Annotated in this window: 195 protein-coding genes and 2 pseudogenes (1 of these 197 only partly in view); 107 read left to right on the top strand and 90 right to left on the bottom strand. The window is 65.6% G+C overall.

Going from position 1 to position 228,289, the window contains the following annotated elements; translation table 11 throughout:
* From CYD53_RS11365 to CYD53_RS11350, 4 genes are all read left to right on the top strand, one after another.
* A protein-coding gene (locus CYD53_RS11365; protein WP_103718197.1) for an efflux RND transporter permease subunit crosses the window boundary here: on the top strand, positions 1 to 2,345 show its 3' portion. It extends 793 nt beyond the left edge of the window; 2,345 of the gene's 3,138 nt are visible here — the last part of the coding sequence; the start codon falls outside the window, past its left edge; it ends in the stop codon at positions 2,343 to 2,345.
* Positions 2,342 to 2,779 carry a MarR family winged helix-turn-helix transcriptional regulator gene (locus CYD53_RS11360; protein WP_103718196.1) on the top strand — a complete coding sequence of 146 codons (438 nt, stop codon included), beginning with the start codon at positions 2,342 to 2,344 and terminating at the stop codon, positions 2,777 to 2,779. The genes CYD53_RS11365 and CYD53_RS11360 overlap by 4 nt, the downstream gene beginning before the upstream one ends.
* A gap of 846 nt (positions 2,780 to 3,625) precedes the next feature.
* Positions 3,626 to 5,749, top strand: coding sequence for a TonB-dependent receptor (locus CYD53_RS11355; protein ID WP_425428285.1), 2,124 nt, complete (start codon positions 3,626 to 3,628; stop codon positions 5,747 to 5,749).
* Between the two features lie 230 nt (positions 5,750 to 5,979).
* Complete coding sequence (locus CYD53_RS11350; protein WP_210202328.1) at positions 5,980 to 7,125, top strand: ABC transporter substrate-binding protein; 1,146 nt, start codon at positions 5,980 to 5,982, stop codon at positions 7,123 to 7,125.
* Positions 7,126 to 7,163: 38 nt separating this feature from the next.
* Here the strand turns inward: CYD53_RS11350 and CYD53_RS11345 are convergent, their stop codons facing one another.
* Complete coding sequence (locus CYD53_RS11345; RefSeq protein ID WP_103718193.1) at positions 7,164 to 7,946, bottom strand: class I SAM-dependent methyltransferase; 783 nt, start codon at positions 7,944 to 7,946, stop codon at positions 7,164 to 7,166.
* Between the two features lie 204 nt (positions 7,947 to 8,150).
* Between CYD53_RS11345 and CYD53_RS11340 the strand changes: the two genes are divergently transcribed.
* The 3 genes from CYD53_RS11340 to CYD53_RS11330 are packed head-to-tail and all read left to right on the top strand — an operon-like array spanning position 8,151 to position 11,130.
* Positions 8,151 to 9,299 carry an ABC transporter substrate-binding protein gene (locus CYD53_RS11340; RefSeq protein WP_103718192.1) on the top strand — a complete coding sequence of 383 codons (1,149 nt, stop codon included), beginning with the start codon at positions 8,151 to 8,153 and terminating at the stop codon, positions 9,297 to 9,299.
* Positions 9,296 to 10,360, top strand: coding sequence for a FecCD family ABC transporter permease (locus CYD53_RS11335; RefSeq protein WP_210202327.1), 1,065 nt, complete (start codon positions 9,296 to 9,298; stop codon positions 10,358 to 10,360). The genes CYD53_RS11340 and CYD53_RS11335 overlap by 4 nt, the downstream gene beginning before the upstream one ends.
* On the top strand, positions 10,354 to 11,130 hold the full coding sequence (locus CYD53_RS11330) for an ABC transporter ATP-binding protein (RefSeq protein ID WP_103718190.1): 777 nt from the start codon (positions 10,354 to 10,356) through the stop codon (positions 11,128 to 11,130). The genes CYD53_RS11335 and CYD53_RS11330 overlap by 7 nt, the downstream gene beginning before the upstream one ends.
* 194 nt (positions 11,131 to 11,324) lie before the next feature.
* Here the strand turns inward: CYD53_RS11330 and CYD53_RS11325 are convergent, their stop codons facing one another.
* The 3 genes from CYD53_RS11325 to CYD53_RS11315 form a co-directional block, all read right to left on the bottom strand.
* Complete coding sequence (locus tag CYD53_RS11325; protein ID WP_103718312.1) at positions 11,325 to 11,798, bottom strand: VOC family protein; 474 nt, start codon at positions 11,796 to 11,798, stop codon at positions 11,325 to 11,327.
* A gap of 119 nt (positions 11,799 to 11,917) precedes the next feature.
* Positions 11,918 to 13,126 carry an MFS transporter gene (locus tag CYD53_RS11320; RefSeq protein ID WP_103718311.1) on the bottom strand — a complete coding sequence of 403 codons (1,209 nt, stop codon included), beginning with the start codon at positions 13,124 to 13,126 and terminating at the stop codon, positions 11,918 to 11,920.
* Positions 13,127 to 13,192: 66 nt separating this feature from the next.
* A complete protein-coding gene (locus CYD53_RS11315) occupies positions 13,193 to 13,636 on the bottom strand; it encodes a VOC family protein (RefSeq protein WP_103718189.1) in 444 nt (147 codons plus the stop codon).
* A gap of 164 nt (positions 13,637 to 13,800) precedes the next feature.
* Here CYD53_RS11315 and CYD53_RS11310 point away from each other — a divergent pair, with 164 nt between their 5' ends.
* Complete coding sequence (locus tag CYD53_RS11310) at positions 13,801 to 14,244, top strand: MarR family winged helix-turn-helix transcriptional regulator (protein ID WP_103718188.1); 444 nt, start codon at positions 13,801 to 13,803, stop codon at positions 14,242 to 14,244.
* Between the two features lie 320 nt (positions 14,245 to 14,564).
* On the top strand, positions 14,565 to 14,744 hold the full coding sequence (locus CYD53_RS11305) for a hypothetical protein (protein WP_103718187.1): 180 nt from the start codon (positions 14,565 to 14,567) through the stop codon (positions 14,742 to 14,744).
* 302 nt (positions 14,745 to 15,046) lie between these two features.
* On the opposite strand, the gene CYD53_RS11300 is transcribed toward CYD53_RS11305, so the two are convergent.
* Positions 15,047 to 15,994: a LysR family transcriptional regulator gene (locus CYD53_RS11300; protein ID WP_103718186.1), complete on the bottom strand. Its 948-nt coding sequence runs from the start codon at positions 15,992 to 15,994 to the stop codon at positions 15,047 to 15,049.
* Positions 15,995 to 16,103: 109 nt separating this feature from the next.
* Here CYD53_RS11300 and CYD53_RS11295 point away from each other — a divergent pair, with 109 nt between their 5' ends.
* The 8 genes from CYD53_RS11295 to CYD53_RS11255 all read left to right on the top strand — a co-directional run bounded on the left by CYD53_RS11295 (position 16,104) and on the right by CYD53_RS11255 (position 30,099).
* The gene (locus CYD53_RS11295) at positions 16,104 to 17,255 is read left to right on the top strand and encodes a mandelate racemase/muconate lactonizing enzyme family protein (RefSeq protein ID WP_181011818.1); all 1,152 of its coding nucleotides are present in this window, start codon (positions 16,104 to 16,106) and stop codon (positions 17,253 to 17,255) included.
* Positions 17,256 to 17,302: 47 nt separating this feature from the next.
* The gene (locus CYD53_RS11290) at positions 17,303 to 18,289 is read left to right on the top strand and encodes a TRAP transporter substrate-binding protein (protein ID WP_103718184.1); all 987 of its coding nucleotides are present in this window, start codon (positions 17,303 to 17,305) and stop codon (positions 18,287 to 18,289) included.
* Positions 18,286 to 18,798, top strand: coding sequence for a TRAP transporter small permease (locus tag CYD53_RS11285; RefSeq protein WP_210202326.1), 513 nt, complete (start codon positions 18,286 to 18,288; stop codon positions 18,796 to 18,798). Before CYD53_RS11290 ends, CYD53_RS11285 begins: the two co-directional genes overlap by 4 nt.
* Positions 18,799 to 18,808: 10 nt before the next feature.
* A complete protein-coding gene (locus CYD53_RS11280; protein WP_103718183.1) occupies positions 18,809 to 20,086 on the top strand; it encodes a TRAP transporter large permease in 1,278 nt (425 codons plus the stop codon).
* A 540-nt stretch (positions 20,087 to 20,626) separates the two neighbouring features.
* The gene (locus CYD53_RS11275) at positions 20,627 to 25,165 is read left to right on the top strand and encodes an NACHT domain-containing protein (RefSeq protein WP_146055897.1); all 4,539 of its coding nucleotides are present in this window, start codon (positions 20,627 to 20,629) and stop codon (positions 25,163 to 25,165) included.
* A gap of 721 nt (positions 25,166 to 25,886) precedes the next feature.
* Positions 25,887 to 26,312, top strand: coding sequence for a DUF1236 domain-containing protein (locus CYD53_RS11270; protein ID WP_103718181.1), 426 nt, complete (start codon positions 25,887 to 25,889; stop codon positions 26,310 to 26,312).
* A 431-nt stretch (positions 26,313 to 26,743) separates the two neighbouring features.
* On the top strand, positions 26,744 to 28,705 hold the full coding sequence (locus CYD53_RS11260) for a hybrid sensor histidine kinase/response regulator (RefSeq protein ID WP_103718179.1): 1,962 nt from the start codon (positions 26,744 to 26,746) through the stop codon (positions 28,703 to 28,705).
* Between the two features lie 479 nt (positions 28,706 to 29,184).
* The gene (locus CYD53_RS11255) at positions 29,185 to 30,099 is read left to right on the top strand and encodes a hypothetical protein (protein ID WP_146055896.1); all 915 of its coding nucleotides are present in this window, start codon (positions 29,185 to 29,187) and stop codon (positions 30,097 to 30,099) included.
* Positions 30,100 to 30,316: 217 nt separating this feature from the next.
* Here CYD53_RS11255 and CYD53_RS11250 read toward each other — a convergent pair whose 3' ends face one another.
* The 4 genes from CYD53_RS11250 to CYD53_RS29915 all read right to left on the bottom strand — a co-directional run bounded on the left by CYD53_RS11250 (position 30,317) and on the right by CYD53_RS29915 (position 35,501).
* A complete protein-coding gene (locus CYD53_RS11250; protein ID WP_245928191.1) occupies positions 30,317 to 32,197 on the bottom strand; it encodes a DUF3732 domain-containing protein in 1,881 nt (626 codons plus the stop codon).
* Between the two features lie 77 nt (positions 32,198 to 32,274).
* Positions 32,275 to 32,754, bottom strand: a complete 480-nt coding sequence (locus tag CYD53_RS11245; protein WP_103718176.1) for a three component ABC system middle component — start codon at positions 32,752 to 32,754, stop codon at positions 32,275 to 32,277.
* Positions 32,751 to 33,971: an ABC-three component system protein gene (locus CYD53_RS11240; protein WP_103718175.1), complete on the bottom strand. Its 1,221-nt coding sequence runs from the start codon at positions 33,969 to 33,971 to the stop codon at positions 32,751 to 32,753. Before CYD53_RS11240 ends, CYD53_RS11245 begins: the two co-directional genes overlap by 4 nt.
* Positions 33,972 to 34,586: 615 nt before the next feature.
* Entirely contained in the window at positions 34,587 to 35,501 is a 915-nt protein-coding gene (locus CYD53_RS29915; protein WP_146055895.1) for a pPIWI-associating nuclease domain-containing protein, read from the bottom strand.
* Positions 35,502 to 35,923: 422 nt separating this feature from the next.
* On the opposite strand from CYD53_RS29915, the pseudogene CYD53_RS11230 reads away from it, so the two are divergent.
* Positions 35,924 to 36,058 (top strand): annotated as a pseudogene (locus CYD53_RS11230) (IS3 family transposase); the annotation flags it as partial.
* A gap of 153 nt (positions 36,059 to 36,211) precedes the next feature.
* Here CYD53_RS11230 and CYD53_RS11225 read toward each other — a convergent pair.
* From CYD53_RS11225 to CYD53_RS11215, 3 genes are read right to left on the bottom strand one after another with little or no spacing between them, the layout of a single operon-like run.
* Entirely contained in the window at positions 36,212 to 37,702 is a 1,491-nt protein-coding gene (locus CYD53_RS11225) for a glycoside hydrolase family 15 protein (RefSeq protein WP_181011817.1), read from the bottom strand.
* A complete protein-coding gene (locus tag CYD53_RS11220) occupies positions 37,692 to 38,978 on the bottom strand; it encodes a glucoamylase family protein (protein WP_103718308.1) in 1,287 nt (428 codons plus the stop codon). Before CYD53_RS11220 ends, CYD53_RS11225 begins: the two co-directional genes overlap by 11 nt.
* Positions 38,968 to 40,797, bottom strand: coding sequence for an ABC transporter ATP-binding protein/permease (locus tag CYD53_RS11215; protein WP_103718173.1), 1,830 nt, complete (start codon positions 40,795 to 40,797; stop codon positions 38,968 to 38,970). Before CYD53_RS11215 ends, CYD53_RS11220 begins: the two co-directional genes overlap by 11 nt.
* Positions 40,798 to 40,925: 128 nt before the next feature.
* On the opposite strand from CYD53_RS11215, the gene CYD53_RS11210 reads away from it, so the two are divergent.
* Positions 40,926 to 43,097 carry a glycoside hydrolase family 3 N-terminal domain-containing protein gene (locus tag CYD53_RS11210; protein WP_103718172.1) on the top strand — a complete coding sequence of 724 codons (2,172 nt, stop codon included), beginning with the start codon at positions 40,926 to 40,928 and terminating at the stop codon, positions 43,095 to 43,097.
* Here the strand turns inward: CYD53_RS11210 and CYD53_RS11205 are convergent.
* The 6 genes from CYD53_RS11205 to CYD53_RS11180 all read right to left on the bottom strand — a co-directional run bounded on the left by CYD53_RS11205 (position 43,094) and on the right by CYD53_RS11180 (position 50,825).
* The gene (locus tag CYD53_RS11205; protein ID WP_103718171.1) at positions 43,094 to 44,095 is read right to left on the bottom strand and encodes a glucokinase; all 1,002 of its coding nucleotides are present in this window, start codon (positions 44,093 to 44,095) and stop codon (positions 43,094 to 43,096) included. The genes CYD53_RS11210 and CYD53_RS11205 overlap by 4 nt on opposite strands.
* A 130-nt stretch (positions 44,096 to 44,225) precedes the next feature.
* On the bottom strand, positions 44,226 to 44,921 hold the full coding sequence (locus CYD53_RS11200) for a CBS domain-containing protein (RefSeq protein ID WP_245928190.1): 696 nt from the start codon (positions 44,919 to 44,921) through the stop codon (positions 44,226 to 44,228).
* Positions 44,918 to 47,320, bottom strand: coding sequence for a phosphoenolpyruvate synthase (gene ppsA / locus CYD53_RS11195; RefSeq protein ID WP_103718170.1), 2,403 nt, complete (start codon positions 47,318 to 47,320; stop codon positions 44,918 to 44,920). Before ppsA ends, CYD53_RS11200 begins: the two co-directional genes overlap by 4 nt.
* Positions 47,321 to 47,394: 74 nt before the next feature.
* On the bottom strand, positions 47,395 to 47,679 hold the full coding sequence (locus CYD53_RS11190) for a PfkB family carbohydrate kinase (RefSeq protein WP_245928189.1): 285 nt from the start codon (positions 47,677 to 47,679) through the stop codon (positions 47,395 to 47,397).
* Between the two features lie 105 nt (positions 47,680 to 47,784).
* Positions 47,785 to 49,119, bottom strand: coding sequence for an HlyD family type I secretion periplasmic adaptor subunit (locus CYD53_RS11185; RefSeq protein ID WP_103718169.1), 1,335 nt, complete (start codon positions 49,117 to 49,119; stop codon positions 47,785 to 47,787).
* Entirely contained in the window at positions 49,116 to 50,825 is a 1,710-nt protein-coding gene (locus tag CYD53_RS11180) for a type I secretion system permease/ATPase (protein WP_181011816.1), read from the bottom strand. The genes CYD53_RS11185 and CYD53_RS11180 overlap by 4 nt, the downstream gene beginning before the upstream one ends.
* A 612-nt stretch (positions 50,826 to 51,437) precedes the next feature.
* On the opposite strand from CYD53_RS11180, the gene CYD53_RS11175 reads away from it, so the two are divergent.
* On the top strand, positions 51,438 to 53,072 hold the full coding sequence (locus tag CYD53_RS11175; RefSeq protein ID WP_103718167.1) for a carbohydrate-binding domain-containing protein: 1,635 nt from the start codon (positions 51,438 to 51,440) through the stop codon (positions 53,070 to 53,072).
* A gap of 400 nt (positions 53,073 to 53,472) precedes the next feature.
* On the opposite strand, the gene CYD53_RS11170 is transcribed toward CYD53_RS11175, so the two are convergent.
* Entirely contained in the window at positions 53,473 to 54,396 is a 924-nt protein-coding gene (locus CYD53_RS11170; protein WP_103718306.1) for a LysR family transcriptional regulator, read from the bottom strand.
* Positions 54,397 to 54,879: 483 nt separating this feature from the next.
* Between CYD53_RS11170 and CYD53_RS11165 the strand changes: the two genes are divergently transcribed.
* The 11 genes from CYD53_RS11165 (at position 54,880) to CYD53_RS11115 (ending at position 67,779) form a co-directional block, all read left to right on the top strand.
* Positions 54,880 to 55,941 (top strand): transporter substrate-binding domain-containing protein, encoded by a 1,062-nt coding sequence (locus tag CYD53_RS11165; RefSeq protein ID WP_103718166.1) that lies wholly within the window; start codon positions 54,880 to 54,882, stop codon positions 55,939 to 55,941.
* Between the two features lie 55 nt (positions 55,942 to 55,996).
* Positions 55,997 to 57,193, top strand: coding sequence for an ABC transporter permease subunit (locus tag CYD53_RS11160; protein ID WP_103718165.1), 1,197 nt, complete (start codon positions 55,997 to 55,999; stop codon positions 57,191 to 57,193).
* Positions 57,190 to 58,323: an amino acid ABC transporter permease gene (locus tag CYD53_RS11155; RefSeq protein ID WP_103718164.1), complete on the top strand. Its 1,134-nt coding sequence runs from the start codon at positions 57,190 to 57,192 to the stop codon at positions 58,321 to 58,323. Before CYD53_RS11160 ends, CYD53_RS11155 begins: the two co-directional genes overlap by 4 nt.
* Complete coding sequence (locus tag CYD53_RS11150) at positions 58,320 to 59,114, top strand: amino acid ABC transporter ATP-binding protein (RefSeq protein ID WP_103718163.1); 795 nt, start codon at positions 58,320 to 58,322, stop codon at positions 59,112 to 59,114. Before CYD53_RS11155 ends, CYD53_RS11150 begins: the two co-directional genes overlap by 4 nt.
* 197 nt (positions 59,115 to 59,311) lie before the next feature.
* Complete coding sequence (locus CYD53_RS11145; RefSeq protein WP_181011815.1) at positions 59,312 to 60,649, top strand: serine hydroxymethyltransferase; 1,338 nt, start codon at positions 59,312 to 59,314, stop codon at positions 60,647 to 60,649.
* A 150-nt stretch (positions 60,650 to 60,799) separates the two neighbouring features.
* On the top strand, positions 60,800 to 61,969 hold the full coding sequence (locus CYD53_RS11140; protein ID WP_103718161.1) for an aminotransferase class V-fold PLP-dependent enzyme: 1,170 nt from the start codon (positions 60,800 to 60,802) through the stop codon (positions 61,967 to 61,969).
* 22 nt (positions 61,970 to 61,991) lie between these two features.
* Entirely contained in the window at positions 61,992 to 62,990 is a 999-nt protein-coding gene (locus CYD53_RS11135) for an asparaginase (protein WP_103718305.1), read from the top strand.
* A 369-nt stretch (positions 62,991 to 63,359) separates the two neighbouring features.
* Positions 63,360 to 64,991: a DUF4153 domain-containing protein gene (locus CYD53_RS11130; protein ID WP_103718160.1), complete on the top strand. Its 1,632-nt coding sequence runs from the start codon at positions 63,360 to 63,362 to the stop codon at positions 64,989 to 64,991.
* A 13-nt stretch (positions 64,992 to 65,004) separates the two neighbouring features.
* Positions 65,005 to 65,709 carry a response regulator transcription factor gene (locus tag CYD53_RS11125; RefSeq protein WP_103718159.1) on the top strand — a complete coding sequence of 235 codons (705 nt, stop codon included), beginning with the start codon at positions 65,005 to 65,007 and terminating at the stop codon, positions 65,707 to 65,709.
* A 71-nt stretch (positions 65,710 to 65,780) separates the two neighbouring features.
* Positions 65,781 to 67,328: a sensor histidine kinase gene (locus CYD53_RS11120; RefSeq protein ID WP_103718304.1), complete on the top strand. Its 1,548-nt coding sequence runs from the start codon at positions 65,781 to 65,783 to the stop codon at positions 67,326 to 67,328.
* Positions 67,321 to 67,779, top strand: a complete 459-nt coding sequence (locus CYD53_RS11115; RefSeq protein ID WP_103718158.1) for a ribosomal maturation YjgA family protein — start codon at positions 67,321 to 67,323, stop codon at positions 67,777 to 67,779. Before CYD53_RS11120 ends, CYD53_RS11115 begins: the two co-directional genes overlap by 8 nt.
* A 79-nt stretch (positions 67,780 to 67,858) precedes the next feature.
* Here the strand turns inward: CYD53_RS11115 and CYD53_RS11110 are convergent, their stop codons facing one another.
* Positions 67,859 to 68,227 (bottom strand): winged helix-turn-helix transcriptional regulator, encoded by a 369-nt coding sequence (locus CYD53_RS11110; protein WP_103718157.1) that lies wholly within the window; start codon positions 68,225 to 68,227, stop codon positions 67,859 to 67,861.
* Positions 68,228 to 68,353: 126 nt separating this feature from the next.
* On the opposite strand from CYD53_RS11110, the gene CYD53_RS11105 reads away from it, so the two are divergent.
* The gene (locus CYD53_RS11105) at positions 68,354 to 68,938 is read left to right on the top strand and encodes a glutathione binding-like protein (RefSeq protein ID WP_103718156.1); all 585 of its coding nucleotides are present in this window, start codon (positions 68,354 to 68,356) and stop codon (positions 68,936 to 68,938) included.
* A 526-nt stretch (positions 68,939 to 69,464) separates the two neighbouring features.
* On the opposite strand, the gene CYD53_RS11100 is transcribed toward CYD53_RS11105, so the two are convergent.
* From CYD53_RS11100 to CYD53_RS11090, 3 genes are all read right to left on the bottom strand, one after another.
* Complete coding sequence (locus CYD53_RS11100; protein ID WP_103718155.1) at positions 69,465 to 70,850, bottom strand: RNB domain-containing ribonuclease; 1,386 nt, start codon at positions 70,848 to 70,850, stop codon at positions 69,465 to 69,467.
* A gap of 374 nt (positions 70,851 to 71,224) precedes the next feature.
* Positions 71,225 to 72,949, bottom strand: a complete 1,725-nt coding sequence (locus CYD53_RS11095; RefSeq protein WP_342751695.1) for an ABC transporter ATP-binding protein — start codon at positions 72,947 to 72,949, stop codon at positions 71,225 to 71,227.
* A gap of 296 nt (positions 72,950 to 73,245) precedes the next feature.
* Positions 73,246 to 74,265, bottom strand: coding sequence for a glycosyltransferase family 2 protein (locus tag CYD53_RS11090; RefSeq protein ID WP_103718153.1), 1,020 nt, complete (start codon positions 74,263 to 74,265; stop codon positions 73,246 to 73,248).
* A 137-nt stretch (positions 74,266 to 74,402) separates the two neighbouring features.
* Here CYD53_RS11090 and CYD53_RS11085 point away from each other — a divergent pair, with 137 nt between their 5' ends.
* Positions 74,403 to 75,575, top strand: coding sequence for a glycosyltransferase (locus CYD53_RS11085; RefSeq protein WP_103718152.1), 1,173 nt, complete (start codon positions 74,403 to 74,405; stop codon positions 75,573 to 75,575).
* Positions 75,576 to 75,593: 18 nt separating this feature from the next.
* On the opposite strand, the gene CYD53_RS11080 is transcribed toward CYD53_RS11085, so the two are convergent.
* From CYD53_RS11080 to CYD53_RS11070, 3 genes are all read right to left on the bottom strand, one after another.
* Positions 75,594 to 77,063 (bottom strand): mannose-1-phosphate guanylyltransferase/mannose-6-phosphate isomerase, encoded by a 1,470-nt coding sequence (locus tag CYD53_RS11080; protein ID WP_342751694.1) that lies wholly within the window; start codon positions 77,061 to 77,063, stop codon positions 75,594 to 75,596.
* On the bottom strand, positions 77,060 to 77,824 hold the full coding sequence (locus CYD53_RS11075; RefSeq protein ID WP_103718151.1) for a hypothetical protein: 765 nt from the start codon (positions 77,822 to 77,824) through the stop codon (positions 77,060 to 77,062). Before CYD53_RS11075 ends, CYD53_RS11080 begins: the two co-directional genes overlap by 4 nt.
* A gap of 111 nt (positions 77,825 to 77,935) precedes the next feature.
* The gene (locus CYD53_RS11070) at positions 77,936 to 78,166 is read right to left on the bottom strand and encodes a hypothetical protein (RefSeq protein WP_146055891.1); all 231 of its coding nucleotides are present in this window, start codon (positions 78,164 to 78,166) and stop codon (positions 77,936 to 77,938) included.
* 185 nt (positions 78,167 to 78,351) lie between these two features.
* Between CYD53_RS11070 and CYD53_RS11065 the strand changes: the two genes are divergently transcribed.
* The 8 genes from CYD53_RS11065 (at position 78,352) to CYD53_RS11030 (ending at position 88,476) form a co-directional block, all read left to right on the top strand.
* Complete coding sequence (locus CYD53_RS11065; protein WP_181011814.1) at positions 78,352 to 79,692, top strand: polysaccharide biosynthesis/export family protein; 1,341 nt, start codon at positions 78,352 to 78,354, stop codon at positions 79,690 to 79,692.
* A gap of 73 nt (positions 79,693 to 79,765) precedes the next feature.
* Entirely contained in the window at positions 79,766 to 80,389 is a 624-nt protein-coding gene (locus CYD53_RS11060; protein ID WP_103718148.1) for a LuxR C-terminal-related transcriptional regulator, read from the top strand.
* A gap of 288 nt (positions 80,390 to 80,677) precedes the next feature.
* On the top strand, positions 80,678 to 81,370 hold the full coding sequence (locus CYD53_RS11055; RefSeq protein ID WP_103718147.1) for a sugar transferase: 693 nt from the start codon (positions 80,678 to 80,680) through the stop codon (positions 81,368 to 81,370).
* 74 nt (positions 81,371 to 81,444) lie between these two features.
* Positions 81,445 to 82,602, top strand: coding sequence for a glycosyltransferase (locus CYD53_RS11050; protein ID WP_103718146.1), 1,158 nt, complete (start codon positions 81,445 to 81,447; stop codon positions 82,600 to 82,602).
* A 37-nt stretch (positions 82,603 to 82,639) separates the two neighbouring features.
* Positions 82,640 to 83,332: a class I SAM-dependent methyltransferase gene (locus CYD53_RS11045; protein WP_103718145.1), complete on the top strand. Its 693-nt coding sequence runs from the start codon at positions 82,640 to 82,642 to the stop codon at positions 83,330 to 83,332.
* A gap of 67 nt (positions 83,333 to 83,399) precedes the next feature.
* Positions 83,400 to 84,803, top strand: coding sequence for a hypothetical protein (locus CYD53_RS11040; RefSeq protein ID WP_103718144.1), 1,404 nt, complete (start codon positions 83,400 to 83,402; stop codon positions 84,801 to 84,803).
* Positions 84,800 to 86,806: a glycosyltransferase gene (locus tag CYD53_RS11035; RefSeq protein ID WP_103718143.1), complete on the top strand. Its 2,007-nt coding sequence runs from the start codon at positions 84,800 to 84,802 to the stop codon at positions 86,804 to 86,806. The genes CYD53_RS11040 and CYD53_RS11035 overlap by 4 nt, the downstream gene beginning before the upstream one ends.
* A 92-nt stretch (positions 86,807 to 86,898) precedes the next feature.
* Entirely contained in the window at positions 86,899 to 88,476 is a 1,578-nt protein-coding gene (locus CYD53_RS11030; RefSeq protein WP_181011813.1) for a Wzz/FepE/Etk N-terminal domain-containing protein, read from the top strand.
* Positions 88,477 to 88,562: 86 nt separating this feature from the next.
* Here CYD53_RS11030 and CYD53_RS11025 read toward each other — a convergent pair whose 3' ends face one another.
* The 3 genes from CYD53_RS11025 to CYD53_RS11015 form a co-directional block, all read right to left on the bottom strand.
* Positions 88,563 to 89,705 carry an acyltransferase family protein gene (locus CYD53_RS11025; protein WP_181011812.1) on the bottom strand — a complete coding sequence of 381 codons (1,143 nt, stop codon included), beginning with the start codon at positions 89,703 to 89,705 and terminating at the stop codon, positions 88,563 to 88,565.
* Positions 89,689 to 91,182, bottom strand: a complete 1,494-nt coding sequence (locus CYD53_RS11020; protein ID WP_103718140.1) for an oligosaccharide flippase family protein — start codon at positions 91,180 to 91,182, stop codon at positions 89,689 to 89,691. The genes CYD53_RS11025 and CYD53_RS11020 overlap by 17 nt, the downstream gene beginning before the upstream one ends.
* 94 nt (positions 91,183 to 91,276) lie before the next feature.
* Positions 91,277 to 93,253 carry an HAD family hydrolase gene (locus tag CYD53_RS11015; RefSeq protein WP_103718302.1) on the bottom strand — a complete coding sequence of 659 codons (1,977 nt, stop codon included), beginning with the start codon at positions 93,251 to 93,253 and terminating at the stop codon, positions 91,277 to 91,279.
* Between the two features lie 265 nt (positions 93,254 to 93,518).
* On the opposite strand from CYD53_RS11015, the gene CYD53_RS11010 reads away from it, so the two are divergent.
* The 3 genes from CYD53_RS11010 to CYD53_RS11000 all read left to right on the top strand — a co-directional run bounded on the left by CYD53_RS11010 (position 93,519) and on the right by CYD53_RS11000 (position 97,022).
* Positions 93,519 to 94,868, top strand: coding sequence for an FAD-dependent oxidoreductase (locus tag CYD53_RS11010; protein WP_103718139.1), 1,350 nt, complete (start codon positions 93,519 to 93,521; stop codon positions 94,866 to 94,868).
* 76 nt (positions 94,869 to 94,944) lie between these two features.
* A complete protein-coding gene (locus tag CYD53_RS11005; protein ID WP_103718138.1) occupies positions 94,945 to 96,039 on the top strand; it encodes a glycosyltransferase family 4 protein in 1,095 nt (364 codons plus the stop codon).
* A gap of 50 nt (positions 96,040 to 96,089) precedes the next feature.
* Complete coding sequence (locus CYD53_RS11000; protein ID WP_103718137.1) at positions 96,090 to 97,022, top strand: glycoside hydrolase family 16 protein; 933 nt, start codon at positions 96,090 to 96,092, stop codon at positions 97,020 to 97,022.
* Positions 97,023 to 97,368: 346 nt separating this feature from the next.
* Here CYD53_RS11000 and CYD53_RS10995 read toward each other — a convergent pair whose 3' ends face one another.
* Complete coding sequence (locus CYD53_RS10995; RefSeq protein WP_103718136.1) at positions 97,369 to 98,163, bottom strand: AraC family transcriptional regulator; 795 nt, start codon at positions 98,161 to 98,163, stop codon at positions 97,369 to 97,371.
* Positions 98,164 to 98,279: 116 nt separating this feature from the next.
* Between CYD53_RS10995 and CYD53_RS10990 the strand changes: the two genes are divergently transcribed.
* Positions 98,280 to 98,972 (top strand): alpha/beta fold hydrolase, encoded by a 693-nt coding sequence (locus CYD53_RS10990; RefSeq protein WP_103718135.1) that lies wholly within the window; start codon positions 98,280 to 98,282, stop codon positions 98,970 to 98,972.
* A gap of 153 nt (positions 98,973 to 99,125) precedes the next feature.
* Here the strand turns inward: CYD53_RS10990 and CYD53_RS10985 are convergent, their stop codons facing one another.
* From CYD53_RS10985 to CYD53_RS10960, 6 genes are all read right to left on the bottom strand, one after another.
* The gene (locus CYD53_RS10985; protein WP_103718134.1) at positions 99,126 to 99,731 is read right to left on the bottom strand and encodes a CinA family protein; all 606 of its coding nucleotides are present in this window, start codon (positions 99,729 to 99,731) and stop codon (positions 99,126 to 99,128) included.
* Positions 99,732 to 99,794: 63 nt separating this feature from the next.
* Positions 99,795 to 100,352, bottom strand: coding sequence for a hypothetical protein (locus CYD53_RS10980; protein WP_103718133.1), 558 nt, complete (start codon positions 100,350 to 100,352; stop codon positions 99,795 to 99,797).
* A 281-nt stretch (positions 100,353 to 100,633) separates the two neighbouring features.
* Positions 100,634 to 100,822, bottom strand: coding sequence for a DUF3008 family protein (locus tag CYD53_RS10975; protein WP_103718301.1), 189 nt, complete (start codon positions 100,820 to 100,822; stop codon positions 100,634 to 100,636).
* Between the two features lie 11 nt (positions 100,823 to 100,833).
* Positions 100,834 to 101,211, bottom strand: a complete 378-nt coding sequence (locus tag CYD53_RS10970; RefSeq protein WP_103718132.1) for a VOC family protein — start codon at positions 101,209 to 101,211, stop codon at positions 100,834 to 100,836.
* A complete protein-coding gene (locus tag CYD53_RS10965; RefSeq protein WP_103718131.1) occupies positions 101,208 to 101,522 on the bottom strand; it encodes a GNAT family N-acetyltransferase in 315 nt (104 codons plus the stop codon). The genes CYD53_RS10970 and CYD53_RS10965 overlap by 4 nt, the downstream gene beginning before the upstream one ends.
* A 119-nt stretch (positions 101,523 to 101,641) precedes the next feature.
* Positions 101,642 to 101,848: a hypothetical protein gene (locus CYD53_RS10960; RefSeq protein ID WP_146055890.1), complete on the bottom strand. Its 207-nt coding sequence runs from the start codon at positions 101,846 to 101,848 to the stop codon at positions 101,642 to 101,644.
* Here CYD53_RS10960 and CYD53_RS29910 point away from each other — a divergent pair.
* Positions 101,837 to 102,265, top strand: a complete 429-nt coding sequence (locus CYD53_RS29910; protein WP_146055889.1) for a hypothetical protein — start codon at positions 101,837 to 101,839, stop codon at positions 102,263 to 102,265. The genes CYD53_RS10960 and CYD53_RS29910 overlap by 12 nt on opposite strands.
* 109 nt (positions 102,266 to 102,374) lie before the next feature.
* Positions 102,375 to 102,656, top strand: a complete 282-nt coding sequence (locus tag CYD53_RS10950; protein ID WP_103718128.1) for a hypothetical protein — start codon at positions 102,375 to 102,377, stop codon at positions 102,654 to 102,656.
* 102 nt (positions 102,657 to 102,758) lie between these two features.
* Here CYD53_RS10950 and CYD53_RS10945 read toward each other — a convergent pair whose 3' ends face one another.
* The 4 genes from CYD53_RS10945 to CYD53_RS10930 all read right to left on the bottom strand — a co-directional run bounded on the left by CYD53_RS10945 (position 102,759) and on the right by CYD53_RS10930 (position 110,554).
* Positions 102,759 to 105,536 carry an autotransporter outer membrane beta-barrel domain-containing protein gene (locus CYD53_RS10945; RefSeq protein ID WP_181011811.1) on the bottom strand — a complete coding sequence of 926 codons (2,778 nt, stop codon included), beginning with the start codon at positions 105,534 to 105,536 and terminating at the stop codon, positions 102,759 to 102,761.
* A gap of 495 nt (positions 105,537 to 106,031) precedes the next feature.
* A complete protein-coding gene (locus tag CYD53_RS10940) occupies positions 106,032 to 108,509 on the bottom strand; it encodes an EAL domain-containing protein (protein WP_342751692.1) in 2,478 nt (825 codons plus the stop codon).
* Positions 108,510 to 108,691: 182 nt separating this feature from the next.
* A complete protein-coding gene (locus tag CYD53_RS10935; protein ID WP_342751691.1) occupies positions 108,692 to 109,492 on the bottom strand; it encodes a DUF1028 domain-containing protein in 801 nt (266 codons plus the stop codon).
* Between the two features lie 135 nt (positions 109,493 to 109,627).
* Positions 109,628 to 110,554 carry a GntR family transcriptional regulator gene (locus CYD53_RS10930; protein ID WP_103718124.1) on the bottom strand — a complete coding sequence of 309 codons (927 nt, stop codon included), beginning with the start codon at positions 110,552 to 110,554 and terminating at the stop codon, positions 109,628 to 109,630.
* 285 nt (positions 110,555 to 110,839) lie between these two features.
* On the opposite strand from CYD53_RS10930, the gene CYD53_RS10925 reads away from it, so the two are divergent.
* The 7 genes from CYD53_RS10925 (at position 110,840) to CYD53_RS10895 (ending at position 118,128) form a co-directional block, all read left to right on the top strand.
* Positions 110,840 to 111,649, top strand: coding sequence for an ABC transporter substrate-binding protein (locus tag CYD53_RS10925; protein ID WP_103718123.1), 810 nt, complete (start codon positions 110,840 to 110,842; stop codon positions 111,647 to 111,649).
* A gap of 335 nt (positions 111,650 to 111,984) precedes the next feature.
* Complete coding sequence (locus CYD53_RS10920) at positions 111,985 to 112,704, top strand: amino acid ABC transporter permease (RefSeq protein WP_103718122.1); 720 nt, start codon at positions 111,985 to 111,987, stop codon at positions 112,702 to 112,704.
* Positions 112,705 to 112,738: 34 nt separating this feature from the next.
* Positions 112,739 to 113,482: an amino acid ABC transporter ATP-binding protein gene (locus CYD53_RS10915; protein WP_181011810.1), complete on the top strand. Its 744-nt coding sequence runs from the start codon at positions 112,739 to 112,741 to the stop codon at positions 113,480 to 113,482.
* A 29-nt stretch (positions 113,483 to 113,511) separates the two neighbouring features.
* Positions 113,512 to 114,669, top strand: a complete 1,158-nt coding sequence (locus CYD53_RS10910; protein ID WP_103718120.1) for a M20 family metallopeptidase — start codon at positions 113,512 to 113,514, stop codon at positions 114,667 to 114,669.
* Positions 114,670 to 114,680: 11 nt separating this feature from the next.
* Positions 114,681 to 115,778: a mandelate racemase/muconate lactonizing enzyme family protein gene (locus CYD53_RS10905; protein WP_103718119.1), complete on the top strand. Its 1,098-nt coding sequence runs from the start codon at positions 114,681 to 114,683 to the stop codon at positions 115,776 to 115,778.
* Between the two features lie 3 nt (positions 115,779 to 115,781).
* Positions 115,782 to 116,951 (top strand): M24 family metallopeptidase, encoded by a 1,170-nt coding sequence (locus tag CYD53_RS10900; protein ID WP_103718118.1) that lies wholly within the window; start codon positions 115,782 to 115,784, stop codon positions 116,949 to 116,951.
* A 37-nt stretch (positions 116,952 to 116,988) separates the two neighbouring features.
* The gene (locus CYD53_RS10895) at positions 116,989 to 118,128 is read left to right on the top strand and encodes a glutamine amidotransferase-related protein (RefSeq protein WP_103718300.1); all 1,140 of its coding nucleotides are present in this window, start codon (positions 116,989 to 116,991) and stop codon (positions 118,126 to 118,128) included.
* A gap of 47 nt (positions 118,129 to 118,175) precedes the next feature.
* Here CYD53_RS10895 and CYD53_RS10890 read toward each other — a convergent pair whose 3' ends face one another.
* Entirely contained in the window at positions 118,176 to 118,643 is a 468-nt protein-coding gene (locus tag CYD53_RS10890; protein WP_103718117.1) for an Lrp/AsnC family transcriptional regulator, read from the bottom strand.
* Between the two features lie 139 nt (positions 118,644 to 118,782).
* Between CYD53_RS10890 and CYD53_RS10885 the strand changes: the two genes are divergently transcribed.
* Positions 118,783 to 122,250, top strand: a complete 3,468-nt coding sequence (locus CYD53_RS10885; RefSeq protein WP_103718299.1) for an indolepyruvate ferredoxin oxidoreductase family protein — start codon at positions 118,783 to 118,785, stop codon at positions 122,248 to 122,250.
* A gap of 60 nt (positions 122,251 to 122,310) precedes the next feature.
* Here the strand turns inward: CYD53_RS10885 and CYD53_RS10880 are convergent, their stop codons facing one another.
* Positions 122,311 to 123,297, bottom strand: a complete 987-nt coding sequence (locus CYD53_RS10880) for a LysR family transcriptional regulator (RefSeq protein WP_181011809.1) — start codon at positions 123,295 to 123,297, stop codon at positions 122,311 to 122,313.
* Between the two features lie 77 nt (positions 123,298 to 123,374).
* Between CYD53_RS10880 and CYD53_RS10875 the strand changes: the two genes are divergently transcribed.
* Complete coding sequence (locus CYD53_RS10875) at positions 123,375 to 124,763, top strand: MFS transporter (RefSeq protein ID WP_103718298.1); 1,389 nt, start codon at positions 123,375 to 123,377, stop codon at positions 124,761 to 124,763.
* Positions 124,764 to 124,819: 56 nt separating this feature from the next.
* Here the strand turns inward: CYD53_RS10875 and CYD53_RS10870 are convergent, their stop codons facing one another.
* The 5 genes from CYD53_RS10870 to CYD53_RS30915 all read right to left on the bottom strand — a co-directional run bounded on the left by CYD53_RS10870 (position 124,820) and on the right by CYD53_RS30915 (position 131,628).
* Positions 124,820 to 128,011, bottom strand: coding sequence for an efflux RND transporter permease subunit (locus CYD53_RS10870; protein WP_103718115.1), 3,192 nt, complete (start codon positions 128,009 to 128,011; stop codon positions 124,820 to 124,822).
* Positions 128,008 to 129,438 (bottom strand): efflux RND transporter periplasmic adaptor subunit, encoded by a 1,431-nt coding sequence (locus CYD53_RS10865; RefSeq protein WP_103718114.1) that lies wholly within the window; start codon positions 129,436 to 129,438, stop codon positions 128,008 to 128,010. Before CYD53_RS10865 ends, CYD53_RS10870 begins: the two co-directional genes overlap by 4 nt.
* Positions 129,435 to 129,833, bottom strand: a complete 399-nt coding sequence (locus CYD53_RS10860) for a FixH family protein (protein ID WP_103718113.1) — start codon at positions 129,831 to 129,833, stop codon at positions 129,435 to 129,437. Before CYD53_RS10860 ends, CYD53_RS10865 begins: the two co-directional genes overlap by 4 nt.
* Before the next feature lie 128 nt (positions 129,834 to 129,961).
* Entirely contained in the window at positions 129,962 to 130,315 is a 354-nt protein-coding gene (locus tag CYD53_RS10855) for a hypothetical protein (protein WP_146055887.1), read from the bottom strand.
* Positions 130,316 to 130,596: 281 nt separating this feature from the next.
* Entirely contained in the window at positions 130,597 to 131,628 is a 1,032-nt protein-coding gene (locus CYD53_RS30915) for a cupin domain-containing protein (RefSeq protein WP_342751690.1), read from the bottom strand.
* 328 nt (positions 131,629 to 131,956) lie between these two features.
* On the opposite strand from CYD53_RS30915, the gene CYD53_RS10845 reads away from it, so the two are divergent.
* Positions 131,957 to 134,344, top strand: coding sequence for a xanthine dehydrogenase family protein molybdopterin-binding subunit (locus tag CYD53_RS10845; protein WP_103718110.1), 2,388 nt, complete (start codon positions 131,957 to 131,959; stop codon positions 134,342 to 134,344).
* Between the two features lie 230 nt (positions 134,345 to 134,574).
* On the opposite strand, the gene CYD53_RS10840 is transcribed toward CYD53_RS10845, so the two are convergent.
* From CYD53_RS10840 to CYD53_RS10825, 4 genes are all read right to left on the bottom strand, one after another.
* Positions 134,575 to 135,597 carry a DNA topoisomerase IB gene (locus tag CYD53_RS10840; protein ID WP_103718109.1) on the bottom strand — a complete coding sequence of 341 codons (1,023 nt, stop codon included), beginning with the start codon at positions 135,595 to 135,597 and terminating at the stop codon, positions 134,575 to 134,577.
* Between the two features lie 117 nt (positions 135,598 to 135,714).
* On the bottom strand, positions 135,715 to 138,285 hold the full coding sequence (ligD, locus tag CYD53_RS10835; protein WP_103718108.1) for a DNA ligase D: 2,571 nt from the start codon (positions 138,283 to 138,285) through the stop codon (positions 135,715 to 135,717).
* 18 nt (positions 138,286 to 138,303) lie between these two features.
* Positions 138,304 to 139,218 (bottom strand): non-homologous end joining protein Ku, encoded by a 915-nt coding sequence (gene ku / locus CYD53_RS10830; RefSeq protein WP_103718107.1) that lies wholly within the window; start codon positions 139,216 to 139,218, stop codon positions 138,304 to 138,306.
* Positions 139,218 to 139,523, bottom strand: a complete 306-nt coding sequence (locus tag CYD53_RS10825; protein WP_103718106.1) for a hypothetical protein — start codon at positions 139,521 to 139,523, stop codon at positions 139,218 to 139,220. Before CYD53_RS10825 ends, ku begins: the two co-directional genes overlap by 1 nt.
* A gap of 485 nt (positions 139,524 to 140,008) precedes the next feature.
* On the opposite strand from CYD53_RS10825, the gene CYD53_RS10820 reads away from it, so the two are divergent.
* From CYD53_RS10820 to CYD53_RS10810, 3 genes are all read left to right on the top strand, one after another.
* Positions 140,009 to 140,893 (top strand): hypothetical protein, encoded by an 885-nt coding sequence (locus CYD53_RS10820; protein WP_103718105.1) that lies wholly within the window; start codon positions 140,009 to 140,011, stop codon positions 140,891 to 140,893.
* Between the two features lie 99 nt (positions 140,894 to 140,992).
* A complete protein-coding gene (locus CYD53_RS10815) occupies positions 140,993 to 141,976 on the top strand; it encodes a L,D-transpeptidase (RefSeq protein ID WP_103718104.1) in 984 nt (327 codons plus the stop codon).
* Positions 141,977 to 142,121: 145 nt separating this feature from the next.
* The gene (locus CYD53_RS10810; protein WP_181011808.1) at positions 142,122 to 142,784 is read left to right on the top strand and encodes an extensin-like domain-containing protein; all 663 of its coding nucleotides are present in this window, start codon (positions 142,122 to 142,124) and stop codon (positions 142,782 to 142,784) included.
* Positions 142,785 to 142,981: 197 nt separating this feature from the next.
* Here CYD53_RS10810 and CYD53_RS10805 read toward each other — a convergent pair whose 3' ends face one another.
* The 4 genes from CYD53_RS10805 to CYD53_RS10790 form a co-directional block, all read right to left on the bottom strand.
* The gene (locus tag CYD53_RS10805; RefSeq protein WP_181011807.1) at positions 142,982 to 144,088 is read right to left on the bottom strand and encodes an extracellular catalytic domain type 1 short-chain-length polyhydroxyalkanoate depolymerase; all 1,107 of its coding nucleotides are present in this window, start codon (positions 144,086 to 144,088) and stop codon (positions 142,982 to 142,984) included.
* Between the two features lie 17 nt (positions 144,089 to 144,105).
* Positions 144,106 to 144,498: a CopG family transcriptional regulator gene (locus CYD53_RS10800; RefSeq protein WP_245928187.1), complete on the bottom strand. Its 393-nt coding sequence runs from the start codon at positions 144,496 to 144,498 to the stop codon at positions 144,106 to 144,108.
* A 78-nt stretch (positions 144,499 to 144,576) separates the two neighbouring features.
* Entirely contained in the window at positions 144,577 to 144,798 is a 222-nt protein-coding gene (locus CYD53_RS10795) for a type 1 glutamine amidotransferase family protein (protein ID WP_103718100.1), read from the bottom strand.
* A 32-nt stretch (positions 144,799 to 144,830) separates the two neighbouring features.
* Positions 144,831 to 145,334, bottom strand: coding sequence for a YciE/YciF ferroxidase family protein (locus tag CYD53_RS10790; RefSeq protein ID WP_103718099.1), 504 nt, complete (start codon positions 145,332 to 145,334; stop codon positions 144,831 to 144,833).
* Between the two features lie 155 nt (positions 145,335 to 145,489).
* On the opposite strand from CYD53_RS10790, the gene CYD53_RS10785 reads away from it, so the two are divergent.
* From CYD53_RS10785 to CYD53_RS10770, 4 genes are all read left to right on the top strand, one after another.
* Complete coding sequence (locus tag CYD53_RS10785; protein WP_103718098.1) at positions 145,490 to 145,789, top strand: hypothetical protein; 300 nt, start codon at positions 145,490 to 145,492, stop codon at positions 145,787 to 145,789.
* A 35-nt stretch (positions 145,790 to 145,824) separates the two neighbouring features.
* Positions 145,825 to 146,391, top strand: a complete 567-nt coding sequence (locus CYD53_RS10780) for a hypothetical protein (RefSeq protein ID WP_103718097.1) — start codon at positions 145,825 to 145,827, stop codon at positions 146,389 to 146,391.
* 293 nt (positions 146,392 to 146,684) lie between these two features.
* Positions 146,685 to 147,599, top strand: coding sequence for an AraC family transcriptional regulator (locus CYD53_RS10775; RefSeq protein ID WP_103718096.1), 915 nt, complete (start codon positions 146,685 to 146,687; stop codon positions 147,597 to 147,599).
* Between the two features lie 373 nt (positions 147,600 to 147,972).
* Entirely contained in the window at positions 147,973 to 148,722 is a 750-nt protein-coding gene (locus CYD53_RS10770) for an SDR family oxidoreductase (RefSeq protein WP_103718297.1), read from the top strand.
* Between the two features lie 220 nt (positions 148,723 to 148,942).
* On the opposite strand, the gene CYD53_RS10765 is transcribed toward CYD53_RS10770, so the two are convergent.
* From CYD53_RS10765 to CYD53_RS10730, 7 genes are all read right to left on the bottom strand, one after another.
* The gene (locus CYD53_RS10765; protein ID WP_181011806.1) at positions 148,943 to 150,205 is read right to left on the bottom strand and encodes a patatin-like phospholipase family protein; all 1,263 of its coding nucleotides are present in this window, start codon (positions 150,203 to 150,205) and stop codon (positions 148,943 to 148,945) included.
* A gap of 280 nt (positions 150,206 to 150,485) precedes the next feature.
* Positions 150,486 to 151,856 (bottom strand): sensor histidine kinase, encoded by a 1,371-nt coding sequence (locus tag CYD53_RS10760; protein ID WP_103718094.1) that lies wholly within the window; start codon positions 151,854 to 151,856, stop codon positions 150,486 to 150,488.
* The gene (locus CYD53_RS10755) at positions 151,853 to 152,527 is read right to left on the bottom strand and encodes a response regulator transcription factor (RefSeq protein WP_103718093.1); all 675 of its coding nucleotides are present in this window, start codon (positions 152,525 to 152,527) and stop codon (positions 151,853 to 151,855) included. Before CYD53_RS10755 ends, CYD53_RS10760 begins: the two co-directional genes overlap by 4 nt.
* A 190-nt stretch (positions 152,528 to 152,717) precedes the next feature.
* Positions 152,718 to 153,899: a Fic family protein gene (locus CYD53_RS10750; protein WP_103718092.1), complete on the bottom strand. Its 1,182-nt coding sequence runs from the start codon at positions 153,897 to 153,899 to the stop codon at positions 152,718 to 152,720.
* Positions 153,900 to 154,065: 166 nt separating this feature from the next.
* Positions 154,066 to 154,671, bottom strand: coding sequence for a class I SAM-dependent methyltransferase (locus tag CYD53_RS10745; protein ID WP_103718091.1), 606 nt, complete (start codon positions 154,669 to 154,671; stop codon positions 154,066 to 154,068).
* Between the two features lie 304 nt (positions 154,672 to 154,975).
* Positions 154,976 to 155,680, bottom strand: a complete 705-nt coding sequence (locus tag CYD53_RS10735) for a hypothetical protein (RefSeq protein WP_103718090.1) — start codon at positions 155,678 to 155,680, stop codon at positions 154,976 to 154,978.
* An 81-nt stretch (positions 155,681 to 155,761) separates the two neighbouring features.
* Positions 155,762 to 156,367 carry a Crp/Fnr family transcriptional regulator gene (locus CYD53_RS10730; protein ID WP_181011805.1) on the bottom strand — a complete coding sequence of 202 codons (606 nt, stop codon included), beginning with the start codon at positions 156,365 to 156,367 and terminating at the stop codon, positions 155,762 to 155,764.
* A gap of 129 nt (positions 156,368 to 156,496) precedes the next feature.
* Here CYD53_RS10730 and CYD53_RS10725 point away from each other — a divergent pair, with 129 nt between their 5' ends.
* From CYD53_RS10725 to CYD53_RS10710, 4 genes are all read left to right on the top strand, one after another.
* Positions 156,497 to 157,285 (top strand): YoaK family protein, encoded by a 789-nt coding sequence (locus tag CYD53_RS10725; RefSeq protein ID WP_103718088.1) that lies wholly within the window; start codon positions 156,497 to 156,499, stop codon positions 157,283 to 157,285.
* Positions 157,286 to 157,377: 92 nt separating this feature from the next.
* Complete coding sequence (locus CYD53_RS10720; protein WP_103718087.1) at positions 157,378 to 158,031, top strand: glutathione S-transferase family protein; 654 nt, start codon at positions 157,378 to 157,380, stop codon at positions 158,029 to 158,031.
* 145 nt (positions 158,032 to 158,176) lie between these two features.
* Positions 158,177 to 158,431, top strand: coding sequence for a type II toxin-antitoxin system Phd/YefM family antitoxin (locus CYD53_RS10715; protein WP_103718086.1), 255 nt, complete (start codon positions 158,177 to 158,179; stop codon positions 158,429 to 158,431).
* A complete protein-coding gene (locus CYD53_RS10710; RefSeq protein WP_103718085.1) occupies positions 158,431 to 158,835 on the top strand; it encodes a type II toxin-antitoxin system VapC family toxin in 405 nt (134 codons plus the stop codon). Before CYD53_RS10715 ends, CYD53_RS10710 begins: the two co-directional genes overlap by 1 nt.
* A gap of 75 nt (positions 158,836 to 158,910) precedes the next feature.
* Here CYD53_RS10710 and CYD53_RS10705 read toward each other — a convergent pair whose 3' ends face one another.
* The 5 genes from CYD53_RS10705 to CYD53_RS10685 form a co-directional block, all read right to left on the bottom strand.
* Positions 158,911 to 159,972, bottom strand: a complete 1,062-nt coding sequence (locus tag CYD53_RS10705; protein WP_103718084.1) for an ABC transporter ATP-binding protein — start codon at positions 159,970 to 159,972, stop codon at positions 158,911 to 158,913.
* Between the two features lie 2 nt (positions 159,973 to 159,974).
* Complete coding sequence (locus CYD53_RS10700; RefSeq protein ID WP_103718083.1) at positions 159,975 to 160,775, bottom strand: ABC transporter permease; 801 nt, start codon at positions 160,773 to 160,775, stop codon at positions 159,975 to 159,977.
* Complete coding sequence (locus CYD53_RS10695) at positions 160,772 to 161,593, bottom strand: ABC transporter permease (RefSeq protein ID WP_103718082.1); 822 nt, start codon at positions 161,591 to 161,593, stop codon at positions 160,772 to 160,774. The genes CYD53_RS10700 and CYD53_RS10695 overlap by 4 nt, the downstream gene beginning before the upstream one ends.
* A gap of 44 nt (positions 161,594 to 161,637) precedes the next feature.
* Positions 161,638 to 162,681: an extracellular solute-binding protein gene (locus CYD53_RS10690; protein ID WP_103718081.1), complete on the bottom strand. Its 1,044-nt coding sequence runs from the start codon at positions 162,679 to 162,681 to the stop codon at positions 161,638 to 161,640.
* Between the two features lie 67 nt (positions 162,682 to 162,748).
* Complete coding sequence (locus CYD53_RS10685) at positions 162,749 to 163,720, bottom strand: succinylglutamate desuccinylase/aspartoacylase family protein (protein WP_103718080.1); 972 nt, start codon at positions 163,718 to 163,720, stop codon at positions 162,749 to 162,751.
* Between the two features lie 153 nt (positions 163,721 to 163,873).
* On the opposite strand from CYD53_RS10685, the gene CYD53_RS29905 reads away from it, so the two are divergent.
* Positions 163,874 to 164,626: an IclR family transcriptional regulator gene (locus tag CYD53_RS29905; RefSeq protein ID WP_181011804.1), complete on the top strand. Its 753-nt coding sequence runs from the start codon at positions 163,874 to 163,876 to the stop codon at positions 164,624 to 164,626.
* 93 nt (positions 164,627 to 164,719) lie between these two features.
* Here the strand turns inward: CYD53_RS29905 and CYD53_RS10670 are convergent, their stop codons facing one another.
* The gene (locus CYD53_RS10670; protein ID WP_103718078.1) at positions 164,720 to 165,637 is read right to left on the bottom strand and encodes a LysR family transcriptional regulator; all 918 of its coding nucleotides are present in this window, start codon (positions 165,635 to 165,637) and stop codon (positions 164,720 to 164,722) included.
* A gap of 131 nt (positions 165,638 to 165,768) precedes the next feature.
* Between CYD53_RS10670 and CYD53_RS10665 the strand changes: the two genes are divergently transcribed.
* Complete coding sequence (locus CYD53_RS10665) at positions 165,769 to 166,317, top strand: hypothetical protein (RefSeq protein WP_103718077.1); 549 nt, start codon at positions 165,769 to 165,771, stop codon at positions 166,315 to 166,317.
* Complete coding sequence (locus tag CYD53_RS10660; RefSeq protein WP_103718076.1) at positions 166,314 to 167,309, top strand: NAD(P)H-quinone oxidoreductase; 996 nt, start codon at positions 166,314 to 166,316, stop codon at positions 167,307 to 167,309. The genes CYD53_RS10665 and CYD53_RS10660 overlap by 4 nt, the downstream gene beginning before the upstream one ends.
* 601 nt (positions 167,310 to 167,910) lie before the next feature.
* On the opposite strand, the gene CYD53_RS10655 is transcribed toward CYD53_RS10660, so the two are convergent.
* A complete protein-coding gene (locus CYD53_RS10655) occupies positions 167,911 to 168,645 on the bottom strand; it encodes an SDR family NAD(P)-dependent oxidoreductase (RefSeq protein WP_181011803.1) in 735 nt (244 codons plus the stop codon).
* A gap of 144 nt (positions 168,646 to 168,789) precedes the next feature.
* On the opposite strand from CYD53_RS10655, the gene CYD53_RS10650 reads away from it, so the two are divergent.
* Complete coding sequence (locus CYD53_RS10650) at positions 168,790 to 169,227, top strand: winged helix-turn-helix transcriptional regulator (protein ID WP_103718074.1); 438 nt, start codon at positions 168,790 to 168,792, stop codon at positions 169,225 to 169,227.
* A gap of 68 nt (positions 169,228 to 169,295) precedes the next feature.
* Here the strand turns inward: CYD53_RS10650 and CYD53_RS10645 are convergent, their stop codons facing one another.
* From CYD53_RS10645 to dsbD, 8 genes and pseudogenes are all read right to left on the bottom strand, one after another.
* Positions 169,296 to 170,078: a sulfite exporter TauE/SafE family protein gene (locus CYD53_RS10645; protein ID WP_103718073.1), complete on the bottom strand. Its 783-nt coding sequence runs from the start codon at positions 170,076 to 170,078 to the stop codon at positions 169,296 to 169,298.
* Positions 170,075 to 170,548: a YeeE/YedE family protein gene (locus CYD53_RS10640; protein ID WP_245928186.1), complete on the bottom strand. Its 474-nt coding sequence runs from the start codon at positions 170,546 to 170,548 to the stop codon at positions 170,075 to 170,077. Before CYD53_RS10640 ends, CYD53_RS10645 begins: the two co-directional genes overlap by 4 nt.
* A complete protein-coding gene (locus tag CYD53_RS10635) occupies positions 170,545 to 170,955 on the bottom strand; it encodes a YeeE/YedE family protein (protein WP_103718072.1) in 411 nt (136 codons plus the stop codon). Before CYD53_RS10635 ends, CYD53_RS10640 begins: the two co-directional genes overlap by 4 nt.
* Positions 170,952 to 171,302 (bottom strand): sulfite-sensing transcriptional repressor BigR, encoded by a 351-nt coding sequence (bigR, locus tag CYD53_RS10630; RefSeq protein WP_103718295.1) that lies wholly within the window; start codon positions 171,300 to 171,302, stop codon positions 170,952 to 170,954. The genes CYD53_RS10635 and bigR overlap by 4 nt, the downstream gene beginning before the upstream one ends.
* The gene (gene blh / locus CYD53_RS10625; protein ID WP_103718071.1) at positions 171,302 to 172,612 is read right to left on the bottom strand and encodes a bifunctional sulfur transferase/dioxygenase Blh; all 1,311 of its coding nucleotides are present in this window, start codon (positions 172,610 to 172,612) and stop codon (positions 171,302 to 171,304) included. The genes bigR and blh overlap by 1 nt, the downstream gene beginning before the upstream one ends.
* A gap of 97 nt (positions 172,613 to 172,709) precedes the next feature.
* Positions 172,710 to 173,369, bottom strand: a pseudogene (locus CYD53_RS10620) (L,D-transpeptidase); the annotation flags it as partial.
* Between the two features lie 54 nt (positions 173,370 to 173,423).
* Positions 173,424 to 174,017: a DsbA family protein gene (locus CYD53_RS10615; RefSeq protein ID WP_425428284.1), complete on the bottom strand. Its 594-nt coding sequence runs from the start codon at positions 174,015 to 174,017 to the stop codon at positions 173,424 to 173,426.
* A 98-nt stretch (positions 174,018 to 174,115) separates the two neighbouring features.
* Entirely contained in the window at positions 174,116 to 175,879 is a 1,764-nt protein-coding gene (gene dsbD / locus CYD53_RS10610; protein WP_103718068.1) for a protein-disulfide reductase DsbD, read from the bottom strand.
* A 96-nt stretch (positions 175,880 to 175,975) separates the two neighbouring features.
* Here dsbD and CYD53_RS10605 point away from each other — a divergent pair, with 96 nt between their 5' ends.
* Both CYD53_RS10605 and CYD53_RS10600 read left to right on the top strand, forming a co-directional pair.
* A complete protein-coding gene (locus CYD53_RS10605; RefSeq protein ID WP_103718067.1) occupies positions 175,976 to 176,638 on the top strand; it encodes a response regulator in 663 nt (220 codons plus the stop codon).
* Positions 176,635 to 177,975 carry an ATP-binding protein gene (locus CYD53_RS10600; RefSeq protein ID WP_103718066.1) on the top strand — a complete coding sequence of 447 codons (1,341 nt, stop codon included), beginning with the start codon at positions 176,635 to 176,637 and terminating at the stop codon, positions 177,973 to 177,975. The genes CYD53_RS10605 and CYD53_RS10600 overlap by 4 nt, the downstream gene beginning before the upstream one ends.
* 487 nt (positions 177,976 to 178,462) lie before the next feature.
* On the opposite strand, the gene CYD53_RS10595 is transcribed toward CYD53_RS10600, so the two are convergent.
* Positions 178,463 to 179,350 (bottom strand): GntR family transcriptional regulator, encoded by an 888-nt coding sequence (locus CYD53_RS10595; RefSeq protein WP_103718065.1) that lies wholly within the window; start codon positions 179,348 to 179,350, stop codon positions 178,463 to 178,465.
* A gap of 133 nt (positions 179,351 to 179,483) precedes the next feature.
* Here CYD53_RS10595 and CYD53_RS10590 point away from each other — a divergent pair, with 133 nt between their 5' ends.
* Genes CYD53_RS10590 through CYD53_RS10565 form a run of 6 tightly spaced genes read left to right on the top strand, consistent with a single transcriptional unit; the run spans position 179,484 to position 186,280 of the window.
* Complete coding sequence (locus tag CYD53_RS10590; RefSeq protein ID WP_103718064.1) at positions 179,484 to 180,410, top strand: hydroxymethylglutaryl-CoA lyase; 927 nt, start codon at positions 179,484 to 179,486, stop codon at positions 180,408 to 180,410.
* Positions 180,407 to 181,558 carry a CaiB/BaiF CoA transferase family protein gene (locus CYD53_RS10585; protein WP_103718063.1) on the top strand — a complete coding sequence of 384 codons (1,152 nt, stop codon included), beginning with the start codon at positions 180,407 to 180,409 and terminating at the stop codon, positions 181,556 to 181,558. Before CYD53_RS10590 ends, CYD53_RS10585 begins: the two co-directional genes overlap by 4 nt.
* Positions 181,559 to 181,579: 21 nt before the next feature.
* Complete coding sequence (locus tag CYD53_RS10580; protein WP_103718062.1) at positions 181,580 to 182,626, top strand: ABC transporter substrate-binding protein; 1,047 nt, start codon at positions 181,580 to 181,582, stop codon at positions 182,624 to 182,626.
* Between the two features lie 25 nt (positions 182,627 to 182,651).
* Complete coding sequence (locus CYD53_RS10575) at positions 182,652 to 183,470, top strand: ABC transporter ATP-binding protein (protein WP_245928185.1); 819 nt, start codon at positions 182,652 to 182,654, stop codon at positions 183,468 to 183,470.
* A gap of 2 nt (positions 183,471 to 183,472) precedes the next feature.
* Complete coding sequence (locus CYD53_RS10570) at positions 183,473 to 184,324, top strand: ABC transporter permease (protein WP_103718060.1); 852 nt, start codon at positions 183,473 to 183,475, stop codon at positions 184,322 to 184,324.
* Positions 184,325 to 184,330: 6 nt separating this feature from the next.
* Positions 184,331 to 186,280 (top strand): aconitase family protein, encoded by a 1,950-nt coding sequence (locus CYD53_RS10565; RefSeq protein ID WP_103718059.1) that lies wholly within the window; start codon positions 184,331 to 184,333, stop codon positions 186,278 to 186,280.
* A gap of 141 nt (positions 186,281 to 186,421) precedes the next feature.
* Here CYD53_RS10565 and CYD53_RS10560 read toward each other — a convergent pair whose 3' ends face one another.
* From CYD53_RS10560 to CYD53_RS10550, 3 genes are all read right to left on the bottom strand, one after another.
* Positions 186,422 to 187,984, bottom strand: coding sequence for an ABC transporter substrate-binding protein (locus tag CYD53_RS10560; protein WP_103718058.1), 1,563 nt, complete (start codon positions 187,982 to 187,984; stop codon positions 186,422 to 186,424).
* A 140-nt stretch (positions 187,985 to 188,124) separates the two neighbouring features.
* On the bottom strand, positions 188,125 to 188,964 hold the full coding sequence (locus CYD53_RS10555) for an alpha/beta hydrolase family protein (protein WP_103718057.1): 840 nt from the start codon (positions 188,962 to 188,964) through the stop codon (positions 188,125 to 188,127).
* Entirely contained in the window at positions 188,964 to 190,427 is a 1,464-nt protein-coding gene (locus CYD53_RS10550; RefSeq protein WP_103718056.1) for an amidase, read from the bottom strand. The genes CYD53_RS10555 and CYD53_RS10550 overlap by 1 nt, the downstream gene beginning before the upstream one ends.
* Before the next feature lie 76 nt (positions 190,428 to 190,503).
* On the opposite strand from CYD53_RS10550, the gene CYD53_RS10545 reads away from it, so the two are divergent.
* Positions 190,504 to 191,415 (top strand): GntR family transcriptional regulator, encoded by a 912-nt coding sequence (locus tag CYD53_RS10545; RefSeq protein WP_103718055.1) that lies wholly within the window; start codon positions 190,504 to 190,506, stop codon positions 191,413 to 191,415.
* 276 nt (positions 191,416 to 191,691) lie between these two features.
* On the opposite strand, the gene CYD53_RS10540 is transcribed toward CYD53_RS10545, so the two are convergent.
* Complete coding sequence (locus CYD53_RS10540; protein ID WP_103718054.1) at positions 191,692 to 192,108, bottom strand: DUF1236 domain-containing protein; 417 nt, start codon at positions 192,106 to 192,108, stop codon at positions 191,692 to 191,694.
* Between the two features lie 280 nt (positions 192,109 to 192,388).
* Here CYD53_RS10540 and CYD53_RS10535 point away from each other — a divergent pair, with 280 nt between their 5' ends.
* The 5 genes from CYD53_RS10535 to CYD53_RS10510 all read left to right on the top strand — a co-directional run bounded on the left by CYD53_RS10535 (position 192,389) and on the right by CYD53_RS10510 (position 199,276).
* Positions 192,389 to 194,365 (top strand): AI-2E family transporter, encoded by a 1,977-nt coding sequence (locus CYD53_RS10535; RefSeq protein WP_103718294.1) that lies wholly within the window; start codon positions 192,389 to 192,391, stop codon positions 194,363 to 194,365.
* 295 nt (positions 194,366 to 194,660) lie between these two features.
* Positions 194,661 to 195,644 (top strand): sensor histidine kinase, encoded by a 984-nt coding sequence (locus CYD53_RS10530; protein ID WP_245928184.1) that lies wholly within the window; start codon positions 194,661 to 194,663, stop codon positions 195,642 to 195,644.
* Between the two features lie 768 nt (positions 195,645 to 196,412).
* Entirely contained in the window at positions 196,413 to 197,513 is a 1,101-nt protein-coding gene (locus CYD53_RS10520; RefSeq protein ID WP_181011802.1) for an MlaD family protein, read from the top strand.
* A gap of 244 nt (positions 197,514 to 197,757) precedes the next feature.
* On the top strand, positions 197,758 to 198,153 hold the full coding sequence (locus CYD53_RS10515) for a 2Fe-2S iron-sulfur cluster-binding protein (RefSeq protein WP_103718050.1): 396 nt from the start codon (positions 197,758 to 197,760) through the stop codon (positions 198,151 to 198,153).
* A 241-nt stretch (positions 198,154 to 198,394) separates the two neighbouring features.
* Positions 198,395 to 199,276, top strand: a complete 882-nt coding sequence (locus tag CYD53_RS10510; RefSeq protein WP_103718049.1) for an AraC family transcriptional regulator — start codon at positions 198,395 to 198,397, stop codon at positions 199,274 to 199,276.
* A gap of 103 nt (positions 199,277 to 199,379) precedes the next feature.
* On the opposite strand, the gene CYD53_RS10505 is transcribed toward CYD53_RS10510, so the two are convergent.
* The 7 genes from CYD53_RS10505 to CYD53_RS10475 form a co-directional block, all read right to left on the bottom strand.
* Positions 199,380 to 200,822, bottom strand: coding sequence for an alginate export family protein (locus CYD53_RS10505; RefSeq protein WP_103718048.1), 1,443 nt, complete (start codon positions 200,820 to 200,822; stop codon positions 199,380 to 199,382).
* Positions 200,819 to 202,462, bottom strand: coding sequence for an MFS transporter (locus CYD53_RS10500; RefSeq protein WP_103718047.1), 1,644 nt, complete (start codon positions 202,460 to 202,462; stop codon positions 200,819 to 200,821). Before CYD53_RS10500 ends, CYD53_RS10505 begins: the two co-directional genes overlap by 4 nt.
* On the bottom strand, positions 202,462 to 202,908 hold the full coding sequence (locus CYD53_RS10495) for a DoxX family protein (protein WP_181011801.1): 447 nt from the start codon (positions 202,906 to 202,908) through the stop codon (positions 202,462 to 202,464). The genes CYD53_RS10500 and CYD53_RS10495 overlap by 1 nt, the downstream gene beginning before the upstream one ends.
* Positions 202,909 to 202,942: 34 nt before the next feature.
* Entirely contained in the window at positions 202,943 to 204,910 is a 1,968-nt protein-coding gene (locus CYD53_RS10490) for an amidohydrolase (RefSeq protein WP_103718045.1), read from the bottom strand.
* The gene (locus CYD53_RS10485; protein ID WP_103718044.1) at positions 204,907 to 205,191 is read right to left on the bottom strand and encodes a XapX domain-containing protein; all 285 of its coding nucleotides are present in this window, start codon (positions 205,189 to 205,191) and stop codon (positions 204,907 to 204,909) included. Before CYD53_RS10485 ends, CYD53_RS10490 begins: the two co-directional genes overlap by 4 nt.
* 84 nt (positions 205,192 to 205,275) lie before the next feature.
* Complete coding sequence (locus tag CYD53_RS10480; protein WP_103718043.1) at positions 205,276 to 206,112, bottom strand: alpha/beta fold hydrolase; 837 nt, start codon at positions 206,110 to 206,112, stop codon at positions 205,276 to 205,278.
* Positions 206,113 to 206,115: 3 nt separating this feature from the next.
* Positions 206,116 to 206,769, bottom strand: coding sequence for a hydrolase (locus CYD53_RS10475; protein ID WP_245928183.1), 654 nt, complete (start codon positions 206,767 to 206,769; stop codon positions 206,116 to 206,118).
* Between the two features lie 88 nt (positions 206,770 to 206,857).
* Here CYD53_RS10475 and CYD53_RS10470 point away from each other — a divergent pair, with 88 nt between their 5' ends.
* The 4 genes from CYD53_RS10470 (at position 206,858) to CYD53_RS10455 (ending at position 210,645) form a co-directional block, all read left to right on the top strand.
* Entirely contained in the window at positions 206,858 to 207,205 is a 348-nt protein-coding gene (locus CYD53_RS10470) for a winged helix-turn-helix transcriptional regulator (protein WP_103718041.1), read from the top strand.
* 246 nt (positions 207,206 to 207,451) lie between these two features.
* Positions 207,452 to 207,670 carry a hypothetical protein gene (locus CYD53_RS30235; protein WP_181011800.1) on the top strand — a complete coding sequence of 73 codons (219 nt, stop codon included), beginning with the start codon at positions 207,452 to 207,454 and terminating at the stop codon, positions 207,668 to 207,670.
* A 73-nt stretch (positions 207,671 to 207,743) separates the two neighbouring features.
* A complete protein-coding gene (locus tag CYD53_RS10460) occupies positions 207,744 to 210,035 on the top strand; it encodes a copper-transporting P-type ATPase (RefSeq protein WP_245928182.1) in 2,292 nt (763 codons plus the stop codon).
* Positions 210,036 to 210,147: 112 nt separating this feature from the next.
* Complete coding sequence (locus CYD53_RS10455; RefSeq protein ID WP_103718038.1) at positions 210,148 to 210,645, top strand: DUF305 domain-containing protein; 498 nt, start codon at positions 210,148 to 210,150, stop codon at positions 210,643 to 210,645.
* 355 nt (positions 210,646 to 211,000) lie between these two features.
* Here the strand turns inward: CYD53_RS10455 and CYD53_RS29900 are convergent, their stop codons facing one another.
* Complete coding sequence (locus tag CYD53_RS29900) at positions 211,001 to 211,309, bottom strand: DUF6968 family protein (RefSeq protein WP_146055883.1); 309 nt, start codon at positions 211,307 to 211,309, stop codon at positions 211,001 to 211,003.
* 268 nt (positions 211,310 to 211,577) lie between these two features.
* On the opposite strand from CYD53_RS29900, the gene plsY reads away from it, so the two are divergent.
* The 17 genes from plsY (at position 211,578) to CYD53_RS30225 (ending at position 228,104) form a co-directional block, all read left to right on the top strand.
* Positions 211,578 to 212,219 (top strand): glycerol-3-phosphate 1-O-acyltransferase PlsY, encoded by a 642-nt coding sequence (gene plsY, locus CYD53_RS10450; RefSeq protein WP_103718293.1) that lies wholly within the window; start codon positions 211,578 to 211,580, stop codon positions 212,217 to 212,219.
* Between the two features lie 177 nt (positions 212,220 to 212,396).
* Positions 212,397 to 213,182 (top strand): class I SAM-dependent methyltransferase, encoded by a 786-nt coding sequence (locus CYD53_RS10445; RefSeq protein WP_146055882.1) that lies wholly within the window; start codon positions 212,397 to 212,399, stop codon positions 213,180 to 213,182.
* A gap of 103 nt (positions 213,183 to 213,285) precedes the next feature.
* Positions 213,286 to 213,756, top strand: a complete 471-nt coding sequence (locus CYD53_RS10440; RefSeq protein ID WP_245928181.1) for an immunity 50 family protein — start codon at positions 213,286 to 213,288, stop codon at positions 213,754 to 213,756.
* Positions 213,757 to 214,199: 443 nt separating this feature from the next.
* Positions 214,200 to 214,649, top strand: coding sequence for a ribose 5-phosphate isomerase B (gene rpiB / locus CYD53_RS10435; RefSeq protein WP_103718036.1), 450 nt, complete (start codon positions 214,200 to 214,202; stop codon positions 214,647 to 214,649).
* A 390-nt stretch (positions 214,650 to 215,039) separates the two neighbouring features.
* Positions 215,040 to 215,384, top strand: a complete 345-nt coding sequence (locus CYD53_RS10430; RefSeq protein WP_103718035.1) for a hypothetical protein — start codon at positions 215,040 to 215,042, stop codon at positions 215,382 to 215,384.
* Complete coding sequence (locus CYD53_RS10425; protein WP_245928180.1) at positions 215,326 to 216,891, top strand: hypothetical protein; 1,566 nt, start codon at positions 215,326 to 215,328, stop codon at positions 216,889 to 216,891. The genes CYD53_RS10430 and CYD53_RS10425 overlap by 59 nt, the downstream gene beginning before the upstream one ends.
* 8 nt (positions 216,892 to 216,899) lie before the next feature.
* Positions 216,900 to 219,110 (top strand): portal protein, encoded by a 2,211-nt coding sequence (locus CYD53_RS10420; RefSeq protein ID WP_103718033.1) that lies wholly within the window; start codon positions 216,900 to 216,902, stop codon positions 219,108 to 219,110.
* 298 nt (positions 219,111 to 219,408) lie between these two features.
* Positions 219,409 to 220,266 carry a hypothetical protein gene (locus tag CYD53_RS10415; protein WP_103718032.1) on the top strand — a complete coding sequence of 286 codons (858 nt, stop codon included), beginning with the start codon at positions 219,409 to 219,411 and terminating at the stop codon, positions 220,264 to 220,266.
* Positions 220,267 to 220,284: 18 nt separating this feature from the next.
* The gene (locus CYD53_RS10410) at positions 220,285 to 221,520 is read left to right on the top strand and encodes a P22 phage major capsid protein family protein (protein ID WP_103718031.1); all 1,236 of its coding nucleotides are present in this window, start codon (positions 220,285 to 220,287) and stop codon (positions 221,518 to 221,520) included.
* A 376-nt stretch (positions 221,521 to 221,896) separates the two neighbouring features.
* Positions 221,897 to 222,271, top strand: a complete 375-nt coding sequence (locus CYD53_RS10405) for a hypothetical protein (RefSeq protein WP_103718030.1) — start codon at positions 221,897 to 221,899, stop codon at positions 222,269 to 222,271.
* Complete coding sequence (locus tag CYD53_RS10400) at positions 222,271 to 223,644, top strand: hypothetical protein (protein ID WP_103718029.1); 1,374 nt, start codon at positions 222,271 to 222,273, stop codon at positions 223,642 to 223,644. The genes CYD53_RS10405 and CYD53_RS10400 overlap by 1 nt, the downstream gene beginning before the upstream one ends.
* On the top strand, positions 223,644 to 224,633 hold the full coding sequence (locus tag CYD53_RS10395; RefSeq protein WP_103718028.1) for a hypothetical protein: 990 nt from the start codon (positions 223,644 to 223,646) through the stop codon (positions 224,631 to 224,633). The genes CYD53_RS10400 and CYD53_RS10395 overlap by 1 nt, the downstream gene beginning before the upstream one ends.
* A gap of 150 nt (positions 224,634 to 224,783) precedes the next feature.
* Positions 224,784 to 225,590 (top strand): hypothetical protein, encoded by an 807-nt coding sequence (locus CYD53_RS10390; RefSeq protein WP_103718027.1) that lies wholly within the window; start codon positions 224,784 to 224,786, stop codon positions 225,588 to 225,590.
* A 1-nt stretch (position 225,591) separates the two neighbouring features.
* Positions 225,592 to 226,584, top strand: coding sequence for a hypothetical protein (locus CYD53_RS10385; protein ID WP_103718026.1), 993 nt, complete (start codon positions 225,592 to 225,594; stop codon positions 226,582 to 226,584).
* Positions 226,585 to 226,723: 139 nt separating this feature from the next.
* Complete coding sequence (locus CYD53_RS30230; protein WP_181011799.1) at positions 226,724 to 226,888, top strand: hypothetical protein; 165 nt, start codon at positions 226,724 to 226,726, stop codon at positions 226,886 to 226,888.
* A gap of 278 nt (positions 226,889 to 227,166) precedes the next feature.
* Complete coding sequence (locus CYD53_RS10380; protein WP_103718025.1) at positions 227,167 to 227,730, top strand: hypothetical protein; 564 nt, start codon at positions 227,167 to 227,169, stop codon at positions 227,728 to 227,730.
* A 209-nt stretch (positions 227,731 to 227,939) separates the two neighbouring features.
* A complete protein-coding gene (locus CYD53_RS30225; RefSeq protein WP_181011799.1) occupies positions 227,940 to 228,104 on the top strand; it encodes a hypothetical protein in 165 nt (54 codons plus the stop codon).
* Positions 228,105 to 228,289: the final 185 nt, after the last annotated feature.

Genomic DNA, 228,289 nt, shown 5'->3' with positions numbered 1-228,289 from the left:
GCGGCTACCAGGATCCCCCGACCTATCTGATCCGGCGTCAGGGCGAGGCCACGATCCTGGTTGCCGCGGTCATGCAGGCGGGCTGGGACGGGCTGGCCCTCGGCAAGGCGCTGGAAGACAAGACTGCGGCAATCGCGCAGACGCTGCCGCTCGGCATGACGCTCGACAAGGTGACCGACCAGGCCGTCAACATCACCTCGGCGGTCGACGAGTTCATGATGAAGTTCGCCATGGCTCTGGGCGTCGTGCTGCTGGTGAGCCTGCTCAGCCTCGGCTGGCGCGTCGGCATCGTCGTGGCCGCAGCCGTGCCGCTGACGCTTGCCGTTGTCTTCCTGATCATGCTGGAGACCGGCCGGTTCTTCGACCGCATCACGCTGGGCGCCCTCATCCTGGCGCTCGGCCTCCTGGTCGATGACGCCATCATCGCCATCGAGGTCATGGTGGTGAAGATGGAAGAGGGCATGGACCGCATCAAGGCGGCTGCCTATGCCTGGAGTCATACGGCGGCCCCCATGCTGTCGGGCACGCTGGTGACGATCGCCGGCTTCCTGCCGGTCGGTTTCGCGCGCTCCACGGCCGGCGAATATGCCGGCAACATCTTCTGGGTCGTGGGCTTCGCCCTGATCGTCTCCTGGATCGTGGCGGTGGTCTTCACGCCCTATCTCGGCGTGAAGATGCTGCCCGACATCAAGCCGATCCCCGGCGGCGTGCACGCGATCTACGACACGCCGAATTATCGGCGGCTGAGGGGGCTCATCACCTTCGCCGTGCGCCACAAATTCGTGACATGCGGGATCGTCGTCGTGGCGTTCGCGCTGTCGGGCATCGGCATGGCCGGCGTCAAACAGCAGTTCTTCCCGACATCGGACCGCCCAGAAGTGCTGGTCGAGGTGCGCTTGCCCGAAGGGACAAGCATCGAGACGACGACGGCGGCGGTCCGGGAGCTGGAAAGCTGGCTCGGCAACCAACCCGAGGCGACCATCGTCACGAGCTATGTCGGCCAGGGCGCGCCGCGCTTCTTCTTTGCGATGGCGCCCGAACTGCCTGATCCCGCCTTCGCCAAGATCGTCGCCCTAACACCGGATGCCGGGGCGCGGGAGGCCTTGAAGCACAGGCTGCGCGAGGCCGTGTCCCATGGCCTCGTTCCCGAAGCCTTCGTGCGCGTCACCCAGCTCGTCTTCGGTCCCTATACGCCGTTCCCGGTCGAGTTTCGGGTGATGGGCCCCGATCCGGCACAGTTATATGCGATTTCCGCACAGGCGCTGGAGGTCATGCGGGGCGTTGCGGACGTCCGTCAGGCCAACCGCGACTGGGGCAATCGCACGCCCGTGCTGCGCTTCGTGCCCGACCAGGACCGGCTTAACCTCATCGGCCTTTCGCCCGCGGCGGTTGGCCAGCAGCTTCAGTTCCTGCTGACCGGCGTCACCGTCACGCAGGTTCGCGAGGATATCCGCAACGTGCCGGTGGTGGCGCGCAGCGCCGGCAGCGAGCGGCTCGACCCGGCGCGTCTTGCAGACTTCTCGCTGATGAGCCGCGACGGTCGCCAGATCCCGCTCGACCAGATCGGGCACTCCGAAATGCGCCTGGAGGAGCCGATCCTGAAACGGCGCGACCGCACGCCCGTCATCACGATTCGCGCGGATATCAATGAGGCCACCCAGCCTCCGGAGGTCTCCAAGCAGATCATGACGGCCCTGCTGCCGCTGATCGCATCTCTCCCGGCGGGCTATCGCATCGAAATGGGAGGATCGATCGAGGAGGCCGCCAAAGCCAACATCGCATTGGCCAAGGTCTTCCCGGTGATGATCGCTGTCACCTTGATCGTCATCATGTTTCAGGTGCGCTCGTTCTCGATGATGGCGATGGTGCTGCTCACGGCGCCGCTGGGCGTGATCGGCGTCGTCCCGACTTTGCTCCTCTTCAATCAGCCCTTCGGGTTCAATGCCATCCTGGGCCTGATCGGCCTGGCCGGCATCCTGATGCGCAACACCTTGATCCTGACCGAGCAGATCGAGGAAAACCGCGCTGCCGGCCTCGACGACTATCACGCCGTCATCGAGGCGACGGTGCAGCGGACACGGCCCGTGATCCTGACGGCGCTCGCGGCCGTGCTCGCCTTCATCCCCCTGACGCATTCCGTGTTCTGGGGATCGATGGCCTACACGCTGATCGGCGGCACCGCCGTCGGCACCGTGCTGATCCTGCTGTTCCTTCCCGCGCTGTATACGGCCTGGTTCCGCATCAAGCCGACGGCCGGTCACGAAAGTCGGGGGCCCTCGGTCAGCCCGGAACCGCAGGCGGCATTGGCGGCGGGGGCCGAAGGCGCTGCGGAACTCGCCGGATGAAGGTCTGGTCTGCCACGACGTCGATTGGACTTGAATGGAACTCGGGCGTGTTGGTGCAGGCACAGCGTGCGGCTCGCGTCCTGACGCGGCGCTTCGATAGCGCCTTGCAGCCCGTCGGGATCAACAGCGGGCAGTTCGCGCTGTTGATGTCGATCGATCAGGCAAGATCACCGAGCCTGGGCGCCATCGCGGCTCTGTTGGCGATGGACAGAACGACAGTGACGGCCAACATCAAGCCGCTCGAGCGCCGCAAGCTGGTCAAGACGGCCATCGACGAGAGGGACGGGCGGGTTCGCATTTTATCGTTGACGCCAGAAGGCCGCTCGCTGCTTGCCGAAGCCTTGCCGATATGGCTTCGACTGCACTCCGCGATTGAAGCCCGCCTGGCAGAGCCCATGCGGTTGAAGGACGATTTGAGCCTGTTGTCTGAATGATCGCGCATCCGCCGCGTCGGCATTTCGCCCGTCGCCGCTCTACGGCCGTACCGACAATCCGGGACTACGTCGGATCCACAGGACGCCTGTCGCGATGCGCTGCCATTGTGAGTTCCGAGTGGCTCGCATCGCCACAATCGCAACGGGTTAGCGCGAATTCCTGAATCGGTTTCGAAGAGTTTCAGGACACTTCGAAGAGATCCACGACGTTTCGAAAAACGCCAGGACGCTTCGCCTGTTTCAGCCATGGACCGCCAGCATGCCGCCGCATCAGCCGGAGCGCAAATCCCCGCTACCCAGGGACGCCCGGCTGCCGCTCTTGCGCCTGTCTCGACGCCGCGAACCTCTGCACCGGGGGCAGCCAGGTTCAAGCCTCGACGCGTGAACCTGCCACGAGATCGCGGCCGCGCGGGAGCCGGAACATCGCTCCGCAGTCTGAGCGTTCGGTCTGCCTCTCATTTTTAGAACCCTGCTTCTAGAAATTGACATCGACAGCATGTCGAAGCTCGGGGCAAGCGAGGATCCCAGTGCGTTACAATGCCGCTTCGGTCTTCGTTTGTTCCGATGAAGGGCGAGTATTTTCTGCGAGTAGAAAATATATTATAATAATTAAAAAGTAATAGTTGCCAATTAGGCACATTACGGCCGAATTGAATTCCAGGTATACGAGCGATATTGACGATAATTACTTTCGGAAACGATAAGCGGCGACGAGGTTGTCCATTTGTGGACGCGCCCGGCGCGCCCTGTTTCCGAGAGATTGTCATGAAGCTCAACCATGTTCCGCCCACAGAGGCCGCCGCCTGCCGGCATGTCCGGGGCCGCCGGACGCGCGGGCTGGCGTCGATGCTTCTGGCGAGCGTAGGCCTCGGTGTCGCCCCGGCCGCAGCCTGGGCCCAGGAGCGAGGCGCAGGGGCGCTGCAGCTTGACGAGATCGTCGTGGACGGCCCGGCGAAACCGGGCGCGGTTCCGCCGGCTTTCGCCGGAGGGCAGGTGGCGCAGGGCGGGCGGCTTGGCCTGCTCGGCAATGCCGAGACCCTCAAATCACCCTTCAACATGACGAGCTATACGGCCGAGCTGATCGCAAATCTGCAGGCCTCCACGGTCGCCGACGCGCTGATCCTCGACCCCTCGGTGCGCAGTTCTCATCCGACCGGCGGCATCGTCGAATCCTTCAACATCCGCGGCTTCCCGGTGGGAGAGGGCAATAGCGGCGAGATCGCCTTCGACGGGGTTTTCGGCGTGGCGCCGAACTATCGTGTCTTCACCGACTACGCCGAACGCATCGAGGTCCTCAAAGGGCCCACTGCTGCGCTGAGCGGCATTGCGCCCAATGGCGGCATCGGCGGCGTCATCAACATCGTGCCGAAGCGCGCCGAGGCCGATCTGACGCGTGTGGGAACGGAGCTTTCCTCAAAAGCGCATGGCGGCGCCACCTTCGATGTCGCCCGGCGCTACGGGGCGGCGCGCGAATTCGGCGTGCGCGTCAACGGCAGCCTGCGCGGCGGCGACACGGCGATCGACAACCAGCGCAACACCACGGGGATCGGCTCCCTGGCGCTGGACTATCAGGGCGAGCGCTTCAGGAGCTGGGTCTATGTGCTGGCGCAGCGCGACAGCTGGGATGCGCCGTCGCGCCCCTACAGGATGAGCGCGGGCATTCCGGTGCCGAAGGCGCCCAATGGCGCCCGCAACATGATCCAGCCCTGGGAGTTCTCGCAGGTCGACGATAGTTCGGCGCTGATCAAGAACGAGTACGATCTCACCGACAATGTAACCCTGTTCGCCAATGCCGGCGGCTCGCGGACGCGGGTCAACCGCTTCTTCGCCAATTCGCCTTTGCCCACGATTCTCAATCTGAACGGCGACACCACCCAGGCGCCGCAATATTTCGACATGACGATCGCCCGGCAGACCTATGACGCCGGCATCCGCGCCCGTTTCGATACGGGCTTCGTCAAGCATGCGCTGACCTTCCAGGCCTCCTACTACCGCGAGGAGACCGACCGGGCCCTGACCACCGGGCGCGCCTTCGCCTCGAACATCTATGCTCCGGCCCTGACGGCACCGCAATTCGCGACGCGCGCCCCCCGCATCAGGCTCTCGGACAGCGACCTGACGAGCGTGGCTCTGGCCGATACGCTGTCCGTGCTGGACGAGCGTGTCGCCCTGACGCTCGGTGTCCGCAGGCAGTCGGTCCAATCCACCAATTATTCGACGACGACCGGCGCGGCGACCTCATCCTATGACGAGAGCGCGACGACCCCTCTGGTCGGCCTCGTCCTGCGGCCTCACCAGAACCTGTCGCTCTATGCCAACTACATCGAGGGGCTGAGCCGAGGCGACATCGCCCCCAACACCGCCAGCAATGCCGGAGAGACCTTCGCCCCCTACCGGACGAAGCAGTACGAGGCCGGGGCGAAGCTGCAATATGGCAGCTTCGGCGCGACGCTTGCCGGCTTCCAGATCACCAAGCCGAGCGGGGAGCTCAACGGCAATCTCTTCGTCGTTGGTGGCGAGCAGCGCGTTCGCGGGCTCGAATTCAATGTCTATGGCGAGGTCGCTGCCGGGCTGCGGCTCCTGGGCGGGCTCGCTTTGCTCGACGGCAAGCTGACCAAGACGGCCGTCGTCGCCAATCGCGGCAACGATCCGATCGGTGTGCCCTCGACCCAATTCAATCTCGGCGCCGAATGGGACGTGCCCTGGCTCAAGGGCCTGACGCTGACGGGCACGCTGGTCTATACCGGCAAGCAGTATATCGACGCCGCCAACACCCAATCCCTGCCGGACTGGGCGCGGCTCGATATCGGCGCGCGCTACGCCACCGAGATCGCCGGCCGCAAGACGACCTTCCGGGCCTCCGTCCAGAACGTCACGGCGGAAAAATACTGGTCGAGCGTCGCCTCCTTCGGGACCTTCTATCTCGGCGCACCGCGGACTTATCGCCTGTCCATGTCGGTCGACCTGTGAGAGCTCGTTTGGAAATTCGAGCCCTCATCCTGAGGAGCCGCGCAGCGGCGTCTCGAAGGATGCTCCAGATGGTTCTGGAGCCTCCTGAAGCATCCTTCGAGACGCCATTCCAAACGGAATGGCTCCTCAGGATGAGGGCTCAGGGAGTTTCCAAACGGTGTGTGAGGGTGAGGGGGCCAGCCATCGGCCGGCGCATGCGCCGGCTGGGCCCCATCGCCTGGGCCGCGCTCATGGCGCGGTCCATCCTGCTGTCGCTGAGCTTTGCCCTCTGCACCGCGGCTGCCCGTGCAGAGCAGGTCACGGTGACGGATGTGCTGGGGCGCAATGTCAAAGTGACGGTGCCGGTCGAGCGGGTGCTGCTTGGCGAAGGGCGGCAGATCCACATCGTCGCTGCGCTCGATCGCGAGGCTCCATTCCGCCGCGTGATCGGCTGGGGGGACGATCTTGGGAAGGCCGATCCGGACACCTACCGGGCCTATCTCGCCCAGTACCCTGAGATCGCCGCATTGCCCAAATTCGGTGCGGCGGGCCAGGGCGGCTTCGACATCGAAAAGGCCGTCTCGCTGAAGCCGGACGTGGTCTTCCTGAATGTCGAGGCGCAGCGCGCCGGGGAGGAGACGCAGCTCATCGAAAAGCTCGCCGCTGTCGGCGTTCCGGTCGTCTACATCGATTTTCGCCATGCGCCGTTCCGCAACACCGAGCCTTCGATGCGGCTGATGGGGCAGCTCTTCGGCCGCTCGGAGGTCGCCGAGGCCTTGATCGCGTTTCGTGCGAGCGAGATCGCGCGGGTGACCGAGCGGCTGGCGAAGGCGCAGGATCTCAGGCGGCCGCTGGTGATGCTCGACCGGATACCCGGCTATTCCGACGATTGCTGCATGACTTTCGGACCGGAGAACTTCGGCAAGATGGTCGAGATCGCCGGCGGCACCAATCTCGGCAGCGAATTGCTGTCGGGGACCTTCGGGACGATCAATCCGGAAACGATCATCGCCCGCAATCCCGAGGTCGTCATCGCGACCGGCGGCAATTGGGGCGCGCTTGCTCCCGGGGGAGGCTGGGTCGGCCTGGGACCGGGAGCCGATCTCGATGAAGCCCGGCGCAAGCTCGACGCTCTCGCGATGCGCCCGGCCTTCAGGCATATAGCGGCCGTCGCGAATGGTCGCGTCTATGCCATCTGGCACCAGTTCTACAACAACCCCTACCAGTTCGTGGCGATCCAGCGGATCGCAAGCTGGCTCCATCCCGCACTCTTCGCCGATCTCGATCCGGAGGAGACGCTGCGCCAACTCCATGAGCGCTTCCTGCCGCTGCCCTATCGGCCCGGTTACTGGGTCGGGCTCGACGGGAGGCGAAACGGCGACAAGCCTGCGCCGTGAAGGGCCAGGCCAGCGCCGATTTCGCGCGGCTTGCCCTGTCAGCCGGGCTTGCGGGCGGAAACCAGGAAACGGTCCTGGCTGGCACGTTCCAGCCGCTGGTGCAGCGGCATGAAGCGGCCTTGCGCGCGATGGATCGCATGCAGGTCGCGGTCGATCCGGATGTCGACGAAGCCCGCCTCGCCGAGCAGCCTTGCGACCTCTTCGGGACGGCAGCCCCTGGCGAAATAGACCCGCGAGACGATGTCGGCGTGGAGGGCGGCGTGCGCCGACGGCGGCGGCAGCTTCGCGAAGCGCTTTGCTAGCCTTGCGAGCAGGCGCAGCACCCTGCCATTGCCCGGGCGTGGATTGGTCATGTCGACATCGACGATCGCGACCCTGCCGCCGGGCTTGAGGACGCGGAACCATTCGCGGAAGGAGGCGGGCGGATTCGGCAGCGTCCAGACCAGATGGCGCGTCGCCACCACGTCATAGCTGCCATCGGCTTCGAGCGTGTCTTCGGCGTCGCCGGCATAGAGGCGGATCGGCTTGCCCGCGGTCTTGGCGCGGGCCCGGGCGAGCATCGCCTCGGAGAGGTCGAGCCCCGTCACGCTATAGCCCAGCTCCGCCAGCAACAGCGAAATCACGCCTGTGCCGCTGGCGAGGTCGAGCGCCTTGCCACCCTTCGTTTCGCCGAGATGGCGCGCGAACAGCGCAAGCCAGGCCCGCCGCTCATCGGCCGAGAAGATCTCGTGGCCGGGCTGGCTGTCGAAGCTCTCCGAGCGCATCGACCAATAGTCGCGGATCTCGTCCTTCAGGCTGAGATTATGATGCAAGGCTGTCATGGCTGGGGTGCCCGTCACGTCGATGGCAGTTTGCAGAGCACGAAAGCACTGGTCCGGGCAAGTGTGGAATCCGGCCGGAGTGCGCATAGATTCCATGGCTCTGGATCGCGATGATATCTTTGTTTAGACAAATTCAAAAAGATAAATCTTGACCCTATACAGGTCCAGACATACGAGCCCGAGACTTCCCCGAAGGGCTTTCTGATGTTTTCTCTCCGCAGTATTCTTGGCGCTCTCAGCCTTGCCGCAGCGCTGCTGGTCGCGATCTCGCCGGCTCGGGCCGAGAAGGTCGCGGTCACCGACGTTCTCGGCCGCAAGGTCGAGGTCGAGACGCCGGTCCGGCGCGTCATCCTGGGCGAGGGGCGGCAGATGTATTTCGTCGCCGCGCTGGATCGGGACGAGCCGTTCAAGCGCGTCGTCGGCTGGCGCGACGACCTGCCGAAGGCCGATCCCGACAACTACAAGGCCTATCTCGCGCGCTATCCCGGGATCGCGAAGCTCCCGACCTTCGGCGGCATGAAGGAGGGCGCCTTCGACATCGAGCAGGCGATCGCCCTCAAGCCCGACGTGCTCCTCCTCAATGTCGAGGCGAAGATCGCCAGCGACGAGGCGAGCCTGGTCGAGAAGCTCGCCGCGGTCGGCATCCCGGTGGTCTATGTCGATTTCCGCGAGAAGCCGTTCCAGAACACCGAGCCCTCGATGCGCCTGATCGGCAAGCTCTTCGGCAAGGAGGCGATCGCGGAGGACTTTATCGCCTTCCGCGCGGCCGAGATCGCCCGCATCACGCAGCGGCTGGCCAAGGCGCCGAACCTGAAGAAGCCCGTCGTGATGATCGAGCGCGCCGGCGGCTATTCCGACGATTGCTGCATGTCCTTCGGCAACGAGAATTTCGGCAAGATGGTCGAGATCGCCGGCGGCAGGAATCTCGCCGCCGACCTGATCCCCGGCACCTTCGGCACCGTCAACGCGGAAGCGGTCGTCGCGGCCAATCCCGAGGTGGTGATCGTGACCGGCGGCAATTGGAGCGCCTATGTGCCCAACGGCGCCTGGGTCGGGCTCGGGCCGGGCAGCGATCTTTCCGAAGCGCGCCGCCGGCTCGCCGCGCTCGCCAAACGCCCTGCCTTCGTGCAGACGCAAGCCGTCAGGAACGGGCGTGTCCACGCGATCTGGCATCAGTTCTACAACAGCCCCTATCAGTTCGTGGCGATCCAGGAGATCGCGACATGGCTGCATCCCGAACTGTTCAAGGATATCGATGCGGCTGCGACGCTGAAGACGCTGCATGAGCGCTTCCTGCCGCTGCCCTATGAGCCCGGCTACTGGGTCACGGTCGAGAGCAGGCTGGGGCAATGACCGTAACCGTTGCCCGGGACGCGATGCAGGCGCGCTTCGCCTATCGCGCCCTGACATTCCGCCGGCGCCTGATCCTGCTTGGGCTGTTCGGGCTGCTGCTGGCGAGCTTCGTCGTCGACCTGATGCTGGGCCCGGCGCGCTACAGCGCCAGCCAGGTGCTCCAGGCGCTGTTCGACCCCACGGGCGTGCCGGCCGCGCTGCGGGTGGTGATCTGGGATATCCGGCTGCCGGTCGCGCTGATGGCGGTCGTCACCGGCGCTTCGCTCGCGGTGGCGGGCGCGCAGATGCAGACCATCCTGAACAACCCGCTCGCCAGCCCGTTCACGCTCGGCATCTCGGCGGCGGCGAGTTTTGGCGCTGCGCTCGCGCTCGTCTTCGGCGTCGGCCTGCTGCCGATCGCGGCCGACTATATCGTCTCGATCAACGCCTTCATCGTGGCGATGGGCGCGGCGCTGCTGATCCATCTTCTGAGCCAGGCGCGCGGCGTCACCACCGAGACCGTGATCCTGCTCGGCATCGCGCTGGTCTTCACCTTCAACGCCTTGCTCGCACTGCTCCAGTTCTTCGCCTCCGAGCAGGCGCTCGGCGCGGTGGTGTTCTGGATGATGGGCTCGCTGACCAAGGCGAGCTGGAACAAGCTCGCCATCACCGCCGGCGTGTTTGCCCTGAGCCTGCCCTTCTTCTTCCATCGCGCCTGGGCGCTGACGACGCTCAGGCTCGGCGACGACAAGGCGGCGAGCTTCGGCATCAACGTCAAGCGGCTGCGGCTCGAGATCATGCTGCTCGTCAGCCTGCTTGCTGCTGTCCCGGTCTCCTTCGTCGGCACGATCGGCTTCATAGGCCTCGTCGGCCCTCATATCGCGCGCATGGTGATCGGCGAGGACCAGCGCTTCTTCGTGCCGGCCTCGGCGCTGGCGGGCGCGGCGATCCTCTCGGCCTCCTCGGTCGTCTCGAAATCGCTGATCCCGGGCCTGATCTTCCCGATCAGCATCGTGACCGCGCTGATCGGCGTGCCGTTCTTCTTCAGCCTGATCATGACGAGCAGGAAACGGTCATGGTGACGCTCAGGCTCGACGGCGTCGGTGTGTCCTATGGCCGCCGCCGCGTCCTGGAAGGGATCACCACGCCCGTGCTCGCCGGCGGCGAAGTCGTCGCCGTGGTCGGGCCCAACGCGGCCGGCAAGTCGAGCCTGTTCCGGCGCATCGCCGGGCTGATCGCCGGCGTCGGCGAGGTCGCGATAGAAGGTCGCAGCCCGGTGGCGGGCCGCAGCCGGCCGAGCGCCTGCTACCTGCCTCAGGACACGGCGGTGAATGCCGTGCTCACCGTCTATGAATCGATCCTGCTCGCCTTCAAGCAGGGCGGCTCCTGGTCGGTCAGCGACGATGAGCTGAAGCGCATCGACACGGTGCTGCGCGAACTCGAGATCGAGGACCTTGCCTTTCGCGGGCTGGGCGAGCTCTCAGGCGGCCAGCGCCAGCTGGTCTCGATTGCCCAGACGCTGGCGCGCGAGCCCGACATCCTGCTGCTGGACGAGCCGACCAGCGCGCTCGATCTCCACCGCCAGTTCGAGGTTCTCTCGCTGGTGCAGCGGCTGGCCCGCGAGCGCGGCATGCTGGTGCTGATCTCGATCCACGACCTCAATCAGGCGCTGCGCTTCGCCGACCGCGTCATGGTGCTGGCGCGCTCGCGGCTGGTGGCGCTGGGCGCGCCGCGCGAGATCGTGACACCGGCGCTGCTTGCCGATGTCTATGGCGTGCGCGCCCGGGTCGAGGTGCTGGAGGGCGAACTGCCTTATGTCGTCGTCGAGGGGGCCGCGGGGCGCGCGGCCTGAACCAGGCCGCCGCGTCGCCGCCGGTTCAAGCGGATGACAGGGCGAGTCAGGCTGCGCATATCCGCTTCCCGGCGACGCCTCACCGTCCGGTCCTTGCGTCGAGCCGGAACGATGTGCCGCCACAGCAAACCACCGGCATGGCTGGAGGCCGGATACGCTCCGGCGGCAATCCGGCCGCCAGGCGCGACGGAGCCTCAACCGCGCCGCGCCGCCTCGATCGCGGCGACATCGATTTTCCCCATGGTCATCATGACGTCGAATGCGCGCTTGGCCTCGTCGCCGCCAGCCGCCATGGCGTCGGTCAGGGCGCGCGGCGTGATCTGCCAGGAAACCCCCCATTTGTCCTTGCACCAGCCGCAGGCGCTCTCCTGGCCGCCATTGCCGACGATTGCATTCCAATAGCGGTCGGTCTCGGCCTGGTCGTCGGTTGCGATCTGGAACGAGAAGGCTTCGTTGTGCTTGAAGGCGGGGCCGCCATTGAGGCCCAGACACGCGACGCCGGCAATCGTGAATTCGACCGTCAGCACATCGCCCGCCTTGCCGGACGGGTAGTCGCTCGGGGCACGGTGGACGGCGCCGACCGCGCTGTCGGGGAAGGTCTGCGCGTAGAAGCGGGCCGCAGCCTCGGCGTCCTTGTCGTACCAGAGACAGATCGTGTTCTTAGCCATGATGCGTCCTTTCGCTTTGAAGCCGAATTCCGGCCTTGTCTCCCCAGCCATCGTCTTCTGAGGTCAGGTCGCCAGGCGCCTGTCTCCACCCAGGCGCCCGTCTTGCCCGTGCAGCGCCATCAAGCCGTGGCGATCTGCAGCGGCGATCTTGCCGGGAACGGCCTGAAGGTGGCGAGGATCAGCGTCGCCGCCAGACCCAGGCCCCAGGAGGCGACGTAGAGCGGCGCATAGCTCCCGAAATTGTCGTAGATCCAGCCGCCGAGCACAGGCCCCGTCGACATGCCGAGGCTGCCGGCCATCGCGGTTCCACCGATGATCGTGCCCATCATCCTCTGCGGGAAATTCTCGCGGATGATCACGGCGTAGAGCGGCATCGTGCCGGCGTAGATGAAGCCGACCAGCACGGCCACCGCATAGAAGCCGCCGAGCTGGCCTGCGAAGGCATAGGCGAGCACGCCGAAGGCCTGGGCCAGCAGCCCCGCGACGAGGACTCGCTGCGCCCCGAGCCGGTCCCCAGCAAAGCCGAAGCCGATACGGCCGAACATGCCGGCCAGGCCTTCGACGCTATAGATCGAGACGGCCGCGACCATCGGGATGCCGCAGGTCACGGCATAGGCCACGGTGTGGAAGATCGGCCCGGAATGCGTGGCGCAACAGAAGAAATTCGCCAGCATCAGGGTGATGAATTGCGGCGAGCGCACCGCCTGGCCAAGCGTCATGCCAGGCTCCGCCGCGTCGCTGGAGGTCTGGGCCGGCTCATCCTGCACCGGCGGCCGGCGCACCAGCAGCGCCGCCGGGATCATCAGCGCAGCCGCGATGCCGGCGATGATCAGCATGGCGCCACGCCAGTTGTGGATCGTGACCAGCCAGGCCGCGAGCGGGGCCATGGTCATCGGGGCCATGCCCATGCCCGCGGAAACCAGCGAGACCGCCAGGCCGCGCTGCGTATCGAACCAGCCGGTGACGCAGGCCATCATCGGCGCGAAGACCGCCGCCGTCGCCGCCCCGACCAGCAGGCCGAACAGCAGCTGGAATTCGACGAGCGAACTGGCCCGGCTGGCGAGGGCAAGGCTCGAAGCGAGCACGATCGATCCGGCCAGGACCACGGGGCGCGGCCCGAACTTGTCGGAGAGGCCGCCCCAGACCATGCTGGCGGCCGCCATGGCGAGAAAGCCGATCGTCATGGCCGTGGAAATGCCGGTCACCGACCAGCCCGTATCCTGCGCCATCGGCCGCAGGAAGACGGGCAGCGAGAACATCGCCCCGACCGCCGCGCAGCCCAGCAAGCCGCCGGCGGCGACGATCACCCATCGATAGGGACGGTCCATGCTGATCTCCTGATGATGCATGAGGGATCGGTCCGAGCCGGCATCGAGCTGCGCCCTCCGCATGCGTCAGCCCTGCGGCTTCCAATCGGCTGATGGAATGGTGTTGACCATCCAGGGGATGCCGAATTTGTCGATCAGCGAGCCGAAGCCCGGTGACCAGAAGGTCTCGCCGAAAGGCATGACCGCCTTGCCGCCGGCGGAGAGCTGCTCGAACCAACGCTGCGCTTGCGCCGTGTCCGTGCTGTGCAGGGTGACGTCGAAGCCGTTCTTCGGCTTTTCGATGTTGGGCGCCCAGGCGGCATCCATATCGGCGCCCATCAGGGCCTGATCGCCGACCTCCAGCCAGCAATGCATCAGCCAGTTCTTGTACTTCTCGTCGGTGATCGGCATGCCGGGAGGCGCGTCGCCATAAGGAAATGCAGCGGTGATCTTGCCGCCGAGAACCGTCGCATAGAATTCGAAGGCCTCGCGGCATTGCCCCTGAAAGCTCAAGCTGGTCACGATCTTCATGGTCTTCTCCCTGTTGGTTCTGAACCCCTGTTCGATCCGAGGCCTGGCTCGATCCAAGCCCCTCTTCGATCCAAGCGTCGCTGCCGATCGGCACGGGTCTCGCTCGATCCTCGCTTTATTTAGTTGATATCAACCTATATAGTATCCTCATGTCAACCCACCCGATGCGCGCTGAAACCGAACCCTCTTTTGAGACGACGCTCCTGGTGCGCGATGCCTGTCTGTGCCTTCACGCACAACGGGCGGCCCGCGCGCTCGCACGGCGCTTCGATCTCGCGCTGAAACCTGTCGGCATCAGCAGCGGCCAATTCTCGCTGCTGATGTCGCTGAACCGCCCCAAGCCGCCAAGCCTCGGCAGCGTCGCCGGCTTGCTGGCGATGGACCGGACGACGCTGACCGCAAACCTCAAGCCGCTGGAGCGCCGCGAACTCGTCGAGACCAGCCATGACGAGGCGGACCGACGGATCCGCCTGCTGTCGCTGACACCGGCCGGCAGGGCCGTGCTGGCTGAGGCCGTACCGATCTGGAAGCAGCTCCACGCCGCCATCGAAGCCGAATTGTCGGACTCAGGCCGTCTGCGTTCCGATCTGGTTCTGCTATCGCGATGAACGCATGTCGGCTGACCGGAGTTGAGCCGGTGTCAGGTTGGGGCCCTTTTGGAAACTCCGCGAGCCCTCATCCTGAGGAGTGCTCCGCAGGAGTGCGTCTCGAAGGATGCTCCAGGAGGCTCTGGAACCATCTGGAGCATCCTTCGAGACGCCGCTGGCGCGGCTCCTCAGGATGAGGGCTGGAATTCCCAAACGGCCTCTTATGGTGCTGAGCGCCGCGATGGACTCGGCACGCATCGATATGTCCGGCCCAATCCGTCGCCATCATTGCTATAACGAGCGCGAATGCCGGAGATGTTCCGGCAGGGCAGGAGCAGATCATGACCGAGCGATTTGAACGGCATCGCCAGCCCTGGACCTATGAGGAACTCGAGAAGCTGAAGCTGCTCGCCCGGAAGGGCATGGCGTTGAAGGCGATTTCGAAAGCGATGACCCGCAGCGAGGAATCCATCAAGGACCGCGCCAAGCTCGACGGCATCGCGATCGCCAAGCTCCGTTAGAGCGTTTTCGAGCGGCGCAGACGAGACGAGAACAGCAGGCAGCGTGCTCGCCTGCTGCACGTGAGCCTCAGCCTGATGCAGGAGCGGCCCGGGCGAGGGGGCATCGCCGCCACCCCGGATTGAAGTTCGGTGACAAAGCCGGCGACAGTCGGATTGCGCCGCTTGCCGCTGCGACGGCCGAGACGCAAATCTCCGCTTTCCCGGGGGCGCGTGGCTGACGGCGCCATCGCAGTACGAATGTCGCCTTACGGAAGCCGCCCCGACGTCCGCTCATGGCGCCTCTCGCCAGATGCCGAAAGACCTCACAAATGGGCTGAATGAGATGAAGGGCCAGCCGCATCGGGCGCATCGACCTTTAGATAGTCGATCGCATCGAGCGCCTTCTGGATGGATTTCAGCATCGCGCTCACTGGAGCGGTTAGCCCTCCCTCCGGATAGCTCGCATAGACCCTGCCGTGATTGAGTTCCGGCACCGGTCGCAGCACCTTGACCAGCCCTGCAGCGACCTCGGTCTCCATCATCCGCGCCGGCAGCACGCCGAGTGCGACCCCGGAGGAGACGAGATGGCCGATCACCGCGACGCTGTTGCAGAGGTCATGGCGCAATGGTTCGAGCCCGGCGGTGGCAAACCAGTCCTTGATCTGCCGGAACATCGCCGATCGCGGCTGATTGCTGACGATCGGCAGGCGATACAGATCGGCCGGGCGAACCTCCGGCCCGAGCCCCCACTTGACCGACGCGACCCACGCCGTGTCCTGGACGCCCAGCGGCACGAGCCTCATGCCGGGGCGCCCGATCGGGTTGACCAGCACGGCAAGGTCGAGACGCCGCTCATTGAGCTCGCGTTCCAGCTCATAGCTGATCGAGACCACATACTCAGCCTTCAGGAGCGGATAATCGGCCCGCACCGTCTCCAGCAGCATCGGCAGGCATGTCATCGCGAAGCCCTCGGCAAATCCAACACGGATGTTGCCCGTTACCGTGGCTGGATCGGTCTGCAGCATGATCCGGTCCGCCTCCTCCAGCAGCGCGGCAGCCCGCGGCAGCAGGGCGAGCCCTTCTGGGGTCGGCGCGAGGCCGCGCCCCTTGCGTTGGAACAGCTCGACATTCAGCGCCTGCTCGAGATCCCGCAGGCGTAGCGAGATGGTCGGTTGCGACATGTGGAGATGGCCGGCCGCGCGGCTCAATGAGCCCAGCCGCGCCGTCCAGAAGAAGGCCTCGAGCTGCGCGATCGTGAACCTCATACCCATGACGCGCTCACATTTGGATTTCTGATGAATACCGCCCCAGATAATCCAATTGGATTAGCGATTGCAAAACTGATCTACGATGGCGTCCCTGCCTCAACGCGTCATGTCCATGCTGTCCGCGCTTCCGAAAATCATTCGCATCGAGGGCTTCGAGCTCTCCGCCAAGCTGACCGAGACTGTCGGCAATTCGCGGCAGATGTTCGATCGTCGCGGCGCGCTGCTCTTGCGCGTCACGAGCAATGCCGGCGCTGTCGGTTGGGGCGAGACCTGGGCTTATCCGAGCGCAGCGGCCGCGCTCATCCGCGAGCATTTTGCGCCGGTCCTGATCGGCCGCGACGCGACGACGCCACGGGCCGGATGGCAGGCGATGGCGGCGCGGCTCGGCTACGACCGGCGCGGCATCTCGACCATGGCGCTTGGCGGTCTCGACATGGCCTTGTGGGATCTCGCCGGCCAGATCGCCGGGCGCCCGGTCCATGCTTTGCTCGGGGGCAAGTTGCGGGACCGGATTCCAGCCTATGTCAGCGGCCCTTTCATGAAGCCGGGCAGCAATCCCTATCGGGATTTCGAGGCCGATATCGCCGGCTATCTCGACACCGGCTTTCGCGCCATCAAGCTGCGCATGGGCACCAACCCGGCGCAGGATGGAGCGATGGCGCGCAAGGTCCGCGCCCAGATCGGCGATGCGATGCCCATGATGATCGATCTGAACGAGGGTTTTACGGTCGAGGGTGCGATGGCGATCGCACGCAGGCTTGCCGAGGTCGATCCGGTCTGGCTCGAGGAGCCGATCGCGCACGACGACCTGCCGGGATACCGCCGCTTCGCGGCTGCTTCGCCGATGCCGCTAGCGGGCGGCGAAGCACTCTTTGGCTTGCGGGCCTTCCGCGACTATCTCACCGCAGGCGTGTTCGACTTCATTCAGCCCGATCTCGGCCTGTGCGGCGGCCTATCCGAGGGCATGCGCATTGCGGCGCTGTGCGAGGCGTTCGACGTAGCCCTGGTGCCCCATGTCTGGGGTTCGGTCGTCAACTTCCAGGCCTCGCTGCATTTCGCCGCCTGCCTGCCGGAACGACGTGGCCGGCTGCGCTGGCCGCTTTTTGAGTATGATCCGTCGGACAATCCGCTGCGCACTGCCTTCGCCAGCCATCCACTCGATGCGGATGGCATGGTGGCCGTTCCGGATGCCCCGGGCCTTGGCCTCGAGCTGACGGCCGAGATGCTCGAACCGTTCATCATCAACCGTTGGACCATCGAATAACCGGCTCGTCGGATTCAACCGCGACCGCATCCCCGAGGAGACGAACCATGCGCCTGACATCGATCCTGCATACCGCCATGGTAGCTATTGCCTGCCTTGCAAGTATCGCATCCGCCTCGGCCCAGCAGCCCAAGGTGCTGAACCTGGCCTTCGTCGGCCGCGTCACGGCGCCTGAAGGCATCGCGATGACCGCCTTCGCCGAGGAAATCAAAGCCAAGACCAATGGCCGCATCGAGATCCGATTGCATCCGGGCGGCGCTCTCGGCGGCGACCGCGAAGTGCTCGAAGGCCTGCAGATCGGCACCGTCGATCTCACGGTGCCATCGACCTCGATCATCGCCAATTTCGTGCCGGAGGTTCAGGTCTTCGACATTCCCTTCCTGTTCCGCGATTTTAACCACGCCCAAGCGGTCCTGGACGGGCCGATTGGCCAGGAAATCCTGGCGAAGTTCAAGGCCAAGGGCCTTCAGGGCCTCGCTTTTGGCGGTATCGGCTTTCGCCAGCTGACCAATAGTCGCCGGCCGGTGAACGGTCCCGAGGACGTCAAGGGCCTGAAGATCCGCACGCAAGAGAACCAGATCCATCTTCAGGTCTGGCGCGCGCTCGGCGCCCTGCCGACTCCGATGGCTCTGCCGGAGGTGTTCACCGCACTGCAGCAGGGAGTCGTCGACGGCCAGGAAAACCCGATCGGCGCGATCCTCAACAACAAGTTCGGCCAGGTGCAGAAGTATCTGACCATCACCAACCACGCCTTCACGCCGGTTGGCTTCGTCATGGCCCCGCGCGCCTTTGAGGCCCTGTCCCCTGAGGATCAGAAGCTGTTCGTCGAGGCCGGCCGCCGCGCCATGGCGATCTGCAAGGACGAGGTCGGCAAGGTGGAGAAGACCGGTGTCGACGAGCTGCGCAAGCTCGGCCTCCAGGTCGTTGAGAAGGTCGACACCGCCAGGTTTCAGGACCTGCTCAAGCCCGCCTTCGCCGAACTCGGCAAGCGCTTCGGCGAAGCGACCATCGCGCGCATCAAGGACCAGAAGTGAGCGCGCGACCAAACCGCCCGGTCGCGCTGCTGCTCGCGACCGAGCGCCTCGCCACCGGCGCGGCGCTGGCCCTCGGCTGCGTCGCCATGACGATCGCGGCCTGTGCTGGCCTGTTTCAGGTGCTGACCCGCTTCATCCTGCAGGAGCCGGCGACCTGGTCGGAACCCCTTATCCGGATGATGCTGATCTGGATGGCTTATCTCGGACTCGCCGCCGCGGTACGGGCCGGTTCGCTGATCTCGGTCGATCTGCTCTACCGGCTGGTCCGCGGGCGTCAGCGGCGCGCGCTCGAAGCCATGATCGCGCTGGCGACCTTGGTCCTGCTGGGCGTGCTGGTCTGGTTTGGCATCGACCTGACCAACCGGGTGCGCTTCCAGAATCTGGCCGGCCTCGAGATACCGGTGAGTTTTGCCTATGCAGCGATTCCGACGGGCGCGCTGATCTCGATGCTGGCCGTCGTTGCGCACTTCTTCGATCCGCGCCGCGAAGAACTCGATACAGCGGTCTGAGGAGCCGATCATGACCGCTACCATGCTCGTCACGATGTGCGTGCTGTTCCTGTGCTCAGTGCCTGTCGCGATCTCTGTCGGCCTGGCGGCCGTCGCGGGCTTGGGCCTCTATACGCCATTGCCTCTTGTCCTTGTGGCGCAACAGGCCTTCGCCTCGCTTGACAAGTTTCCGCTCGCAGCCGTGCCGTTCTTCATCCTCGCCGGCAACCTTATGGGCGAGGGCGGCATATCGCGCCGGCTGGTCGATTTCGCCAAGAGCCTCGTCGGCGGCGTTCAGGGCGGTCTGGCCTGCACCTGCATCCTGACCTGCATGATCTTTGCAGCCGTCTCCGGCTCCAGCGTCGCCACCACCTTCGCGATCGGCGCGATCCTGATCCCGGCCATGGTGAAGCACGGCTACCCGGTCTCCTTCGCGGCCTCGCTGCAGGCGAGTGCGGCGGAACTCGGGGTCATCATCCCGCCGTCGATTCCGATGATCCTCTACGGCGTCGCGGCCGAGGTCTCGATCGGCGAGCTGTTCGTAGCCGGCTTTGGCCCCGGCCTCCTGATCGCCGGGGCGCTGATGCTGTCAGTCTGGGTTTGGTGCCGCATCCGCGGCTACGGCAAAACCGACCGCGACGGCCGGCTTGCCGTACTGCCGGCGACCCGCGCCGCGGGGCTGGCGCTGATGATGCCGGTGATCATCCTGGGCGGCATCTACGGCGGCGTCTTCACCCCCACCGAGGCATCGATCGTCGCGGTGTTTTATGCGCTGATCGTCAGCTGCTTCGTCTATCGCGAGCTCGACCTCGCAGGGGTGCTCGCCATCCTGCGCAAATCAGTGGTGTCGTCCTCGGTCATCATGTTGATCATCGCCATGGCGGGGCTGTTCAGCTTTCTGCTGACGCGCGCCGGCGTGCCGGCACAGATCGGCGCCTATATCATCGCGACATTCGACAGCGGGTGGTCGTTTCTGCTGGCGGTCAACATATTCCTGTTCGTCATCGGCATGTTCATCGAGACCTCGGCCGCCATCATCGTGCTGGCCCCCATTCTTGCGCCCGTCGCGATCAGCTTCGGCATCGACCCGGTCCATTTCGGCATGATCATGGTCGTCAATCTCGCGCTCGGCATGATCACACCGCCTTTCGGCGTGAATCTCTTCGCCGCCTGCGCGGTCGCCAGGATTTCGCTCGACCGGATGACGAAATCGCTGCTGCCCTTTATCGGAGTGGTCTTGTCCTGCCTGATGCTGATCACTTACCTGCCCTGGATCTCGCTGGCGCTGCGCGACCTCGTTTATCGCTGATCTTCGGACCCACTTCGGACGATGCTTCGGAGCCTGCTATTGGCTCGCGGAGCACGTTTCAAACCTCCAGCCCTGTGTCTGCTTTCGGGCCAGATGCCAGCGTCAGCTTCCGGCGCAAGCGAGACGAGAACAGCAGGCGGCGTGCTCGCCTGCTGCGCGTGAGCCTCAGCCTGACGCAGCAGCGGCCTGGGCGGCGCTGTTCATCGCCGCCGCCACGGATTGACGTTCGGTGACGAAGCCCGCGACAGACGGATTGCGCCGCTCGCCGCTGCGACAGCCGAGACGCAAATCTCCGCTTTCCCAGGGGCGCCAAGCTGCCGCACATGGCCCTTTGCCGACGTCCCGAATGTCTGCTTTCCGGCAGGCCAGCATGACGAGAGGTAGACTGGCCACATTTGCTTCTTGGCGGCGGTCAGCGAAGCGTATCCTGCGGCAACCGCGCAGAAGCGTCATCCTTCAACTGAAACCAACTTTATGCGACGCAATAACGGTCTGTCCTGTGGCCTGACTCGGGTTACGGACTGAAGTCGAAATTGCTAAGTGAACAGGATGCTTGGTGGTGGAATCGCAGATAAGGTCGGGAACGAATACGAGCTCCGCTGGACGCTCATCGAAGCAATACGTGTGCTTCGTGGCCTTGCCGACGAGATAAGGCTTGAGCCGTTTAACGAGGATGCTGAGGGATTCGAGTTTCGGATCACAACTGTCGGCGCGGCCGAATGGCATCAATGCAAGCGTCAACGAACCGCCGGGTCCTGGACAATCAGGTCTCTGGCTGATGCTGGCATCTTGTCCGCTTTCGCAAGCAAGCTAGCTTCGGAGGCGGGATGCGTTTTTATCTCCTCTGACCCTGCTCCCGCTTTTGAAAAGCTAATCGAGAAAGCGCGAGTCGCTGAGACCGCTGCGGACTTCTACGGCGAAGGCGGAATCGGGAAAGGTGACGAGGCCGCACTCAACGACTTGAATGCTGCTTGGTCGGTAGATGCTGAAACGCAATTTGCATGGCTTAAGCGGTGCCGGGTCGAAGTCACATCGGACGTATCGTTGCTGAGACGGCTGGAAGAAATTTGCGGCCTGCTTTTCAAGACACCATCGAGCGTCGCGATTGATCGTCTAGCGCGGTTTCTGACAGGCAATCTCGCGCAGCGCCTTACGACGGCCCGCCTCACGGAGGTGATCAGTGAATTGGGCATCGAATGGCGGGCATATTTGGACGAGACGCTCGACGCCAAGTTTGGACTCGCGACTGACGAATATCTTGGCACGCTCTCTACCACGATTGCAGGTTTGGATTTGCAGACAGCGGCCCTCGACGAGGCGGTTCAGATTGCCATCGAAGGCTCCCAGCCTATCACGGTTGTCGCTGGAGGCGCGGGCAGCGGTAAAAGTGTCGCGCTGGCGCGGATGATCGCGAGAGCGCGACGACAAGGGTGGCCTGTCCTAGCATTCCGTATCGACCGCCACCTGAGTATCGACACGCTCGCCGGCCTCGGCGAAGCGCTGCTTGAGACGGCCGAAAGTCCGGTCAGCGCATTCGGCAATCGTAACGTGGCTGGACCGACACTGCTCGTCATCGACCAAGTCGATGCGGTCAGTGAGGCATCCGGGCGATCTGGACGCATCCGCGAACTGTTCTTCCGCATGATCGATCAGACCACTTTTTTCCCGCGCATGCGTGTAGTGGCGGCTTGCCGTTCATACGATCTAGACGGCGATACCCGTCTCGTGACCTTGTCGAACGCGATGCGCGTAACGGCGCTGCGGTTAGAGCCACTCCACTGGAAGGATGGGGTGGAGCCAGTGTTGCGACACCTTGGGGTCGATCCAAGTCGGTTCTCGCCGCGCGAGCAGCAATTGCTATCGACGCCGATCAACCTGCGTCTTCTCGCCGACGTTCTCGAAGCGGGTGAGGGCATAGTCGGCGAGCTTTCGAGTACACGCCTTTTTGACAAGCTTATGGAGGTACGCGGGCGCGATCTTCGTCAGGCGGGTTTTTCGTGGACGCCCGAGATGGCACTCGGATCAATCGCTCAGAGCATGAGCGACAACCAAGAACTCACGGCTTCCATCTCGGTGCTGGATGCCTACTCAGGGGCGGTCGATGCGCTTGCTTCACGCGGCCTCATTACCGCAGTCGGGGGGAAACTCCAGTTCGCCCATGAATCCTTCTTCGATCACAGCTTCTCTCGCCGCTTCACCCTGAGCGGTCAGTCGGTGCATTCGCTGCTCGTCAGTGATGAACAGCGCCTGTTTCGGCGGACCCAGGTGCGGCAGATATTCTCCCGTCTCCGCGACGATGCGCAGCGCCGATACATCCAGAACCTTCGCGAAGCGATGGAGGCGGACGACGTCCGTTATCTGGTCAAAGATGCGGTTGCCTATTGGCTAGGTGACGTGGCTGCGCCGACCGCTGCAGAACGGTCTCTTGTCGAAGAATGGTTCGAGCCAGACCATCCGCTGGAGCGCCTTGCGCGGATTATCTTTAACGGCCGGGATTGGCTGCCGACGCTCAATGAAGGGGGCGTTCTCTCAAAATGGGCCAATGAAGGAGGCGTCAAGAAGGATCTCGCCTTCTGGCTCCTGAGCAAGGCCGCCGTCGGTCACTCTGACCTTGTCGCCACCTTCATCGGTGGGTGGTGGAAAGTCGACCCCGAGGGTCGAGCATCTGAAATCATCGCATGGTTCGAGCAACTCTACCCGGAGGGGCCGATTGGATCGGTGGAAATCCTCTATGCGGAGGTCTTGGCGATTCTACCGCCAGAAGCCGTCAAAGAGAATTTCTTCGAGAATTTCCAACTAGGCTCATGGGTGCACAAATCACCGTCGCTCGGCGCTCGCGTCCTTGGCCTTTGGCTGCGGAAATGGATGGCGGTATTTCTCGACCGACACCCCTTCGCCAATGACCGCACTCACAACGAGTCTTATTGGATCGAGCAACTCGTCAAAGACCAGGCAGAGGCGTTGCTTGAAGCGACAATTTCACCTTTGGCCGAAGCGCTGGATCGAGAACAGGCTGCTCTTGCTGCCGAAACGCTTCCGTATCCTACAATCCGGCCGCCGCACTATCAGCATGATCAGGAATTCCTGCGGTCGATCATCGCTGCCGTGGAAGCCGTCGCCAACAAAGTTCCCGCAAAGGCCGAAGCGTTTCTCCAGGTGCTAGGGGGCCAGACAGATGTGGCACTTTTTATCCGCCTTCGCGCCATTGCTAAAAATGGTGCCGGCCTCGGGCACCTGCTCGCTCCTCTTCTAGGGCATGAGCGCGTCTTCAAGATTGGTGAAGGCGACGGAGACTGGCAACCCTTTGCGAAGGCAGCGGCAGCGGCAATGCCGCATCTTACCCCAGTAGATCAAGCCAAGATCGAGGCTGCTGTCCTAGCATACCGGCCCGAATATGACTGGGCGCGTGAATATATGCGGCGCGCAAATGCCGATGAGTTGGTTTGGCCCGCAAAAAACACAGATGAGTATCTTCTCTACCAGTTGAAGCTGTCCGGGCGGGACGAACGCGCGATTCTCGCGACGATAGGGGCTGATCACCTCAGCCCGTCCGCCCAACGACGGTTAGCCGAGCTTGAGCGCAAATTCGCCCGGCAGCCATTGCCGGAGGCGCACGGGATCAGGGGCGGCCTTGTTCGCTCCCCAATCAAGCCCGACCAAGCGCAATACATGTCAGACAAACAGTGGCTTCGGGCGATCGAGAAGTATCACAACGACGAGCGCCACATTTATGAGCGCGACGGCGTCATCGGGGGCGCGCGCCAACTATCGTCGGTTCTTCAGATGCGAACCAAAGAGCAGCCGGAGCGCTTTGTCGCCTTTCTCGAGCAGCTCCCGACCGACATCAACGCGGACTATGCAGAAGCCGTGGTCAGCGGCCTTCGCGAGAGCCAAGCAGACGCTGCTGTTGTCGTTCGTGCCATTAAAGCGGCGCGGCGTTGGCCCGAGCGCGATTTCGACCGAGCCGTCAATTGGACCGTTCAGAGCCACCCAGCGACGGGCACGGACCCCGAAATTCTTGCCTGGATTCTCCACAGCGCAGAACACGGGAAGGCATCGGACACCGCTGTGCGGACGCTCAATACAGAAAAGCGGAAGCGTCTTACCGCTGGCGAGTTGCTGGAGCGGGATAGTGATTTATACTCGAGCGGAATCAATGGAGAGCGAGGAGCCGCCTACGAGGCGCTAGCCGGAGTCCTTTGGGACCATAAAGAGACACTACCCGCCATTCTCGATTTGCTTGAGCGCCAGGTAGAGGCCGAACCTCTCTCATCCGTGCGGATGTGTATGGCGCATACTGTCAATTCGGTCGGCAAGTACGACGCGGACAAGGCGGTCGCTCTTCTGAAGCGGCTTGCGGCCAAAGATCTACGCGTTCTTCAAAGCTATTCGGCTCAGCACATGTTGAACTGGGCCGTGCATGATTATGCCGACGCGGTCGCGGGTTTGGTCGCCGACCTCCTAGGGTCAAAAAGCACAAGCCTTCGCGCTCATGGACATTTCTTAGAATCCCTGTTGGCGCTTTTGGACGAAGAGCGGAACAGCACCTTTGTTGCGGGGTTCGAAGACAACGTTCTGCGGCGGCAGATGGCCGCGTATCGCGGCGCCGGAAATGTCGGCGCGGACCGTCATGGCCAGCGCGCCGCTGGCTGGTTGCTGAAGCTTTTTTCTGACAAGAGCCCTCACGTTCGGCGCGATACCATTCAGATCAATTGGATAGAAGTCCTCGACGCGCCGACTGATCGCACGGCGTTGGTAAGGGCTTATCTGTCCTCGCCGACTTTCAATGAGCATTCGGATCAGCTCATGAGGGCCCTTGAAGAGCGGGTAAGCCAGTGGCCGAATCTGACGTTCGAAGCAGTTGAAAAAGTGCTCGACCTGTCGGGCGGTTGGACGGAAGAGCGCCGACGAGGGCACTACTTAACCATGCACCATTTGAGTCGGGTGCTTATCGAGCTCTACCGCCAAGTGGCGGGAGGTAGTGATCGCGAGAAGAAGATTCTCGATCTTTTCGATATCTATCTAGCCCGAGACTCATACGATTTCAGAGGAGAACTCGGCGCTTATGAGCGGCACTAAGCGGCAGAAATCTGATAATTGTGCCGCCCCAAAAAACACGTTGCGCGGAACGGGTTTTTCGATGAGCCCGTAGGCACGAAGTGGCTGCTTCCACTCAGAGGCACAATGTCAGCTACTGGCGCAAGCGAGACGAGAGTAGCAGGCCGCGTGCTCGCCTGCGTCGCGTAAGCCTCAGCTCGGCGCAGGAGCGGCCTGTGCGGGGGTGTTCATCGCCGCTGCCAGCGACTGCGGTTCGGTGACGAAGCTGGCGACAGCCGGATTGCGCCGCTCGCTGCCGCGACAGCCGTGACGCAAATCTCCGCTTTCCCGGGGGCGCGTGGCTGCCGCTCGTGGCCCCTGGCGGACATCAAGAATGTCGGCTTTCAGGGAGTGCTATCAGCCCTGCCGCCCTTGCGACGAACGGCCGGCTTTGCGTGAGCCATTTCTCTGCGAGCCGACACAGCCTGAGCAGCGGACGCAGCGCTGCAAAATGCGAGATCATCGCGCCCTTCAAAGTCTTTGCCTGTTTCGATCGATGCTTCGCAGCAAACCAAGGTTCCGCCGGACCAGCAGGCACTTGCGCAAAGGCTGAATGAGCAACAACGCGGCGGCGAGACAACCCTAAGCAAGCCAACACGGGCAGACGCACGCTAACTCGCTCATTATGAACGGTTATTCATGGAACTGGCGATCAAGCCAGCCGTTTAGATTTGCGGCAGGGGCCATCAAAGGGAGAAGAACCATGATCAAGAATCTTGTTCTGGTCGCCGCGCTCGCTGTTGTTCCCGCGACGGCATTTGCACAGTCGAACTCGGGCGCGGCCGGTGGAGCCGCGAGCGGCGCGGCCACAGGCGCTGTCGGCGGCGCGATCGTCGGCGGACCTGCGGGAGCAGCCGTGGGTGCAGTCGGCGGCGCTGCTGCGGGCGCGATCGTGGGCGGCATTGCGGCCGACCAGCGCACTGAGTTCCGCACCTATGTGACGCAGCAGAAGGTGCCGTCGGTGACGTATCGCGAGAAGGTCGTCGTCGGCGCCACCTTGCCCGAAACGGTGACCTATCGCGAGGTTCCCGCTCGCTACGGCAAGACCGAATATCGCTACACCGTGGTCAACGACAAGACCGTCCTGGTCGAGCCGAAGACCCGCAGGATCGTTCAGATCATCGAGTGATCAAGATGAGCCCACCCCTGTCGGGGTGGGCTCTTTCGATCGGATTCCATGCCGCCGCGGACGCTGTCTACGGGCTGGACCAGATCAGTATCTGCGATGGTCAAGCCGCGCTCGCCGCCGTGGCGATAAGAGACGACCTTTGCGACGAACAGCACCTGTCATGGCCGCCTGAGGCCGGGCATGCCCGATGACCGCAATGTGGGCGGAGCATGTGCGTCGGTATGGCGCCGAACCAGGGAAAGACTGCCATGGCCTGCACGCGCCCGCGGCTTTCGGGCGCCAGTCCGTCGCGTCGCCTCCACCCTTGGATTTCGCTTCCCCACCCAGCTCATGGGCGCATCTGTCAACGCAGCTCGCGCTCATCTGGAACCATTCCTGTGCCTTTGGGTTCTTCTGGGTTGTCCTGGAATGGATTTGGAGCGCTCGACAGTATGGCTTTTCAGGATGACGTCACGGAAGATCGCTATCGCCTGTTGATCGAGGCGGTCACGGATTACGCGATCTACATGCTCGACCCGGATGGCAACATCGTCAGCTGGAACGCGGGAGCGCGGCGTTTCAAGGGCTACGAGGCCCACGAGATCATCGGGGCACATTTCTCGCGCTTCTACACGCCGGAGGATCAGGCGGCCGAATTGCCGTCGAGGGCGCTCAAGATTGCCCAAAGCGAAGGCCGGTTCGAGAACGAGGGCTGGCGCGTCCGGAAGGACGGGACCCGCTTCTGGGCCCATGTCATCATCGACCCTATCATCCACCCCGTGAGCGGACGTGCCCTGGGCTTCGCAAAGATCACGCGCGACCTGACCGAGCGCAGGAAGCAGGACGAGGCCCTGCGGCGCAGCGAGCAGTCCTTCCGGCTCCTGGTCCAGGGCGTGACCGATTACGCCATCTACATGCTCGATGAGCACGGCACCGTCACCAACTGGAATGCGGGCGCGGAGCGCATCAAGGGATATCGGCCCGAGGAGATCATCGGCCGGCATTTCTCCGTCTTCTACACGCAGGAGGAGCGCGAGGCCAAGGTCTGGGAGCGGGCGCTGGCAGTGGCTCGCTCCGCAGGAAACTACCAGACGGAAGGGTGGCGGGTTCGCAAGAACGGCGAGCGCTTCTGGGCTAGTGTCGCGATCGATCCGATCCGCGACGATCAGCTCAACATTATCGGCTTCGCCAAGATCACCCGTGACATGACGGAGCGACGCCAGGCCGAACAGGCCCTGGAGGCCGCACGCGAGGCCCTCTACCAGTCCCAGAAGATGGACGCGCTCGGCCAGCTGACCGGCGGCGTCGCCCACGACTTCAACAACCTGCTGAATGCCGTCGTCGGCAGCCTGGAATTGCTTCGCAAGCAGGTGACGGACGAAAGGCAACTGGGGCTGATCGAGAACGCCCTCAAGGGGGCCACACGTGGGATAACGCTGACCCAGCGCCTGCTCGCCTTCGCCAGGAAGCAGGACCTTCAGGTCAGCTCGGTGAACGTCTACGAGCTCGTCGCCGGCATGACCGATCTTCTGAGCCGCTCGCTCGGGACCTCGATCGAACTGGAGACGTCCTTTCCGATCAGTCTCAAGCCGGTCGCAGCCGATCCCAACCAGATAGAGCTCGCCATTCTGAACCTTGCCGTGAATGCGCGCGATGCCATGCCCGAGGGCGGCAAGATCACGATCTCGGCGAAGAATGAGACGGTCTCCGCAGGGAGCGCCGGTCCGCTGCAGCCCGGCGAATATGTCCGCTTGGCCGTTACGGACACCGGCGCGGGAATGGATCAGGAAACGCTTGCGAAGGCCTCGGAGCCCTTCTTCACCACCAAGGGTGTCGGAAAGGGGACGGGTCTCGGCCTGCCTATGGTGCTGGGCACGGCGGCGCAGCTGGGCGGTCGCCTCGAGCTCGAGAGCCGGGTCGGCGAGGGAACCACCGCCGCGCTGTGGCTTCCGGTCAGCCAGCCGTTGCCTGGGTTGCTTTCAGATGCTCCGGAAGCGAACGCCGAGCCTGCCAAAACGACTCCCTCGATCAGGGTCCTGGCGGTTGACGATGATGCCTTGGTCCTCATGAACACGGTCGCGCTGCTGGAGGATCTGGGGCATGAGGTCGTCGAGGCCGGTTCCGGGCGCGAGGCGCTCAGGATGATGGGCGAGGACGCGGCCTTCGATCTCGTCATCACCGACCAGGCGATGCCGCATATGACGGGGAGCCAGTTGATCTCCGAGCTGAACGAACGGTGGCCCGACATCCCCGTCATTCTCGCGACCGGATACGCCGAGTTGCCCGGCAGTCTGCCGGCACATGTCAAGCGCCTGTCAAAGCCGTTCTGGCAAAAGGACCTTGAAAGGGCCATCGCGGATTCGAAGGCGGGTCAGGCGCGACGCCAGGGGCGCGACTTCGGCGGCCGCGCCTGAGCCGAGGAACATCGCGTGAAGCCTGCCCCGCCTGGCCGTCTCGACGCGGTCGAGGTGGCTGCGCTGCAAGGGCGCAAGCGAGACGACAGCAGGCCGTGTGTTCACCTGTGGCGCGTGAGCCTCAGCCCGGCGCAGGAGCAGCCTGGGTGTTCATCGCCGCCGCCACGGATTGAAGTTCGCTGACGAAGCCGGCCGCGGCCGGATTGCGCCGCTCGCCGCTGCGACAGCCGAGACGCAAATCTCCGCTTTCCCAGGGGCGCCTGGCTGCCGCTCATGGCCCTTAGCGGACGCTGGGAAAGTCCGTTCTGGGGCAGCTTGGCGAGCAGTCCGAGCGAGAGCTCTGCTCAGCCAAATGCGGACGTCCACAACGTTATCTTTTAGGCCGTTCAGTTGGCGCGGCCTTAGGCCTTCCCAGAGCAAGCATCCTCGTCGTAACAGTCTCAGCTGGCTGGTCTCGTAGGTTTGTATTCGGGGGTATGATGGACGAGGTCGATGAGCTTCGAAGCCGGCTGAGTCACGATGACCGACTGCCAGCCGTCCCTAGGTCCGGCAAGCGTATGGAGTGGCGCTATAAGGCCTATGATGACCTCCTTCAGCGCCTTGGCCACAGCGATGGGATGGCGGAGGTAATAGAAGTCGCCCGACGAGATTTTATCGATGGCGCCTATGCATCTGGCGACCCAAGAGGATATCTCATCGAGCGGGCGCGGGCGCAAAAGATTGTCGTTCACGAGCTTGATACCGAAAAACTGCCAGCCCGCGCCGCCGTTCTCTACGTTGTCGGAGCCTATCAACAACTCGATGGTTTTCTGAAGGATCTAATCCGCGAGATTGATCAGGTGTGTCATCGGACGTCCCGCGAGCGCAGTGATAAGGAAGCACCGATTGACTGGGCGCTGGACGTCCTGCCCGGAGGCAAACTCCGTAACACCCGGCGGATATGGCAGGAGCGCTACCTCGTGCTCGAATACTACCGTGTCGTGCGAAACGCGTTCACGCACAAGGTAAAACTGTCCTCGGTTGAAGCCGCATTATGCAAGGCTCGGGAATGGTCGCCGATCTACAAAGCGGACTTCGGTCTTGATGTACCCAATGCTCCGGACCGTCTTACCATCGACGATTTTCTTCTGTTCACGCGAGTGATCAAGTACGTCGCGACCGACTTATGTCGTATCGGGCGCCCAACACGCGCTGAGATCGAGGCCCACGCCATCCGTGAAATCGCATCCGGGAGAAAGTTACGCGCTTTGGATTGGCACACCATTGGCCGAGGGAAAGCAGGAGCGAAGATTCTAGATTTTTACCAGCAAGAATTTCACTTTGACTTAAATTCCGAATTAAATCTACTCGATGATATTATAAACAATAAATTTAAATCAATCGAACGATGTTAGATTCTGTGTTGATAATGCGTGATTACTTATTGTCTATCGAAAGTGTCAGTCTGGTGTTTAGAGCGGACCTATTCGGTCAGCCAACTAGGCGTCAGCTCTAGACGCGTCCTATCAGCGATTCTTTTGAGCTTGTCCGTGGAACGGGTACGTGCCGAAGAGGGGGGCGGCTTTCTACTTTCTCCCATAGGAGACCTTCAGGAGGTCCGCCCTTCGGACATCAAACATCCGGGCGGACAGGCCAGTCATTTGGGATCAGCGCCCGGCCTGAGGACCGCGTCCACCGCTCACGCGTCGAGCCGACATAGCGCGGGTCGTCGGCGAAGTACGCGTGCTCGATCAATAGCACCTGCAGGCCCGTGCGCCTTTGGATTTCCGCGAATAGGAAGTCCAGGTGGCGACGCATCGCTTGGATGTCTTCGTCTTCTTGACCTCCGGCGATCTCGCGCTCGTCCGCATCATCGTCGCGGGCGGGAAAGTAAGGACGGCTAATCTGGTCGAGGACGAGGAGGCCCGGCACCGGAGCCGTGATGGCTTCGAAATGTCTTTGCAGGGCGAAGGAGAGCGCGATGTGGATCGCCAGGTAGTTTTGGTCGGACCCAACGTCGGGCATACGGAGAACCGCGTCGCTGTCTGCCTCAATAAGTACGACTTCCGGGCCCCTGACCGTGAACTCGAGTTCAGATCCGACGCAGGGCGCTACAGTCGGGAGCTGAGCCAAGATATCCGAGGCAAACTGGGAAATCTTGGTCTCCGCGCGCCTGAGCTTGATGCGCTTCGTCTCCCTATCAACCTGAGCCTCAAGCTCAGCAATCTGCGCGCGCAGCACGTTGAGATCCGGAAGCGATTGCCGCGGCTCCTCGGCCGATGCTTCAAGGAAGTAGGACACCCGACCCTGTAGGTGTGCTTTGGCCTGGGCCAAGCTCGCGAGCCGACGTGTGTCTGCGGACTGCTGGAGCCAGCTCCGAATCTGCCCATCAACCTCGCGCAGCCCGTTGTTTAGCCCTCGGATCCTGTCCTGCAGCTCGATCTCGTGGCCCGCCAGGCGAGGCTGCACTCGCTCGATGGCCGCTGACTCCGCTCGCACGACGTCGAGCGTTTGCCGCAGCGCCTGCGCGGTCTCGCGCCCTTTTTCCGAGGGTGCCTCGCAGACCGGGCAGACGCCGGCGATCTTTTGCAAGTCGAGGTGCTCTGCCAGGCCGAGCTTCTTGTGTTGCCGCGTGACTGCGGCTTCGAAGCCATTCGCGTCTCGAAGCGCAGCGCGCGCGGACCGAAGCTGGCCGCGAGCGGCTTCGATATCCACCAAAATGGAAGTCCGCCGCCGCTGTAGTTCGGCGATCTCGCCCTCACCGGGGTACGCATTCGCCGCCGTCGAGGTCGATTGTGCTTGCTGTAGGGACGCCAGAAGCTCGGTCTCCGACGCGCCCTCCGCAGGCGGTGGTGTTAGGCCTAGCCGGCCCGCTTCAACAAGGAGACCAAAGGCCCGTTGCCGAAGCGCCGTGTCAGCCTTCGCGCGGGCAGAGGCTTTGGCCTCTTCTCGGTCGAGCGTGCGTTGCAACTGTTTGAGCCGGCGCTCCTGGATAGCGCTCGCGTCGTCGATTGCCCCTAGAAAGTAAGGCATTGAAGCCACGAGATCAGGGGCTTTGTCGGCTCGCTCCAGCCCATGAAGCAGCACGGTCTCGCTGTCGATGACCTCCTTTGTCACGAAGAGGTAGGGGGTCGCATGACGAACGGTCGCACGTCCGCGAACCGTGCGGCCCGGCTCGGCTTCACCCCCCAGATCGCCAATGCCAAACGCCCGCTCGATCTGCGCCTTGGCCGATTCCAAATTCGTCGGGCCGACGAAATCATTGATTGTCGCGGGTATTGGAAGGTTTCGACCCGTCATCACGAAAAGCTGCGTGCTGGTCGCCTGCCCGACAGGCGGGATGATCCGGCCGACGACGATTTCCTCGTTGCCGCGGACCCATTTGACCCCCACGGCGACGCTTCGACGCCGGATGTGGGCCGGCAGTTCGCACTGACCGGAGCCTAGGCAATAGTCGATCGCCTTGATCAGCGCGGACTTTCCCGTGCCGGATGCGCCCGTGATGATGTTCATCGCACCAGGCTCAAGGTCGACGTCGCGCCGAGCTCCGCCGACCCCGAGAAAGAAGATGCTAGCGATATTCCAACGGCTCATACGGTCAGCCCCATCATGCTAAAGACCGCACGCTGCGAACCTACAGCCGCAAGCCAGTAACCCATCCGCTCTGCACGCTTCATCGCACCGGCGACGGCTTCGCCTGACCTGGCGCTCGTCACCTTCTTCATCGGAGCGGGCCCGCGAAGGATGTGGGCGCCTTGCCATCTCAATACTTGGGAGAAGCAGCCGAAGCGTAGGCCCTCCGTGACAATGCCGAGCGACGCGTCAACCCGGATGGCCAAGTCAATCAGAATGCCAGGGTTTCGGTCCAACCATACTGCAAGACCAGTGTTGCGGTTTGTCCCGTCGAAAGTTTGGGCCAGCTCGTTGGAGATGACGAGGGGAAGGGCGAGATAGGCGAGGGGAGCTTCGGGGCCGCCAGGCCAAGCTTCCTGGAAGGTGGATGTGAAAGCTACGAGGACGTGTGCGCAAAAGGCCGGATTTGTTTCGGCGAAAATGTCATGAGCGATCATTCACCGCCGTCCTTCAGCAGGTCGACATATTCAGGATGCCAGCCAACACGCAGGTCGATCGCGAGCACCTGGTAGGAGCCCCGAACGTAATAGGGTGCTGACCATTTCTCGGCGATTGGTCTGACCTTTGCCGGAGCTTCGTCGTGTGTCCAACGGAGCATTTCGAGGCCCCGCTCACGCTTCACGGTGTCCTCGACCTCAGAGCAATCCTCGACCATCTGGCCGTGCTTGTCCGACCAGGCTTCCTCGAGTACCTGATCGTACTGGCTGACCACAGTTCCCATGGCGGAGTTATCGTTAAGCCACTTGGCCCGCTGCTCCCGAGCGCGCCACTCTTCACGAATAGCCTTGGAAAGGTCGGAGTTACCCCCTGCAACAAGCTTGATTTGGCGGGCGACCATGCCGTCGGGCTGATAGTCGCCGGGGGGCAACAGAAGTTCGAAATCTGCCTGCAGCGTGCTGCTTTCGAGATCAGCGATGACCGATGTGATCTGGGCCTGGAGTTCGGCGCGGGTGACGATTGGATCGCGCTTGCCGCAAAGTGCGTGGACGACCTCCGTATCCCACCATCCGAGGAGGCGTTTCACCACGTCCGCGCGCTGCTCCGGGGCGATGAGGGTGAGGTGTTGCGCGGCCAGAACCTCGACCTGATCGATGGGAGGGCTGTCCGGCTTGATCAAAATGCGCCGCAGCAGGTTCGAGCGAACAGCCGGTTCTAGATCCAAGAAGGCGGCGCAACCATCGGCGCGGTCGTCGTGGGGCAGCTTCGTCCCCGCGGACTTGGCCGCTGCTCGGGCGTCGTGGACTAGCTGAGCCTCGGCGATTAGCGAGGCGGCAAGGTCGTCGCGGTCGGCGTCGAGGTCGAGTAGGGCGTTGAGCGGGCTTGCCGCACCCAATGGACCGACAACAACCAGGTGCATTGTCGTTTGTGCGAGCTCGACGTGGATAAGGGCATCGATCCAAACCTTCAGAGTGCGCCAGAGCGCCCGCGACTTCATCGTGATGGGCGGCGGGACCGCTTTGATCGAGTGCTTCAGTTGATAGAGCAGAAGATGACCGTCGACCTTGAGTTCAACGTCGTCGAGTCGCTCGATTCCGACGCCCGCATCGTCACCGGTCTGTTGGAGGAGCGTCAGAAATGCAAAGTAAGTCTGATAGTAGAAGCCTAGGGCGGCGTCTTCGGCAGTGTGGATAGTAGCCGGCGGTTGGACGCTCATCTCGCGAACTCAAAATTTGCTCGACGACGAGCCGCGTTCCTGCACCCACGCGTTGACATGTTTCCGTCTCCACCCCTGAGGCGACAAGCTACTCAATAGCACGTCGTCCCGAAAGGCCGCGTTGAAGAGAGTCTATTCCGGACCGCTCAACGTGAAAAAGAGGAAAGTAATGCAGGGGCGGGCGCAAGTGAGGATCCTCATTCGGAAACCAAAATATTCCACTCTAACGAAAGTGGCCAGACGCTAGGTGGTGACATTCGCGGTGATAGACCAACGCGCTTAGTCAGGATCTTTCACACCTTGGCCGCCGGTCAGGCAGAGTTCGTCCCACTGGGGATGTGGCGATCGCGGCGCCTCTATTCGCATGAGTAAACCTATGCGAAGGCGATGGCAGGGACGGTAACGGTGGACGAAATGAGCCTGCGGATCGGCTAGGTGCAGGCGGATTCAATTTTTCTGATGTCCGCTTCCTGGCGAATTGCCAATTTCTGCTTATGGCGCACCGCGGCTGGCATCGGTGAAACCACCGAACGCCGACTTGGGTAGGAGGCTGACATTCGCCGGGCTTCTCAAATTGACGAGATTGCCAAGGCTCGGCTTTTTGGCACGCGAAGTTCACTCGTAGAAGGATGAATTGTCGACGCGGATATCAACGGCTTCCGTCGCAAACACTGTTGGGGCGATTGCCTTTGATGTAACCGTCGCGCGATATGGAAAGGCGTCGTCGATTTCCGCACCGTCGCCCCTGCGCCGGTCCGAACCTGACCCGTACTGCAAGGTCACAAATACCGTGCCTTGGACTTCAAATTTCACTTCACGAGCTCCGATCTCAATCACCGAAAGGTGCTCGGATTGATGTTCATCCACAATGGTGTGAGTCGACAACTCGTCGAGTTCCTGCACGACATCGCCGATCAGGCGGTCCAGAACAGCTTGATCAACGTGATCGGCGAGTTTATGCGCAACGGCAGCTCGGCATTCACGAGCAGACTCGAAGAGATTCAGAAGAGCTTCGAGGCTGGCGGCCCCTAAATTAAGAACTTTACGGCTATCATTGAGTACGGTCTCTGATTTAACGTGCGTCACAGCGTTTAGCTTGGACATAGCATCAGTAAGCGGCTTAATCGTTGCTTTCGGATCGAGCGAGAGCTCTTCCTCAACAAACTTCGGCAGAAGCCCGCCTTGCGAGATGTAGGTGGCGCGCTGCGCTCGTGTTGGTCCTGTCGTATCTTTCTCCTGGGCATACCACTCGCAGCGCTTCAATTCGTCGTCAGGAGCCAGTGTGTGTAGGACATGGGTCACCAATTCCCGCAACGCAGCGGCGAAAAGGTTGCCTCGAATTGGGTTTTCTTTGTCCCTTCCAACTCTAAATGCACCCTTGAGAACCAACGCCATGAACTGGTCATTGGGGCGTTCCGCGCGCAAAGCCTTACGTTGAGCGCGGAGGCTCGACCACGTCACGACTGTTAGCGACGATACTGGCGATCCCTTCAAAGATTTTACTGCTTTGAGCTTGGATTGGCCGTTCATCGATCAAACCTTCAAGGCGTAGTGCAAAGTTCGAACACATCGCCGCTCCTCACGGACGGGGCGGCGTAGAGCATTGCGGGAGGGTCGAACTGGGTCGAGTTCAGTCTTTCATCCCGCCCTCAATAACGGAGCAACTCACGTATCCAAGCGACAGGCGTTTAGATCTGCGCTTAGGCATCAAGCCAATTTCCGCTCTTGGCGCAAGCGAGACGAGAGCAGCAGGCCGCGTGTTCACCTGCTTCGCCTAAGCCTCAGCCTGGCGCAGGAGCAGCCTGGGTGGGGCTGTTCATCGCCGCCGCCACGGATTGAAGTTCGTCAACGAAGCCGGCCACGGCCGGATTGCGCCGGTCGCCGCTGCGACAGCCGAGACGCAAGTCTGCGCTGTCCCAGGGGAGGTCTAGTTGCCGCTCATGGCCGCGCAGATGAGACAGAAATCCGGGCCGGAGAAAGCGCCGGCAGAGCAGGTCGCGAAGGATATCCGTCGCGCGACGCGTCGGCAGTCCGCCGAAGAGACGATCCGCATTGTGCTGGAAGGCGTGCCCGGCAAGGACGCGCTGCCTCCCGAGATCGCTTACCATGCGGTGCGCGAGGATCTCGCCGTGCTGGATGATGCCGCCTCCGGCGGGGCGGCGCCGGTCGTGCCGCAGTTCATCTCCCCGGCGGCCCCCCTCATGCTGGACCGCCACACATGGCGGGCAGGCCTTCTTCGGCTATGCGACATCGGCTCGACATACCGAGGCCCTCACTGCCGCGGCCGTGATGAAGGCGGCGTAGCTCCAACCGAGGTTCTTGGCTGATGTCTGCCGACCGCTGTCGCGGTCGAGTTGTTCCGACAACTCGCCTGAAGGCGGGGTAAAGTGTCGCACCAGCGCCATGATCGCATCGCCCCTGCCTGCAAGCGCGGCGACAATCGTTTCCCGCTCTGCCCGGTTCGGAGGCAGTTCGCAGCCGGCGACGATCGCTTTGCCGAGGAAACGAGAGAAGAACGGGCGATTGCATGTGGTGAGCGGCACGCTGCGGCCGGCCTGAACGGCAACCGCCAGCCGATAGTAGAACTCGGCGACGCCGAGCGTTGCGAAATAGAAGGCGCCACCGCCGAAATAGACGTCCCCCGGATAGCGCCCGACGGCCGGGACGGCTCCGGGTTCAAGCCCGGCATTGATGGCGAGTGCCTCGGTGAAGAATGCCTCCAGCCGTGCCAGCGTGGCATGCACCCGCGGATCGAGGACACTATGGGCTCCGACGGGCAGATCGGCATGAACGACCGCGAGGATGGTGGCGATGTCGAGCTCTCTCGCGGGATCTCCGGCGGTCACGTCTCTTCGGCTGAGATAGAACCCCTTTGCCTGCGACCAATAGGCGCCGAGTGCCCGATCGAGCCCACGAACCTCGGCGCGGTAGCGGCTGGCCCGCAGCCGATCGCCGGCCCCTTCGGCCCAGAGGGCACCGCGCGCGAGTGCCGTCCGCTGCACCAGATGAGTATAGTAGTGGAGCCCCTTTTCCTCTTCCCAGATGTCGTAGCAGGGCTCGAGCCAATGGGCGGCGGTGTAGTCGAGGTCGCCGACGAGCAACTCGCCCATGTCGTGCCGCACCGGGCCACGGACGATGTCCGCCCAGCGCAGGAGCGTCAGCGCCCGCAGGGCCGGCCCGTCATTCTGCGGTCGTCCCCATCTGGTGATGTCGAGCGTGCCGTCGGGATTGACGCGCACTTCGCCGCGCAGGCTGTCGCCGGTCAGACGCGCCAGTTCGTCATCCGACCGCACATATTGCAGGAAGACCGGATCGGCCCGGCGGCGGATGTCCCGGATCTCCGCGAGGAAGGCCGGGCCGCTGAGACGACTCGCCGCCAGACTAAACGCGACGAAGTCAGCAAAAGAGGCCATCGCCTCGTCGCCGAGCGCGTCGTTCTCGACGAGCACCCTCACGGCATCGATGATCAGCGCCGAATCCCGTAGCCAGTGGAAGGTGTAGTCGGGATCGCCCTCCTGGACGGCCGGCGGCGCCGCGAGCACGGAGCCCGCCTTCGGCACGATGAACTGGCCGAAGGCCCGTCTGTCGCAGACGAGATCGGTGGCCGAGACGAGGCGCAGCATCGCCGCGGCGGCGAAGCGGCCTTCCTGTTCGATCCAGTTGTCGAGCGACGTTTCCACGCCGGTCGATGCCCGGCGCGGCCGGGGCCCGGCCGCAAACCTATGCACCATGGCCATTGCTCCTGAGGCCGAGTCGCGCCAACGCCCGGCCGACCTCCGGGCAGCTCATGAAGAGCTTCCACAGCAGGCCGGTCCTGTGGTTCTCGATCATCACGACGATCGGCCCCTGATCGATTGCGATCGAGTCCGCAGAAGCCCACTGCCCGCGCGTGCTGAAGCCGGAGGTGAAGCCGCACTCGCCCCAGATGCGGTCGCCCAGCACGAGGAAATGCCGCAGCGCGGCGATGGCCTCGGCCGGCACATAGGGCATGCTCGACAGCGCTGCCGTCGGGGCGATGACGCCCGGATCGTGATCCGGCGTATGAACGTCATAGCCGTGCGGGCCGTCGCTCGCGGTCAGGCCCCAGCACTGCGGCCCGTAGCCGGGATGTCCGTTCGGGTTCTTGACGCTGTGCCGATAGTGGATCAGCGCGTGCCGGACGTTTTGCTGCCAGTAATCGGCATAGCGATCGACGAGTCCGGCGGGCGAGAGCCCCAGGAAGGAATAGTGGGCGAAGCAAAGTGGTCCGCCAAAAGCCGGGCCGAGCGGCAGTTCGAGGCCGTAATAGCGCTGGCCATTGACGAAGTCGGGCCCCGCAGCCCAGCCCCGGTGGTACGCCTCAGCGTCGATGGCGTGATCGGGCGAGGCGGCGGCCAGCACATAGGCGATGAGGCACTCGTTCCAGCCGCGGATCTGATGGTCGCGCGCCCAGCCATGGTTCGGGCTCCAATGCCAGTAGAGCACCGGCCTGCCGCCGCGGGTGTGCCAGTTCCATTCGACGCTGCGCCATAGCCGGTCGATCATCTCGCGAAGGGCCGCCTCCGCGGCCGTATCCCGGGAGAAATACTGACGGGTCGAGAGCAGCCCCTGGAAGAGGAAGGCCGTCTCGACGATGTCGCCCCCGTCGTCCTTGGCGCCGAAGGGCACGGTCGCGCCTGTGCGGCCGTCGATGAAATGGGGGAAGACGCCGTGGTACCGTGGCACATCGGCGAGATGCCGCAGGATCTTTTGCATCCGGGCGAGCGCCTCGTCGCGGCCGATCCAGCCGCGTGCGGCGGCGACGATGATCGCCATGACGCCGAAGCCCGAGCCACCGATGGCGACGAGGTCGCCGCCCTGCCCATGCTTGTCGAGCCGGTCCCGGGCGAGCCCACAGACAGGATGGGCGAAGTCCCAGAAGAAGCGGAAGGTCTGCCGCTGGATGAGGTCGAGCAGCGCCGCGTCGGACGGTGCGCAGGCGCCAGCCGCCAGGAACGGCGCGGCTCGGGGATGCTGTTCAGGGCGCATCGAGGGCATTCCCGGTCACCATTGCCGCCGCCGGCCCGATGCGGCGTGCCTCCACGCGGCTCGGCCAGGGGCAGGGGGTCGAGTGCAGGGCGAGATGCACGAGCCGGTGATAGAAGCCGTTGAGCGCTGCGCGGCGGCCAATGCTGACCACTCCCGTCGCGGCGAGCTCCTTCTCGAAGATCGACAGGACGAGGCGGCGATTTTCCTCCTCGATGGTGTCGATCGCCTCGTCCATGATCACCCAGCGCGGCTCGTGCAGAAGCAGCCGGGCGAAGGCGACGCGCTGCTGCTCGTCCAGGGTGAGCTCGCGATCCCACCGACGGGTCTTGTCGAGGGCGGGGGTCAGGTGCGCGAGACCCGTCCGATGGAGCGCCGCGCGCAGCGCCTCATCGTCATGCGGCCTCGACGGAACCGGGTAGAGCAGCGCCTCACGCAGCGAACCGAGCGGCAGATAGGGTCGCTGCGGCAGGAACATCATGCTCTCCCGCGGCGGTAGGCGCAGGCGCCCACGCCCCCAGGGCCACAGGCCGGCTATGGCCCGGAAGAGCGTGCTCTTGCCCGAGCCGGGGGGCCCGACGATGAGCAGGCGCGTGCCCGCGGGAACATCGATCACCACCTTATCGAGCACGGAGCAACCCGCTGCCGAGGTCAGCTCGAGCCGGTCGAAAGCCATGCCGCCCTGGGGATGGTCTTCAATGACAATGCGGTCGAAACCCTCTCCGACGACGTCGAGCGCCGCGAGCGCATCGCGAAACGCCTTGATCCGCAGGAAGGTGGCATGCCAGTCGGCGATCCGACCGTAATTGTCGATGAACCAGCGCAGCGCCTGCTGGACCTGCAGGAAGGCCGCGACCGCCATCATCAGCTTGCCGAACGACAGGCTGCCGCCGAAATAGCCCGGCGCCGCCACAAGGACGGGGGCGATGATGGCGAACCAGCCATAGCCGGCCGTGACCCAGGTCAGCCGCGCCGTCATGCGCACGATGCTCTGCAGGACACCGATGACGCGGTCGAGCTCCTCGCGCAAATGCTTGTGTTCGGTGCCTTCTCCCGCATGCAGCGAGATCGCATCGAGATGCTCGTTGACACGCACCAGGGTGAAGCGGAGTTCCGCCTCGCGGGTGTAACGCTCAGCGTTCAGCGCGACGAGCGGACGGCCGACACGCCAGCTGAGCCAGGAGCCGGTGGCGGCATAGATGAGCGCGCACCAGACCATATAGCCGGGAATGGCGATGGTCTGATCGCCCATGACAAAGGCTACATCGCGCGACAGGATCCAGAGCACCCCGACGAAACTGACAAGCAGGAGGGCGGCCTGCAGCAGCCCGATGCCCAGATCGGCCGACAGCTCGCTGAGATGGCGCGCATCCTCGTGGATGCGTTGGTCGGGATTGACGCCGATCTCGCCGGCCAGTGCGAGATGGACGGCGCGCCGGGGCCCGAGCCAATCGTCGAGCAGGCTGCCGGTGAGCAGTTCGCGCAGCCTGACCTTGACGGTCTCGTGAAGCCAGTTCTGCGCCACGTTGAGGACGAGGAGCCCGCCCGCGATGTAGAGGAAAACGAGCGTCTGTTGGGCGAAGGCGGCCAGATCCTTCTGCGCCAGAGCATCGTAGAAGGGCTGGTTCCATGCGTTCAGCCAAATCTGCCCGACGACCGTGGCGACGATGACCGCGAACAGTCCGAGCACGAGCCAGCCGAGCCTGGCTGCCTCCGGCGTCGACCATAGCCTGCGCACGAATTTGCCGACGCGCGAGCCCGTCGCCCGGATGCCGGGCATCCGACGAGGCGGAAGCGTGAACGGTTCGCCGACATGAGACATCGTCGACCCTGCTCCCCTTGTCGACTTTGGCAAGCTTAGGGCGTCCCATCCGCCATTCTTTGATCCAGGTCATTTCATCCAGCACCGCTCAGGGCGAAGCTCGCGACAGACCAGCGAGGCAACCAGTCATGGCCAAAGTTATCGAGGCACTCCTTGCAGCCATGACTTTGGAGGAGAAGATCGGTCAGCTCACCATGGCCGAGGGGTCCGGGCACGGAACGACTCGCGACGTGCAATCGGCAATTCGCGAGGGCAGGCTGGGCAGCCTGCTCAATGTGCACGGCTCCGAGATCGTGCGCGAGCTGCAGCGTCTCGCAATTGAGGAAACGCGGCTCGAGATTCCGCTCCTCTTCGGCCTCGACGTCCTGCACGGTCATCGAACGATCTTTCCGATCCCGCTGGCGGAGGCTGCGGCCTTTGACCCGCCCCTGTGGGAGGCGACTGCTCGAGCCGCTGCGGCGGAAGCTTCGCGCGACGGCATCATGCTCACCTTCGCGCCCATGCTCGACCTCGCACGCGATCCGCGCTGGGGCCGCATCGCCGAGAGCCCCGGCGAGGATCCGCTTCTCGGCAGCCGTTTCGCCTCGGCGAAGGTGCGCGGCTTTCAGGGGCGCTCTTTGTCCGATCCGACGAGCCTTGCTGCCACCGCCAAGCATATCGGCGCCTACGGGGCTGTCACCGCCGGACGCGAGTATGCCTCCGGCGACCTCTCGGAACGCACCTTGCTCGAATTGCACCTTCCGGCGTTCAAGGCTGCCGCGGATGCAGGCGTTGCCGCGATCATGGCCGCCTTCACCGATATCGCCGGCGTGCCGGCGCACGCCAATGTGACGCTGCTTCGGAAGACATTGCGGTGCGCCTGGGGTTTCGAGGGCGTCGTCATCAGCGATTACGGCGCGGTTGCGGAGCTTGTCCCGCATGGCGTTGCTGCCGACCTCGCCGAGGCCGCGGCCCTGGCGCTGACCGCAGGCATCGACATCGACATGATGGGCGATGCCTACCGGCGCGGCTTGCCTGCCGCGCTGGCGCGCGGGCTCGTTGGGCTGGAAGCCGTGGATGCAGCCGTCATGCGGGTCCTTCGCCTCAAGGAGCGCCTCGGTCTGTTCGATGAGCCCTATCGCGGATTGTCGCGGGACGCGCCGGCCGATGACGGCCTCGGCCGAGACCTCGCTCGCGAGGCGGCCCGGCGTTCCATCGTCCTGCTGACCAATGACGGTGTCCTGCCGCTGCCGCCCGGCCTGCGGCGCATCGCCGTGGTCGGTCCGCTCGCGGACGCGGCCCGGGCGATGCTGGGGCCCTGGGCCGCCATAGGCGAGGGTACGGACGCCACGACCATCGCCGACGGCCTGCGCCTGGCATTGCCGGATTGCGTCGTCGATGTCTCGGCCGGCGTTTCGATCGCCGGCTCTGATACGCACGGGATCGCGGATGCCTGCCGCATTGCCGAGACGGCCGATATCGTCGTGCTCTGCCTTGGCGAGGACGAGACGATGAGCGGCGAGGCCGGCAGTCGCGCCCACCCGGAATTGCCGGGAGCGCAGCGGATACTCGCGGAGGCGATTCTCGATCTCGGAAAGCCGGTCGTCGCCCTCATTGCCTCTGGACGACCGTTGATCGTGCCGTGGCTGGTGGAGCGCGCCTCGGCGGTGCTCGCGACGTGGTTCCTCGGCCAGGAGGCGGGCCACGCCATCGCCGACGTGCTGATCGGCGCCGCAAATCCGAGCGGACGCCTGCCGGTGTCCTGGCCGCGAGACGTCGGGCAGATCCCGATCTTCTATGCCGAGCGCCCGACTGGGCGGCCGGAGATCGCTGCGAACCGCTTCACCAGCAAATATCTCGATGTGCCGGCGACGCCGCAATTCCCCTTCGGCCACGGGCTGTCCTACAGCCGCTTCGTCCTGTCGGGACTGCGCTCGACGACGACCGAAATACGCCGGGGGCAGCATATCGAGATCGCGGTCGACGTCACCAATGAAGGACCGGTGGCGGGCGAGGAAACCGTGCTGTTCTTCATTCACGATCCGGTCGCGAGCGTCGCTCGTCCGTTGCTCGAACTCAAGGATTTCGCGAAAATCCGCCTCAGGCCTGGCGAACGCGGAACGGTGACGTTCACGCTCACGAGCGAGGCATTCATCTTTGCTGGGCGCAGCCTCGCACCGGTGCTCGAGGTGGGAGAGATCGAGCTCTTCGTCGGAAAAAGCGCTGACAGGGGCAGTCTGTTGCGGACGAGCATCCGCGTCATCGTCGCTCAGGACCGCTTGGCCGATCAGCCTGTTTCAGTCCGATCGGATCCGGTCTAGGCGCCGGGGCGGCGCCACTCCCACATGTCGAAAATGAAGCGACCCGGATCGGCGACGAGGCGGCAGAGGCCGGTCAGGCCCGGCTCCGGATCCACGACGACGACGGTCGCGATATTTCGGACGAGGTTCTCGAACGGCGCCTTGCGCTCGAACGCCGTGCGGAAGCCACCATCGGCGAGCATCGGAATCATCCGCGGCGCAATGCCGCCGGCGACGAAGACACCGCCCGTCGCCGAGAAGATCAGAGCGAGATCGCCAGCGAAGCGTCCGAGTAGCTGCGCAAAGATTCCCAGGGTCGCGGAGGCGAGATCGTCGGCGCCGGCGAAGCCGCGGCCGACGATCTCCGCTGGCGTGAGCCGCAGCGGCTCGGCACCGCGGCGCATCGCCAAGGCCCGGTAAAGACGCGCAAGGCCAGGCCCGGACAGCACCGTCTCGCTCGTCAGGCGACCGTGCGCCCGCTCGAGCAGAGGCCAGAGCGAGAACTCCTCCGCCTCGCAGGCGCCGAATTCCACATGGCCCGCCTCGGTCGGCAGCACGGCGAAGCGCTCGCCCATCGGCACCAGAGCGGCGGCGCCGAGTCCGGTGCCGGGACCGAGAACGAGGCGCGCTCCGCCGTCGCCCGGAGCGACCGGGCCGAGTTGCTCGGAAAAGCCCGGTGCCGGGTCGCCTATTGCCATCGCTACCGGCACGTAATCGTTCATGAGCACGACGTGATCGATATCGAGGTCACGGCCGATCCGCTCGGCGTCGAGGGTCCAGGCGGCGTTGGTGAGATGGACGACGGGCGCGCCGACCCGCGTCGCGGCTGCGAGCAGCACCGTGCGCGGCCGCGCCGACGCCGTGTCCCGCAGAGCTGCAGCAATGGCGGCGGACGGATCAGAATGATCGGCAGTCGGCCGCTTCGCCAGCATTACGAAGGCGCTCCCCGGCCCGGGGATCAGCGCAAAGCGCGCATTGGTGCCGCCGATGTCTCCGATCAGGACGGGGAACTGGAACATGCCTCGGGCTCCGGACCTGGGGGGCGCCGCATTTGGCCGATAGCTGAGCGCATCAGCGGCAGGCGGCCCTGATCACCATGGTGGCCAGCGCCAGCCTCCACCTCGTTCCGCCGTCGCGGCCGGCGGACGGTCACATCGGCCAATGAGGCAGAGGGCGCTCGACGCGAACGCGGTCGACCACCTCTCCGACACCGGGCACGCTCTCCGCCACGACGCGCAGCGCCTCGCGCAGCCGTTCGTCGCTGACCACCCCGTTGAGCTCCACCTTGCCGCCATTGACGACGACATCGACCGAATCCGTCGAGATCCAGCGCTGCTTCTCGATCTCGTCGAAGATGCGCCGGCGGATGACGAGATCATCCACCGAGACCTTGGCGGCGTCATCGAGCCGGCGCGCCAGAACACGCAGGAAGTTCGCCCGGCTCACGATGCCGATCACCTTGCCGTCGCGCACGACCGGCAGGCGCTTGAAGCCGCGCCGCTCCATCAGCACCACCACGTCGGCGAGCGGAGTCTCGGGCGCGACGCTCTCGGGATCATGCGTCATCACGTCGGAGACCTTGCGGCCATGGCTGCGGACGTAGTCCTCCGCCCGTGCGGCGGGCTCCATCAAAAAGGAGAGCCAACGCGGCCGCTCCTGCTCGGTGCCGGCTTCTGCGCGTCGCAACAGGTCGCGTTCCGTCACCATGCCGACGAGTCGCTCGTCATCGTCGATCACCGGCAATCCGCTGATGCCGTGATGAAGCATCAATTGCACGGCAGTAAGGACGGCCGTGCCCGGACGGACCGTGGCCGCACCAAGCGTCATGATGTCGCCTGCATTCATGATCGTGTCTCCTGATCTAGCTTGCGCTCTGCGGCAGCGACGGCCTGCTTGACGGCGACGAAGCTGTCGGGGCTGACGGATACCGAATGGATGCCCGCCTCGACGAGAAAGGCCGCAAAGGCCGGATTGTCGCTCGGCGCCTGACCGCACAGGCCGATCTTGGCGCCGGCGGCGCGGGCCTCTGCGATGACACGCGCGATCATCCATTTCACCGCCGCGTCCTCCTCGTCGAAGAGCGAGGCGAGTTCGGCCGAATCGCGGTCGACGCCAAGGGTGAGCTGGGTGAGGTCGTTGGAGCCGATCGAGAAGCCGTCGAAGCGGGCGGCGAAATCGCGCGCAAGGATGACGTTCGAGGGGATCTCGCACATGACGTAGACCTCGAGCCCGTCTTCGCCGCGTTTCAGGCCATTCTCGGCCATCACGGCCAGCACCTTGTCCGCCTCGGCGGGAGAGCGGCAGAACGGGATCATGACCACGACGTTGCGGAATCCCATCTCGTTGCGCAGCCGCCGGATCGCCCGGCATTCGAGCGCGAAGCCCTCGCGATAGAGCGGCGAATAGTAGCGGGACGCGCCGCGGAAGCCGATCATCGGATTGTCCTCGCGCGGCTCGAACCCAGCGCCGCCGATGAGCCCGGCATATTCATTGGTCTTGAAGTCGCTCATCCGGACGATGACCGGCTTCGGATGCACGCTCGCCGCGAGCCGGGCGAGGCCGCGGGCGAGCTTCTCGACGAAATACTCCGTCCGATCGGGATAGCCCTCGGTCAGCGTCGCGATCGTGCGCTTCGCCTCCTCGTCACGCAGCTCCTCGTAGCGCACGAGCGCCATCGGGTGGATGCGGATGGCGTTGCTGACCACGAATTCCATGCGCGCGAGCCCGACGCCGTCGGCCGGCAGTCGCCACCAACGGAACGCCGCGGCCGGATTGGCGAGGTTGACCATGACCTGCGTCCGCGTCTGCGGCAGCGCCGACACGTCGAGCGCCTCCTCCTCGACCTCCGCGATCCCGTCATAGACGAACCCTTCGGCACCTTCGGCGCAGGACACCGTCACATCCTGCCCCTCATGCAGCAACTCGGTGGCATTGCCGGTGCCGACGATGGCCGGCAGGCCGAGTTCGCGACTGATGATCGCGGCATGCGAGGTGCGCCCACCGCGGTCGGTGACGATGGCCGCCGCCTTCCTCATGATCGGCACCCAGTCCGGGTCCGTGGTCGAGGTGACGAGGATCGCGCCGTCGACGAAGCGGCCGATATCCTCGGCCCGCTCGATGAGGCAGACCCGGCCCGTGATCGCGGCGTCGCCGATGGCGCTCCCCGCGGCGAGCCGGCGCCCCTTGCGCGTGATCCGGTAGGTCTTGGCGTGGGCGGCGCTGCGCCCGGCCTGGACGGTCTCCGGCCGCGCCTGGACGACGAAGATCTCGCCGGTTCCGCCGTCCTTGGCCCACTCGATGTCCATCGGGCAGCCGTAATGGGCCTCGATCGTCGCGGCCCAGCGCGCCAGGGTCAGGATCTCGGAATCGCTCAGCACGAAGGCGGCACGCTCGGCCTTCGAGGTCGGCACCAGGCGGGTCGGCGCGTCGCCTGCCGCGTAGATCAGCTTCTGCGCCTTCTCCCCGCAGCTCTTCTCGATGATCGGCGACAGGGCGGGATCGCCGAGCAGGGGCTTGAAGACCTGGTATTCGTCCGGCACCACGCTGCCCTGGACCACCGTCTCGCCGAGACCCCAGGCGGCGTCGATCAGCACGACCTTGTCGAAGCCGGTCTCGGTGTCGATGGTGAACATGACGCCGGCGCTGCCGAGGTCGGAGCGCACCATGCGCTGCACCCCCACCGACAGCGCCACCTTCATGTGGTCGAAGCCCTTGGCCTGCCGGTAGCTGATGGCGCGATCGGTGAAGAGCGAGGCGTAGCAGCGGCGGCAGGCACCGAGTAGCGCGGCTTCGCCGCGGATGTTGAGGAACGTCTCCTGCTGGCCGGCGAAGCTGGCATCGGGCAGGTCCTCCGCCGTGGCGCTGGAGCGCACCGCGACATCGAGCTCGCCGCCTCCGGAGCGCTCGCACAACAGGCCGTAGGCCTGGGTGATCGCCCGGGCAGTCTCCTTGGGCCAGTCGCTGCGCAAGATCAGGCTGCGGATGGCGTGCCCGGTTTCACTGAGCGTCGCCTTGCCGGCATCGAGATCGGCGAGGCGCGCGGTGATCGGCCCGACCAGCCCGTTGGCGTCGAGATAGTCCCGATAGGCCTCGGCCGTCGTGGCGAAACCCTCCGGCACCCGGATGCCCTTGGCGGCGAGCGCCCGCATCATTTCGCCGAGCGACGCATTCTTGCCACCGACGCGCGCGATCTCGTCGCGCGACACGGTCTCGAACCAGGCGATGGGTGACAATCCCTGCGACATCGCTCCATCTCCCAGAGGCACCGGCTTTGGCCAGTCTCGGGCTTCGGCCGGCACAAGACCTTGACCTTGATCAATCAAGCGATCCGCTCGCCTTGCCCCGTCTCTGCATAGAAGCGCTTCGCGTCCTTGCGCCCACACGGGGCGGTGCCAGGCGTCGGCACCGCAGCTGCGCCGGCCGCAAGGCCCAGCCGCAGGGCCTCCTGCGGCGCCCATCCTTTCGCATGTGCAAAGATCATCGCCCCGAGAAAACTGTCGCCGGCCCCGACAGCCGAGCTCGCGACGATCGCTTCGGGCTTGTGGCCCCGGATCTCCGCTTCGCTGCGTCCGGGATGACGCGCGCGGCCATGAAAACGCGGCATGCTCTGGAGCATTTTCGCGTTTCTCCAAATCGCAGAAATGCCCTAGTTCCTTGTTTTAACGCGTTTTCTTCACGCGAACCGGTGTCCACTTCGCTCGAAGACGCTCTAGCGCTCGGTCAATGCCCGTCGGAAATGATCGCTGATCGGCTTGAGGAGAAAATCGATCGGTCGGCGGGCCTCCGTTTCGATGAAGACCTCGGCCTGCATGCCGGGAACGAGCCTGAGCGGCGCGAGGCGGGCGATCTCGGCCGGCTCCAGAGCGATTCGCGCGGCGTAGTATGAGAGGTTGGTGCGCTCGTCGCGCCGGATATCGGCACCGACCTGCGCGAGGCGACCGGTGATCTCGGGAACGCTGGCGCGATTTCCGGCGAGGATTTTCACACGTGCGCTATGCCCGACCGCAAGCTGATCGACGTCCGTCGGCGCGACCCTGCTCTCGACGACGAGGTCGGCGTCGCCTGGCACGATCAGCATCGCCACTTCTCCCGGCTGCAGGACGCCGCCGATCGTATGCATGGCGAGCTGATGCACGACGCCGCTCACCGGAGCACGCAGTTCGACCTGCCGGAGCTGCGCCTCAATAGCCGCACGCCGCTCCATCGCCTCGCTCTCGCGCGCCCTGACTTCGGTGAGCTCCTTCGAAACCTCCGCGCGCAGATCGTCGTCGATCTGCATGATCTGCAGCGAGATCTCGGCAATCTTGCCTTCCGCCTGCGCGATGCTGGCGATCAGCTGGCCGATCTGGCCCTCGATTGCAGCCTGGCTGCGCTGCAATTCGCTCAGGCGCGTCAGCTGCACCAGATTCTTCCTGTACAGCGTTTCGACGCCGACAAGCTCGACGGCGATGATCCTTGCCTCACGGTCCTTCGCGACCTGCTGGGCCCTCGTTCCACGAATTTCCTCGGTGAGCTGGACGATGCGCTTGCGCAATTGGGAGCGCAGGCCCTCTCGCGATGTGCGGCGGACTTCGAAGAGCCTCCGCTCCGCTGCGATCAGTTCCGCGATGTCCGGCGAAGCCGCCCGACCGAGGATTTCAGCCGCGAAGTCGGGCGCCTCCCGCCCCTCCCGCTCGGCAACCAGCCTGGATGACTTGACGGAGAACTCGTCCAGCTGACGAGAGAGAATCTGGTGCGTGGTTCTTGTTACCGTCTCGTCGAGCCGCAGCAGGACATCTCCTGCTTTCACCGATTGCCCTTCCTTCACGGGAAGCGCCACGACCGTGCCTCCGGTCTGGTGCTGAATCTTCTTCACCTCGTCGGCCACGACGAGCTGGCCGCTCGACACGACTGCGCCCTGAAGGCTCGCGCTCCAGCCCCACGCAGCCAGGCTGCCCCCAAAGAGCAGCATGGCTGCCAGCGCGACGCGCCGCTGCCGCCGCAGCGCCAGCAGATAGTCGGGGCCATCCCCGGCAGTCGGCGGGACAGGGCCGAGAGCCTTCATGCGAAGGTCGGCCGGACATGGCCCGCCGGAGCGGGGGGCGATGCCGGCCGCGTCAGCGCGCGAATGATCTCGTCGCGCGCACCCAGCATGGTGATCCGCCCGCCATCGAGCAGGGCGACGAGATTGACGGAAGCGAGACCCGAAGGCCTGTGCGTGATGATCACGACGACGCCGCCTCTCGACCTTACCGATGCGATCGCTTGCGACAGGGCCTCGTCGCCCTCGCGATCGAGATTGCCATTGGGCTCGTCGAGCACGATCAGGAAGGGATCGCCGAAGAGCGCGCGCGCCAGGGCGATCCGCTGGCGCTGCCCACCCGACAGCAGGACGCCGGATGGTCCAATCTGCGTCTGGTAGCCCTGAGGCAGGCCCAGGATGAGGTCATGGGCGGCCGCGGCTCTCGCGGCAGCGATGATCGCCGCAGAGCCGGTGAAGTTCCGGAAGCGCGCAATGTTCTGGGCCACGGTGCCTTCGAAAAGCTCGATGTCCTGCGGCAGGTAGCCGACATGCCGGCCAAGCTCGTCCCCCCATTGCGCAAGGTCCGCGCCGTCGAGGCGCAGTTTCCCCATGGCCGCCGGCCACACCCCGACCAGGGCACGGGCGAGTGTCGATTTTCCTGAGCCGGTGGGGCCGATGATCCCGAGCGCGTCGCCTGCGGAAAGCTGTAGCGAGACGCCCTTGAGGACAGGCAGCGACGCTCGGGGAGGCGTGACGACGAGATTCTCGACCTCGAGGCGCGCCTCCGGAGCAGGCAGGGCGAATTCGCGCTCGCCAGTCGGATGCGCCGCGAGGTCGCGGTCGAGACGCCCGAGAGCCTGCCTGGCTGCAATGAAGCCTTTCCAATGCTGGATGGCGGCCTCGATCGGCGCAAGCGCACGTGCGGTGAGGATCGACGCGGCGATGATCGCACCTCCCGAGATCGCTCCGGTGATCGCGAGATAGGCGCCGAGCCCGATGGCTCCCGATTGCAGGACGAGGCGCAGGGTCTTGGCGAGCGCTCCGGTCGCGCTGACGACATCGCTCCTGCGCAGCGCCTGGCCGGCGAGCCTGTCGTTGATCTCGCGGTAGCGCCCGGCGAATGCCTGCCGCATGCCCAGCGCGCAGATGACTTCGGCATTGCGGCGCGTGGCGTCGAGAAGCGCCTGGCGCTCGAGCGAGATTGCAGAGAATGCCCGCGCTGGCGCACGGCTCTGCATTTCGGTGCAGGCGGCCACGGCGACGACGAGGACAGCGCCCAGCAGAGCAAACCAGCCGAGCCAGGGATGGAGCAGAAACGCCACGATGATGAAGAGCGGCGCGAAAGGCAGGTCGAACAATGCGGCAGGGCCTAGCCCCGCCAGGAAGCTGCGCACCTGGTCCAGATCGCGGATCGGCGCCACGTCCTGCTGATCGGGCGATCCACGGACCGGCAATTCGACCGTCATCGCATAAGCGCGGAGCGACAGCATCTGCTCGAAACGCGCTCCGATGCGCGCGAGCATGCGTGCCCTTACGGCGTCGATGATGCCCTGGAAAAGATAAGCCGCAAAAGCGATCGCGGAGAGCGCCAGCAGTGTCGGAAGCGAGCGGCTGGTCAGAACCCGGTCGTATACCTGCAGCATGTAAAGCGTGCCGGCGAGGTAGAGAATACTGATGAATGCGGAGAAGATCGCGACCCAGAGGAGCCAGGAACCGATCGATTCCAGCTCGGATCTGACACCCGACATCACCCCGGATCGATGTTCGCGCCGCCGCATCAGGCACCTTTCGGCGATTTTCGACTTCCGAAACCGCGTCGGGATCGCCTGCGCCGCGACGACGAACGGCAAAGGTCGCGAATTCCGGTGGGACGACTTCGGGCAGGGACGACTTCGGGGCACGTGCCGATCCGCTCGTGCGCTCTCGGTCGCATAGGCAAAGACCAACGCGCCGACCGCATCGATTCAACGTGACCGGTTCGGCTCAAGGACCCGGGCAGGCCAGGCCGAACGCTCATGCGAGAATCGAGCCAGGGCACTTGCCGCAGATGCTGCAGCGCGTCATATTTACGATAATCGATGCCCAAGGATCGGACGAGCCAAGACATCGACCCGGTCGAAGAAGCTCCCTCGACAGTGGATACGCGTCGCGGCGAAGATGCCTATCGATATGCCTGCCGGCAGTTCCCCATCGCCCTTGCGGATCTAAGAGCGATCCGATCGGGCGGGCAAATTGCGCCTCTGATTCAGATGGCGCGGGCCGGATCGTCATAGTCTCCGTTTCACAGGTTGCTTGAGTGTCATGGACGAGAGCGGGCGCTGCCTCCCGCTGGAACGATTTCAGATGGCGAGGACGTGCCTATGGTCGATCTTACCGGATACCGCCTGACCTTCGACGAGGAATTCAATACACGAAGCATCTCGCTGACCGGCAGCGGGACGACTTGGGCCAGCACGCGCCAGGAGTGGCGCCATGATGGCTATTCCGACATCGGCTTCGGGATCAGTTCCTTCGTCGATGCGAGCTCTGGCTACGACCCATTCAATGTCTCGAACGGCGCGCTCGCGATCACCGCCGTCCCGGACCGCACACCTTACGGCTATCCCGGCGCCTGGGAGTCGGGGCTCATCACCACGCAAGGAGATTTCTCGCAGACCTACGGCTATTTCGAGGTTCGTGCGGACTTCTCCGACGCTCCGGGTGGATGGGATGCTTTCTGGCTGTTGCCGAACGCGCAGATTCCCGACCCGAGCAACCTCGGGCACTGGCAGGAACTCGACGTGCTCGAGCACTACGGCGTGTGGGACAAGGGCATCTACAGCGGCATCCACACCACTGACGCCGCCCCGAACGAACACTGGCAGCAATATCTCCAAGTCTACAGCGAGATGCCCAGCCCGTCCGGCTATCACACCTATGGCATGAACTGGCAGGCGGACCGGATCAGCTTCTACATCGATGGGCAATTGGTCGGCTCGCAGGCTACGCCGAGCGATATGCATGCGCCGATGTATCTGCTGCTCGACCTCGCCGTGCAGGATCCGGCCGAGATCGCCGGCGTGCCGCTGACCTCGAAGATCGACTATGTCCGCGTCTACTCTGCCGATCCCAATGCGCAGGCGGTTGCCCTGGGCACCGTCTCGTCGCCGGACGGCTATGACCCCGGACTCTACGGCGCCTCCGCCGCCGGGGGCTCCCCGCCATCCCAGCCTGGCGGTACCACCGCGGTCACGATCGGCAGCGGCTCCGACAAGCTCGTGCTCAAGCTCAGCCAGGACGCCTATCTCGGCGACGCGCTCTACACGGTGTCCGTGGATGGCGTGCAGGTCGGAGGGACACTCACGGCCAGCGCCGCCCATGGAACGGGACAGTCCGACGCCATCACGGTGCTGGGAAGCTGGAGCGCCGGCGCGCACGACGTCTTCATCCACTTCCTCAACGATCGCTGGGACGGCACGCCAACCACCGATCGCAATCTCTACCTGGACTCGGCGACCTATAACGATGTCGCGGTTCCGGGCGGCGCTCTCGGCAATCTCCTCGGCCAGAGCTTCACCTTCCAGGATTCCGCGACGACGCCTCCTCCTGCAACCACCCCGCCGCCCACGACCACGCCGCCCCCGACCCCCTCGGACCCGGAGGGAACGACGATCGGCAGCGGCTCCGACAAACTCGTGCTCAAGCTCAGCCAGGACGCCTATCTCGGCGACGCGCTCTACACGGTGTCCGTGGATGGCGTGCAGGTCGGAGGGACACTCGCGGCCAGCGCCTCCCATGGAACGAGACAGTCCGACACCATCACGGTGCTGGGAAGCTGGAGCGCCGGCGCGCACAACGTCTTCATCCACTTCCTCAACGATCGCTGGGACGGCACACCAACCACCGATCGCAATCTCTACCTGGACTCGGCGACCTATAACGATGTCGCGGTTCCGGACGGCGCTCTCGGCAATCTCCTCGGCCAGAGCTTCACCTTCTATGACCACATCGCCTAGAGCAGGATGCGAAGAAGTGGGAACCGGTTTTTCGCATTGATCCTGCTCTCGCTCTTTGGTGAGAGACGGATTCAGATTTCAGATGGGATCACTCTGTGACTCCGTCTGAAATCATCCGGCTCTCGCGCCCCGGGCGCGAAGCAGCGCCTGTGTCTCTCCGGCAAACCGCCGGACGTTGCGTCATCGAACTCCGCCTTTTCGTCTGGATGGATCGCAACAGCGCGGTCGCGTTACTGGCGGTTGCCCCGATGCCGGCCGGAAGGTTCAGCGCGTATGTTCTACCTGTCGAAGGGAGAATGAGATCGCCAAGCGCGTCCCGATAACCCCGCGCGATCTGGTCTGCGCACAGATCGCAAGCGAGACGACGGCAGGCTGCGTGCTCACCGGCGTCGCCTAAGCCTCAGCCTGGCGCAGGAGCGGCCTGGGTGTTCATCGCCGCCGCCACGGATTGAAGTTCGGTGACGAAGCCGGCGACAGCCGGATTGCGCCGCTCGCCGCTGCGGAAGGTGACGAAGATCCGTCGGATGATCGCAGGCCGGATCTGCTTGAGCAGCAGGCTGCCGATATAGTCGCGTCCCCGCAGGCCGGGATTGATCGAAACCGAGCAGCCAGCCTCCACCATGGCCCGGACAACCTCGAAGCTGTGGCAGCGGCCGTTGATGATCGGGTCGAAGCCGGCATCGCGACAGGCTCCGACGATGACGTCGGAATAGGTGGACGAATTCGTGTCGAGCGCCCAGCGTTCGCTTGCCAGCTCCTCGAGCGTGACATGGTCCCGCTCGGCCAGCCGGTGGCCGGGCGGCAGCAGGACGTGGAGCTGGTCGTCCAGCAGATGCAGCGTTTCGACCTGCGCTTCCGAGAGACCGGACGCAGTGGTGAGGTCGTCGACGATCGCGACATCCGTCTGCCAGGCTCGCAGCGCCGCCAGGCTGTCCGTCGGTTCCAGCTCCTCGAAGGTCGTCATCAGGTCGGGAAAGCGGGCCGAGAGGGCGCGGATCGTCGGCGGGATCAGCGAGGCCGCGACGGAGGGAAAGGCGGCGACGCGCAATTCGCCCGCGACGGTCTTCTTCAGCTCCGCGAGATCGGTCTTCGCCTCCTCCAGAATGCCGATGACGCGGCCTGCATGCTCGACCAGGCGCTGCCCGGCCGGCGTAAGCCGCACGCCCCGGCCGCGACGTTCCACCAGCTCGATCCCCGTCTCGTCCTCGAGCAGGGCGATCTGCTGCGAGACCGCCGATGGCGAGATCAGCAGGGCTTCGGCCACCGATGCCATGGTTTTTCGCAGGGACAGCTCACGGAGCGTGCGAAGCCGGGCCAGATCCATCGCAGGAAATTCCATTCTGTTTGGAGACCGTTCGATCATGCGAGCCCTCATCCTGAGGAGCCGCGAAGCGGCGTCTCGAAGGATGCTCCAGATGGTTCCCGAGCCTCCTGGAGCATCCTTCGAGACGCGCTCCTGCGGAGCGCTCCTCAGGATGAGGGCTGAGTGAATCTCAAATGGTCTCGTCGGTGACAATCATGCACTTTCGCTAATGTATAGCTCAAAGTTAATTAAGTAGACCAGAATTGTTTTCCGGCAGTAGCCTGTTCCCCAAGGCGCAGGGTTGCCCAAGGCGCACGGTCGATGTCTCGCGAGCGGGAGGAGCGCTTCGCCGAGCCCGGCCGCGGCTTTCGGGGTTTGCGTCCCGCGGCAATGGCGTGCGTGGAGCGCGGTTCCACAGCGGTCCCGCCAGCCTCTGCCTGCGCCCATGATCTCGGCGGCCTATCGCGACTGAACTCAACGACAACGAAAAAGAGGGGTGTGCCTATGTCCTGCCTGAAACTGTCTCGCTCGAAATTTCTGACCGCGGCGCTGGCTGCCACGGCATCGCTCCTGGCGACCGGGCTCCTGGCGACCGGCGCCTCCGCGACCGTCCTCGACGCCGTCAAGCAGCGCGGCGTGCTGAACTGCGGCACCGACAACACCGCGCCCGGCTTCGGCTATCTCAACACCAGGACGGGCAAGATCGAGGGGCTCGACGCCGATTTCTGCCGCGCCATGGCAGCCGCCGTCCTCGGCGACGCCGGCAAGGTCAATTTCGTCGTCGTTACCGATAAAAGCCGCTTCAACGCCCTGCAGACCGGGCAGGTCGACGTCGTCTTCGCCCACACCACGGTCAAGCCGGTGCGTGAATCCGCCATCGGCATCGATTTCCTGCCGATCAATTTCTATGACGGCACCGGCGTGATGGTGAAGGCGGCCTCGGGCGTGAAATCGGTCGCCGAGCTCGACGGTGCCACGATCTGCACCACGCAGGGCTCGGGCACCGAGAGCACGCTGGCCGGCGTCATCCGGCAGCGCGGCTTCAAGGGCACGAAGGTGCTGACCTTCGAGAACCTCGAGAAGCTGTTCGCCGCCCTGCAGGGCGACCGCTGCAATGCGATGTCGACCGACAAATCGGCGCTCGCCGCCTGGCGCGGCAATTCGGCCAATCCGTCCGAGTATACGATCCTGTCGGAGACGCTCGACAAATCGCCCTTCGCCGGCTTCGTCGTCGCCAACGACTCCAAATGGCGCAACCTGCTGCGCTGGGCGAGCTATGCGTTGTTCCAGGCCGAGGAATGGGACATCACCTCCGCCAATCTCGCCGAGAAGCTGAAGGACGAGAATCCCTTCATCCAGAAATTTCTCGGCGCGAAGGGCGGTTTCGGCAAGGATTTCGGCGTCTCGGACGATTTCATCGCTGCGATGATCAAATCGGTCGGCAATTACGGCGAGATCTACGACCGCAGCCTCGGGCCGAAGACGCCCTATTTCATCGATCGCGCCGGCACGCCCAACGCCTCCTGGGTCAAGGGCGGCGCCGAATACTCGCCGCCCTGGAACTGAGCGACCTGATTGGGGGCGGGCCATCCGGTCCGCCCCGATCTTCGGAGCACAGGTCATGACGATGCAGATCGCCGAAGCCCCCTACATCACCCCGACGCGCCGGCGCGTGCTGGTGGTGTCCAGATGGTGTCTCCAGGCCGCGATCGTGGCCGTGGTGGCGGGCCTCGCCATCTGGCTCGCCCTTGCGGTCCGTGAAGCGCTGGCGCGCAAGGGCATCCAGTTCTCCTTCGGCTATCTCTGGAACGCCGCCAATATCAGCCTGAGCGAGGGGCTTGTCCTGTCGCGCGATGGCGCCTGGCCGGTTCTGGAGCCGTTCAGCCCCACCCATAGCAATGCGCAGGCGTTGTTCGCCGGCCTCTGGAACTCGCTCAAGGTCGCGCTCACCGCCATCGTCCTGTGCACGGTGTCCGGCACGCTGGTCGGCATCGGCCGCCTCTCGACCAACTGGCTGGTGCGAAACCTGTGCTTTGGACTGGTCGAGTGCGTGCGCAATACGCCGCTGCTGATCCAGATCGTGTTCTGGTACTTTGCCGTCGTCCTGCGCTTTCCGCCGGCCAATGCCGCCTCCGGCTGGCTCGGTGGCCTCATCGCCAGCCGTTCGGGCCTGTTCCTGCCGGGCCTGGCGGTCTCCGAGGATGCCAGCCTCGCATCCCAGGCGCTGCTGGTCGCGGCCGTCGCTTCGACAATCGCCGCGCTCGTGATGCGGGGAGGGCGGCGCAAGCTGACCTGCCTGGCTGTAGCGCTTGTCGCCCTCGCGCTTGCGGCTGCGCTAGGCTTCCCGCTGAGCGCCGACCTGCCGGTCGCGACCCGCTTCGGCGCGCGCGGCGGCTTCGCGCTCTCGCCGGAAATGACCGCGATCCTGCTCGCGATCACCGTCAACAGCGCGGCCTATGTCGCCGAGATCGTGCGCGGCGCCATCGACGCGCTGCCGAAGGGGCAGTGGGAGGCTGCCGCCTCGCTGGGGCTGTCGCGCTCCCACACGCTGCGCGACATCATCCTTCCGCAAGTTCTCCGGATCGTCCTGCCGTCGCTCGCCAACCGCTATATCAGCCTGACGAAGGACACATCGCTCGGAATCGCGATCGGCTTTCCCGACCTGTTCAACGTCTACGGCACCGTCTCGAACCAGACCGGGCGGAATCTCGAAGGCGTCATCATCGTGATGCTGACCTATCTCGCCCTCAGCTGGATCATCAGCGCCTGCGTCAACGCCCTCAACGCCCGCATCAACCGGCAGGGAGGGACGCGATGAGCACGGTCGCGCTGCGGTGGCTCCACTGCAATCTCTTCGCCAAGCCGTTCGATGCTGCGCTCTCCCTCGTCGTCATTCCAGCGCTGGCCTGGGCAATCTATGCCTCGCTCCATTGGGGGCTGGTCGAGGCGCGCTGGGAGGTGATCGGCGGCAGCCTCAAGGTGCTGATGGCCGGCATCTACCCCGTCGATCAGATCTGGCGGGCCTGGTTCGCGTTGGCGATGCTCTGCGCGATGTTCGGCGCGGGCCTTGGCCTCGCTATGCGCCCCGGCCGCGTTGCGCTGACGGCCGTCGCCTCGGTCGCCATCCTGATCGCGGCGACCGTCGCGGTCGTGAGCGGCGCAGGCGCCGGGGTCCTCGCGGCAGGCAGCGCCGCGCTCGGCCTCGCAGCCTGGAGCGCTGTCCATCATTCCGCGCGCGCCCAGCGCCTCGTCCTGCCCGGGCTGTTTGCCGGGGTGGCCGCGATCTTCGCCGTGCTTTCTGCGCCGGGCTTCGAGGTCTGGGGCGGGCTGCTGCTCAGCATCGTGCTGACGCTCACGGTGTCGATCCTGAGCGTGCCCTTCGGCATCCTGCTCGCGCTCGGGCGGCAGAGCCGCATCGCCAGCCTGCGCCTGATCTCGACGGCCTATATCGAGACGATGCGGTCGGTGCCGCTGATCCTCGTGGTCTACTGGGTCTGGATCATCGTTCCGCTGCTCGCGCCCGATACCTCGGTTCCGAGCCTGCTGCGCGGCATGGCGGGCTATGCCCTCTTCTTCGCGGCCTATGTCGCGGAATATGTCCGCAGCGGCCTGCAGGCCGTGCCCAAGGGCCAGATCGAGGCGGCGCGTTCGCTCGGCATGGGCACCTGGACGGTCAATTTCGACATCGTCCTGCCGCAGGCGCTGCGCGTCGTCGTGCCCTCCCTCGTCGGGCAGATCCTCGACATCTTCAACGGCGCGACGCTGGTCTTCATCATCGGCCTGACCGATTTCCTGCGCGCCGGCCAGATGATCCTCGCCGATCCGCAGAATGGCGGCCGGACCTACGAGATCTACCTCTTCCTCTTCGCCGTCTACTTCGCCATTGGCGGGGCCATCACCTACGCCTCGCGCCGGCTCGAAGCCCATCTCGCAAGGGGGTCGCGATGAGCGCCATCCAGAACCTGTCCGCCACGCCGCCGCATGAGGCGATCGTCAGCATCACCCGCCTCAACAAGTCCTTCGGCGCCTTCCATGTCCTGAAGGATGTCGATCTCGATGTCGGGCGCGGCGAAGTCCTGGTGATCATCGGCGCCAGCGGCTCGGGCAAATCGACCCTGATCCGCTGCGTCAACGGGCTCGAGATGTACCAGAGCGGCCGCTTGACGGTCGACGGCTTCCAGATGCCGACCCAGGCCGACCGCGAGATCGGCGGGGAGAAGGAGCTGGCCCGGATCCGCCGGGGCGTCGGCATGGTGTTCCAGCAGTTCAACCTGTTCCCGCATATGAGCGCCCTCGACAATGTCGCGATCGCGCCGGTCAGGGTCCGCGGCCGGACACGGGAGGAGGCGAGGGCCAGCGCGCTGCGCCTGCTGGAGCGGGTCGGGCTGCGCGATCACGCCGATAAATTCCCCGGCCAGCTCTCCGGCGGCCAGCAGCAGCGCGTCGCCATCGCCCGTTCGCTGGCGATGGAGCCGCACATCATGCTGTTCGACGAGCCGACCTCGGCGCTTGACCCCGAGATGGTCGGCGAGGTGCTCGACGTCATGCGCGAACTCGCCGGCGAAGGCATGACCATGATGATCGTGACGCATGAAATGGGCTTCGCCCGCGAGGTGGCGGACCGCGTCGTCTACATCGACCACGGCCGCATCCTCGAGATCGGCACGCCGGCCGAGATCTTCGACAGGCCCTCGCATGAACGCACCCGGACCTTCCTGTCGCGCGTGCTGCGGCACTGACGAAACGCAACGCTTGCCGCTCGCACGCGCCGTGAGCGGACGGCCATTCCCTTCACAGAGGACATGACATGTCACTTAAGAGCCCAGTTGGAACCTCCAGCCCTCATCCTGAGGAGCCGCGCAGCGGCGTCTCGAAGGATGCTCCAGATGGTTCGGGAGCCTCCTGGAGCATCCTTCGAGACGCCATTCCCAACGGAATGGCTCCTCAGGATGAGGGCTCAGGAGGTCTCCAAACAGCCTCTAAGACGGCCGCCCTCCCGACACGCTTCCCCGATGCCGGTTGGCATGGCTTCTTCGGCGCCGACGCCCGGCGGCTCGGCGCCGATGTCGTCGCGCTGATCGACCAGGATCGCGAGAGGGAGGGGCAATCCCTCAATATGATCGCCTCGGCCTCCTATGCTCCGCTGGGCCTGCGCCAGATCGAGGGAAGCCATCTCGTCAACCGCGCGCCGATGGGCCTGCCCGGCCGCCGCAGCGTCGCCAATTGCGAACAGCTCGACGCGATCGAGAATCTCGCCATCGACCGGGCGAAGGCGATCTTCGGCGCTGAGTACGTCAACGTCCAGGCGCTCTCCTCGACCATCGCCAATGTCGCCGTGCTGCGCGCGATCCTGCCCGCTGAGGGCGCGCGGCTGCTCACCTTCGACGAGCTCGCCGGCGGCCATGTCAGCCACGGCGCCATGCGCCACATCACGGGGGTGGGCCGCGAGGTCGTCTCCTTCGGCGTGACCGGCAGCGGCGCGGTCGATCTCGACCAGGCCCGCGACCTTGCGCGTAAGGTGAGGCCGCATGTCCTGCTCGCCGGCCCCTCGTCCTATCCACGCGAGATCGACTTTGCCGGGTTGAGGGCCATCGCCGATGAGGTCGGAGCGCTGCTCTTCACGGATATCGCCCATGTCGCGGGCCTGATCGCAGCCGGCCTCCACGCCAACCCCGTGCCGTTCTCCGACGTCTCCACCACCTCGACGCAGAAGACGCTGTGCGGACCGCGCAACGGCGCCTTCGTCTTCGCCAGGGAGCGTTTTGGCGCGGACATCGATGCGTCGATCTTCCCCGGGCTGCAGGGGCCGGCGGCGTCGAACATGATCGCGGCGCGCGCCGTGCAGATGGAGATGGTCGCCCGGCCCGCCTTCGCGCAGCTCATGCGCGACGTCGTGGCGAATGCGAAGGCTTTCGCGACGGGCCTGGAGGAGGGCGGGATCGAGCTCTACACCGGAGGCACCGACTCCCACATGATCATGGCCTATACCGGCGAGAACTGGACGCAAGCCCAGCTCGTCGCCGGGCTCGCCGCTCACGGCATTCTCGGCAATGCCATGCGCGCGCCGGGGCAGGGGGGAGAGCCGCGTACCGCCTTCCGCTTCGGCAGCGTCGCCCTGACGATCCGTGGTCTCAGGCCAAGCGAGGCCATGGGCCTGGGCCGCGAGGTCGCCGGCATCCTGCGCGCCGGTCCCGCTGCCTCCCTGGACCCGGCGCGGCTGCGCCGACTGCAGGACCTGGCCGCCGCCCACCCGATCCCGTCCTTCGTCGACTGAGATGCCGCCTCGACTGAGGCGCCGTGCCGCCGGCGCGAGCGTGAAGGAGAGCCCCGGCGGCAGCCTTCACGAGCGCCGGCCGGCTCGCCCTTCGACTGTTCGACCGACCTTGCCGCCCGCAGCCTTTGCCGCCGATTGCCGGAGCCGATCATGACCCGCCATTACGACGTCGCCGCGATCCGTCGCCAGTTTTCGGTGACCGAGCGCCTGCTCTATCTCGATTCCGCCCATCAGACGCCGCTCGCCACCAGCGTCCGCGACGCGCTCATGCGCTTCTACCGCGAAGGCAGCGAAACCGCCGGGCCCAAGCCCGTCTGGCTCGACCGGGTCGAACAGGTTCGTGCCCGGGTGGCGAAGCTCCTCAACGCGCAGCCTTCCGAAATCGCCTTCACCAAGAACACCTCGGAGGGCATGAACATCGCCGCCAACGCCCTGCCGTTGACGGCGGGAGACAATGTGCTGCTTGTCGAGGGCGACCATCCCAACAATGCCTATGCCTTCCTCAATCTGCGGCGGCGGGGCGTCGAGGTGCGCTTCGTGCCGATCTCGGGCGCGACGGCACGGGCCGAGATGTTCGCCCCCCATATCGATGGCCGGACCCGGGCGATCTCGCTCTCCCATGTCACCTTCCATGCCGGACACCGCTTCGACCTGGCCTCGATCGGCGCGCTTTGCGCGGAGAGGGGCCTGTATTTCGTCGTCGATGCGATGCAGTCGACGGGGGTCGTGCCGCTCGACGTCAAGGCGAGCGGGGCGAGCCTGATCGGCTCGGGCTGCCATAAGGGGCTGCTCGTTCCCCAGGGCCTCGGCATCCTCTATTGCCGGCAGGACCTCGTTGAATTGCAGCCGGCCTATATGGCGATGTCGAGCCTCGCCGATCCGCCGGGCGATTATATCGCGCGCGCCGACAATATGGCGCTGAAGCCGGGTGCCGGCCGGTTCGAGATCGGCAATGTCAATTTGCCCGATATCCACGCGCTCGACGCCGCGCTGAGCCTGATCGAAAGCGTCGGCGTCGCCGCGATCGAGGCCCATCTCCAGGATCTCGGCGACCGCCTGATCGAGCATATCGACGCGCTTGGAATCCGGCTGGTGGGCCCGCGCGCCCGCGCCGACCGCTCGCCCCATATCTATGTGCTCGACCTGCCGGCGCAGGACTGGGCCGACTACCTCGCCAGCCGGCAGGTGCGCGTCTCGCCGGAACGCGACGGCATCCGCGTCTCGTTCGGCCTGTTCAATAATGCCGGGGATGTCGATCGTTTCGCCCAGATTCTCACGGAGCGCCGCGATATGCTGCCGCGGGCACGGGATGTGGCCTGATCTAGCGGAATGGGACAAGCGCATGGGCAGGGGGCGGGTCGCGGTTATCGGCACGGGCGGCACGATCGGTGCGGTCGGACGGGATGTCTTCGATCTCCATGATTACGATGCCAACGGCGTCATCCTCGATGCCGGGCAATTGCTGGAAGCCTTGCCCCGCCGGGACGGCGACCCTGTCTGTTATGCGGTTCCGTTCAGCGCCGTGCCGAGCACGCGCATCGGCTTTAAGGAATGGCGCGAGCTTGCCCGGCTCTGCGCCAAGCTGGTCGCGGATGATCCGGAGCTGTCGGGGATCGTCATCACGCACGGCACCTCGACCCTGGAAGAGACAGCGTATTTTCTCAATCTCACCGTCACGGTGACGATCCCGGTTGTCCTGGTCGGGTCGATGCGCCCATCGAACGGCCTGTCGAGCGATGGCGCGCTGAACCTGCGAAACGGCATCCGCGTCGCGGCCTGCCCGGAGGCTGTCGGTCTTGGCGTGCTCGTCGTCCTGAACGACGAGATTCATGCCGCCAGGGACGTGACGAAATGCTCCAGCTCCCGCGTGCAGGCCTTCCAGTCCCCCGTCCATGGGCTTCTGGGGCAGGTCGATTCGGACCGGATCGCGTTCTATCGCCGCCCGTTGCGCGCGCATGCGCCCGATACGGAGTTCGCGATCGAGCAGATCGAGGCCTTGCCGCGCGTCGACATCCTCTATGCCTATGTCGGCGGGGACGATGTGCTGGCCCGTGCCGCGATCGGGGCCGGAGCCAGGGGCATCGTCTCGGCGGGGTTCGCTCCCGGAGCAACCACTCAGGAGGAGAAGGCAGCGCTGCGCGAGGCTGCTGCGAATGGCATCATCGTTGTCCAGTCGACGCGCGCAGGGACCGGGCGCGTCCCCGAGACCAGCGGGCTTGCAAAAAGCGGTTTCCTCAGCGCCGATGACCTGAACCCGCAGAAGGCGCGCATCCTGCTGGCGCTCGCACTGACGCGGTCGGATGACGTCAAGGAGATCGAGGGGATGTTCCGGCGTTACTGACCTGTCCGAAGGGGAGCAGGCCCTGGTTTTCATGCGCGCATGCCTGCACGAGCCCTCCCGGGTTGACGCACCGGGAGCGAACGCGCGCGCAACGGCTTAGACCGCGCGGCGCTGCACGAAATCTGCACGACAATCCTGAAATCCTGATCGATCCCCCGGCCGGCGCTGCAAGCGACGGGCGCATGACTGCGGCATGGCAGAGATCATAGCTCCCCGCGCTTTCACACCAACCTTGCCCCGGCGTCTCACCCGGGATGGCTGGTGGCTTGTGGCGAGCGCGCTCCCTGCCGAGACCGCCATGTCCGTTTTTTCCGCGCCGCCGCGCGGCTCCCGCGCGCTGCAACCCGCTCTCAGCGAGACCCCAGACCCATGCCCAGCTCCGTCCCGACCGCAAACTCCATCCCGATCCCGGCAGAGGTGATAGAGCGCCCGCCGACAGCCCGGCCAAGGCGCTGGCTGCAGGCCCGGCTCGGGCTCGCCGCCGGCCTCGTGCTCCTGGCCGATCTCCTGTTCTACGGCCATGCGCTCGGCATCTCGCTCGCCTATTTCCTCGCGACGCTGGCGGCGGCCTCGCTCTGGGCGAACCCGGTCCGGGCCAGCGGCCGCAGCCGCGCGTTGGCGCTGCTGCTGCTGGGGGCAGGGCTTCTCGCCATCGTCGAGGAGGCCAATCTGCTCTCCTCAGTGCTGGCGATCCTCTCGACAGCGGTCTTTGCCGTGATGATCAGCCAGCAGCGGCAGGCCCGCTGGCAGGAGCAGATGCGGGAGGCGAGGCGGATGCTGCTTGCCGGCGCCTTCAGGCTGCTCGGCGATATCGGGCGCGTCAGCCGCCTCTCGGGGCTGCGCAGGAGAGTTCCGGGCGGGTTCGGCTGGGTGACGAGCTGGATCATTCCGCTCGCCTTCCTCAGCGTCTTCGCGACGCTGTTTGCCTCCGCCAATCCGCTGCTGGAAAGCTGGCTGAGGCGGATCGACCTGCGGCTGCTCCTCGACCTGCTCTCGCCATGGCGCATGCTGTTCTGGCTCCTGATCCTGTGCCTGGTCTGGCCGATGCTGCATGTCCGGGCGGCCCGCAAGCGCAACGCGCAAAAACTGGCGGCGCAAGAGTTGGCAGCACAAGAGCTGGCGGCGCCTGCGGCCAAGGCGATCACCTTCGATCCCTACGGGCTGTTCGGCGACGCGGCGATCCTGCGGTCGCTGGTCCTGTTCAACGCGCTGTTTGCGGTGCAGACGGGCCTCGACATCGCCTATCTCTGGGGCGGCGTCGCGCTGCCCGACGGCATGAGCTATGCGACTTATGCCCATCGCGGCGCCTATCCGCTCGTTGTCACCGCGCTGCTGGCGGCCGTTTTCGTGATGATCGCGATGCGCCCGGCCGGCCCGGCCGCGCGCAAAGCAGCGATCCGGCCGCTGGTGCTCGCCTGGGTCGGCCAGAACATCATGCTGATGGTCTCGTCGCTGCTGCGTCTCGACCTCTATGTCGCCGCCTATTCGCTGACCTGGCTGCGTCTTGTCGCCTTCATCTGGATGCTGCTCGTCGCCATCGGCCTGGTCTTGATCGTCATCCAGATCAGCGGCCGCAAATCGACGAACTGGCTCGTCTCGGCCAACGCCGCCGCGCTGGCGCTGACCCTCTACGGCTTCTGCTTCGTCAATACGCCCGCCGTGATCGCGAACTACAATTTCCGCCATTCCCAGGAATTGCGCGGCACCGGCCCGCGTCTCGACGTCTCCTATCTGACATCGCTTGGTCCCCAGGCCATCCCCGCGCTCGACCGCTACGCGCCGCGCATCGCGGCAGTCGAGCGTGCCCTTCCAGGCTCGTCCTGGAGCAGGGATGTGAGCACCCTCCCGATTACTCGCGACTACAAGGCGAACAAGCATCGCGCAGAACAAGCGGATTGGCGGGCCTGGGGCTTTCGCGCATGGCGCCTGTCGCGATACTTGGCTAACACACCCACGGCCCCTTTCAGGGGCAAGAGCAGCCCGGCCACGCCCGGCCAGTGACAGGCACGCGACAATGGCGCCCCGCATACTCGTGGTCGATGACGACAGCCATATCCGCGAGGTCATCTGTTTCGCGCTCGAGAAGGCCGGCATGGCAACAGTGATCGCACGCGATGGCGTGCAGGCGCTGGAGAGCTTCAGGCGCCAGCCCGCCGACCTCGTCATCCTCGATATCGGCATGCCGGAGATGGACGGGCTCGAGGTCTGCCGGCAATTGCGCAAATCCTCGGACGCGCCGATCCTGTTCTTGTCGGCGCGGGACGAGGAGATCGACCGGGTCCTGGGTCTCGAAATCGGTGGCGACGACTATGTCACCAAGCCGTTCAGCCCGCGCGAGCTGGTGGCGCGCGTCAGCGTGATCCTGAAACGCACGCGTCCTGGCAGGGCCGTCGCTGCGGCGCCAGCCGAGCCGCTGTCGCGCGGCGCGCTGCAGCTTGACCCGGAAGCCCATCTGGCAAGCTTCGCCGGCAAGGCCCTGGCGCTGACCGGCATCGAGTTCGCGATCCTGAAGGCCTTTGCCGCGCGTCCCCGCCAGGTCTTCAGCCGCGAGCAGATCCTGGAAAGCGCCTATGCCGGGGCCGTCCATGTCGCCGACCGGACGATCGACAGCCATATCCGCAACATCCGCGCCAAGCTCGCAGCCCTGGGTTGCGACAGCGCCATCGAGACCGTGCACGGGGTCGGCTTCCGGCTCGGGCGCTGCGAGGCGGGGCCGTGAAGACGCCGGCCACGCCTGCGGCCCGGGTCGCCGCGAAATGGCGGCCCAATCTCAGCCTCATCGTCTTCCTGATGCTGACGGCGGTGCTGGCGCTGCCATTCATCGGCCTGTTCTTCTTCCGGATCTATGAGAACCAGCTGGTTCATCAGACCGAGGCCGAGCTGATCGCGCAAAGCGTGGTTCTGGCCGCCGTGATCCGGCAGGATTTCGAGAGCAACCTGCCCACTGAGGCCGTGCTGGGGGCGCAGGCTCCAGCCGAGCCGGCATCAGACGAGCCGTTCAGGCCGATCCTGCCCAGGCTCGACCTGACGCGTGACGGCATGCTCGGCCGCAGGCCTGAGGCGCAGCCCGCGCCCGCGCCCGCCAGCGCGGCCTTCCGGGCCGCGGGTGAGCGCTTGTCGCCGCTGCTTGCGGAAACGCAGCGCGTCACGCTGGCGGGCTTTCGCCTGCTCGATCCGCAGGGGGTGGTCATCGCCGGGCGCGAGGAGACCGGCCTGTCGCTGGCCCATGTCGAGGAGGTTGCGACTGCGCTAAGCGGCCGCTTCACCACGACGCTGCGCCAGCGTGTCTCGAAGAATGCGCCGCCGCCGCTCTACTCGCTCAGCCGTGGCACCAGCATCCGCATCTTCGCGGCGACGCCGATCATCCTGCGCGGCCACGTCGCTGGCGTGCTCTACGCCTCGCGCACGCCCAGCAACGTCTTCCGCCATCTCTATGAGGAGCGCGGCAAGGTCGTGCTCGCCGGCCTCTCCGTCGCCGCGCTGACCCTGCTGATCGGCCTTGCCTTTCACCGCACCATCACCCGCCCGGTGCATGAACTGATCGCCCGGACGGTCGCGATCGGCCATGGCGACCGCGCCGCCATGCGTCCCTTGCGCAATCACGGCACCGCCGAGTTCGCCAAGCTGTCGCAGAGCTTTCTCGACATGGCCGGCAACCTGAACAACCGCTCCGACTTCATCGCGACCTTCGCGGCGCATGTCTCGCATGAGCTGAAATCGCCCCTGACGTCGATCGAGGGCGCGGCCGAATTGCTGCGCGACGATATCGCCGGCGAGGGCCGCGCGATGAGCGACGAAGAACGCCGCCGCTTCCTCGGCAACATCATCACCGACACGCATCGCCTGACCGCGATCACCAACCGCCTGCGCGAGTTGGCCCGCGCCGAAAGCACCCCGACCGGGGGCGCGACCAGCCTCTCGCCCGCCATCGCCACGCTCCAGCGGGATGTTCCCGAGCTCGCCATCCGCGCGGAGGGCGACCTCGATGGCTTGATCCGCATCTCCGCCGAGAATCTGCGCATCATCCTGTCCCATCTCGCCGACAATGCGCTGCGCCATGGCGCGACCGAGCTCGCCATCGTCGCTGCAGTTGAAGCCGACCGGCTCCACCTCACCATCTCCGACAATGGCAGCGGCGTCTCCCCGAACAATCGGGCGCGGATCTTCGACAGCTTCTTCACCACGCGCCGCGACAGCGGCGGAACCGGCATGGGCCTTGCCATCGTTCGCGCGATGCTCGACGCGCACAGCGGCTCGATCGAACTTCTCGACCCCGAGGCCGGTGCGGCCTTCAAACTAGCCTTTCAGCGCGCCGTCGAAGGCGAGATTCATGGCTGAACCGAGCTCGCCAGAAACGAGCCCGCGCTCACGCAGGGTCATGATCGTCTTCTGCCTCGCGATCATCCTCTTGGGCCTGCTGCTGCGGCGCTTCGGCCCCGGTCTCGGCCTGCCCTTCGGCGTCGTGAAATATGGCGGCTCGCTGCTCTGGGGCACGATGGTCTATGCGCTGCTGGCCGTCATCGCCGTGCGACGACCGGCTGCGCAGTTGGCAGCTCTTGCCGCCTTGATCGCGCTCAGTGTCGAGCTGTTTCGCCTCTGGCACACGCCCTGGCTCGACGCCTTCAGGCTGACGACGCCAGGCGCGCTCTTGCTCGGGCGCGTCTTCTCGCCATGGAATCTCGTGGCCTATGGGGCGGGGATCGGGCTGGGCTGGGGCGTTGATCGTCTTCTGCGACAAGAGGGCGCGTCATGTCCCAGGGATGCGCGCTCAGGGAATGCGAGCCGTTGACGGCCGAGTCTGGCCCAAAGCGGACTTCTCAATCATCTCCGCTTCTCAATCGCCTGCAATCATCGGGATCGCGGATCGATCAATGCTGACGAGCGTCGTACTGGCTGCGGTGCTCCTTGATTCTTCCTTGATGAGCTGCCGCCCAATCGGCGAGATGCCGCACGGTTTCGGATAGGGAATGTCCGAGCGGGGCCAATGTGTATTCGACCTGCGGGGGGGTGGTGTGGCGAACGGTACGTTCGACCATGCCGTCGCGTTCCAGTGTCTTAAGCGTCCTCGTCAACATCTGCTGCGATATGCCGCCCACCTCCCGCTTGATTCCGTTGAAACGCAGCGAACCCAAGCGAAGTGCGATGACCACCTGGATCGTCCACTTATCGCCGACGCGGCTGAGGATCTCGCTTACACCACGGCAGTCGGTTCCTGCCGGTTTGTCAGTCATATCCATCTGACCAACTCCTGAAAATATGCCTTTGACGGCAATTTTTTGGTCTCATAAATGGCCGTGGTCAACATTGCTGACCTTGCTTCCGAGCTGGAGATGTCGAGCAAGGTCTAGCACACGGAGATCACCATGAACCTCTTCTATTACCCCGCAGCCTGCAGCCTTGCCGACCACATCGCGCTCGTCGAGGCCGGGCTTTCCTACAAGCTCCTCAGCATCGACCACGAGAAAAAGACAGAAGACGGCCGCGATTTTCTGTCGATCAATCCGAAGGGCTACATCCCGACACTTGAGATGGACGACGGAACAATCCTCACCGAGAATCAGACAATCCTGACTTACATTGCGGAACGGAGTGGCAAGCTCCTGCCCAAGGACGGCCTCCTCAGGTGGAGGACGCTGGAAGCGCTCGCCTTCATGTCCTCCGAAATCCATGGAAACTATAACCCGTTCTTCAGGGACTACCCGGAGCCGGAGAAAGTGCGTGCCCGCGAAAAGCTTAGAAAGGCCTTCGCCATCCTCTCCGGCCAGATGGGCGACCAGTCGTTCCTGTTGAGCGACGAGGTCACGATTGCTGATTGCTACCTCTTCTGGGCCTTGATGGCTGCGCCGAGAAGCGGCATCGAGCTGCCGGAAAATCTGGGGAACTACTTCGATCGTATGAAGGTGAGGCCTTCCGTCATCCGGGCGCTCGCTGAGGAGGGATTGGGCTGATCGGGCGGCAGTTGCTGGCAGCCGAACATTCCTGGTGTCAGGCGTGCCATGATAGTCGTGTGTTCGGTCTGGAAGGCCACGAGTAAGCTGACGTCCACGTCTGGCGCGATCCGGGCCAATGCGGCGGCTGACGGGACGTTCAGTTCCCCACCTCTTGTGGATTCCACGAAAACCGGCTTTCGGACAGGCTCGCTTGCAAGCCGGCGGGAATTGCGCCGGCCAGGATTTTTACCGCTTCCGGGAACCCTGCGGGCGTTGTGAGCGGCCCCCCTCCCACCCATTTCGTCCTGCTTCAGGCTGGCAGCACCACGACCGTCGCCCCCCTGGGGACGTAAGGCCGATGCTTGGGCCCTTGATCACCGGGATCGTGTGCCGCCCCGGGAAACCCTGCGCCTCGCCGCCATCCCGATCGCGCCAGATCCGACGCTTGTCCTCGACCGCCCTGAAGCCGCCGAGCGTCATCTGGGTCGAGGCAGCTCTGCGATCCTCACCGGCTGCAGGACGGGCTCTCGGAATGTCATCGCCCTCAACCTGCTCGCTCGAAGGTGACCGTGTGTTGCAGGGGATCGGCGGATGTCAGCTTGACCCGGATCCGATCGCCCGGCTTGCCGCCTTGCCCGTGAACCCGCGTGACCACGGGCAGCTCGCAGAGCTGGATGCGCAGGCCGTGCTCGTCCGCATCGGTCACAACGGCCTCGAACGTGGTTCCTTCGCTGCCCTGAAGCATCAGGGCTTCGGCGAGGTCGATCACGTTTCGGTCGATTTGCCCGTCGCGCGCATCGGCCCGCGCCATCACCGCGGGCAATTGCTCGAATGCGGCCGACACCGCCGGCGGCACCGGCTGGCCGTTCGCGACCGCCAGCGCAGCGCGCACCACATAGCGATCTGCGAGGCGGCGCAGCGGTGCCGAGGCGTGCGCATAGGTCGCCGCCATCGGCGCATGCCAGGGCACGATGCCGTCGCGATAAGGAACATAGCCTGCACCGCCGCTGGCCCTGCGCACCGCCAGCATGAAGGCCGCGTGGCTGCTGTCGTTGGGATTCAGCGTCTTCTCGAACTGGACGAGCGACTGCATGTCCGGCCATGACAACCCCAGGGCACGTGCGCTCTGGCGCAGGCGCTGGACGGCCTTTTGATCCGGTTCCGGCATGACCCGGAACAGGCCGGTCCGGGCCGCCAGCAGCGCGGCCGCGATGGCGACATTGCTGGCCAGAGACAGGGCGGCGTTCTGATCCTCGGCGCGCAGGCGCGGGCGGAAGACCAATTGGTAGCGGCCGTCGCCGAGAGCGTCGACCTCCTGTTCCGGCGGGTCCACGCGCGCTGCGCCGCGCCGGCTCTCGGCAGCCTCGATACGGCGGGCGAACTCATCGAAATCGACAGGCAGATCGGCCGCCTTGACCCCGTCATAGGCGAGCTTGGCGATGCTGCGGATGACGGCCCGTTCGGCGCCGTCGAGATGGGCATTGCCAGCGGTGTCGACCCGGGTGGTGAAGATCACCGCCGGCCGCAGGACAGCGGGCAGGAGGCTCGCTGCGCCCTCGGCGAGAACCGGCGGATACAGCCCGGCCTTGCCGTCCGGCAGATAGAGCGTCGTGCCGCGCTGCCAGGCTTCCCGGTCGACCACGTCGCCATCGTCGACGAACCAGGCGACATCGGCGATGGCGTAATGCAGCAGCAGGTCGCTGCCGCTGCGCTCGATCGTGAAGGCCTGGTCGAGATCGGTCGAGGTCGCGGGGTCGAGCGTGACGAAAGGTTGGTCCGTGCGATCGACATGCGCGCTCGGCGCGCGATGGGCAGCCGTTTCCGCAGCCGCAAGGACCGCGGGCGGAAACTGCGCGGGCACGCCGAATTGCCGGCGTATCGCCGCCATTCCGCCGATCAGCGCATTGGTGGAATCGATGAGGGTCTTCATCCTGCTCCGCGAGACCTCTGTCCGTTGTTGAGCTGCTGCGAAGCAGCCAGCGCGAAGGTTCGCAGACTGTTATAGTTGCAACCGTTCAGGCTTCACATGCAACGATCGTGACCGGTGATGTCGAGCGATGCACCTCTGACTGGATCGGGGCGGGAGCCGAAGTCAGGAGAGCCCCTTGGCAACGTCCGGTTTCGGGTGATCTTCCAGTGTCCGTCCATGGCGCTTGCCGGCATCGGGAAAGTCATCGATCGAGCGGGACGATCGGCAGGCGGAGGCGGCGTCGAGGCCAAGGTTGGCCCTTTACGGACTCCACGAAAACCGGCTTCCGGACAAGGCTCGCTTGCAAGCCGGCAGGCGTTGCGCCGGCAGGGAATTTACCGCTTCCGGGAACCCTGCGGACGTTGTGGCACGATGAAGCCTCCGGATTGGTGGGCCCACAGCTCGGCGTAGAGCCCGCCGCGATCGAGCAACTCCGCATGGGAGCCTTGGTCGACGATGCGCCCGCCATCCATCACCACAAGCCGGTCCATGAGTTGCAGCGTGGAGAGGCGATGCGCGATGGCGATGACGGTCTTCCCGCGCATGAGGTCCGAGAGCGCATCCTGGATTGCGGCCTCGACCTGCGAGTCGAGGGAGGACGTCGCCTCGTCGAGCAGGAGAATCGGGGCGTCCTTCAGGATCACCCGCGCAATGGCGATGCGCTGGCGCTGTCCGCCGGAGAGCTTGACGCCGCGCTCGCCGACGAAGGCTTCGAAACCGTGGCGCCCCTTGCTGTCCACCAGCCTGTCGATGAAGCTGTCGGCTTGCGCCTTGCGGGCCGCGTCACGCATCATCTGCTCATCGGCGTCGTGGCGGGCGTAGAGGATGTTCTCGGCGATGGAGCGGTGCAGGAGTGATGAATCCTGGGCCACCAACGCGATCCGGGCGCGCAGCGATTCCTCGGTGACGCCGGCGATGTCCTGGCCGTCGATCAGGATGCGGCCCGATTGCGGTTCGTAGAAGCGCAGCAGCAGATTGACGAGCGTGGACTTGCCCGCGCCCGAGCGCCCGACCAGACCGATCTTTTCACCGGCGCCGACGGTCAAGGACAGCCCGTCCACCACGCGGTGCGGCTGGGCGTAGTGAAAATGCAGCTCCTCGAACCGGATCTCGCCATGGGGCGCCGCAAGCGGGAGCGCGTCAGGCCGGTCGAGCTGGCTCAGCGGCTGCGCGATCGTCTTCATGCCTTCCTGCACGACGCCGATATTCTCGAAAATGCCTGCGATTTCGAACGCCACCCAATTTGACATAGCGATGATCTGGGTTGTCAGGAGCATGGCGGTCGTCAGCGTGCCGGCATCGACGCGTCCCTGCGAGAACAGCCAGACGCCGATACCGCCCGTCGTCGCCAGCAGGACCGCGTTGAGGCAGACCAGGCAGAAGACATAGACGGTGTTGAGCCGCTGCTGGCGGGCGAAAGCGGCCTGGAAGCGCTGGAAGCCGTCGCGCATATAGGCGTCGTCATCGCTGCGGCGCCCGAACAGCTTGACAGTCATCATGTTGGTGAAGGTGTCGACGATCTTGCCGGAGATGGCCGAGCGCGTCTCCGAGGTCTCGCGCGAGCGGAGCTGCACCTTCGGCAGCGTGTAGGCGAGGAGCGCGCCGTAGAACAGAAACCAGGCCATCATCGGCGCGGCCAGGCGAATGTCCTGCGTGCCGAGAAGACCGATCGCGGTCGCGCCGAAAATGAGGATCTGCCAGACCGCGCGAACGAAGGAGACGATCGTATCCCGCAGCGGCCGGCCCGTCTGCATGACCCGGTTGGCCAAGCGCCCGGCGAAGTCGTCATGAAAGAAGGCGAGCGGCTGGCGGACGACGTGCCAGTAATTCTGCCAGTTGATCAGCGTCGTGAAAGAGACGGCGATCGAGTGGTTCACGAGCAGGCGAAACAGGATCGTGCCCAGCGGCCGCAACAGGAGCACGATCGCCGCCATGATCACAAGCAGATGGCCGGCCGCGTCGAAAACGCGCTCGCGCGGGACCGACGACAGGATCGAGACGAGGCGCCCGATCAGATAAGGCACCACGGCGTCAACGACGGCAAGGGCAAAGCCGAGCATGAACAGCGCCGCGAACAGGCCCTTCGCCTGACGGATGAAATGCCAATAGAATGTTCGTAGTCCGTTGGGAGGCTCTCCCGGAGGCGATGCTGTCGAATCAACAAGTGAATCGAAGAAGCTGAACATCGCTCCTTATGATTGCTGTGCCGCCGCCGTGGCAACCGCGAATGGTCGCGGTCGGGCGCGAATTCTGGACTGACCGGTCTCGTTTCCACCTGGCCGCCCAAATGATTGGCGGCCCTTCGCGCAATGTCTGCTTGCTGGAGAATGACGAGCGTCCAGGCGCAGAGCTGAACTCAATTGCCATTGCCGATCAGCGTCTTCGCGAGCGCGCCAACTGACCGTTGCTCGGGGCGGAAGCGGATTTCGATGAGATGGCGCGACATGCTGACGGGCAGAAGGGCGACGAGGATATGAAACAGCGAGAGCACGAGTTTTTTGGGCAGTGAGAAGTACTCTTGAGCGACGACCCCGATCAAACGGGGAAGTTGAAAATAACGATTGGCGTCTCCGTTGATCGAGGCAAGGATCAGCTTCTTCTCCAGATAAAAGAACGTTCGCTTGACATCGAGTTGCCGCGATTTCGAATCCTTGGGCATGATCAAGTTGAGGTGGTCGATCAGGTGCTCGAAGCGCTTCATGTGCTGTTCGATCTTGCCAGTGTCGATCGTGCGCCCCACGCCCGACATGTTGCGGGCGTGGACACGGTAAAGCCCGAGCTCCACCGGGAGGGATACGATCTCACCGAAGAAGGGGGCGGCGAGAATGATGATCCCGTCGACCGCATCGTCATATTCGGCTTCGCGCAGCAATTCGCAGAGATCGCGCCTGAACACGTTCCCGGAGGTCGGCGGGCTGACATAGACGCCTGTCCTGCGAACACGCTCCCGAAGGTTGCCGGGCTCGCGGATCAGCTCGGGTTCAGGAACCGCCGAGCCCAGGGAGGTGCTGCCGCCGTCGACGCGGCTCAGGCAGAATTGCACCTTTGCGATCGACGGTTGCAGATGTGGGATGATCGTATCGAGCGCGCCGGGAACGAGCTCGTCATCGGCATCGAGGAACAACACGAACGGCGCCGTCGTCTGGTCGAGGCCAAAGGCGCAGGCCCGGCGCTGGCCGCCATTCTCGATCCGGTAGGCGGTGACCCCCGTCCGGCTGATCACCTCCCACGAGGCGTCCGTCGAGCCGTCATCTATGACGACGAGTTCGCAATCGCTGCGGTTCTGCGCAAGGACGCTGTGGATCGCGCGCTCGACATATTCGGCGTAGTTGTAGCAGTTGATGATCACCGCGATCTTGAACGTCGGGCCGGTCATGCGCCGCTCCGCTAAAGCTTCGATCCCGGCGCCGTGCGCAGTCGTGGCATGGTGCGCACTGCCGGACGCCAGGCATTCCTTGGCGCGGACATTGCAAGAGCTGTACCGCAGAGCCGACCAGCCGGCGGCTTGGGACGATGGCGATCGGGAGCGCGATGTCGGGCAGGAAGACCAGGCTTCTCTACATCGTGCCGCCGACCCGGTCGTTCGCGGGCATTGAGCGCGTCACCGACTCGATTTGCTCGGCATTGGCCACCAATTATGAGCAGGATCTCGAGGTCTCCGTCCTCTACACCTCGCCCTTCGAGCAGATCATCGGCCAGCCGCGGCCATACGCCGTCATTCTGAGCTTCGCCGAGGGACGGCTCGATCTGCTGCGTCGGGTCCGGCGAACGATCGCCAATGGGCAATTCGACCTCGTGATCGTGCCGCAGGTCGAGCCGACGGCGGTGTTCTGGCTCTGCTGCCTCGGCATCCGGCGCCGCTTCATCCTCTATCTTCACGGAAACCCCAGGCTCGAGCGTCGCTCGCTCAAGGCGAGCCTGCTGTTCGAGGCGATGCGATTCCTGGTGCTGCCGCGGCTCGCGCGCATCTTCGGCACGTCGCCACGCCAGCTCGAAGCCTTCCGGGCCGATTATCCGAGTCGCATCGAACATGTCTGGGTGCCCAATCCGGTGCGCTCGTTCGACATGCCGGTGCCGGCACGAGCCCCGGGCAGTCCGGTCCGCTTCGTCACGGTCGGCCGCTTCGCCTACCAGAAGGGCTATGACATCCTGCTGCGCGTCTTCGCCGCCTTCTGCGAGAAACGCGAGGGCGCCGAGCTGGTCCTCGTCGGCTATGGCGAAGAGGAGCCGGCGATCCGTGCCTTGATCGACGAGCTCGGACTCGCCGGTAAAGTGACGATCGAACATCACCCCGAAAGCCCGGCGATCCCGCTCTCGCGCAGCGACATCTATCTCTCGGGCGCACGCTGGGAAGGCTGGTCGCTCGCCATTTGCGAGGCGCTGCGGTTCGGGCTGCCCGTGATCGCCTTCGACTGCGAATTTGGACCAAGCGACATCATTATCGATGAGCGGCTCGGCCGTCTCGTCGCGCTGGGGGATATGGCAGGCTTCGTCGCCGCGATGGTTTACTACCGCGACCATGCCGAGTCCGAGCGCCGCCATGCGCAGTATCGGGCCGACTACATCGATCGCTTCAGCCTCGACAAGGTCGTGCATGCGCATGCACGAGCCCTGCTCGCGGCCGACGGGCGCGTCGAGCGCCAGTCGCTCGACACGGTGAACGCCGAACTCGCCGGAGCATCCTGACGCGATGGCGGCTGCTGCTCACACCCGGCGATAGATGTCCTCGTAGCGAACGATGTCGTCCTCGCCGAGATAAGAGCCGGACTGCACCTCGATGATCTCGAGCAGGATCTTGCCAGGATTGGCCATCCGGTGGACGCAGCCGATCGGCAGATAGATCGACTCGTTCTCGTGCACGAGGATGGTCTCGTCGTCGCGCGTCACCTCCGCGATGCCGCGGACCACGACCCAATGCTCCGCACGATGGTGATGGCTTTGCAGGGACAGCTTCTGGCCGGGATCGACGACGATGCGCTTGACCTGGAAACGAGCGCCGAGATCGAGCGTCTGATAATAGCCCCATGGCCGATAGACCCGGCGGGAGCTGACGACCGCCGGATGCCCGCCGGCCTTGAGCCGCTCGAAGGCGCTCTTGACCTCTTCGGCGCGATCGCGCTTCGTCACCATCACCGCATCATTCTCGACGATGACAACGGCGTCCTCGATGCCGACCAGCACGGTGAGCGGGCCGCTGCTCTGGACATAGCAATTGCGGCTGTCGACGAATTCGACATTCTCACCGCCGGCATTGCCGGTCTCGTCTCGCGCCGAAGCCTCCCAGACGCTCGACCAGCTGCCGACATCCGACCAGCCGAAAGAGGCGGGTACGACACTTGCCAGCTCGGTCCGCTCCATCACGGCGTAGTCGATCGACTGGCGCGGCGCGGCGCCGAAACGCTCTGCGTCGAGGCGATGGAAGCCGATATCCTCGCGCGCTTCCGCCACCGCTGCTATCGCCGCACTCGCCATGGCCGGCTCGTGCTTGGCGAGTGCGGTCATGAAGCTGTCGGCGCGGAACACGAACATCCCGCTGTTCCAGAGATAGCCTTCGTCGAGATAGCGCGCCGCCGTTGCTGCATCGGGCTTTTCGACGAAGCTCATCACCTTGCGCGCGCCTTCGCTGCCCGGTTCCGGCCGGATGTAGCCATAGCCCGTAGCGGGCTTGTCGGGGACGATGCCGAACGTCACGATCCGGCCCTGGGTGGCAGCTGCTGCGGCAGTCTCGACTGCGGCACGGAACGCTGTGAGGTCACCGATCAAATGGTCGGAAGCGAGCACGAGCAAGAGCGCGTGTGGATCGCGCTTCTGGACGAAACTCACGGCTGCGGCGATCGCGGGCCCGGAGTCGCGGCGTGCCGGCTCGAGCAGGATCTCGCCGGCCATCCCGACCTGCTTCATCTGGCTCAGTACGAGGAAGCGGAAATCATCATGGGTGACGATCACCGGGGCGCGAAACAGCGGATGCCGGATTCGGCCGAGCGTCTGCTGGAACAGCGATTCCTCGCCAAGCAGCGAGATGAACTGTTTCGGAAAAGCTTCCCGCGAGGCGGGCCAAAGGCGTGATCCTGCTCCGCCGCAGAGCACGATGGGTACAATCGTGTCGGCGATATTCACGACGGTGGAGGGCGCGGCGGGGACTATCGACGCCTGCGTAGGGGGGGCGAGCTTCACAAGGCCCTCACAGATGGTTTGAGCCGCTCCAAGCCAGAGACGAGCAGCAGGCCGAGGCCAAGTCCAACGGCCTTGACCAAGACGTCGTGCAAGGTGCCGTGGCGTGTCGGTACCCAGGCCTGGGCGAACTCCAGCGTGACGACCGCGGCAAGGCCGATGGCGAAGATCGCAATCCGCTGCCGAGGATAGCCGAGCGCGAACGCCGCCGCAGCGGACAGGAAGGCAAGGCTGCGCTCGACATCGGGCATCAGCCACGACACCGATGGCCGCTGCTCGATGCCAGACACCGTCGCGTAGACGATGACGATCAGGAGCATCCAGCCGGAGAAGCGGGCGAGACGCCTGATCGCCGCCATCCGCGCCCGCACCATGCGCAGAAACCACGTCGACAATCCGCCCGAACCCGCCCACTGGCGCAACGCGCCGCCAACGCCCGAATCCTCGATCTCGGCGCGCCAGGCGGTGAGCATCGCGCTTTGCGCCTGCAATTCTTCGAGCCGGCGGAACGCCGCCATCATCTGCGCCTCTGCCTCGACCAGCCTGGCCTCGTCGGCCGGTTCACGGTCAAAATAGATTCCGTCCTCATTGCCCATCAACGCTGCCGCGCGGGTGCGGGCCTCATCGAGCCGGCCCGATAGCCCGGTACGTTCGCGTTCGATCCCGGCAAGGGCCTGCCCGAGTTGCCGGTACAGCGGCCCGAGCCTGTCGAGATCCGTCTGGCAGTCTCGATGCGAACCACGAAACCGCGCCGGAAGCGTCATTACCCCGTCTCCCATCGCAATGGCGGGCGGCGGTCCGAAGCGCGATTGCGCCAACCACCCTTGCGGGGACGATCAGCAATTCATGTGCCAGAAAATCGCTCGCGCGGCCGATCAGCGCCGCGGGCGGGGCCCGAGGATATCGAGGACGCCGCGCGGCCGCGGCTCGTCGCTCGTCACGGCCCGAGATCTGAGGGCGGTCAGAACGACAGCCAAGACAGCGACGATCGCGCTGGCGACAACAGCGGTGGCGATCAACGCCACCAGCAAGCCATGGGCCCACATCAGCCAGAGGGTCAGTGCCCCGCCGGCCAAGGCTGCCAAGAATAAGACGATCAGCATCACTCGTGCTTTCGCGGCTCGCTATCGCTCGGGACTATAGCTTCGCTCCCCGGCCCGCGAAAGGCTTCAGGGGCGCAAGGGATATCCAAGAGACTGAGCCGTCATGGTTAAGGGCGCGCTAACGCTCCGCGCCGAACTGGCAAAGGATTTGCTTGGGAGCTGTCGGAGTCACTGCAGTGGAGTGTTTCGTGAGGTATCTCACCCTCCCTAACCGTCTTTTGCTGAAATGCGCCCGAGCCTCTGGCCGAGCGCTGGCGCTGCTTGTTGCGGCGCTGCCCCTGATTCTCGCCACCGGTGGCGACCTGCAGGTCAGCGCGAGCGAGTTCGAGTACCGTGTCGCCGCGCAGGATCGGCTGAAGATCAAGGTCTCGGAATGGAGGCCGAACTCACGCGAGCTTTTCGAATGGTCGGCGCTCAGCGGCGAGTTTGCCGTCAGTTCGACCGGCATGCTCTCGCTGCCTGTCGTGGGTACTTTCTCGGTCGATGGAAAGGCGCCCGCCGAGATTGCAGCGCTGATATCGGAACGGCTGAAGGGCACCGCCGGGCTTGTGAATGCGCCGGCGGCAGCCGTCGAGATCGCGCAGTACCGGCCGATCTACGTGGTCGGGACGGTCGAGAAGCCCGGGGAATACGCCTTCCGGCCGACGATGACTGCGCTGCAGGCGGTCGCCATTGCCGGCGGATTCCAGCGCGCGGAGCTCGCGCTTGGTCGCTTCGAGCGCGAAACGATCGTCGCCGAAGGTGAAATCAATGTGCAGCAGACACAATTGCTCGCCCTGCAAGTGCGTCGCGACAGACTTCTGGCAGAGATACGCAAGGCCGAGGCGATTACCTTCTCGGATGACATCCGCCGGAGTTTGAACGACGACGCCGCTCAGGCGATGCGCGAGGAAAGCGCGTTGTTCGCCTCGCGCCGCAAGGCCGCCCGATCACAGGGGGATCTCCTGCGGCAAATGCGCTCCCTGCTTGAAGAGGAGTTGCGCACGCTCGACGCCAAGGCCGTGACACAGCAGCGTCAGCAGGATCTCATTCGGCGCGAACTCAACAATATCAACAGCTTGGTAAGCAAGGGGCTGGCAGTGAGCCCGCGCCAGCTCGCCGTCGAACAGAATCTCGCGCAATCCGAGAGTCAGGCGCTTGACCTGATGCTCGCAACGGCCAGGGCGAAACAGGAGATCAGCCGGATCGACCGGACGCTGTCTGATCTCGAGAACCAACGGGAGATCGATATCGGGCGCGAATTGCGCGAAACGCAACTGTCACTCAAGCAGACGGATGACAGGATCATGGCGCTGCGCGCGCTCATCCAGGAATCGACCACGCTCGCGCCGAGATTGCAGAACCAGCAGGAGAAGCAGCTCGCGCGCATGCGCTTCAGCGTTCAGCGACGCCAAGGTGGCACGATCAACGAGATCGCGATCGAGGAGACGTCGCCGATCCTGCCCGGCGACGTCGTCAGGGTGGAACGGGCCTCGCTGAAATCGATCATTTCGTCGCTGCCCCCGACCGCTGCGGGGGCGCAGAACTAGCCTATCGCGGACATCTGCAGCCGATCTGCGATCGGCTGTACCCGGGCTCCCCTGTCCATATGGAGGTTGGCCTATGCTGCCATTCGAGCGGCCCGCTCGTATTTTTCTCGCGGACGAACACCCGATCTTCTTGGCGGGGTTGCGATTCTGCCTGGCTGAGCAACCTCATTTCGACGTGATAGGGGAAGCCCATTCATCTGCCCATCTCGCGCAAGTCATCGAGAAGGCCGCTCCCGATGTCGCGGTCGTGAGCGAGAGCTTCAGCGGCGTCTCGGTGGCCGCGGGCATTTTGAATGATCTTCCATCGCAACGGCTGCTCGTCGTGGCGGAAGAACTCGATAATGCGCGGGCCCATCAGCTGCTGGCCTTGGGCGCGCGCGGCTATGTCCTGAAACAGTCGCCCGGCTCCGTCATATGCAAGGCGATCGCAACGGTTCTTCGCGGCGGCCACTATCTTGATGCCGCCGACGCCGTGCGGACTCCAGTGAAGAGGCCGCGCGGATCGGCCCTGACCGATAGGGAGCAAGAAATTCTGCGCTTGATCGCCTTGGGGTTCAGCATTCGCGAAGCAGCCGAGCGTATCGGTATCACCACCAAATCGGCCGAAACCTACAAGGCACGCGCGAGCAATAAGCTGAGCATCGATAGCCGCCAACAGATCGTGCGGTACGCCATCACCAAAGGGTGGTTTCAGTAGCTCGATCGAATAATTTCCGCAGATTGATCAGGGCGGTCCCGTCGAACCTCCAGCTGCGTCACCGGGCGCGGCCGCAGACCTGTTTACGTAGATGGCGCGCTCGCCGGAATGCCATGAAAAGGGGCGGAATCGCGTAGAGTTTGTCAGGGAAATTACTGACAACGCCCAAGTCGTGGCCGATTCTAAAGTGCGATGAACAAATATGCTGCAGCGCAAAAAAGCCTATTGTTATGTATTTGTTTCGCGTTAATAATATATTAAGATGCAATCTATGCGTAGGGTGCTGCAATGAGCCGATTTCCGGACTCTCAAAATTTGCCGGTGTCCTTCTCTCTACCCTTGCGTGCATTGCGGGGTGAATACAAGCTCAACAAGTTTTCGGTAAAGCGCGCATTCGACCTTGCGGCAGCCGTGGCTCTGCTCTTCCTGTTGACGCCGCTTATGCTTCTGATTGCCGGCTTGATCAGGGCGGGTGACGGTGGTCCTGCGTTCTTCCGGCAGACGAGGGTCGGCCGCAGCGGCAAGAGCTTCCGCTGCTGGAAGTTTCGCACCATGGTCAGAAACGCCGACGAAGCGCTCCAGAGTCTGCTTGCCTCCGATCCGGCCGCAGCGCAGGAATGGGCTGAAAGTCAGAAGCTGACCCGTGATCCGCGGATCACGCCTGTCGGCGCGTTCCTGCGGCGCTCGAGTCTCGACGAACTGCCGCAACTCTTCAACATCGTCTCCGGCGATATGAGCTTCGTCGGGCCGCGCCCGATCGTGGCGGCCGAGCGCGAGCGCTATGGCGAGGCCTTCACCCATTGCTTCTCGGTCCCGCCGGGGCTCACCGGTCTCTGGCAGATCAGCGGCCGCAGCGACTGCTCCTATGCCACCCGTATCTCGCTCGACAGCCAATATGCCTCGGACTGGCATCTTCTGCTCGACGCCAAAATCCTGGTGAAGACGGTACCTGCGGTGCTGATGCAGAAGGGCAGTCGTTAGGGCCGTCCCGAGCCGCGAGCCTGCCAAGCAAATTCACGCCCAGACCAAGTCGGTTCCCTGGAGTTCATCGGGCCATGAAAGTCGCAATCGTCCACTACTGGCTTGTTGGGATGCGCGGCGGCGAGAAGGTGATCGAGGCGTTGTGCCGGATGTATCCGGACGCCGACGTGTTCACCCATGTCTACGTGCCCGACGCAGTCTCCGACGAAATCCGGCGCCACAACGTGACGACGAGCTTCATCGGTCGGCTGCCGCGCGCAGCGAAGCTCTATCAGCGCTATTTGCCGCTTATGCCTTTGGCGCTCGAACAGCTCGACCTGCGCGGCTACGACCTGATCATCTCCAGCGAGTCCGGACCGGCCAAGGGCATCGTGCCTCCGCCAGGCGCCATGCACATCTGCTATTGCCACTCGCCGATGCGTTACATCTGGAACATGTTCCACGAATACAGGAAGCGCTCCGGGCCGATCACACGTTTCGTCATGCCGGTTCTGGCACATTACATACGCAACTGGGACAGCGTCTCGGCCAATCGCGTCGATCACTTCGTCGCCAACTCCGAGACCGTCGCCACCCGGCTCCACCGCTACTATCGCCGCGCCTCGACCGTGATCCATCCTCCGGTCGACGTCGATGCGTTTGAAGTGCTCCCGAACGGCTTCATCGAGGATTATTGCCTGATGGTCGGTGAGCTCGTCGGCTACAAGCGGCCTGAGCTTGCGGTCGAAGCCTTCAACCGCACCGGCCGGCGCCTGGTGGTGATCGGCGGCGGCGAGATGCTGGCCGAACTGCGCCGCATCGCCAAGCCGAACGTGACCGTGCTCGGGCCGCAGCCTTTCAGCGTGCTGCGCTACCATTATTCGCGCTGCCGGGCCCTGATCTTCCCCGGCGAGGAAGACTTCGGAATCGTGCCGGTCGAAGCCATGGCGAGCGGGCGGCCGGTGATCGCCTTCCGCCGCGGTGGCGCGACCGAGACGGTGATCGACGGCATGAGCGGCGTCTTCTTCGATGAGCAGAGCGTCGACGCGCTCATCGCCGCCGAGGAGCGAGCGCGGGAGATCACCTGGCACCCGCGCGAGATCGCAGCCTATGCGCGCAATTTCTCGACGGCAGTCTTCGAGAAGCAGATGCGGCTCCACATCAATCAGCTGCTCAAACCGCTGGCCGGGACGATCTCGATGAACATGCCGGCGGCGCAGCAACGCCCGGCCCTGGTCCAGAGTTTGGCGTGATCGACGCCGTCCCCTCGCGATATCCGGAAAGAATCCGATGCAGACGATTTATCAGAGTGAAGTCTACGCCGATCTGAATCCGAGCTGGCACGAGGAAGATTCGCCGTGGAAGGCACGGCAGATCGAGACGATCCTGCGCAGGAACGCGATCAGCTTCGATAAGGCGTGCGAGGTCGGCTGCGGGACCGGCGAGATCCTGTTCAACCTGGCGAAGGCCTTTCCGACGGCGCGTTTCCACGGCTATGAAATCTCGCCGCACGCCTATCAGCGCGCCAAGTACAAGGAGACCGACAAGGTCACCTTCTCACTCGGAGATTTCACGGCAGAGGGCGCGTCGGATTACGATCTGCTCGTGATTGCCGACGTGATCGAGCATGTCGAGGACTACATTGCCTTCATCAAGGCGCTGCGCGGCAAAGGCCGCTACAAGGTCTTCCACATCCCGCTCGATCTCTCCGTCCAGTCGCTGCTGCGCGGCTGGCCGATTACCAAGCTGCGCGAAAATGTCGGTCACCTGCATTACTTCTTCAAGGAGACCGCGCTCGCGACCCTGGCCGATTGCGGCTACAAAATCGTCGACCACGCCTATACGGCGAGCCGACTGGAGTTGCCGAACCAGACGCTGAGCAGCCGATTGATGCGCTTGCCGCGCCGGTTCTGCTTCTCGCTCAACCCCGATCTGACGGTGCGCGTGCTCGGCGGCTATTCGCTGCTGGTCTTGGCCGAATGACCATGGCTGGCGGGCTCGACCGGAGCGGAGGCGGGCGGAGGTCACCGCTGCGAAAGGCGCGGGCGCCATGAGCATCGAGCCGATCGGGGTGCTGACCCTCCTCATCGGGCTGGTCTGCCTGATGGTGGGCACGGGCGCGCTCGTCCAGGGGCTGGCGATCGTGGCGGTCCTCGGGGCGGCCGCAGCCATGCTCATCGGCGCCGCCAACATCCAGCCCGGGCATGTGATGCTGGTGTTTCTTGCCTTTGGCGTCCTCAGTCGCCGCCGCGAGGCCGCTGCCGCCATTCGTGCGCTGCATCCAAACGAACCCGGCTTCTGGTTCACCTGCCTCGTCGCCTATGGCGTCGCCAGCGCCGTCCTGATGCCGCGCGTCTTCGCCGGCATGACCGAGATCGTCCCGCTCGGCACCACCGCCTTCGACGACACGGGCTCGACCGTACCGTTGGCGCCGGTCTCCAGCAATGTCACGCAGAGCCTCTATCTCTCCGCCACCCTGCTTTGTCTGGTCACACTGACGGCCATTGCCGCGACGCGTGAGGGCGTCTCGGCCGTCTTCAACGCGCTTCTCGCCTGCTGCGTCGCAAATACTGTCTTCGCCATCCTCGACGTCGCGACCTACGCCACCGGAACGCAAGACCTCCTCGGCTTCATCCGCAACGCCCGCTATACGCTGCACACCGACTCCGAGATCGCCGGCATGAAGCGGATCGTCGGCTCATATACCGAGGCCTCGGTCTTCGCGCGCTCGACGCTCGGCGTGCTCGGCTTCACCGGAACCTTGTGGCTCTGCGGTGTGCGCCCGGCGCTCACCGGCACGATCGCCGCGTTGTCGCTCGTCCTGATCGTCCTGTCGACCTCCTCGACCGGGCTTGCCGGCGCGCCGATGATGCTGCTCTTGCTTTACGGCTTTGCCTTCGCCCGGCTCGTCCAGGGCAACGTCAGGCGCCAGGCCGCGATGTTCGTCCTCGGCGCGCCCGTCATCGGGCTGGCAGTGGTCCTGCTGCTCCTGCTTGATCCGGAGGCGACTGCGAAAGTCTACGGCTATGTCGATCTCGTCGTGCTCAACAAGGCGAGTTCCGATTCCGGCGTGGAGCGCAGCTCCTGGAATGTCGTCTCCTTCCAGAACTTTCTGGATAGCTGGGGGCTCGGCGTCGGGCTTGGCACTGCCCGTGCCTCGAGCTTCGCCGTCGCGCTGCTCGCAAGCGTCGGGATCCCTGGCGCGTTCTTTTACGCGGTCTTCGTCTTCGAATGCTTCGCGCGTCCGCGTGGCCAGCCGGGGAGCCTGGAGGCCGACATCGCGGGTGCCGCGCGCAACGGCTACGCCGGGCTGCTCATCGGCGACCTCCTCGTCGGCCCGGTCATCGATCAAGGCTTCTTCTTCTGCATGCTGGCCGCGGTGGCAGCGGCGATCAGGCCGCGAACCTCGGACGTCCCCAGGCCTGTCCCTTTGGTCGCCGGAGCAAGGCTATGACAGAGAGCTTCGCGGTGAACGGCCGCTTCCTGTCGCAGGACACGACCGGCGTCCAGCGCTACGCGCGCAACGTCGTCGCGGCGCTCGATGCGAGCCTCGCCGCGGCCGGCCAGAAAGCCACCTTGATCGCGCCACCGGGCGCAGATGTCATGGCGCTGCAGGCGATCGACATCGTCCGCAGCGGGCGATTGAGCGGGCATGGCTGGGAGCAGATCGAACTGCCGCGGCTCTGGCCGGGGCGGCTCCTCAACCTCTGCAATACCGCGCCGGTGATGAAGGGCGACCAGATCGTCTGCATCCACGACGCCAACATCTTCACCGCGCCTGAGAGCTATAGCTGCGGCTTTCGCACGGCCTACCGGGCGTTGCAGCCGCTGCTGGCGCGCCGCAGCGCGCGGATCGCCACCGTCTCGCAGGCCTCGGCCCGGCAGTTGGCGCGGCATCTGCCACTTCGAGCCGCCGATATCGCCGTGCTTCCGAATGGCCACGAGCATGCGCTGGCCTGGGATCCTGCCAAGTCGGAACGGGCTCAGGGGCTGCTGGCGGCACGGGCCGACGCCGAGCGGCCCTTCGTCCTCGCTTTGGGCTCGCGTGGGCGCCACAAAAACCTCGCCCTCCTGGTCAAGATCGCGCCGCAGCTGGCAGAGCTTGGCCTCGACGTCGTCATCGCTGGAGGCGGCGGCGGCATCTTCGCGCAGGAGCGGCTTCCGCAGGCTGCCAATGTCAAGCTGCTGGGGCGGGTCAGCGACGACGACCTCGCCTTCCTGCTCGAGCGCGCGCTCTGTCTCGCCTTCCCGTCCTGGACCGAGGGGTTCGGCCTGCCGATCCTCGAGGCGATGGCGCGCGGCTGCCCGGTTGTCTCGTCCGATCGCGCCAGCATGCCCGAGGTCTGCGGCGATGCCGCGTTGCTCGCATCGCCGGCGGACCCGGCCGCGTGGGTCGGGCATGTCAGGAGGCTGGCGGAATCGGCGGCCCTGCGGCAGGAATTGAGCGAGCGCGGCCGCGGGCGCCTGCCGCTGTTCTCCTGGCGCAGCACCGCCGAGGGCTATCTGGATCTGGCGCAGTCGCCGAAAATGCGTCGCGCTGCGCCGACGCTGCCCGCAACGGCGGCCCCGCGCATCGCGGCTGTCATTGCCACCCGTGGCCGGCCGGAGGTGGTGACGGGGACGGTCCTGCACCTGCTCGCCCATCAGACGCTGAAGCCCGACAGCATCATCGTCTCCTGCATCGATCCGGCCGATGCCGGCGGCCTGCAGGGCCGTAACGACGTCGTGGTGCTGACCGGCCCTGCCGGGCTGGCGGCGCAGCGCAACACGGCGCTCGCGCATCTGCCACGCGGCACCGAGATCGTCGCCTTCTTCGACGATGACTTCGTCGCCCATGAGGACTGGCTGGCCACGGCGGCCCAGACGTTCCGCGACGAAGCCGGCATCGACGCCTTCACCGGCCGGGTCCTGGCCGACGGCGCGACCGGCCCCGGCATCTCGCTTGCAGAGGCGATGAGGCTGGTTGCCGCGCCGCCGCCGAGCGACTGGTCCTGGATCGAGCCCTACAGCCCATACGGATGCAACATGGCCTTTCGCCTCGCCAGCATCGGAGACCTGCGCTTCGACGAGCGGCTGGTGCTCTATGGCTGGCTCGAGGACCGTGATTTCGCGGCGGCTTTGGCACGGCAGGGCGGTGGGCGTCTGGTCAAGTCCGCCGACGCGATAGGCGTCCACATGGGCGTCAAGGGCGGCCGCATGGCAGGCGAACGCTTCGGGTACTCGCAGATCGTCAATCCGCTCTACATGCTGCGCAAGGGCACGATGACGCTCGGCCAGGTCGCCGACCATCTCTTCCGGAACATGTCGAGCAATCTCGGACGCTCGCTGCGCCCCGAGCCGTTCATCGATCGTCGCGGCCGTCTCAGGGGCAACCTGCTGGGGATCGCCGACATCCTGCGCGGTCGCTTGCAGCCTGAGCGCGCCGCCGCCTTGCAGCCGAGGGGGAAGTTCAGATGATGTTGGGAAAGCCAGGCGCATCCCGCGCGTCATTCCGGATCCTGCCCCAGCCGGAACCCCTCACGTCACAGAGCAATGATGGCCCGGTCGCCTTGCTTCGCAGGATCGGCGCCGCTGGCCTGCGTCACAAGGGCAAGCTGGCGATCTGGGTCGCACTCTGTCTTGCGGCGGCGGCGGCCTATGTCCGAACGACGCCGCCGACCTATACCGCGGCTGCAACCGTGCTGCTCGAGCCGCGGCGGCAGGTTCCGAGTGTGGCGCGCGAGGTCGCCGCGCCGAGTTCGCTCGACCTGAACGCTGCCGACAGCGAACTGCAGGTGATCCGCTCGGAGCGCCTGTTGAGCACGGTCTTCGATGCGCTGGCCTTGAGCGACCATCCGGAGCTGGGTCCGCAGCCCCCGGGGTTGCTGCAGATGCTGACCAGCCGAGCGCGTGATTTCCTTCGCAGTGTCTGGACCACGGCGACCGGTGCGGCTCGGGCGGGCGCGGAAGCCTCGCTTCGCGTCGATCCGCGGCGCAACGCCTTCGAGAATTTCGCGCGGCGCTTCTCGGCGCGGCGCATCGGACAGTCTTATGTGCTCGAGATCGCCTATTCCTCGACCGATCCGGAATTGCCGGCCCGCATCGCCAACGCTGCCGCCTCCGCCTATCTGCTGCAATCGGTCGCCTTCAAGGCTGATGCTGCGCGCAGCGGTGCCGAATTCCTGCAAGGCCGCCTGGATGCGCTCGCCGCCCAGGTCCAAGCGGCCAATGCGGCCGTCCGCAGCGGTGCGCTGCCGGCGCAGCCGATCCCGGATGCCGATGCACGGATCATCGGCGCGGCTCAGGCGCCGCTCGGCCCGTCCGCTCCGCGCGGCAGCCTGATCTTGGCGTTCGCAGGCGTTTTCGGGCTGCTCGGCGGCGTGTTCGTCGCGGTGCTGGCCTCGGTCTTCGATCGCCGCGTCCGCCATCCCCAGGATCTCCCGCGCGAAACCGGCCTGGCCTGCCTTGCCGTCATTCCCGAGATCACCGGCAGGCGCCGGCAGGGGCGCGCCTCGGCCTTCGACAGCGCGATGCTGGTGGCGCGCGAGCATGCCGGCTTCTTCGCGGCAGGAATCCGCGATCTGGCAACGGCGATCGAGATCGCCTGGGCCACGAGGCGTTCCGAAGACAGCCCAGTCGTGGCGATCGGCTCCTGGCGAGCGGGCGCCGGCGCTACGCTGCTGACGATGAACCTGGCCCAGCTGCTCCATCATCGTGGCCGGCGGGTCAGCGTTTTCAGCGCCGATGCATCTTCGGCGCGTGGAGAGGATGGTGGCCCCGCCGGACCATCGCTGACCGACGTGATCGCCTCCGGCAGCACGGTCCAGGCCGTGTTTGCCAATATTGACGGGGTCCGCCTGCTTCCTATCCGCTCGGCAACGCCAGAGCTGAACCGCTTCGTCGACTTCCGCGATCCGCGTGCGGGGCTGGTCATCGCGCAGGCAAGGCAGCGTGGCGAGGTGCTGATCGATCTGCCGCCACTCGGCGAATCCTCCGATGCGGTTGCGCTCGCCACCCATGCTGACATCGTCGTCCTCGTCGCCGCCGAGGGCGTGACGAGCTATGACGAATTGAACGACGCCCTCGGTGTCCTCCAGCGCGCCGGCATCACCGTCATCGGCACCGTGATCAATCGTGGCAGGTCGTGATGGCGGCTGCAGGCGGCCGCAGCGCATCGCCGCGGTTCCGCGGCCCGGTCCGGGACTAGCTTCGTCGCGACAAGGCAAAGCTCTTCTCAGCCGGCTGCGCCACGGACATTGCGGCGCCCGGTCCTGAACTCCCTCAGTCGTCCACGCAATTGGCCGAGCAAGCCGAGAAACGGTCGCTCGAGCCAGCGCTCCGCAGCATGGGCCGTGGCGAACATCAGAACGAGGCTTCCCGTCACAAGGCAGGCACGCGCGGGAATAGCGAGGTTTGTGCGCATGCAAGCTTCCGCCACGATCGTATAGATGAAGGGCACATGGATCAGGTACAGCGGGAACGAGATCGCGCCGAGATATCGCCCGATCCGACCCGAGAGAGCCGCTACCAGCCAGTGAGAGCGGAGGCAGCCGTAGACGACGAGCGTCGCGGCGATCGGATAGAGCAGGCCGCCCTTCTTCTCTGGCTTCAAGGCCTCCGGCAGCCAGTCCAGGCCCAACAGCTGTGCCGCATCGCCGCTTTGCGAGCCGATCACGAGACCGAGCAGCATGGCGAAGATCGGGAGGGCCGATGGTAATCGTCCTGAAGCCCAGGCCTCGCGCAGAATGATGCCGAGTGGAAAGCAGACATAGTCGTAGCGCCGCAGCGCGATGAAGATCACGGCGCTGCCGAGCGTGATCGCGAGCCGGAACCGCGGTCCTGCAAAAGCGCAGGCCGCGAAGCACAGGATCGAGCCCAGCAACTCGGGCCGCATCGTCCACAGGACATTGTTGAAGAACGAGCCGCCGCTCAGGAAGACCCCGGCCATGCCGTTGGAGATCGCCGCCGCCGGACCAGGGATCGATCCCTGATAGGTCCAACCGAGCCAGCGGCTGCCGGTGAGCGCGGCGAGTTGCGTTGCAGAGGTCGGGAAAACGCTCAGCAGGAGCCAGGCCGCAAGCGTGCTGGCCGTCGCCGGGATCGCAAGCCGCATATAGCGGATCGGGACGTCGATCCATATCGGGTCAGATTTGCGCAGCGTCGCGTTGGTCACGACGAAGCCGCTCAGGATGAAGAACACCGACACCGCGAAGGTGCCGTTCCAGGCAACGGCAAGGGGCGTATAGGCGAGCCAATGCGCGCCAGGCTGCTGTTCCGGCACCAGCCACGGGGTCAGCGCCGACATCAGATGGAAGATCACGACCGCGACTGCCGCAACCCCGCGCAGCCCGTCCAGATGGTCAAGTCTCCGGGTCACGAGCGTCTCCAGGCTTGTCGGCCCCAATCCGTGAGCGCCACCAACGGTCAGAGAGCTCCAGGCGTCCGGCGCCGATCGCGAGCCACATGCCGCAGGCGAGCAGGGTCAGCCCGTAGAGCAACGCGCCGAGCGCCGCGACGAGTGCGAGTTCGGCCGGCGCCGGCAGATGCCAAGGGGTGATGATGCCACGCAGGCCGAGCACGCCGGCCGTCATCACGGCCGCCGCAACGGCAATCTTCCAGAGATTGAGGAGCTGCTCGGCGATACCGATGGAGAGCAGGCTGCGGAGCCAGCGCAGAAAGAAGACCGCCATGATCGCAGCCGCGACGAGCCGCGCGGCCGCCATGCCCGGTGCGCCCCATTGCAGGAAGCCGATGATCACGGCGGGAGTGCGAATGGCGAGATCATAGAGATTGAGCCGGAAGATCACCTCAGGCCGGCCGAGCGCCAGGCTCAGCGAATACAGCGTCTGGAAATAGGGCGTCGCCATCACCGAGAGCGACAGCAGGCTCAGCAGCCAATCGGCGCCATGCCATTTCGGGCCGAGCAGGACCTCGACGATCAGATCCGACGTCAGTGCGATTCCCAGGCTGCAAGGCGCTGAAGCGAGCATGCTGAAGCGTGCCGCCTTGAGGAAGGCGAGCCGCAGGCGCTGATCCTCAGCCTTGATCCGGGCGAACGCGGCCATGATCGGTTGCAGCGCCGGCCCGATCAGGCTCTGGGTCGGCATCACCGACAGGTCGGCCGCGACCGCATAGCGGCCGAGCGTCTCCTTGGCGCCGCCGAGCCCGAGCAGGATGCGATCGAACTGCCAGTTCACCGCTGAAACGAACTGGGAGCAGGTAAACCAACCAACGAAACTGGCAAAATCCGCCAATCGGGACAGCGACAGCGCCGGCCGATAGGGCGCGAGCAGGTAGGAGATTGCGCAGCTGAAGACGGGCGCGGCGACGAAATTGACGACCAGGGCCCAGTAGCCGCCGCCGAGCAGGAGCGTCGCGATGGCGAGGCCGAAGGCTGCGAGCTTGCCGCCGGTCTCAAGCAGGAAATTGCGCAGGAAGCCGAGCTCGCGGATGAACATGACCAGGCCGGGGCTGGCGAGGCCGCGCGCGATCGGTGCGAAGGCGAGCGCGAGAATGACCGGGACGAGCCGCGGATCGCCGTTAATCCAGGCGAATGGCCAGGCGACAGCGAGCAGAATCAGGGAGATTGCGAGGCCGCGCAGCGCGCCGAGCGTGAAGCCGGTGTCGAGATGCGCCTTGTCGACTTGGGGCAGGCGGACCAGCGCCTGCGTCACCGGAATCTCGAGCACCACGTCGACGATCGCGACGCAGGACAAGGCGAGCGCCGTCAGACCGAAATCCGCCGGCGTCAGCATCCTCGCCATGATCAACAGCGTGAAGAAATCGATGAATCGGCCGAGGAAGCGTGATGCTACCAGCAAGCCAGCGCCCTGGAGGGCCTTCATTGCCAGCATGGCGATCCGTCCTCGAAGCCGTGCGGCGCGCCGAGCCACAGATCACGGCCTGCGGCGAGCGCTTTGGCAAACGCCTGGATCGCACGGCATCCCATCAGCGGTGGAAACCGGTGGAGAGCCCGCGCAGCGCATGAAAGGCTTCGACCGCCGTCAGCAACGGCAAACGCGAGCGCGGAAAGGCTCGTACGATCGCGCCTTCGCGCCAAAGCTGAGTGCGGATCGATGCCAGACGCGACAGCGCGCTGCCCGCCAGCGCGCCGCCATCTCCGACAGTGCCGGTCCGGCCGAAATCGACGGAGCGCTCGCCGATAGCCAGCGCCGCGAGGTCGGCCTCGACCGGCCGGGTGACGGCCTGCTTGAGCCGCGGCCAGGCGCGGGCCGCATCGGCCATGATCGCGGTTCCGCTGTCGACGTTGTCGATATAGGCGAGGGCACCGGACAGAAGGGGATTGCCGGCGGCAGGATCGACGGCCCCAAAGGCAATGTCGCCGGAGTTGCAGATGATCGCGCCGTCTGCGCCTTCGGCGAAGGATCGCACGGATGCAATCGCCGGCTCGAACAGGCTCTCGATCAATTGCCAATAGCGCAGCACGGTCGAGCGGACGGCGAGGGGGCTGTAGCGGCTGCGCTCGACGGCAAGTCCGACGACGCGCGGAAAATGCTCTTCGCTGAGGCCCTTGTAGTTGCAGCGCGCGAGCTGGATGGTCTCGAAGCTCAAATCCGGCAGGCCGACTGCGAGCAGGCGTTGGGTGCTGCCGTAAAGCCCCGTGTCGCACAGGATGATCCGCTTTGCGCCGCAGCTGGTTGCGGAAAGATGGCGTTGGAAGAGCGTGTTTTGCCTGTCGATGTCGGCGGCGACGGCTGCACCGGCCGGCCTGTCGAGCATGGCGAAGAAGCGCTCTGGCACGAATCGTTCGTTCCATGACTCGAGCAGCTCATAGCGACCGCCACCCAACGCGGTCGCGACATCCGCGAAGCTGCTGCCGCGGAATTCGCGCCCGAGTTCGTCGAGCGCCGCCGGGCTGCGGACCATGATGGCCGCTCTTGCCGCAACCAAGCGCGAAATCATCAGGTTCTCGCGCGGCATTGCGAGCGGCAGGTTCAGCCGCTCGGCGACCCGCTCGAACGCCGCCCGTATGCCGAGCCCGCCGCGCGCGCAGAACAGCAGGGCCGCGTCGCCGCGCTTGCGGGCCTCGTCGGCGTAGAGCCAGATAGCCAGGCAGAACTCGGCCACGATCGGACCCAGGACCTCGCGCCCGAACGCATGGGGATCGCGAGCATGGCCAGCTGGCCTGCCGGCTTGGGCCCGTCGCCTTCGGATGATGCGGCCGAGTTCGCTCGCCCCGCCGTGAAGGCGCGACAGGTGACGCTTCAGCTTCGGGCGCGGGACGTGGAGCGTGCGCAGGCCGAGAGAGGACGGTACGACGTGGTCGGCGAGCCGATCGTCGCCGATATGCAAGGTCCGCCCGGCATCGACCCCTTCTGCCGCAAGGACGGCATGGAAGAGCTCGCCACGCCGCTTGGTCAGGCCGAGATCGGCGCTGGAATAGATCCGGTCGAGCAGCTCAGGGCCATGAAAATGGCTGACCAACGCGCCGAGCACCGAAGTCGGCAGTCCGATGTCGCTGATCGCGATGACGCGCCGGCCTTCTCCGCGGCAGCGGCGCAGCAGTGCTGCGAGTTGCAGGTTAGGGCGTAGCGATGCCTTTTCAATGTCGAGCTCGATCGCGAGCCGCGTCTCGCACAGGGTGGCCATTCGCGTCTTGGGCAAGCCGAGAATGGCGAGCTGGCGCGCGATGACGTCGCGCAGCATGACCTCGCCATCGTGCTCGGCCATGTCGAGCGCGCGATAGGCCAGCCGCTGCGCCTCCAGACGCGCTTCGACCAGCCAGCTCTCCGAAACCGGCAGGCCCTGTTCGGTCAGCCTGCGAGCGAAGATGCGTTCGCCGCCGACGATACGCGCGCGCTCCGAGCGCGGCGTGCGCAACAGCAAGGTGTCGAACAGGTCGGTCGAGACCAGCTCGATCCCCTCCAACAGCTCCGCCTCGTTCGGATGTGGCCAGCCCGGCATCATATGCTCCGTGCCCAGACGCAATGGTTGACGCTGTCGTGACGAAGCGACAGCTGCATGCGAAAGCGCATGCCTTACGCAGATGAAGCAGGGACCGTGCCAGTTCAGGATGGTTAATTCGGCACATCGAGCGCGCGATTGCTCATTCTGATTGCATTCGCCGCACGATTGAGCGGGAAAGAGCGCGGTGTGCCGGAGAGTTTTGCTTTCGGCTGATCTTGAGGGGCGCTAGCCTTCTTTCGTACCCGGTCAATGAGGCTCGGCAATGGAAGAGGTGATCAAGCAGATTGACGATGCCGACAGCACGGCTGCCGAGCGCTGCGACGTCATTGTCCTGGGCGCGGGCGTCTCGGGCCTGGTCTCGGCTTCGGTGCTCGCACAGCAGGGCTGCAAGCGGATCCTCGTCATTGACGAATATCCGCACATCGGCGGCAATCACATCGACTGGTCGTCGGGCGACTACACCTTCGACATCGGTAGCCTGATCTTCCAGGACGACTCGCCGCTGCTGCAGCATTTCCCGGAACTGCTGCCACTTTACGTGCCTATCCAGCCGCGTTGGGCAAGGCTGAATCCGCAGCGCCTCATCACCGCCTATCCGATCTCGGTCAAGGACGACATCCTGCGCGCCGGGCCGCTCGAAGTCGCTCGCATCCTGGCATCGGCGGCCTATGCCCGCCTTTTCAAACGGCGTATGCGCAACGCCCGCGAGTTTGCCCGCCATTGGATTGGGGCCCGGCTGCTGCACCGCTCGGGCCTCGACGCCTACATGACCCGGTTCTATGGCATTGCGTCCGATCAGATCGGCATCGAACTGGCGCGCAAGCGCATGCAATGGATCAGCGAACACGCTTCGCTGCGCGCCATGCTCGGCCGCCTGCGCCGGACGAAGCCGTCGCCGCCGGGCAATTGCCAGCTGGCTCGACCGCGCGAAGGCTTCGAGGCGCTCTACGGCACTGCGGCCGCAACGTTATCCGCGCGTGGCGTCAGCTTCCTGATGGGGGCAAAGCTCGACCGGATCGAGAAACTCGACAAGCGTTTCGTCCTGTTTCGCGAGGGGCGGGCGATCGTCGCCGATCGCGTCGTTTCGACGATTCCGATCCCGCGGCTGCAGGCGCTCTGCAACCTGCCGGTCTCGCAGGAACTCGAGACGATCACGCTGCTGGCGCTCTATTTCAGCTTCGACGGTGCGCGCGGCTTCGATGAAGAAATCATCTACAATTTCTCCTATGACGGCGCCTGGAAGCGCCTGACGATGTATTCCGACTTCTATGGTCGCGCGCAGGGGCGCGAGTATTTCGGCGTCGAGGTCATCGCCAACCATATCGGCAAGTCGGTCGCCCGGGCCGAGGCGGATTTCCGCGCGCATGTCGCGGCGAACGGACTCTTTTGCGGCGATCTCAGGCTCGAAGGCAGCCAACTCCTCGACAACGCCTATCCGATCTATCGCAATGGAGCAGACGAGAGCGCTGCCGAAGCGGTCAAGGCCCTGAAAGCCTTCGGGATCGAATCCCTGGGGCGCCAGGGCGGTTTCAATTACCAGCCGACGGCAAGGGTCTCGACGATAGAGGCCGAAGCGGCGCTGCGGGGCGCTCCCGCGGTCTCGGCACAGTAAATGCAGGGCCGTTCTGCCCAGCGGCGCGGAGGCGCGAGCGCAGGCGAGTCGGCGGTCCGAGCATCGTGATGGGCCCATGCGTATCCTCCATCTGCTGAATCACACGACGCAGTCGAACGGGCATGTCCACGCGGCGGTCGACCTTGCCTGCGAGCAGAGCCGCCTCGGCCATATCGTCGCCGTGGCCAGCGGCGGGGGCGATTTCGATGCGCTGCTCGCCCGCAATGGCGTCAAGGTTTTCACGATCGACCATCGGCGCAAGGCAGCGACGCTGTTGCGGTCCGCCTGGGCGCTGCGGCGGCTGGTCGGCCGGTTCAGCGCCGACATCGTCCATGCCCATATGATGACCAGCGCCGTGCTTGCCTGGCCGGTCTGCAGGCTCGCCGGTATCCCGCTGGTTGCGACCGTTCACAATGAATTCGAGAAGAGCGCGATTCTCATGGGGCTCGGGACCCGTGTCATCGCGGTCAGCGCCGCGGTCGGCACATCGATGCGCCGGCGCGGCATCCCGGCCGCCAAGCTTCGCGTCATTCTCAACGGCACCATCGGCTCGGCTCGCCTGGCAAACCGCGAGACCACGCCGATCGCGCTCGCCTCACCAAGCATCCTCTTCGTTGGCGGGCTGCACCCGCGCAAGGGATTGGCCGATCTGTTCGTCGCCTTCGATCTGGTCCATCGCCGGCATCGGCAGGCGCGCCTGCACATCGTCGGGGACGGACCTTTCGCGCAGACCTACCGCGACATGGTCGACGGTTTGTCCTGCCGCGAGGCTGTGCGTTTCGAGGGCAGCAAGCTCGATCCTTTCCCGTGGATGCGCGGTGCCGATATCTTTGTGTTGCCCTCTCATGCCGATCCCGCGCCGCTTGTCCTGCCGGAGGCGAGGGAGGCGGGCTGCGCCATCGTGGCGACGCAGGTTGATGGCATTCCCGAGTTGCTGGAGGGCGGCGAAGCGGGCGTGCTGGTTCCCGCCCGCGATCCCGAAGCGCTTGCGGCCGCCCTGTCCGGGCTGATCGCAACCCCTGACGCGATCAGTCATTGGCGCGAGCGAAGCCAGTTCCGGATCGACCATCTGAGGATCGCCCGCGTCGCCCGCGAGACGCTCGACCTCTACGACGAGGCGATCCTGCAGCTCGGCGGGAGGGCCGGCTCGGCACTGCCCCGTACGAATTGAAGACGCTGGAGCTGCTTGCGGCAGTCCAGCCAGCCACATGGAGATGAGCCATGCCGATCATGCCGTCTCGCCGGATGTTCCTGCGCGCTGCCGCGGCTCTCGCGACAACGGGAGGCGCCCGTCCCATTTCGGCGGACGCACAGCAGGATGCGCCGGATCCGACGCTCGGCCGCCAGCTCGTCTTCGCTGAATCCTTTGCCAGTCTCGATCCGGCCATCTGGCAGGCCGGCCCCAAGGCGACCACCCATGAGCCTGGATTCTATGGTCGCTCGGCCTTCAGCCGGCGCGGCGGTGAGGAGGGCTTCGACCCCTATGCGATCGTCGCCGATCCGCTCGCCTCCGAAGGTCACGCCCTCGAGATTTCGGCCCGCTATCTCGGGCGGACGATGAACGTGCCCAGCTATTACGGCAACGCGCTGCCGGAGTTCCAGTGGATTTCCGGCAATCTCCAGACGGCACGCAGGGACGGCACCATCCTGCGAGGCTGGCGTAACGGCTATTTCGAGGCAAGGATGTGGTTCCCGGCCCATCCGCTGAGCTTCCCCGCCTTCTGGCTGATGAACGGCCGCAGCATCCTCTTCCCGAAGACCAGCGTCGAAATCGACATCGTCGAGCACAAGGGCTGGGAGCATAGGCTCTACGGCGCCTATCTGCACGAATGGGGGCAGCCGGGCGAGCGGCATGAGGGGGTCGGCGTCCCCACGGAGGTCGATCTCACCAGCGGCTATTTCCGCTATGGCGGGCTGATCGACGGTGATCGTTGCACGCTCTATTTCGAGCGCAAGCCGATCCGTGATCCAAAGACCGGGGCCGCGCTCGACTGGCGGATCGGGCGTGCGAGCGAGATCGATGCGCAGGGCGATGTTTTCTGGCCCTTGATTACGCTCGCCTTGCGATCCGACGTCCCATTTCCGCGGCCGCTCAGACCAGAGGATCAGCAGGCTCGGCTGCGGGTCGACTATGTCCGCGTCTACGGTCGTTAGCTGGATTGCCCAGCCAATCTCCGCTTGCTGGTGAACGCCGGATGTCCGCGATGGTCGATTGCACATCGTCTGGTTCGAGCGCCGCGTAATGAGTGCTTTCCTGGTTGAAGGTAACGAGGTGGTCGTGTCGAACGTTCTCTATGGCGGGCGGGCCTTGCCGGAAGAGACAGGCGGCTAGCGCAATGTCCGATCCGATTGGATCGTTCGATGGCTCCAGCTCTTTGTTTCAGCGCGTCGTCTTCACGCGAACGGGTCTCCGCTTCGCGCGAACGCGCCCGGCATTGCGCCAGAAAGTGGGTGCCGGTTCTTCGCATGAGCCATGCTCTCGACTTTGAGCATCGATCATTCATGTGCGGTTGCCGTGCATGACGCTTGCGAGGTATTTCGCCGGCGGCTTGCCCAGCGCCTTCTTGAACATGGTGATGAAGGCCGCGACGGATTCGTAGCCGAGCTCTGCCGAAACCTGTTGGACTGTCGCGCCCCTGGACAATTCCCTGATGGCGACGATCAGGTGCAGCTGTTGTCGCCAGCGCCCGAAGCTCAATCCGGTTTCCTTGATCACCAGGCGGCCGAGGCTGCTCTCGCTGAGTGCGACGCGACGGGCCCATTCGCCAAGCCTGGTGCGGTCGGCAGGGTTTGCAGCCAGGGCATCGGCAATCAGCCGGAGGCGCGATTCCGGTGGGATCGGCAGATAGAGCTGCTGGACGGGCATGCGTGGCAATTCGGCGAGGAGCAGCCTGGCCAGAAGCGCGTCGCCATCATGCGTATCGGAACGTTCGGACAGCGCGACGATCAGCTCGCGCAACAACGGCGAGATGGAAATGGTGCAGCATCGCACTGGGAGATCGGCAGCGCCGGGTTCGATGTAGACGAAGAACAGCTTCGCATCGGCGGTCGCGATGTTGCTGTGTGTCATGCCGCCTGGAATCCAGACCGCGCAATGCGTCGGCACCATCCATAAGCCGCTGGGAACGCGACAGCTTACGCCGCCTGCCAGCGCAAAGACGAGCTGGCCCTTGCGGTGCTGGTGAGCGGCGACCTCCGCTCCGGTTTCGCTGACGTCGACGCGCACCGCAATCGCCGGAGCGACGGCTTCGTCCACATCGAAATCCGGCCATGGATAGTGAAGCGGCTGCCGCATGGGTTGACCGATTTTGATAATCAATTGGCAGAATATCTAAATTCATGCATGGCCAAAAGGGCTAGACCTCCCCGAATGCAAGATGATCGAGCAGGGCTTCGACGGGGAGGTGAGGGATGGCGAACGTCGTTATCGTCGCGGGCGGCTGGCATGGCGGCTGCGAGCTCACGCCTTTCGCGCGCAGGCTGCGTGCGCTTGGACATGACGTCTTCACGCCGACGCTCACCGGATTGGGCGAGCGGGTGCACCTCGCCGCAGTGCGGCCCAACCTCGACACGCATATTCTCGACATAGCCAATGTGCTCGAATGCGAGGATCTCTCCGATGTCGTCCTGTGCGCGCACAGCTATGGCGGGATGGTGATCACAGGGGTGGCGGATCGCATGCCCGAGCGCATATCCGCGCTCGTCTATATCGACGCACTTGTGCCAGAGGACGGCTGTTCCTGGTGGGACCTGGTCAACGACCACTTCCGGGCGATCGCCATCGAGGGGGCTGGCGAGGACGGCCTCGGCGTTCGACCGCCCGCCCATATGGACCCGCGTTGCCGGCCGCATCCCCTGGCGTCGTTTCTCCAGAAGATCCGCTTGACCGGGCGCTGGCAAGAGGTTCGCGAGAAGCTCTTCGTCTACGCCACCGGCTGGGCCGACAGCCCGTTTCCTGCGACGGTCGAGCGCCTCAGGAGGCTCGCGGACTGGCGGATCGAGGAGATGCCGACGAGGCACAATGTCATCGCAGCCGCGCCTGACCAGTTCCTGGCAATCCTGACCAGGCTCGAGGCGATGCGCCCGTTCGACAGAGCCCTGTAGCCGTTACGTTTTGGGCGAATCGGCGCGCACAGAAGCACAGCGGCACGCTGCATCCGAGCATCGATCGGACTTCGACGAATGCGGATAGCGGGCTCGTTGCATGATCGGTGTCTCCGGAGCCGACCGAACGAATAGAAAGGCACCAGGGCGCGCTCACGCATCTGGGTCGAAGAGCGGCTTGCCGTCCTTTGGCCGATCGAGCAGCTCGAGCGCCGAAAGCAGCGCCATCTGCAAGGCGGCGTGGGTCAGGACATCGGGACTGAAACTGCCGAACTCGCAATGCCGATGGCTTCGAGAGCCGTTCCGCAATCCGGCCATAACATGCAGCCGCCCCAGAGGGTTGCCGTCCTCGTCGGGTTCGCTGCCCGTGACGCCCGTCGCTGCGATCGCGAGGTCCGCGCCGCTTCGTTCCAGGGCGCCAGCGACCATCGCCTCGGCCACGGCTTCCGAAACCGCCGTGAAATCCGCGATGATGTCGCGCCCAACACCAAGCAGCTGCTGCTTTGCGCGCTTGCTGTAGACGACGAACCCACCTTCCAGGACTTGCGCGGCGCCCGGAACGTCCGAAATCAGATGCGCCAGTTTTCCTGCTGTGCAGGATTCGGCCGTGACCAGCACCTTGCGAGCCCTTATCATCCGGGACACCAGCAGCTCAGCCAAGCTTGGCGCCGGCGGTATCTCCGGACCGGGCAAACCGAAGACGATCTCGCTGAGGGAAGCTGACGGCGCCTCAAAGGCTGGATGGGCGTTCGCGTACATGGCGGTGGTCCGTATGCTGACCGGCATAAGCGCCGGGCTGACGATCGCTGCACCGCGCGCGGCTCATGAGATGACCCCGGACAGATCATCCGGCGTGCGATAGGGGCCGGCGCTTTCGTCGAAGCGCTTCCAGCCTTCCCGCTCATACTCTCCGCGGCGCGTTTCGGCATCGACCGAACCGGCTCCATCCATGATCTTCTCGATGACGGCGGCGTGCGAATCCGATGTCCGGACCGAAACGACTGCGCCGCCGCGACGGATGGTCTCGGCAAAATAATGCGCCTCGTCATCATTCAGGCCGGCACTGGTCATCGCACCGATCAGACTGCCCGCTGCGACGCCTGCGGCTGCGCCCACGGCCATGCTGCCGAAGATCCAGCCTGCCGCCAGAGCGGGGCCCACACCGGGAATTGGCAGAGCCGCCAAGCTGCCGAGCAATCCGGCGCCGCCTCCGACGACGCCCCCAACTTCGCCCCCGTGCCTGGCGTCGTCCTCCAGCTGCTCCGGGTGGTAGCCGACGATGCTGATATCCTCGGATTGGACGCCGGCCGCTTCAAGCCGCGAAACGGCGGTCTCGGCATCGGCGATTTCGTCGTAGGATCGTGTGATGGTGCGTGTCATGAAGCTGCTCCTTCGCTGGGATGCAGTTCGAAACGAACCAATTTCCGCGCAACTTGTTCCCCGAAGCGCATCCTGTTCCCCGAAGACAGAACGCGCGGCCGTTCCACGCCCGCCTCCGGGAACAAGCTGAGCCCGTGGCAGCGTGGCTCGCCGGTTCGCCGGTCTTGTCTCTTGCCAGCGCATGACCGTACGCGACCTGGCCTTGCAGCGTGCAACAGCCCGGCTTTTTGGTTTGACGCTTGTCCTCATGCGAGCCGGTGCCCGCCTCGCTCGAAACCGTTCTAATGCTTCGATTTATGTTCGGGCTTGCCCTTGCGCTTCGTCGAAGCCATGTCTTCGAGCTCGCTCTCGCTCATCGATTTCTCCATCGATTTCGAGGCGCCTTTGAGCTCATTCTTCTTCATGTCTCCGCGCTTGGCCGCAAGCGCGGCACCGGCGGCCTTTTGCTGGGCAGCTGATTTTGCAGGCATCTCGACCTCCTTCATGTGGACGAGCGGGTGACGGCCTCGATCTTGTTGCCGTCGGGGTCGAATACGAAGGCACCATAGTAGTGAGCATCGTATTCCGGACGCAGGCCGGGCGGTCCGGCATCGGAGCCGCCATGGGCCAAAGCGATGTCATGAAACGCATCGACGACGTCGCGGCCGCCGGCCAGGAAGGCGATATGACTGCCATTGCCGGCGGAGGCCTGCTTCCCGTCATGCGGCGTTTCCACGGAGAACAGGATGGCGCTTACGCCGTAATCCGCCGAACGGGCGCTGCTCTTGATCAGCCGCAATCCGAGGCGGTCCAGAACGGCATCGTAGAAGATGCGAGCGCGGACGATGTCGTTGGTTCCAACCGAGACATGGTCGATCATCGCGCCTCCTTCCCCGCGAGCACATCGCGATATTCGGGATGACGCCGCACCCAATCGGCAAGGAAGGAACAGGCGGGCACGATATGCTCGCCCTTGCTGCGCGCGAATTCGAACACGCCTGCGGCCAGCTCGGAGCCGATGCCCTGTCCGCGAAGCGTGGCCGGAACCTCGGTATGCGAGATGACGAGGTAGCCGTTCGCGCGGCGGTAGGTTGCGAAGGCCTCGCCGCCGGGTACACGCATCACGAGCCGGTTGCGTTCAGAATCGTCGCGGATCGATGGCGCGATGGCGCTTGTTGCACGCGTCGTCATGACACCTCCACAAAGCTTACCCCGGCGTTGAACCGTCAGCTCGGCCCGGAGTTCCATGCCTGGCCGCAATTGGAGGGGCAGTCCGTGTTCCCGCAACTGCTTTGGCAGGTCGGAGACTTCTACCCGGCGATGTGACGCCTGTCCCAGCGGCGGACAGCCTGGCTCAGCGCCTCAAGCTCCGCCTCCTGGCTCTGCGAGCGCTGAGACCTGTTCAGGGCCTTGATGCGATCAAGCGCCAGCGCATAATCTTCCGGCGTCTCGATCTGGATTCTCGTGGGAGCATCTGATGCCCGGTCGGCAGGGTCATGGTGCACATGCGTTTTCATGGCGACCTCCAAAAACGTAAAACGGACAAGACGGAGGCTTCGTTCCATGGTGACTTCTTGCAGGGCGGCATTGTCGCCGCGTTGCAATGTGTTTGGCAGGGGGAGCCACGGATGAAGCCGTTAACCGGGGCGTACACGGTCGCGATGCCGTGGTACGAGGAGGAGGATTTCGCGCGGCTCTGGTCGCTCGCTCATGATCGCGACGAGATTTCGCCCGATTATGCGGAATGGCATCGCAATGCCCGCCGCGTTCTGGCCGAAGCTCTCGCTGCCGGGAAAGCGATCCAGGTCATCACGATCAAGCCTGATGCCTATCTGGCATGGTTGGGTTCGGCTCCCAACACCGCTGCGGCCCGGCTGCGCTATGTCGAGGAGATCGCGGCAGGCATGGTCAGTCCGACGGGCTTGGTCAGTTAAGGACCGCCGGGCGGGAGGGGCGCGCAACGCGCCAGCGGCGTCTGATCCAGGCGGGGCAGGGGAACCCGACCCCGTGATGAGCGGTTCTCCCTTCAAGGAGGACCACCCCATGACGAAGACGTCACATCGCGCCACGGATGCGCCAGTGCCCTACAGCACGCCGCAGCGCCCCGGACAATCCGGCGAGGATGCGGAACGGCGCGCCGGGCCGAACCCGCGTTCGGTGAATCCCACCGGACCGCACGCGCCCTATGATCCAACCGACCCGGAGGGCACCGCGGCCGAAAAGCACCGGACCGAACCTGGAGCCGAACCGGTGAAAAAGCCGCCTGCCAAGCCCGCCCTCAGTGAAAACTTCGCGGTCGTCGACAGCCGCGGGAGCAAAGTATAGCGGCGGCCTCTCCGGCTCCACAATCGGATCGCGAAAGGGGCGAGCTGGCCCCTCCAGCTCCGACCGGGTTCCGCAAACGCTGCGCGGCCAGGCTCGAACCTCTCAGAACCTCACGGCCAGCACGCCCTTGAAGGCATGGTCCTGCGTATCCTGGGCGAGCTGGCCGGTATAGGCCAGGCCGAGCGTAGCGTTCTTGCCGATGGCGAGATCGAGCCCGGCCTCGACGACGGCAGCGTCCCGGGCGATCGGGATGCCGGCGATGCTGAAGGCGCTGGAGCCGGCGAAGGCAAGCGTCGTGGTCGGGTCGACATCGCCGAAGGCATGGCGCCAGGCGAGCCCGCCGCGCAGGCTCAAATCCATGCCCTGCAAGGAAAAACTGGTCGAGGCGCGCAGGCCCAGCGTCGAGTAGCCGAGGCTGGTATCGTCGCCGCGGGCGGTCAAGGCCGCCGACCCGCCGGTCTCGCTGAAGCCGTCGCTATGCAGGTTGACATAGGCCAGGCCCGCGAAGGGCTCGAAGGCGAGCTTGCCGACATCGACGCGGTAGCCGAGTTCGCCGAAGATCTGGGCCGTGCCGGCGTCGTAACCGGCGCGCAGATTGCTGCCGAAGGCCGAGGAGACGACGGTGCGGCTGGTCTCGACATCGTGCCAGCTATAGCTCGCGCCGGTCCTCAGGCTGAGCGCGCCCCAGCGCCCGCCGGCGTAGAGGCCGAGATGGTAATTGTCGCTCTCGCCCGAGGAGAACCGGCTGTTCACGTCGAATGTGCTGCGGCTGTAGCCGGCGACCGCGCCGATGCGCAGAGTGTCGAACAGGGCGGCGTCAGTGCCGAGCAGGAAGCCGCCGGTCGAGTGCGTCAGCCTGGCGGCGTTGCCGTCGCTGTCGCTGCGGCCCCAGGAGCCATAGCCCTGTCCCCAGACCGCGAAGCGGTCGGCGTTCAGCGTCGGCATCGGCCCCTTCACGCTCGGGGCGAGATCGGCGGCGAAGCCGTAATTCAGCGTCGCCATCGGCGCCGCGCCGACGCCGCCGAAGGCCGCGCGCAGCCGGTCGTTGACGGCGGCGCGCAGGAGCCAGCTTTCGTCGATCAGGGCCGTCTTGGCCGAGGCGTGGATTTCGCCGGAGATCTGGTCGAGCGCCGTGCGGGCTGAATCCAGCGTCGGCTGGTTGATCATGCCCGTCTGGATGGAATTGCCGGCAGGGAGGCTGTCGACGCCCCGGCCGGTCTCGGCCTGGTTGCCCGTCGCGCCGGCGGAGGCGACGCTGCGAGTCTGGATCACCGTCAGATAGGCGTTGTTGGCGTCGTAGCTATCGCGCAGGCTCAGGAACGGCGTCATGGCGAAGTCGCCCGAACCATAGCTTCCGGTCAGGCCGCCGGTCGAGGTCAGGATGGTGTAGCGCTGGCCGGCCAGCAGGGTGGCGCCGGTATAATTGACGACGGTGAACGCCGCGCCGCTCGCCAGCGTCGCGGCGCCGTTCACCCGGATCAGGTCGGAGGTCACGGTCGCGGGATCGATCTCGACCTGATAGGTCGAGCCCGCCGCCTGCAGATAGGCGCCGTTGACGGTCAGCGTGCCGATCGAGTTGCCGGGCGCGATGGTGCCGCCGGTCGCGATCGTGGTCGCGCCGACCGTACCGGTTCCCTGCAGCCGGCCGCCCAGCACCGTCACAGTGCCGCCCAGCACCCCGTTCACCGACAAGGTGCCGGCCTCGACCAGGGTGGTGCCGGCGAAAGCGGCATTATCGGCGGTCAGGATCGTCGTGCCGCTGCCGATCTGGCGCAGCGTGCCGTTGCCCAGGACGAGATTGTCGAAGGCGAAGGCGTCGGAGCGGTTGAAGGCGAGCGTGCCGGCGCTGCCGGTCGTGATGCTGCCGATGACGCTGCCGCTGGTGCCGCCATTGCCGATCTGCAGCGTGCCCTGGTTGATCTGCCAGTTCGTCGTGGCCGTCCCAGTGCCGGTCAGGCTCCAGGTGCCGGTGCCGGTCTTTATGAAGCTGTCGAAGTTCCGGTATTGCGCCGCGGCGCCGATGGCGGAGACGTCGAAGCTGGCGGTCCCGGTCCCGCCGAGGCGAAGGATGTCGCTCGTGCCGGTGGCGTTTGCGACGACATTGCCTTCGATGACCGAGCCGGCCTGAAGCTCCAGGTCGATCAGCCCCGTCGAGCCCGCAGCGAGCCGGATCGCATCGGCCTGCCCGGCGCCGGCGCGGATCGCGCCGCTATTGGTGAGAAGGAGGTTTGCGCTCGCCGCAGTCGGGACGATCGCGACCGCTCCAGCCCCGCCTTGGATCGTGCCGCTATTCGTCAGCGTAATGGTGGCATTGCCTTGGACGGCAGCGGCCCCGCTTCCGCCTTCGATCGTCCCCATGTTGACGATGGAGGAGGTGTTAGCGCGAACGTTGAGCCCAGCACCGCCCACCGTCGCTCCGGTGCCGCCGCGGATCGTTCCCTGGTTGACCAGCGTGTTGACTGTGCCTGTCCCGCCGATGTCGACGCCGGTCCCTCCGGCGCCGCCCGTGCTGTTTCCACCCTGAATGGTTCCGAGATTGATCACCGACGAGTTGAGCCGAGCCTGGATGCCGGAGCCGGCAGTTGCCGCTTGCGCGTCGCCACCTTTGAAATTGCCCTGCAATGTGAAGCTGTCGCCAAGGCCGGCAACTCCGAGGATATTGATCGGATTACCAGCGGTCGCGCCGGTGCTGCCGATCACGGAAAGGGTGAAGCTCCCGGTGTCGATCGTGATCGGCTTGGTCGGCGCCGGCAGGCTGGCGGTGGCCGTGGTGAAGCTGGCTGTCAGCACGATCGTCGAGGTCGGGTCGCCATCGGCATTCGCCTGGGCGATGCGGCCGCGCAGCTCGGCGTCGGTGCTTGCCGTATAGGTTGCAGCCATGGCAGGGAGCCCGCAGGCCAGGGCGAGAGCGGCGCAGGAGGCGCCTGCAAGAAGCCTCGCCTTTCCCAGATATTTCATGCCCGCAGCCCCGCTCACATCCGCCTCCATCGTGATCGTTCCGAAGAAATGCAACACCCCAGGTTGCAAGAATTCCGGGATTCGGCCGTTGCGACAAGGCCGCACTGGCAACACAACGAACAGAGCGTTTACAGAGCAGCAAATATATCACAGCGCTGCGACAGGGGCCGGGGGCTGGCTCGTCCCGGGAGCATCGGCCCGAAAAGTGGGAACCGGTTTTCGGAGCCAGCTGATGTGATCAAAGCCGGCATCGGCCCAAAAAGTGGGAACCGGTTTTCGGAGCCAGCCGATGTGATCAAAGCCGGCATCGGCCCGAAAAGTGGGCACCGGTTTTCGGGACCAGCCGATGCGATCAAAGCGAGCATCGGCCCGAAAAGTGGGACCCGGTTTTCCGGGCCAGCCGATGCTGGCGGCCGTTTACGAGGCGAAGGCCAGGCGCGCGGCGGGCTGGCGCACTGGGGCCGCCCTGATCGCGAGATCGCAGGCCTGCCGGCCGCCCATGACCTCCGCGAAGCTTTCGATCGGTTGCGGCTTGCCGAACAGGTAGCCTTGCAGCTCCTCGCAGTTTTCGCCGACCAGGAAGCGCACTTGGCCCGCGGTCTCGACCCCCTCCGCCACGACGCCGATTCCGAGGCTGCGCCCCAGCCCCAGCACGGCGCGAACGATCACCGCGGCCTGCGGGCTGGTTTCGACCTGCCCGACGAAGGACCGGTCGATCTTGATCTTGTCGAAGGGGAAGGCCTGCAGGGTCGCCAGCGACGCATAGCCCGTTCCGAAGTCGTCCATCGCGATGCTGATGCCCAGCGCCTTCAGCCGCATCAGGATCGAGAGCGCGCGGCTCATATCGGCGAAGATCGCCGTCTCCGTGATTTCGATCTCCAGGCGGCTCGGCGGCAGGCCCGTCTCGGCCAGGATCGCGAAGATGCGCTCGGGAAGATCGCTCTGCTGGAACTCGCGGGGAGACAGGTTGACCGCGAGCTTGAGAGGCCGCGTCCAGCGCGCCGCCTCGCTGCAGGCGCTGCGCAGGACCCATTCCCCGAGCGCCGAGATGAGACCGGTCTCCTCGGCGAGCTGGATGAACTCGCCGGGCGGTATGAGGCCGCGCACCGGATGCCGCCAGCGCGCGAGCGCCTCAAAACCGATGAGCTCGCAGCTGCCGGCCCTGACCTGCGGCTGATAATGGAGTTCCAGCCCCCCATTCGCGAGCGCCGTCCTGAGATCGCGTTCGAGTTCGCGCCGCCGCGTGATCGCCTCATCCATCGCCGCGTCGAACATGCGATAGCAGTTACGTCCCTCCGCCTTCGCCTGGTACAGCGCGAGATCGGCCCGGTTGAACAGAAGCGTCTCGACCAGGCCGTGCTGCGGCGCCCGCGCGATGCCGATGCTGAGGCCGACCTCGATGGCCTGTCCGCCGAAGGGGAACGGCTTGCCGACGACCGAAATCAGGTCCGCGGCCAGGCGGCGCAGGCCTTCATCGCTCGGGTCGCTCCTGACCAGAATGGCGAACTCGTCGCCACCCATGCGCGCTACGGTGTCGGCTGGATGCATGCGCCCGGCGAACCTGCCGGCGACACGCTTCAGCAGTTCGTCGCCGGCCATGTGACCGACCGTGTCATTGACGCTCTTGAAGCGGTCGAGATCCAGGCACATCACCGCACAGGTGCCGCCTTCATCCGCGACCTCCCGCAAGGCCAGGCCCAGCAGCTCGCAGAAGCGGGCCCGGTTGGTCAGGCCGGTCAGCCCGTCATGGCGCGCCATATGGGCGATCTGCTGTTCGGCAAGCTTGCGCGCTTCGATGTCGATATGCGTGCCGACGATGCGCTGGGGCAGGTCCCCCCCGTCGCGCTCCACGACCTTGCCGCGCGCCAGCACCCAGCCCCAGCTGCCATCCTTGCGGCGCAGCCGGTGCTCGCACTCATAGACCGGCGAGTGGCCGTCGAAATGCGCCTGCAGGAGGCCCTGAGCCTTGGGTCCGTCCTGTGGGTGGAGCAGGCCCTGCCAGGTTTCGATAAGGCCCTCGAGCTCTCCCGGCGCGTAGCCCAGCATCGTCAGCCAGCGGTCGGAGTACCAGGCCTGGCCGGTCGCGATATCCCAGTCCCACAGCCCGTCGCTTCCCGCATCCAGGGCCCGCGCCAGGCGCTCCTCGCTCACGCGCAAGGCCGCGCCATGGGCTGCGAGGGCGTGGTTGGCGCGCCTGAGGCGGTCGGCGAACAAGCTGAGCGCGGAGAACGCCAGGGTCGTCAGCATCACGGCCGCGATGCCGGCCGCCAGAGCCCCGCGCGCCAGCTCACCCTCGGGAGCGGCGATCGAGGGATCGGGCAGCGCCCGCATTGCGGCCATCGAGACGAAGTGCAAGGTGCCGATGGCCCCGGCCAGAAACGTCGTGGCAACGGCGCGGGGGTAGCGGGTCGGGCGGCGCGTGAACACGAACAGCGCCGCGCAGGTCAGCACGGCCGCTGACGCGAGCGCCGCCGCGACGAGCGTTTCGTCCCAGATGAAGCGGCCGGTAATGCGAACGCCCGCCATGCCGGTGAAATGCATCGCGGCGATGCCTGCGGTCAGCACGATGCTGCTGGCGACAATGGCGACGGCGCCGGCGGCGCGCCGGATCAGACACGCGGCGCAAAAGGCGGTCGCCATGGCGACGCCCAGCGAGGCCAGGGTCAGGCGCACATCATAGCCGATGGCGAGCGGCGACTCGTGGCCGAGCATGGCGATGAAATGCGTGCTCCAGATACCTGCGCCGGCCGCAGCGCCGGTGGCGGCGAGCCAGATGGCGGCGGCCCAGCCCGCGCTTTCGCGGGCCTGTTTGAGCAGGCCGAACGCCGCATGGCATGACACCCAGCACACCAGCGCCGATAAGGGCAGCACCCAGGCGGCATGTTCATCCGTCAAGCACGTCAGTGTTCGATACATGGCGCCTGCGCAATTGTGACGATCAGGCCGGTCGTATAGGGCAGAAAGCGAACGACATCGTGCCAGGGAATGCTAAAATTGCAGGCGAACATCGCTGACATCATTCAGGTTGTTACGTCACGCAGGGGCTCGCCGAGTCGGGGCGGCCCGTTCGCTGGCGGCTATTCCGGGTGTCGGGCGTTCCAGGCCTCGGCATACTCCGCGCACATCCGATAGACGGCGTCCCGATCCGTGACACCTGCGGGCTTCGCGCGGGAGGGCAGGGCGGCTTGAAACGGCGCATAGCCTTGATGCGCCAGCCGCCAGAGCCGCCGAAGCTCCTTCAGCGGCTCGGCATGGTCATCGACACGCAGATCGAAGCTCGCAAACGGGGCATCACTCCAGATGCGGATGGCGCAGGACTGACGCCCGCGGCTGTCGCCGCCCTCGCATTCGCCGGCTTCCATCGCGACGATGAGGCGCTCGTCGAAATCAAGTGCGGACGCCGCGAGATAGGCGTCAAGCGTCGCCTCGACGACCTGCGGCCCCGCCAGCATGTTCCCCGCGACGGAGACGTCGGGAGCGCTGACGCTGCCGCTCCATGCGATGCAGGCCGAGCCGGTATGGCAGGCCGCGCTGCCGGTACGATCGATCACATGCACCTGCCTGTGATCGCGGCCTTCATCGGCCGCCACCAGCGCCCCGACGATATCCTGGGAAGAACAGCCTTCCCGGAGCATCCTCAGGCCGTCGACGCCGAAAAACGGATTTGCGAAAGCCTGCGTCGCGATCGCCCCGGTTCGACCCGCGCCGTAGGGGACGACCGCCCCGACCGCCAGCGCCCGCGACGCGCACAGCACGCCAAACGCACCGGTTTGCGCATCCCGCGCAATGATCGACCACGTCATGCGGAGCCCCCCGTCATCGATGCCATCGACATGCTGCAGTAGCAGAGTTCGTCCTGCCTCGCCGCAGCGAACCAATTTGCGGCGCGGGCCGCATCTCGAAGCCTCGCCTGATCGGTCCGTTCCGAGGTCGAACGTTGCGAGGCTTGGCACGCCTCATGGGCGATAGAGACGACGGCCGTCGTCGGCCCGCGACGAGCTCGCCACGAGTTGTCAGGCGCGATGTTTCGCGGGGTGAGGGCTGCGATCCTCGAGACTGAAGTTCGGGACCGCCGCGAAGGCGTTTTTCAGATGCTCGCCCATCATCTGGGCCGCCTTCTCGCGGGCGCCGGCACCGACCGCGTCGAGAATGGCCAGGTGCTCGCGGCACCAGTCCTTGACCCGGCGGCGATTGACGTAGCCGCCGAATTCGAGGAGCCGCCGCATGCGGTTCTGCTGCTGGATGGCCTGGAGGAAGAACGGGTTGCCGCCGAATTCCGCCAGCATTTCGTGAAACTGGGCATCCGTCTCGAACAGCTGGGCCCGGTCCACGGTTTCGATCGCTGGATGGGCCACGAGATAGAGGTGCTGCAGGCGGCTACGCTCGATCATCGCCGCATCCGCCCGGAAGTCCTGCAGCAGCAGGATGGCGGGCTCGATGATGCTGCGGAATGCGTAGCTGCCATGCATGCCGATCTTGGTGTCCAAGGTCGGCACGAAGCTCCAGCCGCGCCCGGCATTGCGATGGATGAGGCCATCGTCGAGCAGGCGCAGCAGCGTCCTCTGGAGCGCGGCGCGGTCCACCTCGTAACGCCGCGCGATATCGCTTTGGATGAAGGTCACCGGCAGTCGCCCGACCAGGCGATCCTGCACGATGAGCGCATAAAGGTCCTGATCGGATGTCGAGGGCACCTCCAGCTCGAGCCGGTAGAGCTCTTCCGGGCGCGCTAGGAGGAAATAGCCGTGGTTGCGGCGCGCTTCGAGGATGCCGCGCTCGGCGAGAAGCTGCAGCGCCGAGCGGATTGGCGTCCGCGAAACCTGCAGCAGGTCGCCGAGCGCCTGCTCGCGCAGATGGTGTCCGGGTTCAAAGCGCGCCTCGCGGACGACATCGAGAATTTGATTGGCGAGCTTGTGCCGCCGCTGGCTCGAACCACGGGCCATCCTGTCCCTATCTGATCGCGTCGATCGAACTACTTCGAGCAATCGATACAATGGGCTGGCGCTTCTGGGCAAGCGCAGCGGCGCCGCCATCGAGCGGGCATTCCCAAAGATACGAGCCTCGCCTTCACAGTGCGCGAGCGGAAAGCGGATTCGGGCGCGGATTTCACCAGTGCTTGCCCGGTATTTGATCAAGCGCCGCGCGGGGGTTGCGTTGACTCCTTTCCGGTTCCGTCTTGTACTGTTGCTGATCAATAGAGCAATCTGTTCACGACGAGGGGGAATGGCATGCTTCGAAAACTCGCTTCAGCCTTCATAGTGCCGTTGGGGCTGGTCCACGCCGCCATGGCCGCCGAGCTGCCCAAGAGCGGCCTCGTCGAGGCCGGCGTGCTGACCTATGGCGTCGCGGCGACATTCGCGCCCTTCGAGTTCCAGAAGGATGGCAAGCTCACCGGCTTCGATATCGATTTCATCGAGGCGATCAGCCAGAAGCTGAAGGCCAAGCCGGCGCCGATGAACATGGAGTTCAAGGGCCTCATTCCCGCGCTGCAGGGCGGGCGGCTCGATATCATCAATTCGGCGATGTACATGAACCCGGCACGGGCCGAGCAGGTCGATTTCGTGCCTTACATGAAGATCGGCAACATGGTGGTGGTCCAGGCCGGCAATGCCGCCAAGATCACCGGCCGCAACGAGACGCTCTGCGGCAAGACCATCGCCGTTACGCTCGGCGGCATCCAGGAGAGCCAGGCTCGCGCCGATGACAAGAACTGCAAGGACAAGGGCCTTAAGAGCGTCGATGTGAAGACCTTTCCGACCGCGCAGGATTCCTGGCTGAACCTGCGTCAGGGGCGTGCCGATGCCGTCTACGACTCGACGCCGGGCGCCGCGAAGGTACTCGACGAATTGCCCGGGATCTTCGAGACGGTTGGGCCGGAGTTCGAGTCGAACACCTCGATCGGCATCGCCACCCGCAAAGGCGATGAAGCGATGCAGGCCTCGCTCAAGGCCGCCATCGCGGAGGTCGTCGCGGACGGAACCTATAAGGGCCTGCTGGCGAAGTGGAAGCTGCCGGCCTCGGTCTCCATCTTCAACTGAGTTCCGGCTCTCATCAAAGAGTTAGAGCAGGATCAATGCGAAAAACCGGTTCCCCCTTTTTCGTATCCTGCTCTGGCAGCCTCGCCTGACGAGGCCGCCATGACGTCGCCGTGCAGCCAAGATCTCAGAGCCATGCGAGACCTCAGAGCCCGTTTGGAAACTCCGCGAGCCCTCATCCTGAGGAGCCATTCCCTTGGGAATGGCGTCTCGAAGGATGCTCCAGGAGGCTCTGGAGCCATCTGGAGCATCCTTCGAGACGCCGCTTCGCGGCTCCTCAGGATGAGGGCTGGAATGTCCAAACATACTCTCAGAACCCTGCATGGCCGAGTGTCCTGATGTCCTTACAGCTCGTCCTCGATTACGTGCTGTCGCCGATCTTCTTTCACGGCGCGATGATGACGCTGCTCATCACCGTGACGTCCCTGTTCTTCGGCATCCTGGCAGGGCTGGTCGTCGCCCTGCTTCAGGAGGCGAGGCTGACGCTTCTGCGCGTCCTCGCGCTGTTCTATCTCTGGCTGTTCCGCGGCACGCCCGTCCTGTTCCAGATCATCTTCATCTACAATGTCCTGCCCGGCTTCGGCATTCGCCTGTCGGCCTTCATGTCGGCGGTGATCGCGCTGTCCCTGAACGAGGGCGCCTATATGGCGGAGATCCTGCGTTCCGGCATCAAATCTGTGACCAGAGGCCAGCGCACGGCCGGCCTTGCGCTCGGCATGACGCGCGCGGGCGTCATGCGTCACGTCGTGCTGCCGCAGGCGCTGCGCATCATCCTTCCTCCGGTCGGCAACCAGATGATCGGGATGCTGAAGACGAGCGCGCTCGTCTCCGTCGTGGCGGTGGAGGAGCTGCTTTTGATCGCGAACCAGACAGCGAGCGCCAATTTCCGCTATTTCGAGGCCCTCTCGGCCGCCGGCATCTACTATCTCGTGCTCACGACCATCTTCATGGCGGCGCAGGCCTGGCTCGAGCAGGCGCTGGACCCCAAGCGGGCCCGCGCACGAAGGAAGGCCAAGCCGCTCGTCGAGCGGCTGACTGCGGCGGCTGACATCCGATGAGGCACGCATTCTGTCCCGATTGCGGGAGGCCGTCATGACCGCGCAACGCCCTCTACTCGAACTGATCGGCATCGAGAAGAGCTTCGGCCAGCTCCAGGCGCTGAAGACCTGCTCCCTGGAGGTTCAGGAGAAGGAGACCGTCGTGCTGATCGGGCCGTCGGGCTCCGGCAAATCGACCCTGCTGCGCTGCGTGAACCTGCTGGAGCCGCCCGACCGCGGCAACATCCTCTTCAAGGGGAAGGATATCGGGAGGGATCTCAGGGCGGCGCCGCTGATCCGGCAGGAGATCGGCATGGTGTTCCAGAATTTCGAGCTGTTCCAGCATCTGAGCGCCGCCGAGAACATCATGCTCGCACCGATGAAGGTCCTCGGCCTGTCGCGCCTCGATGCCCATGACATTGCGCTCGGTCTGCTCAGGAAGGTCCGTATCCCCGACAAGGCCGACAGCTATCCCGACGAACTCTCGGGCGGGCAGCAGCAGCGCGTCGCCATCGCGCGGGCGCTGGCGATGAAGCCGGCCGTGATGCTTTACGACGAGCCGACCTCGGCGCTGGACCCGGAAATGATCCGCGAGGTGCTCGATGTTATGGCGGAGCTGTCGGCCGAGGGCATGACCAGCATCGTCGTCACCCATGAGATGGGCTTCGCCAAGCGCGCCGCCGACCGCATCGTCTTCATGGAAGCCGGGCAGATCGTCGAGATCGCCAACAGCGCGGATTTCTTCGGCGGCACCGTGAATGCGCGGGCGCGGCAATTCCTCGACCAGATCCTGCACTGACTGCTGACCCGCCGGTTTCGAGACACGCCATGACAACCACCCCCGACGCGTCCCGCATGAAGCGCGAGCTCGCCGAACTCGTCGCCATCCGCACGGAAAATCCGCCCGGGCGCGAGCTGGAGGCGGCCGACTACGTCGCGGCGCGGCTGCGCGAGATCGGCCTCGACGTCGCGCTCGACGAATACAAGCCCGGCCGCGTCAATGTGGAGGCGCGCCTTCTCAACGGGCCGGGGCCGGTCTTCGCCTTCAACACGCATATGGACGTCGTGCCCGCCGGCGAAGGCTGGACGAGCGATCCTTTCGTCCTGCGCGAGGCGGAGGGGCGCCTCTACGGGCGCGGCGCCTGCGACTGCAAGGGCCCGCTCGCGGCCATGCTGGAGGCCGTGCGTATGCTGGCCGCGACGCGTCGGAGCTGGTCGGGCACGCTGCTCGCCATCTTCGTCGCCGACGAGGAGATCGCCAGCGAGGGGGCCAAGCACTATGCCGCCAAGCGGCCGAAGATCGATGTCGCCGTGGTCGGCGAGCCGACCTCCAACACGATCTACAGCGCCCATAAGGGCAGCCTGCGCCCGCTCGTGCGCGTCCACGGTGTCCCCGCCCATTCGGGCACGCCGCATCTCGGCGAGAACGCCGTCCTGCGCGCCGGGCAGCTTCTCGCCATGGTCGCGCAGGAGCATGAGGCGAATGTCCGGCGCCGCACCCACCCGCTCGTCGGCGAGGCGAGCCTCACCGTGACGCGCATCCATGGCGGCCATGCCGATAATGTCTTGCCCGGTGCCTGCGACCTGCTGCTCGACCGGCGGATGGTGCCGGGCGAGGACGAGGATGGGGTCAAGGCGGAGATCGCGCTGGTGCTGAAGCAGGCTCATGCGCGTTTCGGCCTGCGCGCCGATATCCTGGAGTGGAAAGCCACCACGGGCGGTGCCACCGAGACCGCCCCCGACCGGCCGATCGTGCAACGCAGCCTCGCTGCGGCGCGCCGCCACGGCATCGCCGAGCCGGGACCGTTCGGCTTCCAGGGCGGCTGCGACCTCGTGCATTTCCGGGCGACGGGCGCCGAGGGCGTCGTGATCGGACCGGGCTCGCTCTCCGTCGCGCACAAGGCCGACGAGTTCGTGCCGGTCGACGAATTCGTGGCCGCGAGCCTGATCTATCGCGACGTCGCCGTCGCGATGCTGTCGGGCTGAGGGGAAAGCCGATGCGCCTGTCCCTGCACCGGGCGATGCTGAGCTATGGCGGCGGCCTGCTGCTGCACACGGCCTCGTCGGGGCCGGTCGCGGGCCTCGACACGCTCTATCTCGCCTTGCAGGACGCAGACGGCATCGCGGCCACGGGCGAGGTCCGGATCAACATCGCCTATCTCAACGGGCTCGCGGCGGAGTATGTCGTCACGGAGGCGCTCGCGCTGCTGCCGGGCCTCGACCTGACGCCCGCCCCTGAGACGCTGCTGGCCGCGCCGCCGCCGCTGTTGTCGCGCGCCAGCGCGCCGCTGCGCATGCTGGTCGATCTCGCCCTGCATGATCTCGCCGCCAAACGCGCCGGCCAGCCGCTGGCCGCGTTCCTGGCCAAATCCGAGGCCGGGCCGGTCACCTATGCGACCAACCAGACCCTGTTCATATCGGATGATGCGACCTTCCAGCGCCAGGCGCAGGCCTATGTCGGGCGCGGCTTCCGGGACCTGAAGGTGCGCATCGGCGCGGCCGATTTCACTGAGGATCTCGCCCGCATCGGCAGCCTGCGCACACGCTTCGGCGCCGGCGTCAAGATCGCGGTGGATGCGAATGCGGCCTGGAGCCTGGCGGATGCGCCGGCACGGCTTGAGGCGCTGGCGCCGTTCGATCTCGCCTATGTCGAGCAACCGGTCGCGCCGATGGGCTTCGATGTGCTGGCGCGGCTCGCCGAGGCCAGCCCCGTCCCGATCATGCTCGACGAAAGCGTCAGGGGCGAGGACGACGCGATGCGCCTCGCCACTGGCGGCCACAGGCTGATGGTGCATCTGAAGCTGGTGAAGCTCGGCGGCCTCGCGCCCGCCTTGCGCGCCGCCCGGGCGCTCGCTGGGGCCGGCGTGCCCTGCATGATCGGGCAGATGAACGAGGGTGGCCTTGCCACCGCCGCCGCGCTGCATCTGTGCGCTGCCACGCAGCCGCGTTTCGCCGAGCTCTATGGCGCCGACGGCCTGAGCAACGATCCGGCGCCGGGCCTCGTCTATGCGGATGGCCTGGTGTCCGCTCCGGCGCGGCCTGGCCTCGGCCTTTCCTTCGCGCGCGAGCGCACAGAGACACTCTGGGAGAATTGAGCGATGGATATCGGCAGCGTCGTACAGGGCTCGGAATCGGCCTTTCCGAAGAGCGAATATGACGGCCGCGTCGCCAGGGCGCGCCAGCGTCTCGCGGCGGCCGGGCTCGACGTGATGGTCGTCACCGGGCCTGAGAACATCTTCTACCTCACCGGGCAGCAGACGCCGGGCTACTACACCTTCCAGGCGCTGGTGCTGCCGGTCGATGGCGATCCCGTCTTCGTCATCCGGCAGCTCGAATATTTCAACTTCATCGCCAATACCTTCATCGCGGATGCCGCCGTCTACCAGGATGGCGAGGATCCGGTCGGCTTCCTGACCAAGGTGATCCGCGACAAGGGCCTCGCCGGCAAGCGTGTCGCCATCGACAAGCGCGGCTGGTTCCTGCCGATCGCCGTCTATGAAGCGCTCCAGGCCGAGCTCGGCACCATCGGCGATGCGGCCGGTATCGTCGAGGCGCTGCGCGCCATCAAGTCGCCGCTGGAGCTGGAGAAGCTCGACTATGCCGCAGCCTATGTCGATGCCGGGATGAAGGCGGGCCTGGCGGCCGTGAAGCCGGGCGCGACCGAGAACGATCTCGTGGCGGCGATGATGGGCGCGGCGATCGCGGCGGGCTCGGAATATATGGGCATGGAGCCGCTGGTCTCGTCGGGCTCGCGCTCGGGCGTGCCGCACGGCACCTGGAAGCGCCGCCGCATCGAGGCGGGCGACCCCGCCTTCCTCGAAATGGCCGCCTGCCATGACCGCTACCACGCTGCGCTGATGCGCTCGGCCTGGCTCGGTGCGCCGCCCGCCGTGGCGAGCGACATGATGAAGGCTTGCCAGGACGCCCTTGCCGCCGCCCTGGACGAAATCCGGCCGGGCGTCGCCTGCGAGGTGCCCCATCTCGCCTGCCAGGCCGTGATCGACAAGGCCGGCTATACCGACGCCTTCCGCAAGCGCCTCGGCTACAGCGTCGGCATCTCGTTTGCGCCCGATTGGGGCGAAGGCGCGATCCTGAACCTGAACAAGGGCGTCAAGACCGAACTCCAGCCCGGCATGGCGTTCCACCTGCCGCCGGCGCTGCGCATCTATGGCCGCTTTACCGTCGGCGTCAGCGAGACGATCGTGGTGACGCCAACGGGCCACCGCGTGCTCGGCACCATCGACAGGGCGCTGCTACAGGTGGATTGAGCCGTATCGACCGCCCGCTTTGCTCCATGGGGATGCCGTGACCCTCCATCTCGTGATCGACCACACGGCTCGTCCGGCCCGGTTTGGAGCAGCCGCAGCGGTCGCGGCGCTCCGGCGTGGCGCGCGCTTCATGCATCTGCCCGCGACGTTCGATCTCGCAGCCCATCCCGACGCCGAGCAATATGTCCATGCCGCCGGCGGCCTCGGGCCGAGCGGGCTCTATTTCGCCGAGCGCATCCTGGGGCGCCCGATCGCGGCGGCGGCGAGCGTTGCGGAGATCCTGTCCGAGGCGCGCCAGGCCGATGTCGTGGTTCCGATCCATCCGAGCTTCGGTCAGGACGGCCGCCTGCTGCGCGAAGGCGCGCTGCAGGCCGGCATCCCGGTCGATGAGGAGATCGCAGCGCCGGAGCAGGCGGAAGCGGCACCCGCCCGCGCCTGGTCCACCCAGCCGTGCCGTTCAATCTGTCTCGTCGGGAGCGAACACGACCATCGCAACGTCTATCCGGCTGCGCTCGCCTCGCTGCAGGACGCTGCCGCAGCCCTCGATCTCGCGATCGCCATCCGTTTCATCGATCCGCGGGACAGCGATGCGGCGCTGTACGAGGATGCCGCCGGCATCCTCCTGCCGGGCGGTTCGGACATGGGCAATGTCCCCGGCCAGATTCGTGCGGCGCGATTTGCGCTGGCTCGCGGCGTTCCGGTGCTCGGCCTGTGCCTGGGCATGCAGACCATGACGACCGCCTTCGCGCAGCGGGTTTTGGGGGACGGCATGGTCAACCTCGCCGAAGCCGATCCCGAGGCGAAAACCAAGAGCTTCGTCGCCATGGCGGGGGACATGAGCGCCGATGGTCCTGCGATCCTGCCCGAACATCGTACCGGCGATGCAAATGTCGATCTCGTACCGGGCACGCGTCTCGCCGCCTTGATGGGAGCGCAGACGATGCGCGTGCGCTGCAACCATCGTTTCCATCTGGCCCCGTCGCTGCGTCGCGATCTGCAGGAGGCGGGTCTCGTCGTCAGCGCGACCAGCTTCGCCGGCCGCGTCGTCGATGCCGTCGAATGGCCCGCACATCCCTTCTTCCTGGGCCTCCAGGGTCACCCCGAACTGGCCCCCAAGACGAGCGCGCCGCATCCCGTCTTTCCAGCCTTCCTTCGCGCAGCGCGCGACGATCTGTGACGATCCCGGTGTAAACCGCGCGCCCTCACGGGGGCCACGCCATCGTCCTAGGCTGGAATCTTGCCGTGCAGCTTGATCTCCTTCAGCACCAGATTGGTGCGCACATGGGCGATGCCCGGCAGGCGGAAGAGAAACTGCTCGAGAAAGACGTTGTAGTCGTCCTTGTCGCGGCAGACGACGCGCAAGTGATAGTCCGCCTCGCCGGTGGTCGCGAAACATTCGACCACTTCGGGCTGTTGGGCGACGCGTGCGATGAAGTTGGAGACGTGGTCGGCTTCGTGGCGCAGCAGCGCCACATGCACGATCGCGCTGAAGCCAAACCCCGCCCTCTCCGCATCGACGATCGCCATGTAGCCAGCGACCACGCCGACCTCTTCCAGCGTCCGCACCCGGCGCCAGCAAGCGGAGGCGGACATGCCGGCCTGATCAGCCAGATCCTGATTGGAGACACGCGCATCGGACTGCAGGATCTGCAGCAGCCGGCTGTCCTGGGCGCTGAGCTCGATTTTTGCCATTCTGGTAGGTCTCACCGATGTTGCGCCATTTTCCGGTATAAATTTCCGGACAATAGGCAAATATCATAAAGTCAGGCAAAATTTTCCAGAGGAATCTGGTTAAATCGACCGCAACAATAACATGCGGGAGGTTTCGCTCATGGCTTACGATGCCCCGGTTGGCGACTACGCGCTCGGCGACCGTTACGCGAAGAGCTCCGGCCGCGTCTTCATGACTGGAACGCAGGCGCTGGTGCGCATCGCGCTCGACCAGGCACGGCGCGACAAGGCCCGCGGCCTCGATACGGCGGGCTTCATTTCCGGCTACCGCGGCTCGCCGCTCGGCGGGGTCGATCTGGAGCTGTGGCGCGCCAAGGACCTGATCGCGCAGCATAAGATCGCGTTCCTGCCGGCGGTGAACGAGGACCTTGCCGCAACGGCCGTGCTCGGCTCGCAGCAGGTGGAGACGAACCCCGACAAGCAAGTCGAGGGCGTCTTTGCGATGTGGTACGGCAAGGGGCCGGGCGTCGACCGCGCCGGCGATGCGCTGAAGCATGGCAACGCCTACGGCTCCTCGCCGCACGGGGGCGTTCTCGTCGTGGCGGGCGACGATCATGGCTGCGTGTCGTCCTCAATGCCGCACCAGTCAGACGTCGCCTTCATGGCCTGGTTCATGCCGACGCTGAATCCAGCCTCGATCGGCGAGTACCTGGCCTTCGGCGAATATGGCTACGCGCTCTCGCGCTACTCGGGCATGTGGGTCGGCTTCAAGGCGATCTCGGAAACCGTGGAAAGCGGCCAATCTGTCGAGATTCCGCCGCCACGCGATTTCCAGGAGCCCAGCTACACGCCGCCCGCAACGGGGCTGCATTATCGCTGGCCGGATCTGCCGGGTCCGCAGATCGAGGAGCGGATGGAGGCCAAGAAGATGGCCGTATTCGCCTTCGCCGAGGCCAATCCGATTGATCGCCGCATCTATGACATCCCCGACGCCAGTTTCGGCATCGTCACCACCGGCAAGGGCCATCTCGACCTGATGGAGGCGCTGCGCCTGCTTGGCGTCGACGAGGCGGCCTGCCGAGAGCTGGGGATCGACATCTACAAGGTCGGGATGGTCTGGCCGCTGGCGCGCCGCGATGCGCTCGATTTCGTGCGCGGCAAGACAGAGATCCTCGTCGTCGAGGAGAAGCGCGGCATCATCGAAAGTCAGCTCAAGGAGTATTTCTACGATTATCCCGGCCACAAGCCCCACGCCATGGTCGGCAAGCGCGACGAGGACGGCAACCGGCTGATCTCCTGGATCGGCGAATTGTCGCCGATCATGCTGGCGCCGATCGTGGCGCGGCGCCTGGATGCGCTGTTTCCGGACCTTTGCCTGTCCGAGCGGGCGGCGAGCCTGGTGCCCGAAGCCGACCGCCTGATCCAGGTGCCGGGCGCGACGCGCACGCCCTATTTCTGCTCGGGCTGCCCGCACAACAGCTCGACCAAGGTGCCGGAAGGCTCCAAGGCGCTGGCGGGCATCGGCTGCCATTTCATGGCGAGCTGGATGGACCGCGAGACGACCTCGCTGATCCAGATGGGCGGCGAGGGGGTGAACTGGGCCGCCTCGTCGCTGTTCACCGGCAAGGGCCACATCTTCCAGAATCTCGGCGAGGGAACCTATTACCATTCCGGCTCGATGGCGATCCGCCAGGCGATCGCGGCCAAAGCCAACATCACCTACAAGATCCTCTACAATGACGCGGTGGCGATGACCGGCGGGCAGCCGGTCGACGGGCCGATCAGCGTGCAGGCGATCGCGCAGGAGGTCCGCGCCGAAGGCGTCGAGCGTTTGGCGCTGGTGTCGGACCAGCCCGAGGCATTCTCAACCCGCGACCTGCCCGCCGGCATCACCATTCATCACCGCCGCGAACTCGACGCCGTGCAGCGCGAGCTGCGCGATGTGAAGGGCGTCTCAGTGCTGATCTATGAACAGGCCTGCGCCACCGAAAAGCGTCGCCGCCGCAAGCGCGGCACGCTGGAGGACCCAAAGCGCTTCGCCTACATCAACGATCTCGTCTGCGAGGGCTGCGGCGATTGTTCGGTCGAGTCGAACTGCCTCAGCGTCGAGCCGAAGGAGACGCCGTTCGGGCGCAAGCGCAAGATCAACCTGTCGAACTGCAACAAGGATTTCTCCTGCCTGAATGGCTTCTGCCCGAGCTTCGTCACGGTCGAAGGCGCCACGCGGCGCAAGAAAACCGTGACGGCGGACGATTTCGTGGCCCGCGCCGCCGTCCTCCCGGCGCCCGCGCCAGTGTCGCTCGACAAGCCGTTCGATCTCCTGGTCACCGGCGTCGGCGGCACCGGCGTCATCACGATCGGCGCGCTGATCGCGATGGCGGCCCATCTCGAGGGCAAGGGCAGCTCGGTGCTCGATTTCACCGGCTTCGCGCAGAAATTCGGGCCGGTCCTGTCCTTCATCCGCCTGGCCGGCACGCCATCGGCCATCAACCAGGTTCGGATCGACAACGGCGCGGCTGACGCCCTGATCGGCTGCGACATCGTCGTCTCCTCCTCGCCGAAGGCGTCGGCGACCTATCGGCGCGGCATGCGAGCGGTCGTCAATCTTGCCGAGATGCCGACCGGCGACGTCGTCCGCTTCCGCGATGCCGATCTCGCCTCGCGCCGTCGGCTGCATGAAATCGAGAACGTAGCCGGAGCCGGAAACGTCCGCGCTTTCGATGCCAACGCCATGGCGGAAACGCTTTTCGGCGACGCCGTCTTCGCCAATGTCATCATGCTGGGGCATGCCTGGCAGCAAGGGCTGGTGCCGGTCTCGCATGCGGCGCTCGACCGCGCCATCGCGCTCAACGCGGTCGCGGTCGAGACGAACCGGCAGGCCTTCGCGGCGGGGCGCCTGGCTTTCGCCGATCCCGACTTCAACGGCAGGGAGGAAGCGGTCGGCCCCGAGACGCTCGACGCGGTGATCGCGCGCCGCGCCGAATTTCTCGTCGGCTATCAGGACGAGGCCTGGTCGCGACGCTACCGCGACGCTGTCGAGCGTGTCCGGGTCGCGGAGGCGCCCTTCAAGTCCACCGCACTGACCGAGGCGGTGGCGCGTTCGCTCTTCAAGCTGATGGCGTACAAGGACGAATACGAGGTCGCGCGGCTGCACATGCAGAGCGGGTTTCTCGACGAGCTGAAGCGCGAGTTCGAAGGCGACTTCACCGTGAACTACCACCTCGCGCCGCCTCTGCTCGCGAGCGGCAGGGATGCCCGGGGCCGACCCCTCAAGCGTCGGTTCGGCCAATGGATCCAGACGCCGCTGCGGGCGCTGGCTCGCTTCAAGCGGCTGCGGGGCACCGCCTTCGACGTCTTCGGCTATACCGACGAGCGCAGGATGGAGCGGGGCTTGATAGGCTGGTACGAAGGGATCGTCGCGCAGCTGCTGGAGCGCCTGCCGCGGCAGGGGCCGGCGGAGGCGGCGGAGATCGCCAGGGCGCCGATGGACATCCGCGGCTATGGCCCGGTCAAGGACAAGGCCGTCGAACAGGTGAAGGCGCGCGTGAACGAGTTGCTCGCGCGGCCGATGCCGCTGGCTGTGAATGGTGGGGTTCGCCACCCCAAGGGGCAGGCCGTGAACTCATGACCAGGGCGACCGGGATCGGCGGGCGACAGATATGGCGTCGCTTCGCCGCCGACGGCTGAATCACGATGCGCCAGCCGCCATGCCCGCACCTGTCGACATGCCTTCACCAGTCGTCACGCCTTCATCGGCGGTCATGTCCTGCCCTGCCGACGATACGAGCCACGCCGCCATGCGCTCGGCCGTCCCGTCCTGGGGATCCCTCCAGCGGGCGACCTGCCTGTTGGAGCAGGCCTGCGCCTCGCCCAAGCCGGTCAGGCGCATCAGGCGTTGTTGACGCAAGGCATCGGCGACGAGCAGCGAGCGCGCCAGAGCGACGCCGTTGCCATCCATCGCCGCCTGCAGGGAGCTGCCGATATCACGGAAGCGCAACGTTTCATGGCCGGGTCCTTTCCGCAGCCAGGTCGCCCAGGACCACTCCCGCTCCGTCTCCTCGCCTCGCCGTCCTTTCGCCAGCAGCGGCAGCGCCCGCCAATCCTGACCCGGGCCGATGCTCCCCAGCAGCCTCGGTGCGACGACCGGGAAGACGCTCTCGGACGGGAAAGGCAACTCGCGGGCGTCTTCCGTCTTGTCAGTCGGCATCTTGCCGGCCTGCGGCAGCCAGAGCAGGGCAAGGTCAACCTCGGCGCGTGCGGCCTCGGCCGCCGTGTCCCAGGTGCAAACCTCGATGGACAGGTCTGGAAAGGCATTGCAGAGAGAGGGCAGGCGGGGCGACAGCCACCAAGCCAGCAGTGACGGGCTGAGGCCGAGCCGGAAGATCCGCGGCCCCGATTGGTCCGCGATCCGGCGTCGCAGACCCGCGATCGTGCCCAGCAGCGGAGCGAGCTCGCGGGCGAGCCGCAGGCCTGCTTCGGTCGCGCGCAGGCCGGGGTTGAGCCGTTCAAGCAGGGGGACGCCGAAGAAGCTCTCCAGCGCCCGGATCCGGTGACTGACGGCGCTCTGCGTCAGGCCGAGTTCATCGGCGGCGAGCGTCATGCTGCCGAGCCTCAGCACAGCCTCGAAAGTGAGCAGGCCCGCAAAGGGCGGCATCTGGGCTGAGATGGAACGCACACCGCATGAAACAGCTTCATGCCGGGCGGAGCAATGCTCATTTGCCGCGGGCTGGCCTGACACGCCATGCCGGAGCCATGCAGCACTGTCTGGAAGACGATCTCTGGAACGCCCGTAGCCGGCTGACCGCAGCCACGCTCGGCCTTGGAGCCTTCCTGGCCAATTTCGACGTGACCTCGGTCGTGGTCGTCATGCCGGCGATCGGGACGGATCTCGGCGTCCCCGTGGAGGGCTTGGCCTGGATCGTCGATGCCTACAGCATCGCCTTTACCGCGACCTTGCTCGTGGCCGGCGCCCTGGCCGACCGCTTCGGCCGGCGGCGGACGCTCATCATCGGAAACGCCTGGTTCCTCCTGGCATCCCTTGCCTGCGGCCTTGCGTGGAACAGTCCGCTCTTCCTCATGGCCCGCGCGGCTCAGGGCGGCGGCGCGGCCTTTCTCGTGACCGGGGCTTTCGCCTTGATTGCCTCCGCGTTTCCTGCGCCGGGACCGCGGGCCCGCGCCTTCGGCATCGTCGGCGTCGTTTCCGGGGTCGCCATGGCGCTGGGGCCGAGCCTGGGCGGCATGATCAGTTCCGGGCTGGGATGGCGATGGATCTTCCTGGCCAATCTGCCGTTCTGCGCCCTGATCGCGCTTGTGGTGCCGCGTATGGTGGCCGAGACGCGCGACGACACGGACAAGCCGCTGGACTGGCTTGGGGTCGTTATCCTGACGCTGGGGCTGGTGATCGAAGCCATCCTCGAGGCCCGCCATTCGCTGATCCGCATGGCGATCGGGCTCGCGGCGGGGGCCGGGCTTGTCGCGTTGTTCGCCGCCCGGCAACGGCGGCAGCCGCGGCCGATGCTCGATCCGGCCGTTTTCGCGAGCCGGCCGATGGCCGGCGTCGCCGCCTTGCTGCTGGCCGTCTCGGCGGGATATTGGGCCGTCCTGGTCTACCTGCCGCTTTTCCTGGGCGCCGCCTTCGGCTGGACGGCCAGGTCGGCCGGGCTGGGGCTGCTGGCCGCGACCCTGCCCATGCTTGTCATCCCGCCCTTTGGCGGTCGCCTCGCATCGCGGCTGGGCTGGCGGCGGCTGTTCGCGGCGGCGCTGACGCTGGTCGCGCTCGGCGGATGCGCCCTGGCCGCCGCGGCGCTCACGCAAGCAACGGTACCGGCGCTCGCATGGGCCTTCGCCGGGATGATACTGATCGGCACAGGGGCCGCCCTGTCGCATCCGCAACTGTCCGGAGCCGTGCTGGCGCTTGCGCCGCCGGAGGCCAGCGGCATGGCATCGGACGTCACCGTCATCGCGAGACAGGCCGGTTTTGCGATGGGCGTCGCCGCGCTTGGCGCCCTCACGCCGTTCGATCTTGCTGCGGCCGGCTTCGTCTGGCCCTTCGGCTTTGCCGCCGCCGCGTCGGCATGCGGCGTGCTGGCCTGTCTTCTGCTCCCGGCTTCATTGAACGGAAGGCACAGGGCCGGAGCCTGATGTGGCATGGCGTCGAGCTGATATCGGCAACCGGTGTAAAGATCATCCCGGTGCCGTCACGGTAGCTCCTGTGGCAGTGCAAGCGGTCCAGCCCCGGTGGGCGCCGGCGCATCGACGGTGGCGCTTGAGGCGTCCAGATTCGGCAGCCCCCAGCCCTTGACCAGGCCATAGATCGCCGGGATCACCAGCAGCGTCAGCACGGTCGAGGAGACCATGCCGCCGATCATCGGCGTCGCGATGCGCTGCATCACCTCCGAGCCGGTGCCGGTATTCCACAGGATCGGCAGGAGGCCCGCCATAATCGCGACTACGGTCATGATCTTGGGTCGCACGCGCTCGACCGCGCCCAGCATGATCGCGTCGTGCAGGTCGGTTCGCGTGAACGGCCTGCCTTCCGCCGCGCGACGCAGCTTCACCTCCGCCAAAGCATGGTCGAGATAGATCAGCATGATGACGCCGGTCTCGGCGGCGACCCCGGCAAGCGCGATGAAGCCGACCGCAACCGCGACCGACAGGTTGAAGCCCTGCCACCAGAGCAGCCAGACGCCGCCGACCAGCGCGAAAGGCAGCGAGAGCATGACGATGAAGGTCTCGGTCAGCCTGCGGAAATTCAGATAGAGCAGCAGGAATATGATCGCGAGCGTCAGCGGCACGACGATCTTCAGCCGCGCCTCGGCCCGTTCGAGATATTCGAACTGCCCGCTCCAGGCGACGCGGTATCCGGACGGCAGCTTCACCGACTGCGCGATCGCAGCTTGCGCCTCGCCGACATAGCCGCCGAGATCGCGCCCGGCGATATCGACGAAGATGTAGGTCGCAAGCTCGCCATTCTCGGTGCGGATCGTGGTCGCGCCACGCTTGCGCTCGAGTTTTGCAACCTCGCCGAGCGGCACGCTGCCGCCCGCCGGTATCGACACCTGCACCTCGCGCGCGATCACCTGCGGGTCGGAGCGCAAATCCCGCGGATAGCGGATCGTGACGCCGTAGCGCTCGCGACCCTCGACCATGGTCGTGACGGTCTCGCCCGCCATCGCCATCACGACCGCGTTCTGGACATCGCCGACCGAGAGCCCGTAGCGCCCAAGCGCGATGCGGTCGGGGATGATGTCGAGAAAGTAGCCGCCGATGACGCGTTCGGCATATGCGCTGCTCGTGCCCGGCACCGTCTTCAGCACGGTTTCGATCTGGCGCGCGATCCCCTCCATCTGGGCGAGATCGGTGCCGAAGACCTTGACGCCGATCGGGGTGCGGATGCCGGTCGCCAGCATGTCGATGCGGGCGCGGATCGGCTGCGTCCAGGCATTGGAGACGCCGGGGAACTGCAGCGCCCTGTCCATCTCGGCTTTCAGGCCGTCGATGGTGACAGCCTCGCGCCATTCGGCTTTGGGTTTCAGGTTGATGATGGTCTCGAACATCTCGATGGGCGCCGGGTCGGTCGCGGTCTGGGCCCGGCCGGCCTTGCCGTAGACCGAGGCGACCTCCGGGAAGGAGCGGATGATCTGATCTTGAGTCTGGAGCAATTCCGCAGCCTTGGTCACGGAGATGCCGGGCAAGGTCGTCGGCATATACATCAGCGTGCCCTCGTTCAGCGTCGGCATGAACTCCGAGCCGAGCTGCCGTGCCGGCCAGAGGCTGATGCCGAGCGCGGCGAGCGCCAGCAGGATCGTCAGGGTCTTGGCCCCAAGCACGCCACGGATGAGTGGGCGATAGAGCGCGATCAGCACCCGATTGATCGGGTTCCTGCGCTCGGGAATGATCCTGCCCCTGACGAAGACGACCATCAGCGCCGGTACCAGCGTCACCGAGAGCCAGGCGGCAGCCGCCATGGCGAAGGTCTTGGTATAGGCAAGCGGCCCGAACAGCCGGCCTTCCTCCGCTTCCAGCGTGAAGATCGGCAGGAAAGAGACGGTGATGACGAGCAGGCTGAAGAACAGCGCCGGCCCGACCTCGCTTGCCGCCGCGATCAGGATCTCGACGCGCGGCTTGTCCGGAGGGCTGCGTTCGAGATGCTTGTGCGCGTTCTCGATCATGACGATCGTGGCGTCGATCATGGCCCCGACCGCGATCGCGATGCCGCCCAGGCTCATGATGTTGGAGCCCAGGCCCAGCGTCTTCATCGCCGCGAACGCCATCAGGATGCCGACCGGCAGCATCAGGATCGCCACCAGGGCGCTGCGCAGATGCAGCAGGAAGACGACGCAGACCAGCGCGACGATGAGACTCTCCTCGATCAGCGTGCCCTTCAACGTCGTGATTGCCCGCTCGATCAGCTGCGAGCGATCATAGACCGGCACGATCTCAGTGCCTCCCGGTAGGCCAGGTGCGATCTCGGCAAGGCGCTCCTTGACGCGCCCGATCACGCTGAGCGCGTTGGCGCCGAAGCGCTGCAGCACGATGCCGCTGACGACCTCGCCCTCGCCATTGAGCTCGGTGATACCGCGCCGCTCGTCGGGGCCGAGTTCGACGCGCGCGACATCTGAGAGGCGAAGTGGCGCGCCGCGCTCGCTCCTGAGCACGATGTTCTCGATATCGGCGATCGATTGCAGATAGCCGCGCCCGCGCACCATGAATTCGAACTCGGCGAGTTCGACGGTGCGTCCGCCGACATCCCTATTGCTGTTGCTGACGGCCTCGCGCAGCGCAGCCAGCGAGACGCCCTGGGCTCGCAGCCGCACCGGGTCGACCACGATGGAATATTGCTTGACGAAGCCGCCTACGCTGGCGACCTCCGCCACGCCCTCCGCCCGCGAGGCGGCGAAGCGCACCACCCAATCCTGCGTCGAGCGCAGTTCGGCCAGCGTCATCTCCTTGGCGATGACGGCGTATTGATAGACCCAGCCGACGCCGGTCGCGTCCGGCCCCAGGGTGGGCGTGACGCCGGTCGGCAGGCGGCGGGCCGCCGCGTTGAGATATTCGAGCACGCGCGAGCGCGCCCAATAGGGGTCGGTGCCGTCCTCGAAGATGACATAGACGAAGGAGACGCCGAAGAAGGAGAAGCCGCGCACGACGCGGGCTTTCGGCACCGTCAGCATCGAGGTCGTCAGCGGATAGGTGACCTGATCCTCGATCACCTGCGGCGCCTGGCCGGGATACTCCGTGTAGACGATGACCTGGACGTCGGAGAGATCGGGAATGGCGTCGAGCGGCAGCGTCTTCACCGCATGGACCCCGGCCGCGACCGCAAACGCGGTGCCGACAAAGACGAGGACGAGGTTGCGCGCCGACCAGGCGATCAGGCGGGCGATCATGGCTTGACCTCGAAAGGCTTGGTCTCCGTGGGCCTGAGCCCGCTCAGCGCCGCCTTGAGATTGCTTTCGGCATCGATCAGGAAATTGGCGGAGACGACGACACGGTCGCCCTCCGCAATGCCCTCGCTGATCGCGACCATGCCGTCGCCGCGCTGGCCGAGCTTGACCTCGCGCGGCTCGAAGCGGCCTTCGCCGCGGTCGAGGATGACGATGCGGCGCGTCCCGGTATCGATCACCGCGCTGTCGAGGACAGCGAGTGCCGGGGCTGCATCGCCGGAGCCGATCTCGACATCGGCATACATGTTTGGCAGCAGCATGCCCTCGCGGTTGGCGAGCTCGATGCGGATTTTGGTGGTGCGTGTCGCCTCCGCGACCTGCGGATAGATCAGGCCGACCTTGCCCTCGAAGACGGTTCCGGGCCGCCCGCGCAGCCGGATCGTCGCTGGCGCGCCGATGCGGATAGCAGCGAGATCGCCTTCGGGAACATCGGCAATGACCCAGATGGTCGAGAGGTCGGCGAGGCGAAACAGGCTGTCGCCGGCCGTCGTCTTCATGCCGACGACGACGTTTCGCTCCAGCACGATGCCGTCGCGTGGAGCAGACCAGTTGATCGTCAGCGGCACCTTCCGGCTACGCTGGATCTCGGCGACGATCTCGGGCGGCACGCCGAGGTTCTCCAGCCGCTGCCTTGCCCCACCTTCCGGGACGCCACGCGCGGCCGCATTGAGTTCGGTCAAGAACTGCGCACCCGCCGCCGTGATCTCGGGCGAATAGATCCTGACCAGCCGATCGCCCTTGGCGACATGATCGCCGGTCGTGACGGCTGCGACCTCCTGGATGAAGGCATCCGAACGCGTCGCGACGACGGCGATGCGGCGCTCGTCGAGCTGCACCGTGCCTGGTACCCGGATCGGCCGCGTGATGAGCTGGCGGCCGACGCGCTCCGAGCGGACGCCGCTGCGCTGGATGCGCCCCGGCGAGAGCTTGATGACTGTCTCGTCGACATCCTCGCCGGCATAGACGGGGAGGTAATCCATCCCCATCGCGTCCTTTTTCGGCACAAGCGAGGTGTCGGGCAGCCCCATCGGGTTGCGGTAATAGAGCAGATTCCGCTCGCCATTCGCCTTGGCGGCCTGCGCCGTTGTCGGCTCGTCGAAGCTGATGTCCTGGCTGGCGCGGACGGCCCGGTACGCCCTGCCATCTTCCGTTCGGCGCGGCTCTGCCGAATAGAGCGGCTTCCCGTCGGGGTCCTGATAGTAGATCACCGCACCCGTCGCGGCAGGCTCCCCGGCTACGCGCGTTCCTTCGCCACTGCGCCATTCGCTGAGGCCAGGCACCGGAACACCCCGGTGCCCCGCCCAATAGCCTGCGCCCCCCGCCGCCATGGCAACAGTGAGGGCGAGGCCTGAGAGGGCAATGCGGTTCATGGCACGGCCTTGAGGGTCAGCTTGTTCTCGAGTGTGCCCGTCTCGCCCTGGATCTTGGCGCCGAGCGAAAGGCGCCAGCCTCCCGCCATGGTGAGGTTGGTCTTGAAGCGGTAGGTGCCGGGCTCGGTCGACGGCATCACCTCGATCGGCGACGCCATCATCTCCATGCCGTCCGGCGCCATGTCGATGCGCTGGGCGAAGATCACGGCGTCCGGGACAGGCTTGCCCGAGCGCTTGTCGATGAGCTGGACAGTGACGACGACGCCGTTCCCCTGCTTGAGCTCGTTCTGCGCGAGCCGGAATTCATAATCCTTGATGTCCGCCAGAGCTGGCACCGCAACGGCGGCGATCGGAAGCGCAGCGGCGAGCGCGCGCAAAATGCGAATGATGGTCATGTTCGAAGTCCTGAGTGGAATCGGACCGCCGCGCGTGCGCGCGGCCCTGAACGTGGCGCGAGCCACAGTTCATCGACCGCCCAGAGCTTCCGTGCGGTCGAAGCCGACGCGCTGGCGCCGGCGATGTCTCAGGTTCGAGGAGGTCGTGCCGGCGGCTCGAACGGCCGCGAGGCCTGGGCGGCATCGTCGCCCGTCATTCCAAGCGCGACGATGATCGGTTGGGCGAGCGTGGCAAAAGCCGTCATCGGCTCGCTGGCAAAGCATTTGGCCAGGCAGAAGGTCAATGCCGGACAGTTTGTCTTGCAGTCCAGCGACCCAGCTTGATCGGGCGGGCAGCACGGCATGTCGACCGCCATCGGTATCGCCGCTTCGACCTCCACGCGGCCATAGCCGGCCTTGGCCGGGCTGACGAAAGCCGTCAGGACGCTGGCCGTGACGAACAGGGCCAGAACCAGACAATGCGCGAGGAGCCGGAGCTTCATGGGGCGATGATTGCCATATGCGAGCGGCCCGCGGAAGCTCGGCGACTTCAAGAGATCGTCAGCCGCTCAGGGCGTGATCCGTACCAGGAGTTGAGGCATTGCCCATGCAAAGAACCGATGCCCCGTTTTTCGCGCAATGCCTTGGAGCGGCTTCGAGCGACGTGGACACTGACTAACGTGAAGAAATCACGTTAAAACAAGGCATTATGATAAACAACTGAATCAGTTCCTGATCCAGTTGAATCAGAAACTGATCTGAGGTCTGCGCCCGGGCGCAAGCGTCAGGCGCGTTGTTCCTTGCCGCCTTGGCTGTCGCGGCGCGTCGCGTCGATCTCGAGCATGACGACCTCGCAGAGCTTTTCCAGCGCGGTCGGGCAGCGCTCGACGCCGCGCGGCACGAGGATGAACTCGCCTTCCTCGATCACCTCGTCGCGGTCGCGGAACTTCATCAAGAGCCGGCCCTTATGGACGAAGAAGACCTCGTCCTCCCGGCTGTTGAAATGCCAGCCGGACTCGCCCTCGAGCCTCGCCAGCTTGATCCGCGGATTATTGACCGAAGCGGCGAGGCGAGGGGGCCAGGCGTCGGAAAATCGCCTCTCGGAAAAGCGTCCGAAAGCGTGCGTCAGATTATCCTTGTGAAACGGCGAGATGTGCCGGTTGAGCTTCGCGACATCGCGGATGATCGTCGCCAGCTGGCGCGGCACATCCGTGCCGTCGGCTGGGTACTTCCCGTCCAGCGCGGCCGTGCCGATGGTGAAGCCGGCCGCCCCGGCCTGCTTCAGCGCGGCGATCTGGCCCGGCGTGTCGATCGATCCCGCCACATAGACGGGCTTGGACACTGCGCCACAGACGGCCGCGATCAGCGCCGGCACGTTCTCATGCGAGCGATAGGCCAGGAGATCGAGCCCGTGCACGCCATCGCGCGCGGCAAGCGCCCGCGCGCTGGCGACGATCTCGTCGATCGTCCCCTCGAGAACGCTGGGATGCCCGGAAATCCTGCCTGGGAACGGGCAGTACTGGATCGTCGTGCCGGCAAGGATCGGCAGCACCTCGTCGACCCTGGTGCCGCCGAGCAGAATGTCGATGCCGATCTCGACGGCGGCTTTCGCCGATGCGATCTCGCTGTCGCGATCGAGCGAAACCACCTCGAGATAGGAGGTCGCGCCGCCCGCCCTGATCGCTGTCTTGAGTTCCTTCAGCCGGTCGAGCGGAAGGCCGATATCCTTGAAGCCGATATGCCGGACGCCGAGCGCCAGCGCGATCCCAAGCTGCTCCATCGCATCGCTGACCGTGCGGTCGTTGCGTGTGAGCATGAAAATGAAGCGAAGGCCCATCAGACACCTGTTCCGTTCGCCCAGTTGCGGGGCAGCCAACCGCCAAGCCATTGCGAGCCCGCCGTCGCGAGCAGGCCTTCACCAGCGTGCCTTTGTCGGCAGGCCGGTTCAGCCTGTGAGTTCGGCAAGGTCTGTGAGTTTGGCTCAGTCCGTGAGTTTGGCATGCTCAGCGCGTTTCGCAACCGCTGGGCGCTTGGCGGGGCTGCATCACGCGCTCTTTCAGCGGGTCCAGTTCCCGCCCTATCAAGGAGGTGGAGCTTTCCTCCCCGTTCACCCATCTCTCCTGTCCTCCCATGGCCGGTGCCTGATGAACTCTCGCGTTTCTCCTGCTGACGTTTCCCTTGGTAGCTCTGCCGCGGCTTCGGTCGAGATCGGCCAGCGCGTGCCGCGCCGGGAGGACGCGATCCTGGTGCAGGGGCAGGGGCGCTATACCGACGATCTCAGCGTCGAGCGGCAGCTCTTTGCGGCCTTCGTGCGCAGCCCGCACGCGCATGGCGATCTGAAGGCGGTGGATACGGCAGAGGCGCGCGCGATGAAGGGCGTCGTCGCGGTCTATACCGCAGCCGACCTCGACGGGCACGGCTACAACGCCATCCTGACGGTGGTCGATATACCCGCCCGCGATGGGACCACGATGCGAAAGCCCGGGCGCGCGGCGCTGGCGCAAGGCAAGGTCCGCTTCGTCGGCGACCCCGTCGCGCTCGTCGTCGCGCGCAGCGCCGAGCAGGCCCGCGACGCTGCGGAGATGGTCAGGCTCGACATCGACATCCTGCCCGCCGTGACGGATGCCGAGGCGGCGCTCAGGCCTGGGGCTCCGCAGCTCTATGACGACGTCACCGGCAATCTGATCGTCGATTTCCACTCCGGCGACGCCGCCAAGGTCGCAGCCGCCTTCACTGATGCCGCGCATGTCGCCCGGTTACGGATCGTCAACAACCGCGTCGTCGTCAACCCGATCGAGCCGCGCGCCGCGATTGCGAGTTTTGACGGCAAATCGAAGCGCTACACGCTGCATGCGCCGAGCCAGGGCGCCTTCGGCATGCGCAACAATTTGGCCGCGGCGATGGGTGTGAAGCCTGCGCAGATGCGCCTGGTCACCGGCCATGTCGGCGGCTCCTTCGGCATGAAGGCCGCCGTGTTCCCAGAATATGTCGTGCTGCTGCACGCGGCGCGCATGCTGAAGCGGCCGGTCAGATGGACCGATCAGCGCTCGGAGAGCTTCGTCTCGGATCATCATGGCCGCGATATGGTCTTCGAGGCCGAATTGGCGCTGGACGCGCGCGGGCGCTTCCTCGCCACGCGCTTCACCGGGGTGGCGAATATGGGCGCCTATGTCACGCCGGCCGGGCCGCTGATGGCGACGCTGAATATCGGCAAGAACTCGGTCGGCATGTACCAGACCCCGCTCGTCGAGGTTAAGACGCGTTGCGCGGTGACCAACACGGCCCCGATCGGCGCCTATCGTGGCGCCGGCCGTCCGGAAGGCAACTACCTGATGGAGCGGCTGATCGATAAGGCCGCGCGTGGCATGGGGATCGACAGGGCGAGTTTGCGCCGGCGCAATCTGGTCCAGCCCGCGAAGCTACCCTGGGCGACGCCGGTGGGCACGGTCTATGACAGCGGCGATTTCCCGGCGCTGTTCGAGCGGGCGCTCGAAGCCGCCGATTGGAAGGGCTATGCCGGGCGATTGAAGAAGAGCCAGAAGGCCGGGCTGCTGCGCGGGCGCGGCATCGGCTGCTATCTCGAGGTCACGGCGCCACCCAGCAATGAAATGGGCGGCATCCATTTCGAGCCGGATGGCAGCGTGACCATCGTCACCGGCACTCTGGATTACGGCCAGGGCCATTGGACGCCCTTCGCCCAATTGCTCACCAGCCAGCTCGGCGTGCCCTTCGACAAGATCAAGCTCGTGCAGGGCGACAGCGACCGGCTGATCGCGGGTGGCGGCACAGGCGGCTCGAAATCGCTGATGGCGAGCGGCTCGGCGATCCTCGAGGCGAGCGATCTCGTCATCGAAAAGGGCAAGCTCGTCGCCGGCCATGTCCTGGAGGCTGATAGCGCCGATATCGCCTTTGCCGCCGGCCAGTTCAGCGTCGTCGGCACCGACCGCGCGATCGGCATCATGGAACTGGCGGCGCGGCTGCGGGCCGGCACGGCGCTCGCGCCTGGACTGCCGCAGTCGCTCGATGTCGACCATGTCTTCAAATCCGCGCCTTCGGCCTATCCCAATGGCTGCCATATCGCCGAGGTCGAGATCGATCCTGAGACCGGGCAGGTCGCGATCGCGCGCTATGTCATGGTCAATGATTTCGGCACGGTGGTGAACCCGATGATCGTCGAGGGCCAGCTCCATGGCGGCGTCGTCCAGGGCATCGGCCAGGCCCTGTTCGAGCGCACCGTCTATGACGAGAGCGGCCAGCTGATGAGCGGCTCCTATATGGACTATGCCTTGCCGCGGGCGGCGGATGTGCCGTTCTTCTCCTTCGTCAGCCAGGGCGTGCCGACGCAGAACAACCGGGTCGGCGCCAAGGGCTGCGGGGAGGCGGGGTGCGCGGGCTCCTTGCCCTCGGTGATGAACGCGGTCGTCGATGCGCTGGCGCCCCATGGCGTCACCCATCTCGACATGCCGGCGACGCCCCAGGCCGTCTGGCGGGCGATCCGGTCCGGAGGGGCGGGAGCCGGCCCAGCGGCGTAGCGCATCATGGTCGGGCTTGACCCGACCATCTCGCAAACCAGCGCGCTCTGGTCATGAGATTCTCAGGGACAAGCCCGAGAATGACGCTCTAGGATGAAACCCGGAGCTGAGCGGCCTGCTTCTGGAGGGGCCTGCGAGGCGCCGCTTACGCGGCTTCTCAGGATGGGGCCGAGTGAAGCCCAAACAGTCCGAGCACAGCCGGTGGCGCTGCCGGTCTTCCAGATTGCGCCCTATCGCCTCGCGGCCTCGGCGGCCAGCAGGGCAAGCGCCCGCTCGGTACGCGAACAGCCGGCACGGCCGCGCACGCCGTCATAGCAGGCCTTGAGCCTGCCGCTCGCATAGGCGTTGACGACGATCTCGTGGACATAGCTCTTGCGCACCACCGCCGGCGTGTTGGCGAGCCGCTCCGAGACCTCGCGCATGACCAGAGCCAGCTCGCGCTTGTGGTCGCCCGGTGCGGCCCCGCTCCCGCTCGCGAGCAGATGTTCCGCCGCAGTGGCGTTGGCGGCCAGCATGCGCAGATCCTTGCTGCTGACGGGGCACCCCGACACACGGCGCAGATACGCGTTGACCTCGCCGGCGCGGATTGGCGCGACCGCGCCATCCTCACCGCGATATTGCAGCAACCGGCGCCCTGGCAGCGTCATGATGCTGGCAAGCGCGCGCGCCAGGGGCGCATCCTCGAAAGCACATGCGACCTGCACCCCGCTCTTGCCCCGAAACACCAGAGCGATCCGCCTGCGGGTCAACTCGACATGCCGCTTGAGCAGGGTCGAGGCGCCGAAGCTGCCATTGGCCGTGGCGTAAGCCTCGTTGCCGACCCGGATATGGCAACGATCGATGATGGCGACGGCGCAGGCCAGCGCCTTGTCCCGCCCGAGCCCGCGCGTCCTCAGGTCGCGCGCGACGCTCGCGCGAAGTTTCGGCAGCGCATCGAGGATGCCTATGAGCCGCTTCAATTTGCGGCGCTCGCGCATTCTCTCCCAGGCGGGGTGATAGCGATGCTGGACGCGCCCGGCCTCGTCCCTGCCGACGGCCTGCAAATGGGCGCGCGGATCGGCTGCGATGCGGACATCCTGATAGGCGGGGGGAACCGCCAGCGAGCGAATGCGGGCGAGCATGTCGGCATCCCGGATCGCGCGCCCCGCGGCGTCGCGATAGCTGAAACCCGTGCCGCGCCGCACGCGGCGGATCGTCAGCTCGTCCGCCGCCACCCTGCGCAATCGCGCGCCCGGCTGTTGCTCTCCGACCATGGTCGCCTCATCCGCCTCGAGAAGCTTCCGATTCAATTTGGTAGGAATCGTCTCTAACGCGTTGTTTTAAAAGCGTTGTATTCACGCAAGCCGGCGTTCCGGTCGCGTGAGATTGCCCTAGGCGCGCTTGAGCCCACGCGCGGGTTGCCAGAATCCGCTCCAGGCCGTGTCGCTCAAAGCTTGCTCGGCGGCGATATCGGCTGCCCTCGCGCCGTTCGGCTCGCTGCTGGCGAGCGCCTCCCAGCCGATCGGCATGGCCACCGGAGCGCCTGGGCGGGCGCGCGTCGAATAGGGCGCGATCGCGGTGGCTCCGCGCGCATTGCGCAGGTAATCGATGAAGATCCGTCCCTTGCGGGCCTTCTTCGACAGGGTCGCGGTGTAGCGCTTGGGGTCCGCCTGCTCCATCGCCTTGGCGAAATCACGGGCGAAACCCTTGACCTGGGTCCAGTCGGCCTTGGGCTTCAGGGGAATGACGACATGGAAGCCCTTGCCTCCGGAGGTCTTCAGGAAGCTGGTGAACCCCAGCTCGCCGAGTCGTTCGCGGATGCTGAGCGCCGCCTCGCGCACACGCTCGAGCGGCACGCCTTCATCGGGATCGAGATCGAAGATCACCTGGTCGGGGGTTTCGATCGTGTCGATCATCGCGCCCCAGACATGGATTTCGACCGTGCCGAGCTGGACCAGCGCGGCCAGCCCGTCAAAATCGCGGATATACAAAAGCTCCTCGCCATCCGTGTCCTTGCGTGTCGCGACCGCCTTGTTCAGGCCGGGGCCGGCATGCTTCTGGAAGAAGGCGGGGCCGGCGATGCCGTTGGGAGCGCGCAGCAGGCTGAGAGGCCGGTCGATGACAAAGGGCCGCATCAATGGCCAGACGGTCGCGTAATAATCGAGGAGGCCCTGCTTGGTGAGCCCGATATCGGGCCAGAGCGGCTTGTCGGGGTTGCTGAGCCTGACCTCGGTCCGGGCTCGGACCGGCGCCGCCCCAGGCTTGGCGGCGATGGGCTTTGCCGACACGGCCTTGGCCTTCGAGGCCGCGGCCTTCGAGACCGGAGCTTTGGAGGTCGCTTTGGGCGAAACCGGCGTTTCCGCGACGACCTCGGTGGCGGGTTTGTCCTCGCGCAGGCCGAGGAAAGACGCATGCCGCAGGGTTTTCGAGGCGGTCCAGGCGCGAAACTCGATTTCGGCGACGAGTTCGGGCTCGACCCAGATTACCTCGCGGTCACGCCCGGCAGTTCCCGCGAAGGGCGGGTCTTCAGTCCTTATCCCATCGAGCTTTCGCTTGAGGGCGGCGGCGGATCTGCGGGTGAAGCCGGTCCCCACGCGTCCAGCCGGCTGCAGCGCGCCATCGGCGTGATAGCCGAGCACGAGCGAGCCGAGCTCACGGCCCGAGCCCTTCGAGGGCACATAGCCGGCGATGACGAATTCCTGGCGCTGGGTGCATTTCGATTTGATCCAGTCGCGCCCGCGGCCGCTGCGATAGGGCGCGTCGACCCGCTTGGAGACGACGCCCTCCAGCCCCATGCGGCAGGCATGGCGCAACATGGTCTGGCCGGGCTCGACGAAATGCTCGCTGTAGCGTAGCGGGCCATCGGGCGCGGCGGCCTGGAGCAGGGCTTCGAGCTGCTCCTTGCGCGCCAGCAGCGGCTCGGCCCGCAGATCCTCGCCGTCGAGATGCAGCAGGTCGAAGGCGAAGAAGACGAGAGCGCCGGTGCGTCCTTCGGCGAGCGCCTCCTGCAGCGCCGAGAAAGACGAAATGCCGGCCTCGCCCAGGGCCACGACCTCACCGTCGATCAATGCGGTTTCGCAAGGCAGCTTCGCGAGAGCGTCCACAAGGGCTGCGCCGAAGCGCCCCGTCCAGTCGAGCCCCGAGCGGGTCGACAATCTCACCTTCCCGGCGTCGATCCGCGCCTGCAGCCGGTAACCGTCGAACTTGACTTCGTGCAGCCAGTTCTCCCCAACGGGGGGCTTGTCCTGCAGGGTCGCAAGGCAGGGCGCGACGAACGACGGAAGCGCCGCGTCGGCTTCGGCCGTGCCCTTGACCGTGCGCCGTTTCGTGTCCGCCACCTTGCGGGTGCCGGCTCCGGGCCGCTTCGTCGTCGGCCAGAGCTTCGTGCCGTCCGCGCCGATCTCCTCGATGCTTCGCCCGGATTTCACCGAAAGCGGCGCGATTTCCAGGATGTCTTCGTCATCCCTGGCGAATTCGTCCCTGACCTTGATCAGGAGCCAGTTGTCGCGCTTTTCGCCGCGCCGGGGTTTCAGCCGGACCAGATGCCATTGGCCGGCGAGCTTATGCCCTTCCAGCGTGAAGGCGAGATGGCCCTTGCTCATGCCCAAGGCAGGGTCGCCCTCGGGAAGCCACTGGCCTTCATCCCAGATAATGACCGAGCCGGCGCCATATTGGCCCTCGGGTATGGTTCCCTCGAAGGCGCCATATTCGATCGGGTGGTCCTCGACATGCACGGCGAGGCGCTTGTCGTCGGGATCGAGACTGGGCCCGCGCGTCACGGCCCAGGACCAGAGCACGCCGTCATGTTCGAGCCTGAGGTCGTAATGCAGGCGGCGCGCCGCATGTTTGTGAATGACGAAGGCACCGCCCCGGCTCGCCGCCTTGTTTCGCGCTGCCGCGCCTTTCGGCTCGCCGGTGCGCGAAAAATTCCGCTTGGCACGATAAAGCTCGAGACTGGCCATGGTCCGGGCCTCCGCCGATCAGGCGCTCTTGCGGGTTTTGACGGCCTTGCGGGGTTTTGCGGCGGATTTTACGGCGGCCGCTTTCTCCGCTGCCGGGGTCTTTGATGCCCGAGTCTTTGATGCCGGAGACTTCGATGCGGGAATCTCGACTCCGCTGTCCCCGGCAAGGCTCTTCTTGAGCGCGTCGAACAGGTTGACGACATTGGCCGGGCGCTCGGTCGCCTGCACCACCGGCGGCTTCTTGCCCTTCCGCTTGGCCTGGATCAGCTCCAGCAGCGCCGCCTCATATCCATCCTCGAAATGGGAGGGGTCGAACGCCGCCTGCTTCTTGTCGATGATGTGGGTCGCCAGCTCGATCAGCTCCGGATCCAATTTGGGCTTTGCGAGGCCGGCAAAGACCTCGTCGGGCTTGCGCACCGTCTTGTCGTAGCGCAGCGTCGTCAGCAGCAGACCCTTGTCGAAGGGTTCGATCATCACCGGACGCTCGCGGCGATACAGCACGATGCGCGCGATCCCTGCCTTGTCTTGCCGCGCCATCGCCTCGCGGATCACCGCGAAGGCTTCCTCCGACGCGTTGTCCGACGGGGTGACGTAATAGGGCGTGTCGAAATAGATCTGCGGGATATCGTTGCGGTCGACGAAATGCTCGATCGCCAGGGTGTGCGAGGATTCGATCTGAACCGCATCGATCTCATCCTCCTCGACCAGCAGATACTCATCGTCGCCGATCTCGTAGCCCTTGACCTCATCCTCGTCGGGCACCGGCTTGCCGGTGACGCTGTCGACATATTGCCGCCGGACGGTGTTGCCGGTCTTGCGGTTCAGGATGCGGAAGGAAACCTTCTCGCTATGGTCCGTCGCACCGGTCAGTTCGACGGCGCAGGACACCAGCGAAAGCTTGAGATAGCCCTTCCAGGCGGGGCGCGGAGCCATTATGCCGCCTCCCGCTGCGCTGGTTGGCCGCCACGGCGAGGCGCCTTCTTCCGCGACAGATTCTGCCGGGAAAGAGCCTTCCCGGACAGGTCCTGCCCAGACAGATCCTGCCGGGACAGAGCATCGGCGCGATTGAGATCGTCCTGCGTGAACACCGGAACCGGGTCGGTCAGGATGGCGGTGAGCACATCGCCATCGAGCTGGCCGTTGGCGATGACGAAGGCGAGCGCATCGCGCGTCTCGCGTTCGGCGCGGAGCTGCGCAACCAGAGCCGCGATCAACCTGTCCTTCGCCGTCAGATGCATGACGCCACTCCCAAAGAGGCCACCCTTTCAACGTTCCCCGCGCCGGGCTGTTCCCAGGCAAGTGCTGAAGGCGAACCATTGCTGCTCTGCTATGCCAATGTTTCCGCCGCCAATGGCGCCAGAAAAACCAAGATCCGTCAGGTTGCGTGCTCGGGCGTCCCGGTAAGATCGCGCTGTCGCGCGCCTATCGAAACAAGGCCAGGAGAATAATGATCGGTAGGGGAACCCCCAACATCCAAAGTAATATGCCGCGTCCCATGATCGAGCCTCCCGCTTCGTGTCTGATCAACGTCCCGATCTTCCGGAGGGTTCCATTCATCTCGGTTCCTGGTGGAACCATGTCACCACCGATCTCGTTCTAGAGACGTCACATGCGTGACGATGCAACGGGAGGGCATCATGGACGGTATCATCTATCTCGTCGGGCTTGTCGTGGTCGTGTTGGCCATCCTTTCGTTCCTCGGCTTGCGATAAGGGGCGGCATCATGTCGATGGACACAACGGACGTCGTCGTCGTCTCGCCAGCCACCGCCAAGAGCGGCGCTGACGGCTCTTATCTCGAATGGAGCGCCATTCTCGGTGGCGCGGTGCTTTCGGCCGCGATCACCACGGTGATGGCCGCTTTCGGCTCGGCTCTGGGCCTGTCGATGGTCTCGGCCGATACGGCGCGCTCCTCCAGCTTGATTGCCCTCACCATTGCCGGCGGCCTCTGGGCCATCTGGATCACGGTGTCGGCATGTTATGCCGGCGGCTATCTCGCCGGCCGCATGCGTCGCCCGGCCAGCGACGCCAGCGACCACGAGCGCCATGTCCGGGACGGCGCGCATGGCTTGGTCGTCTGGGCTGCCGGGGCGCTGCTGGTCACGATGATCACAGGCTCGTCGCTCCTGGGCGCAGCCAAGACTGCCGTCACTGGCGCAGCCGCGGCGTCCGGGGGAGCCGCCGCCTTGATCAGCCAACAGGCCGACCCGCTGGGCTCGGCACTGGATTCGGTCATGAGATCCACGGGAACGACGCCCCCGACCGCAGGCGAGCGGGAGGAGGCCTCGCGCATCCTCATGACGGGGCTGAGCTCCGGAAAGCTCGAACAGGCGGATCGCGACTACATTGCCGCTCGTGTCGCTGCGCGGATGAATATCCCGCAGCCCGAGGCCCAGAAGCGCGTCGACGATGCCTTCGCCAAGCTCGAACAGGCCAAGGAAACCGCCAAGCAGGCCGCCGAGCGCGCCCGCAAGACGGCGGTCATCACGGCCTTCCTGACTGCGGCCGTGTTGATGCTCGGCGCTGCCGCGGCCTGGCTGGCTGCCCAGCTCGGCGGAAAGCATCGCGACGAGGAAATGGACCTCAGCGCCTTGTTCGGCCGGCGTTGAACGGATCCCGCCGGGCGAGGCTTTCGCAAGCCTTGCTCGGCGCTTTCCCCGTCCGCGCGCGTTTCAGATTGATAGAGATCCTTCGCTCAAGGGGCTTCCATGAAAACCGCTAATCTGTGCATGGCGATGCTGGCGGTGGTTGTGGGGCTCAGAACAAACTCGGCTCTCGCACTCACTGCCGAGCAGATCAACCAGGTGACCTTCGCCGACCGGCAGCGCCAGTCGGGGGCCGGACCGGATCCGTTTATCGTCAAGGCCCAGGTGCTGCTCAGTCGTCGCAGCATATCGCCAGGTGTCATCGACGGTGGCGACGGTGAGAACTTTCGCAAGGCCGTCGCGCAGTTCCGGCGTCATGCGAACCTTGGCGGCGGCGATGAGATGGATGAACTCACCTGGCTCGGCCTTGATGGTGACAGCGCCAACGATGTCGTGTCCGAATACAAGCTCTCGGAAAAGGACACAGCATACGACTTCGCCGACGCTATACCGCGCGACTATGCCAAGCAGGCCAAGATGAAGCGCCTCTCCTACACCAGCCCCGAGGAGATGCTTGGAGAGCGCTTCCACATGAGCGAGAAGCTTCTGAGGGCACTCAATCCCGGAGCGGATTTCACAGCGGCAGGCGCGGCGCTCTTCGTGGTCTCGGCCGAACGCTCGCTCGAGAAGGGCAGCGCCTGGCGGATCGACGCGGTCAAGAGCACCGGAATGGTTGTCGTCTTCGCCGCGGATGACACGGTTCTGGCGAGTTATCCGGCCACCATCGGCAGCGAGAACACCCCGTCTCCTACGGGCGAATACACGGTCGAGAGGGTGGCACGGAATCCAAACTACACCTACGACCCCGAAAAGAACTTCCAGCAGGGCAAGAACACCGAGACTCTCGTGCTCCCACCCGGCCCCAACGGCCCGGTCGGCACGATCTGGATTGCGCTGTCCAAGCCGACTTTCGGAATCCACGGCACCCCCGAACCCTCGCAGGTCAGCAAGACGACGTCGCATGGCTGTGTGAGGCTGACGAACTGGGATGCGGAGCAACTCGCCGATCTGGTGAAGCCGGGCGTGGCGGTGCGCTTCGTGGACTGAGCGCGTGCGCGTCCCCAGCCCGTATTGGCAAGCCGTCGCAACCTCGGCGGCATTGCTCATGTGTCTTGTACCGGCCTTGTCTGCGCCGGCAGCGCCTGACCGTGCCGTTGGGGTGAAGCGACCAGCGCGCCCGACGCAAAGCTTGATGATCATGCCGCTGCCGCCGCGGCGCCCGGCCGAGCTCGTGCCTGATCCTGCGGCGAAGGCCGCCTCCATTCCTTCGCAGGCGCAGATGCCGGAGACACCACCGGGCCCATCAGCCTGTGTCGGGACGTTCAAGGAGCGCGGGGGCGTTGCACTCCCCTTGGCATCAGCCAGCAGCACAGCCGACTGCGGTATTGACGATCCGGTCACGTTCGAGCGTATCGACAGGCCGGACGGTTCCAAGGTCGAACTGGACAGCGCGATCACGGTCCGCTGCTCGTTTGCGCTCGAGGTCCAGGGATGGATTCGCGACGACCTCTCGGCGATCGTCGCAGGCGAGAACGCCAAGCTCGCCGCTCTGGCCGGTGTCAGCGGACATGCCTGCCGTCCGCGCAACGGTGTCGCGGGCGCTCCGATCAGCGAGCATGCCAGCGGCAACGCGCTGGATGTCAGCGCGTTGAAAATGCAGGACGGGCGTATCATCCCGCTGGCCGGCCGCGACGCGGCGACGCTGTCGATGCGCGGCGCGATCAGCAAGAGCGCATGCGCAAGGTTTACGACCGTGCTCGGGCCGGGATCCGACAGCGCCCATAAGGACCACCTCCACCTCGACATGCGAAAGCGCTCGCGCGACTTTCGGATGTGCCAGTGGACAGTCGAATAAGCGGGCGCGTCCGAGCAGGTTGCTCGCCGCCTCGGTCTGTGAGGATTGGATAACGCAGGGCGGCGCGCGCGGCAGGGCCGATGCCGAGGGCGATGCTTGGGCTGGAGTGCAGCCTCCGCCCCTCGCAATATGCGACATCGGTTCGGATCAGCGCTTGGGAAGCGCTCCGCCCGCCCTTCGCTTTCCCCAGGCTCTCCTCAGCTTTGGAGGAAAAATCGGATCATCTCACGCGAGGCATCAGGGCCTGCTGCATCGGCGAAACTTCCCCTGTCGTCGCCGCCCGACCAAGCGTGGCCACTGCCATGAACGATCCAATATTCGGCGGTCGCGGGACCGGTTGCCGGGCCGTGCACCATCCGGGTGACGCGCCTGCCGTTGACCATGCCATCGGTCGAGACCTCCGGCAGCTTGCCGTGGCGAGACCGCGCGCGGTCGAACACCATCTTGCCATTTGACGGGTTGACCGTGACATCGGCGTCGCCGTGGAAGATGATCTTTCTGCCATCCGCTTCGTGCGTCTGGGAGCCCCCTTTGGAGGCGCCCTTCATGGCAGCGAATGCCGACATGACGTCGGAGGCTGCCCCATGCGGCAAGCCGGAATGGATGCCCACCGCGGAAAAGACGTCAGGATAGGTCGCAGACAGCACATCCGCCATGGCTGCGCCTGCGGACAGGCCTGCAACGAAAATTCGCTTTCGATCGATCTTGAAGTCCGTGGCCACGTCCAGAGCCAGACCCGCCAGCACCGCGGGCTCGCCCGAACCACGCTTCTGATGACGTGTATCGAACCAATGCCAACAGCCTTGCGCATTGGCTGATCGCGGTTGGTGGGGATAGGCGACGATCAGGCCGAATTCGTCGGCCAGCGCGTTCATCCGCGTTCCTCGCGCAAAATCGTCGGGGTCCTGCGTGCAGCCATGCAGCATCATGACCAGCGCCAGCTCCCGCTCGGCATGGTCCGCGGGCATGTAGAGCTTGTACGTCACCGATCCCGCCGCAGCTTGAAAGCTGCGCTGGCAAAAGCGCTCGTTATCCTCCGAGGCGTCGGGAGCGCGCTTGGTCTCCCCTGCGGCTTGCCCGAACTGACCCCGCTCGCTGCGGAGCATTCGCAGGACCTCACCAAGCCGGCGCGGGAGAGGCGCGTTGAACCCGACCGTATTTGCCTTGCCGTCCTCGGCGCGTCGCCGCATGGGCGGGGCCTCACCGGAGAGCGCGCGTTGCACTGCAGCCGTTGCACCCGCAACATCGGCCGTTCGCAGACGGTGCATGGCTTCGCCGATAGCGGCGTGAAAACGTGGGTTCATGGAGAATGTCCTTGGTGTCATGTCAGGCGGTCGGCCAGAGCGGCCTTGATCTCGGGAGCAGCATGCAGCGCGCCGAGAACCGTCAGGGAGGCGATGGCATCTCTTGCAAGCTTCGCAGAGACGTCGTTGGCGATGATCGCCAGGCCTAGAACCCGGATCTCGAGTCGTTCACCGGCGGCGACGGCCGCCTCCAGATCCTGCCGGGTGAAAGTTCGCAGTCCAAGTTCGAGCGCCAGCCGCGTCGTGGCTTTCTCCGCGACTTCGGCATGCGTCGAAAGCTGGTTACGGATCGCCGTGCGAATGAAATCCGAGCGGTTCGAGTAAAAGCCGTCCCTGACCAGCAGGTCGATACGGCCAAGGTCGACGAAACCCAGATTCAGGGTCAGCTTTTCGCTATCGGGCGTTTTCATCTTGCATCCATATACCATCCATATGGATGGTATATGGATGTCTGAACGCGGATATCAAGAGAGGAGGGCGAGCGCGGCCTACGCCAGGGAGCGAACGCCTGGTTCACGTGCCCATTGCCGGGTGCGGGCGGGCTTCATGAAGGCATCGGCCTTGTCCCCGAGAGTCACGATGCCGGCATCAGCCAGGACGCCGGATTTGTCGAGCAAAGGCTTCGCATCAGGGCTGAAGCCGATCGCCTTGAGATGGCCGAAGGCATCCCTGACGAAATCGATTGCGGCTCCCTGAAGCCCCGGCAACACGTGCCGGGGCTCAGATGGAGAACCCAACGGGTTCAGGCCGCTTTTGCGACAGCTGCCGAATTGGCGGGACCGCCGAGCTGTGTGAGCGCCTTGTCCGTCTTGGTCTCCTCCGCGAGGGTCTCGTCGAGGAGCCGGACCGCATCCTTGTGGCCAAGCTGCAGCGCCCAGGCCTTGAGCGTGCCGTAGCGCGCCATCTCGTAGTGCTCGACCGCCTGGGCTGAAGCGACCAGGCCGGCATCGAGCGCCGGGCTGTCGGCATAGTCTTCCATGACGGCCTTGCCTTCTTCGAGGATGCCCAGAATGGCGTCGCAGGTCTTGGCGCGCGGTGCCTTGCCTATGATCTCGAAGACCTCGCTCAGGCGTTCGACCTGGCCTTCGGTTTCGGTCTTGTGGGTCTCGAACGCCTTCTTGAGCTCCGGCGCCTTTGCCGCTTTAGCCATTTTAGGCAGCGCCTTCAGGATCTGCTTCTCGGCGTAATAGACGTCCTTGAGCATGTCGTGGAACAGCTCGTCGAGTGGTTTTGGGGTCGTGACCATGGCTTGTCTCCGTTGGGGGGGCCTCGCAGGTCAAACCGAGAGAGACAGCCGAGGGTTCCATCGCAAGAGCTTATTTCTTTCCGGAACCAGATCGTGCCGCCGTACGTTTGAATTGGCGAACGGCAGTAAATCGACATGTATACGGAGACTTAAAAATGAAGAATCTTCTTATAACTACGGTGTTCGCTTCAGTCTTGTCTTTCGGGGCCTTGGCACAAACCTCGACAACGTCTCCGCTTCCAGCTCCGAAGGCTGATGCGGACAAGAACGCGCCACTCCCAGGCGCCAATAGTTTCACCGAAGGGCAGGCCAAGAGCCGTCTGGAAGCCAATGGCTATTCGAACGTCACCGGTCTGAAGAAGGACGAGAACGGCGTCTGGAAGGGCTCGGCCATGAAGGGCAGCGCCAAGGTCACCGTCTCCGTCGACTATCGCGGCAACATCGTCGGGCAGTGATCGATACCGCGCCTTCACCAACTCAGGAGAGACACATGACCAGCACGATCACACGTTCCTACGATAGCTACGAGACCGCCGCCATCGTCGTCGGGAACCTCGAAGGCGCCGGCATAGCGCGCGACGACATCAGCGTCATCGGCCGCGACGAGCGGGCCAAGACCAGCAATTCCGCCGAGGGCGCCGGCATCGGCGCCGGCGTTGGCGGAGCAGCCGGCCTGCTTGCCGGCATCGGCATGCTGGCCATTCCGGGCATCGGTCCCGTGGTCGCTGCCGGATGGCTTGCCGCCACAGCAGCCGGTGCCGTCGCAGGTGCGGCAGCCGGCGGCCTGGTTGGCTCCTTCATCAGCGCCGGAGTCAGCGAGGACGATGCTCACTACTACGCCGAGACAGTCCGTCGCGGCGGCTCCGTCGTATCCGTGAAGGCGCCGGATGAACACCGCGCGACCGTGGAGGCGATCATGGACGGCGCCGCGCCGATCAATCGGGATGCCCGCATAGCCGAATACCGCGGGGAAGGCTGGACCCGCTTCGACGAGAAGGCCGCGCCGAACAGCCGTGTGGCGGACGACCTGGCCCGGCCCAAGCTCCCGGTCGACTAAAGCGTATTCGCGCGAAGCGGATGCCGGTTCGCGCGAAGAAAACGCGTCATGACAAAAGCTGGAGCCATCGAACGATCCAACTGGATCCGACATTGCTCCAGGGCCGATTTCCTCTCTTGTGATGTCGAGCCGGCAAGTGGCCTCCAGCTTAACCCCTGGAGGCCATTTCCGCTCGGCGGGCAAAGGCACGCCCTCTCGGCAGTCACGGTAAGGTCGCGGTTCCCCGATGCGCTGGACGAGTGCTCCAAGACGATATAACAATATTGTCCGGTTTTTATTACGGATCGTCCCGCGTGGACCCTCTGAGCGACCTCATAACCCTGCTCCGGCCGAGCACGGCCATCTCCAAGCCCATTACCGGGCGGGGCCACTGGGGTGTTCGCTATGCGGCGCACGACGCTCCCGGCTTCACCATCATTCTGAAGGGCGAATGCTGGATTTGTCTCGCGGGGCAAGAGCCGTTGCGGTTGCAGGAAGGTGCGTTCCTTCTCCTGCCCGCCACGCCGGAATTCACCTTGAGCAGCAATCCAGACGTGGCCTGTGAACTGCGCGACCCCATGCACGGGCCCATCCGCCACGGTGAGCAGGAGGGCGAGGCTGATTTCGAATCGCTGGGCGGCAGCTTTCGTATCGAATCGGTGAACGCGCCGCTGCTGCTCGCGCTTCTCCCGCGCATGATCCACATCCCAGCCACGGAGCCGCGATCGGCGCGGCTGGGCCGGGTGATCGAACTGATCGCGGAAGAATGTGCCGGTAGCGAACCCGGCAGGGAGATGATCCTCCAGCGTATGCTCGAAGTCCTGCTAGTCGAAGCCCTTCGCTGGCGCGGCATGGCGGCTGATGATGCCCAGGCTGGCCTTCTCAAGGGGATGCGCGATCCCGCCCTTGCCCGCGCCCTCGGCGCCATGCATGCCGATGTCCGGGCCGGGTGGACGGTCGCTGCCCTGGCGAAGGTTGCCGGGCAGTCCCGCTCGGCCTTCGCCGCGCGCTTCGGCGAGGTGCTGGGCTGCGGGCCGATCGAATATCTCGCCCGCTGGCGGATGGCGCTCGCCAAAGACGCGCTGATGCGCAGCGCCAAGACGCTGGACAGGATCGCCGACGAGATCGGCTATGAATCCGCGAGCGCCTTCAGCACGGCATTCCGCAAGCGGCTGGGCTGTCCGCCCGGCAAGTTCGCCCGGATCAGCGCTGTCGCAGAGTCTGCCTGAGGGCGCTCGGGTCGGGCCTGCCAGTCGCAGGATACAGGGATGGACGCGCCACGGTCGCGGGCGCCCTGGGCCTGGCCAATCGAGCGCGCCGTCTCCCCGTCGATGCCGTGGCGTCCCATGCGGGCCATGGCGGATGCGCCCGGCCGCCCTGATCAAATTCGGGATAGCTGCGCCTCTATCGAGGGGCAGACCAGTCCTGTCGGTAGCGTCGCCTGCATCCGCTCCCCTTTCTCGCGGCCGCGGCCGAGCCAAGGGGAGCCTCCATCGCGACAGCGTCAATCTGGACGATTGGAAAACAACATTGGATTGTTAATTATGTATCGTCCGTTCGTCGGGACTTACAAGGACCCATCAGCAACAGATGGAGGTTCCCATGCAGACGATCCTGATCACCGGCACATCATCGGGCTATGGCCTTGAGACCGCGCGTCATTTCCTGTCCAGGGATTGGCGTGTCATCGCCACCATGCGGCGGCCCGATGCGGATGCCCTGCCGCGTTCGCCGAACCTGCGCATCCTGCCGCTCGACGTGACAAGCCAGGAGAGCATCGCGGCAATGGTCGCGGCCGCCGGCCCGATCGATGCGCTCGTCAACAATGCGGGCATCGGCGTCGTCGGCGCGTTCGAAGCCACGCCGCTCTCGCATATTCGCAAGGTGTTCGACACCAACACCTTCGGCGTCATGGCGATGTGCCAGGCGCTCATCCCGCAGATGCGCGAGCGTCGATCCGGCGTCATCGTCAACGTGACGTCGAGCGTCACCCTCACCGCGATGCCGCTGGCGGCGGCCTATACTGCCAGCAAGCAGGCCATCGAAGGGTTCACCGGCTCGCTCGCCCATGAACTCGGGCATTTCGATATTCGCGTGAAGCTGGTGGAGCCGGGATATGCGCCGACCACCCGTTTCGCCGAGAACGCCGACGTCCGTGTCGAGGACCTGATTCCACTGGCCTATGCCGGTTTCGCGGCACCCATCTTCGAGGCCTTCGCCAGACCTGCGCTGACGACGAAGGAGACGGATGTCGCCGAGGCTGTCTGGGCTGCCATCCACGATACGTCCGGCCAGCTGCATTTTCCGGCCGGGGCCGATGCGGTCGCCCTCTACGAGGCCCACCGCGGATGAGGTTTGGCTGCGTTCGAAGCTCCGACAGAGCATAGAACGGTGGGCTTCGGCCGCTTGGCCGATACCGCCCAGGATGATCGCGCCAGGGCATGTCATCGGCCGAGGCGGCGGCCACCATGGGCGGTAACCTTCCCGCGCGGATGCGGTTTCAGCCCGTCGCATGACGGAGCCGCCGATGTGATCATCGCCGAATCCTGATTCAGCCGTCCCCGGATGGCTTTCAACCCCCCGCGCGGATGAAGCGTTGATACACGGCGCTGCCCCGCAGGAGCCGCCGGCCGAGACCGGCAAGGAAATCGACTTCGCCGGGTTTCAGGCTGAGCTTGAAATGAAGTTGCATGATGCGCGCCTTCTCATTGGCCTCCTGCACATCGGCCAGCGACAACCGCACCACCTTGACCTCGAACTTGTCGCATCCCGCCTGTGGTGAGCGCGTGTTGCAGCGCCAGTGCGTGAGCCGATCGCGCCAGCGTGTCGCCTCCTGTTCGAGCACGTCGAAACTCATCCGGCTTGCATTGTCGATCATGGCATCAGTGGCAGCGACGACGGTATCGGTCGCCATGGGGCCCTCAGTGGCGTTCGAGATGTCGCCGCCGACCCGCGTCGCGGCATCGACGACGATGATGATCGCGCGCCGCAGTTGCCGCGCCGTAGCAGGCTGGAGCGGCTCGGGCGCCGGTTGTTTCATCAGCCCGGCGAGATTGCTCGTCGCGAGGTTGTCGACGAGGCCGCCGTCGAGCAGTTTGAGATAGTTCAGGTCGCTTGCGCTGGCATAGCGCTCCTGCGAATCCGAGATATGCCTTTCGAACAGCGAGGCCTCGACGACCGGCCGTGTCGGGCTTGTCCTGTGTCCGGCGACAGGGCAGGCATCGTTGAAGTTCCGCATGACGATGGGCGTGAACGCGACCGGCACAGCTGATGAAGCGGCGACCGCATGGGCCAGGGAGAAGCCGTCATAGTCGCTGCAGATCGCGAGGAAACTCTTGCGATCGAAGGAAAAGGGCGCGCGGTTATAGAGGTCCGTCGCGTGCAGGACGAGCCGCGCGCGCCCGCGTCGCTCGACATCGCGCAGGGTCGCGCCGTGATAGAGACGGTCATCGAGCCAGGCTGCAAAGCCGGATAGATCATTGATGCCGCCGCGATAGGCCCGCAGCAGGTTTTCCGGCGTGTATGAGGTCCGCAGTGACGCCTCCGGATCCTGATCGAGAAAATCGCGGCGGAACCCGGAAAGCCCGGTTGGCCCGTAGAGCGCGAAATGGGCAGCAAGAACGCCCCCGCCGGAAACGCCGGCCACCACGGCGACATCATCTGCGAGCGTGCGGGTGGCCATGCCCGGAGAGCGCTGCTCGGCCAGTGCCGACAGGACACCGTAGCCAAAGGCAGCCGAGCGTGCCCCGCCTCCGGAAAAGGCGAGGATGACGGCGGTGTCACTGGGTTTTGCCGGGGTCCTTGGCGCAGCAGGCACGCCGATATGCGTCAGCACGGCATTCGATGGCCTATTGGCGGGCCCGGCACATCCCGCAACGCACAGCATGAGCGCTGCAGCTTTCAGGAGACGGCGTGTCGCTCTGGCGTGGCGCCGATTTCCGGCAGCGGCTGTTCTGGAACGGAGAATCGACATTCGACGCGTGAGGGCCCCTCTCAGCGGCGAGATCGTCCCTCGTGAAAGGTAACGCTCGCCGGGGGGGCAACATCTCGGCTGCGTCGATTATCCCAGCATTATGCGGCCTGCGGAGGCTTCAAAGAAACACGCAGATCCGAAGTCAGGCTGCTGGTGGAGGCAAGGTGATGCGAAAACGCGCGCCCGTCGACGATGAATCCAGAACGGCCACGTCCCCCGCGTGAAGCCGAATGATCGCGTCGACGAGATGCAGCCCCAGGCCCGCGCCTCGCTCGCGCGGCGCCAGCCGAAAAAACGGCTCGAAAATGCGCCTGCGCTGCTCGCTCGGTATGCCGGGCCCTTCGTCGGCGATCTCGATCGTCCGTTCTCGCCCGACGGTGATGGTGATCGTGCCACTGCGGCCGCCATGCTCGATGGCGTTCTGAACCAGATTGGCCAGGACCCGTTCAAGCGCGGCTTCGTCGCCCCATGCAGCGACAGGCTCGGCCTCCGCCTCGAATGCGAATTGGTAGCCTGAAGCGATGGCCAGAGGCGCGAGATCGGCAGCGACGCGCCTGCTCATGGCGACGATGTCGAGCCTGGCGAACTCGTCCCGGTTGTGTTCGATCCGCTGCAGGTCGAGCAATTGCTCGGCCATCACGGCAAGCCTCGCCACATCCTCCAGAAGGCGGGCCCGCTGAACTGATTCCGGCAGGGCTTCGAGCCGCGTCTGCAGGATAGCGATCGGTGTCCGAAGCTCATGGGCGGCATCGCCGAGAAAGCGCTTGTGCCGGGCATGGCCCTCGTCCAGCCGCTGCAAGGCGCGATTGACGGCCACAACGAGCGGGGTGACCTCGCTCGGCACGGCATCGGTGGATAGCCGCGTGCCTTGCCGATCGATATCGATCTGTTCGGCCTGGTCCGCCACGTCCCCGAGGCCGACGAGAGCCCGGCGCACGACGATGGGCGTCGCGATGATGGTTACGAGCCCCATGATCACGAGCGCCGGCAGAACGAAGCTCATGAAGACGATCAGCACTCCCTGAACGAGCCAGCTCAGCGGGGCGTTCGCGCCTGGCCCGGTCGCAATCTGGATCTCTCCAGCCGCACCCTTGACCCAGCGGACCAGTGCGCTGGCGCGCGGCGGATCACCCAGGTTCCAGCCGAGCCGCGCATTGCCGACGCCGTCGAGCGCATCACCGATGCGGGCGAAATGCGATGGCGGCATGCCTTCGACCAGTGTGTGCCCCTGCCGATCGCGCACGATGAACCAGAGATCGGGAACCTCCGCGCGCAAGGTCTCCAGAGCAGGTGTCGTCCGCAAGATGAGCCCGCCATCGGCCTTGCGCTCCACGGCCGTCTTCAGCGCCTCGACGGTCACATCCTCGGATTCGAAGTTGAAGAGATGGCCGCCCATATAGAGCGCGCCGATGACGAGCACGACGAGAAGCGAGAGAATTGCGGCCTGCAACGCGAGAAAGCGCCGGACGAGGCGCCATTTGAGCGAGTGGCCCGGGGCAGGGGACTTGCTCACATCGCCTGCTTCAGGAGATAGCCGACGCCCCGAATGCCATGGATCTCCAGCCCGGCTCCGGCGTCGGCCAGTTTCCGGCGCAGGCGCGACACATGCATGTCGAGCGCGTTCGACTGGATTTCGTCGTCGAAGCCGTAAACCGCCTCCTCCAGCGCAGCGCGCTGCACGGTGCGGCCGCGCCGACGCAACAGAGCCTCCAGCACGAGAAGTTCCCGGCGCGGCAAATCGAGCGTCGCGCCATCGATGCTCGCACAGCGGTCGCGCCAGTCGAACTCCAGGCGGCCGGCCCGTAGAATGTCGGGCGCGAGCCCTGCCGGCCGGCGCAGCACCGCACGCAGCCGCGCGAGCAATTCGTCGATCGCGAAAGGCTTGGCGAGATAATCATCGGCTCCGAGGTCAAGGCCTGTGACGCGATCTGCAACATCGCCGCGGGCGGTGAGGACGATCACCGGCGCGGGGTGCTTTCTCGCACGCAGCCGGGGAATCAGCGAGAGACCATCGCCATCCGGCAACTGGCGGTCGAGAAGGATCGCGTTGTGAACCGGGGCCTCGATCGCTTCCGCACCTTCCGCCAGCGTCGCGGCATGGTCGACGACCATGTCGTGCTGACTCAGCGTCGAGCAAAGCGCGGCTGCCATTTCCGGCTCATCTTCGACGAGGAGAATTCGCATCGCTCATGCGTATCCGGGCTTGGCGCTGGATACCGCGCCGCTGAGGTCGGAGCTCTCATATCACCGTTCATCTGAGTCGATCGATAGCCTCCGATGGCGACGCATGATCCACAGGCTTGCCATCCGGTGGTCCGCACTCTGGCAGCGTTCGGCCCGTCGCATGATGGAGCCGTCGGTCCGGTCCCTCCTGTCAGGAAGCGGCGGGGAGCGGATCGGTGCCCTCACTCAGGATGGCGAGATATTGCCGGTAGCTGAAGACGCGGCCGCGTTTGCGGCCGGTGACCTCCTCGACGATGCCGAGCCGCTCCAGATCGGCGAGCGCCGCATTGACCGTCGGGGCCGAGAGGCCCGTTTGCTGAACGAGCTGGTTGGCCGTCAGATAGGGATTCTGCTGAAACAGATCGTGGATGCGCAGCGCCGAGCCAGCCCGATCGCTTTCCAGCGTGATGCGTTCGCGGTCTTCCTTGAACAATGCGACGATCCGGGTGGCCGCGTCGAAGGCCTGATTGGCGGTATCCGCGACACCCGTGAGAAAGAAGTCGAGCCAGGCTTCCCATGCGCCATGCGCGCGCACCTCCTGAAGCAGGCGGTAATACTCGGCGCGATGGGTTTTGAGATAAAGGCTGAGATAGAGCAGCGGCTTGCGCAGCACGCCGTTGACGCAGAGATACAATGTGACCAGCAAACGCCCGATCCTGCCATTGCCGTCCAGAAACGGGTGGATGGTCTCGAACTGGACATGCAGCAGGCCGGCCTTGATGAGGGCGGGTAGTCGCGACCCATCTTCATGCATGAAGCGCTCGAGCGCATCCAGACAGCCATTCATCTCGGACGGCGGGGGCGGGACGAAGTGCGCATTGCCGGGACGTGTGCCGCCGATCCAGTTCTGCGAGCGCCGAAATTCGCCGGGGCTTTTCGTACCGCCACGCCCGCTTTGCAGGAGGCGCGCATGCATCTCGCGGATCAGGCGCAGCGACAGCGGCAGGGTTTCCAGGCGCTCCAGCCCATGCATCATGGCGTCGACGTAGTTCGAGACTTCGCGGATGTCGTCGATCGGTTGGCCGGCTTGCGCCTCGGTCTCGAAACGAAGCAGGTCCGAAAGGGTCGATTGCGTGCCCTCGATCTGCGAGGAGAGGACCGCTTCCTTCCTCGCATACATGTAAAGAAACAGCTCCTGGCGCGGGAGCAGCATGGTAATGCCGTCGAGACGCCCCAAAGCTCGCTCAGCCAGACTCAAGCGTTCCAGCAGGGCAAGCACGTCGATCGGCGGCTCCGGCGGCAAGGGCGGCGGCACGAAGGCGCGCACCATCTCGCCCGCAACAGGGGTCTCGACAAAGCGGCCTAGCCGGTGATCGGGCGCGGGTTCGAGCATGAGCCCACTATGGTGCTGCGATCTTATTTAAGCAATTGCCGTTCTGCTTAAATAAGGAGTGAGCTAAGGTAAGCGCCCTTAAATAAGGGGCGGGCGCCACCATGGGCGGTGACCTTCCCGCGCGGATGCGTTTTCGGCCCGTCGCATGACGGAACCGCCGGTTCGGCTACTCGCGCTGGCGAGCCAGCCAGACAGTTCGATCGCAGCTCGGATCTTCCACGGCGTGATCGACAACCGCGAAGCCGGCGGCGTCCAGCAAGGCGCGATATTCGTCCGGGCCAAGGCTGCCATGGTAGAGCGGATCGCCCTCCAATTCACCGATGGCCTGACCTTCGGCGGGTCCGCTGGTGAACATCAGCGCGGCGCCCGGCGCGGCATGAGCCTGGAAACGGGCGAACATGGCGCGCTGATCATTGGGCGAGAGGTGAAAAAAGCTGTCCCAGGCGAGCAAGCCTGCGAAACGCCGGCCCAAGGCCAGCTCGCGCATATCCGCCAGATGCGCCGGGGCGCCCGGCAGGTTGCGCTGAAACAGCGCGAGCATCGCCGGCGTGCCGTCCAGCCCCGTCACATCGAAGCCGCGCGCGATCAGCTCGCGTGCAATCGGCAGGCCGGAGCCGCAGCCAATGTCGAGCACTCCAGCCCCAGCGGGAAGCAGGTCGCAGAAACGATCGAGCCATGAACCTTCCGCCAGGCGGTCACCGCGCAGCCTGGCCCAGGCGCAGCCGTGGCGCTGGTAAACCTCGATCACGGTATCTTCGATGCGGTCCGTCATGCTCCCCACGTCTTCAGCCTAAACTGGTGCTGGAACGACCACCATAGATTGCCGTCCCGTCTCAAACCTTGAGGAGCAGGTGAGCGAGACCGATCAGTTCAATCTGCTCTGGCCGGCCAGCCGCCAGATCACGCCAAGGCAGAGGGCGTTCGTGGAATTCATGGTTGAGCATGTGCAAACGCAATAGGGCCTCCGCGCGCCGCCAAGAGCTGGCTCGCCTCCCGCGGTTGCGATTGACCCAAAGCCCATAACGACCTTTGGCGTGCAGCGATCGAGCTGCCTGGATGATGCCGCCAGATCTGCATCAATGCTCGGCAAATCCGCCCTTCGCCATCATCAGGTGATGAGCCTGGTGATGCGCGCCCTGCACCATGATGCCGATGAAACCGAGCGCCTTGAGCTTGGCAAGCGGCATGGTCTCGCTGGCGTTCACCGTCAGCTTCACGCCATCAGGCAATTCGTCAGTTTCGGCTTTCCAGCCGCTCTCCTTCAACTCTTTCACATGTGCCGGCACCATGCGCTTGATGGCCGCCAAGGTGCGGCCTTCGCCGGTCACCATGATCTCGATGCTGTCGCCGAGTATGCGCTCGCTTGCCGCTGCGCGCAGCGTAACCTCGTTCATATCGATGAGATGGTCTCGCAAGCCCGTGATATTGACCTTCGACCAGTCGGTCGCCGGATTGGCCGCGAGGATCTGCACGACCTCCTGAATGGCACCGAAGGCATCTTGTCCCGGCATCGTCGGCTCGCCACTCGCGCCGTGCATGCTGTTTGGCGTTCCTTCGCCCGTGCCTTGGCCCATTGCTGGGCCCATGCCGCCTCTGCCTTGCATCATGTGCTTGTGCATCTGGCTCATGTCGCCCGCGCCTTGCGCCATTTGGCCCGACATCATCTGGCGGTGCATGCCTGTCGGCCCGTTCATGCCGGGCGACGTCTGGGCGAAAACGAAAGCTGTTGAACCGAGGATCGTGGTCGCGGCGAGTGTCGTCTTCCAGGGAAACTTCGGCATGGGTTGGTCTCTTTCTTGATGACGCGTACTAGCCCCGGCTCACTTTCTAGCCGAACCTGCAGTTGTCACATATGATCGAGATCACATCTCAAGTGGCGGCAGCAGTACGATTCCATCTTTGACGCGCTCGATCTCGCCGGAGCGCTCGAGTGCGCTCAAGGTGCGGTAGAGCGCCTCGTGGGTCAGTCCCAGTTCGGCGGCGAGCTGCTTCAGTGTACCCTGAAGACGGACGGTCCGGTCGCTTTCGTCGGCGCTTATGCTGAGAAAATGACGCACGCGATCAAGTGCTGATCGGATATTTCGCTGTTCGATCCGGGTGCGCAGGTTCATCACCTGGCGGGCAAGGGTTGCGGTGAAAGCCTGCGCGGATTTCGGGTCGTTCTCGAACATGGCGAGCACTGCCGACTTCGGATAAACGCGAACCAGCGCGTTCGTCGAGGCGATGGCATCGCAATGATATGAGGCGGCAAACAGCGAGGCTTCGGCGATCGTCTCGCCCGGGCCTGCCACATGAAGGATGACTTCGCGGCCGGAGCGGTCGACCCGTGAGAGCCGCAGGCGACCCGCGATGACCTCGCCAAACCCCGCGGTCTTGTCGCCCAGCCGAAACAGCGCCTCACCGGATTTCAGTTTTCGGTCCGTACCAAGGGCGCGCAGCGCGGTTGGGAGCGACTTCGGGACTGACATGGAATGGTTCCCGCCTGGGCAGACGTAACGTCTTAAGGTTTGGCGCGGTGGATGATATCCACGATCGGCGCATCGCGTCATTTGGCTGAGCCGGCGCGGCGCGCGCCACAGGGAAAAGCAGGCATTTCAATGTTCAGCGCTCGGGAAACGCGGCCTCCGATCAGCCATCGACTGGCGGACCACCTGAGATCGACGGTCGCGGTCGAGCGAAGCGCGATCGGAGATCTGCGTCTGGCGGAAGTGCTGTGCTTCATCGCCGGCGCGACCAATGCCGGCGGCTTCCTGGCGGTGGGACAATACACCTCGCATATGTCGGGCATCGTCTCGTCGATCGCCGACAACGTCGTGCTTGGCAGCTTCGCGCTCGTTGGCGTCGCGCTCCTCGCGCTGACGGCATTCCTCGCCGGCGCAGGCGTGTCGGCGATCCTGATCAACTGGGGCCGCAGAAACTACAAGTCGGCGCGGTTCGCTTATCCCTTGTTCGTCGAGGCGATCCTGTTGCTCTGCTTTGGACTCTCCGGTCATTTTTTCAATGGAACGGCCGTCTTCATCACCGTCGCGATCCCCTTGCTCTGTTTTATCATGGGGCTGCAGAATGCGATGGTGACAAAGATTTCGAATGCCCGGATGCGCACGACGCATGTCACGGGCATGGTGACCGATCTTGGAATTGAGCTCGGCAAGCTGGTCTACGTCAATGTCGCGCCCGGGCGACGCCTCAAGGTCGTGGCCAGCCGGAAAAAACTGCGCATGCTGACGACGCTGATCGGTCTGTTCCTGCTCGGAGGGATCGCTGGCGCGGTCGGTTTCAAGCAGATCGGCTACATCACCACCGTTCCGCTCGCGATCGCGCTCGTGCTGCTCGCTGGATTTCCGCTCATCCTGACGCATCCGAGACCTCCTCTGGGTAAGGGCTGAGGGAAGCTCAAACGGTCTCCGAGGCGCTCGCCTGACGCCTTGTTGTCAACGAGGGCTCTTCGGGGCAGCGTGCAGGGATCGGGAGCCTGGCCATGACCATCACCATCACCGCCTTTGAACGATCCCCCGATCGCGGCAGGGGGCTGGCGCGGGACATGCGCGTGCGCTGGGCGCTTGAGGAAGTTGGCCAGGCTTACGATGTCCGGCTGCTGTCGTTCGGCGCAATGAAGCAGCCTGCGCATCTCGCGCTGCATCCCTTCGGGCAGATCCCGACCTATGAGGAGGGCGATCTTGCCTTGTTCGAGTCGGGCGCGATCGTGTTGCATATCGCCGAACGGCATGGGGGCCTGCTGCCCGGCGATGCGAATGCCCGGGCGCGCGCGATCGCCTGGATGTTTGCCGCGCTCAACACGCTGGAGCCGCCGATCTTCGAGCGCGCCCTCGCCACGATCCTCGAGCGCGACGAGCCCTGGTACGCGCAGCGCCTGCATGCGCTGGAGGACAGCATCGCGAAACGGCTGGGCGCGCTGTCCAGTCGCCTTGCCGGTGCCGACTGGCTCGACGGCGCGTTCAGCGCCGGCGACCTGCTGATGGTGACGGTGCTGCGCAGGCTGCAGGGATCGGGCCTGCTGGAGAACAATCCGAACCTCTGCGCCTATGTCGCCCGCGCTGAAGCGCGGCCGGCCTATCAGCGTGCTTTCGAGGCACAACTGGCGGTTTTCACCGCTGCGTCGGCTGAACGATAGAGAGCCGCTTCGCTTGAAAACGCTCTGGGCCGGACATCTGGCGGGTGGGGCATTGACCTCATCAGGGCACGCCGCCATATAGCTAGACAGTCTAGCCAGAGGCGCTTGCTGGCCGGACATTCTTGCTCACCAGGAGTGCTTGAACATGGAATGGCCGCTCCAGGACGCCAAGAACCAGTTCTCCAAGGTGGTGCGGAAAGCCCGGCTCGAAGGCCCGCAGATCGTCACCTTGCGGGGCGAGCGCGCCGCTGTGGTGCTCTCGGCCACCGACTACGATGCGCTGCGCGCCGGGCGGCCGACCCTGGTTGACGATCTGCTGTCCGGCCCGGCTTGGGACGACGCCTTCGCCGAGGCGGTGACGCTGCGCGCCAAGACACCGAGCCGCGATGCAGCGCTCTGATGTATCTCGTCGACACCAATGTCATCTCGGAGGCCCGGCGGGGTTCGCCGCCAGCACTGACCTGGCTGCGCTCGGTCGCTCCCGGTGGTGTCCACCTCAGCACCTTGACGCTCGGCGAGATCATGCGCGGCATTGCCCTGAAGCAAAGGTCGGATCCGAAGGCGGCCGGCCATCTTGCCGAGTGGCTACGCAGGATCCGCCATGATCATGCCGATCGCATCCTGCCGGTCACGGACCAGATCTCGGTCGAATGGGGCCGCATCGCCGCGATCCGGCCGCGCGGCGACGTCGATGGGTTGATTGCGGCCACGGCGATGGTGCACGATCTGATCCTCGTCACCCGCAATGTCGCGGATTTCGACGATACAGGCGTCTCCGTGATCAATCCCTGGGACCTCGCCTGACGCCACCGGCACTTGATCTCCCCATCCGCGAGCCGGGCTCCCGACGACAATCGACGCGTTTTGGCCCGGTTTCCGTCAGATCGGGAAGGAGACCAGGCGCGTTCCGGCCGGCAGCAGCCCGATGGCATCGCCTTGCGCGGCGATGCGGCTGGATTCCGGCGTCGTGGCACAGGTCACGAGCGTTCCGTCGGCAAGGCGCGCGTGAACATAGACCGTTGCCCCGTGGTAAGAGATGGCCTCGACGGTCGCCGTCAGTGATCCGCTTCGACCGGTCTCGGTCAGCGTGATCGCCTCGGGCCGGATGAGCACTTCGACGCGCGACGATCCGCCCGGGTGACCGCTGGCGATGGCCGGGACCGTGATGCCGGCATCGAGCGCGACCTCATGAGAGCGGCCGTCCCCGCTCAGGATGCGTCCCGGCAGGAAGTTCGCGCGGCCGATGAACTCCGCCACGAAGCGGTTTGCCGGTTGCTCGTAGATTTCGCTGGCGCTGCCGATCTGCTGCAGCACGCCATCCTTCATCACGGCGATGGTATCGGCGATGCTCATCGCCTCGCTCTGGTCATGGGTGACGAAGATCGAGGTCAGGCCGAGCTCGCGCTGCAGCCGCGACAGCTCCAGGCCCGTGCCCTCGCGCAGCTTGGCGTCGAGATTGGAGAAGGGCTCGTCGAGCAGCAGGATCGAGGGATTGATCACCAGGGCACGGGCGACGGCGACACGCTGCTGCTGGCCGCCCGAGAGCTGGCGCGGCAGGCGCTCGGCCAGCCCCGACAGCTTGAGCTTGTCGAGCATCGCGGTGACGCGCTGCTCGCGCTCGGCCCTGGCGACGCCGCGGCGGCGCAGGCCGAAGGCGATGTTCTCGGCGGCGCTCAGATGCGGAAACAAGGCATAACTCTGGAAAACCAGGCCGGTGTCGCGCTTATGGGCCGGAAGCGTGGTGATGTCGCGGGCGCCGACATGAATCGAGCCCGAGCTCGGTGCGATGAAGCCCGCGACCATCCGCAGCGTCGTCGTCTTGCCGCAACCGGACGGTCCGAGCAGGGCCAGCATCTTGCCCTGCGGAATCGTGGCGCTGATCTCGGCGACCGCGATGGCCGGCCCGTAGGTCTTGCGCAATTGGCGAAGTTCTATCTGCATGGTCAATCCCGTTGGCGCCGGAAGGCGCTCAGGAGGTGGTAGAGCAGCATCACCATGAAGGTTGCCAGGACGAGCAAACCCGAAATCGCGGCGACCGAAGGCTCGAAACCCAGTTGCACGGCCGAGTAGATCGTGACCGGCAAGGTCGGTGCGCCCGGCTCGGCCAGGAACAGGGCCAGCACGACCTCATCGAAGGAGGTGATGAAGGCCAGCACCGTGCCGGCGACGATGCCGGGCCGCACGACAGGCAGGACGACGAGGAAGAAGGCCGCGAAGGGCGAGGCCCCGAGATTGCGGGCGGCTTCCTCCAGCGAGCGGTCGAAGCGTCGCAGCACCGGCAGCGAGACCCGCAGCACATAGGGAATGCAGATGATCACATGGGCCGCGATCAGCCGCCACGATCCCTGCAGCAGTCCCGTGCGCGTGAAAAACAGCGTCAGCCCGACGGCCAGAACCAGCGTCGGCAGGATCAGCGGCGACAGGAAGATCGCCTCGAGCAGGCGCCGGCCCAGGAAGTCGTAGCGCGTCAGGGCGTAAGCCGCGGCGATGCCGATGACGCAGGCGATCAGGGCGCTGGCGAGCGCGATGCGCAGGCTGACCAGCAGCGCCGCGAGATAGCGCGTGTCACTGACGGCAGCTGCATACCATTTCAGGGTCCAGCCTTGCGGGGGAAAGGCGAGATAGCCGGTCGCGCCGAACGGCGCCACGACGACGACGAGGATCGGCAGCAGCAGATAGGCGAAGCTCAGCGCGCAGAGCAGCAGCAGGACCGCTCCGAGCGGCGAGCGCCAGGCGATCGTCATCGCGGCGCCTCCAGCTCGCCGCGTCCCTCGATCAGGGCGCCATAGGCGAGCGAGAGGCCGAGCACGACGACGAGCAGGATCGCGGCCAATGCGGCCCCAAAAGGCCAGTCGAGCAGTTCGACCGTCTGCTCGTAGATCGCGGTCGCCATCACATTGGCGCGCGCGCCGCCGACCAGGCTCGGCGTGGCGAAGGCGCTGATCGCCAGCGAGAAGACAAGCAGCGAGCCCGCGACGATGCCGCCGCGCGCCAGGCGCAGGGTCACCAGGCCCAGCGCCACGGCCGGCCGTGCTCCCAGGCTCATGGCGGCGTATTCGAGATCCCGATCGATCGACTTGAAGACGCCGTGCAAGGTCAGGACCATCAGCGGCAGCAGCACCTGCGCGAGCGCAATGATCACGCCGGTCATCGTGTACATGGTCTGGACCGGCCGATCGATCAGGCCCAGCATCAGCAGAACCCGGCTGACCAGGCCGTCCCTGAAGAACAGCACCATCCAGCCGAAGGAGCGCACCACGGCGCTGACAAGCAGGGGGAAGGTGGTGAGCAGCAGCAGCAGGCTCGCCCAGCGCGATTGCGAGCGGGCCAGGACATAAGCCGTCGGCAGCCCCAGCACGAGCGTGATCGCCGTGACAGCGATACCCATGCCCAGCGTGCGACCGAGGATCTCCCAGTAATAGCCGTCGCCGAAGAAGCGGGCGTACTGGTCAAAGCTCAGTCCGGATTTGCTGCTGGCGCTGATCGCCAGCAACGAGGCCTGAGGCCAGATGAAGAAGATCGCATAGACCAGCACGCAGGGGGCAAAGAGCAGGATCGGCACGAGTGCAGCCTGTCGGCGTACCCCTGCGCCTTGCCCTTCTGCCGTCACCGGGCGATCTCGCGATTCCAACGATCGGTCCAGGCTGCGCGCATCGCGTTGATCTTGCCCCGGTCGAGCTGGGCGAGCTTGTCGACCGCGGGGACCTCGCCTGCCAGGTCGGCGGGCAACCTGGTCTCCGGGTTCGAAGCGGTCCAGCGCATCGTCCTTGCGATCTCGATCTGCGCTTCAGGCTTCAGCATGGCGTCGATCGCCGCATTGGCCACATCCGCATTCTTGGCGCCCTTGGCGATGCAGGCGGTGATGAAGACGGCGGGGCTGCCCTCCTGCGGCGTCGCGAAGGCGACCGGAAGCCCGCTCTGCTGGATCTTGAAGGTGTTGCCGGTGTCATAGGGCATGATCCAGATATCGCCCTGGCCGAACAAGGTCGGCAGATCCGAGGCCGCCTTGAAGATGGTTTCGCTCTTGATCTGCTTCATCGCGGCAAAGCCCGGCTCGATATTGTCCTCGCCGCCGCCGAAGGCTCTGGCGAGCATGACGAGGAAGTCCATGCCGTAGCCATTGGTGATCGTGGGGAAGGCGACATGGCCGCGATATTCCGGCTTCAGGAAATCCTTGTAGCTCGTCGGCGGCGTCGCGATCTTGTCCTTGCGGTAGACGATGCCCTCGGCGATCACCGCCCAGGTCACCCAGTGGCCGTCAGGGTCCTTCAGGCCGGCCGGGATTTTCGCCAGGCGCGAGACGCCGGTGAGCGGCTGGCTCAGCCCCTCTTCCTTGGCATAGGCCTCCTGGCCGCCGGAGAACTGGAACATGTCGATCTGCGGATTGCCGGCCTCGGCCTTCATTCGGGCGAGCGCGGCGGCCGACTGCATCGGAACCTGCGTGCTCGCCGCGCCGCTCTCCTTGTCGAAGGGCGTGAAGATGGCGGACTGGATGATGTCCATCGTCGAGCCGCCGAAGCCGGAGCTGACAAGCTTCCGTCCGCTGAAGGACGGCGCCTGTGCAAAACCTCTCGATGCGGCAAGAGGTGTCGCGGCGGATGCCGCAAGCGCTGCGAGAATCTGGCGGCGGTCTGGAGTGTAGGCAGCCATGGAATTGCCCTCCGATGTGCCGGGCACTCGCCCGGGCGACGCGTGTCCGAACGATCGATGCTAGCTGTCAGGCGGGATCATAGCCTTTCGTCCCGACGAGTTCGAAGACCTGATCGCCATTGTAGATTGGCATATGCGGGCGCCTGATGGAGCCGACCCAGGCCTTGTCGACCGGGCAGTGCACGGTCTCGACGACATCGCCGAAGAGATCGACGATATCGGCGAGATGCTGGCCCTTCACGACGTCGTCGCCGGGGGCGACCTTGGGAATGAACAGGCCGCCATGGGTCGCCTTGTGGTGGATGGCGTCACCGCCGAGGCGGAAGCGCGCTGGCACCACGGGCTCGCCCGGCAGCATGCCGCGCGCCTTACAGACATTGAAGATCGCCAGCGTCAGCCGGTCCAGGTCTTCTGGCGTGACGCGCGCGCCGCCGCCGCTCTCGACGATCAGCGAAGGTTTTCCGCCCTTGGTGTAATGGGTGAAATGGCAGCCTGACAGGCCTTCCTCGAGCGAATTCCAGATGTTCGGCGAGCCGGTCGCGCGAGCCATGCGCTCGGATTCCAGGCCCTCGGGCGTACCGTTGTTGTGGAACAGCGTGTAGTGGCAGGTGATCGTCAGGTCGCCGCCGGAATGCAGATCCAGCATCGCATCCGAATGCGTCAGCGAGAGATCCAGCAGGCGGTGGGCGAGCTGATAGGACAGGTGCCCGTTCGGGTCGCCCGGGAAGACGCGGTTCAGATTATAACCGTCCTGCGGCGTCAGGCGGTTATAGCCGCGAAAGCCCAGCGGGTTCGCCAGCATCAGGCAGACGACGCGTCCCGAGAGTTGCTTCAGGTCCACGGTCCTTAGGAAGCGCTGGATGCTGAGCGGCCCGACGACCTCGGGGCCGTGGATGCAGGCCTGCAGCCACAGTGTCGGCCCATCCTTCTCGCCCTGGGCGATCAGCACCGGCGAGAGCACCGGCCCGTCCGGATAGGAGCCGAGCTCGACATGCCCGCGGGTGATCTGACCCTTCGCGGATCTGGCCGTGCCGATCATGCTCTGCTCCTGTTGCCTGGCATTGTTGCCCGCCAATCGTTGCAGGCCATGGCGTTTGGGCGCCGGCCCGCTGTGCTGTTATGGCGATGCTGTACGGGCATGAGAGCTTGCCGTACCATATCTGTCAACGGTGTTCTTGCTAATGGAACGACAATGAGCTCGCTGGAAAATGGATTGCGCATTCTCGCGCTGGTCTCCGAGGAGCGCCCGGTTCTGCGCGTCGGCGAGGTCTGTCGTGAGCTGGACCTGCCCAAGGCTTCGGTTTCGCGGCTCCTGAAGACCCTGGCCGAAGCGGGCCTGCTCGAGCGCGAGGACCGCGACCAGAGCTATGCCGCCGGCGGCAAGGCCCTGGAGCTGGCAAGCTGCTATCTGGCGCGCCACAGCCTGCTCGACCTCGTGAAGGAGGCGGTCGACGATCTCGTTCGCGAGTTCGGCTTCACCGGCCATGCCGGGATCGTCGCGGGCCACGAACGCGTCCTGCTTGCCGCTCAGCAGGGCAGCTATGCGCTCCAGCACACCGGCTCGATCGCCGAGCGCAAGCCAGCCTTCGACTCGATCATCGGACGTGCGATCCTGGCGCGGCTGAACGACGCCCAGGCGCTGGCGCAATTGAAGGCCGGCAGTGACCGCGGCGTTCTCGGCGGCATGAGCGATGCGCAGGTCAAGGCCGAGCTGGCCGAGATCCGGCGCACGCGCATCGCGCGGTCATCGAGCCTGATAACGCCCGGAATTTCGTCGATCGGCGCGGCTGTCGCCGATCCCGGCCGCAACGAGATCATGGGCTTCTGCCTGTCTTTCCCGACGATCGCTGCTGACGCTGCAACCCAGGATCGCATCGCCGCCAGCGTCATGCATCACGCAAAGGCGATCGGAGCCCGCATGAGGGACCCGGTCTGGACCAGCTGAGCTGGCCCTCCGACCTTCAACGCGGCGCCCGGCTCCAATGGTCTCCCGTTGCGTGCCGCAGTTCCGCTTTCCACCGGCGAGGCGCACGCAAAATCATGGTTCCCAGACTGGCGGACTTCCAATCGAGGTCCGTAACGCTTCGGCGAAGGCTCGCACCTTGGCACTCGGTTTTGGCAGGGCGCGCAGGAGGTAAATCCCGTCCGGCGCATCGTTCCAGGGTTCGTCGCCGGGCCGCAACCGGACCAGCTTCCCTGATCTGACATCTGGCCCGACGACCCAGCTCGATAGGAACGCGATCCCCAGGCCGGCTTCGGCGGCAGCGCGCAGGGCCTCGAAATCGTCTGAACGGAACGTCACCCCACCGTTCCCGGCATGCCCCGCCGGGCAGCCGAGCACGTCCCGCCAGCCGAGAAGATCGGCGCCATGCAGCTTGTCGAGCAAGCGGTGCGATGCGAGATCAGCCACGCTGTCTGGCGAACCCGCGCGCGCCAGATAGGCCGGGCTTGCCACCAACAGACGGGTCAGTGGCGCAAGCCTGGTGGCGATCAACGTGCTGTCGGTCAGCGCTCCCATGCGGACGACCACGTCGAGACGCTCGAGAACCGGATCGGCCAGCCGCTCCGTCAAGTCGAGCTCGACCTTGAGCGCAGGATGCTCGGCCTGCAGCGCGGCGACGACCGGCAGCACATAGCGCTTGCCGAAGGTCGGAAAGCAGGCGACCCGGAGCGTGCCGGAGACGGAACCATCGAATGCGGCGACCTCGGCGTGCGTGTCGGCCAGCTCGTCAAGCAGCCGCAGGGCTCGCTCGTGCAGCCGCCGGCCGGCATCCGTAAGCGTGAGGGCGCGCGTCGAGCGGGTCAGCAAGGCAACGCCCAGATCCGCCTCCAGCGTGTCGATCTGGCGCACGATCGCCGAAGGGGTCACCGCGCGCCGGCGGGCGGCGCCGGAAAAGCTCCCTGCTCGAACGACATCGACGAAGGTGGAGAGGAACTCGGCGAAATGGGGTCTCATCTTTGCGATCCAGGCAAAGCCGTTTGCAGGAGGTTACGGCTTATCACCGATCCCCCGCGGTCGCATGGTCCTCGCCATCAACACAGCGGCGGCGCCGGGTTCCAAGCCGCCCAACCACCAGGAACGCTGCCATGAAAGTCCTCGCCGACAAGATTCTCTCGCAATCCGCCTATTCCGCGGATATCGACGTGCCGCTCGCGAAGGTCGATATCGCCGGCTGGCTCTTTACCCTGCCGGAGGCGGAATATCTGCGCTGCTGCCCGCCCGACCATATCGGCGCCGGCACCACGACGACGGATGACGGCCGCCGGATGTCGATCAATGTCGAGATGATCGGCACGGCGCTGGTCGTCCAGCATTATGTCGCCGACGAAGCGACGGCGAGCTATTGCCGGATGAACTCGATCTCCGACGTGTTCACTCCCGTCGGGCGGACGCAGGTCAATGTTGTCTGGGAGCTGATCGCCGAGGCCATCGAGGGCGGCCGAACCCGCTACACCAACCGCGTCACCTCGCACCCCACCGATGTGTTCATGGACTTCCTCGCCGCCCACGGCCAGACCTTCGAGCAGGCGGCTGCGGCCCGTCAGGATGCGGGCGGTGACCACAACCGCCGGGAGACACCGCTCTTCGCCGCCAGCATCGCCCGCCATGCACTCAGCAAGGCGGCCGCGAAATGAAGGCGATCATGTTCGATGATTTCGGCAAGGCCGAGGTTCTCCGCCTCGCCGAAGCGCCGATGCCGGAACTGCGCCCCGGCGATCTTCTGGTCAAAGTGAAGGCTGCCGGCGTCAATCGCGCCGACCTGCTGCAGCGGCAGGGCTATTACGGCCGCCAGAGCTATGGAGAGAGCGATCTGCTCGGGTTGGAAGTGGCCGGCGATATCGTAGCCGTCGGTGGCGACATCACCGATATCCGTCCGGGCGAGCGGGTGATGGCCATCGTCGGCGGCGGCGCCTATGCCGAATATGCCCGTGTCGACCGCGGCATGTCGGTACGCATTCCCGATGACCTCGACTATGTCGGGGCGGCGGCGGTGATGGAATCCTTCGTCACCGCCTGGGAAGCCGCCGTGCATCTCGGCGGCACCGCCAAGGGCTTGGCCGTGCTCGTTCATGCGGCGGCGGGCGGTGTCGGATCCGCAGTCGTGGAGATCGCCCATGCGCTCGGCGCCCGGGTCTTCGCGACCGCCAACGCCGAGCGCCGCGCCGACGTCCTGTCCCTGGGCGCGGAAAGCGTCTTCGACTACAGGTCCGAGGATTTCGAGCGGGGCGTGCTTGAGGCCACTGGCGGCCGCGGGGTCGACGTCATCGTCGATTTCGTCGGCGGCGACTATCTCGCCCGCAACCTGCGCAGCCTCGCCCCCGGCGGACGTCTCGTGCAGGTCGGCCTGCTGGGCGGGCAAGACGACACCAGCATCCCGCTGGCTCTCCTGCTCCACAAACATCTGCGCCTCATCGGCACGGTGATGAAGTCGCGGAGCGTGGAGGAGAAGCGCGCCATGGTGAGGCGGTTCGCGGAAGGAGCTTTGCCTCTGTTCGCCGACGGCCGGCTGAAGCCGCTTGTCGGCAAGGTGTTCCCGCTCTCGAAGGCATCCGAGGCGCATCGCTATATGGAAGCGGGCGGCGGGTTTGGCAAAATCGTGCTGACCACAACGGACGACCGCTCTTAGGCGGAGCCCGAATGCCGGGAAGGAGCGCGTCGTGGCCCTTTGACAGTGCCAACGAACCGATGTGCGTCGAGCGTTTGGGTACGGCTGTCGCGCGCTTACGTTGCGTGGGTGGCTTCCCGGCGATGAGGCGAAAATCCGCTCCCAGCCGAATGAGCCTCATATGACCATCGAGGCGGTCGTCGAGTCTAGGTGCAAAGCGCGAAATGCCGGAGTGTCGTCGGGCGCCGGAGCTGGACGGCCGACGGCGGCTTGACTGACTTGTCTGCTGTGCCGCGTCGGATGATGGACCGTGTCAGCGTGCCTTCGACGCATAGCTGGCGGTCTTCGCCGCCTCATCTGCTGGCCGATAGAAATCCAGCGAGCCCGATGAGCGGATTTAGCTCATGAGCAGATCTGGCGCGCTGGAGGCTCGCTCTCGGGTAATGTGCTGGACTCCGCTCCTGGGTGCTCTGCTGCCTGAAGTGGTCGAGCGAGCGCATCGGCGGGCTGGGGTGGATCGCGCAATCAAGCGAGAGCCGTGAGGGCTTCGATCTGTCGGCGAAGCCCTCACATTCAGGCGCCAGGCCTGAGCCCGACCGCCTCTGATTTGGGGCTGTTCGCCTCAGACCTGGGCCAGCCCGCTATCGACGAAGACTTCGCCGCCGGTCATGAAGCTGCTGTCAGAGGAGGCCAGGAACGCGGCCACCGCTCCTGTCTCTGACGGGTCGCCCATGCGGCCGATCGGCGTCGTCGCCCCAAGCGCGTCCAACGCTTCCTCGCCCACGACCTCGATCGCCAGCTCCGTCCTGGTCGGCCCGGGAGACAGCACATTGACGCGGATGCCGGTACCGCGCAGGTCCAGCGCCCAGCTGCGCGCCAGGTTGCGGATCGCCGCTTTGGTCGCGCTGTAGACGCTGAACTGCGGCGTCCCCATCACGCCCGTGCTCGAGCCGGTCAGGATGATCGACGATCCCGCTGCCATCAGCGGCAGCGCCTTCTGCACCGTGAAGATCAGCCCTTTCACATTGACGTCGAAGATCTGGTCATAGTGCTCGGGCGTGATCTCGCCGAGCGGGGCGAACGACCCGGTCCCGGCATTGGCGAACAGGATGTCGAGCCCGCCGCGTTGGGTTTTGATCGTCTCGTACAGCCGGTCGAGATCGGCCAGATCGGTCACCGAACCGCTCACCGCACGCGCGTTGGGGCCGAGCTGGGTCACCGCGGCGTCGAGCGCCTCGCGTCGCCGCCCGAAGAGATAGACGAAGGCGCCTTCGTCGATGAATCGCTTGGCGGCCCCGAGGCCGATGCCGCTTCCGCCGCCCGTCACCACTGCCGTCTTGCCTTGTAATCTGCTCATGATGTGCTCCGTCACTGAAAGCTCAGAGCATTGCTTCCACGAAAAACCGGTGACCGCTTTTTCGCGCAAGGCTCTGAGGTTGCACTGAGCTGGAGGCCTACCCACCTATCGACAAGTATGCACCTTTTGGTAAGTGCCTGGAAAATGTCATCAGATCGTTCAAGCCCGACCTCGCCGCTGGCACCGACTTCGCCGCCGGTCCAGAATTGCACCCCGATATTGCCCGGCTTCACCTGCGGGCTGGACGCGACGCTGCGGGTCGTCGCCGGCAAGTGGAAGCCGCTGATCCTGTACTTCCTCGCCCAGGGCGGCCCGACGCGCTATGGCGAGCTGCGGCGGGCCGTGCGCGACGTCAGCGACAAGATGCTGATCCAGCAGCTCAAGGAGCTGGAGGCCGACGGCCTGGTGAAGCGCACCGACTACAGGGAGATACCGCCGCGGGTGGATTACAGCCTCACGCCGCTGGGCCACAGCCTGGCCGAGGCCCTCGTGCCGCTCTGCGCCTGGGGCACGGACAACCTCGCCGAGGTTACCCGCGTCTTCGCGCGGCGCGAGGCCTTGAGCGGCAGGGGCCGGCCCTGAAGAACAGGGGAGGGTGAGCCGAGGCCGGCGCCGATCATCCGCCGCGCCACCTCGGATGGCAGAGCGTATCAGCCCGCCCCGGCCGCGCTGCCGCTGCGGTAGAGCACATAGCCCGCTACGACGAAGATCAGCGCCGCGAAGATGCGGTTGAGCGTGTTCTTCTGCGCGGAGAGCCGGGTCGCCAGCAGCATGCCGACGACCCCGCCGATCACGCCGCCGCCGATGAATTCGATTGCGACCGGCCAGTCGATCATGCCCGAGAGCGCGTAGTTGAAAGCGGTCGCGAGGCCGAAGGTGCCGACCGCGAGCAGCGACGATCCCACGGCGTCGATCGTGCGCATCCCGGTCGCCAGGATCAGGGCCGGGACGATCAGGAAGCCGCCGCCGATCCCGAAAAAGCCCGATGCGCCGCCGGCGAGGACCGCGACGGCTGCGGTCGCCGCGCACATCCGTCGATCGACCGGCCGCGCCCTGCCGCCAGCCGCCTTGCGCGGCCGCAGCATCAGCGCCCCGACGACCAGCATCAGCAGGCCGAACAGGAACAGCAGGCGCTGTCCGTCCATCGCCTTGCCGAGCGTCGAGCCGACCAGAGCGCCGACAGAACCGATCAGCGCGAAGATGATCGCGCATGTCCATTGCACATGGCCCTTGCGGGCATGTCCGATCAGATTGGCATAGGCGTTGACCGAAACGGCGAGCGCGCCGGTCCCGATCGCGATGTGAGGCTGGGCGATGCCCACGGCATAGAGCAAAAGCGGCGTCGCCAGGATCGACCCGCCGCCACCCACAAGGCCGAGCGTGAACCCGACCAGGCTGCCCGAACCGATCGCAATCAGGATCTGCGCCGTCATGACCGGCTCCCGCCAGGCTGGCGCGCTGCGAGGCGGTCATGGATCACCATTCCCGCGAGCATGGCCGCAACGAAAAGCACGACCGGGGCGAGCCCGAGCGAGAGAGCGGCCAGCGCCGGGCCGGGGCACAGGCCCGCCATGCCCCAGCCGGCCCCGAAGATCGCCGAGCCCAGGATCAGGCGCGTGTCGATCGGCGTCGTCGCCGGCAGGTGGAATTCGGCCGCGAAGGCGGGCCGCCGCAACCGGCGGCGCAGGACCATCGCCGCAAAGGCGACAGCGACGGCTCCGCCCAGGACGAAGGCGAGGCTGGGATCCCAATCGCCCGCGACATCGAGGAAACCGCGCACGCGCGCGGGATCGAGCATGCCCGACAGCGACAGGCCGAGCCCGAAGACGGCCCCGGCAAGCAGCGCGACCAGAACTTGCGCGACGAGTATTTGCGCGGACGAAATCCGAGCCGGATGCATCATGGCGAAACGAGCCTCATCAGGGTGACGGTTGCGACGCCGGTCGCGAGGAAGGTGGCGACCGCGGCGATCGAGCGCGGCGACAGCCTTGCAAGCCCGACCACGCCATGGCCGCTGGTGCAGCCCGAACCCATCCGGCTGCCGAAGCCGACCAGCAGCCCGGCGATAGCGATGACCGGCAGGGAGGCCGTGATCGTCACGGAGGGCCATGCGCCCGATCCGAGCCGGTAGAGCGGCGGGCCGATCATGAGCCCGATGACGAAGGCGGCGTTGGTGGGCACCTGCGTGCCTTGCGCCAGCCGGCCGAGAATGCCGCTGATGCCGGCGACGCGGCCGTTGAGCAGCAGCAGCATGCCAGCCGACAGACCGATCAGCATGCCGCCCATGAGAGAAGGCCAGTAGGTGTTCATGGCGTGGGCTCCCGGGGGCAGAAGATGGCGTGAAGCGCGGCGACGAGGCTCGCCGCCTTCTGCTCGGTCAACCGGTAGAAGATCTGCCGGGCCTCGCGCCGGGTCTCGACGATGCCGGCTTCGCGCAGCACCGTAAGCTGCTGCGAGAGCGTCGGCTGGTGGATGTCCAGCATCTCTTCGAGCTGGCTGACGGAATACTCGCCCTCGACCAGCGTGCAGACGATCATCAGCCGGTTGGGATGGGCGAGCGTCTTGAGCAGGCCGGCGACCTCCGCCGCCCGGCTCGCCAGCTCCGCCCGGTTGATCGGCGCCTGCGTCATGAGGGCCTGTGGCACGGGAGCCTGCATCATGACGCCGCCTCGTCCCAGGTTGCTCCGCTCAAGGCATCGAGCGGGATCTTGAGATAGCGCCGGCCGTTCGCCTCCGGCTCGGGCAGGCGGCCGCCGCGGATGTTCACCTGCAGCGCATGCAGGATGAGCTTGGGCATGGGCAGCGTCTTGTCGCGAGCCTGGCGCAGGGCGACGAACGAGGCCTCGTCCTGCCCGGCGACATGCGGGTTCGCCAGCTTCTGCTGGCCGACCGTGCTCTCCCAGCGCGGCGCGCGGCCATGGGGCTGGTAGTCATGGCCCGTGAACAGCCTCGTCCCGTCGGGCAGGGCGAGAATGGCCTGGATCGAGGCCCAGAGCGCGCTGGCGCTGCCGCCGGGGAAATCGGCCCGGGCGGTGCCGGAATCGGGCATGAACAGCGTGTCGTGGACGAAGGCGGCATCGCCGATGACATAGCTGATCGAGGCCAGCGTGTGCCCGGGCGAAAACAGCACGGAGGCCTCCAGCGAGCCGAGCCTGAACCGCTCGCCATGGGCGAAGAGCCGGTCCCATTGCGAGCCGTCGGTGGCGAGGTCCGGGAGGTTGTAGAGACCCTTCCAGAGTTTCTGCACGGCGACGACCTGCGCGCCGATCGCGGTCTGCGCGCCGGTCTTGCTCTTGAGATACTGCGCGGCGGAGAAGTGATCGGCATGGGGGTGGGTGTCGAGGATCCATTCCACGCGCAGGCCCTGCTCATGGATGAAGGCGAGGATGATGTCGGCATGGGTCGTGGCGGTCGCGCCCGATTTCTCGTCATAGTCGAGAACGGGATCGATGATGGCGCAGGCCTTCGTCGCAGGGTCGGTGACGACGTACTGGATGCTGCCGGACCGCGGCTCGTAGAAGCCCGTGACCTGCGGCGCCAGGGCCGCGCGACGGTCGAGCCAGCTCTTGGCCCCGGTGAGGTCGAAGCCGAGCTTCTGGCCGAAACCGACCACCGCATCGGCCGACATGCGACCGTCCAGGACTTCGCCCAGCACATGAAGCGTCAGCGAGCGGGTCCCGCTCCTGCAATGGGCGAGCACTGGCCCCGATGCCTGTGCGAGCGCCGCGCGGAAGGCTGCCACATCGGCCTCAGTGATGGTCGGGCCGGTCACCGGGATGAAGCTGTAAGCCATCCCGGCATCGCCGGCCGCCTTTTTCTCGGCAGCCGAGCCCGGCTGCCCGGCCTCCTCACCATCGGGCCGGTCGTTGATGACGGCCTTGAACCCTTGCGCGGCAAGGGCCGGGAAGTCTGCCGTTGCGGGCTGGCCGGCGACCGAAAGCGATTCCGAGATTTTGACGAGCTTCATGACCGGCCTCCAAGGCTGGGCTGATTTTCAATATATATTTTCATATAATATATATTGATGTGATGCAAGCCTCGAAACCAGGTTCGTCCACGCGTCAGAGCACGACCACCTTCGAGCCGCTGGGGATGCGGTTGTAGAGGTCGATCACGTCCTGGTTCATCATGCGGATGCAGCCGGAGGAGACTGCTTCGCCGATCGTCTCGGGCTCGTTGGTGCCGTGGATGCGGTAGAGGGTGTCGTTGCCGTTCTTGAACAGATAGAGCGCACGCGCCCCCAGCGGGTTGCTTTCCCCTCCCGCCATCCCGCTCGACCATTTCGCATAGCGTCGCGGGTCGCGCCGGATCATGTCGGGCGTCGGCGTCCAGCGCGGCCATTGCGCCTTGCGCTCGATCGTCGCCGTGCCGGCAAATTCGAGCCCGGCCTTGCCGACGCCGACGCCGTAGCGCAGCGCCTTGCCATGCTCCTGCACCAGATAAAGGAAGCGCTGGTGCGGATCGACGACGAGCGTTCCGGGCGGATGCTTGGTCGGGTAGTCGACGAGCTGGCGCACATTGCGCGGCTGGAGATCCTCGAGATCGACCGCCGGCACCTTGAACTTTTCGGTGTCGATCGCCGCATAGCGCTGCGCGACCTGCGGCGGAATCGCCGAGTAGGAGGCCGCCATGGGCGGTTGCGGCCGGACCGTCGTGCAGGCTGCGACAGCGAGAGGCAAGGCGATGACGGCACAGCGCTTCGCCGCCTGGAGAACGCGGATCATCTGGTCTTTCCGGTAAGGCTTGAGGAGCAAGGAGACTGAGGGCGAAGCGCTGCCCTATTTCGCCGCCTGCTTGGCGCGCGCATCGGTCACGATCTGCTTGAAGCCGGCGTAATCCAGCGTTGAGGTCCGGAACGGACCGACGAGATAGGCCGGCGTCCCCTGCAGGCCGATCGAATCCGCCTGGGCCAGGTTGCGCCGCAACAAGGCGGTGATGGCATCCGCCCTGGCGCCGAGATCGGCCTGGAGGCGGACCATGTCGACGCCCGACGCCTTCACGGCTTCCAGCATCGTCTCCTTGGAAATCCGCATGCCGGGAATGCCCATCAGCGCATGGTGCACGGCGTCGTATTGGGCCTGGTAGTGGGCCGCGATTGCGAGCTGTGCACCATAGACGGAGGCCTCGGTCAGGATCGGCCAGTCCTTGTAGACGAGCCGGATCTTGCCGTCGGTCTTGACGATGCGGTCGAGGTCAGGCGCCGATTTCTTGCAGAAGGGGCAGTTGTAATCGAGGAAAGCGACGATGGTGACGTCGCCCTTCGGGTTGCCGGCGGTCGGCGCCTCGGGGTCGTTGAGGATGGCGTCGCTATCGACCTCCTGGCCCAGGGCGGCGGGAATCCCCACCAGCGCGGGACAGATCGCGGCGAGGATGCCCGATGCGCTCAGGCCGGCGAGGCGGCTGATCAAAGTTCTGCGGTTCAAGGCGGGCTCCAGGGTTGTAGAGACGGGATTTGGAAGGGAGAGGGGGGTCAGGCGCCGGCTTTCGCCAGCATCGCGGAAAAGGCGTCGACCGTGGTGGCGCCGGTCGTACGGGCCTCATCGACCTCACGGCCGCTGCCGGCGTCGATGAAAAGCAGGGTCGGCGGCCCCACGACGCCGAAGCGGTCCATCAGCGCCTGCCCATCGCTGCCATAGACGGTCAGGTCGGCGCGGATGATCGTGATCGTGTCGAGGCGGGCGCGGATCGCGGGATCACGCATCACGGTGCGGTCGATCTCCCTGCAGATCGTGCACCAGTCGGCGGTGAAATCGACCAGGATCGGCCGGCTTGCAGCACGGGCCTCGGCGAGCGCGGCATCGAAGGCTGCAGACGTCGAGACGACCCGCACAGCGGCGGTGGACTCCGGCTCGACCGCACCCGCCCCGTCGAGACGCATGGCCAGACGAAGAGGATCTTGCCGCCCCGTCGCGGCGGCCCCGACCAGCACGAGGCCGTAGAGCGCCAGAGCGACAGCCAGGAGCGGAGGCAACAGGCGCAGATGGTCGCGGATCAACGCATAGGCGCCGAACCAGGCGCCGCCCGCGATCGCCAGCAACCCCCATAGGGCGAGCGTGACGTCGGCCGGCAGCACGCGAGCCAGCATCCAGATGGCGAGCCCGATGAAGACGAAGCCGAAACCCTGCTTCGCCTTGACGAGCCAGGGCCCGGATCGGGGCAGGATGCGGGCTCCGAAGGTGCCGAACAGCACGAGTGGCAGCCCCATGCCGAGCCCGAGCGCAAAGAGCGCCGCCGCACCGCGCGCCATGTCGCCGGTCTGCGCGACATAGATCAGCGCAGCCGCCAGCGGCGGCGTCACGCAGGGGCCGACGATCAGCGCCGCGGTGAAGCCCAGCATCGCCGCTCCGCCGAGCGAGCCGCCGCGGCCGGGCTTCCCTCCCGCCAGCCGCGTGCTCCAGCTTTGCGGGAGCTGCAGATCGAAGAGTCCGAACATCGAGAGCGCCAGGGCGACGAAGACCAGGCTCATCAGCCCGAGCGCCAGCGGCGTCTGCAGCGCGATCTGGAGGTTACGGCCCGACAATGCGGCGGCGACGCCCAGCGCGGCATAGGCCAGTGCCATGGCAAGCACATAGACGCCCGACAGAACCAGGCCACGCCTGGCTGAGAGGCGCCCGCCCGCTTGCGCCAGCATGCCCGACAGGATCGGGATCATCGGAAAGATGCAAGGTGTGAGCGACAGAAGCAGGCCGAAGCCGAGGAAGCTCGCCAGCGTCAATGCGAGGCTGCCGGAGAACAGGCCGGCCGGTGCGGCTGCCGGGGCTGCGGCCGCCGGCGACCGCTCCGGGACGCCGATGGGGGCCGCCTTCGCAACGGCGCCTGTAGCCAGATCGAGACTTTTGACGATCGGCGGATAGCAGATGCCCTGTTCGGCACAGCCCTGATAGGTCACGATGATCGTGCCTGTTGCCGGCGCGCCGCCGGCGGGAATCAAAGCCTGCGTTTGGCCGTGATAGATTTCGGTCGGTCCGAAATTGAGATCGTCCTTCTGCTCGCCGGCCGGCGTGACGAGCGCAAGCCGCGTGCCGTCCGGCCGCTGCGCCTTCAGGCTTTCGCGATAGAGATAGTGACCGGGCAAGGCCGTCCATGTCAGGACCAGGCTGTGATCGGCGGCCCGCTCGACGCCCAGGCGGAAGACCTCGTCGGCCGAGCGCTGCGTGGCGGCGGATGCGACGCCCGCCAGTGTCATCAGGTAAAGGACGAGGCTGGCGAGCGCTGCGAGGAACGGACGGGACATGGCGGCCTTCGTTCGGTTGAAGCCGCCATCTCGACAGCGCAGCTTAAGCCAGCCTTAAGGCTGGGCTGGTCGATCGCGACGACAGGAGCCAGATGCATGCGCATTCTCGTGATCGAGGACGACCCGGTTCTGGCCGACGGTCTCAAGGTCGGCCTCGGCCTCGCCGGCATGACGGTGGATTGCGTCGACAGCTGCGCGGATGGGCGCGCGGCGCTGGCGACATCGGCCTTCGATGCGGTCGTGCTCGACCTGATGCTGACTGACGGCTCCGGTCTCGACCTGCTGCGCGAGATGCGCGGGGCAGGCGACCGGACCCCCGTCCTGCTGCTCACGGCGATGGACGAGACATCCGACCGCATCCGTGGACTCGACACCGGGGCCGACGATTATCTCGGCAAGCCGTTCGATCTCGATGAGCTCGGCGCCCGCGTCCGTGCCATCGCCCGGCGAGGCTTGGGGCGGGCCTCGCCTTGCCTTGCCGCCGCAGGAATCCTGCTGGACCCCGCGGTCCTGTCGGCGACACTGCACGGCGCCCCTCTCTCGTTGTCCCGTCGGGAATTCTCGGTGCTGGCGGCCTTGATGGAGCGGCCCGGCACGGTGCGCTCCAAGGCCGAGATCGAGGACCGGCTTTATGGCTGGCAGGAGGAGATCGAGAGCAACGCGGTCGAGGTCCATATTCATCACCTGCGCGCCAAGATCGGCCGCGAAGCGATCGAAACCGTGCGCGGCCTCGGCTATCGGATCAGGGTGACGCCATGACCTCCTTGCGTGGTCGCCTCTTCGCGATCCTGTTGAGCGCGACCGGGGTGATCTGGCTGTCGGCCGTGCTGTGGATCTATGTCGGGACGCGAGGGGAGTTGGAGCACGTCCTCGACACCCGTCTGCAGGAGGCGGCGCGCATGGTGAATTCGCTCGTGGCCAGCGCCGATATCACGGCTCCCGCCGCCGTTCTGCCGAGCCTGTCCGCGGAATCGTCGGGATATGAGCGGCAGCTTTCCTGTCAGATCTGGTCGCTCGACGGCCGTCTGATCGCTCGGTCGAGCAGCGCCCCCGACAGCCGCCTGACGGAAGCGGAATCGGGCTTTTCCGACCGTGTCGTCGATGGCGAGACCTGGCGCATCTATACCATCGCCAACGCCACCACCGGTGCGCGGGTCATGGTCGGGGATAGGCTCGGCCTGCGCGATCGCCTGGTCTCGGATCTGATCAAGGGGCTGCTCGCGCCGGCCCTTCTGATCGCACCGCTGCTTGCCTTGCTGATCTGGATCAGCCTGGGGCGAGGCCTGCGGCCGCTGCGGACGATGGCCCGGGATGTCGGCGGGCGAGATGCCGACGATATGAGCCCGATCGATCCCGTGCGGGCGCCGGCCGAGGTCAAGCCGCTGATGCAGGCGTTGAACGGTCTGTTTGCCAAGGTCGAAGCGGCCCGGCGGCACGAGCGCGAGGTCACGGCTTTCGCGGCGCATGAACTGCGGACGCCGCTTGCGGGGCTCAAGACCCAGGCGCAGATCGCGATGAGCGCCGGCGACTGCGCGGTCAGGCAGGGGGCGCTGCAGCAGATCGTGCTTTCCGTCGACAGGACCACACGCCTCGTGCGCCAGCTGCTGGCTCTGGCGAAGCTCGACGCAACTGCCGAGCCGCACGCGCGCGAGCCCGTCACGGTCGGTGACGTCTTCGACGAGATTGCGGCTACGGCACCCGCTCCGAAGTCAGATGTCTCCGTCGCGATCGAGCCGGCGCTGCGAAGCCTGACCATCGTCGCCAGCCGCGAACTGCTGACCCTTGCCCTCCGCAATCTCCAGGAGAATGCCGTCCAGCACACGCCCTCGGGCGGCACGGTAACCTGGCGCCGGGCTGCAGCCGGAACAGGCATCATCATCGAAGACGAGGGGACGGGCATACCCGAGGATGAAATGCCTCTTGTCACGCAACGATTTTTCCGCGGCCGCAACAGGAGCGCGATCGGAACCGGTCTGGGGCTGGCAATCGCCGATGCAGCCGTGCGGCGCATGGGTGGACAACTCCGTCTCGCCAACCGCCGCGACCATGGCGGCTTGGAAGCAACCGTCCAGATGGCGCCAGACACCCGCAGTTGATCTGCTTTGTCGCAGATGCGCGCCACTTGGTCTGGGCTGCATTGGGTTTGTCGGGCGGCTCAGCGCCGTGAAATGGAGAGATGACGAGCAAGACGACCAGCTTCCGCCTGAGGCTGGCGTCCGCGTGGCGTGGATTCCGGAGCATGGGGGCGAGCATTCAGACCCCTGGACCGCGATCGGCCTGCCATTCGCCAGGTCGCGGCACGCGCGACTTGTGAAGCGCCAGCCGCTTCGTTTGATTTCCTGCGGCAGCTGTCAGCAACTGGAGGCTGGAATTCGGCTGGCGTGGTTACATGACGAGATACATGCGCGTGTCCGGTTTCCGACATCGGTCAATGTCCGGCGTGTGGCCGATCGTGTTGAAGTGGCCCGCCCGATCTCCCGGTCTTCAATGCTTGCGGAGCCCGGTTGAGCGGGCGATGGCTGCCGTCTCATTGCCAGGACTTGTGATTGCCTGGATTTGGCAGGAAAGCGCGCCAGGCGCAGTTCAGGCGATCTGGTCGCCGCCTCCGCTCCAATGGAGGTGGGTGCGCATGAGCGCGGCAGCCTCGGTGCGGTCGCCTTTTTCCAACAGGTCGAGCAGCTGCAGGTGCTCGCGCGTGTGCTGTTCGACCATCTGGAGGTCGGGGATGAACTTGTAGGCGAAAAGGCGGCGAACGCGGTTGATGCGCCGAAGCGTCTCGACAAGGAAGGCATTGCCCGAGCATTCGGCGATGGCCTCATGGACCTCGCAGCCGAACCGGAACATTTCCGAGAGGGTGAAGACGCGCATGCCATCGGCCTGCACCCGCTTCTGATGCTCACGCACCGGTCCCATCAATTCCGCGTTCCATTGGAAGGTCGGCTCAAGGATACCGCCGGGCTCGATCATCATGCGCAGCCGCCCGGTCTGGGCGTAGGCGAGCGGGCTGTTGAGCGTCTGGGTGAACTTCCAGCCATAACCGCGCAGGCGCTCCACCCAGCCCTCCGAAGCGATCCGGTCGAGCAGGCGCAGGAGCTCGGCGCGCTTCAGATCATAGCGACGCATCAGCTCGGCCTCGCTGACGGTATCGGGCAGCGCGCCCGTCAGTCGGTCATTGGCGATGGCGAGGTAAGCTGCCTCGCTGGTGTCGCCGGCTCGGAGCGCCCTCAGCGCGATCTCGGAGTCGAGATCCTGCGCCAGCACGAAGCCTTTATTGGGAATCGCCTCGGCGAGGCCGGACTGGGCGAGCGAACGCAGGGCCGCGCGCACCGGCCCGCGCGAGACGCCGAGCCGATTGGCCAGCCGATGTTCGTAGAGCCTGTCGCCGCGCCCGATGTTCTCGCTGCGCGCAATCTCGACGATCTGGCCGGCCAACTCCATCGTCTTGGCCGAAATCGGCTCAATCTCGCTCATATCCGCCTCGCGCTGACTCAACGCGCTTCCGCTCCTTCGCGTGGTAACAGCTATCAGCCACCCGTTGACAATCCAATCGGCTATTTTGTATTTCTACGCGACAAATAACAAAATAAGCATCTCTAGGGTGGTCATGCGCGACATTCACATCTGCGAGGTCGGGCCTCGCGACGGTCTCCAGCTCGTCCGGCAGGTCATGCCCACCGCAACCAAGCGCGCGTGGATCGCAGCGCTGGCGCAGTGCGGATTTCCCGAGCTCGACGCGACGAGCTTCGTGCCGCCGCAGGCGTTCCCGCAATTCGCTGACGCTGCCGAGATTCTGCCGGCCGCCCGGGCCGCGAGCGCGCAATGGCGGGTCGGCGCACTCGTGCCCAATGCCAAGGGGGCCGAGCGCGCCATCGCGGCGGGCGCGCAGATGCTCTATTGCATCGTCTCCGCCAGCCACAGCCACAGCGTGGCCAATACGCGCTGCTCCCGCGACGAGCAGGCCGAGATCGTCGGCGACATCGTCTTGCAGGCGAGGGCGCGCGGAGACGCGCGACCGCATGTGATGGGCGGCATCCCGACCGCCTTCGGCTGCTCGATCGAGGGGCGGGTGGCGCAGCGCGACGTCTGCCATGTCGCGGAGTTGCTCGTGGCGCGCGGCGTCGATGAGATCGGCCTCGCCGACACGGTTGGATATGCCGATCCCACTCTGGTGCGCTCGCTGGTCAAGGCCGTCCGTGGCGCCGTCGGCCCGAACATGCCGATCCGCCTGCACTTCCACGACACGATGGGGCTCGGCCTCGCCAATGTGCTCGCCGGGCTGGAGGCGGGGATCACCACCTTCGACGCCGCATCAGGTGGACTGGGCGGCTGCCCCTTCGCGCCCGGCGCGTCCGGCAATATCGCAACCGAGGATCTCGTCTTCATGCTCGAGCAGATGGGCCTGAGGACAGGCATCGATCTCGGCCGGCTGCTGGCGGCGACGGAGCTTCTTGCCGCCGCCTTGCCGGAGGAGCGGATCAGGAGCCATCTCCGCGAAGCGGGCCTGCCGAAAGTTTACGGAGTCGCCGCATGAACGCGCTGCCGCTGGAGGGCGTTCGCGTCATCGAATTCTCGCAGATGGTCATGGGGCCGTCCTGCGGCATGATCCTGGCCGATCTGGGCGCCGACGTCGTCAAGGTCGAACCGCCCAAGGGCGACCGGACGCGCTACTTCAAGAGCGTCGCCTCGGGCTTCTTCAACACCTATAGCCGCAACAAGCGCAGCGTCGTCATCGACACCACCACCGAGGAGGGGCAGGCGACCGCGCGCAAGCTCATCATCGACGCCGATGTCCTGATCGAGAATTTCCGCCCCGGCCTGCTCGGCCGCTACGGGCTGGACTATGCCTCGCTGGCCTCGGAGGCTCCGGGGCTGATCTACTGCTCGCTGAAGGGCTATCTGCCGGGCCCTTATGAGAACCGGCTGGCGCTCGACGAGGTCGTCCAGATGATGGGGGGCCTCGCCTTCATGACCGGCCTGCCGGGTAAGCCGATGCGCGCCGGCGCCTCCGTCAACGACATCATGGGCGGCATGTTCGGCGTCATCGCCATCCAGGCGGCGCTGGCACGACGCGCCCGCACCGGCAAGGGAGCCTACATCCAAAGCGCGCTGTTCGAGAACAACGTCTTCCTGATGGCGCAGGCGATGATGTTCGAGAGCGTTACCGGCGAGCGATCGATCCCATGGTCGGTCAAGGAGTCGCCCTGGCCGGTCTACGATCTCTTCGACACGAGTGGTGGCGAGAAAATCTTCGTCTCGATAGTCGGGGAGGAGCACTGGGACGGGTTCTGCCGTGCCTTCGGGTGCGAAGCCTGGCTGGAAGACCCCCGCCTGGCGACGAGCCAGGGCCGGGTCGACAATCGCAGCTGGATCATTCCGGAGATCGCGGCGATCATTGCCGGGTACGACATTGCACAGCTGTGCCCCATCCTCGAACGTCTCGGCCTGCCGTTCGCGCCGGTGAACAGGCCGGGCGATCTCTTCGACGATCCGCATCTCAACGCATCGGAAGGTCTGCTCGAGCTCACTCTGAACGACGGGCGCAAGGTGAAGACACCCGCGCTTCCCTTCACCTTCGATGGCCAGAGGCTGAAGAAGCGCCGCGATCCGCCAGCCGTCGGCCAACACACGCAAGAGGTTCTGGCGGAACTGCAAGACCGGAAAACCGGCACGTCACGATAGTCAATGTCTCGGGAGGACATCATGGATTTCACGCGCCGCCACCTGCTTGCCGGTGGCTGTTCCATCGTCGGAGCCGGCTTGATCCCCGCCACGGCTCAGGCGCAGGCAGGCATCGCCTCGCTCGCCTATGGTCCGTCGACGGCCGTCTATGCGCTCGGCGCGATCGCAGAGGCGCGCGGCCTCTTCAAGGCCGAGAAGCTGGATTTCAAGCTCATCGTCGGCAATGCCGGGACACATGGTCGCCAGACGCTCGCCGCCGGCCAGGCGCTCTTCGCCCATGGCGATGCGAGCCACCCCCTGCAGCTCTCGACCCGCGGCAAGCCATGCAAGATCATCCTGGCGACGCAGATGATCTCGTCCATCGCCAACATCGTCGTCCGCAGGGACCTGTATGATGCGGGCATCGACAGCGTCGAGAAGCTCGCTGCCTATAAGCGCCCCAATGGCGGCAAGCCGATCATCGCCGCGACCGCGATCGGCTCCGGGACCTGGATGTACGGCACCTATACATTCGAGGCGAAGGGGCTGGGCGACAAGGTCACCTGGGTCGCCGGAGGTGGGTTGAACACCATGCTGCCAGGGCTGGAGACCAAGCAATTCGACGCCATCATGGCAGTGCCCGGCTGGGTCCTGGAGGCCGAGGCCAAGGGCTTCGGCAAGGCGATCTTCGACACCTCGAAACCAGGCGTCTTCGTCTCGGCCTATGGCGGCACGGTGCCCGTCCTGGTGATCTATGCGCTTGCCGAGACCTGCGAGCAGGAGAAGCCCACGGTCCAGGCCTTCGTCAACGCGATGTACCAGGCGATGAAGTGGGTGAAGGCGACGCCGATCGACGAGGTCTACGCGCTCGTCGGCGAGAAATACTTCGGCGGCCAGAACCCCGACGCGGTCAAGGCGGAGCTCGGCTTCGACAAGCAGACCTGGGACTATGACGGGCGCATCGACAAGGCCTCCTTCGAGCGGGGCGGCAAGGTCTGGTACCGGCCCGGCACGGACATCCCGCCGGCGAAATACGAGGACATCGTCGATATGAGTTTCCTCGACGCCGCCCAGGCCAGGTTCAAGTGACGCCATGATCGGGGCGCCGCAGCGAATGAAACTCGCAGCGGTGAATGCGGCCAGCGAACGCGTCCGCATCACCGTCCAGAATCTCGACAAGCGCTACGGCTCCGGCGAAATCGGCGTCACGGCGGTCGACAAGGTCTCGTTCGAGGTCAGGCAAGGCGAGTTCGTCGCGCTGCTCGGGCCGTCCGGCTGCGGCAAGAGCACGATTTTGAACATGGTGGCCGGGCTGATCCCCCGCAGCGGCGGCGACATCGCCATCGACCAGGACGAGGTCAGGCTGGGCGAGGTCAATCGCAAGGTCGGCTACGTCTTCCAGCGCGATACGGTGTTTCCCTGGCGCACGGTCGAAGCCAATATCGGCTACGGGCTCGAAATCGCCGGCGTCGCTGCGGCCGAGCGCAAGGACAAGGTCGCGCGGGCCATCGCAACGGCCGGGCTGGAGGGGTTCGGCGGCAAGTTCCCGCGCACGCTCTCGGGAGGGATGCGCCAGCGCGTCGCCTTGATGCGCACCCTGATCATGGAGCCCGAAATCCTGTTGATGGATGAGCCGTTCGGGGCGCTCGATACCCATACCAAGCTCGAAATGCACAAGACGCTGCTGGAGATCTGGGAGCGCGAGCGCCAGACGGTGCTGTTCGTGACGCATGATCTCGGCGAGGCGCTGACGCTGGCGAGCCGCATCATCCTGCTCTCGGCCCGGCCCGGCCGGCTCAAGGAGGATTTCGAGGTTCCCTTCATCAGGCCGCGCGACGCGGTCTCGCTGCGGGAAACGCCGGAATTCGGCCGGCTCTACTCGCATATCTGGCATTCGCTCGGCGAAGAATTCCGGCGGACCAAGGCGGACTGACCATGAAACACAGCTCCGCGAAAGTCTTGTTCTGGCAGATCGGCATCCTTGCTGTCGCTCTCGGGATTTGGGAGTGGGGCTATGGCCTGCGCAGCGTCGCTGCGCTCAAGCCCTTCGTGCCCGGCATCCTCGACCCCTATTTCATCTCCAAGCCGTCGATGATCTGGACCAGCTTCCTGAAATTGAGCTGCCTTGGGGATGCGACGGGCTTCGGCGCCTGCTTTGCGCGCAACGACAACAATCTCTGGCTGGCGCTGCTCGTCACGCTCAAGAATATGTGGTGGGGTTTTGCGCTCGGGACCGTTTCGGGCGTGCTCTGCGGCCTGATCCTCGGGCGCTCGGACTACCTCTCGCGGATTTTCCAGCCCTATGTTGTGGCGATGAACTCGGTCCCGCGCATCGCGCTGGTTCCGCTCATTATCCTGATGTTCGGCCTCGGCGACATGTCGAAGATCGTCACCGCCTGGATCGTCGTCTTCTTCGTGGTCTTCTTCAACACCTTCGAGGGCACCCGCGCCGTCGATCGCGACCAGATCGCGGCGGCAAGGCTGCTTGGAGCCTCGGAACTGACCGTGCTGCGGACCGTGGTCGTGCCTTCGGCCCTGGCTTGGGTCTTCGCCTCGCTGACGCCGGCAGTCTCCTTTGCCCTGATCGGCGTCATCGTCGGCGAGTTCATCGGCGCCGAGCGCGGTCTCGGCAAGCTGATCATCGAGGCCGAGGCCCGCGCCAATGCCGCCGAGATGATGGTCGCGATCTTCGTCATGATGGTCGTCGGCATCGTGCTCGCGACCATCGTGCGCCAGCTGCAGAGCTATCTGCTGCGCTGGCAACCGCAATTCGAGAGCCAGAGCTGACCTGCCATGCACGCGATCCGATTTGACGGGCGCATCCTGTTCCTCTCCGTCGACCCCGATATCGTCGGGCGCCAGATCCGCGGAGAGGACATCGACCGCGCAAGGGCTGGGCGATTGCGCGACGATATCTCGACTGACGAGATCACCCCGCTGCCTTCGCTCGTCCACTATGACGATGAGATCGGCCGGCATGCGCATACCGGTTTCCGCGCGGGCGAGACGCATCCCATCCCGTTCGACGGGCTTCGTGATGGCGGGTTCGCCGTCCTTGTCGCGGGCCGCCGTTACGGCAAGGGCTCGTCGCGCGAGCATTCGCCGCTCGCCGAATACACGGCCGGAATCCGGCTGGTCATCGCCGAGAGCTTCGAGCGGATCTACCGTCAGAACTGCGACAATATCGGTCTGTTCACCTCGACCGATCTCGGCCTCATCGAGAGGGTCAAGGCGGGAGAGGCCATCCCGCTCGCCGAGCTGCTGGAAGGCCGCGACATGCTGGCGGCGGACATCCTGTCGGCTGGCGGCCTGCTGACATACGGCCAGAACAATCTGATGGGTCTTTCACCGCGGCCGGCTGCGCCGACGATTGAGCCGCGAACGCTCGTCCAAAAGATCATCGCGCGCAACATCCTCAGCCATGGCGGCCGGAATTGGGACGCTGCGCCCGGCACGGGCGGCTTCGTGCGGGCGCGCTTCCGTTTCATCCACGAAGTCTACACGGCGATGGCGGCCCATATGCTGCATCGCCATTATGGCCGGCCGCTGCGGCTCCACGAGCCGGAGTCGATCCTCTGTTTTGAGGATCACAACTCCTATGCCCACCGCTCTCCGACGCATGTCAGGCGCGACCTGCTGCCGGCGATCCGCCGGCTCTCGCAGGGCCACCGCGCCTTTGTCAGCGACTATGGCCTGAAGGATCATGGCTATCTGCCGGGGGAGGAGGGCTCGGAGGGCATTTCGCACGCCATGATGGCGGAGAGCTACGCCATGCCCGGCGAGATCTGCGTCGGCACGGATTCGCACACGCCGCATTCAGGCGCAGTTGGCTGCCTCGCCTTCGGCGTCGGCACGACCGACATGGCAAACGCCTTCATGACCGGCGCCGTGCGGCTCACGGTTCCGCAAACCCTGCTGATTTGGCTCGATGGTGCGCTGCCCATCGGTGTGACGGCGAAGGATGTCGTCCTGAAGCTGCTGGCCGAACCGAGCATCCGCGCCGGCCTCGGGCTCGGCAAGGTCTTCGAGTTCGCGGGGCCTGCCATTGTCGCCATGTCGGTCGACGAGCGTGCGACCCTGACCAACATGACGGCTGAACTCGGCGGCTTCACCGGCATCGTCGCGCCCGATGCCGAGACGGTTCGCTTCATCAAGGAGCGCCGCGGCGTCGATGTCGTGCTGGAGGACTGGATGAGGAGCGATCCCGGCGCTCCCTATGCCGCGACGCTGACGCTCGACTGCTCGTCGCTGACGCCGATGCTCGCCGCGCCAGGCGATCCCGGCAACGGCATCGCCTATGGCGATCTAGGCCAGCCGGTACCTGTCTGCATCGCCTATGGCGGCTCCTGCACGGCGGGCAAGCGCGATGACTTCGACCAATATCACGAGGTCCTGTCCTGGGCGGCGGCGCGTGGGCTCAAGGTGCGCGACGGGGTGACGTTCTATCTCCAGTTCGGCACGCTCGCCGTGCGCCGATATTGCGAGGAGCGCGGTTATCTCGAAGCCTTTCGCCAGGTCGGCGCCGAATTGCTGAACCCCGCCTGCGGCGCCTGCGCCCAATGCGGCCCTGGTGTGTCCTCGAGCGGAGACGAGGTCACGATCAGCGCGATCAACCGCAATTTTCCAGGCCGGTCGGGGCCCGGCAAGGTCTGGCTGGCTAGCCCGCCAACCGTGGCGGCGAGTGCGATCGCCGGAGAGATCATCTCTTTCGGCGAACTCAGGGCCCGTATGAATCGTTCCTGATTTTTGGGTCGAAGCGGGCGACTGCTTGCGCAAGGCACACACCCGGCCCGGCAGGGATGATGGCGAAGGTCCGCTTTCCGGAGTTATGCCGATCCGCTCCCGGCCGGCTGCGTCGAAAAACTCCGCCCAATCTCCCGGTCGTCAGCGCTTGCGGACGCCCCAAGTGATCGGGCGGTTGGCCGGCCAGGAGACGTAGCCCTCGACGCGCGGATGCACCGCCTCGATGATCGGCGCGAAATAGAGCCCGACGATCGGCACATCGGCCTGGACCTTGGCGTGGAGCGCGGCGAAGAGCTTGCCGCGCACAGTCGGGTCGTCGGTCGTATCGAGCTGCCCGAGCAGGGCGAGCGCGTCGGGATCGCCATATTGCGCGGTCTTGAACCGGGTCTTGTCGCCGACGAAGGCGGCATACATCAGGGCGGGATCGAAGCGGCCGGAATAGCCGAAGGACTGCATCTGGAAACGGCCGTTGAGATAGTTCGACAGCTGAGTCGCCCAGTCGATCACCTCGAGCTTCACGGCAAAGCCGGCGCCCGCCAGCATCTGCTCGATCATCACCGCATTCTGATACATGCTCTGATATTGCTTGTTGGTCTGGAGGCGCAGCGGCTCGCCCTTGTAGCCGGCCTCCTTCAGCAGGGCCCGGGCGCGCGCCGGGTCATATGCCGGCCAGGCCGCGAAACCTGCATTGTAGAAGGCGGTCGAGCTGCTCACCGCCGAGGCGTTGGCCGGGGCCATGCCGAGCGTCTGGGCTTCGGCGATCTGCTTCAGGTCGATCGCATGCGCGATCGCCTGCCGGATCCTCACGTTCGACAGCAGCGGATCGTCGGTCTGCAGCAAGAGCGCCGACCAACCCAGCCCCGGCGTGCTGAGGACGCGCATGCCGCGCTGCTTCATCGTCTCCATCTGGTCGGGCTCGATGTCGTGCAGGATATCGACCGCGCCGGTCAGCAGCGCCGCTTCGCGCGCGCTCGAATCCGGGATCACCTGGAACAGGACCTGTTCGACCAGCATGTCGCGGGCGCCGGAAAAGCCGTTGGCGGGCGCGGCGCTGCCGCGATACTCCGCGAATCTGTCGAGCAGGACATATTCGGCGCGCCGCCATTCCCGCAGCTTGAGCGGGCCGGAACCGATCGGTTTGGACCACTTGCCCTCGGCATCGAGGCTGTCGGGATGCATCGCCAGCACATGGCACTGGATATTGGCGAGCTGCTTCAGGAAGATCGCGCTCGCGCGATCGAGCTTGAACACGACGGTCTGCGGGTCCGGGGTCTCGACCGCCACGACCTTGGCGCCCGACTGGCCGTTGAAGACAGGCTTGCAGGTCCAGGCGGAGGACTGGTTGAGGCGATCCCAGGACCATTTCATCTCGGCCGAGGTCACCGGCTTGCCATTGTGGAACACCGCCGGGCGCAGCTTGAAGGTGTAGCTCCGGCCCTCGTCCGAGAGCGTCCAGCTTTCGGCCAGCGCCGGCCCGACATCGAGGTCGGTCTTGTAGGCGACGAGCCCCTCGAAGAGCTGGTGGATCACCGTGTCGGTGTTGGTGTCGCGATTGACGCCCGGCTCCAGGCTGCGGATATCGGCGTTGAGCGCGACGACGAGCCGGCTGGTCGTCGGGGCCGACTGGGCGAAGGCCGATCCGGTGGCCGATGCGGCGACAAGGGCCAATCCGGCGAAAAGGGCTTGGCAGGTACTGCGTCGCATGGCCGGTCTCTTTCAAGGGTTGGAGCTGGAGCGTTTTCGCGCGAAGCGGGCACCGGTTCGCGCGAAGAAAACGCGACAAAACAAAGCGCTGGAGCTGTTGAACGATCCAATTGGATCGGAAACGGCTCCAGGATCACGCATCATGGCTGCGGCATCGCCTCGGCCAGGAAATCGGTCACCGCCGGCAGCAGCCCGGCATGGCGATGGGCAACGCCCTGCACGACGTCGTGGCGCACCGCGATGCCGTGGTTTTCGAAGCTCGCTTTGAGGGCGCGCATGCGCTCGGGCCGGTTCAGGCCGGCGATCTCGCCATCGGGGCGCCATAGGGCAGAGCCTTTGGCCAGGGTGATCTCCCAGGTCTCGGTATCGTTGCCGCCGATGACCATCTGGACCGCGACCTGGCGCATCGCTTCGAGATCGATCGGGCGGCCCATCACGGCCTCGAAATCGCGCACGCCGACCCAGAAATCATGCTCGAAATCGAGCAGCGTCACGATGCCCGGCGCACCGATCGACACGGCCGAGAGGCGTTTGGGGTGCAGATAGAGGAAGCGGTGCGCGAAATGCCCGCCGCCGGAAAAGCCGAACAGCGCGAAACGATCGCCGTCGATCCGGTAGCGCGCCTGCACCTCTTCGACCATGGCGAGCAGGACCGCGTCGTAGTGCACCGCAGACGGCGTCATCAGCTTGTAGGAGGAGAGCTCGCCCGGGCTGGTGATGCCGGCGGGAAACAGCGGCGCCAGCACGATGCAGCGGCTGCGTTCGGCGAAGGGGATGAAATCGTCGCGATAGGCGACCATGTCGCGCATCGTGCCATGGACCGAGACCAGCAGCCGGTAGCGCTCCGTGCCGGCCTCGTCGTAATCCTCCGGCACATAGGCGCACCAGCTGAAGCGCGGATCGGCCTGGCAGGCATGGATCGTGGTGCGGCCGAAATCATAGGCCGAGAGCTTGACGCCGTGGCGCCGGACGAAGGCCATCAGAATGTTCCTGTCGGGTTTGGATCGCGCGGCGTCGCCGGGGGCAGATGCGCCTCGATGATGGCGCCGACGCGGAAGCAGAGATCCTCGCGGAAGCGCCCGGCGACGATCTGGACGCCTGCGGGTATCCCGCCTTGCGGAGCGGTCGGCACCGCCAGCCCGGGCAGGCCGAGCACCGAAATCGCCATCAGCGGGCTCTGCGCCGCCAGGACGCGGGTGGTCTCCCTGACATCCCGGAGGTCGAAGCCGACAGGGAAGGGCGGTGCATAGGAGCACGGCATCACCACGACCGGATAATCCTCGAAGAAGAGCTGCCAGTTGCGCAAAGCGAGCGCGCGCTCGCCGAGCGCCGCCAGCGTGTCGGCCGCGCTGTAGCGCGGAAAGGCCTCGTCCCAGAGCGCCAGCGCGCGGCGGATGCCCTCATCGCCGTTCTGTTCGATCAGCGGCTGGAGGTTGGCCATCACATCGGCCGTGGCGAGCTTGCCCCAGAGCTCACCGATGCCGGCCAGGTCCGGCGGCTCGATCTCCTCGACGATGACGCCGGCAGCCGCGAGCGCGCGGCCGGCGCTGAGTACCGCTTCGGTCACGCTCGGGTCGACGACGGCGCCTTTCGGCCGGGCCACCAAGGCGACGCGCAAGGGCCCGGGCAGGGGCGCAAACGGCGCCGGCACGACGCAGCGCGGATCGCGCGGGCTCGGCTTTGCCATCGCCTCGAAGGCGATCTCGCAATCGCGCACGCTACGCGTCAGCGGGCCCTGGACCGCCATGAGCTGCGAGGAAATCGCCGCCGGCCCCTTGGCGGTCGCGTTCATCGACGGCACCCGGCCGAAGCTTGGCCGCAGGCCGACGAGCCCGCAGCAATAGGCCGGGTAGCGCACCGATCCGGCGATGTCGTTGCCATGGGCGATCGGCCCGATGCCGGCCGCGACCGCAGCCGCCGCGCCGCCGCTCGATCCGCCGGGCGTGATGCCGGCATGCCATGGGTTGAGCGTCGCGCCATGCAGCGCGTTCTCGGTGTGCCAGCGCATCGAATAGCAGGGCGTATTGGTGCGCCCGATGATCACGGCGCCCGCATTGCGGAGATTGGCGACGACCGGGTTGTCGCTCTCGGCGATGAGGTCGCGATAGGACTCGACGCCGCCATCGGTCGGATGGCCCTTCTGGTCGATATTGCATTTGACGGTGACGGGGATGCCGTGGAGCGGCGCGAGCGTCTCGCCGCGTGCCCGCATCGCATCGGCGGCGTCGGCATCAGCAAGCGCCTCGGCATCGAAGCGCCGGATCACGGCGTTGAGCGTGCCGTTGACCGCATCCATCCGGGCAAGACAGGAGAGGACCGCCTCGCGGCTCGAGACCAGGCCGAGAGCGATCAGTCGCGCAAGTTCGTGAGCCTCGAGCCGCCACAAAGCGTTCGCGTCGATCCGGTCGGCGGGCGATACCGCTGGGGGCTGGTCAGGCGGCATCTCAGGCTCCGGCTGCAGAGCTTTCTATGGAGGCGAGAAATATGTATTTTGTCAAACCATGAGACACAAAAAAATCATGCCGGCCGCAGCGACCTCCGAACCTCCGAGCAAGCTGCAGCGTGACCTGCTGCCGCGCATCCTCGAGATGATCCGGCAGGATGCGCTGCTTCCGGGCCAGCGCCTGCCGGAGGCCGCCTTCGCGCGGCGCCTCCAGGTCTCGCGCACACCGGTGCGCGCTGCGCTGCGCCATCTCGCGGAGCGCGGCATCATCGCCGCCTTGCCCAATGGCGGCCATGCTCTGGCGCGGCCCGCCAGCGAAATCGCCGAGAGCGAATACGCCGCGGCTTCCGTCGATCTCGACGCCTATTGCGTCGCGATCGCCAGGGATCGGGTCGCCGGCGCGCTGCCGTCGCAGGCCTCAGAAGCCGACATGATGCGGCGCTACAATATCGGCCGGCCGCTGCTGCTGCGTGTCCTGAACAAGCTCGCCGGAGTCGGGCTGGTCGAGCGCCGGCCGGGCCATGGCTGGCATTTCTCGCCGCTGAACGACGACGCGGCGATCGTCGAAAGCTATGCCTTCCGCCGCATCATCGAGCCTGCGGCCCTGCTCGAAGCCAGCTTCGCGCCCGATCCCGCCTGGCTGGCGGAGATGCGCGCCCGCCATGAGGCGATGCTGGCGCGGCCCTGGAGCGAAACCGCGAGCGTCGCGCTGTTCGAGATGAACTGCGAATTCCATGAAGGGCTCATCGCCGCCTGCGGCAATCGCTTTCTCCTGCTGGCCCTGCAGCAGCAGAGCCGGCTGCGGCGTTATGCGAATTATTCCTGGCGCTACGGGCCGCAGCGCGTCGCGGTCTCCTGCCGCGAGCATCTCGAGATCATCGCCCGGCTCGAGGCCGGCGAGCGCGAGATCGCGGCCATCCTGCTGCGCCGTCATCTCGACCGCGCCCGCGAGGTCAGCCTCTCCCCGCGCGCCGCCAGCCCGGCTTAGCAGGCTGCAATATGTATTTCATGATGCCATAATGCTGTGCGCGTCATGTTTTTTCATTGCCGCTCGGGCTCTCATCTAGGACCGATCGCCCGCAATCTCGACGATTTGAACGCGCAGCTCCGCCATCGTCTCGGCACGTCGCCAACCGGGGCCGCCACCTTGGCTCGATGCCAGCTAGGTCGAGGCTTGCTTGATCGCCCGGCGACATGGAAATTGCCGCCGGGCGATCGACGCGAGATCAGTCGAGCCAAATATTGCGACCGATCGTCTGGAGGCTCAATCGATGACCTGGACGACGCGCCGCGTGCGCGGATCGACCAGGACGGTGCGATTGTTGACGACCGTGTAGCGATACTGGGTCGCGCCGTATTCGGTCGGCACCTCGTAGTACGTCACGCCGTCGCTCGGCAGTTCGACGCCGACCGACAGGGGCTGCGCGTAGGTATAGGACGGGCGCTTCTGGGTGACGACATATTGCTGGAAGCGCGGTGTGTTGTCGCCGATGATGGCACCGACGACAGCTCCACCAACGCCACCGACAACCGCGCCGACCGGGCCGCCGACGATGGCGCCACCGACGGCACCGGTGGCTGCGCCGGCGGCAACGCCACCCTGAGCACCCTGGGGATTCTGGGCGAAGGCTGTGGCGGGAATGAATGCAAGCGCGCCGATAATGGCTAGTTTCGTGAACATGGATTTACCCTCCAATGGCGCGGCGTGGAGACGATCTCCACGGTCGAGGCATTGCAAAATAAACATCCACCTAATCGCAATGTTCCATGGAGGTGAGTTAAAAAAACAATTAAATCAATAACTTATATGAATATTTGTTCAGGATTGCAGTTCGGGGAACAAGGCAAAATCGGGGAACCCGCAAGATCGGTCGATGAAACCGGAACATCGATGATCTCCTGCCGTTCAGCAGGAGAGGTGCAGGCGACTGTGGCTAGCTGTGCAATTGGGGTTCCTGCCGATGACGCTTCCGGCCAAGCTTGGTCCGACCCAGGAAATTAAGGCGCTCGCGCCTCATGGCCCTGGATTAGGGACCTTCGGCGTGATCGCGTTGATTGTCACCGCGCTTTACGTCGGTCGCGACGTCTTCGTCCCGGTCGCCCTGGCGATCCTGTTCAGCTTCGTGTTGGCTCCTCTGGTCAAAGTCCTGCGGCGCCTGAAAATTCCACGCTCGCTCGCCGTCATAACCATCGTCGTCGTCGCGTTTGCAGGGGTCAGCGCGCTGGCAATGATGATGGCGACGCAGGCGACGCAATTGGCCTCCGATCTCCCGCGGTACCAGAACACGATCCGCGAAAAAATATCATCGCTGCGCGGTTCGGGTTCCGGCGGCGGCGTTCTTTCACGGGCCGCCGACGTCCTTCAAGAACTCGGGAAGGAGCTTGATAGGGCGCCCGAACAGCCGGTCCCCGAGGCTTTTGGAGCGCCAAAGGCTCCTCCTGAACAGCGCCCCATTCCCGTCGAGGTCCATCAGCCCAATCCTGGCGCGCTTCAGACGCTTCGGGCGTTTCTGGTCCCCTTGATTCACCCGTTGGCGACGACGGGCATCGTGGTGATCTTTGTTATCTTCATCTTGCTTCAGCGTGAGGATCTCCGGAATCGATTCATTCGGCTGACCGGTGCCTATGATCTGCAAAAGACCACGGCTGCATTCGACGATGCGGCGTCGCGCTTGAGCCGGCTTTTTTTGACCCAGCTTGCCGTGAACGCTGGTTTCGGGCTTGTCATTGGCCTCGGCCTCTGGGCGATCGGCGTGCCGAGCCCCGCGCTATGGGGCATCCTGACGGCGGTCTTGAGATTTATTCCCTATATCGGCGCGATCTTCTCCGCAGCCTTTCCTCTGACGATCGCAGCGGCCGTCGATCCAGGCTGGACGATGCTGCTCTGGACCGCAGCCTTGTTTCTGATCGCCGAGCCGGTCGCGGGACATGTGATCGAGCCGCTGGTTTATGGGCAGTCGACAGGGATGTCCCCCGTTGCAATCGTCGTCGCCGCGACGTTCTGGACATGGCTGTGGGGACCGATTGGCCTCGTTCTCGCGACGCCTCTAACGGTCTGCCTGGTTGTACTTGGCCGGCACGTCGAGCGGCTCGAGTTCCTCGACGTCCTTCTAGGCGACCGTCCAGCCCTGTCGGCGCCAGAAATCTTCTATCAGCGTATCCTGGCTGGCGATCCCGCCGAGGCAGCCGACAAGGCCGAACAGGTTTTGAAGGAGCGATCGCTGTCGGCTTACTATGAGACCGTTGCAGTGGAGGGATTGCGACTGGCCTCCGCGGATGCCCTCCGCGGCGTCCTTGACGATGCCCGAATGGTAGGTCTCCTCGAAGCCGTTCGCGAGGTCGTCGACGATCTTGCCGATCACGACGACATGAAGCCGCAGAACGGAAAAACCCCGACGGACGCCGAGACCGAAGCAACCGTCATCGAGACAAACGAGATGCAGGGCACGGCGGACCTACAGGTTCTGGCTCCCGAAGACCTGGCCGAAACCTACAGGACGCCGCAACCGGTCCTGTTCATAGCAGGGCAAAACCAGCTCGACGAAGCCATCGCAGTGATGCTGGCACAAGTCGTCGAGAAGCATGGTGTCTCAACGCGTATCGAACCATCCAATAGCCTGTCGACGCGCAATATTTTCACGCTCAGCACCGATGGTGTGGCGCTTGTCTGTCTTTGCTATCTCAACGGCAATAGTATTGCGAATATGCGATATGCTGTAAAGCGCCTTCGCCGGAAGATGCCGGCTGCGACGATCGTGATCGTGGTGCTAACGCTTGCGCCAAACGAGACTGGCGACCAGCTCATGGATGCGGCAAAGCCCGATCGCGTCGCCGTGACCTTCCGCGAGGCAGTTCGATTTTGCCTGGAGGACGCGACGGCTTGTTCTGCCCCGCCTGTAAGGACGCCCCAGGTCCTTGAATCTGCACGCCAAACCTGACCCGGTCATCTGAGGTTCATTCTTGGCCGGATTACCTGAATTTGCTGTTGGCTGTGACGATTTGCTTTCGAGACCGATACGTCACGCTTAATGGCAGTCTTTGAGATGCGGCAGATTGAGAAACGAGATTTGTCGTATACCCGGCACATTGTGCAGTTGACCTGGGGGGCGTTTTTGCCCGCCTCACTCGCCTTAAAGAGCCGTAATCGGTGCCTTGCGACACACCCAAGGCGTAGAGAGCCTCGATACCGTATAGAGTTCAGTGCTCCCGCAACCTTTCCAATCGAGGCTCACTGTGCCGTTTCGCCACTGGACATCAGATAGCCTGCGCCGAGCCATCCATGCTGCGGGCGTCGCCCTGTGGTCATGGAACGTCGCGGAAGACACGTTCGTCATGGACGAACAGGGCTTCGAGATGTGGTCCGTGGAGCAGACAGATGACCTGAAGTTCGAGGACTTGTCGGCGCGCATCCACCCAGCGGATCGCGACCGTGTCCGTGCCGCTTTCACTGCGACGCGCGGCGTCGAGGGCGCTTACGAAACCGACTTCCGCATCATGGTCGGCGACGACATCCGCTGGATTTCCGCGCGCGGCCTGGGCAACGATTCCGGCATGCATGAGGGTCATTTGTACGGGATCTTCCTGGACGTGACCGGCCGCAAGCAGGCCGAGGAGGGCCATGAGCTTCTCGCCGGCGAGATGAGCCATCGGGTCAAGAATCTGTTGGCGATCGCATCGGGACTGACCCAGATCGCCTCCCGGTCGTCGAGCACGGCTGCCGAGATGGCCAAGGACCTGACGACCCGCCTGACGTCGCTGGGCAGGGCCCACGACTTGGTGCGTCCACTTCCCGGCCATCAGGGCACCGCAGCCCTGCTCGGCGACCTGTTGTCGATCCTGCTGTCGCCATATGAGGATATGGGCGCATTCAGCGGTCGAATCCGTGTCGCGGTTCCCCGCATGGGTGTCGGTGAGGGCGCGGCGACCACGCTGGCGCTAGTCATCCACGAATTGGCCACCAACTCAGTGAAGTACGGCGCACTGTCGTCCAACGAGGGGACGCTGGACGTATCCGGCTCGCTGGAGGGCGACGACATCAAGATCGTCTGGATGGAGCGGGGCGGCCCCAGCGTCGAGCCGTCGAAGGTCAACGGTTATGGCAGCAGGCTGGTTGCCCGCAGCGTTAATGGGCAGCTCAATGGAGTGATCGACTACGCATGGGAACCGGAGGGGCTCATCGTGACGCTGACACTCAGGGTCGCGAAGCTGGCCAACTAATCGAATGCGGCCAGCACCTTTAGGAGGTCGTACTCCGCATATGGCTTCCTGACGAACACGATCTTCTCTGGCATGTCGGCGACCAACGGCGAGACGCGGCCCGACGCCAGGATGAGCACGGCGGGCGGCATCGCTTGTGGACATCATGATCAACTGATTAGCCCCTGGAGGCTGTTAGGGTCTTGCGGAGCCCGAATGTCGGGCTTGTCCTGACCAAAAGGAGAGACGATGCGGAGGCGGGGGAGATATGTGTGGTCGACGGGACTGTATGACGCATGCGGTTCAGCGGAACGAACCGGTCGGCTGACGGTTGAAGCGTTGCCGGGGAGGCGACGTCATGCCGAAAGCGATTTCCACCGATGATGCTTTGGATGGCGGGGACTCCAAGCCCGTGCCCATACGATTCCGGCCGCTGCATGGCTTTCTAAAGTTGATCGTCGAGACTGACTCGTCTCGCTCGCTGCTCAGCCGCTTCCGGGCCGGGACGATCCTTTTCGCGCTACTCGCAGCATTTGGAGGCGTTGGGTACTTCTTGCCGGCGTTCCTCTCCCGATATTTTTGATGTCCTCGTTTCGCCGGATCAGAGCCTGCCTTCGTCAGAGGTCGCTGCCCAACAGCCTATACCGAAACCTTGAATCTCGGGCGCCTCTAGCGCACCGCGCAACACCGATTTCGGCTGCGAGTGAGGGCCTGCCCGCCTGTCGCCTACCCAAAGGGGAAGCTGTCTAGGCCATGGAATCGCGAGCGAGTCATGCGTTGGTTGGGCTGTTGACCCTCGCGGTTCTGGCTGCGCTATTCGGGTTCGCTTATTGGTTCAGCAGCGGCGGCGGCGTCGATAAGGCGGAAGTTCGCCTTCTCTTCAACGACAAAGTCTCGGGCCTTGGGCAGGGTACCAACGTGCTTTTCAACGGCCTGCGCGTCGGCGAGGTGACGCAAATCAGCCTCCAGCCTGACGATCCACGCCAAATCTATGCTATCATCAAGGTTGACCAGTCGACACCACTCCGCGCCGATACCCGCGCCCGCATTGAGGCCCAGGGTTTTGCCGGTGTTGTCGCCGTGCAGCTTCTCGGTGGCGACCCCAATTCGCCGGTTTTGACCGCACAAGCGGGTGAGCCCTTTCCGACCATAACCGCCGAACGCTCCGAAGATATCCTCGAGACGGCTCGCACGATCGCCAAGCGCGTCGACGACGCCCTTGGCGGCATCGAGGGGCTAGTCAAGGACAATGCGGGCCCGATCAGCGACACGATTAGGAGCACGGAACAATTCGCGGCTGCACTCGGCGACAGTTCCGGCGGCGTCGATAAGTTGATGAAGAGCATCGGTTCAGTGGCCGAGTTCACCGCCCCGCTTACGCAGAAGCTAGGCGCGTTCAGTCAGGAACTAACCGAGACCATTCGCTCGGTGGATCAACAGAATATCACGTCGGTCGTCGAAAACGTTGAGGAGTTCACCGCGACGCTGGGAGGCGCTGGTAGTGATGTCGGCAAGAGAGTGAAGGATGTCGCCTCAATTGCCGAAAAGCTCAACAGGTCGGCCAATCACGTAGAGGACGTGCTGAAGGGTGCGCAGGCCTTCCTGAACACGGCCTCGGGCCAGGACGGCCGCAATGCCTTCTCCGATATCAGGGATGTCGCGAAGTCGATCCGCGTGCTTGCCGACAACCTCGACCAGCGTACGGCAGAGATTACCGCTGAAATCACCCGCTTAACGGGTGCCGGTCTGAGGAGTGTTGAAACCTTGACGACCGACGGACGGCGCGCGCTAACAGGCTTTAGTCGTAACTTACGGGCAGTTGAACGGGACCCGCAGCGGTTAATTCTTGGAAGTAAGCCCCAGCTCCCTCAATACAATGGAGCCCGGTAGCTTGCGCGTCCGCATCAACACGGCGCTCGACGACCGGACGATCGTGGCGGAATCGGCTGGTGGGAGGCATGCGTGCGGCCGGGGCTCGGCGGCGGCGCGATCACCGGCTCCGACACGACGAATATCAACGCCGCCCTAGAGCATTTTCGAGCGAAGTGGGCACCGGTTCGCGTGAAGAAAATGCGATAAAACAATAAGTTAGAGCATTTCCGCGATTCGAAGAAACGCGGAAATGCTCTAGAAGATGCGCAGCGCGATCCCGACCAATCTCTGCGGCTCGCCGGGCGTCAACAAGGCGATGACGGATGCGCTGCTGCGGCTAGCCCTGCCGCGCTTCGACATCTTCACCGAGGCTTGTTCTGCGCCGGGCGAGATGCCCGCCGAACTGGAAGCGCAGACCGTGACGATCGCGGGAACGGGAGAATCCTTCCTCTGGACGCCCGCAGCCGGCCCCATCCTCGATGCCGCGCTCGCGGTTGGCCTGTCGCTGCCGAGCGGCTGCCGGGGCGGCCAATGCGAAAGCTGCTCGGGTCGCGTCGTCGAGGGACGCTTCGCCCATATGCTCGATGTCGACGGCGAGCCCGATCAATGCCTGACCTGCCGGGCCGTTCCGCTCTCCGCTCTCACAATCGCGTTCTGAGCTCGGCTCGCTGCCACGACCCGGCGCCCCTGTAACGACAGCGTGTCGGCCCGACCGGGTTTACGCTACGACGGCCTTCAAGCGCGCCTATGGCGTCGCGCCGAAGCCGGTGGGACGCCGCCGGTCGGCAAGCGGTTGCGGAGCGCCTTGAGTCTATCCCTTCAAACCGCAAGATCGGTCGAGCCGATTACGGCCATCGGCGACTAACTGGCGGCGCCACGGAGGAAGGGACCAAGAGACGATGAAGGCGGCGCTTGAAAACTACCATGCCCGGATGCAGCGGGTGCTGGACCATATAGACCGGCACCTGGACGATGATCTCGGTCTGGACGTGTTGAGCGGCGTCGCGGCCTTCTCGAAATTCCATTTCCACCGGCAGTTCATGTCCACCTTCGGGGTGTCCGTGCATCGCTATGTCCAGCTTGCCCGCATGAAGCGCGCTTCGTACCGGCTGGCCTACAGGGACGCCCAAAGCGTCACCGACATTGCGATGGATGCCGGTTACGATGCGCCTGATGCCTTCGCCCGCGCCTTTCGGCAACGGTTCGGACAATCGCCTTCGTCATTCCGGAAATCTCCCGACTGGGAGCCGTGGCTTGCGGCCTTCGGGCCTTTCGACGATGCGAGGAGCAAGCTCATGCAGACGACATTCACCGCTGACGACGTGATCATCCGCGATGTGCCGACAACGCCGGTGGCGATCATGGAGCATCGCGGCGATCCGGCGACGCTGGGCGCCACGATCCAGCGCTTCATCGCCTGGCGCAAGGCCGCCGGCCTGCACCCCAGTACGAGCCCGACCTTCAATGTCTGGCGTTCCGAGCGGCGGCCCGCGTCTCCGGCCGACTACAGCAACGACCTTTGTGCCGGGACCGACCGGCCGATCGAGGCGCATGGCGAGCCGATCAAGGCCGGCGAGATCCCAGGCGGACGCTGCGCGGTGCTGCGCGTCGTCGGCAACACCCATAATCTGGAGCCCGCCGCGCTCTATTTGTATCGCGACTGGCTCCCAGCCAGCGGCGAGGAAGCCCGCGACTTCCCGATCTACTGCCAGCGGCTGAGCCTGTTCCCGGAGGTGCCGGAGCATGAGGCGGTCGCCGAGCTGTTCCTGCCGCTGAAATAGCGACTTGCGACGGCGGCCTGTCCCTTTCAATCGCTGGAAGCGGTCAGGCTATCGTCCGTACGTCCCGTCCAGGCGGAAGCGCGCGAGCGGTTTGCCCTCGGCACTAGAAGATGAATTGCGCCCAGCCGGCAAGAAACTCGCCGCTGCCGGCCCCAGCCTGCTTCAGCCGCTCGCCGGGCGTGTAATGGACATAAGTCCCGCCGATGGTCAGGTGCTCGGTCGCGCTCCAGCTCAGGGCCAGGCTGGTCTGCTGGCCGATGAAGCGGCCGGTTCCCCCAGCGCTGCCCCGAACCGGGCTGAGCGGCGGCGCATAGAAGGCGTCCGCCTCCGCCTGTTTCCAGAGCGGGTTCCAGCCGAGCGTCAGGCTCAGCTTCGGCGTGAGCGACACGGTCAGATTTGGCTGGATGTCGAGCAGGTTGGCCGGCGCGGCGAGGTTCGCTTCCGAGAAATAGGGCAATTTCGGAAACAGCGGATTGAAGGTGCCGAGCCGGTTGTCGCGCAGGTTCCTGTCGCCGCTGATCGCGTCGGCGTTCAGGCCCAGGCGCGGCGAGAAGGGCAGATCGGCAAAGCTGTAGCCAAGATTGGCCGAAACGGTCCAGGCGCGGATATCGGCCGTCCCGAAGCTGCCGAACTGGTAGGCCGCCTCGACATTCCAGTCGAAGCCGCTGCGCTTGCCGAAGAGCCGTGTGCCGAGCGTGTGCCGATGCTCGGTTGCGGTGCCTTGCGCGAAGCGGGCTTCGTCGCGCTCCAGCCCGAGATAGTAGAGGTCGGCCTTGAGGCCGGGCAGGGCAGGGATCGCGGTCGTCGCATAGGCGCCCCAGAAGAGTTGGGTCCTGTCATTGCTGTCGTTGAAGTTCCCAAGCTGCGGCGAGACCGGGCGAACCAGGAAAGCGTCGATCCGCGTATCGCCCGCGCCGATCCAGGCGGCGCGAACGCCGTCGAAGGCGCGGCGGATATTCGGGCTCTCGCGCACCGAGACGAGCCGCGAGGAGCCGAAGCTCATCTCCTGGCGGCCGCCGCGTAGCATGATCTGGCCGCCCGCCGTCGGGAGCGTCACCTCGCCGAAGGCCTGCAGGATATCGAGCTCGTCCTTCTGCGTCGGCGGCGGCGTGCCGGCCCAGCCCGGCGCGAAACCGCTGGCCAGTTCGAGGAAAGCCCGGGCATAGGGGCCCAGATGCAGGTCCGCGAACAGGAAGGAGCGCAGCAGCGTATAGTCGTTGCGCCGGGGAGCGCCGAGGCCGAAGACCGGAGCGCGTGCGGATTCATAGCGCGCCCTGAGCTCGCCGCCCAGGGTCAGATAGACCGAGCCCGTGCCGTTCAGCGGGATCCATTTCAGCGGGTCGAACGGGTCGGTCCGCAAGGCCGGGTCGCGCAGCGGCGACCAATCCTCGTTGAAGCGGAGGCTTTCATAGGCAGGCCGGCCGGCAGAGCTCTGGGCCGCTGCCGTTCCCCCCAGCCCGAGCAGCCCGAGCAGCGCGAGCAGCGCCGGGCCGGCGAGGCGCCGCAGGCAACGACCCCGCCGGAAAGCCGGGCACGCGGCGCTCATGCCCCGCGCTCCGCCGGGGCAGCGCGATCCTCGCGCTGCGCCGAAAGCCCGAGCAGGTGCCGGATGACGGGCGCCTCCGGCCCGGCATGGAAGCGCGCCGCCTCGGCCTGGATATCGGCATCGGCCCGCGAGACGCGCTTGTGCTGGCGCAGATGCTCGGCCCAGGACTCGACCATGAACCATTCGACGATGCGCTCGGGATCGGCGGCGTCCTCGGCGACGCCCCAGGCGAAGGCGCCGTCGCGCCGCCGCTCCGGCGCGAGCCGGGCGATGGCCGCCAGGAAACCGGCGCGGTTCTCGCGGGCGATGCGGTATTCGATCGTGATCATCACCGGGCCGCGATCATGCTCGACCGGTTCGACGATGGCGGGCTCGGGCCAATGCGAGGACGGCGTCAGATCGGCCTCTCCCGCCGGCAGCGGCAGGCGCAGGGCGGCGAAGGCGACGACGCTGAGCGCCAGCGCCGCCGCGACCAGCGTGCCGTGAAGGCCGATCGCCTCCGCGACGATGCCCCAGAGCAGGCTGCCGGCGGCCGAGGCGCCGTTGAACACCGTCAGGTAGAGCGCCAGGCCGCGGCCGCGCACCCAGTTCGGCAGGATCGCCTGGATGGTGCCGTTCAGCGTGGTCAGCGCCGCGATCCAGGCCCCGCCGAGGATGAAGAGCAGGATCACCGCGAGCCATTGCGGCGGCACGGCTGCCAGCGCCGCGATGATCGCGGCGGTGACGAGGGCGGCGCCGAGCATGAGGCCGTCGACGCCCGTTCGCCCTCGGATCTGCGGCAGCAGGACCGCGCCGCAGATCGCCCCGGCGCCGACCGCACCGAGAAGCAGCCCGTAAAAGCCGGCGCCGCCTTCGAGCAGCCGGCGCGCCACCAGCGGCAGCAGCGCCCAGACCGCGCTGGCGCAGATGAAGAACAGCGTGGCGCGCAGCAGGACGCGATGCAGCTCGCGGCTGGCGCGGGCATAGCGCAGCCCGGCCCGGAAGGCGCCGCCGAAATGCTCGCGCAGCGCGTCATCGGCCTCGGCCGGGCGCCGCCACCAGACCAGGGCGGCGATGACGAAGACATAGCTCAGCACGTCCGCGCCATAAGTCGCGGCCGCCCCGAAGGCGACGAGCAGCGCGCCGCCGAGCGCCGGGCCGATCGAGCGGGCGATGTTGAAACCGAGCGAGTTGAGCGCCACCGCATTGCGCAGGTCCGGCTTCGGCACGAGCTCGGGCACGATCGACTGCCAGGCCGGCCCCATCAGCGCCGCGCCGACGCCGCCGAGAAAGGTCAGCCCGACCAGGATCGCGACGCTCAGCCTGTCGGCGAGCGCCAGGGTGAGCAGCGCGGTGCTGATAAGGCCGAGCAGGATCTGCACGCCGATCAGGAGCTTGCGGCGGTCGACGATGTCGGAGAGCACGCCGGCGGGGATCGCCAGCAGGAAGATCGGCAAGGTGCCGGCGACCTGGATCATCGCCACGGCCGAGGGCGAGCCGGAAAGGTCGGTCACCAGCCAGGCGCTGGCGACGTCACGCATGAAGCTGCCGATATTGCCCAGGATCGTCGCCGCCCAGAGCACGGCGAAGACGGGCCGGCGCAGCGGCGAGAAGGCCGAGGGGGCCGGCGCCTTCGGGGGCGTGTTCGGGGTCTCGGCCATCACGGTCGCGCCTTGCCGCTGGAGCGCGCCGCCAGGATCGCCAGCAGCGCGAGGCCGCCGATGATCGAGACATGCTCGAAGAAGATGTTCTGGTGCAGCACGCGCTCGGCAGCCGGCTTCACCCAGAAGGCATGGGCGAAGAGCGTCGCGATGGCGGTGAAGCCGGCGAGCGCCACCGCGCCGATCCAGGCGTGGCGGCCGCCTGCGATCAGCAGGGCGGAGCCGCCGAGCTGGGTCGCGATGACGAGCACGGCGAAGAGAGCCGCCGGCTCTAAGCCGGTCAGGCCGCGGACCTCGATCGTCGCGCCGCCGAAGTCGGCGAGCTTGGCGAGGCCGCTGAGCAGGAAGGGCAGGGCGACCGCAATCCGGGCGAGAAGCGCCAGCCAGGAGCGGCCGAGCAGGGTTTCAACGGCCGGCTGGACGGCAGGGAGCGGCGAGGCCGACATGTGCGAATCCTTCGATGATCTCTGGCGTTCAGGCTCAGAAGGCCCAGCAGGAGCAGCCGAGTGCGCCCCAGAAGGCGCCCTCGTCGCGGGCTGGGGTGGCGGCCGCGAGCGCGCCGGCATGAGCGTGGCCATGGACGCCGCAGGCGCTGGCGCAGCCGCAGGCGGCGGCGAAGGCGTATTTGCGCTCGTCCAGCGCCGCGCGCTTCTGATAGCCGCCAAAACTCCTGACCGGCGACCAGTCCGGCATCGCCGGCGGCAAGGGGGGCGCAAGGCCGGCATAGTCGCCCGCGCCATGGACCGGCTTGCCGCCGAGCAGGGTCAGCACGCTCTCGATGTCCTGGATCTCGTCCTCGGGCACCGACATGTAGTCGCGGTCGAGCACCACGAGATCGGCGAGTTGGCCGGCCTTGATCTGGCCCTTCTTGCCCTCCTCGGTCGAGAACCAGCTATTGGCCTGGGTCCAGAGCCGGAGCGCGCTCTCGCGGTCGAGCAGGTTGCGCTGCGGGTAGAGCTTGAGCCCGCCCAGCGTCCGGCCGGTGACGAGCCAGGCCAGCGAGACCCAGGGGTTGTAGCTGGCGACGCGGGTCGCATCCGTGCCGGCGCCGACCGGCACGCCGGCCTCCAGCATGCGCGCGATCGGCGGGGTGCGCTCCGCCGCCTTGGCGCCGTAGCGCTCGACGAAATACTCGCCCTGGAAGCTCATGCGATGCTGCACGGCGATGCCGCCGCCGAGCGCGGCGATGCGGTCGATATTGCGGTCGCTGATCGTCTCGCAATGGTCGAAGAACCAGTGCAGGCCCTTCAGCGGCACGTCGCGATCGACCTTCTCGAAGACGTCGAGCGCCCGCGTGATGGTCTCGTCATAGGTGGCGTGCAGGCGCCAGGGCCAGCGGTTCTCGGCGAGCAGGCGCACGACGGGCTCGAGATCGCCTTCCATGGACGGCGGCATCTCCGGGCGCTCGACCCGGAAATCCTCGAAATCGGCGGCGGAATAGACCAGCATCTCGCCGGCGCCGTTATGGCGGTAGAGATCGTCGCCCTGACCCGGCTTGACCTGCTTCGACCAGCTCTGGAAATCCGCCAGCTCCTGCTTGGGCTTCTGGGTGAAGAGGTTGTAGGCGATGCGCAGGCTGAGCTCGCCATCGGCGTGGAGCTTCTCGATGACGGCGTAGTCCTCGGGATAGTTCTGAAAGCCGCCGCCGGCATCGATCACGGTGGTGACGCCGAGCCGGTTCAGCTCGCGCATGAAATGCCGGGTCGAGTTGAGCTGGTATTCCGGCGGCAGCTTGGGCCCCTTGGCCAGGGTTGCGTAGAGGATGGTGGCGTTGGGCTTGGCGAGCAGCAGCCCGGTCGGATTGCCGGCGGCGTCGCGCTGGATCTCGCCGCCCGGCGGGTTGGGCGTGTCCCTGGTGTAGCCGGCGGCGCGCAAGGCGGCGCCGTTGAGCAATGCGCGGTCGTAGAGGTGCAGGATGAAGACCGGCGTGTCGGGCGCGATCGCGTTGATCTCGTCCAGCGTCGGCAGGCGCTTCTCGACGAATTGATGCTCGGTGAAGCCGCCGACGACGCGCACCCATTGCGGCGGCGGCGTCACGGCGACCTGGCGCTTCAGCATCTCCAGGGCCTGGCCGAGCGAGCGCACCCCGTCCCAGCGCAGCTCCATATTGTAGTTCAGCCCGCCGCGGATGATGTGCATGTGGCTGTCGATCAGCCCGGGCACGGCGCGCCGGCCGCCGAGATCGATGATCCCGGTATCCGGCCCGGCGAGCGCCCGCATCTCGTGCTCGGAGCCGGCGCCGATGAAGCGCCCGTCCGCGATCGCCACCGCTTGCGGGTTCGGATTGGTCTGGTCGAGGGTGGTGAAGCGGCCGTTCACCAGAATGAGGTCCGCGATCATGGTGCTGGCTCCCGAGCCGGAGGTCTGGGCTGTGGCGGATCCGCCGAGAAGGGCCGACAGGGCGCCGGCCGCGCCGCCGATGGCGGCCTGTCTGCGTGTCGGGTTCATGAGGGGCTGCCTGCGCCGGGTTCGCGGCCGCCATCCTTGGCTGCGGTCCGCGCCGGCAAGGCGCCGAAGACGTGCTCGCCGCATTCGCGCTGCAGCCAGCCGAGGCTGAGCCCCTCGCCGGCGATGACGCGCTTGGCGATCGGCACGATCTGCTCGCCGGCCAGGATGCCGAGCAGGCCGACCAGCGCCACCACGGGCGGCGCCGGCGAGCGCAGGTCGAGCAGGCTGTAGATCACGCCGACGAGCAGGCCGGCGCCCAGCGAGGCGAGATAGAGTTTCATGATGTCTCCCGGTCGTGGTGTGACATGTCTTGGCGCAAGGTCTTCGTGCAAGGTCGCGGTGCGGCTGTGCCGCACCGCGCCGGATCAGCCCTTGATGAAGGCGAGCAGGTCGGGATTGATCACATCGGCATGGGTGGTCAGCATGCCGTGCGGGTAGCCCGGATAGGTCTTGAGCGTGCCGTTTTTGAGCAGCTTGACCGAGAGGCGGGCGGAAGCGTCGATCGGAACGATCTGGTCGTCCTCGCCGTGCAGCACGAGGGTGGGCACCGTGATCGCCTTCAGATCGTCGCTCTGGTCGGTTTCGGAGAAGGCCTTGATGCCCTCGTAATGCGCCTCCGCGCTGCCGGCCATGCCCTGGCGCCACCAGTTCTGGACCACGCCCTGCGAGACCTTCGCGTCCGGCCGGTTGAAGCCGTAGAAGGGGCCGGCCGGCAGATCGAGGAAGAACTGGGCGCGGTTGTCGGCAAGCGCCTGGCGCAGGCCGTCGAAGACCTCCAGCGGCAGGCCGCCGGGGTTGCTCGGCGCCTTGACCATCAGCGGCGGTACGGCGCTGACCAGCACCGCCTTGGCGACGCGGCCCTGCGGCTCACCATGCCTGGCGACATAGCGGGCGACCTCGCCGCCGCCGGTGGAGTGGCCGATATGGACCGCGTTGCGCAGGTCGAGATGCTCGACCACCGCCGCGGCGTCCGCAGCGTAATGGTCCATGTCGTGGCCGCCGCTCGCCTGCGCCGAGCGGCCATGGCCGCGGCGGTCATGGGCGATGACGCGATAGCCCTTGGACAGGAAGAACAGCATCTGCGCGTCCCAGTCATCCGAGGAGAGCGGCCAGCCGTGATGGAACATGATCGGCTGCGCGTCCTTCGGACCCCAGTCCTTGAAGAAGATCGCGACGCCGTCCTTGGTGGTGATCACCGGCATGGCTCAGTGCCCTTCCTGCGCGCCGAACATGGTCTTGGCGTAGGTAATGCCCAGCCCGTAGGCGCCGCCGAATCTCCGGGCGATGCCGGTGGTCAGCTCATAGGTGCCGGTGCGGGCCCAGTCGCGCTGCAGCTCGAGCAGATATTGCACGGCGGTCATCGGGCGGGCGCCGGCCTGGATCATCCGCTGCATGGCGCGCTCATGCGCCTCCTCGGAGACGTCGCCGCAGGCATCGGCGATGACATAGACCTCAAAACCCTGATCGAGCGCCGACAAAGCGGGGCCGACGATGCAGACGCCGGTCCAGAGCCCGGCCAGCACGATGCGCGGCTTGCCGATGGCGTTGACGCGGGCGATCACGGCCGCGTCTTCCCAGGTGTTCATCGAGGTCCGGTCGAGCAGCGCCTGACCGGGAAAGGCCTCGGTGATCTCGCTGAACATCGGGCCGGAAAAGCTCTTCTCGGCGACGGTCGTCAGGATGGTCGGCACGCCGAAGCCGGCGGCGGCGTGCGAGATCAGCGCGGCGTTGTTGCGCAGGGAGACGGCATCGATCGATTTGGTCGCAAAGGCCATCTGCGACTGGAAATCGATCAGGATCAGCGTGTGGTCCTGCGGCGTGAGCAGGAGTTTGCCGGGGGCTGCTATTGCGTGGGACAAGGGTGGGGTCTCCGGTTGGAATCGCCGGGACGTTAGAGGCGCATCGCGGCAATGGCCATTAGTTACGGGCAGGATACTACCTCGAGCCATGAATGACACAGTAGATTCTCAAGCAACGCAGGACGATCACTGTCTTGTCGACCCGCTTATCAAATTCTTCGCGCAGGAATGGATGAGCCATGTCGTCTTTACGCTCGCCCGCCACGGCACGCTGCGCTTCGGCGCCCTGCGTCGCCAGATGCCGCCGGGCATCTCGGCCCGCGTCCTATCCGCGCGATTGAAGGCGCTCGAGGCGGCCGGCTATGTCGAGCGTCGCGATCTGAGCGAGCGCGTGCGACATGTCGAATACGGCCTGACCGAACGGGGCCACGCGGTCGACACGGCGCTGGCGCGCAGCGAGGCCTTGCTCCAGCCGGGCGGGGACGCGGCCCCTTGAGTTGGCGGCGAGATCCGGGCCGTAAGAACTGAGCCGCGAGAACCGTTCGGCAAGCCTGCTCGATCTCCGCGACCGGCGCGTTTGAACCGGGGACGGGGAGGGTGGCTCCCGTGGCGGCTTTGATGTTGATCAACACGGAGCTTGGTCCAGCCGGCGTAGATTGAGCGATGAGCGCGAACGCTGCGGAACATGCCCACTCCTTTGATGCCGACCAGCGTGATACGCCGCCTCCCGAGGAGCTCGCCGATGACGCTATCGCCTCTCATTGCGTACGGGCTGTTCGACTGGGCCGTCGCGGGCGTCCTTGCGATGGGGCTGCCTTGGGCGATCTCCGCCATGCTCTGCGCCATCCCCGCGAATATCGTCATGGCCAATCTCGTCACCGCATGGATCACTGGGGGGAGTTCCGCGTTGGTGCATCATGCGGTTGTGGGGCGCGGATCGAAACGGACCGCCAGCCGGTGAGCCGTTGGTTGATCCGCGGCTCCCAGCATCGGAGGCCTCGGCCTGGCCTCGGACAGCACGCACGGAGCCGAGCATGCCGCTGAAGCTTGACCATGACCATGCCGGCCACCCGCCGCACCACGGCCACGGCGGAGGCCCGCCCCTGAAGGGCGCCTCGGCCAGCCTCCGTGGCGAGCCTGTGGCGGCGCCGCGCGCGGCCGTGCCGCCGGGCACGAGCCATGCCTCCGCCACGATCTATACCTGCCCCATGCATCCGCAGATCCGCCAGCCCGCGCCTGGAAACTGCCCGATCTGCGGCATGACGCTCGAGCCGGAGCTCGTGACGGGCGAGGAAGCCCAGAGCCAGGAAGGCCTGAGTGACGAGCTGCGGGACATGACCCGGCGCCTCTGGGTCGGGCTGGTCTTGTCGATCCCCGTCGTCATCCTCGAAATGGGTGGCCATCTCCTCGATCTCGGCCGCTTCGTCAGCCCTGCCGCGTCGAACTGGCTGCAGCTGCTGATCGCAACGCCCGTCGTGCTCTGGGCGGGCTGGCCGTTCTTCACGCGGGGCTGGGCCTCGCTGGTGAACCGTTCGCTCAACATGTTCACGCTGATCGCGCTCGGCACCGGCGTCGCCTGGGGTTACAGCGTCGTCGCGACGGTGGCGCCAGGCGTGTTTCCGCCGGCGTTTCGCGGTCATGGCGGCGCGGTCGCCATCTATTTCGAAGCGGCCGCCGTCATCACCGTGCTCGTGCTGCTCGGCCAGGTGCTGGAGTTGCGCGCCCGCGAGCAGACCTCGGGCGCCATCAAGGCGCTGCTGGAGCTTGCGCCGACGATCGCGCGCCGGCTGCGCGCCGATGGCGGCGACGAGGAGGTTGCGCTCGACCAGGTCAAGGTCGGAGACCACCTGCGCGTGCGCCCGGGCGACAGGGTTCCGCTTGATGGCGAGATCCTCGAAGGACGTTCCAACATCGACGAGTCGATGGTCACGGGCGAGCCTCTCCCCGTCGCGAAGGCGGCGGGCGCGAGCGTCATCGGCGGCACGCTCAACGGCCAGGGCGCCTTCGTGATGCGCGCCGACAAGGTCGGCCACGACACCATGCTCGCGCAGATCGTGCAGATGGTCGCCAAGGCGCAGCGTTCGCGCGCGCCGATCCAGCGGCTGGCCGATCTCGTCGCCGCCTGGTTCGTGCCCGCCGTGGTCGCGATCGCGGTCGCGGCCTTCGCCGCCTGGGCGCTTTGGGGACCGCCGCCGGCGATGGTCTACGGGCTGATCGCCGGCGTCAGCGTCCTGATCATCGCCTGTCCCTGCGCGCTCGGCCTCGCCACGCCGATGTCGATCATGGTCGGTGTCGGCCGTGGCGCGCGGATGGGCGTCCTGATCAAGAACGCGGAGGCGCTGGAGCGCATGGAGAAGGTCGACCTGCTCGTCGTCGACAAGACCGGCACGCTGACCGAGGGCAAGCCGCGCGTGACGACGATCCGGCCGGTGGCCGCATTCCAGGAAGACGAATTGCTGCGCCTTAGCGCCAGCCTCGAGCAGGCGAGCGAACACCCGCTCGCGGCCGCGATCGTGGCGGCGGCCAGGGAGCGCGGGCTCGGGCTCGATCAGGTCGAGGATTTCGACTCGCCGACGGGCCGGGGCGTCATCGGCAAGGTGGGCGGACGCACTGTTGCGCTCGGCAATGCCGGCTATCTCAGCGGGATCGGCATCGATGTCGCGGCGCTCGAAACGGAAGCCGAGGCCTTGCGCAGGGATGGTGCCACGGCGCTGCTGGTTGCGATCGACGGCAGGGCCGCCGGCGTGATCGCCATTGCCGACCCCATCAAGCAGACCACGCCAGGCGCGATCGCCGCCCTGCGCGACGCCGGCATCCGCGTGGTCATGCTGACCGGCGATAACCTGACGACCGCGCAGGCGGTCGCCGCCAGGCTCGGCATCGATGAGGTGAGGGCGCAGGTGCTGCCCGAGGACAAGGGCAGGATCGTCGCGGAGTTCAGGGCGCAGGGGCGTGTCGTCGCCATGGCCGGAGACGGCGTCAACGACGCGCCCGCGCTCGCTGCCGCCGATGTCGGCATCGCCATGGGAACCGGGACGGATGTCGCCATGGAGAGCGCAGGCGTCACCCTCCTGCGTGGCGATCTGGCGGGCATCGTCCACGCCCGCAAGCTCAGCCAGGCGACCATGAGCAATATCCGGCAGAACCTGTTCTTCGCCTTCGCCTACAATGCGGCGGGCATCCCTGTCGCCGCCGGCCTGCTCTATCCGTTCACCGGCCTGCTGCTGTCGCCGATCCTGGCGGCAGCGGCCATGGCGCTCTCATCCGTCAGCGTGATCGCAAATGCATTGCGCCTGCGCTTTGTGACGGTCCAGCCCGCAACCTAGCCGAACGAACCGCCTTACCCACGTCGCCAAGGCAAGACCCACGTCACCAAGACCCACGTTACCAAGGCCCGGGCCGGCCTTTCCAAATCGGCCCCCAACACCGGAGGACATCATGCGTCGACTTCTCACACTTTCATTCGTCGCCCTCGGCCTTGCCGCAACCGGCGCCGCCGCCCAGGACAAGATGACCATGGGCGCGGACATGTCGGTGCTGCCTCAGCCCTGTCGTGACGCCCTGATGAAGGACATGGCCATGCCCAAGATGATGGAGGGCAAGATGATGGAGGGCATGGACATGTCGAAGATGATGGGCGGCGCGGGCATGCCCGGCATGGATCGGATGCCGATGACCGAGGCCCAGAAGGCATCCATGCAGGCGATGATGAAGATGAACATGCCGATGATGATGACGCATCGGATCAAGGACCCCGACCTCGCCTTCAACTGCGGCATGATCGTGCACCATCAGGGCGCGATCGACATGGCGACGATCGAACTCAAATTCGGCGCGGATGCCGCGTCCAAGACCATGGCCGAAGCGATCATCAAGGCTCAGAAGGCCGAGATCGCAGAGATGACCGCACGGGTGGAGACGATGAAGGCCAAGTGACGGCGACGAGCGGCAGCGCATCGACGCTGCAGGTTTCGGCGACAGCGCGATTGGCGCGGAGCAGCTTGCGTCCTGCGGCCGGCCGAAGGCCGGATCCGAGGCCGCTTTTGCGGGTGAGGCCGCGGTTTGGAGGATGAACGGCCTGCGCCAGGAGGCTCCGCTGCGAGCGGGACCATCCTCGGGGCGCTGCTGACGCGGCTCCTCAGGATGAGGGCACACACGTCCAAACCGGCGCTAGGGTAGGGGCCTTGCCGCAAGGGCTCTCCGTCCGGCAGCAGGCGAGACCGTTCCTGTTGCGAGGCAGACTATTGGCTTTGTCGGGGCAAGCAGTCTTGGTTGGGTTGGAAAGCGGACCTTAGTGCTTGGCCTTGAAGTCATCAGGTCCGATGCCTGGGGGAAGCGGTAATCCCAGATCAGTCATCCCAAGCCAAGAAACCCCCGTAGCCTGATTTTCCGGCGAGGCGAGTAGGTCTGTGTGGGCCATCTGCATCGCGAGAAGCAAAGACTGGATTTCATCAACTCCGATTGCACGGAACGCACGGGTTCTGAGCGGAAACTCAATTGTGTAATCACACCGGAAGACATCTCCATCGGGTGTTGGCTTGCCAAACGAGCAGGAGACTTGAGCGCTGCCAATCTGGAACTCACGTTTAACGAAAGACATCGTGCCACCTCCCAAAGAAGGGCAATTTACGTAGGCGGTCCGTCTCGCGCCATGGGTCGTTTCCGCTCGCGGCGACGGCACGCCGCAATGTCCGAGTGTGGCCGTTTCCGATCTCGACCCGGCTTGCGCAATGCGACTCCGCGTTCGGGCGAGAAAGCGGACCTCGGGGAGGTCTGGTTGTCGGCAAGACTCTGGATGCTAGCTTGAGCCTCATGTGATTTGAGTGCCCCTAGGAGGTGACACCGTGTCGGCATTCTGGATCGCGACCATGGCCGGATGGGCGGGAGCCTACCTCTTCGGCTCCATTCCGACCGCCTATTTGGCGGGCCGGATCTACGGCCTCGATATCCGGGAGCACGGTTCCAGATCCGTGGGAGCGACGAACGCGCTGCGTGTCCTGGGCAGGGGGCCTGCGCTCGTCGTGCTGCTTGTCGATGTGCTGAAAGGCGTGGCCGCGATCGTCCTTGTGCGCGGGCTTTGCTTCCAGCTCTTCAACGGTACGCTCGTCACGTTGCCGCCGGCGCTTGATCAGCATGGCTGGACGCCCTGGGCTGTTGGCATCGCCGGGCTGGCTGCCTTGCTGGGCCACAGCCGTTCGATTTGGCTGCGGTTTTCCGGCGGCAAATCCGTCGCGACAGGCCTGGGCGTGGTGCTGGCGATATCCTGGCCCGTGGCCATGGGTGCCCTGGCGGTCTTCGGTGTCGCCATTGCGCTTGTCCGGATTGTCTCGCTCGGCTCGATCCTGGCGGCGCTGACGGCGATCCTCCTCATCTGCAGCCTGGGGCAGCCAATGCCTTATCGCCTGCTGGTCGTCGCGGGCGGCCTCCACATCGTTGCCCGCCACCGCGCCAATATCGGGCGCCTGCTGGCGGGGACAGAACCTCGCCTGGGGCAAAGCCCGGGCGGCTGACGTCAGCTATCGGTCCGAAGCCGTCCGTCATGCTCGGGGTTGACCCGAGCACCTCGTGAGGGAAGGGCCTGCCTTTGCCGGCGCCCGTTCCGGCCCGAGATGCCCGGGTCTGCGCTTCGCTCCGCCCGAGCATGACGTTTGACGCGAGGACAGGGCGCGGCCCATTGCGGAGCTGGATTGTCGCCTCCATCATGCGTTGAAACGACGGGAGCAGCGCTGAACATGACAGATCGAGCGCTCTACGATGATCCGCTGCTCAGCCTCGCCTATGGCAAGCTGCGATCCCGAGCAGGGCGTCCCAACGAGGTTATCGAGCAGCCGGCGCTGCGATCGCTGATGCCTTCGCTGCAGGGAAAGGACGTCGTCGACTTGGGCTGTGGCTCGGGCGGCCTGGCACGATGGGCGCTCGAACAAGGCGCGCGTTCGGTGAAGGCTTTCGACGCCTCGGAGCAGATGATCCGGGAGGCGATCAAGCTCGGCGGCGATTCGCGTTCACGCTACGAGATAGGCCGGATCGAGGATGTCGCGCTTCCCGATCGCAGCGTCGATGTCGTCGTCAGCGGGCTTGCGCTGCACTACGTCCGCGACGTCGTGACGGTGTCGCGGCGCATCAGAGGGTGGTTGAGAGAAGGGGGAAGCTTCATTGTCTCCGTCGAGCACCCGATCATGACCTGCGCCTCCCGGCAATGGGCCGAGGCAGCTGACGGCACCCGGCAGCATTGGCCGGTGGATCGCTATCTTGAAGAGGGCCCGCGGCTCGTACGCTGGCTCGGCGCCGACACACCAAGGGAACATCGCACCGTCGCCAGCTACATGAACGCCCTGATCGACGCGGGCCTGGTCATCCGCCGCGTTCTCGAACCTGGACCCGATCCTGCTTCGTTGCAGCAATGGCCGAAATTGACCGACCATGTCCGGCGTCCATCGTTTCTGATCATTCGCGCTGATCATCAGGTGGCCTGACGGGCGATCGCGGCTTTCCACCCGTTCCGGGCCTTCACATGCGGTGGTCGCCTTGCCGTTCGGCGGCACGCCCCGCTAGGCCCGCTCCCGCAACGATGATGTGATGATCGGCATGGCAAGCAATCAAGACGCGACTATCTATCATGAAGTCCCCGGCGGTCCGGAACTTCTCCGCTGGTTTGGAGAGGTTCCGAGCTTCCATGATGCCGAGATCCTCAGCCTGCACCTGCGTCGCAAGGGGCAGAGCGTCCTTCGCGTGCATAACTGGCTCTACAGGGGAGCCCTCGGACCGGATGGCTTATTTGTGGGCGATCGGCATGCCATCGTCACCTTCGCTTTCGACGGCGTCATGGATCTGCAATTCTGTGGCTTCAGCATCCAGAATGTCATCTTTGGGCTGATCTTACGCCGCGCGCCTGACCGCCCCGAACGTCGAGGATATCTCGCTCTTGACCCGTCTCCGGAGGATATCGAGGTCGAGCTTGAGCCGAGCTATGGCCTCAGTGGCCTGATCCGGGCCCGCTCGGTCTCCATCACATTCGAGCCGGGCTCACCCAACGCGGAGGAGAGCTGAGGTCAGCCTTCCACCCCGAAGCCAACTTGGCTTCCCTGCGTCCTAGAGTGACGCGCGCTCTTCCCTTCTCCCCTGGCGGGAGAAGGTGGCGCGCAGCGCCGGATGAGGGGGCGCCGTGCCCTGTCCGGTTGGCGTCGTGTTCGGCTAGATGGTGAGCTCGCAGCGCCCCCTCATCCGTCTCGGCTTCGCCGAGCCACCTTCTCCCGCGAGGGGAGAAGGGATCTCCGCCCCGTTCTCGTTGTGCCCGGGACAAGCCCGAGCATGACGTGCGGCGCGAGGGCCGCGCGCGGCCCTGTCCAGACATCGGCGCCGTTCGCTTTCCGGCAGGTTGCCGTTATGCGAAAATGGGACGAATTGACGAAGCAAGAAGCCCCTGATCCAACGCGGCTAAATCCAGCTCGGTCAAGCCGCCGGATTGCCTTGGAACACAGGATGACATCTCCTTGCCAGCCAGCAACCGCATCGTCCTCTCCAGCGACCACGCCGCCATTCAGCTGCGACAGGCCATTGCCGCCCATGTCGCGGCGCAAGGCTGGGTGGTGGTCGATATCGGTCCGACGACGCCGCAGAGCACTGACTATCCCAGGCACGGCGAAGCGGCGGCGCGGCTTGTCGCCTCCGGCGATTGCCGGCTCGGCGTCATCCTGTGCGGCACCGGCCAGGGCATCATGATGGCGGCCAACAAGGTCAAGGGCATCCGCTGCGGCGTCTGCGCCGACACATTCTCGGCGCGCATGATCCGCCAGCACAACGACGCCAACATGCTGTCGATCGGCGCGCGCGTGGTGGGCGAGGGGCTGGCGCTCGATATCGTCGATGCCTTCCTGGCCGCCGAGTTCGAGGGCGGCCGGCATGCGACGCGGGTGGAGATGATCGCGGCGCTGGAGGAGTAGCGCCGGTCTTTGCGTCATGCTTGGGATAATGTCCGCTTCTCAGCAAGGAACCGATGTCCGGATGCTGTCTCGAAGCCGGTTTCGTAACGCCCGACCATGACGGAAAGGGCGCGGGGAACCCTTCTCCTGTAAGGAGAAGGGCAGGGATGAGGTGTCGGCCTCTGGACCAGTGGAGCGCAAACCCCACCGCGGCTCACGTGAGCCTTATGTGGGGAGCGGCCGCACCTCTCATAAGATTTTTTTCAAAGGCCTGTTGACAGCAATCCTATGTTGGGTCTAATGTCTCAATCGCACTGTGAATATCTGTGCCTGCCGCCCGGAGCCAACCGCTCGCGGGCGTTTTCGTTTCAGGCCCGGCGCAAGCGAAGCCTTCAATCCAAAGATCCGGACATGGCCAGAGGCGCTGCAAGGACGAGCCGCAAAGCCGGCGCGGCGGCGCGCCCGGCCGAGGCGGGGCCGGCCACTGACGGCGGTCTGACGCCGCTCGACTATATGCTCACCATGCTTCGCGACGAGAGCCTCGAGCCCAAGGCTCGGTTCGAGATCGCCAAGGCAGCAGCCCCTTATGTCCATGCCAAGCTTGCCACGGTCGAGCCTAGCGGGGGCATCGCGCTCAGCCATGAAGATGCGCTCGCCGAACTCGACGATGAGTCCGAAGACGATGAGCCCCGAGGAGATGGCCCCCAAGGCAATGAGCCCGAAGGAGAGGGCGATCCGCCGGAGGCTGCGGGCTGAGTTCGAGCTTTACGCGCAAAAGGCGCTGCGGATCCGCACCAAGACCGGCGCGATCGCGCCGCTCCAGCTCAACCAGGCGCAGCGATATCTGCATGGCCGCCTCGAGGCGCAGCGGGCGCGCACCGGCAAGGTCCGCGCGCTCGTGCTCAAGGGCCGCCAGCAGGGCATCTCGACCTATATCGGCGGGCGCTATTACTGGCGCGCCAGCCATGCCCGCGGCATCAGGGTCTTCATCCTGACGCATGAGCGCGAGGCGACGAACAACCTGTTCGGCATGGTCGAGCGCTATCACCAGCACTGTCCGCGGCTCCTGAAGCCGCAGACCGGGGCGGCCAATGCGCGGGAGCTTTCCTTCGCGCGGCTGGAGAGCGGCTATGCCGTCGGCACGGCCGGGGCGAGGGCGGTGGGGCGCTCGCAGACGGTGCAGCTTTTCCATGGTTCGGAGGTCGCGTTCTGGCCCAATGCCGCGACGCATTTCGCCGGGGTCGTCCAGGCGATCCCCGATCTGCCGGGAACCGAGATCGTGTTGGAAAGCACGGCCAATGGCGTCGGCGGCGAGTTCCATGCGCGCTGGCAGCAGGCCGAGGCCGGCATCGGCGACTATGAGGCGATCTTCATCCCCTGGTTCTGGCAGGACGAGTATCGCCGGCCGGTTCCCGACGGTTTTGCGCTTGATGCGGACGAGCAGGCTTACGCTGACGCGCACGGCCTGGATCTGGAGCAGATGGCCTGGCGCCGCGCCAAGATCGCCGAATTGAAGGACGAATTGCTGTTCAAGCAGGAATATCCCGCAACCGCGGCCGAGGCCTTCCAGCTCACCGGCCATGACAGCTTCATCACGTCGGAGGCCGTGCTGCGGGCGCGCAAGGCGAGTTGCGAGGGCATCGGGCCGCTGGTCATCGGCGCCGATCCCGCGCGCTTCGGCGACGATCGCTTTTCGCTGGCCTGGCGGCGGGGTCGGCAGGTCAGCAGGACAGAAAGCAAGGCGAAGATCGATGTCGTCACTGGGGCGAACTGGATCAGGCAGGTGATCGACCTGGACAAGCCGGCAAGGGTGTTCGTCGATGTCGGCGGCGTCGGCGCCGGCGTCGTCGACATCCTGCAGTCCTGGGGCGCGCCCTATGACGCGGTCGTCGTGCCCGTGAATTTCGGCTCCGAGCCGCAGGAGCCGGTCGAATTGCTGCCCGATGGCACGAAGAAGCCCGGCCCGCGCAATCGCCGGGCCGAGATGTGGAAGCGCTCGCGCGACTGGCTCGACGAGCCCGGCGGCGCCGACATCCCGGACCTGGACGGTTTGCAGGCCGATGCCTGCGGCCCGTCCTACCACTACGACGCGAACCAGCGCCTGCTCCTGGAAAGCAAGGAGCATATGCGGGCGCGCGGAATCCGGTCGCCCGATGACTGGGACGCCATCGCATTGACCTTCGCCGAGCCTGTCAGGGATCGGCAGCCCCGGGAGCGCCGCCCGCGAAGCCCGCGCGGACGCGGCGCCTGGATGGGCGGATAGGACCAGACATGACCGCTCGAGACGACGATAACGCGAACGCTCCTGCGCCCGCGACCGAGGACCTGTTGGCCCAGGCCGCCAGGCGCTGGGCCGCCGGCTATGAGGCCGAGCGCGAGAACATCAACCAGGCCTATGAGGATCTGCGCTTCCGCGCCGGGGACCAGTGGCCGAAGGAGGCGATCGCCCAGCGCGAGGCCGACCAGGCGCCATGCCTGACGATCAACCGCATCCCGCAATTCGTGCGCCAGGTCACGGGCGATATCCGCCAGGGCCGGCCGGCGATCAAGGTGGTTCCGGTCGATGATGGCGGCGACGAGGCGGCGGCGGAGCTTAGGGCCGGCATCATCCGCTACATCGAGAACCGCTGCGATGCGCCGGGCGCCTATTTTTCCGCCGCCGACAGCCAGGTCAACAGCGGCATCGGCCATTGGCGCGTTATCACCGAATATGCCTCGCAGACCACCTTCAACCAGGAGATCGGCATCCAGCTCGTGCAGGACGGCGTCTCCGTGGTCTGGGATCCCGATGCGGTCGATCTCACCCGCAAGGACGCGATGTGGTGCTTCGTGCCCGTCGATATCGCGCTCGACGCCTACAAGGAGAAATACCCGGACGCGCCGGTCACCGATTTCAGCGGGGAAAGCGAAGGCCATTTCGAGGGCTGGGTCACCACCAGCGCGGTGCGCGTCGCCGAGTATTTCTACAAGAAACCGGCGCGGATCACGCTCGCCCTGAGCGCTGACGGCACGATCCGCGACGTCACCGAGGCGGCGGCGGAGGAACTGGCTGAGCTTGCGCAGCAAGGCGCCCGCATCGAGCAGCGCGACAGCTTCAAGGTCTATCGCTGCCTGATCACGCAGGGCCATATCCTGGAAAAGCCCGCGCTCTGGCCCGGCCGCTATATCCCGATCGTGCCCTTGCTCGGCGAGGAGATCCGCATCGGCCCGCGCGTCATCCGCCACGGCATCGTGCGCTTCGCCCGCGATCCGCAGCGCATGTTCAACTATTTCGCCTCGAAACAGGCCGAGGTGATCGCGCTTCAGCCGAAGGCGCCCTGGCTCGGCACCGAGCGGAATTTTGAAGCATTCGAGGACGAGTGGGAGAACGCCAATACCGAGTCCAGGCCTTATCTGCGCTACACGCCTGATCCGTCGAACGGCAATGCCGCGCCGCAGCGCGTGCAGCCGCCGGTGTCCTCGCAGGGCGTCTCGGAAGGGCTCCAGCTTGCGGCCGAGAACATGATGGCGGTGATCGGCATCCACCAGGCCGGGCTCGGCGAGGCCTCGAACGAGAAGAGCGGCAGGGCGATCCTCGCCCGCCAGCGCGAGGGCGATGTCGGCACCTTCGTCTATCTCGACAATTTCGCCCGCGCCGTGCGCCACACCGGCGTGATCCTGCTCGATCTGATCCCGCATATCTACGACACCGAACGCACCATCCGCATCGTCGGCGAAGACGGCAGGATGACGCCGCTGCGCGTCAACCAGGCGGTCGGCATGGTCGTCGGCGGGGAGGGCGAGGGCGGCGAGACGGCGACCGCCCAGAAGCTCAACGACCTGTCGGTGGGCGCCTATGACGTGGTGATCGAGCAGGGGCCGTCCTATTCGACCAGGCGCGAGGAGGCCAAGGACGGCATGGCGACCCTCGTCCAGTCCGTGCCCGGCACCTTCGGATTGATCGGCGATCTCTATGTCCAGGCGCAGGACTGGCCGATGAAGGACCAGATCGCCAAGCGGCTGAAGCTCGGCCTGCCGCCTGCCATCCAGCAGATGGAGGCGCAAGGAGCGGGCGAACAGCTGCCGCCGCAGCCGCCCGCGCAGCCTTCACCGGAGACGATCGCAGCGCAGCAGCAGGCGCAAGCTGAGGGCGCGCGCATCCAGATGGACGGCGCCAAGACCCAGTCGCAGATCGCAACCGAGGAACAGCAGCGCCGGATCGACCTCGCCAGGGCGCAGAGCGACCTCGCCGACGCGGAGAACGCCCGGGCGATCGCGGCGCGGGAGGCCGAAAACGCCGCGCGCCGGACCGAGGCGGAGATCGCGCTGATCGAAGCGAGGCGAGCGCTCGCCTTGGCGCAGATCGACGCGCTCGGGCGCGGCGCTGGCAGTGGGGAGATGGAAGCGCAGATGGCACAGAACAATGCTCCCTTGCGCGAAGCGCAGGCCTTGGCCGCCGAAGCGCAAGCCTTGGCCACTGACACTGGCGGCCTTGAGCGCTGAGCGCTGGCGTTATTCTCCGCCGTCATTCCGGGACATGGCGCAGCCATGGGCCCGGAACCCAGAACCGATGCGTGTCCTCGTTAAGCGGACAGGTTACCGATGCCTTCTCATGCAGCGGCATCGGTTCTGGGTCCCGGGCTCGATCCTTCGGATCGCCCCGGAATGACGGCGGGGCGACCCCTGAGGCACTAGCCCCGGACACCGACCAAACACGACTTCACGCCAGGCCAGCGCATGAGGCGCAGGCCGCGATGATGAGCAAGCCGCCTCGAAGGGCGGCTTTTTCTTTGGAACCAGCATGAACGATTGGGATGACGACCTGACCAACGGGCAGGCGAGCGCAAGCGCGCCAGCCGACGGAGAACAGTCTGAGGACGAAGCCACGGCGAAAGCCGCGAAAGCGTCCGAAACAGGGACTGACGAGCATGACAGCGCCGAAGGCCAGCAGGCTGACGGCGCTGGCGAAGAGGAAGAGCAGGACAAGCCGAAGAAGCGCCGTTCCGGCGTCGAACGGCTGAAGCGGGAGCGCGATGCGCTTCGCGATGAGGTCGAGCTTCTGCGCAGTCGCACCCCGGTGGTCGACGACGGCGCGGCGATCGACGGCCTCGTCCGAAGGGAAATCGGCGACCCGCCCAGCGAAGACGCGTTCAGGGGCGATTGGTTCGCTTACGAGCGGGCCATGACCGCCTATGAGGCGGAACGCAGGATCGTCACCCGCGAGGTGAGGGCGCTGGCAAGCCAGGTCGCCGCTCATTCCGCCGAGCGGATGAGCGATCTTGTCGAGGATTTCAATGACCGCGTCGCTGACGCGGAGAAGGTGATCCCCGATTTCCGCGATGTCGTCGGCAAGACGAATGACAGGACGCATCCCGTCTCGCCTGTCGTCGGGCAGCTCATTCTCGAAAGCGAGAAGGGCGCGCTGCTGCAATACCACTTCGCCAGGAACCCCGCCGATCTGCGCCGCCTCAACGGATTGTCGCCGCTCGGCGCCGCCCGTGAAATCGGCAGGATCGAGGCTCGCCTGTCCCTGGCCAAGCCCACCACCGCAACCAGAGCCCCACCGCCCGTAACCGCTCCCAAGGGCGGCGCCAGCCCAGCGAGCCAGGAGGCCCGCATGGAGGCGTATCTCAAGCGGCAATACGGCGACCGGGCCTAACTTTCAGGAACAGCCAACATGGCAAACACCACGCTGACCCCCTCCATCGTCGCCAAAACGGCGGTGCGCATTCTCGAAAACGAACTCGTCATGGCCGGCATGGTCTATCGCGGCTATGAGGACGAGTTCGACAAGAAGGTGAACGGCTACTCCGCCGGCGACACCATCACCATCCGCAAGCCGACCGATTTCACCGTGCGCGACGGCGCCGTGATGGCGAGCCAGGACGTCACGGAAGGGCGCACCACGATCACGGTCGACAAGCAGAAGGGCGTCGATTTCGCCTTCACCTCGAAAGAGCTGACGCTGAACATCGACGAGCTCGCCGAGCGCGTCATCAAGCCGGCCATGGTCCAGCTCGCCAACCAGATCGATCTCGACGTGATGGCGGAATACAAGAACGTGCCCAACTGGGTCGGCACGCCCGGCCAGACGGTGGATGCCTTTGCCGACTTCGCCAAGGCGCCGACGCGGATGGATCTCGGCGCCGTGCCGCAGGACATGCGCTCCGGCGTGCTGAGCCCGACCGATTACTGGGCGATGGCCGGCTCGCAGACGGCGCTCTACATGCAGAACGTCGCGCAGGGCGCCTATCGCAAGGGCCGCATCGGCGAGATCGGCGGCATCGACACCTATATGTCGCAGAACGTGCCGACGCATATTGTCGGCCCGCTCGGCGGCACGCCGCTGGTCAATGGCGCGGCGCAGGGCGTGGCTTATGCCGCGGTCAAGGACACCGGAACGCAGTCGCTGGTCACGGATGGCTGGACGGCCGCGGCTGCCGCCCGCGTCAAGGCCGGCGACGTCTTCACCATCGCCGGTGTCTTCGACGTGAACCCGGTGACCAAGGCGACCCTGCCGCATCTGAAGATGTTCGTCGCCAAGGCCGACGCTTCTTCGGACGCCTCGGGCAATGCGACGCTGACGATCTCGCCGCCGATCATCACGTCTGGCGCCTTCCAGACGGTCTCGGCGGCGCCGGCGGATAATGCGGCGATGACATTTTTCGGCACTGCCGGAACCGGTTACGCCCAGAATCTCGTCTTCCACAAGAATGCCTTCGCCCTGGTCGTGGTGCCGCTGGTGAAGCCGCCGGGCGCCGTCGATGTCTCGCGCGAGACCTACAAGAACATCAATGCGCGCGTGATCCCGGTCTATGACGGCACCAACGACAAATCGGCCTGGCGTCTCGACATCCTCTACGGCGTCAAGACGGTCGATCCGCGCCTGGCGGTCCGGCTGTCGGGCAGCTGAGCGGGCTGACGCCGGCAACAGGAGGGGCGGTCTTCGGGCCGCCCCTTTTCCATTCGGGAGGCGCGACACCTTCTTCCCTTCTCCCCTGGCGGGAGAAGGTGGCGCGCAGCGCCGGATGAGGGGGCGCCGTGCCCTGTCCGGTTGGCGTCGCGCTCAGGGCAGGCGGAAAGCTCACAGCGCCCCCTCATCCGTCTCGGCTGCGCCGATCCACCTTCTCCCGCCAGGGGAGAAGGGTTCCCGAGCCCTGCCGTCACGCTCGGGCGCGGGCCTGCGAATCTCATGACCAGAGTGCTCTGGTTTACGAGATGGTCGGGTCAAGCCCGACCATGTCGCGCTTCGGACGCAACGCCGCCCCCTTTCACTCACGAGACACACCATGAGCCAGACCAAAGCCGATCTCGTTCGCGAGGTGCTGGGCGAGCTGTTTTCGCTGGCCTCGGGGCAGGTGCCCAGCGCTGAGGATACCGCCTTCGTCGAGCAGCGCATCGACCCGGCGCTGGCGGCGCTCGCCAGGCGCAACGTCATCTATATCCCCGATGCCGAGGAGATCGAGGATGAGGTCTTTGACGCGCTCGTGGCCTATCTCGCGCAGATCTGCGGCCCGAAATTCGGCCGGCCGCGCGACCTTACAGCCAAGCAGGTCGCGGAGGACGAGCTGCGCACCATCCAGCGCATCGGCGGCGGAACCGGCCGGATGCTGCGCATCGACCGCGCGCTTGTCTCCCGCCGCCACTCTCGGAGCATCCTCTGATGCCGCCGCTTCCTTTCCCCAAATCCTCGACGCCGGGCGTTAGGCCGGGCGAGGGCGAGGGCCGCTATGTCAATTGCTACCCGGTGCAGGAGGGCGATCGCTCCTATGTGCGCCGTGTCGCGGGGCTGAGCCGCAGCGTGGCGACCGGGAAGACCGGCATCCGTGGCCTGCTCGACGTCAACGGCGTCAGCTATGTCGTGTTCACCGGCGCTGTCGTCACGGTTGCCGCTGACGGCACTGTCACGACGCTGGCGGGCGCCATTCCGGGCTCAGACGGCGTCACGCTGGCGCGCAACAACAAGGTCACGGCAGGCGCCTCGACACCCGATATCGTTGCCGTGCGCGAGGGCGGCGGCGCCTATCTCCTGACCGCGACGACAGTTGCCGCCTATCCCGATGCGGATCTGCCGGCGACGGTCAACAGCGTCGATTTCCTGGGCGGGTACTTCCTCTTCAGCATCCCCGACGGCCGGCTCTTCGCCTCGGAGCTCAATGCGACGCAGATCAACGCGCTGAGCTTCACCACGGCGGAAAGCCGCTCGGACGGTTTGCGCAGGGTCGCGGTCCAGGGCTCGCTGGCCTATGGCTTCGGCGGCTCCACCATCGAGCCCTACCAGAATGTCGGGACCGCGCCATTCCCGCTGCAACGGGCGGCGACCGTGCCGCCCGTCGGCATCCTGACCACCATGGCTGTCGCCGGGTTCCAGGAGACCTGGAACGGGCCGCTTTATTTCGTCGCCTCGGACAGGACGGTCAAGGCGCTGTCGGGCTATGAGACGGCGACGATCTCCACGCCCGATGTCGACCGCTTCATCGCGGCCTCCAGCGCAGCCACGGTCGCGGTCGATGTCTTTGCCTGGCAGGGGCGGCAGTTCGTCGCCGTGTCCAGCGATGGTGGGAGCTGGATCTACGATACGGTCGAGCGCTCCTGGCATGAGCGCCTGAGCAGCGGGGTCGCCCGCTGGCGCGCGACGCGGTCGATCTATTCGAATGGGCAATGGCTGTTCGGCGATACGCTGTCTGGCGATCTCCTGACGCTGTCGAGCGCGCTGACGGAGAACGGGGCGGCCCTCAGTGGCCTCATCCAGTCCGGCCCGCTGAAGGACTTTCCGGCACGCGTCGCGGCCAGGCTATCCGCCGATTTCACCCAGGCTGAGATCGCGATCTACGTCTCCTGGTCGCATGATGGCGGCAAGAGCTGGAGCAGCGAGCTGCAGCGCTCGCTTGCCGACGCCGACAGATGGCCGGTGAGCGTCGCCAATCTCGGGCTTTCCAGCCATGCCGGCCTGATCCTGCGCTTCCGCTGGGAGGGTTCGGCCGATTTCGCCTTCCTCGGCGCGACGGCCGAGCGGCTCGAGGCGAGGGCCGCCTGATGGCGATCGCGGATGATTTCGACCCGCTGACCGTGCCCGCCGTCATGCCGGTGACGGTCAGGCGCACCAATGAGCAGGGCTTCCCCAGGCAGGCGCTGCTCGACTACGAGCAGGCGCTGCAAGGCTGGATGCGCAACAATGTCGTCGCGACCAATGCGCGCTTTGCCGAGGTCTCCGACAGCCTCGCTGGGGTGAGCGCCGCCGTCACCACCGAGGCGAATGCGCGCGTTGCAGCCGATGAGGCCCTGGCCGAGCAGATCACGACCGTCGAAGCGGCCGTGGATGGTTTTACGGCCAGCGGGGAGCTTTATTTCGCGGCCAAGGCGACGCCCGCGGGCGCGGCGTCCGCCTTCGGCCTGTACCTGACGGCCGGCTCGTCATTTGCCGGGCTGGAAGCCATGGCGCTGTCGGGCGGCGGTTCCGCCATCGGCCTTGCTGCCAACCAGCTCAAATTCACCGATCCCGGCACGGCGACCGATGTCCTGACCTATTCCGGCGGCAAGTTCCGTTTCACCGGCGATGTCGCGATCGACGGCAATCTGGCGGTGTCGGGCAGCTTCACGGCCGATGCGGTTGCCTCCGGCTTCTCGGCGATCGACTCGACGGCCGGGACGGCCGCCCTGGCCGGGACGGTGTCATGGGCGGATCTGGGGCCGCCGATCACATTGACCGTTACGCCCGATGGCGGGAACGGTTATCCGCTGCTGTTCATTCGCGACAACGCGACCGCGGAGAACCTGACGGCATTCGCCGGCAATGCCTCGGTCCGATACAGGATCATGCTGAACGGCTCGAATATATACGAGCGCGAGATCTTCAATCTGGCCATCCCGTCAGGCGGAACACGCGGCGACGGCATCACGGACTTCTATAACGCGACCAGCGCGGGGGCGTCCCATACCTTCCAGCTGCAGTATTCCTGCGCCTATGCGCCCGGAATATCGGGCGACCTGTTCGCCAAGATCATGGTCCTCATGATCTCGCGCTGATCCGGCGCGAGCAGCCGCATCGGTTCCGGGGACCAGGCTCGCTCCCGCGGATCGTTCCGCAATGACGGGGAGCCTCGCCCCTGGACCGGTCTCGAAACCCATCGGGACAAGGGCTCGGGACGTCCCGGACAATTCTCGAAGGAGACCATCATGGCATCAGTTTTTTCAGGCCGCGCCGGGCGACTGGCGGGCATATGGGCGGCTGACCAGGCCCAGAACAATTACAACCAGCAGCAGGGCACGCTGGCCGAGGGGCGCGACAACTCGCTCGCGGCCATCAATTCCGGGCGGGCATCGAGCCTGGCGGCGCTGGGGCAGGGCTATGGCGCCGCCGTTCCCGAATACCAGGCGGCGATCGACCGCTTCAACCCCTGGGCGGAGGCCGGCAGGAGCGCGCTTGCGACCTATCAGAACAGCCTCGGGCAGAACGGCGCCGAGGGCAATGCGGCGGCGATCGCGCAGTTCCAGGCCTCGCCCGGCTACCAGTATCAGCTCGACCAGGCGACGGATGCGGTCGCGCGCAAGGCCTCGGCGCTCGGCGCGCTCGGCTCCGGCAACACCATGCAGGCGATCACCGATCGCGCCTCGAACCTCGCCAACCAGGAATATGGCGGCTGGCAGGACAGGCTCAACGGCCTGTCCAATACCGGCCTGCAGGCGGCAGGGCAGCAGGCGAACATCCAGCAGGGCCTGGGCAATCTCTACGCCCAGCAGGGCCGCGACCAGTCGAATGTCTACAGCGACGCCGCCGGCAAGGAGGCCGGAATCTACACCGGTTATGCCAATTCGAATGCGGGCGCGCTCGGCAATCTCGGCCAGACCATCATCGGCGCCGGCACCGGCGCGCTGATGGCCGGCCAGACCGCGGCCCAGAACCGGCTCAATTTCGGCATGGGGCTCGCCAATCTCGGCGCGTCCCTGTTCGGCAGCGCCATGGGCGCAAAGAAGGTGGCTTGAGATGGCGCAACCCTGGAACCTCGGACCTCCCGTCGTCGATTTCTCGCCGCTGTCGCGGCTCGGCGAAAGCTACAACAACGCCTATGACCAGGCGCGCAAGCGCCAGAGCCTTGCCGAGATCGGCCAGAGGCTCGACGGCTCGCCCGAGGGCTATCTGAAGGTCGCCCAGGGCCTGCTCGCGAGCGGCGACGCCAGGGGCGCGGCGAGCATCCTTGCGCTCAGCGAGAAGGCGAGGGCGCGCGGGCAGGCGAGCGATGCCGGCGCGAGCCCTCTCCTTGCGCCGGATGCGCCCGCCGCGGATGAACCGCAGGCCGCGTTTGCGCCAGCCACGCCCTCGGCCCCGGCGCAGCGCGCCTTCAATCGCCCGGTGCAAGTCGCCGAGACCGAGGCCGATGCGCAGCGGCTCGAAGCCGAGATGGAGCAGCGCAATCGGTTCGGCTATGGCAACCCGGCTTTGCCGGCCGGCATGCGCAACAACAACCCCGGCAATCTCAAATATGCCGGCAACACGGCCTTTCCCGGCGTCCTCGGGCCGTCCCGAAATACCGACCAGGGCGACCCGCAAAGCGTGTTCAACTCGCCCGAGGCCGGCATGTCCGCCGCTTACGGCCTGGCCCTGCGCAAATACCAGGGCGGCAAGCGCACGGCCAACGAGCTGATCGCCAGCCGCAATGGCTGGACGCCGGGCAACAGCACTGCCGCCGCCAACATCGCGCGCGCCATGGGCCTTGCCCCGGATCAGGATCTCGAGCTCGCCAATCCGCAGCGGGCGCGGGCCTTCATGCAGGCGCTGATCGCGCAGGAGCATGGCGCGGCCGGCGCTCGCTATCCCTCCGACATGATCGAATCCGCGGTGAACGGCCGCCCGGGCGGCGCTCAAGCCGGACAGGGGCAGGGGCCCCGCACCCAGCCGCAGGCTCGTGAAGGCTCACGCGCCCGCATGCCCGACGGCACGATCATCACCCTGCGCAACAATCAGTGGGTACCGGAATAATGGCTGAGCTTCGTCCTTACGAGCCGAGCTGGCATGACCGGCTTGGCCAATTGCTCATGGGCGATGGGCGGGCCTCGCCCGTGCGCCGCCGCTTCGTCTCGGGCCTGCTTTTGGCTCGATGGGGGCTGGGCAGATCGGCATGTCGCTCATCGACCTGACGCCGCTGGCTGTGCCGTTCTCCGCCAGTCAGGCACACCGGGACGACCAGGAGGGGAATTACACAGGCGCTGCGCTGAACGGTCTTGGCGCCGTTCTGGGCGGACGTCGGCCCTTGCGGGGATCGGAAAAGGAGCAAAAAATCTAGCGTCCAGAAGGGTTTCGCTGTATGATTTTCCGGTAAAGCCGCTGCGGCCTTTCGAGGCCGATTATCCTGCTGGAGCCCCCGCCGATGCAACCGGAAAACTCACGCAAGATCTGGACGGAAGGCCGCTTACCGCAAGATATGTCGCCGGCCGAAATTACGTTGGCGAGGGCGATACCGGCATTCCAGCGTCTGCATATGACGCCATCGGAAAGGAAGGAACGGGCCGATTCCCTCAGGCGGTTACGTCGAGCGAGATCGGAGGGGATGCGGGACGGTACGTGGTAACCAGGGACCGGCGCTCAGGGAAGGTTGTCGACCGTGATATCTTCATAAACAAGAACCTCGCTCCCGATACGTATTCCCGCGTCCTTGCGCATGAGGTCGGGCATGCCATCGACGAGCTGGCCGGGACGATCCCGACTGCCGGCCTCAGCGACGAGCTAAGGGGCGTCTATAACAGCCTGAACAATGGCCAGCGGAATGCGGCGGGGACGGATGCCCGCGCCAACGCCAAGCCGTTCCTGCCGCAGCATGACGGCTACGAGCGCGACGACATTCCGGGCGAGTATATGGCTGAAGCCATCCGCGCCTATATGGCCGATCCAAACTATCTCAAGACTGTCGCACCAAAGACGGCCGCCCGCATCCGCGAATACGTCAACCCCAATCCCAAGTTCAACCGGACGATCCAGTTCAACGCGATCGCGGCGCCTGCCGCTGGTCTTGCTGCCGGAGGAGCGGTTCTTGCCGGCTCGGACGATGCGAAGGCCTCGCCAATAGCGCCGGAGCTGCCTCCCGGCGCTGTCCTGATCGACGAGCCTCCCACTGACGCGGGCGCGTGAAGGCTCACGCGCCCGCATGCCCGACGGCACGATCATCACCCTGCGCAACAATCAGTGGGTACCGGAATAATGGCTGAGCTTCGTCCTTACGAGCCGAGCTGGCATGACCGGCTTGGCCAATTGCTCATGGGCGATGGGCGGGCCTCGCCCGTGCGCCGCCGCTTCGTCTCGGGCCTGCTTTTGGCTCGATGGGGGCTGGGCAGATCGGCATGTCGCTCATCGACCTGACGCCGCTGGCTGTGCCGTTCTCCGCCAGTCAGGCACACCGGGACGACCAGGAGGGGAATTACACAGGCGCTGCGCTGAACGGTCTTGGCGCCGTTCTGGGCGGACGTCGGCCCTTGCGGGGATCGGAAAAGGAGCAAAAAATCTAGCGTCCAGAAGGGTTTCGCTGTATGATTTTCCGGTAAAGCCGCTGCGGCCTTTCGAGGCCGATTATCCTGCTGGAGCCCCCGCCGATGCAACCGGAAAACTCACGCAAGGTCTGGACGGAAGGCCGCTTACCGCAAGATATGTCGCCGGCCGAAATTACGTTGGCGAGGGCGATACCGGCATTCCA

Source organism: Allobosea psychrotolerans (assembly GCF_002917105.1).
Taxonomy (GTDB): Bacteria; Pseudomonadota; Alphaproteobacteria; order Rhizobiales; family Beijerinckiaceae; genus Allobosea; species Allobosea psychrotolerans.
Note: the sequence above shows the minus strand (reverse complement) of the source record. Positions and strands in the feature narration are given on the sequence as shown.

What these genes read in the sequence shown, in the direction of transcription:
- CYD53_RS11040 (WP_103718144.1), top strand. Translation starts at nt 83,400, where the DNA reads ATGAGCATCGAGCCGATCGGGGTGCTGACCCTCCTCATCGGGCTGGTC.
- CYD53_RS10665 (WP_103718077.1), top strand. Translation starts at nt 165,769, where the DNA reads ATGAAAGTCCTCGCCGACAAGATTCTCTCGCAATCCGCCTATTCCGCG.
- CYD53_RS11115 (WP_103718158.1), top strand. Translation starts at nt 67,321, where the DNA reads ATGGCTGAACCGAGCTCGCCAGAAACGAGCCCGCGCTCACGCAGGGTC.
- CYD53_RS10500 (WP_103718047.1), bottom strand. Translation starts at nt 202,462, where the DNA reads ATGGCCGAGACCCCGAACACGCCCCCGAAGGCGCCGGCCCCCTCGGCC.
- CYD53_RS10595 (WP_103718065.1), bottom strand. Translation starts at nt 179,350, where the DNA reads ATGAGCGAGATTGAGCCGATTTCGGCCAAGACGATGGAGTTGGCCGGC.
- CYD53_RS10390 (WP_103718027.1), top strand. Translation starts at nt 224,784, where the DNA reads ATGGCATCAGTTTTTTCAGGCCGCGCCGGGCGACTGGCGGGCATATGG.
- ku (WP_103718107.1), bottom strand. Translation starts at nt 139,218, where the DNA reads ATGGCTCCGCGCCCCGCCTGGAAGGGCTATCTCAAGCTTTCGCTGGTG.
- CYD53_RS11110 (WP_103718157.1), bottom strand. Translation starts at nt 68,227, where the DNA reads ATGGATATGACTGACAAACCGGCAGGAACCGACTGCCGTGGTGTAAGC.
- CYD53_RS11210 (WP_103718172.1), top strand. Translation starts at nt 40,926, where the DNA reads ATGGCCAAAGTTATCGAGGCACTCCTTGCAGCCATGACTTTGGAGGAG.
- CYD53_RS10925 (WP_103718123.1), top strand. Translation starts at nt 110,840, where the DNA reads ATGCTTCGAAAACTCGCTTCAGCCTTCATAGTGCCGTTGGGGCTGGTC.
- CYD53_RS10385 (WP_103718026.1), top strand. Translation starts at nt 225,592, where the DNA reads ATGGCGCAACCCTGGAACCTCGGACCTCCCGTCGTCGATTTCTCGCCG.
- CYD53_RS10425 (WP_245928180.1), top strand. Translation starts at nt 215,326, where the DNA reads ATGGCCCCCAAGGCAATGAGCCCGAAGGAGAGGGCGATCCGCCGGAGG.
- CYD53_RS11215 (WP_103718173.1), bottom strand. Translation starts at nt 40,797, where the DNA reads ATGTCTCATGTCGGCGAACCGTTCACGCTTCCGCCTCGTCGGATGCCC.
- CYD53_RS10945 (WP_181011811.1), bottom strand. Translation starts at nt 105,536, where the DNA reads ATGGCTGCAACCTATACGGCAAGCACCGACGCCGAGCTGCGCGGCCGC.
- CYD53_RS11355 (WP_425428285.1), top strand. Translation starts at nt 3,626, where the DNA reads ATGCTTCTGGCGAGCGTAGGCCTCGGTGTCGCCCCGGCCGCAGCCTGG.
- CYD53_RS10455 (WP_103718038.1), top strand. Translation starts at nt 210,148, where the DNA reads ATGCGTCGACTTCTCACACTTTCATTCGTCGCCCTCGGCCTTGCCGCA.
- CYD53_RS11295 (WP_181011818.1), top strand. Translation starts at nt 16,104, where the DNA reads ATGCTGTCCGCGCTTCCGAAAATCATTCGCATCGAGGGCTTCGAGCTC.
- CYD53_RS10950 (WP_103718128.1), top strand. Translation starts at nt 102,375, where the DNA reads ATGACGAAGACGTCACATCGCGCCACGGATGCGCCAGTGCCCTACAGC.
- CYD53_RS11150 (WP_103718163.1), top strand. Translation starts at nt 58,320, where the DNA reads ATGAGCGCCATCCAGAACCTGTCCGCCACGCCGCCGCATGAGGCGATC.
- CYD53_RS11160 (WP_103718165.1), top strand. Translation starts at nt 55,997, where the DNA reads ATGACGATGCAGATCGCCGAAGCCCCCTACATCACCCCGACGCGCCGG.
- CYD53_RS11335 (WP_210202327.1), top strand. Translation starts at nt 9,296, where the DNA reads ATGACCGTAACCGTTGCCCGGGACGCGATGCAGGCGCGCTTCGCCTAT.
- CYD53_RS10780 (WP_103718097.1), top strand. Translation starts at nt 145,825, where the DNA reads ATGACCAGCACGATCACACGTTCCTACGATAGCTACGAGACCGCCGCC.
- CYD53_RS11085 (WP_103718152.1), top strand. Translation starts at nt 74,403, where the DNA reads ATGGCGATCGGGAGCGCGATGTCGGGCAGGAAGACCAGGCTTCTCTAC.
- CYD53_RS10705 (WP_103718084.1), bottom strand. Translation starts at nt 159,972, where the DNA reads ATGCAGATAGAACTTCGCCAATTGCGCAAGACCTACGGGCCGGCCATC.
- CYD53_RS11200 (WP_245928190.1), bottom strand. Translation starts at nt 44,921, where the DNA reads ATGAATGCAGGCGACATCATGACGCTTGGTGCGGCCACGGTCCGTCCG.
- CYD53_RS10715 (WP_103718086.1), top strand. Translation starts at nt 158,177, where the DNA reads ATGGAATGGCCGCTCCAGGACGCCAAGAACCAGTTCTCCAAGGTGGTG.
- CYD53_RS10865 (WP_103718114.1), bottom strand. Translation starts at nt 129,438, where the DNA reads ATGAACCGCATTGCCCTCTCAGGCCTCGCCCTCACTGTTGCCATGGCG.
- CYD53_RS10405 (WP_103718030.1), top strand. Translation starts at nt 221,897, where the DNA reads ATGAGCCAGACCAAAGCCGATCTCGTTCGCGAGGTGCTGGGCGAGCTG.
- CYD53_RS10645 (WP_103718073.1), bottom strand. Translation starts at nt 170,078, where the DNA reads ATGACGGCGCAGATCCTGATTGCGATCGGTTCGGGCAGCCTGGTCGGG.
- CYD53_RS11220 (WP_103718308.1), bottom strand. Translation starts at nt 38,978, where the DNA reads ATGCGCCCTGAACAGCATCCCCGAGCCGCGCCGTTCCTGGCGGCTGGC.
- CYD53_RS10905 (WP_103718119.1), top strand. Translation starts at nt 114,681, where the DNA reads ATGCGCCTGTCCCTGCACCGGGCGATGCTGAGCTATGGCGGCGGCCTG.
- CYD53_RS10690 (WP_103718081.1), bottom strand. Translation starts at nt 162,681, where the DNA reads ATGGCTGCCTACACTCCAGACCGCCGCCAGATTCTCGCAGCGCTTGCG.
- CYD53_RS11165 (WP_103718166.1), top strand. Translation starts at nt 54,880, where the DNA reads ATGTCCTGCCTGAAACTGTCTCGCTCGAAATTTCTGACCGCGGCGCTG.
- CYD53_RS11005 (WP_103718138.1), top strand. Translation starts at nt 94,945, where the DNA reads ATGCGTATCCTCCATCTGCTGAATCACACGACGCAGTCGAACGGGCAT.
- CYD53_RS11125 (WP_103718159.1), top strand. Translation starts at nt 65,005, where the DNA reads ATGGCGCCCCGCATACTCGTGGTCGATGACGACAGCCATATCCGCGAG.
- CYD53_RS11300 (WP_103718186.1), bottom strand. Translation starts at nt 15,994, where the DNA reads ATGGGTATGAGGTTCACGATCGCGCAGCTCGAGGCCTTCTTCTGGACG.
- CYD53_RS10965 (WP_103718131.1), bottom strand. Translation starts at nt 101,522, where the DNA reads ATGACGACGCGTGCAACAAGCGCCATCGCGCCATCGATCCGCGACGAT.
- CYD53_RS10990 (WP_103718135.1), top strand. Translation starts at nt 98,280, where the DNA reads ATGGCGAACGTCGTTATCGTCGCGGGCGGCTGGCATGGCGGCTGCGAG.
- CYD53_RS10635 (WP_103718072.1), bottom strand. Translation starts at nt 170,955, where the DNA reads ATGAACACCTACTGGCCTTCTCTCATGGGCGGCATGCTGATCGGTCTG.
- CYD53_RS11010 (WP_103718139.1), top strand. Translation starts at nt 93,519, where the DNA reads ATGGAAGAGGTGATCAAGCAGATTGACGATGCCGACAGCACGGCTGCC.
- CYD53_RS11105 (WP_103718156.1), top strand. Translation starts at nt 68,354, where the DNA reads ATGAACCTCTTCTATTACCCCGCAGCCTGCAGCCTTGCCGACCACATC.
- CYD53_RS30230 (WP_181011799.1), top strand. Translation starts at nt 226,724, where the DNA reads ATGTCGCTCATCGACCTGACGCCGCTGGCTGTGCCGTTCTCCGCCAGT.
- CYD53_RS10490 (WP_103718045.1), bottom strand. Translation starts at nt 204,910, where the DNA reads ATGAACCCGACACGCAGACAGGCCGCCATCGGCGGCGCGGCCGGCGCC.
- CYD53_RS11140 (WP_103718161.1), top strand. Translation starts at nt 60,800, where the DNA reads ATGACCCGCCATTACGACGTCGCCGCGATCCGTCGCCAGTTTTCGGTG.
- CYD53_RS10590 (WP_103718064.1), top strand. Translation starts at nt 179,484, where the DNA reads ATGCGCGACATTCACATCTGCGAGGTCGGGCCTCGCGACGGTCTCCAG.
- CYD53_RS10995 (WP_103718136.1), bottom strand. Translation starts at nt 98,163, where the DNA reads ATGCGGCAGCCGCTTCACTATCCATGGCCGGATTTCGATGTGGACGAA.
- CYD53_RS10900 (WP_103718118.1), top strand. Translation starts at nt 115,782, where the DNA reads ATGGATATCGGCAGCGTCGTACAGGGCTCGGAATCGGCCTTTCCGAAG.
- CYD53_RS10930 (WP_103718124.1), bottom strand. Translation starts at nt 110,554, where the DNA reads ATGGCCCGTGGTTCGAGCCAGCGGCGGCACAAGCTCGCCAATCAAATT.
- CYD53_RS10985 (WP_103718134.1), bottom strand. Translation starts at nt 99,731, where the DNA reads ATGTACGCGAACGCCCATCCAGCCTTTGAGGCGCCGTCAGCTTCCCTC.
- CYD53_RS10870 (WP_103718115.1), bottom strand. Translation starts at nt 128,011, where the DNA reads ATGATCGCCCGCCTGATCGCCTGGTCGGCGCGCAACCTCGTCCTCGTC.
- CYD53_RS11340 (WP_103718192.1), top strand. Translation starts at nt 8,151, where the DNA reads ATGTTTTCTCTCCGCAGTATTCTTGGCGCTCTCAGCCTTGCCGCAGCG.
- CYD53_RS11290 (WP_103718184.1), top strand. Translation starts at nt 17,303, where the DNA reads ATGCGCCTGACATCGATCCTGCATACCGCCATGGTAGCTATTGCCTGC.
- CYD53_RS10460 (WP_245928182.1), top strand. Translation starts at nt 207,744, where the DNA reads ATGCCGCTGAAGCTTGACCATGACCATGCCGGCCACCCGCCGCACCAC.
- CYD53_RS11170 (WP_103718306.1), bottom strand. Translation starts at nt 54,396, where the DNA reads ATGGATCTGGCCCGGCTTCGCACGCTCCGTGAGCTGTCCCTGCGAAAA.
- CYD53_RS11175 (WP_103718167.1), top strand. Translation starts at nt 51,438, where the DNA reads ATGGTCGATCTTACCGGATACCGCCTGACCTTCGACGAGGAATTCAAT.
- CYD53_RS10785 (WP_103718098.1), top strand. Translation starts at nt 145,490, where the DNA reads ATGAAGAATCTTCTTATAACTACGGTGTTCGCTTCAGTCTTGTCTTTC.
- CYD53_RS10875 (WP_103718298.1), top strand. Translation starts at nt 123,375, where the DNA reads ATGCAGCACTGTCTGGAAGACGATCTCTGGAACGCCCGTAGCCGGCTG.
- CYD53_RS11270 (WP_103718181.1), top strand. Translation starts at nt 25,887, where the DNA reads ATGATCAAGAATCTTGTTCTGGTCGCCGCGCTCGCTGTTGTTCCCGCG.
- CYD53_RS10545 (WP_103718055.1), top strand. Translation starts at nt 190,504, where the DNA reads ATGCCGGCCGCAGCGACCTCCGAACCTCCGAGCAAGCTGCAGCGTGAC.
- CYD53_RS11155 (WP_103718164.1), top strand. Translation starts at nt 57,190, where the DNA reads ATGAGCACGGTCGCGCTGCGGTGGCTCCACTGCAATCTCTTCGCCAAG.
- CYD53_RS10960 (WP_146055890.1), bottom strand. Translation starts at nt 101,848, where the DNA reads ATGAAAACGCATGTGCACCATGACCCTGCCGACCGGGCATCAGATGCT.
- plsY (WP_103718293.1), top strand. Translation starts at nt 211,578, where the DNA reads ATGGCCGGATGGGCGGGAGCCTACCTCTTCGGCTCCATTCCGACCGCC.
- CYD53_RS10750 (WP_103718092.1), bottom strand. Translation starts at nt 153,899, where the DNA reads ATGCTCGAACCCGCGCCCGATCACCGGCTAGGCCGCTTTGTCGAGACC.
- CYD53_RS10420 (WP_103718033.1), top strand. Translation starts at nt 216,900, where the DNA reads ATGACCGCTCGAGACGACGATAACGCGAACGCTCCTGCGCCCGCGACC.
- CYD53_RS10890 (WP_103718117.1), bottom strand. Translation starts at nt 118,643, where the DNA reads ATGGCAAAAATCGAGCTCAGCGCCCAGGACAGCCGGCTGCTGCAGATC.
- CYD53_RS10820 (WP_103718105.1), top strand. Translation starts at nt 140,009, where the DNA reads ATGTCGATGGACACAACGGACGTCGTCGTCGTCTCGCCAGCCACCGCC.
- CYD53_RS11255 (WP_146055896.1), top strand. Translation starts at nt 29,185, where the DNA reads ATGGACGAGGTCGATGAGCTTCGAAGCCGGCTGAGTCACGATGACCGA.
- CYD53_RS10970 (WP_103718132.1), bottom strand. Translation starts at nt 101,211, where the DNA reads ATGATCGACCATGTCTCGGTTGGAACCAACGACATCGTCCGCGCTCGC.
- CYD53_RS10975 (WP_103718301.1), bottom strand. Translation starts at nt 100,822, where the DNA reads ATGCCTGCAAAATCAGCTGCCCAGCAAAAGGCCGCCGGTGCCGCGCTT.
- CYD53_RS10395 (WP_103718028.1), top strand. Translation starts at nt 223,644, where the DNA reads ATGGCGATCGCGGATGATTTCGACCCGCTGACCGTGCCCGCCGTCATG.
- CYD53_RS11325 (WP_103718312.1), bottom strand. Translation starts at nt 11,798, where the DNA reads ATGGCTAAGAACACGATCTGTCTCTGGTACGACAAGGACGCCGAGGCT.
- CYD53_RS11180 (WP_181011816.1), bottom strand. Translation starts at nt 50,825, where the DNA reads ATGTCGGGTGTCAGATCCGAGCTGGAATCGATCGGTTCCTGGCTCCTC.
- bigR (WP_103718295.1), bottom strand. Translation starts at nt 171,302, where the DNA reads ATGCAGGCTCCCGTGCCACAGGCCCTCATGACGCAGGCGCCGATCAAC.
- CYD53_RS11045 (WP_103718145.1), top strand. Translation starts at nt 82,640, where the DNA reads ATGCAGACGATTTATCAGAGTGAAGTCTACGCCGATCTGAATCCGAGC.
- CYD53_RS10505 (WP_103718048.1), bottom strand. Translation starts at nt 200,822, where the DNA reads ATGAGCGCCGCGTGCCCGGCTTTCCGGCGGGGTCGTTGCCTGCGGCGC.
- CYD53_RS11135 (WP_103718305.1), top strand. Translation starts at nt 61,992, where the DNA reads ATGGGCAGGGGGCGGGTCGCGGTTATCGGCACGGGCGGCACGATCGGT.
- CYD53_RS11205 (WP_103718171.1), bottom strand. Translation starts at nt 44,095, where the DNA reads ATGTTCCAGTTCCCCGTCCTGATCGGAGACATCGGCGGCACCAATGCG.
- CYD53_RS10560 (WP_103718058.1), bottom strand. Translation starts at nt 187,984, where the DNA reads ATGCGACGCAGTACCTGCCAAGCCCTTTTCGCCGGATTGGCCCTTGTC.
- CYD53_RS10840 (WP_103718109.1), bottom strand. Translation starts at nt 135,597, where the DNA reads ATGGTCGGAGAGCAACAGCCGGGCGCGCGATTGCGCAGGGTGGCGGCG.
- CYD53_RS10855 (WP_146055887.1), bottom strand. Translation starts at nt 130,315, where the DNA reads ATGAAGCTCCGGCTCCTCGCGCATTGTCTGGTTCTGGCCCTGTTCGTC.
- CYD53_RS10495 (WP_181011801.1), bottom strand. Translation starts at nt 202,908, where the DNA reads ATGTCGGCCTCGCCGCTCCCTGCCGTCCAGCCGGCCGTTGAAACCCTG.
- CYD53_RS29915 (WP_146055895.1), bottom strand. Translation starts at nt 35,501, where the DNA reads ATGAACGGCCAATCCAAGCTCAAAGCAGTAAAATCTTTGAAGGGATCG.
- CYD53_RS11120 (WP_103718304.1), top strand. Translation starts at nt 65,781, where the DNA reads ATGCTGACGGCGGTGCTGGCGCTGCCATTCATCGGCCTGTTCTTCTTC.
- CYD53_RS10550 (WP_103718056.1), bottom strand. Translation starts at nt 190,427, where the DNA reads ATGCCGCCTGACCAGCCCCCAGCGGTATCGCCCGCCGACCGGATCGAC.
- CYD53_RS29910 (WP_146055889.1), top strand. Translation starts at nt 101,837, where the DNA reads ATGCGTTTTCATGGCGACCTCCAAAAACGTAAAACGGACAAGACGGAG.
- CYD53_RS10910 (WP_103718120.1), top strand. Translation starts at nt 113,512, where the DNA reads ATGACAACCACCCCCGACGCGTCCCGCATGAAGCGCGAGCTCGCCGAA.
- CYD53_RS11245 (WP_103718176.1), bottom strand. Translation starts at nt 32,754, where the DNA reads ATGATCGCTCATGACATTTTCGCCGAAACAAATCCGGCCTTTTGCGCA.
- CYD53_RS10655 (WP_181011803.1), bottom strand. Translation starts at nt 168,645, where the DNA reads ATGAGCAGATTACAAGGCAAGACGGCAGTGGTGACGGGCGGCGGAAGC.
- CYD53_RS10745 (WP_103718091.1), bottom strand. Translation starts at nt 154,671, where the DNA reads ATGACGGACCGCATCGAAGATACCGTGATCGAGGTTTACCAGCGCCAC.
- CYD53_RS10815 (WP_103718104.1), top strand. Translation starts at nt 140,993, where the DNA reads ATGAAAACCGCTAATCTGTGCATGGCGATGCTGGCGGTGGTTGTGGGG.
- CYD53_RS10885 (WP_103718299.1), top strand. Translation starts at nt 118,783, where the DNA reads ATGGCTTACGATGCCCCGGTTGGCGACTACGCGCTCGGCGACCGTTAC.
- ligD (WP_103718108.1), bottom strand. Translation starts at nt 138,285, where the DNA reads ATGGCCAGTCTCGAGCTTTATCGTGCCAAGCGGAATTTTTCGCGCACC.
- CYD53_RS11260 (WP_103718179.1), top strand. Translation starts at nt 26,744, where the DNA reads ATGGCTTTTCAGGATGACGTCACGGAAGATCGCTATCGCCTGTTGATC.
- CYD53_RS11095 (WP_342751695.1), bottom strand. Translation starts at nt 72,949, where the DNA reads ATGCTCGGCTTTGCCCTTGCCGTCGTTGACGCCGTGGTGCCTTATCTG.
- CYD53_RS29900 (WP_146055883.1), bottom strand. Translation starts at nt 211,309, where the DNA reads ATGTCTTTCGTTAAACGTGAGTTCCAGATTGGCAGCGCTCAAGTCTCC.
- CYD53_RS10825 (WP_103718106.1), bottom strand. Translation starts at nt 139,523, where the DNA reads ATGCATCTGACGGCGAAGGACAGGTTGATCGCGGCTCTGGTTGCGCAG.
- CYD53_RS10720 (WP_103718087.1), top strand. Translation starts at nt 157,378, where the DNA reads ATGACCATCACCATCACCGCCTTTGAACGATCCCCCGATCGCGGCAGG.
- CYD53_RS11035 (WP_103718143.1), top strand. Translation starts at nt 84,800, where the DNA reads ATGACAGAGAGCTTCGCGGTGAACGGCCGCTTCCTGTCGCAGGACACG.
- CYD53_RS10790 (WP_103718099.1), bottom strand. Translation starts at nt 145,334, where the DNA reads ATGGTCACGACCCCAAAACCACTCGACGAGCTGTTCCACGACATGCTC.
- CYD53_RS11090 (WP_103718153.1), bottom strand. Translation starts at nt 74,265, where the DNA reads ATGACCGGCCCGACGTTCAAGATCGCGGTGATCATCAACTGCTACAAC.
- CYD53_RS10440 (WP_245928181.1), top strand. Translation starts at nt 213,286, where the DNA reads ATGATCGGCATGGCAAGCAATCAAGACGCGACTATCTATCATGAAGTC.
- CYD53_RS11055 (WP_103718147.1), top strand. Translation starts at nt 80,678, where the DNA reads ATGAGCCGATTTCCGGACTCTCAAAATTTGCCGGTGTCCTTCTCTCTA.
- CYD53_RS10845 (WP_103718110.1), top strand. Translation starts at nt 131,957, where the DNA reads ATGAACTCTCGCGTTTCTCCTGCTGACGTTTCCCTTGGTAGCTCTGCC.
- CYD53_RS11250 (WP_245928191.1), bottom strand. Translation starts at nt 32,197, where the DNA reads ATGAACATCATCACGGGCGCATCCGGCACGGGAAAGTCCGCGCTGATC.
- CYD53_RS11100 (WP_103718155.1), bottom strand. Translation starts at nt 70,850, where the DNA reads ATGAAGACCCTCATCGATTCCACCAATGCGCTGATCGGCGGAATGGCG.
- CYD53_RS11020 (WP_103718140.1), bottom strand. Translation starts at nt 91,182, where the DNA reads ATGCTGGCAATGAAGGCCCTCCAGGGCGCTGGCTTGCTGGTAGCATCA.
- CYD53_RS11185 (WP_103718169.1), bottom strand. Translation starts at nt 49,119, where the DNA reads ATGAAGGCTCTCGGCCCTGTCCCGCCGACTGCCGGGGATGGCCCCGAC.
- CYD53_RS10480 (WP_103718043.1), bottom strand. Translation starts at nt 206,112, where the DNA reads ATGCCGGTGATCACCACCAAGGACGGCGTCGCGATCTTCTTCAAGGAC.
- CYD53_RS10410 (WP_103718031.1), top strand. Translation starts at nt 220,285, where the DNA reads ATGGCAAACACCACGCTGACCCCCTCCATCGTCGCCAAAACGGCGGTG.
- CYD53_RS10980 (WP_103718133.1), bottom strand. Translation starts at nt 100,352, where the DNA reads ATGACACGCACCATCACACGATCCTACGACGAAATCGCCGATGCCGAG.
- CYD53_RS10660 (WP_103718076.1), top strand. Translation starts at nt 166,314, where the DNA reads ATGAAGGCGATCATGTTCGATGATTTCGGCAAGGCCGAGGTTCTCCGC.
- CYD53_RS11130 (WP_103718160.1), top strand. Translation starts at nt 63,360, where the DNA reads ATGCCCAGCTCCGTCCCGACCGCAAACTCCATCCCGATCCCGGCAGAG.
- ppsA (WP_103718170.1), bottom strand. Translation starts at nt 47,320, where the DNA reads ATGTCGCAGGGATTGTCACCCATCGCCTGGTTCGAGACCGTGTCGCGC.
- CYD53_RS10535 (WP_103718294.1), top strand. Translation starts at nt 192,389, where the DNA reads ATGACGCTTCCGGCCAAGCTTGGTCCGACCCAGGAAATTAAGGCGCTC.
- CYD53_RS10510 (WP_103718049.1), top strand. Translation starts at nt 198,395, where the DNA reads ATGAAGGCGGCGCTTGAAAACTACCATGCCCGGATGCAGCGGGTGCTG.
- CYD53_RS10515 (WP_103718050.1), top strand. Translation starts at nt 197,758, where the DNA reads ATGCGCAGCGCGATCCCGACCAATCTCTGCGGCTCGCCGGGCGTCAAC.
- CYD53_RS11225 (WP_181011817.1), bottom strand. Translation starts at nt 37,702, where the DNA reads ATGGTGCATAGGTTTGCGGCCGGGCCCCGGCCGCGCCGGGCATCGACC.
- CYD53_RS11315 (WP_103718189.1), bottom strand. Translation starts at nt 13,636, where the DNA reads ATGAAGATCGTGACCAGCTTGAGCTTTCAGGGGCAATGCCGCGAGGCC.
- CYD53_RS10640 (WP_245928186.1), bottom strand. Translation starts at nt 170,548, where the DNA reads ATGATGCATCCGGCTCGGATTTCGTCCGCGCAAATACTCGTCGCGCAA.
- CYD53_RS11305 (WP_103718187.1), top strand. Translation starts at nt 14,565, where the DNA reads ATGACCGAGCGATTTGAACGGCATCGCCAGCCCTGGACCTATGAGGAA.
- CYD53_RS11015 (WP_103718302.1), bottom strand. Translation starts at nt 93,253, where the DNA reads ATGCCGGGCTGGCCACATCCGAACGAGGCGGAGCTGTTGGAGGGGATC.
- CYD53_RS11320 (WP_103718311.1), bottom strand. Translation starts at nt 13,126, where the DNA reads ATGGACCGTCCCTATCGATGGGTGATCGTCGCCGCCGGCGGCTTGCTG.
- CYD53_RS10670 (WP_103718078.1), bottom strand. Translation starts at nt 165,637, where the DNA reads ATGAGACCCCATTTCGCCGAGTTCCTCTCCACCTTCGTCGATGTCGTT.
- CYD53_RS11075 (WP_103718151.1), bottom strand. Translation starts at nt 77,824, where the DNA reads ATGACGCTTCCGGCGCGGTTTCGTGGTTCGCATCGAGACTGCCAGACG.
- CYD53_RS10400 (WP_103718029.1), top strand. Translation starts at nt 222,271, where the DNA reads ATGCCGCCGCTTCCTTTCCCCAAATCCTCGACGCCGGGCGTTAGGCCG.
- CYD53_RS10920 (WP_103718122.1), top strand. Translation starts at nt 111,985, where the DNA reads ATGTCCTTACAGCTCGTCCTCGATTACGTGCTGTCGCCGATCTTCTTT.
- CYD53_RS10650 (WP_103718074.1), top strand. Translation starts at nt 168,790, where the DNA reads ATGTCATCAGATCGTTCAAGCCCGACCTCGCCGCTGGCACCGACTTCG.
- CYD53_RS11240 (WP_103718175.1), bottom strand. Translation starts at nt 33,971, where the DNA reads ATGAGCGTCCAACCGCCGGCTACTATCCACACTGCCGAAGACGCCGCC.
- CYD53_RS11050 (WP_103718146.1), top strand. Translation starts at nt 81,445, where the DNA reads ATGAAAGTCGCAATCGTCCACTACTGGCTTGTTGGGATGCGCGGCGGC.
- CYD53_RS11000 (WP_103718137.1), top strand. Translation starts at nt 96,090, where the DNA reads ATGCCGATCATGCCGTCTCGCCGGATGTTCCTGCGCGCTGCCGCGGCT.
- CYD53_RS10755 (WP_103718093.1), bottom strand. Translation starts at nt 152,527, where the DNA reads ATGCGAATTCTCCTCGTCGAAGATGAGCCGGAAATGGCAGCCGCGCTT.
- CYD53_RS30225 (WP_181011799.1), top strand. Translation starts at nt 227,940, where the DNA reads ATGTCGCTCATCGACCTGACGCCGCTGGCTGTGCCGTTCTCCGCCAGT.
- CYD53_RS10585 (WP_103718063.1), top strand. Translation starts at nt 180,407, where the DNA reads ATGAACGCGCTGCCGCTGGAGGGCGTTCGCGTCATCGAATTCTCGCAG.
- CYD53_RS30235 (WP_181011800.1), top strand. Translation starts at nt 207,452, where the DNA reads ATGACGCTATCGCCTCTCATTGCGTACGGGCTGTTCGACTGGGCCGTC.
- CYD53_RS10700 (WP_103718083.1), bottom strand. Translation starts at nt 160,775, where the DNA reads ATGACGATCGCCTGGCGCTCGCCGCTCGGAGCGGTCCTGCTGCTGCTC.
- CYD53_RS11280 (WP_103718183.1), top strand. Translation starts at nt 18,809, where the DNA reads ATGACCGCTACCATGCTCGTCACGATGTGCGTGCTGTTCCTGTGCTCA.
- CYD53_RS10415 (WP_103718032.1), top strand. Translation starts at nt 219,409, where the DNA reads ATGAACGATTGGGATGACGACCTGACCAACGGGCAGGCGAGCGCAAGC.
- CYD53_RS10915 (WP_181011810.1), top strand. Translation starts at nt 112,739, where the DNA reads ATGACCGCGCAACGCCCTCTACTCGAACTGATCGGCATCGAGAAGAGC.
- CYD53_RS10805 (WP_181011807.1), bottom strand. Translation starts at nt 144,088, where the DNA reads ATGAACCCACGTTTTCACGCCGCTATCGGCGAAGCCATGCACCGTCTG.
- CYD53_RS10430 (WP_103718035.1), top strand. Translation starts at nt 215,040, where the DNA reads ATGGCCAGAGGCGCTGCAAGGACGAGCCGCAAAGCCGGCGCGGCGGCG.
- CYD53_RS10470 (WP_103718041.1), top strand. Translation starts at nt 206,858, where the DNA reads ATGAATGACACAGTAGATTCTCAAGCAACGCAGGACGATCACTGTCTT.
- CYD53_RS11330 (WP_103718190.1), top strand. Translation starts at nt 10,354, where the DNA reads ATGGTGACGCTCAGGCTCGACGGCGTCGGTGTGTCCTATGGCCGCCGC.
- CYD53_RS10685 (WP_103718080.1), bottom strand. Translation starts at nt 163,720, where the DNA reads ATGATCGGCACGGCCAGATCCGCGAAGGGTCAGATCACCCGCGGGCAT.
- dsbD (WP_103718068.1), bottom strand. Translation starts at nt 175,879, where the DNA reads ATGTCCCGTCCGTTCCTCGCAGCGCTCGCCAGCCTCGTCCTTTACCTG.
- CYD53_RS11310 (WP_103718188.1), top strand. Translation starts at nt 13,801, where the DNA reads ATGCGCGCTGAAACCGAACCCTCTTTTGAGACGACGCTCCTGGTGCGC.
- CYD53_RS30915 (WP_342751690.1), bottom strand. Translation starts at nt 131,628, where the DNA reads ATGCTCACACGCAACGACCGCACGGTCAGCGATGCGATGGAGCAGCTT.
- CYD53_RS11360 (WP_103718196.1), top strand. Translation starts at nt 2,342, where the DNA reads ATGAAGGTCTGGTCTGCCACGACGTCGATTGGACTTGAATGGAACTCG.
- CYD53_RS10565 (WP_103718059.1), top strand. Translation starts at nt 184,331, where the DNA reads ATGCACGCGATCCGATTTGACGGGCGCATCCTGTTCCTCTCCGTCGAC.
- CYD53_RS11060 (WP_103718148.1), top strand. Translation starts at nt 79,766, where the DNA reads ATGCTGCCATTCGAGCGGCCCGCTCGTATTTTTCTCGCGGACGAACAC.
- CYD53_RS10575 (WP_245928185.1), top strand. Translation starts at nt 182,652, where the DNA reads ATGAAACTCGCAGCGGTGAATGCGGCCAGCGAACGCGTCCGCATCACC.
- CYD53_RS10540 (WP_103718054.1), bottom strand. Translation starts at nt 192,108, where the DNA reads ATGTTCACGAAACTAGCCATTATCGGCGCGCTTGCATTCATTCCCGCC.
- CYD53_RS10485 (WP_103718044.1), bottom strand. Translation starts at nt 205,191, where the DNA reads ATGAAACTCTATCTCGCCTCGCTGGGCGCCGGCCTGCTCGTCGGCGTG.
- CYD53_RS11145 (WP_181011815.1), top strand. Translation starts at nt 59,312, where the DNA reads ATGGCTCCTCAGGATGAGGGCTCAGGAGGTCTCCAAACAGCCTCTAAG.
- CYD53_RS10730 (WP_181011805.1), bottom strand. Translation starts at nt 156,367, where the DNA reads ATGTCAGTCCCGAAGTCGCTCCCAACCGCGCTGCGCGCCCTTGGTACG.
- CYD53_RS10605 (WP_103718067.1), top strand. Translation starts at nt 175,976, where the DNA reads ATGCGCATTCTCGTGATCGAGGACGACCCGGTTCTGGCCGACGGTCTC.
- CYD53_RS10725 (WP_103718088.1), top strand. Translation starts at nt 156,497, where the DNA reads ATGTTCAGCGCTCGGGAAACGCGGCCTCCGATCAGCCATCGACTGGCG.
- CYD53_RS10735 (WP_103718090.1), bottom strand. Translation starts at nt 155,680, where the DNA reads ATGCCGAAGTTTCCCTGGAAGACGACACTCGCCGCGACCACGATCCTC.
- CYD53_RS10555 (WP_103718057.1), bottom strand. Translation starts at nt 188,964, where the DNA reads ATGGCCTTCGTCCGGCGCCACGGCGTCAAGCTCTCGGCCTATGATTTC.
- CYD53_RS11350 (WP_210202328.1), top strand. Translation starts at nt 5,980, where the DNA reads ATGGCGCGGTCCATCCTGCTGTCGCTGAGCTTTGCCCTCTGCACCGCG.
- CYD53_RS11345 (WP_103718193.1), bottom strand. Translation starts at nt 7,946, where the DNA reads ATGACAGCCTTGCATCATAATCTCAGCCTGAAGGACGAGATCCGCGAC.
- CYD53_RS10600 (WP_103718066.1), top strand. Translation starts at nt 176,635, where the DNA reads ATGACCTCCTTGCGTGGTCGCCTCTTCGCGATCCTGTTGAGCGCGACC.
- CYD53_RS10580 (WP_103718062.1), top strand. Translation starts at nt 181,580, where the DNA reads ATGGATTTCACGCGCCGCCACCTGCTTGCCGGTGGCTGTTCCATCGTC.
- CYD53_RS10570 (WP_103718060.1), top strand. Translation starts at nt 183,473, where the DNA reads ATGAAACACAGCTCCGCGAAAGTCTTGTTCTGGCAGATCGGCATCCTT.
- CYD53_RS29905 (WP_181011804.1), top strand. Translation starts at nt 163,874, where the DNA reads ATGAGCTCGCTGGAAAATGGATTGCGCATTCTCGCGCTGGTCTCCGAG.
- CYD53_RS11190 (WP_245928189.1), bottom strand. Translation starts at nt 47,679, where the DNA reads ATGCCGCGTTTTCATGGCCGCGCGCGTCATCCCGGACGCAGCGAAGCG.
- CYD53_RS10860 (WP_103718113.1), bottom strand. Translation starts at nt 129,833, where the DNA reads ATGACCATCATTCGCATTTTGCGCGCGCTCGCCGCTGCGCTTCCGATC.
- CYD53_RS10710 (WP_103718085.1), top strand. Translation starts at nt 158,431, where the DNA reads ATGTATCTCGTCGACACCAATGTCATCTCGGAGGCCCGGCGGGGTTCG.
- CYD53_RS10800 (WP_245928187.1), bottom strand. Translation starts at nt 144,498, where the DNA reads ATGAAAACGCCCGATAGCGAAAAGCTGACCCTGAATCTGGGTTTCGTC.
- blh (WP_103718071.1), bottom strand. Translation starts at nt 172,612, where the DNA reads ATGAAGCTCGTCAAAATCTCGGAATCGCTTTCGGTCGCCGGCCAGCCC.
- CYD53_RS10810 (WP_181011808.1), top strand. Translation starts at nt 142,122, where the DNA reads ATGATCATGCCGCTGCCGCCGCGGCGCCCGGCCGAGCTCGTGCCTGAT.
- CYD53_RS10770 (WP_103718297.1), top strand. Translation starts at nt 147,973, where the DNA reads ATGCAGACGATCCTGATCACCGGCACATCATCGGGCTATGGCCTTGAG.